Annotated in this window: 205 protein-coding genes, 3 tRNA genes, 1 other RNA gene, 2 pseudogenes and 1 riboswitch (1 of these 212 running past the window's edge); of the genes and pseudogenes, 93 read left to right on the top strand and 118 right to left on the bottom strand. The window is 69.6% G+C overall.

Annotation, left to right across the window (positions count from 1 at the left end; genetic code table 11):
- From AB0M51_RS03280 to AB0M51_RS03260, 5 genes are all read right to left on the bottom strand, one after another.
- Positions 1-467, bottom strand: the start of a protein-coding gene (locus tag AB0M51_RS03280) for a LysR family transcriptional regulator (protein WP_344198157.1). Its footprint begins 496 nt before the window's first position; only the first 467 of its 963 coding nucleotides appear in the window; it begins with the start codon at positions 465-467; its stop codon lies off the left edge, out of view.
- Between the two features lie 109 nt (positions 468-576).
- Positions 577-1,743, bottom strand: a complete 1,167-nt coding sequence (locus AB0M51_RS03275) for an ABC transporter permease (protein ID WP_344198155.1) — start codon at positions 1,741-1,743, stop codon at positions 577-579.
- Entirely contained in the window at positions 1,740-2,621 is an 882-nt protein-coding gene (locus AB0M51_RS03270; protein ID WP_344198153.1) for an ATP-binding cassette domain-containing protein, read from the bottom strand. Before AB0M51_RS03270 ends, AB0M51_RS03275 begins: the two co-directional genes overlap by 4 nt.
- A gap of 136 nt (positions 2,622-2,757) precedes the next feature.
- A complete protein-coding gene (locus tag AB0M51_RS03265) occupies positions 2,758-3,417 on the bottom strand; it encodes a response regulator transcription factor (RefSeq protein WP_344198151.1) in 660 nt (219 codons plus the stop codon).
- A 4-nt stretch (positions 3,418-3,421) separates the two neighbouring features.
- Positions 3,422-4,762: a sensor histidine kinase gene (locus AB0M51_RS03260; protein WP_344198149.1), complete on the bottom strand. Its 1,341-nt coding sequence runs from the start codon at positions 4,760-4,762 to the stop codon at positions 3,422-3,424.
- A 56-nt stretch (positions 4,763-4,818) separates the two neighbouring features.
- Between AB0M51_RS03260 and lipA the strand changes: the two genes are divergently transcribed.
- The 3 genes from lipA (at position 4,819) to AB0M51_RS03245 (ending at position 7,858) form a co-directional block, all read left to right on the top strand.
- The gene (gene lipA / locus AB0M51_RS03255; protein WP_344198147.1) at positions 4,819-5,757 is read left to right on the top strand and encodes a lipoyl synthase; all 939 of its coding nucleotides are present in this window, start codon (positions 4,819-4,821) and stop codon (positions 5,755-5,757) included.
- A gap of 17 nt (positions 5,758-5,774) precedes the next feature.
- Complete coding sequence (locus AB0M51_RS03250) at positions 5,775-6,470, top strand: DUF4191 domain-containing protein (protein WP_344198145.1); 696 nt, start codon at positions 5,775-5,777, stop codon at positions 6,468-6,470.
- 113 nt (positions 6,471-6,583) lie between these two features.
- Entirely contained in the window at positions 6,584-7,858 is a 1,275-nt protein-coding gene (locus AB0M51_RS03245) for a cyclopropane-fatty-acyl-phospholipid synthase family protein (protein ID WP_344198144.1), read from the top strand.
- Here the strand turns inward: AB0M51_RS03245 and AB0M51_RS03240 are convergent.
- The gene (locus AB0M51_RS03240) at positions 7,855-8,316 is read right to left on the bottom strand and encodes an RDD family protein (RefSeq protein ID WP_363747900.1); all 462 of its coding nucleotides are present in this window, start codon (positions 8,314-8,316) and stop codon (positions 7,855-7,857) included. The genes AB0M51_RS03245 and AB0M51_RS03240 overlap by 4 nt on opposite strands.
- A 189-nt stretch (positions 8,317-8,505) precedes the next feature.
- Here AB0M51_RS03240 and glnA (AB0M51_RS03235) point away from each other — a divergent pair, with 189 nt between their 5' ends.
- Together glnA (AB0M51_RS03235) and AB0M51_RS03230 are read left to right on the top strand one after the other, a co-directional pair.
- Positions 8,506-9,930, top strand: a complete 1,425-nt coding sequence (gene glnA, locus AB0M51_RS03235) for a type I glutamate--ammonia ligase (RefSeq protein ID WP_363747898.1) — start codon at positions 8,506-8,508, stop codon at positions 9,928-9,930.
- Between the two features lie 95 nt (positions 9,931-10,025).
- Positions 10,026-10,553 carry a DUF2231 domain-containing protein gene (locus tag AB0M51_RS03230; RefSeq protein WP_363747896.1) on the top strand — a complete coding sequence of 176 codons (528 nt, stop codon included), beginning with the start codon at positions 10,026-10,028 and terminating at the stop codon, positions 10,551-10,553.
- A gap of 62 nt (positions 10,554-10,615) precedes the next feature.
- On the opposite strand, the gene AB0M51_RS03225 is transcribed toward AB0M51_RS03230, so the two are convergent.
- Together AB0M51_RS03225 and AB0M51_RS03220 are read right to left on the bottom strand one after the other, a co-directional pair.
- Positions 10,616-11,572, bottom strand: coding sequence for a DUF4268 domain-containing protein (locus AB0M51_RS03225; protein ID WP_363747894.1), 957 nt, complete (start codon positions 11,570-11,572; stop codon positions 10,616-10,618).
- Positions 11,573-11,746: 174 nt separating this feature from the next.
- A complete protein-coding gene (locus AB0M51_RS03220) occupies positions 11,747-12,634 on the bottom strand; it encodes an aldo/keto reductase (protein ID WP_363747892.1) in 888 nt (295 codons plus the stop codon).
- A gap of 85 nt (positions 12,635-12,719) precedes the next feature.
- On the opposite strand from AB0M51_RS03220, the gene AB0M51_RS03215 reads away from it, so the two are divergent.
- Positions 12,720-13,286, top strand: a complete 567-nt coding sequence (locus AB0M51_RS03215) for a helix-turn-helix domain-containing protein (protein ID WP_344198133.1) — start codon at positions 12,720-12,722, stop codon at positions 13,284-13,286.
- Between the two features lie 7 nt (positions 13,287-13,293).
- On the opposite strand, the gene AB0M51_RS03210 is transcribed toward AB0M51_RS03215, so the two are convergent.
- Positions 13,294-14,136, bottom strand: a complete 843-nt coding sequence (locus AB0M51_RS03210) for a helix-turn-helix transcriptional regulator (RefSeq protein ID WP_363748493.1) — start codon at positions 14,134-14,136, stop codon at positions 13,294-13,296.
- A 112-nt stretch (positions 14,137-14,248) separates the two neighbouring features.
- Here AB0M51_RS03210 and AB0M51_RS03205 point away from each other — a divergent pair, with 112 nt between their 5' ends.
- A complete protein-coding gene (locus tag AB0M51_RS03205; protein ID WP_344198129.1) occupies positions 14,249-15,262 on the top strand; it encodes an aldo/keto reductase in 1,014 nt (337 codons plus the stop codon).
- 89 nt (positions 15,263-15,351) lie between these two features.
- Here AB0M51_RS03205 and AB0M51_RS03200 read toward each other — a convergent pair whose 3' ends face one another.
- From AB0M51_RS03200 to AB0M51_RS03190, 3 genes are all read right to left on the bottom strand, one after another.
- Positions 15,352-17,223 carry a glycoside hydrolase family 76 protein gene (locus tag AB0M51_RS03200; RefSeq protein WP_363747890.1) on the bottom strand — a complete coding sequence of 624 codons (1,872 nt, stop codon included), beginning with the start codon at positions 17,221-17,223 and terminating at the stop codon, positions 15,352-15,354.
- Positions 17,224-17,310: 87 nt separating this feature from the next.
- Positions 17,311-18,294 (bottom strand): aldo/keto reductase, encoded by a 984-nt coding sequence (locus AB0M51_RS03195; protein WP_363747888.1) that lies wholly within the window; start codon positions 18,292-18,294, stop codon positions 17,311-17,313.
- Between the two features lie 82 nt (positions 18,295-18,376).
- Positions 18,377-19,771, bottom strand: coding sequence for a DUF2252 domain-containing protein (locus AB0M51_RS03190; RefSeq protein ID WP_363747886.1), 1,395 nt, complete (start codon positions 19,769-19,771; stop codon positions 18,377-18,379).
- 77 nt (positions 19,772-19,848) lie between these two features.
- Between AB0M51_RS03190 and AB0M51_RS03185 the strand changes: the two genes are divergently transcribed.
- From AB0M51_RS03185 to AB0M51_RS03170, 4 genes are all read left to right on the top strand, one after another.
- On the top strand, positions 19,849-20,898 hold the full coding sequence (locus AB0M51_RS03185; RefSeq protein ID WP_363747884.1) for an LLM class flavin-dependent oxidoreductase: 1,050 nt from the start codon (positions 19,849-19,851) through the stop codon (positions 20,896-20,898).
- Between the two features lie 30 nt (positions 20,899-20,928).
- A complete protein-coding gene (locus AB0M51_RS03180; RefSeq protein WP_363747882.1) occupies positions 20,929-21,297 on the top strand; it encodes a hypothetical protein in 369 nt (122 codons plus the stop codon).
- Between the two features lie 17 nt (positions 21,298-21,314).
- Positions 21,315-21,716, top strand: a complete 402-nt coding sequence (locus AB0M51_RS03175) for a MarR family winged helix-turn-helix transcriptional regulator (RefSeq protein WP_363747880.1) — start codon at positions 21,315-21,317, stop codon at positions 21,714-21,716.
- A gap of 83 nt (positions 21,717-21,799) precedes the next feature.
- Positions 21,800-22,666 carry a peptidoglycan recognition family protein gene (locus AB0M51_RS03170; protein WP_363747878.1) on the top strand — a complete coding sequence of 289 codons (867 nt, stop codon included), beginning with the start codon at positions 21,800-21,802 and terminating at the stop codon, positions 22,664-22,666.
- Between the two features lie 43 nt (positions 22,667-22,709).
- Here the strand turns inward: AB0M51_RS03170 and AB0M51_RS03165 are convergent, their stop codons facing one another.
- The gene (locus tag AB0M51_RS03165; protein ID WP_363747876.1) at positions 22,710-23,615 is read right to left on the bottom strand and encodes a hypothetical protein; all 906 of its coding nucleotides are present in this window, start codon (positions 23,613-23,615) and stop codon (positions 22,710-22,712) included.
- A 38-nt stretch (positions 23,616-23,653) separates the two neighbouring features.
- On the opposite strand from AB0M51_RS03165, the gene AB0M51_RS03160 reads away from it, so the two are divergent.
- Positions 23,654-23,959, top strand: a complete 306-nt coding sequence (locus AB0M51_RS03160; protein WP_344198105.1) for a pyrophosphatase — start codon at positions 23,654-23,656, stop codon at positions 23,957-23,959.
- Here AB0M51_RS03160 and AB0M51_RS03155 read toward each other — a convergent pair.
- From AB0M51_RS03155 to AB0M51_RS03130, 6 genes are all read right to left on the bottom strand, one after another.
- A complete protein-coding gene (locus AB0M51_RS03155; RefSeq protein WP_344198103.1) occupies positions 23,947-24,513 on the bottom strand; it encodes a hypothetical protein in 567 nt (188 codons plus the stop codon). The two genes, AB0M51_RS03160 and AB0M51_RS03155, sit on opposite strands and share 13 nt — an antisense overlap.
- A complete protein-coding gene (locus AB0M51_RS03150; protein WP_363747873.1) occupies positions 24,510-24,830 on the bottom strand; it encodes a hypothetical protein in 321 nt (106 codons plus the stop codon). Before AB0M51_RS03150 ends, AB0M51_RS03155 begins: the two co-directional genes overlap by 4 nt.
- A complete protein-coding gene (locus AB0M51_RS03145; protein WP_344198099.1) occupies positions 24,827-25,168 on the bottom strand; it encodes a PadR family transcriptional regulator in 342 nt (113 codons plus the stop codon). Before AB0M51_RS03145 ends, AB0M51_RS03150 begins: the two co-directional genes overlap by 4 nt.
- 51 nt (positions 25,169-25,219) lie before the next feature.
- Entirely contained in the window at positions 25,220-26,746 is a 1,527-nt protein-coding gene (locus tag AB0M51_RS03140; RefSeq protein WP_363747871.1) for a DUF6297 family protein, read from the bottom strand.
- 97 nt (positions 26,747-26,843) lie between these two features.
- On the bottom strand, positions 26,844-27,488 hold the full coding sequence (ccmA, locus tag AB0M51_RS03135; RefSeq protein ID WP_363747869.1) for a heme ABC exporter ATP-binding protein CcmA: 645 nt from the start codon (positions 27,486-27,488) through the stop codon (positions 26,844-26,846).
- Positions 27,485-28,120, bottom strand: a complete 636-nt coding sequence (locus AB0M51_RS03130; protein WP_363747867.1) for a class I SAM-dependent methyltransferase — start codon at positions 28,118-28,120, stop codon at positions 27,485-27,487. The genes ccmA and AB0M51_RS03130 overlap by 4 nt, the downstream gene beginning before the upstream one ends.
- Positions 28,121-28,227: 107 nt before the next feature.
- Between AB0M51_RS03130 and AB0M51_RS03125 the strand changes: the two genes are divergently transcribed.
- Entirely contained in the window at positions 28,228-29,208 is a 981-nt protein-coding gene (locus tag AB0M51_RS03125) for a carbohydrate kinase family protein (RefSeq protein ID WP_344198091.1), read from the top strand.
- A 33-nt stretch (positions 29,209-29,241) separates the two neighbouring features.
- Here AB0M51_RS03125 and AB0M51_RS03120 read toward each other — a convergent pair whose 3' ends face one another.
- Entirely contained in the window at positions 29,242-29,682 is a 441-nt protein-coding gene (locus AB0M51_RS03120) for an ester cyclase (protein WP_363747866.1), read from the bottom strand.
- A 71-nt stretch (positions 29,683-29,753) separates the two neighbouring features.
- On the opposite strand from AB0M51_RS03120, the gene AB0M51_RS03115 reads away from it, so the two are divergent.
- Positions 29,754-30,347, top strand: a complete 594-nt coding sequence (locus AB0M51_RS03115; protein ID WP_363747864.1) for a helix-turn-helix domain-containing protein — start codon at positions 29,754-29,756, stop codon at positions 30,345-30,347.
- On the opposite strand, the gene AB0M51_RS03110 is transcribed toward AB0M51_RS03115, so the two are convergent.
- From AB0M51_RS03110 to AB0M51_RS03075, 8 genes are read right to left on the bottom strand one after another with little or no spacing between them, the layout of a single operon-like run.
- Positions 30,335-31,021 carry a GntR family transcriptional regulator gene (locus AB0M51_RS03110; RefSeq protein WP_344198088.1) on the bottom strand — a complete coding sequence of 229 codons (687 nt, stop codon included), beginning with the start codon at positions 31,019-31,021 and terminating at the stop codon, positions 30,335-30,337. The two genes, AB0M51_RS03115 and AB0M51_RS03110, sit on opposite strands and share 13 nt — an antisense overlap.
- Before the next feature lie 39 nt (positions 31,022-31,060).
- A complete protein-coding gene (locus AB0M51_RS03105; RefSeq protein WP_344198087.1) occupies positions 31,061-32,338 on the bottom strand; it encodes an alpha/beta fold hydrolase in 1,278 nt (425 codons plus the stop codon).
- A complete protein-coding gene (locus AB0M51_RS03100; RefSeq protein ID WP_344198085.1) occupies positions 32,335-33,159 on the bottom strand; it encodes an ATP-binding cassette domain-containing protein in 825 nt (274 codons plus the stop codon). Before AB0M51_RS03100 ends, AB0M51_RS03105 begins: the two co-directional genes overlap by 4 nt.
- The gene (locus AB0M51_RS03095; RefSeq protein ID WP_344198083.1) at positions 33,156-33,971 is read right to left on the bottom strand and encodes an ABC transporter ATP-binding protein; all 816 of its coding nucleotides are present in this window, start codon (positions 33,969-33,971) and stop codon (positions 33,156-33,158) included. The genes AB0M51_RS03100 and AB0M51_RS03095 overlap by 4 nt, the downstream gene beginning before the upstream one ends.
- Positions 33,968-34,951 (bottom strand): ABC transporter permease, encoded by a 984-nt coding sequence (locus AB0M51_RS03090; protein ID WP_344198081.1) that lies wholly within the window; start codon positions 34,949-34,951, stop codon positions 33,968-33,970. Before AB0M51_RS03090 ends, AB0M51_RS03095 begins: the two co-directional genes overlap by 4 nt.
- Positions 34,948-35,895: an ABC transporter permease gene (locus AB0M51_RS03085; RefSeq protein WP_363747861.1), complete on the bottom strand. Its 948-nt coding sequence runs from the start codon at positions 35,893-35,895 to the stop codon at positions 34,948-34,950. The genes AB0M51_RS03090 and AB0M51_RS03085 overlap by 4 nt, the downstream gene beginning before the upstream one ends.
- Positions 35,892-37,586, bottom strand: coding sequence for an ABC transporter substrate-binding protein (locus tag AB0M51_RS03080; RefSeq protein WP_363747859.1), 1,695 nt, complete (start codon positions 37,584-37,586; stop codon positions 35,892-35,894). The genes AB0M51_RS03085 and AB0M51_RS03080 overlap by 4 nt, the downstream gene beginning before the upstream one ends.
- The gene (locus AB0M51_RS03075; RefSeq protein ID WP_363747857.1) at positions 37,586-39,442 is read right to left on the bottom strand and encodes a beta-L-arabinofuranosidase domain-containing protein; all 1,857 of its coding nucleotides are present in this window, start codon (positions 39,440-39,442) and stop codon (positions 37,586-37,588) included. The genes AB0M51_RS03080 and AB0M51_RS03075 overlap by 1 nt, the downstream gene beginning before the upstream one ends.
- A gap of 106 nt (positions 39,443-39,548) precedes the next feature.
- Between AB0M51_RS03075 and AB0M51_RS03070 the strand changes: the two genes are divergently transcribed.
- Complete coding sequence (locus AB0M51_RS03070) at positions 39,549-40,214, top strand: hypothetical protein (RefSeq protein WP_363747855.1); 666 nt, start codon at positions 39,549-39,551, stop codon at positions 40,212-40,214.
- Here the strand turns inward: AB0M51_RS03070 and AB0M51_RS03065 are convergent.
- Positions 40,188-42,680: a polynucleotide kinase-phosphatase gene (locus AB0M51_RS03065; RefSeq protein WP_363747853.1), complete on the bottom strand. Its 2,493-nt coding sequence runs from the start codon at positions 42,678-42,680 to the stop codon at positions 40,188-40,190. The two genes, AB0M51_RS03070 and AB0M51_RS03065, sit on opposite strands and share 27 nt — an antisense overlap.
- Positions 42,681-42,703: 23 nt before the next feature.
- Entirely contained in the window at positions 42,704-44,104 is a 1,401-nt protein-coding gene (locus AB0M51_RS03060; RefSeq protein ID WP_363747852.1) for a 3' terminal RNA ribose 2'-O-methyltransferase Hen1, read from the bottom strand.
- A gap of 221 nt (positions 44,105-44,325) precedes the next feature.
- Between AB0M51_RS03060 and AB0M51_RS03055 the strand changes: the two genes are divergently transcribed.
- A complete protein-coding gene (locus tag AB0M51_RS03055) occupies positions 44,326-44,649 on the top strand; it encodes a hypothetical protein (RefSeq protein WP_344198067.1) in 324 nt (107 codons plus the stop codon).
- A gap of 20 nt (positions 44,650-44,669) precedes the next feature.
- On the opposite strand, the gene folE is transcribed toward AB0M51_RS03055, so the two are convergent.
- Entirely contained in the window at positions 44,670-45,281 is a 612-nt protein-coding gene (gene folE, locus AB0M51_RS03050; RefSeq protein ID WP_344198065.1) for a GTP cyclohydrolase I FolE, read from the bottom strand.
- 74 nt (positions 45,282-45,355) lie between these two features.
- On the opposite strand from folE, the gene AB0M51_RS03045 reads away from it, so the two are divergent.
- Entirely contained in the window at positions 45,356-46,096 is a 741-nt protein-coding gene (locus AB0M51_RS03045) for a helix-turn-helix domain-containing protein (RefSeq protein ID WP_363747849.1), read from the top strand.
- A gap of 57 nt (positions 46,097-46,153) precedes the next feature.
- The gene (gene ybaK / locus AB0M51_RS03040) at positions 46,154-46,642 is read left to right on the top strand and encodes a Cys-tRNA(Pro) deacylase (RefSeq protein WP_363747847.1); all 489 of its coding nucleotides are present in this window, start codon (positions 46,154-46,156) and stop codon (positions 46,640-46,642) included.
- Between the two features lie 6 nt (positions 46,643-46,648).
- On the opposite strand, the gene AB0M51_RS03035 is transcribed toward ybaK, so the two are convergent.
- From AB0M51_RS03035 to AB0M51_RS03025, 3 genes are read right to left on the bottom strand one after another with little or no spacing between them, the layout of a single operon-like run.
- Positions 46,649-47,461 (bottom strand): ATP-binding cassette domain-containing protein, encoded by an 813-nt coding sequence (locus AB0M51_RS03035; protein ID WP_363747845.1) that lies wholly within the window; start codon positions 47,459-47,461, stop codon positions 46,649-46,651.
- Positions 47,458-48,456 (bottom strand): ABC transporter permease, encoded by a 999-nt coding sequence (locus tag AB0M51_RS03030; RefSeq protein ID WP_344198057.1) that lies wholly within the window; start codon positions 48,454-48,456, stop codon positions 47,458-47,460. Before AB0M51_RS03030 ends, AB0M51_RS03035 begins: the two co-directional genes overlap by 4 nt.
- A 6-nt stretch (positions 48,457-48,462) precedes the next feature.
- Positions 48,463-49,494 (bottom strand): substrate-binding domain-containing protein, encoded by a 1,032-nt coding sequence (locus tag AB0M51_RS03025; RefSeq protein ID WP_344198055.1) that lies wholly within the window; start codon positions 49,492-49,494, stop codon positions 48,463-48,465.
- A gap of 143 nt (positions 49,495-49,637) precedes the next feature.
- Between AB0M51_RS03025 and AB0M51_RS03020 the strand changes: the two genes are divergently transcribed.
- Positions 49,638-50,666, top strand: a complete 1,029-nt coding sequence (locus AB0M51_RS03020) for a LacI family DNA-binding transcriptional regulator (protein WP_344198053.1) — start codon at positions 49,638-49,640, stop codon at positions 50,664-50,666.
- A complete protein-coding gene (locus AB0M51_RS03015) occupies positions 50,663-51,298 on the top strand; it encodes a nucleoside/nucleotide kinase family protein (RefSeq protein WP_363747842.1) in 636 nt (211 codons plus the stop codon). The genes AB0M51_RS03020 and AB0M51_RS03015 overlap by 4 nt, the downstream gene beginning before the upstream one ends.
- A gap of 13 nt (positions 51,299-51,311) precedes the next feature.
- Here AB0M51_RS03015 and AB0M51_RS03010 read toward each other — a convergent pair whose 3' ends face one another.
- Both AB0M51_RS03010 and AB0M51_RS03005 read right to left on the bottom strand, forming a co-directional pair.
- Positions 51,312-53,417 (bottom strand): phosphocholine-specific phospholipase C, encoded by a 2,106-nt coding sequence (locus AB0M51_RS03010; protein ID WP_363747840.1) that lies wholly within the window; start codon positions 53,415-53,417, stop codon positions 51,312-51,314.
- Positions 53,418-53,652: 235 nt separating this feature from the next.
- A complete protein-coding gene (locus AB0M51_RS03005; protein ID WP_363747838.1) occupies positions 53,653-54,732 on the bottom strand; it encodes a 3-deoxy-7-phosphoheptulonate synthase in 1,080 nt (359 codons plus the stop codon).
- Between the two features lie 207 nt (positions 54,733-54,939).
- Between AB0M51_RS03005 and AB0M51_RS03000 the strand changes: the two genes are divergently transcribed.
- From AB0M51_RS03000 to AB0M51_RS02985, 4 genes are all read left to right on the top strand, one after another.
- A complete protein-coding gene (locus tag AB0M51_RS03000) occupies positions 54,940-55,449 on the top strand; it encodes a GNAT family N-acetyltransferase (RefSeq protein ID WP_344198041.1) in 510 nt (169 codons plus the stop codon).
- Between the two features lie 54 nt (positions 55,450-55,503).
- Positions 55,504-55,854 (top strand): hypothetical protein, encoded by a 351-nt coding sequence (locus tag AB0M51_RS02995; protein WP_344198039.1) that lies wholly within the window; start codon positions 55,504-55,506, stop codon positions 55,852-55,854.
- Between the two features lie 38 nt (positions 55,855-55,892).
- Entirely contained in the window at positions 55,893-56,435 is a 543-nt protein-coding gene (locus AB0M51_RS02990; protein WP_344198037.1) for a histidine phosphatase family protein, read from the top strand.
- Between the two features lie 251 nt (positions 56,436-56,686).
- A complete protein-coding gene (locus AB0M51_RS02985; protein ID WP_134097793.1) occupies positions 56,687-56,980 on the top strand; it encodes a WhiB family transcriptional regulator in 294 nt (97 codons plus the stop codon).
- Positions 56,981-57,014: 34 nt separating this feature from the next.
- Here AB0M51_RS02985 and AB0M51_RS02980 read toward each other — a convergent pair whose 3' ends face one another.
- The 5 genes from AB0M51_RS02980 to AB0M51_RS02960 are packed head-to-tail and all read right to left on the bottom strand — an operon-like array spanning position 57,015 to position 61,049.
- Positions 57,015-57,389: a PLD nuclease N-terminal domain-containing protein gene (locus AB0M51_RS02980; protein WP_344198032.1), complete on the bottom strand. Its 375-nt coding sequence runs from the start codon at positions 57,387-57,389 to the stop codon at positions 57,015-57,017.
- 26 nt (positions 57,390-57,415) lie between these two features.
- Positions 57,416-58,294 carry an ABC transporter permease gene (locus AB0M51_RS02975; protein WP_344198030.1) on the bottom strand — a complete coding sequence of 293 codons (879 nt, stop codon included), beginning with the start codon at positions 58,292-58,294 and terminating at the stop codon, positions 57,416-57,418.
- Positions 58,281-59,054, bottom strand: coding sequence for an ABC transporter ATP-binding protein (locus AB0M51_RS02970; RefSeq protein WP_344198028.1), 774 nt, complete (start codon positions 59,052-59,054; stop codon positions 58,281-58,283). Before AB0M51_RS02970 ends, AB0M51_RS02975 begins: the two co-directional genes overlap by 14 nt.
- A gap of 10 nt (positions 59,055-59,064) precedes the next feature.
- Entirely contained in the window at positions 59,065-60,129 is a 1,065-nt protein-coding gene (locus tag AB0M51_RS02965) for an ABC transporter substrate-binding protein (RefSeq protein WP_344198026.1), read from the bottom strand.
- A gap of 26 nt (positions 60,130-60,155) precedes the next feature.
- A complete protein-coding gene (locus tag AB0M51_RS02960) occupies positions 60,156-61,049 on the bottom strand; it encodes a sulfite exporter TauE/SafE family protein (protein WP_344198024.1) in 894 nt (297 codons plus the stop codon).
- A 265-nt stretch (positions 61,050-61,314) separates the two neighbouring features.
- Between AB0M51_RS02960 and AB0M51_RS02955 the strand changes: the two genes are divergently transcribed.
- The gene (locus AB0M51_RS02955) at positions 61,315-63,891 is read left to right on the top strand and encodes a family 78 glycoside hydrolase catalytic domain (protein WP_363747834.1); all 2,577 of its coding nucleotides are present in this window, start codon (positions 61,315-61,317) and stop codon (positions 63,889-63,891) included.
- Here AB0M51_RS02955 and trmB read toward each other — a convergent pair.
- Genes trmB through AB0M51_RS02935 form a run of 4 tightly spaced genes read right to left on the bottom strand, consistent with a single transcriptional unit; the run spans position 63,869 to position 68,293 of the window.
- Positions 63,869-64,573, bottom strand: a complete 705-nt coding sequence (gene trmB, locus AB0M51_RS02950) for a tRNA (guanosine(46)-N7)-methyltransferase TrmB (protein ID WP_344198020.1) — start codon at positions 64,571-64,573, stop codon at positions 63,869-63,871. The two genes, AB0M51_RS02955 and trmB, sit on opposite strands and share 23 nt — an antisense overlap.
- Positions 64,574-64,586: 13 nt before the next feature.
- Positions 64,587-65,015 carry an SRPBCC domain-containing protein gene (locus tag AB0M51_RS02945; RefSeq protein WP_344198018.1) on the bottom strand — a complete coding sequence of 143 codons (429 nt, stop codon included), beginning with the start codon at positions 65,013-65,015 and terminating at the stop codon, positions 64,587-64,589.
- On the bottom strand, positions 65,012-65,326 hold the full coding sequence (locus AB0M51_RS02940; protein WP_344198016.1) for a helix-turn-helix domain-containing protein: 315 nt from the start codon (positions 65,324-65,326) through the stop codon (positions 65,012-65,014). The genes AB0M51_RS02945 and AB0M51_RS02940 overlap by 4 nt, the downstream gene beginning before the upstream one ends.
- 45 nt (positions 65,327-65,371) lie before the next feature.
- Positions 65,372-68,293 (bottom strand): bifunctional [glutamine synthetase] adenylyltransferase/[glutamine synthetase]-adenylyl-L-tyrosine phosphorylase, encoded by a 2,922-nt coding sequence (locus AB0M51_RS02935; protein ID WP_344198169.1) that lies wholly within the window; start codon positions 68,291-68,293, stop codon positions 65,372-65,374.
- A 201-nt stretch (positions 68,294-68,494) separates the two neighbouring features.
- Here AB0M51_RS02935 and AB0M51_RS02930 point away from each other — a divergent pair, with 201 nt between their 5' ends.
- Positions 68,495-68,977 (top strand): hypothetical protein, encoded by a 483-nt coding sequence (locus AB0M51_RS02930; protein ID WP_344198015.1) that lies wholly within the window; start codon positions 68,495-68,497, stop codon positions 68,975-68,977.
- 43 nt (positions 68,978-69,020) lie between these two features.
- Complete coding sequence (locus tag AB0M51_RS02925) at positions 69,021-69,308, top strand: YiaA/YiaB family inner membrane protein (RefSeq protein ID WP_344198014.1); 288 nt, start codon at positions 69,021-69,023, stop codon at positions 69,306-69,308.
- Here AB0M51_RS02925 and glnA (AB0M51_RS02920) read toward each other — a convergent pair whose 3' ends face one another.
- Entirely contained in the window at positions 69,309-70,649 is a 1,341-nt protein-coding gene (gene glnA, locus AB0M51_RS02920) for a type I glutamate--ammonia ligase (RefSeq protein ID WP_344198012.1), read from the bottom strand.
- 114 nt (positions 70,650-70,763) lie between these two features.
- Between glnA (AB0M51_RS02920) and AB0M51_RS02915 the strand changes: the two genes are divergently transcribed.
- The gene (locus tag AB0M51_RS02915) at positions 70,764-71,171 is read left to right on the top strand and encodes a hypothetical protein (RefSeq protein ID WP_344198010.1); all 408 of its coding nucleotides are present in this window, start codon (positions 70,764-70,766) and stop codon (positions 71,169-71,171) included.
- Here the strand turns inward: AB0M51_RS02915 and AB0M51_RS02910 are convergent.
- On the bottom strand, positions 71,097-71,981 hold the full coding sequence (locus AB0M51_RS02910; RefSeq protein ID WP_363747829.1) for an HTTM domain-containing protein: 885 nt from the start codon (positions 71,979-71,981) through the stop codon (positions 71,097-71,099). The two genes, AB0M51_RS02915 and AB0M51_RS02910, sit on opposite strands and share 75 nt — an antisense overlap.
- Positions 71,978-72,448, bottom strand: coding sequence for a hypothetical protein (locus tag AB0M51_RS02905; protein WP_363747827.1), 471 nt, complete (start codon positions 72,446-72,448; stop codon positions 71,978-71,980). Before AB0M51_RS02905 ends, AB0M51_RS02910 begins: the two co-directional genes overlap by 4 nt.
- A gap of 48 nt (positions 72,449-72,496) precedes the next feature.
- On the opposite strand from AB0M51_RS02905, the gene AB0M51_RS02900 reads away from it, so the two are divergent.
- Complete coding sequence (locus tag AB0M51_RS02900) at positions 72,497-73,174, top strand: peptidoglycan recognition family protein (protein WP_344198004.1); 678 nt, start codon at positions 72,497-72,499, stop codon at positions 73,172-73,174.
- A gap of 77 nt (positions 73,175-73,251) precedes the next feature.
- Complete coding sequence (locus AB0M51_RS02895; RefSeq protein ID WP_344198002.1) at positions 73,252-73,893, top strand: dihydrofolate reductase family protein; 642 nt, start codon at positions 73,252-73,254, stop codon at positions 73,891-73,893.
- Here AB0M51_RS02895 and AB0M51_RS02890 read toward each other — a convergent pair.
- Positions 73,880-75,028 (bottom strand): DUF418 domain-containing protein, encoded by a 1,149-nt coding sequence (locus AB0M51_RS02890; protein WP_363747825.1) that lies wholly within the window; start codon positions 75,026-75,028, stop codon positions 73,880-73,882. The genes AB0M51_RS02895 and AB0M51_RS02890 overlap by 14 nt on opposite strands.
- An 85-nt stretch (positions 75,029-75,113) precedes the next feature.
- Between AB0M51_RS02890 and AB0M51_RS02885 the strand changes: the two genes are divergently transcribed.
- From AB0M51_RS02885 to panB, 4 genes are all read left to right on the top strand, one after another.
- Complete coding sequence (locus tag AB0M51_RS02885; protein WP_344197998.1) at positions 75,114-75,749, top strand: GNAT family N-acetyltransferase; 636 nt, start codon at positions 75,114-75,116, stop codon at positions 75,747-75,749.
- Positions 75,746-76,267, top strand: coding sequence for an ATP-binding protein (locus tag AB0M51_RS02880; protein WP_363747822.1), 522 nt, complete (start codon positions 75,746-75,748; stop codon positions 76,265-76,267). Before AB0M51_RS02885 ends, AB0M51_RS02880 begins: the two co-directional genes overlap by 4 nt.
- A gap of 52 nt (positions 76,268-76,319) precedes the next feature.
- Positions 76,320-78,092 (top strand): NAD+ synthase, encoded by a 1,773-nt coding sequence (locus tag AB0M51_RS02875; protein WP_344197994.1) that lies wholly within the window; start codon positions 76,320-76,322, stop codon positions 78,090-78,092.
- Between the two features lie 2,624 nt (positions 78,093-80,716).
- Positions 80,717-81,496 carry a 3-methyl-2-oxobutanoate hydroxymethyltransferase gene (gene panB / locus AB0M51_RS02870; RefSeq protein ID WP_344197992.1) on the top strand — a complete coding sequence of 260 codons (780 nt, stop codon included), beginning with the start codon at positions 80,717-80,719 and terminating at the stop codon, positions 81,494-81,496.
- 1 nt (position 81,497) lies between these two features.
- On the opposite strand, the gene AB0M51_RS02865 is transcribed toward panB, so the two are convergent.
- Complete coding sequence (locus tag AB0M51_RS02865; RefSeq protein ID WP_344197990.1) at positions 81,498-82,397, bottom strand: aldo/keto reductase; 900 nt, start codon at positions 82,395-82,397, stop codon at positions 81,498-81,500.
- Between the two features lie 116 nt (positions 82,398-82,513).
- Between AB0M51_RS02865 and AB0M51_RS02860 the strand changes: the two genes are divergently transcribed.
- Positions 82,514-82,993, top strand: coding sequence for an NUDIX domain-containing protein (locus AB0M51_RS02860; protein ID WP_344197988.1), 480 nt, complete (start codon positions 82,514-82,516; stop codon positions 82,991-82,993).
- A gap of 13 nt (positions 82,994-83,006) precedes the next feature.
- On the opposite strand, the gene AB0M51_RS02855 is transcribed toward AB0M51_RS02860, so the two are convergent.
- Together AB0M51_RS02855 and AB0M51_RS02850 are read right to left on the bottom strand one after the other, a co-directional pair.
- Positions 83,007-83,183: a hypothetical protein gene (locus AB0M51_RS02855; RefSeq protein ID WP_344198173.1), complete on the bottom strand. Its 177-nt coding sequence runs from the start codon at positions 83,181-83,183 to the stop codon at positions 83,007-83,009.
- A 63-nt stretch (positions 83,184-83,246) separates the two neighbouring features.
- Positions 83,247-84,227 carry a helical backbone metal receptor gene (locus tag AB0M51_RS02850; protein WP_363747819.1) on the bottom strand — a complete coding sequence of 327 codons (981 nt, stop codon included), beginning with the start codon at positions 84,225-84,227 and terminating at the stop codon, positions 83,247-83,249.
- Positions 84,228-84,277: 50 nt separating this feature from the next.
- Between AB0M51_RS02850 and AB0M51_RS02845 the strand changes: the two genes are divergently transcribed.
- The gene (locus AB0M51_RS02845) at positions 84,278-84,925 is read left to right on the top strand and encodes a histone H1-like repetitive region-containing protein (protein ID WP_344197984.1); all 648 of its coding nucleotides are present in this window, start codon (positions 84,278-84,280) and stop codon (positions 84,923-84,925) included.
- Positions 84,926-84,994: 69 nt separating this feature from the next.
- Here the strand turns inward: AB0M51_RS02845 and AB0M51_RS02840 are convergent, their stop codons facing one another.
- Positions 84,995-85,183 (bottom strand): hypothetical protein, encoded by a 189-nt coding sequence (locus tag AB0M51_RS02840; protein ID WP_344197982.1) that lies wholly within the window; start codon positions 85,181-85,183, stop codon positions 84,995-84,997.
- Between the two features lie 55 nt (positions 85,184-85,238).
- On the opposite strand from AB0M51_RS02840, the gene map reads away from it, so the two are divergent.
- Both map and AB0M51_RS02830 read left to right on the top strand, forming a co-directional pair.
- Positions 85,239-86,087: a type I methionyl aminopeptidase gene (gene map, locus AB0M51_RS02835; RefSeq protein ID WP_344197980.1), complete on the top strand. Its 849-nt coding sequence runs from the start codon at positions 85,239-85,241 to the stop codon at positions 86,085-86,087.
- Positions 86,084-86,467 (top strand): GNAT family N-acetyltransferase, encoded by a 384-nt coding sequence (locus tag AB0M51_RS02830; RefSeq protein ID WP_344197978.1) that lies wholly within the window; start codon positions 86,084-86,086, stop codon positions 86,465-86,467. The genes map and AB0M51_RS02830 overlap by 4 nt, the downstream gene beginning before the upstream one ends.
- Here AB0M51_RS02830 and AB0M51_RS02825 read toward each other — a convergent pair.
- From AB0M51_RS02825 to AB0M51_RS02815, 3 genes are read right to left on the bottom strand one after another with little or no spacing between them, the layout of a single operon-like run.
- On the bottom strand, positions 86,439-87,509 hold the full coding sequence (locus tag AB0M51_RS02825; protein ID WP_344197976.1) for an epoxide hydrolase family protein: 1,071 nt from the start codon (positions 87,507-87,509) through the stop codon (positions 86,439-86,441). The genes AB0M51_RS02830 and AB0M51_RS02825 overlap by 29 nt on opposite strands.
- Entirely contained in the window at positions 87,506-87,964 is a 459-nt protein-coding gene (locus tag AB0M51_RS02820) for a GNAT family N-acetyltransferase (protein ID WP_363747816.1), read from the bottom strand. The genes AB0M51_RS02825 and AB0M51_RS02820 overlap by 4 nt, the downstream gene beginning before the upstream one ends.
- Positions 87,961-89,430 (bottom strand): peptidase S10, encoded by a 1,470-nt coding sequence (locus AB0M51_RS02815; protein WP_344197972.1) that lies wholly within the window; start codon positions 89,428-89,430, stop codon positions 87,961-87,963. Before AB0M51_RS02815 ends, AB0M51_RS02820 begins: the two co-directional genes overlap by 4 nt.
- A 32-nt stretch (positions 89,431-89,462) precedes the next feature.
- Here AB0M51_RS02815 and AB0M51_RS02810 point away from each other — a divergent pair, with 32 nt between their 5' ends.
- The 4 genes from AB0M51_RS02810 to AB0M51_RS02795 all read left to right on the top strand — a co-directional run bounded on the left by AB0M51_RS02810 (position 89,463) and on the right by AB0M51_RS02795 (position 92,664).
- Positions 89,463-89,831 (top strand): DUF952 domain-containing protein, encoded by a 369-nt coding sequence (locus tag AB0M51_RS02810; RefSeq protein WP_344197970.1) that lies wholly within the window; start codon positions 89,463-89,465, stop codon positions 89,829-89,831.
- A 10-nt stretch (positions 89,832-89,841) separates the two neighbouring features.
- Positions 89,842-90,248, top strand: an RNA gene (rnpB, locus tag AB0M51_RS02805) — RNase P RNA component class A.
- Between the two features lie 18 nt (positions 90,249-90,266).
- On the top strand, positions 90,267-90,833 hold the full coding sequence (locus AB0M51_RS02800; RefSeq protein WP_344197968.1) for a hypothetical protein: 567 nt from the start codon (positions 90,267-90,269) through the stop codon (positions 90,831-90,833).
- Between the two features lie 226 nt (positions 90,834-91,059).
- Positions 91,060-92,664, top strand: a complete 1,605-nt coding sequence (locus tag AB0M51_RS02795) for a TROVE domain-containing protein (protein ID WP_344197966.1) — start codon at positions 91,060-91,062, stop codon at positions 92,662-92,664.
- Positions 92,665-92,683: 19 nt separating this feature from the next.
- Here the strand turns inward: AB0M51_RS02795 and AB0M51_RS02790 are convergent, their stop codons facing one another.
- Positions 92,684-93,418: a DUF899 domain-containing protein gene (locus tag AB0M51_RS02790; RefSeq protein ID WP_344197964.1), complete on the bottom strand. Its 735-nt coding sequence runs from the start codon at positions 93,416-93,418 to the stop codon at positions 92,684-92,686.
- An 81-nt stretch (positions 93,419-93,499) separates the two neighbouring features.
- On the opposite strand from AB0M51_RS02790, the gene AB0M51_RS02785 reads away from it, so the two are divergent.
- Both AB0M51_RS02785 and AB0M51_RS02780 read left to right on the top strand, forming a co-directional pair.
- Complete coding sequence (locus AB0M51_RS02785) at positions 93,500-93,868, top strand: hypothetical protein (RefSeq protein ID WP_344197962.1); 369 nt, start codon at positions 93,500-93,502, stop codon at positions 93,866-93,868.
- A gap of 104 nt (positions 93,869-93,972) precedes the next feature.
- Positions 93,973-95,118, top strand: a complete 1,146-nt coding sequence (locus AB0M51_RS02780; RefSeq protein ID WP_344197960.1) for a hypothetical protein — start codon at positions 93,973-93,975, stop codon at positions 95,116-95,118.
- Here the strand turns inward: AB0M51_RS02780 and AB0M51_RS02775 are convergent.
- On the bottom strand, positions 95,115-95,600 hold the full coding sequence (locus AB0M51_RS02775; RefSeq protein ID WP_344197957.1) for a GNAT family N-acetyltransferase: 486 nt from the start codon (positions 95,598-95,600) through the stop codon (positions 95,115-95,117). The two genes, AB0M51_RS02780 and AB0M51_RS02775, sit on opposite strands and share 4 nt — an antisense overlap.
- A gap of 69 nt (positions 95,601-95,669) precedes the next feature.
- Between AB0M51_RS02775 and AB0M51_RS02770 the strand changes: the two genes are divergently transcribed.
- Positions 95,670-96,224 (top strand): TetR/AcrR family transcriptional regulator, encoded by a 555-nt coding sequence (locus tag AB0M51_RS02770; protein ID WP_344197954.1) that lies wholly within the window; start codon positions 95,670-95,672, stop codon positions 96,222-96,224.
- Here the strand turns inward: AB0M51_RS02770 and AB0M51_RS02765 are convergent.
- The 5 genes from AB0M51_RS02765 to AB0M51_RS02745 all read right to left on the bottom strand — a co-directional run bounded on the left by AB0M51_RS02765 (position 96,213) and on the right by AB0M51_RS02745 (position 102,504).
- Complete coding sequence (locus AB0M51_RS02765; RefSeq protein ID WP_344197952.1) at positions 96,213-97,646, bottom strand: RNB domain-containing ribonuclease; 1,434 nt, start codon at positions 97,644-97,646, stop codon at positions 96,213-96,215. The genes AB0M51_RS02770 and AB0M51_RS02765 overlap by 12 nt on opposite strands.
- A 4-nt stretch (positions 97,647-97,650) precedes the next feature.
- Positions 97,651-98,775, bottom strand: coding sequence for a bifunctional RNase H/acid phosphatase (locus tag AB0M51_RS02760; protein ID WP_363747811.1), 1,125 nt, complete (start codon positions 98,773-98,775; stop codon positions 97,651-97,653).
- Positions 98,772-99,425, bottom strand: coding sequence for a C4-type zinc ribbon domain-containing protein (locus AB0M51_RS02755; RefSeq protein WP_344197948.1), 654 nt, complete (start codon positions 99,423-99,425; stop codon positions 98,772-98,774). Before AB0M51_RS02755 ends, AB0M51_RS02760 begins: the two co-directional genes overlap by 4 nt.
- A 120-nt stretch (positions 99,426-99,545) precedes the next feature.
- Positions 99,546-100,673, bottom strand: a complete 1,128-nt coding sequence (locus tag AB0M51_RS02750) for a Nif3-like dinuclear metal center hexameric protein (protein WP_344197946.1) — start codon at positions 100,671-100,673, stop codon at positions 99,546-99,548.
- A 202-nt stretch (positions 100,674-100,875) separates the two neighbouring features.
- Entirely contained in the window at positions 100,876-102,504 is a 1,629-nt protein-coding gene (locus tag AB0M51_RS02745) for an alpha-amylase family glycosyl hydrolase (RefSeq protein ID WP_344197944.1), read from the bottom strand.
- Between the two features lie 109 nt (positions 102,505-102,613).
- On the opposite strand from AB0M51_RS02745, the gene AB0M51_RS02740 reads away from it, so the two are divergent.
- On the top strand, positions 102,614-103,822 hold the full coding sequence (locus tag AB0M51_RS02740; RefSeq protein WP_344197942.1) for an ROK family transcriptional regulator: 1,209 nt from the start codon (positions 102,614-102,616) through the stop codon (positions 103,820-103,822).
- A 22-nt stretch (positions 103,823-103,844) separates the two neighbouring features.
- Here the strand turns inward: AB0M51_RS02740 and nagZ are convergent, their stop codons facing one another.
- Positions 103,845-105,323, bottom strand: coding sequence for a beta-N-acetylhexosaminidase (gene nagZ / locus AB0M51_RS02735; RefSeq protein ID WP_344197940.1), 1,479 nt, complete (start codon positions 105,321-105,323; stop codon positions 103,845-103,847).
- 203 nt (positions 105,324-105,526) lie between these two features.
- Here nagZ and AB0M51_RS02730 point away from each other — a divergent pair, with 203 nt between their 5' ends.
- Complete coding sequence (locus AB0M51_RS02730) at positions 105,527-106,468, top strand: ROK family protein (RefSeq protein WP_344197938.1); 942 nt, start codon at positions 105,527-105,529, stop codon at positions 106,466-106,468.
- 427 nt (positions 106,469-106,895) lie between these two features.
- On the opposite strand, the gene AB0M51_RS02725 is transcribed toward AB0M51_RS02730, so the two are convergent.
- Positions 106,896-118,382, bottom strand: coding sequence for an amino acid adenylation domain-containing protein (locus tag AB0M51_RS02725; RefSeq protein ID WP_363747808.1), 11,487 nt, complete (start codon positions 118,380-118,382; stop codon positions 106,896-106,898).
- Between the two features lie 453 nt (positions 118,383-118,835).
- Between AB0M51_RS02725 and AB0M51_RS02720 the strand changes: the two genes are divergently transcribed.
- On the top strand, positions 118,836-119,903 hold the full coding sequence (locus tag AB0M51_RS02720) for a serine hydrolase domain-containing protein (protein WP_344189620.1): 1,068 nt from the start codon (positions 118,836-118,838) through the stop codon (positions 119,901-119,903).
- Positions 119,904-119,947: 44 nt separating this feature from the next.
- Here the strand turns inward: AB0M51_RS02720 and AB0M51_RS02715 are convergent.
- The 4 genes from AB0M51_RS02715 to AB0M51_RS02700 form a co-directional block, all read right to left on the bottom strand.
- Positions 119,948-120,020 (bottom strand) — tRNA-Val (locus AB0M51_RS02715).
- Positions 120,011-120,166, bottom strand: a complete 156-nt coding sequence (locus AB0M51_RS02710) for a hypothetical protein (protein ID WP_344189622.1) — start codon at positions 120,164-120,166, stop codon at positions 120,011-120,013. The genes AB0M51_RS02715 and AB0M51_RS02710 overlap by 10 nt, the downstream gene beginning before the upstream one ends.
- 90 nt (positions 120,167-120,256) lie before the next feature.
- Positions 120,257-120,736, bottom strand: coding sequence for a peroxiredoxin (locus tag AB0M51_RS02705; protein ID WP_344189624.1), 480 nt, complete (start codon positions 120,734-120,736; stop codon positions 120,257-120,259).
- Positions 120,733-121,176: a DUF3052 domain-containing protein gene (locus AB0M51_RS02700; protein WP_141862960.1), complete on the bottom strand. Its 444-nt coding sequence runs from the start codon at positions 121,174-121,176 to the stop codon at positions 120,733-120,735. The genes AB0M51_RS02705 and AB0M51_RS02700 overlap by 4 nt, the downstream gene beginning before the upstream one ends.
- Positions 121,177-121,495: 319 nt before the next feature.
- On the opposite strand from AB0M51_RS02700, the gene aceE reads away from it, so the two are divergent.
- Positions 121,496-124,222 (top strand): pyruvate dehydrogenase (acetyl-transferring), homodimeric type, encoded by a 2,727-nt coding sequence (aceE, locus tag AB0M51_RS02695; protein ID WP_344191196.1) that lies wholly within the window; start codon positions 121,496-121,498, stop codon positions 124,220-124,222.
- An 87-nt stretch (positions 124,223-124,309) separates the two neighbouring features.
- Positions 124,310-124,831, top strand: a complete 522-nt coding sequence (locus tag AB0M51_RS02690) for a GNAT family N-acetyltransferase (RefSeq protein WP_363747805.1) — start codon at positions 124,310-124,312, stop codon at positions 124,829-124,831.
- Here AB0M51_RS02690 and AB0M51_RS02685 read toward each other — a convergent pair.
- Entirely contained in the window at positions 124,826-125,236 is a 411-nt protein-coding gene (locus AB0M51_RS02685; protein ID WP_344189628.1) for a Rid family hydrolase, read from the bottom strand. The genes AB0M51_RS02690 and AB0M51_RS02685 overlap by 6 nt on opposite strands.
- 137 nt (positions 125,237-125,373) lie before the next feature.
- Here AB0M51_RS02685 and AB0M51_RS02680 point away from each other — a divergent pair, with 137 nt between their 5' ends.
- The 7 genes from AB0M51_RS02680 to AB0M51_RS02650 are packed head-to-tail and all read left to right on the top strand — an operon-like array spanning position 125,374 to position 131,553.
- Positions 125,374-126,327: a Gfo/Idh/MocA family oxidoreductase gene (locus AB0M51_RS02680; protein ID WP_344189631.1), complete on the top strand. Its 954-nt coding sequence runs from the start codon at positions 125,374-125,376 to the stop codon at positions 126,325-126,327.
- Entirely contained in the window at positions 126,324-127,055 is a 732-nt protein-coding gene (locus tag AB0M51_RS02675) for a creatininase family protein (protein ID WP_344189633.1), read from the top strand. Before AB0M51_RS02680 ends, AB0M51_RS02675 begins: the two co-directional genes overlap by 4 nt.
- Complete coding sequence (locus AB0M51_RS02670; protein ID WP_344189635.1) at positions 127,052-127,810, top strand: amidohydrolase family protein; 759 nt, start codon at positions 127,052-127,054, stop codon at positions 127,808-127,810. The genes AB0M51_RS02675 and AB0M51_RS02670 overlap by 4 nt, the downstream gene beginning before the upstream one ends.
- Positions 127,807-128,955, top strand: a complete 1,149-nt coding sequence (locus tag AB0M51_RS02665) for an enolase C-terminal domain-like protein (protein ID WP_344189637.1) — start codon at positions 127,807-127,809, stop codon at positions 128,953-128,955. Before AB0M51_RS02670 ends, AB0M51_RS02665 begins: the two co-directional genes overlap by 4 nt.
- A complete protein-coding gene (locus AB0M51_RS02660; RefSeq protein WP_344189639.1) occupies positions 128,952-129,827 on the top strand; it encodes an amidohydrolase family protein in 876 nt (291 codons plus the stop codon). The genes AB0M51_RS02665 and AB0M51_RS02660 overlap by 4 nt, the downstream gene beginning before the upstream one ends.
- Positions 129,824-130,564, top strand: coding sequence for an amidohydrolase family protein (locus AB0M51_RS02655; RefSeq protein WP_344189641.1), 741 nt, complete (start codon positions 129,824-129,826; stop codon positions 130,562-130,564). Before AB0M51_RS02660 ends, AB0M51_RS02655 begins: the two co-directional genes overlap by 4 nt.
- 29 nt (positions 130,565-130,593) lie before the next feature.
- Positions 130,594-131,553 carry a dihydrodipicolinate synthase family protein gene (locus AB0M51_RS02650; RefSeq protein ID WP_344189643.1) on the top strand — a complete coding sequence of 320 codons (960 nt, stop codon included), beginning with the start codon at positions 130,594-130,596 and terminating at the stop codon, positions 131,551-131,553.
- Positions 131,554-131,604: 51 nt separating this feature from the next.
- Here the strand turns inward: AB0M51_RS02650 and hisD are convergent, their stop codons facing one another.
- From hisD to AB0M51_RS02635, 3 genes are all read right to left on the bottom strand, one after another.
- A complete protein-coding gene (gene hisD, locus AB0M51_RS02645; RefSeq protein ID WP_344189645.1) occupies positions 131,605-132,861 on the bottom strand; it encodes a histidinol dehydrogenase in 1,257 nt (418 codons plus the stop codon).
- 2 nt (positions 132,862-132,863) lie between these two features.
- Complete coding sequence (locus AB0M51_RS02640; protein WP_344189647.1) at positions 132,864-134,261, bottom strand: hypothetical protein; 1,398 nt, start codon at positions 134,259-134,261, stop codon at positions 132,864-132,866.
- Between the two features lie 88 nt (positions 134,262-134,349).
- Complete coding sequence (locus AB0M51_RS02635; RefSeq protein WP_363747800.1) at positions 134,350-135,141, bottom strand: IclR family transcriptional regulator; 792 nt, start codon at positions 135,139-135,141, stop codon at positions 134,350-134,352.
- A 159-nt stretch (positions 135,142-135,300) separates the two neighbouring features.
- Between AB0M51_RS02635 and AB0M51_RS02630 the strand changes: the two genes are divergently transcribed.
- From AB0M51_RS02630 to AB0M51_RS02605, 6 genes are read left to right on the top strand one after another with little or no spacing between them, the layout of a single operon-like run.
- Entirely contained in the window at positions 135,301-137,277 is a 1,977-nt protein-coding gene (locus AB0M51_RS02630; protein ID WP_344189651.1) for an ABC transporter substrate-binding protein, read from the top strand.
- A 15-nt stretch (positions 137,278-137,292) separates the two neighbouring features.
- Positions 137,293-138,297: an ABC transporter permease gene (locus AB0M51_RS02625; protein ID WP_344189653.1), complete on the top strand. Its 1,005-nt coding sequence runs from the start codon at positions 137,293-137,295 to the stop codon at positions 138,295-138,297.
- A complete protein-coding gene (locus AB0M51_RS02620) occupies positions 138,294-139,403 on the top strand; it encodes an ABC transporter permease (protein ID WP_344189655.1) in 1,110 nt (369 codons plus the stop codon). The genes AB0M51_RS02625 and AB0M51_RS02620 overlap by 4 nt, the downstream gene beginning before the upstream one ends.
- 20 nt (positions 139,404-139,423) lie before the next feature.
- Positions 139,424-140,473 carry an ABC transporter ATP-binding protein gene (locus tag AB0M51_RS02615; protein ID WP_344189657.1) on the top strand — a complete coding sequence of 350 codons (1,050 nt, stop codon included), beginning with the start codon at positions 139,424-139,426 and terminating at the stop codon, positions 140,471-140,473.
- Positions 140,463-141,536, top strand: coding sequence for an ABC transporter ATP-binding protein (locus tag AB0M51_RS02610; protein WP_344189659.1), 1,074 nt, complete (start codon positions 140,463-140,465; stop codon positions 141,534-141,536). The genes AB0M51_RS02615 and AB0M51_RS02610 overlap by 11 nt, the downstream gene beginning before the upstream one ends.
- Positions 141,537-141,591: 55 nt before the next feature.
- Positions 141,592-143,058, top strand: coding sequence for a peptide MFS transporter (locus AB0M51_RS02605; RefSeq protein WP_344189662.1), 1,467 nt, complete (start codon positions 141,592-141,594; stop codon positions 143,056-143,058).
- Here the strand turns inward: AB0M51_RS02605 and AB0M51_RS02600 are convergent.
- Positions 143,055-144,602, bottom strand: a complete 1,548-nt coding sequence (locus AB0M51_RS02600) for an FAD-dependent monooxygenase (RefSeq protein WP_363747796.1) — start codon at positions 144,600-144,602, stop codon at positions 143,055-143,057. The two genes, AB0M51_RS02605 and AB0M51_RS02600, sit on opposite strands and share 4 nt — an antisense overlap.
- A gap of 50 nt (positions 144,603-144,652) precedes the next feature.
- Here AB0M51_RS02600 and AB0M51_RS02595 point away from each other — a divergent pair, with 50 nt between their 5' ends.
- A complete protein-coding gene (locus AB0M51_RS02595; RefSeq protein WP_344189666.1) occupies positions 144,653-145,294 on the top strand; it encodes a TetR family transcriptional regulator in 642 nt (213 codons plus the stop codon).
- 34 nt (positions 145,295-145,328) lie between these two features.
- Positions 145,329-145,853 carry a hypothetical protein gene (locus AB0M51_RS02590; protein WP_344189668.1) on the top strand — a complete coding sequence of 175 codons (525 nt, stop codon included), beginning with the start codon at positions 145,329-145,331 and terminating at the stop codon, positions 145,851-145,853.
- Here the strand turns inward: AB0M51_RS02590 and AB0M51_RS02585 are convergent.
- Genes AB0M51_RS02585 through AB0M51_RS02575 form a run of 3 tightly spaced genes read right to left on the bottom strand, consistent with a single transcriptional unit; the run spans position 145,828 to position 148,514 of the window.
- Positions 145,828-146,832, bottom strand: coding sequence for a pirin family protein (locus AB0M51_RS02585; RefSeq protein ID WP_344189670.1), 1,005 nt, complete (start codon positions 146,830-146,832; stop codon positions 145,828-145,830). The genes AB0M51_RS02590 and AB0M51_RS02585 overlap by 26 nt on opposite strands.
- Before the next feature lie 42 nt (positions 146,833-146,874).
- Complete coding sequence (locus AB0M51_RS02580; protein WP_344189672.1) at positions 146,875-147,462, bottom strand: class I SAM-dependent methyltransferase; 588 nt, start codon at positions 147,460-147,462, stop codon at positions 146,875-146,877.
- A gap of 8 nt (positions 147,463-147,470) precedes the next feature.
- Positions 147,471-148,514 carry a PHP domain-containing protein gene (locus tag AB0M51_RS02575; protein WP_344189674.1) on the bottom strand — a complete coding sequence of 348 codons (1,044 nt, stop codon included), beginning with the start codon at positions 148,512-148,514 and terminating at the stop codon, positions 147,471-147,473.
- A gap of 36 nt (positions 148,515-148,550) precedes the next feature.
- On the opposite strand from AB0M51_RS02575, the gene AB0M51_RS02570 reads away from it, so the two are divergent.
- The 6 genes from AB0M51_RS02570 to AB0M51_RS02545 all read left to right on the top strand — a co-directional run bounded on the left by AB0M51_RS02570 (position 148,551) and on the right by AB0M51_RS02545 (position 155,208).
- Positions 148,551-149,765: a helix-turn-helix domain-containing protein gene (locus AB0M51_RS02570; RefSeq protein ID WP_344189676.1), complete on the top strand. Its 1,215-nt coding sequence runs from the start codon at positions 148,551-148,553 to the stop codon at positions 149,763-149,765.
- Positions 149,766-149,844: 79 nt separating this feature from the next.
- On the top strand, positions 149,845-151,035 hold the full coding sequence (locus AB0M51_RS02565; RefSeq protein WP_344189678.1) for an acyltransferase domain-containing protein: 1,191 nt from the start codon (positions 149,845-149,847) through the stop codon (positions 151,033-151,035).
- Complete coding sequence (locus AB0M51_RS02560; RefSeq protein ID WP_344189680.1) at positions 151,032-152,021, top strand: beta-ketoacyl-ACP synthase III; 990 nt, start codon at positions 151,032-151,034, stop codon at positions 152,019-152,021. The genes AB0M51_RS02565 and AB0M51_RS02560 overlap by 4 nt, the downstream gene beginning before the upstream one ends.
- Before the next feature lie 75 nt (positions 152,022-152,096).
- A complete protein-coding gene (locus AB0M51_RS02555) occupies positions 152,097-152,345 on the top strand; it encodes an acyl carrier protein (RefSeq protein WP_130380551.1) in 249 nt (82 codons plus the stop codon).
- Between the two features lie 129 nt (positions 152,346-152,474).
- Positions 152,475-153,710 carry a beta-ketoacyl-ACP synthase II gene (gene fabF / locus AB0M51_RS02550; protein WP_344189682.1) on the top strand — a complete coding sequence of 412 codons (1,236 nt, stop codon included), beginning with the start codon at positions 152,475-152,477 and terminating at the stop codon, positions 153,708-153,710.
- A 70-nt stretch (positions 153,711-153,780) separates the two neighbouring features.
- On the top strand, positions 153,781-155,208 hold the full coding sequence (locus AB0M51_RS02545) for a carboxyl transferase domain-containing protein (protein ID WP_344189684.1): 1,428 nt from the start codon (positions 153,781-153,783) through the stop codon (positions 155,206-155,208).
- Positions 155,209-155,418: 210 nt separating this feature from the next.
- Here AB0M51_RS02545 and AB0M51_RS02540 read toward each other — a convergent pair whose 3' ends face one another.
- The 4 genes from AB0M51_RS02540 to AB0M51_RS02525 form a co-directional block, all read right to left on the bottom strand.
- Positions 155,419-155,916: a DUF3145 domain-containing protein gene (locus AB0M51_RS02540; protein WP_344189686.1), complete on the bottom strand. Its 498-nt coding sequence runs from the start codon at positions 155,914-155,916 to the stop codon at positions 155,419-155,421.
- Between the two features lie 214 nt (positions 155,917-156,130).
- Positions 156,131-157,084, bottom strand: coding sequence for a VWA domain-containing protein (locus tag AB0M51_RS02535; protein WP_344189688.1), 954 nt, complete (start codon positions 157,082-157,084; stop codon positions 156,131-156,133).
- On the bottom strand, positions 157,084-158,046 hold the full coding sequence (locus tag AB0M51_RS02530) for a DUF58 domain-containing protein (RefSeq protein ID WP_344189690.1): 963 nt from the start codon (positions 158,044-158,046) through the stop codon (positions 157,084-157,086). The genes AB0M51_RS02535 and AB0M51_RS02530 overlap by 1 nt, the downstream gene beginning before the upstream one ends.
- A 29-nt stretch (positions 158,047-158,075) precedes the next feature.
- Positions 158,076-159,110, bottom strand: a complete 1,035-nt coding sequence (locus AB0M51_RS02525; protein ID WP_344189692.1) for a MoxR family ATPase — start codon at positions 159,108-159,110, stop codon at positions 158,076-158,078.
- Positions 159,111-159,353: 243 nt separating this feature from the next.
- On the opposite strand from AB0M51_RS02525, the gene AB0M51_RS02520 reads away from it, so the two are divergent.
- Complete coding sequence (locus AB0M51_RS02520; protein WP_344189694.1) at positions 159,354-160,196, top strand: hypothetical protein; 843 nt, start codon at positions 159,354-159,356, stop codon at positions 160,194-160,196.
- A gap of 85 nt (positions 160,197-160,281) precedes the next feature.
- On the opposite strand, the gene AB0M51_RS02515 is transcribed toward AB0M51_RS02520, so the two are convergent.
- From AB0M51_RS02515 to AB0M51_RS02480, 8 genes are all read right to left on the bottom strand, one after another.
- Entirely contained in the window at positions 160,282-160,536 is a 255-nt protein-coding gene (locus AB0M51_RS02515) for a hypothetical protein (RefSeq protein ID WP_344189696.1), read from the bottom strand.
- A 25-nt stretch (positions 160,537-160,561) separates the two neighbouring features.
- Positions 160,562-160,625, bottom strand: a riboswitch (guanidine-III (ykkC-III) riboswitch).
- A 1-nt stretch (position 160,626) separates the two neighbouring features.
- A complete protein-coding gene (locus AB0M51_RS02510) occupies positions 160,627-161,475 on the bottom strand; it encodes an aldo/keto reductase (protein WP_344189700.1) in 849 nt (282 codons plus the stop codon).
- Positions 161,476-161,549: 74 nt separating this feature from the next.
- Positions 161,550-164,006, bottom strand: coding sequence for a LamG-like jellyroll fold domain-containing protein (locus AB0M51_RS02505; protein WP_363747787.1), 2,457 nt, complete (start codon positions 164,004-164,006; stop codon positions 161,550-161,552).
- A 79-nt stretch (positions 164,007-164,085) separates the two neighbouring features.
- On the bottom strand, positions 164,086-165,105 hold the full coding sequence (locus tag AB0M51_RS02500) for a lactonase family protein (RefSeq protein WP_344189704.1): 1,020 nt from the start codon (positions 165,103-165,105) through the stop codon (positions 164,086-164,088).
- Positions 165,102-166,676, bottom strand: coding sequence for an alpha/beta fold hydrolase (locus AB0M51_RS02495; protein WP_344189706.1), 1,575 nt, complete (start codon positions 166,674-166,676; stop codon positions 165,102-165,104). Before AB0M51_RS02495 ends, AB0M51_RS02500 begins: the two co-directional genes overlap by 4 nt.
- Positions 166,677-166,734: 58 nt before the next feature.
- A complete protein-coding gene (locus tag AB0M51_RS02490; RefSeq protein WP_344189708.1) occupies positions 166,735-167,664 on the bottom strand; it encodes an oxidoreductase in 930 nt (309 codons plus the stop codon).
- A 40-nt stretch (positions 167,665-167,704) separates the two neighbouring features.
- Positions 167,705-169,171, bottom strand: a complete 1,467-nt coding sequence (locus AB0M51_RS02485; protein ID WP_344189710.1) for a M4 family metallopeptidase — start codon at positions 169,169-169,171, stop codon at positions 167,705-167,707.
- Positions 169,172-169,346: 175 nt separating this feature from the next.
- A complete protein-coding gene (locus AB0M51_RS02480) occupies positions 169,347-169,661 on the bottom strand; it encodes a winged helix-turn-helix transcriptional regulator (RefSeq protein WP_363747784.1) in 315 nt (104 codons plus the stop codon).
- Positions 169,662-169,734: 73 nt separating this feature from the next.
- Between AB0M51_RS02480 and AB0M51_RS02475 the strand changes: the two are divergent.
- Positions 169,735-170,182 (top strand): annotated as a pseudogene (locus AB0M51_RS02475) (alpha/beta hydrolase).
- 594 nt (positions 170,183-170,776) lie between these two features.
- On the opposite strand, the gene AB0M51_RS02470 reads toward AB0M51_RS02475, so the two are convergent.
- The 8 genes from AB0M51_RS02470 to AB0M51_RS02435 all read right to left on the bottom strand — a co-directional run bounded on the left by AB0M51_RS02470 (position 170,777) and on the right by AB0M51_RS02435 (position 181,076).
- The gene (locus AB0M51_RS02470) at positions 170,777-171,640 is read right to left on the bottom strand and encodes a M48 family metalloprotease (RefSeq protein ID WP_363747782.1); all 864 of its coding nucleotides are present in this window, start codon (positions 171,638-171,640) and stop codon (positions 170,777-170,779) included.
- Between the two features lie 235 nt (positions 171,641-171,875).
- Positions 171,876-172,931 (bottom strand): hypothetical protein, encoded by a 1,056-nt coding sequence (locus AB0M51_RS02465; protein WP_363747780.1) that lies wholly within the window; start codon positions 172,929-172,931, stop codon positions 171,876-171,878.
- Between the two features lie 108 nt (positions 172,932-173,039).
- Positions 173,040-173,963, bottom strand: a complete 924-nt coding sequence (locus AB0M51_RS02460) for a hypothetical protein (RefSeq protein WP_344189714.1) — start codon at positions 173,961-173,963, stop codon at positions 173,040-173,042.
- A gap of 6 nt (positions 173,964-173,969) precedes the next feature.
- A complete protein-coding gene (locus tag AB0M51_RS02455) occupies positions 173,970-175,976 on the bottom strand; it encodes a hypothetical protein (protein ID WP_363747777.1) in 2,007 nt (668 codons plus the stop codon).
- The gene (locus tag AB0M51_RS02450; protein ID WP_363747775.1) at positions 175,973-179,140 is read right to left on the bottom strand and encodes an ATP-binding protein; all 3,168 of its coding nucleotides are present in this window, start codon (positions 179,138-179,140) and stop codon (positions 175,973-175,975) included. Before AB0M51_RS02450 ends, AB0M51_RS02455 begins: the two co-directional genes overlap by 4 nt.
- The gene (locus AB0M51_RS02445; protein ID WP_344189720.1) at positions 179,127-179,699 is read right to left on the bottom strand and encodes a hypothetical protein; all 573 of its coding nucleotides are present in this window, start codon (positions 179,697-179,699) and stop codon (positions 179,127-179,129) included. Before AB0M51_RS02445 ends, AB0M51_RS02450 begins: the two co-directional genes overlap by 14 nt.
- Positions 179,699-179,989, bottom strand: a complete 291-nt coding sequence (locus AB0M51_RS02440; RefSeq protein WP_344189722.1) for a hypothetical protein — start codon at positions 179,987-179,989, stop codon at positions 179,699-179,701. The genes AB0M51_RS02445 and AB0M51_RS02440 overlap by 1 nt, the downstream gene beginning before the upstream one ends.
- Before the next feature lie 49 nt (positions 179,990-180,038).
- Positions 180,039-181,076: a conjugal transfer protein gene (locus tag AB0M51_RS02435; protein ID WP_344189724.1), complete on the bottom strand. Its 1,038-nt coding sequence runs from the start codon at positions 181,074-181,076 to the stop codon at positions 180,039-180,041.
- Between the two features lie 679 nt (positions 181,077-181,755).
- Here AB0M51_RS02435 and AB0M51_RS02430 point away from each other — a divergent pair.
- Positions 181,756-182,631 (top strand): aldo/keto reductase, encoded by an 876-nt coding sequence (locus AB0M51_RS02430; protein ID WP_344189726.1) that lies wholly within the window; start codon positions 181,756-181,758, stop codon positions 182,629-182,631.
- Between the two features lie 150 nt (positions 182,632-182,781).
- Positions 182,782-183,171 carry a thioredoxin gene (gene trxA / locus AB0M51_RS02425; protein WP_344189728.1) on the top strand — a complete coding sequence of 130 codons (390 nt, stop codon included), beginning with the start codon at positions 182,782-182,784 and terminating at the stop codon, positions 183,169-183,171.
- Between the two features lie 31 nt (positions 183,172-183,202).
- Here trxA and AB0M51_RS02420 read toward each other — a convergent pair whose 3' ends face one another.
- From AB0M51_RS02420 to AB0M51_RS02405, 4 genes are all read right to left on the bottom strand, one after another.
- Positions 183,203-183,949: a hypothetical protein gene (locus AB0M51_RS02420; protein WP_344189730.1), complete on the bottom strand. Its 747-nt coding sequence runs from the start codon at positions 183,947-183,949 to the stop codon at positions 183,203-183,205.
- 72 nt (positions 183,950-184,021) lie between these two features.
- On the bottom strand, positions 184,022-184,369 hold the full coding sequence (locus AB0M51_RS02415; RefSeq protein ID WP_363747771.1) for a GNAT family N-acetyltransferase: 348 nt from the start codon (positions 184,367-184,369) through the stop codon (positions 184,022-184,024).
- Positions 184,370-184,437: 68 nt separating this feature from the next.
- Positions 184,438-184,839, bottom strand: coding sequence for a VOC family protein (locus AB0M51_RS02410; protein ID WP_344189732.1), 402 nt, complete (start codon positions 184,837-184,839; stop codon positions 184,438-184,440).
- Positions 184,840-185,056: 217 nt separating this feature from the next.
- Positions 185,057-186,322 carry an FAD-dependent oxidoreductase gene (locus AB0M51_RS02405; RefSeq protein WP_344189734.1) on the bottom strand — a complete coding sequence of 422 codons (1,266 nt, stop codon included), beginning with the start codon at positions 186,320-186,322 and terminating at the stop codon, positions 185,057-185,059.
- A 90-nt stretch (positions 186,323-186,412) separates the two neighbouring features.
- Between AB0M51_RS02405 and AB0M51_RS02400 the strand changes: the two genes are divergently transcribed.
- Complete coding sequence (locus tag AB0M51_RS02400) at positions 186,413-187,948, top strand: helix-turn-helix domain-containing protein (RefSeq protein WP_344189736.1); 1,536 nt, start codon at positions 186,413-186,415, stop codon at positions 187,946-187,948.
- A 218-nt stretch (positions 187,949-188,166) separates the two neighbouring features.
- On the opposite strand, the gene AB0M51_RS02395 is transcribed toward AB0M51_RS02400, so the two are convergent.
- Genes AB0M51_RS02395 through AB0M51_RS02385 form a run of 3 tightly spaced genes read right to left on the bottom strand, consistent with a single transcriptional unit; the run spans position 188,167 to position 190,882 of the window.
- Positions 188,167-189,327, bottom strand: coding sequence for a monooxygenase (locus AB0M51_RS02395; protein ID WP_344189738.1), 1,161 nt, complete (start codon positions 189,325-189,327; stop codon positions 188,167-188,169).
- On the bottom strand, positions 189,324-189,836 hold the full coding sequence (locus AB0M51_RS02390) for an isoprenylcysteine carboxyl methyltransferase family protein (RefSeq protein WP_344189740.1): 513 nt from the start codon (positions 189,834-189,836) through the stop codon (positions 189,324-189,326). The genes AB0M51_RS02395 and AB0M51_RS02390 overlap by 4 nt, the downstream gene beginning before the upstream one ends.
- Positions 189,836-190,882, bottom strand: a complete 1,047-nt coding sequence (locus AB0M51_RS02385) for a type III polyketide synthase (RefSeq protein WP_344189742.1) — start codon at positions 190,880-190,882, stop codon at positions 189,836-189,838. Before AB0M51_RS02385 ends, AB0M51_RS02390 begins: the two co-directional genes overlap by 1 nt.
- Before the next feature lie 18 nt (positions 190,883-190,900).
- Between AB0M51_RS02385 and AB0M51_RS02380 the strand changes: the two genes are divergently transcribed.
- Complete coding sequence (locus AB0M51_RS02380) at positions 190,901-191,707, top strand: UbiA family prenyltransferase (protein WP_344189744.1); 807 nt, start codon at positions 190,901-190,903, stop codon at positions 191,705-191,707.
- Between the two features lie 53 nt (positions 191,708-191,760).
- Positions 191,761-193,227 (top strand): sulfatase, encoded by a 1,467-nt coding sequence (locus tag AB0M51_RS02375; RefSeq protein WP_344189746.1) that lies wholly within the window; start codon positions 191,761-191,763, stop codon positions 193,225-193,227.
- Here AB0M51_RS02375 and AB0M51_RS02370 read toward each other — a convergent pair.
- Positions 193,224-194,093: a LysR substrate-binding domain-containing protein gene (locus tag AB0M51_RS02370; RefSeq protein WP_344189748.1), complete on the bottom strand. Its 870-nt coding sequence runs from the start codon at positions 194,091-194,093 to the stop codon at positions 193,224-193,226. The genes AB0M51_RS02375 and AB0M51_RS02370 overlap by 4 nt on opposite strands.
- 124 nt (positions 194,094-194,217) lie before the next feature.
- On the opposite strand from AB0M51_RS02370, the gene AB0M51_RS02365 reads away from it, so the two are divergent.
- Positions 194,218-195,744, top strand: coding sequence for an MFS transporter (locus tag AB0M51_RS02365; protein ID WP_344189750.1), 1,527 nt, complete (start codon positions 194,218-194,220; stop codon positions 195,742-195,744).
- 146 nt (positions 195,745-195,890) lie between these two features.
- Here AB0M51_RS02365 and AB0M51_RS02360 read toward each other — a convergent pair whose 3' ends face one another.
- From AB0M51_RS02360 to AB0M51_RS02345, 4 genes are all read right to left on the bottom strand, one after another.
- Entirely contained in the window at positions 195,891-197,951 is a 2,061-nt protein-coding gene (locus AB0M51_RS02360; protein ID WP_344189752.1) for a hypothetical protein, read from the bottom strand.
- A gap of 118 nt (positions 197,952-198,069) precedes the next feature.
- Positions 198,070-199,479 carry a N,N-dimethylformamidase beta subunit family domain-containing protein gene (locus AB0M51_RS02355; protein WP_344189754.1) on the bottom strand — a complete coding sequence of 470 codons (1,410 nt, stop codon included), beginning with the start codon at positions 199,477-199,479 and terminating at the stop codon, positions 198,070-198,072.
- A gap of 150 nt (positions 199,480-199,629) precedes the next feature.
- Positions 199,630-201,111, bottom strand: a complete 1,482-nt coding sequence (locus tag AB0M51_RS02350; RefSeq protein WP_363747763.1) for a N,N-dimethylformamidase beta subunit family domain-containing protein — start codon at positions 201,109-201,111, stop codon at positions 199,630-199,632.
- 202 nt (positions 201,112-201,313) lie between these two features.
- Complete coding sequence (locus AB0M51_RS02345) at positions 201,314-202,813, bottom strand: lysyl oxidase family protein (RefSeq protein ID WP_363747761.1); 1,500 nt, start codon at positions 202,811-202,813, stop codon at positions 201,314-201,316.
- A gap of 206 nt (positions 202,814-203,019) precedes the next feature.
- Between AB0M51_RS02345 and AB0M51_RS02340 the strand changes: the two genes are divergently transcribed.
- Complete coding sequence (locus AB0M51_RS02340; protein ID WP_363747759.1) at positions 203,020-205,038, top strand: fibronectin type III domain-containing protein; 2,019 nt, start codon at positions 203,020-203,022, stop codon at positions 205,036-205,038.
- A 49-nt stretch (positions 205,039-205,087) separates the two neighbouring features.
- On the opposite strand, the gene AB0M51_RS02335 is transcribed toward AB0M51_RS02340, so the two are convergent.
- Together AB0M51_RS02335 and AB0M51_RS02330 are read right to left on the bottom strand one after the other, a co-directional pair.
- Complete coding sequence (locus AB0M51_RS02335) at positions 205,088-205,471, bottom strand: nuclear transport factor 2 family protein (protein ID WP_344189762.1); 384 nt, start codon at positions 205,469-205,471, stop codon at positions 205,088-205,090.
- Between the two features lie 63 nt (positions 205,472-205,534).
- Positions 205,535-206,308: an SDR family oxidoreductase gene (locus AB0M51_RS02330; protein ID WP_344189764.1), complete on the bottom strand. Its 774-nt coding sequence runs from the start codon at positions 206,306-206,308 to the stop codon at positions 205,535-205,537.
- 168 nt (positions 206,309-206,476) lie between these two features.
- Between AB0M51_RS02330 and AB0M51_RS02325 the strand changes: the two genes are divergently transcribed.
- Positions 206,477-208,603: a bifunctional SulP family inorganic anion transporter/carbonic anhydrase gene (locus tag AB0M51_RS02325; protein WP_344189766.1), complete on the top strand. Its 2,127-nt coding sequence runs from the start codon at positions 206,477-206,479 to the stop codon at positions 208,601-208,603.
- Positions 208,604-208,623: 20 nt separating this feature from the next.
- Here the strand turns inward: AB0M51_RS02325 and AB0M51_RS02320 are convergent.
- Positions 208,624-209,253: pseudogene (locus AB0M51_RS02320) on the bottom strand (phosphatase PAP2 family protein); the annotation flags it as partial.
- A gap of 144 nt (positions 209,254-209,397) precedes the next feature.
- Here AB0M51_RS02320 and AB0M51_RS02315 point away from each other — a divergent pair.
- Together AB0M51_RS02315 and AB0M51_RS02310 are read left to right on the top strand one after the other, a co-directional pair.
- Positions 209,398-210,582 carry an MFS transporter gene (locus tag AB0M51_RS02315; protein WP_363747755.1) on the top strand — a complete coding sequence of 395 codons (1,185 nt, stop codon included), beginning with the start codon at positions 209,398-209,400 and terminating at the stop codon, positions 210,580-210,582.
- Between the two features lie 10 nt (positions 210,583-210,592).
- Entirely contained in the window at positions 210,593-211,297 is a 705-nt protein-coding gene (locus tag AB0M51_RS02310) for a M50 family metallopeptidase (RefSeq protein ID WP_344189770.1), read from the top strand.
- On the opposite strand, the gene AB0M51_RS02305 is transcribed toward AB0M51_RS02310, so the two are convergent.
- A complete protein-coding gene (locus AB0M51_RS02305) occupies positions 211,294-212,019 on the bottom strand; it encodes a DUF5995 family protein (protein WP_344189772.1) in 726 nt (241 codons plus the stop codon). The two genes, AB0M51_RS02310 and AB0M51_RS02305, sit on opposite strands and share 4 nt — an antisense overlap.
- 23 nt (positions 212,020-212,042) lie before the next feature.
- Between AB0M51_RS02305 and AB0M51_RS02300 the strand changes: the two genes are divergently transcribed.
- Both AB0M51_RS02300 and AB0M51_RS02295 read left to right on the top strand, forming a co-directional pair.
- Positions 212,043-212,624, top strand: a complete 582-nt coding sequence (locus AB0M51_RS02300) for a hypothetical protein (RefSeq protein WP_344189775.1) — start codon at positions 212,043-212,045, stop codon at positions 212,622-212,624.
- A 28-nt stretch (positions 212,625-212,652) separates the two neighbouring features.
- Positions 212,653-213,153, top strand: a complete 501-nt coding sequence (locus tag AB0M51_RS02295; protein WP_363747752.1) for a DinB family protein — start codon at positions 212,653-212,655, stop codon at positions 213,151-213,153.
- Here AB0M51_RS02295 and AB0M51_RS02290 read toward each other — a convergent pair.
- Positions 213,146-214,276, bottom strand: coding sequence for a hypothetical protein (locus AB0M51_RS02290; RefSeq protein ID WP_363747750.1), 1,131 nt, complete (start codon positions 214,274-214,276; stop codon positions 213,146-213,148). The genes AB0M51_RS02295 and AB0M51_RS02290 overlap by 8 nt on opposite strands.
- Position 214,277: 1 nt before the next feature.
- A complete protein-coding gene (locus AB0M51_RS02285) occupies positions 214,278-215,147 on the bottom strand; it encodes an exodeoxyribonuclease III (protein ID WP_363747748.1) in 870 nt (289 codons plus the stop codon).
- Positions 215,148-215,190: 43 nt separating this feature from the next.
- On the opposite strand from AB0M51_RS02285, the gene AB0M51_RS02280 reads away from it, so the two are divergent.
- Entirely contained in the window at positions 215,191-216,699 is a 1,509-nt protein-coding gene (locus AB0M51_RS02280; protein ID WP_363747746.1) for an amidohydrolase family protein, read from the top strand.
- A gap of 79 nt (positions 216,700-216,778) precedes the next feature.
- Positions 216,779-217,729 carry a helix-turn-helix domain-containing protein gene (locus tag AB0M51_RS02275; protein ID WP_344189785.1) on the top strand — a complete coding sequence of 317 codons (951 nt, stop codon included), beginning with the start codon at positions 216,779-216,781 and terminating at the stop codon, positions 217,727-217,729.
- An 82-nt stretch (positions 217,730-217,811) separates the two neighbouring features.
- Here the strand turns inward: AB0M51_RS02275 and AB0M51_RS02270 are convergent, their stop codons facing one another.
- Positions 217,812-221,519: a S8 family serine peptidase gene (locus tag AB0M51_RS02270; protein ID WP_344189787.1), complete on the bottom strand. Its 3,708-nt coding sequence runs from the start codon at positions 221,517-221,519 to the stop codon at positions 217,812-217,814.
- Between the two features lie 220 nt (positions 221,520-221,739).
- Here AB0M51_RS02270 and AB0M51_RS02265 point away from each other — a divergent pair, with 220 nt between their 5' ends.
- The 5 genes from AB0M51_RS02265 (at position 221,740) to AB0M51_RS02245 (ending at position 224,796) form a co-directional block, all read left to right on the top strand.
- Complete coding sequence (locus AB0M51_RS02265) at positions 221,740-222,624, top strand: sigma-70 family RNA polymerase sigma factor (protein WP_344189789.1); 885 nt, start codon at positions 221,740-221,742, stop codon at positions 222,622-222,624.
- 45 nt (positions 222,625-222,669) lie between these two features.
- Positions 222,670-223,209, top strand: coding sequence for a hypothetical protein (locus AB0M51_RS02260; RefSeq protein ID WP_344189791.1), 540 nt, complete (start codon positions 222,670-222,672; stop codon positions 223,207-223,209).
- Positions 223,210-223,301: 92 nt separating this feature from the next.
- A tRNA-Asn gene (locus AB0M51_RS02255) sits at positions 223,302-223,374 on the top strand.
- An 85-nt stretch (positions 223,375-223,459) separates the two neighbouring features.
- Entirely contained in the window at positions 223,460-224,029 is a 570-nt protein-coding gene (locus AB0M51_RS02250; RefSeq protein ID WP_344189793.1) for a DUF4232 domain-containing protein, read from the top strand.
- An 89-nt stretch (positions 224,030-224,118) separates the two neighbouring features.
- Positions 224,119-224,796, top strand: coding sequence for a hypothetical protein (locus AB0M51_RS02245; protein WP_344189795.1), 678 nt, complete (start codon positions 224,119-224,121; stop codon positions 224,794-224,796).
- A gap of 74 nt (positions 224,797-224,870) precedes the next feature.
- On the opposite strand, the gene AB0M51_RS02240 is transcribed toward AB0M51_RS02245, so the two are convergent.
- Positions 224,871-225,008, bottom strand: coding sequence for a hypothetical protein (locus tag AB0M51_RS02240; protein ID WP_344189796.1), 138 nt, complete (start codon positions 225,006-225,008; stop codon positions 224,871-224,873).
- Positions 225,009-225,214: 206 nt separating this feature from the next.
- On the opposite strand from AB0M51_RS02240, the gene AB0M51_RS02235 reads away from it, so the two are divergent.
- A tRNA-Ile gene (locus tag AB0M51_RS02235) sits at positions 225,215-225,288 on the top strand.
- A gap of 67 nt (positions 225,289-225,355) precedes the next feature.
- Here AB0M51_RS02235 and AB0M51_RS02230 read toward each other — a convergent pair.
- Positions 225,356-227,005, bottom strand: coding sequence for a M28 family peptidase (locus AB0M51_RS02230; RefSeq protein ID WP_344189798.1), 1,650 nt, complete (start codon positions 227,003-227,005; stop codon positions 225,356-225,358).
- Between the last annotated feature and the right edge of the window lie 40 nt (positions 227,006-227,045).

Genomic DNA, 227,045 nt, shown 5'->3' with positions numbered 1-227,045 from the left:
AGCCGCAGCTCGAACCCGGGGAACTCCCGGAGCAGCGCGAAGTCCAGCCGCCCGCTCTCCAGCTGCTGCAGCAGCACGCTCGACGACCACTCGACCTCGATGCTGACCTGCTCGATCTCGCCGTGGTCGCGGAGCCGGGACGCGATCCCGGACATCGGCGCGGTCGGGAACCCGCCGAGCCGGACCGCCGACGACTCGACCGCGGTCATCGCGGACACGGTCGCGGACAGGTGGTCGACATCGACCAGGATCGCCCGCGCACGGTCGACGGCGTACCGCCCGAGCGGGGTCGGGGTCACGCCGGTGCGCGAGCGTTCGAAGAGCTCTCCCCCGAACGCGGCCTCGATCCGCTTGAGCTGCGCGGTCAGGCTCGGCTGGCTGACCTTGAGCCAGCGGGCGGCCCGTCCGACGGACCCCGCTTCTGCCACCAGGACCACCACCCGTAGATGGCGCAGCTCGACGTTCATGCGTTGAGACCGTAGTCGAGGTCTACGCACAGCTCACAGGCGACCTACATTGCGGTTTCGTCACAGCCGGGCCCTCCGCTGTAACGCCGGACCCGGCTGCGACGATGAGCTACGACGCCTCGAGGGCCAACGCCTCCCGGTAACCGAGCCGGCGGCCGGTCTGCAGCAAGGTCCGTTCGTACAGCCGGGCACCGATCCGCACGATCAGCACGGTGGTCGCCAGCAACACGGCGATCGCGACCAGCGGCTGCCAGATCGGCACGTCCTCGGTGAGCATCCGTCCCGGCATCGACATCGACGACGCGATCGGGACGAACGACGCGACCGTCTTGGCCGACGTACCGGCGAACACCGAGAAGAAGAACGGGATCATCAGGATCATCTGCCCGGGCAGTGTGGTCGACCCCAGGTCCTCCTGCCGCGTGGCCAGCGAGCCGGCGACCGCCCACAGCCCGGCCAGCGCGACGAACCCGAGCACGAAGAACACCACGAACCACCCGGCGACCGGAGCCACCACCTCGAGTACGGCGGCCTGGTCGGTGGCGAGCAGCCCGATGAGCGAGGCCCCGGCGATCACCACGATCTGCGCGAGCGCCAGCACCGTGTTGCCGAGCACCTTGCCCCACAGCAGCGCGCGGATCGGCACCGCGGCGGCCAGGATCTCGACGACCCGGCTCTCCTTCTCCTGGACGACGCTCTGCGCGATCATCATGCCGAACCCGAGCGCGGTCATGTAGAACACCAGTGCCAGCCCGATGTTGACGAAGTGCGACACCAGATCCGGCAGCGGACCGGGTTTCAGCAGGCTGACCTCGACCTTCGTCCCGGCGTGCAGCTCGGCCGGTGTCAGCCCGGCCTTGGCCGCGTTCGCCGCCGTACCGATCGTCGACGCGGCCTCCCGCAGCGCGCTCTCGACACTGCTGTCGACCTGGTCCTTGCCGAGTACGACGTACCCGTCGGTGCCGGGCAGCAGTGCCGCCTTCACGTCGCCGTCGGTGACGGCCTTCTCGGCGGCGGGGCGGTCGGCCAGCCGGACCACGTCGTACCCCTTGCCGCCGACCGTGGCCGACGCCTGCTGCACCACCTTCGCGGCGGCGTCGTCGACGACGCCGATCTTCGCCGCGCTCCCCTTGCCGACCAGGACCGCCGGCAGGCTCGTCGCGGCCATCACGATCAGCAGCATCACCAGGGTCGAGCCGACGAACGTCTTGTCCCGCAGCTTCGTGCTGATCTCGCGCTCGGCGATCAGCACCCACGGCCTGTCGAGCATGTTCATCGGGTCGCCTCCCGGAAGACGTCGCTGAGCGCCACCCGCTCCGGCCCGAACTGCAGCACCGGCCCGCGGCTGATCGCCTCCTGCAGGATCTTCTGCTCCACGGTCGCGTCCAGTACGTCGAACAGCGCCGTACCGCCGGCCACGTCCCGCACCTGGATCCCGCGCACGTCCCGCAGCCAGCCCGCGTCGCCCTCCACCACCAGGCGGTACGTCGCCGCGGACCCGGCGGACAGCTCCGCGACCGGCCCGGCCGCGACCACCTTGCCGCGGGACAGTACGACGAGGTCGTCACACAGCCGCTCCACCAGGTCGAGCTGGTGGCTCGAGAACAGCACCGGCACCTCCGGCGTGACCTCGTCCCGGAGCAGGTCGACCATCGCGTCGACGGCGAGCGGGTCCAGCCCGCTGAACGGCTCGTCAAGCACCAGCGCGATCGGCTCGTGCACCAGCGCGGCCGCGATCTGCACGCGCTGCTGGTTGCCCAGCGACAGCGTCTCGAGTACGTCGGTGGCGCGCTCGGCCAGCCCGAGCCGCTCGAGCAGCCGGTCCGTCCGCTCCAATGCCCGCTCCGGGCCGAGCCCGTGCAGCCGGCCGAAGAACACCAGCTGGTCGCGGATCTTCATCTTGGGGTACAAGCCGCGCTCCTCGGGCATGTACCCGAAGTCGCGGCGGACGTCCTGTGTCAGCCGGCCGTCCTGCCAGCGCACCTCGCCGGCCGTCGCCGCCAGGACGCCGAGGATGATCCGCATCGTCGTCGTCTTCCCGGCCCCGTTGGCCCCGACGAACCCGGTCATCCGTCCCGGTACGACGTCGAAGGTCACGTCGTCCAGCGCCAGATGATCACCGAACCGCCGGGTGAGTCCACTCACCCTCAGCATGTGTGTCACCGTTCCCATCAAGGTCAGCCCCCCGGCCGGGCTGGTCCACCCGACGATGACAAAGCTATGGAGAACGGCCCTGCGCGCACGTCGCCCGCGCGACGGACCACCGAGGTCATCCGCGCGACGGACGGGGTCAGGCGGAGGCGTCGTCGCCGGGGGTGACGAGGCCGCACTCGTACGCGAAGACGACCGCCTGGACGCGGTCGCGGAGGCCGAGTTTGAGCAGCACCCGGGACACGTGCGTCTTCACGGTCGCCTCACCGACGTACAACTGGGCGGCGATCTCGGTGTTCGTGAGGCCGCGGGCGATCAGGCCGAGCACCTCGCGTTCGCGCTCGGTCAGGTCCGCGAGCAGGTCCGGCCGGTACACGCGCTCGCCGCCGCCGGTGAACCGCTTGATCACCCGCCGGGTCACCTCCGGCGCCAGCAGCGCGTGCCCGGAGTGCACGATCTGGATCGCCTCGACCAGGTCCTCGGGCGCGGTGTTCTTCAGCAGGAAGCCGCTCGCCCCGGCCCCGAGCGACTCGAACAGGTAGTCGTCGCGGTCGAACGTGGTCAGGATGACGACCTTCCCGGCGTCCTCGGCGACGATCCGCTGGGTCGCGGTGATCCCGTCCATGCCGGGCATCTGGACGTCCATCAGGACGACGTCCGGGCGCAGCGCGAGCGCCAGCTCGATCGCCTTCTCGCCGTCGGACGCCTCGCCGACCACCTCGATCTCCGGCTCGACCGACAGGATCATCCGGAACCCGGCCCGGACCAGATCCTGGTCGTCCACCAGCAGAACCCGCATCACGTCACCCACCTGCCACCACAACTCCAATCGGGATCCGCACCCGGACCCGGAATCCTCCCACGGGCCGCGGGCCGATCTCGCTCTCGCCGCCGAGCAGCGCGACCCGCTCGCGGATCCCGACGTGGCCGAGCCGGCTGCCGACCGGCGCGTGCTTGGGCCGGCCGTCGTCCAGCACCTCCAGCTCCACCGCGTCACCGAGGTAACGCAGCGTGAGGTGGGCGCTGCGCGCGGTCGAGTGCTTGCGGACGTTCGACAGCGCCTCCTGCGCGATCCGGTACACCGACACCGAGACCGTCTTCGGCAGCTCGACCGGGGCCCCGATCTGGTGGAACCCGACCTCCAGGCCGAGCCCGTTCGCCTCCGCGATCAGCGCCGGCAGCCGGTCCGCCCCCGCCTGCGGTGCCTTCGGGTCCGGCGCACCGACGTCGAGGTCCGGGTCGGCCGCGCGGAGCATGCCGAGCAGCTGGCGCATCTCGTTCACCGCGCTCCGGCTGGACTCCTCGATCACGTTCAGCGCGTTCTTCGCGGCGTCCGGGTCGGTGTCCATCACCCGGCGCGCGCCGCCGGCCTGGATGCCGATGCTGCTGATGTGGTGCGCGACCACGTCGTGCAGCTCGCGGGAGATCCGCAGCCGCTCGTCGATCACCGCGCGCCGGGAATTCGCCTCCTGCTGGGCGGCGAGCTCGGTCGCCTGCTCCTCGAGTTCGTACCGCTGCCGCGCGGTGGACCACGCCGTACGGCCCCAGAAGTACGCGCCGAAGAAGTACAGGACGTTCAGCGAGACGGTGATGATCACGTTCGACACGTACGGCGAGAACAGCCCGTGGTTCGGGCCCTCGATCGCGTTCGCCTGCAGCGCCTTGACGAAGTTGATCGTCAGCCAGCCGAACATCCCGATGAACACCAGCGCGACCGCGGCCTTCATCAGCCGCCGGTCCTTCGCCCAGGCGACGGCGGCGTAGATCGCCATGAACATCGTCGACTGGGTGACCAGATTGCCCTGGAAGGAGAACCCGGCCCGCTCGCCGTTCACCACGAACAGGACCGCTACCGCCAGCACCACCGGGATCGGCCAGCGGCGCCGGAAGCACAGCGGCAGCGCGACGGCGGCGCTCAGCACGTACGGCTCGACGCCCCCGATGCCGAGGCTGACGTGCACCCGCGACCCACCCCGGGCGAGCTCGGTCCCGAACACCCCGGCGACCGCCATCCCGAGGCCGAGCAGTACGTCGTACCGCCGCTCGCGGGCCGTCGGCGCCGGACGGGTCCAGCCACGCACGCCGCTGCCGGACGCGGGTGGCGTCAGCGGTTCGGCATCCGAACGCAGGTCAACGGTGGACATGGCTCATCAGCCTACGGGTGGAACGCTCCTGAACGGCGGCGCGTACCCTTGGACGCGTGACGATCGCCCCAGAAGGACGGAAACTGCTCAGGCTCGAGGTGCGCAACGCGGAGACCCCGATCGAGCGCAAACCCGAGTGGATCAAGACCCGCGCCAAGATGGGCCCGGAGTACCAGGCGCTGCAGAAGCTCGTGAAGTCCGAGCAGCTGCACACGGTGTGCCAGGAAGCCGGCTGCCCGAACATCTTCGAGTGCTGGGAGGACCGCGAGGCGACCTTCCTGATCGGCGGTGATCAGTGCACCCGGCGCTGTGACTTCTGCCAGATCGACACCGGCAAGCCGGAGGAGCTGGACCGCGACGAGCCGCGCCGGGTGGCCGAGTCGGTGCGGACCATGGGCCTGCGGTACGCGACCGTGACCGGCGTCGCCCGCGACGACCTGGACGACGGCGGCGCCTGGCTGTACGCCGAGACCATCCGGCAGATCCACGAGCTCAACCCGGGCACCGGCGTCGAGATGCTCGCGCCCGACTTCAACGCCGTACCCGAGCAGCTGGCCGAGGTGTTCTCCTCCCGGCCGGAGGTGTTCGCGCACAACGTCGAGACCGTGCCGCGGATCTTCCGCCGGATCCGGCCCGGCTTCCGCTACGAGCGTTCGCTGGACGTCATCACCCAGGCCCGCGACTACGGCCTGGTCACCAAGTCGAACCTGATCCTCGGGATGGGCGAGACCCGCGACGAGGTCAGCCAGGCGCTCAAGGACCTGCACGCGGCGGGGTGCGAGATCATCACGATCACGCAGTACCTGCGGCCCTCGGTGCGACACCACCCGGTCGAGCGCTGGGTGCGGCCGGAGGAGTTCGTCGAGCTCGACGCCGAGGCGCAGGAGATCGGATTCGCCGGTGTCATGTCCGGTCCGCTGGTACGGTCCTCGTACCGCGCCGGTCGGCTGTACCGTCAGGCGGTCGAGTCACGGATGAACGCCGCTCAGGCATAAAACAGGACAGGGTAGAGATGGCCAAGAACGACGCTCCCGCGGAGAAGACCAGCAGGCTCAAGCAGATCCTGCAGGCCTATCAGATGACCAGGAAGTCCGACCCGAAGGTCGGACTGGTGCTCGCCGGGATCTTCCTCGGCATCCTCGCGGTGTTCGTCGTGCTCGCGCTGGTGGTCGGGCCGCTGCTGGTCTGGCTGCCGCTGGGCGTGGCGCTCGCGTTCCTGGCCACCACGATCATCTTCGGCCGCAAGGTCGAGAAGGCGGCGTACAGCCAGATCGAGGGCCAGGCCGGAGCCGCCGCGTCGGCGCTGCAGACGCTCCGCCGGGGCTGGAACGTGACGCCGGCGGTCGCCGTCACGAAGAACTCCGACATCGTCCACCGGGTGGTCGGCCGGCCCGGCATCGTGCTGGTCGGCGAGGGCCAGGCCAGCCGGGTGAAGAACCTGCTGGCCGCCGAGGCGAAGAAGCACAACCGGGTCGCGGGCGGGGCCCCGGTGACGCAGATCATCGCCGGTCAGGGCGAGGGCGAGATCGACATCCGCAAGCTCACCAAGCACGTGATGAAGCTCCCGGCGGTCATGCAGCCGTCCGAGATCACCGACCTGCTGCAGCGGCTGAAGGCGCTGGACGCGGTCCGTCCGCAGGTGCCGATGCCCAAGGGTCCGGTGCCGACGAGCCTGAAGGGCGCCCGCCAGGCCATGCGCGGCCGGTGATCAAACTGTAACCAAGAGGCATGTTGGGCAGTTGAACTGTTCAGACATGCGCCGTGGGGAGGCTGGTTGCCCATAGAGTGCGACCAGGACGGGATTACAGGGGAACAGACGACATGACGGACCTCATGCCGGCGGTCCATCAGCCGGAGACCGAGACGTGGCCGACACTGGCCCGGCCGCGTTCCAATCCGGTACGCCGGTACGGTGCGGCGACCGCGATCCGGCTGATCGCCAAGGACCTGCCCGCCACCATCCACCTGGACAGCAACCGGTCCTACGGGTTGGGTGGGCCGGCCATGCGGGTGCACCGGACGTCGGCGTTCCTGGACCGGCTCGGGCAGGACGCCGGGTCGGGGTTCGGCGAGGCGTACCTGGCCGGCGACTGGGATCCTGAGCCGGGCACCGACCTGGCCGACCTGCTGGTGCCGTTCGCCGAGCGGTTCAGCAACGAGGAGACCCGGCACCTGCTGCCGAAGTGGGCGCAGTCGCTGCGCTGGCTGGTCACCAGGTCGCAGCCTGGCGAGCAGGAGAACGACCGGGCCGGTGCCCGGGAGAACGTCAGCCGGCACTACGACCTGAGCAACGCGATGTTCTCCGAGTTCCTCGACCCGACGCTGACCTATTCGGCGGCGTACTTCGGAGACACGGCTGATCTCGCGACCGCGTCGTACGACGAACTCAACGCCGCGCAGCTGCGCAAGCTGGACTCGATCCTCGACGCCGCCGGTGTGCGGTCCGGGTCGCGGGTGCTCGACATCGGGTGCGGCTGGGCCAGCCTGGCGATCCGGGCCGCGCAGCGCGGCGCCTGGGTGACCGCGATCACGATCGCCTCCCAGCAGGCACTGCTCGCGCAGCGGCGGATCGCCGAGGCCGGCGTCGGCGACCGGGTGCAGGTCGCGCTGCGCGACTACCGCGACCAGATCGGCGAGTTCGACGCGGTGCTGAGCGTGGAGATGATCGAGGCGGTCGGCGAGAAGTACTGGCCGGTGTACTTCGACGCGATCGAGCGCCGGCTGGCGCCCGGCGGGGTCGGCGTCGTGCAGGCGATCGTGATGCCGCACGAGCGGATGCTCGCCACCCGGAACACGTTCACCTGGGTGCAGAAGTACATCTTCCCCGGCGGCCTGATCCCGTCGATCAAGGTGATCGAGGAGGTCACCGCGCAGCACACCGGGCTGCGCGCCGAGGTGATCCGGCACCTGGGCGCGGACTACGCGCGGACACTGCGGATCTGGCGGAACCGGTTCATCGAGCGCTGGCCGGCGATCGCGGACCTCGGCTTCGACGACACCTTCCGGCGGATGTGGGAGTTCTACCTCGCCTACTCCGAGGCGGGCTTCCGCACCGGCTACCTCGACGACGTACAGCTGCTGCTGACCAGGCGCTAACGCCGTACGACGATGGTCTTGGCGGCCAGGTCGTGGAGGCCGCGGCGCTCGCGGTCGAACACCACCGCCGGGATGACGAGACAGATCAGCAGGCTGCGGATGATGCCCGCGAGCAGTCCGGGCGAACCGTCGTACGTCTTCCTGTCACGCACCGGCGCGACCCGCAGGCCGCACAGCCGGTGCCCGATCGTGCTGCCGACCAGCCCGACGAGGATCGCGGACATCGCGAAGAACGCGGTGGTGTGCATCAGGCTGTAGTCGTTCCCGCCGGCCCACATCGGCCGGCCGGTCAGCACGGACGCGATCAGGCCGGCCAGCAGCCAGTCGATCAGCAGCGCGAGCACCCGGCGTCCCCAGCTTCCGACCGAGCCGGAACCCTCCTCGGGCAGACCCAGCCGGTTGCCCGGGTATCGGAATTCTCCGGAGGGCCCGGTTGCGGGCGAAGCGGATGATGCCATGATGGCTAGCCTACGGACACGTTCCGGGAGCGCGCGGCGCGGGCTGCGAGATCTCAGGGCGTAACCGCCGTACACCAGTGGGTCAGCGCGGACACGCTGGGCGTAACATCCGCGAAACATCAGGGTCACGACGGAGAAACCGGCAGGCCCTACGTTCAGATGAATCTCTGAGCCACCCTAGGAGTACGTATGTTTTCCAGCGCGGAGGAGCTGCTCGCCTACGTCAAGGACGAGGGAGTCGAGATCGTCGACATCCGGTTCTGCGACCTTCCGGGCATCATGCAGCACTTCACCGTTCCGGTGTCGTCGTTCGGTCCCGAGGTCTTCGAGGAGGGCCTGGCGTTCGACGGTTCGTCGGTGCGCGGCTTCCAGCAGATCCACGAGTCGGACATGAAGCTGCTGCCGGACCCGACCAGCGCGTTCATCGACGAGTTCCGCAGCGCCAAGACGCTGGTCGTGAACTTCTTCGTGCACGACCCGCTGACCGGTGAGGCGTACAGCCGGGACCCGCGCAACATCGCCCGGAAGGCCCAGGAGTACCTGAAGTCGACCGGTATCGCGGACACCGCGTTCTTCGCGCCGGAGGCCGAGTTCTACGTCTTCGACGACGTCCGGTTCGAGACCAAGTCGAACGGCGCGCACTACTCGATCGACTCGATCGCCGGCGCCTGGAACACCGGCCGGGTCGAGGACGGCGGCAACCGCGGCTACAAGGTCCGCTACAAGGGTGGCTACTTCCCCGTCGCGCCGACCGACCACTTCGGTGAGCTGCGCGACGACATCACACTGGCGCTGGAGCGGTCCGGGCTGATCGTCGAGCGCGCCCACCACGAGGTCGGCACGGCGGGTCAGGCCGAGATCAACTTCCGCTTCGACGAGCTGCTCAAGGCCGCCGACGACGTGATGAAGTTCAAGTACATCGTCAAGAACACCGCCTGGAAGGCCGGCAAGACCGCGACCTTCATGCCGAAGCCGATCTTCGGTGACAACGGCTCCGGCATGCACTGCCACCAGTCGCTGTGGAGCAACGGCGACCCGCTGTTCTACGACGAGTCCGGGTACGGCGGCCTGTCCGACGTGGCCCGCTGGTACATCGGCGGCCTGCTGAAGCACGCCCCGTCGCTGCTGGCCTTCACGAACCCGACGGTGAACTCGTACCACCGCCTGGTGCCGGGCTTCGAGGCGCCGGTCAACCTGGTCTACTCGTCCCGGAACCGCTCGGCCTGCATCCGGATCCCGATCACCGGCTCGAACCCGAAGGCCAAGCGCATCGAGTTCCGCTGCCCGGACCCGTCGGCGAACCCGTACCTGGCGTTCTCGGCCCAGCTGCTGGCCGGCCTGGACGGCATCCGCAACAAGATCGAGCCGGCCGACCCGGTCGACAAGGACCTCTACGAGCTGCCGCCGGAGGAGCACGCGGGTATCGCCCAGGTGCCGACCTCGCTGCCGGCCGTGATCGACTCTCTCGAGGCCGACCACGAGTTCCTGCTCGAGGGCGACGTCTTCACCTCCGACCTGATCGAGACCTGGATCGACCTCAAGCGCGACAACGAGATCGCCCCGATCCAGCTCCGCCCCCACCCGCACGAGTTCGAGCTGTACTACGACGTGTGAGTCGCACCTGACCCGCTGAACCGGCGGCCGACCTCTCGAGGTCGGCCGCCGTTCCAGTTCTTTCGCGGGTGTCGGCCGGGGCGTACGGTGAGGGTGTGGCGTCGAGATCTCTGCCGCAACGTGTGGTCCGCGCGGTAGGCGAAAGCCCCCTGGCCGAGCGGCTCGCCCACGCCCAGGAGGTCTTGTACCGGCCGCTGATCGGCTGGGCGCGGCAGAGCTTCCTGCACACCGACGTGCTCGGTCATTCCGTGCATCCGTCGCTGACCGACGTGACGACCGGATGCTGGCTCGGCGCATCGCTCCTCGACCTTGCCGGTGGATCCGGGTCCCGGCGGGGCGCGACACTGCTCGCGGGCTGCGGCGTACTGGCCGCGATGCCGACAGCGCTCGCCGGCGCCGCCGACTGGTCGGAGCTGTCCGGCGAGGAACGCCGGATCGGTGCCGTCCACTCGCTCGGCGCGGACACGGCAACATTCCTCTTCGTCGGCTCGCTCGTCGCACGGCTACGCGGCCAACACGAGCGCGGCACCGCACTCGCTCTGGCCGGGAACCTGGTGATGGCAGGTGCCGGCTTCCTCGGCGGCCATCTTGCGCTGCAACGCGGGACCGCCCGCCGGGACTAGGGGTTCGCAACGGCGGCAACGCCGAGGTGGACCGCCTCGGCGCGGGGAAGCGGGCTCGCTGCCTACACGGCAGGGATGCCGCCGACTGCGTCAATGGCGGCGCGCAGCCGGCCTTGGCTTTCGATCAGCCACTCGGTCATCGCCGGCCAGGCAACGGTGTCGGCCACGTCGACGAACTCGGAGTACACGACGATCCTCGCGGCCTTCCGGCCCGGCATAGGGTCCCAGGTGGCGCTCTCGCCGAGAGCCGCGTCGAACTCGTCCCTCCGTGCGAGAAGTGCGTCGTAGCGGGCCTGGTTCGCGGCCGCGTCGGGCGCCTCGAAGTACAACTGCACGCACAGCCCTGCCCGGGTGAACGACATCGACACGACGGCGCCACTGGTCCCGACCGCCATGTTGAACCACGACGCCTTGGTCGACGAACGCGCCCTGCTCCATCCCGGATGCCGCGCCTGAATCGCAGTCCGCGTCTGCTCCCAGAAATCCCAGTACAACCGGTCGCGGTCGGTCATCGTCCCGGTGGCGGCTGCCGTCGCGGACTTGACCTGCTTCTCCCAGTCGTTCGGCTGCGCAACCAGCTTGAACGCGGGGGCAGGTGCCGAGTCGCCGATCCGCACCACGTCGATCTCGACGCCGAAGAAGCGAGTGTCCTCGTCCGTGTGCTCATTGAGCCAGTCGAGCGCCGCCCGGTGCTCGGGGCGGAAGCCCGAGGTCACCCAGACGATCGTTCCGGGGTTGGTCCCGGCAGCGTAGGTGAGGATCTGGCCCAGATGGGCGTGGTCGGACCCTTCCAACTGGTTCTCCACGATGACCGTCCGTCCGGTGGCTTCGTCGCGTCCCAGGAGGTCCAGCGAGAAGTCGCCCACCGGATGCTCGGCGAGGTCGAGGACGAGATCCATCCCGAGCAGATCGGACAGTACGTCGACGTTCGCGAGCAGCCAGGGTGTGAAGTCGTGTGCCTCGTGAGGCCACACCTCGCGGGCGGGCACGGCCGTCAGGCGTCCGAGGGGTTGCGTCATCTCGAGAGACTAGGGCATGTCTGACAATTCCGCGCCGTAGCGAGGAGGTGCCCGGTGCGGTAGCTCGGCGCGCGGGGGCGAAGGCCTCGATGCGGAGCATCGTGGTCTTTGCACCCGTGCGGCGAGGTGCCGTGCCGGGTGCCCCGCAGTAGGCGCGGAATTGTCAGACACGCCCTAAGCCCTGGAGGGGTTGGTCAGGTTGTCGAGTTCGGCGAGCGCTTCGGTGTCGAGGTGGATGTCGGCGGTGCGCAGGTTCTGCTCGAGGTGGGCGACGGTGCGGGTGCCTGGGATCAGGGCGGTGTGGTCGTTGTGGGCGAGGATCCAGGCGAGGCAGACGGCGGCCGGGGTGGTGTCGAGTCGGGTCGCGAGTTGCTGTACGACGGGGTGGTCGGTCGGGGACGGAATCTGGTCGAAGGCTGAGCCCAGCGGGAAGTACGGGATCCAGGCGATGCCGTTCTCCGCGCAGAGCTCCAGCTGCCGCTCGGACGAGCGGTCGAGCACGCTGTAGGCGTTCTGGACGCAGACGATGCCGGCCGGCAGTGCCTGCCGGAGTTGGGCGGTGCTCATGTTGCTGAGGCCGATCGCGCCGATCAGGCCCTCGTTGCGGAGGGCAATCAGTTCGGCGAGCTGGTCGTCGAGGGGGACGATCTGGTCACCTTCGGCGATCAGGCCCGGGCCTTGGTCGGCGCGGCGGAGGTTGACCACCGGGATCCGGTCCAGGCCGAGCGAGGTGAGATCGAGGTGGACCTGCGCGCGGAGGTCCTCGGGGCGTTGGGCCAGGGCGAGCCGCATGGGCGTGTCCACGCGGCGGGCGCCGACCTTGCTCACGATCACCAGGTCGGCCGGGTACGGGTGCAGGGCGTCGCGGATGTGCTTGTTGACCGTCGTGAAGCCGTAGAACGAGGCGGTGTCGAGGTGGTTGACGCCCAGCTCGACGGCACGGCGCAGTACGGCGGTCGCCGCGGCCGTGTCCACGTGCTCGAGCTGCATCGCGCCGTACCCGATCCTGGCGATCTCGTGCTGCCCGAGCTTGACGGTTCCGCCCGGTCGTGGGGATGTCATCAGTGGTGTCCTCAGCTAGAGTCGACGAAAACGGAGATTTCTCCGCTTCAATCGACGATAGCACTAACTGGAGGTTTCTCCACTTATGCGAGCGGACGCGGCACGCAAGCGCGAGCAGGTGGTAGCGGCAGCGGGTGACGAGCTCGCCGATCTCGCGCTGGCCGCGCGCAACGGCGAGGCGGTCCGGCTGTCGCTCGACCGGGTCGCGGCCCGGGCCCGGGTCGGTGTGGCCACGCTCTACCGGCACTTCCCGACCCGCGAGGCCCTCCTCGAGGCGGTCTACCACCAGGAACTCACGCGCCTGTGCGATGCCGCGCCGGACATGGCCGCCGCGGCGCCCGCCGACGAAGCCCTCCTGGCCTGGATGCACCGTTATCTGGACTTCGTCGACTCCAAACGAGCAATGGGTGGCGATCTGCGCGCGATGGTCGCCTCCGGCGCCGTGACGCAGTCCCACACCCGCGCCCGGCTCACCGCCGCCGTGGAGCCTTTTCTTGCTGCGGGAGCGGCCGCGGGCATCCTCAGGACCGACGTACCGCCCGGCGACGTCGTCGCGGCGATGGCCGGCGCGGTGATCGCGGCCGCCCCGGAGCAGCAGCGCGAGCAGACCGAACGTCTGCTCGCGCTCCTGATCGACGGGTTGCGCCCCTAGGACGGGCTCAGGCGAAGGTCTGCATGCCGATGACGCGGAGCAGATCGAGCTTCTCGCGGGCATCGGTGCCTTCGATCGGGAGGAACGCACGGACGCGCAGGTCGGCCGCCGGGGTGAGCAGCGTCTGGCAGGCGAGGTCGAGGGCGCCGACCTCGGCGTGCAGGAAGCGCTTGCGGGGCAGGCGATGGACCGCAACCTCGTGCAACTCCCACAGGTCGCGGAACTCCTCGCTCTGCTCCAACAGATCGGCGACCAGTTCGGTCACGTCTCGATCGCCCATCCGGCGTGATTGAGTGGCGCGGAGATCGGCGACGTGGGCAGCGGCGTGGGCATCCCAGTCCTCCTCCGGGAAGATCTCGCGGAGCCCGGGATCGGTGAACCAGCGCCAGGTCAGATTCCGGTTTCGACGTCCACCGGTCTGGGGGCCGAGGACGACGTCGGCGAGCGCGTTCTGCCACAGCACCTCGTCCAGATCGTTGGCGATCAGGACCGGGATGTCGGTGAGCCGTTCGACCAGGCTCAGCAGGCCCGGATCGAGATGATTGCCGGCCAGTCGCAGCGGCGACGAGAAGCCGGCCAGATGGTAGAGGTGGTCGCGCTCGTCGAGATCGCAGCGTAGGGCGCGGGCCAGGTTGGCGATGATCGGCTCCGACGGGTTCGCGCCCCGGGACTGTTCCAGCCGCGAGTAGTAGTCGGTGGAGATGGCGGCGAGCTGTGCGACCTCCTCGCGACGCAGACCCGGCGTCCGCCGGCGAACGCCGTCCGGGAGGCCGACGTCGGCCGGGCGCAGCAACTCGCGGCGCCTGCGAAGGAAGTCTGCGAGCCCGTCACGATCGATCACACCCTCCATCATGCGTGCCGGGTCCGCTGCTATCCAGGGACAACCTGTCCGTGGATGAGGTGGACCTTCCCCGCGGTCGCCGCCGGCCGCAGGCTGGAAGCAACCCAAGGAGGAAGCCTTCATGCACTACCGCACACTCGGCCGGACCGGTATCAAGGTCAGCCCGTACGCCCTCGGCGCGATGATGTTCGGTGCCGTCGGCAACACCGACCACGACGAGTCGATCCGGATCATCCACAAGGCGCTGGATGCCGGGATCAACTTCGTCGACACCGCGGACGCGTACTCGCACGGTGAGTCCGAGGAGATCGTCGGCAAGGCGCTCAAGGGTCGCCGCGACAATGTCGTCCTGGCCTCCAAGGCCCATCTGCCGATGGGTGACGACCCCAATCAGCGCGGCAACTCCCGGCGCTGGCTGATCACCGCCGCCGAGAACTCGCTGCGCCGGCTGGGCACCGATCACCTGGACCTCTTCCAGGTCCACCGGCCCGACCCGGACACCGACATCGAGGAGACCCTCTCGGCGCTGACCGACCTGATCCGCAGCGGCAAGGTGCGAGCGATCGGTACGTCGACGATGCCGGCCAGCGAGCTCGTCGAGGCGCACTGGGTGGCCGAGCGCCGCGGCCTCGAACGGTTCCGTACCGAGCAGCCGCCGTACTCGATCCTGAACCGCGGAATCGAGCGCGAGGTGCTGCCGGTCGTCCAGCGGTACGGAATGGGCGCGCTGGTCTGGAGCCCGCTCGCACAAGGCCTGCTCACCGGCCGCTCCCCCGCCGACCTGCGGCGGACGGCGGTCTTCGGCCACATGACCGATCAGCGGCGACTCGACGCCGTCGAGCAGTTGGTCCCGGTCGCCGAGGCGGCCGGACTCAAGCTGACCCATCTCGCGATGGCGTTCGCGATCGCGCACCCGGCCGTCACGTCGGCGATCATCGGGCCGCGCACGATGGAACATCTCGACGACGCGCTGGCCGGCGTGGACGTGGTGCTCGGCGACGACGTCCTCGACCAGATCGACAAGATCGTTCCGCCGGGCACCGACGTCGGCCGGCTCGACATGGACTACGACACGCCGCCCATTCTCGACGCCGGCCTCCGTCGCCGCCCGATCGAAGGCCGAGCCGCGGCCTAGCGCTCCCCGAACCGGTTTTGGGAGCGGGACACCAGGCCATAGCTTGCCTACGGCCTGGTGTCCCGGCACCGGACGGATGTACGAGCGGTCTACTTGTACGTCGCCGTCACGTGGTAGACGCGGCCGCCCCAGCCGTCGTTGGGGAACGAGTCGGAGATGCGGACGTAGCCGGCCTTTCCGGCGCCCAGGTACGGCGTGAGGTCGAACGTGCGGTCGGCCTTGTTCTGGCCGTCGTGGTACTGGTTCGTCTCGGTGGCGACCGTGGTCCAGTTCTGCCCGTCGCCACTGAGCTGGACGGCGAACTCGTTGTCGATTGTCAACACTACGGATGCAGACTTCGCGTCGGCCGGGAACGGGAAGCGGTAGACGAAGTACGAGTGCCCGTCCGCGAACCGGTTCTGTACGCCGTTGCTCTGCGACCCGTCGGCGTCGTACAGCCACGGCGTCTCGGCCGACGTACCGGTGTCGAAGTCGGCCTTGTGGGCGATGAGGATGTCGGACCGCGTGCTGTACGAGAGCAGCGGACCGGACGTCACGGTCGCGGTCACCGAATGCGTGCCGTCCGCCGCACCGGCCGGGATCGTCACGTCGAGCTGCACAGCGGCGTGCACGGGTACGGCGTTACCGCGGGTCGTCAGGGTCACCGACGAACGCGTCGGCGTCACCGTCCAGCCTGACGGGGCGGCCGCCTGGACGTTGGCCGTGATCTGCTGGTCGGCCGGGCCGGTGGCCTGGACATCGACCGTCACCTTCACATGAGTGCTTGCCGAGGGCATCACGACCGGGAGCGCCGGGTCAGTTGTCGCGGACAACGACCGGATCGGCGGCGTGGCCGGTACGGCGGCCAGCAGCGCGCTCAGGGCGCTGGCCTGGGTACGCCAGTCGAAGACGTTCGGGGTCTGCCCGGACCACCGCTCCCCCAGCCGGTCGGACGCGTCGCGGTCGTTGTCCCAGATCGTGGCGGCCTGCTGCGCGACGAAGTCGGCGTAGCGGCTGTCGTGCGTGGTGTCGGCGAGGTCCGTCCAGTACCGCATGAAGATGCCCTTGAACTGCTTGCCGTTGTCGTCACACGTCCGGCCCGGCGCGTCGCAGTACTCCGTGAGTACGCCATCAGTGACGAGTCCGCCGGGGGCGATCGCGGCGTCGGCCAGCCGCCGTACGGTGGTCAGCAACGCGGGGTTGCGAGTCGCCCTCCACAGTTCGAGGCCGGCGCCGATCGCGAGGCCCTGGTTGTAGGACCAGACCGTGTCGCCGTTGCTCTGGCAGTTGTCCTTGAGTCCGTCGTTCACCAGGCCGGCGGAGTTGATCATGCCGCTCTTCGTGAACCAGTTCCAGCCCTCCTGCGCGCGGCCGAGCCAGCGGGTGTCATCCGGCATCCGGTTGTGCAGCTCGGCGGTCAAGCGGATCCACAGGCCGTTGGTGACGGCGTTCTTGTACGTGCGTTCGCCGTTCCACCAGACACCGCCGCCACACGTGCTCGGGTCCCAGTAGCCCTCGACGTACTCCGCGATCTTGACCGCCATGTCGAGGTACTTCGGGTTCTTGGTCAGGTCGTACGCCTGCACCCAGGTCAGGCCCCACCACTCGGAGTCGTCGATCGCGCGGCTGGTGAAGTTGCCGAGCAACTCGTCGCCGGACAGGTACCCGGCGGGGAACGCGCCCTTGTCCTTCTCGAACGTGTTGTCCAGCTGCGGCAGGTAGCGACGGTCGCCGGTGCGCTGCATGTAGTCGCCGATTGTCTGCAATGCGACAGCCGAGTTCCACCAGCTCGACGGGAACCAGGCCTTGCCCGGTTCGTAGGAGCTCATCAGCTGGTCGGCGGCGACACGCGCCCGGGCGACCGCGGTCGGGCCGGACGCGGCCTCGCCGGGACTGGCGCCGGCCGGTGGCGACACCAGCCCGAGGGCGAGCGTCACCGCCCCGGCCAGCAGTAGACGGAAGGTACGACGATGGACGGGCATGGACGGATCTCCTCGAGCTTGGAAACGTTTCACCGAGCCTCGAGGAAGAATCGTCGTCGCGCGAGACAACGATGTCAATGGGTCGTCCTACTGCAGAATGTCAACAATCTGCGCGAGCTGCGCCGACGTCAGCGGCCCGTGCCGCAGAGCGCCCGCGTTCTCCTCCACCTGCGCGACCGTCTTGAACCCGGGAATCGGCACGAACGCCTCGCTCCGGCCCCACAACCAGCCGAGCGCACCCTGCGCGAGCGTCCGCCCGTCCGAGGTCAGTACGTCGCGGATCGCCTCCAGTCGGCGCAACGACTCGGCCTGGTCACCGGTCCGGAAGTCCCACCCGTGCCGTACGTCGTCCGCGGGCAGCGTGCTGTCCGCGGTGAACTTCCCGGTCAGCAGGCCCATCCCGAGCGGACCCCGGACGATACTCGCCAGCCCGCGCTCCTCACACAGCGCGAGCACGTCCGCGTTGCCGCCGAACACGTTGAAGTGCTGCTGGATCGCCTTGCAGTGCGGGCTTTTCGCGAACACCGCCGCCCGCTCCGGGTCGTCCGTACTCCACCCGATCGCCCGGGCCTTGCCCGCGGCAACCAGTTCCTCGAAGACCGCGAGCACCTCGTCCGCCTTCGCCAGGTCGTACCCACCGAGATGGAACTGGTACAGGTCGATCCGGTCGGTGTTCAGCCGCCGCAACGACTCGTCGCAGGCCCAGCGGATGTACTCCGGATCCCCGTTCTCCCCCGGCGCCTCCCGCGTCTCCTCGACGTAGGTGTACCCGGCCTTCGACGCGATCACGATCTCGTCCCGGACGTCCCCGAGCGCCTCCGCGATCAGCTTCTCGCTGTGCCCGCACCCGTAGACGTCAGCCGTGTCGAAGAACGTCACGCCGAGCTCGTACGCCCGCCGCAACGCCCGCACCGACTCCCCGTCGTCGATGACGCCCCACCCGACCGGACTCCCCTGCCGGGCATGCGGCCCACCGATGGCCCAGCACCCCATCCCGAGCCCACTGATCTCCACCTCACCGATCGACCGCCGTACCATCCGAACCTCCGCCAACGGGAACGTTTCCAGCATCGTGCGCACAAACCCGGCCGGGAGTCCAACAACCATTCCTGCTGACGCCGACAATCCTGGCTACTGAGTGGGCAGCGCGGGGTCAGACGCCGGTCCGGGCCTCGACCCGGCCGGAGCGGACGGCTTCGGTGAAGGTTTGATGGTCGGTCTGGTTGAGATCGGCGTACGTCGCGGCGAAGGTGGCGACGGCTTCGTCGAAACGCGTGGACTTGCCGAGGTAGGCGGCGAGGGCGAAGCGGTCGCCGGAGCGGGCGTGGGCACGGGCCAGGGTCCAGCCGCAGAGGCGGGCGTACAGGGTCATGGCCTCGGGGTTGAGGGTTTCGATGTCGGCGGAGAGCTTCCAGTCCCGGAGCTGGCGGACGTAGTAATCCTGTTCACCGTCGGCCGCCTCGGCGCGGAGCCAGCCGAGGAAGATGTCGCTGGCGGCCTGCATCAGGCGCTGGCCGGCGACGACCCGCTCGCCTTCGTTGGCGTGCACGGACGGGGAGAGGTACGTCGACAACGCGGACGGACGGGCCTGCTTGGCCTGCAACAACAGCGCCTCGTCGGCGACGGTCGACTCCAGCAGCATGATCCACGCGCGGGTGCCGACGCTGCCCACGCCGACGACCTTGTGTGCGACACCGGTGAGCCGGTAGTTGTCGAGCAGATGCCGCCGGTCCTGCTGCAGCGTGCTGCGGTACCCCTCGACGAGGTGCCGCAACTGCCCGAGCACCATAGACCCGTCGATCTCGGTCAGCTGCTCCAGCGGGACGACCAACGGAGGGTCCGCGACGATCCGTCGTCTTCCGTCGACCACCGAGGTGAGCTTGCCGATCGCCTGCATGCTGGTCCGCGTGTATGCCTTTGCCAGCTTTCCCTCGACCGCCTTCAGCTGCTTGCGCTGCGCCGACTTCACTGTCGCCCTGTAGCGTTGGACGAGTTCCTCGATGTCCAGCCGTGCGTACCAGACAGCCAGGATCGGCTGCGCGGCGAACTCCCGCATCGCCTCCCGGTAGTGCCGCGCCACGGTCCGCACGACCGTACGGCACTGCTTCGAGCTGAACCCGTTGTCACGACCCGCGACTACGAAGCTCGCCGCCAGTCGCTTCACGTCCCACTCGAACGACCCCGGCAACGTCTCGTCGAAGTCGTTGATGTCGAACACCAGCCGCCGATCCGGCGACGCGTACGCGCCGAAGTTCGACAGGTGCGCGTCCCCGCACAGCTGCACGTCGAGCCCGGTCGGCGTGGTCCCGGCAAGATCCGCGGCCATCACCAGCGCCGCTCCGCGGTAGAACGTGAACGGCGACACCAGCATCCGTCCGTGCCGGATCGGCACCAGCGCGGGCACCCGCCCCTCGGCCTGCCTGAGCACCAGCCCGACGGGGTCGCGCGTCGCGCTCAACCGCACCTCGGCATGCGCCTCCAGCGGGACCTTCCGACGTACCGCCTTGCCCCGCGCCGCCCGCTCCGCCGCCGTCAGCTCCTCGTTCATGAACTCAGCGTCCCACGCGGAGACCACGACCTGAGACACCCAAAGTCAACCAATTGAATCGACTTACTCTGCTGCCCATGACTTTCCTCTGGTACATCCCGAATCAGGTTGAGCCCGGGCACCGTGGGGACGACACCGGCCGGGGACACAACAGCATCGAGCGGCTGACCGAGCTCGCCCGGCTCGCCGAGGACCACGGTTGGTCCGGCGCGCTGCTCGGCACCGGGTGGGGCCGGCCGGACACGTTCACGGTCGCGACCGCGCTCGCCGCCCGGACGACGACGTTCCAGCCGCTGGCCGCGATCCGCCCCGGGTACTGGCATCCCGCGCACTTCGCCTCCGCCGCGAGCACGCTCGACCAGCTCACCGGCGGGCGGCTGCTGATCAACATCGTCTCCGGGCAGGACAACCTCGCCGCGTACGGCGACAGCGAGGGCGACCAGCCGCAGCGCTACGCCCGCACCAAGGAGTTCCTGCAACTGGTACGGCGGTTGTGGACCGCGGAGGACGTGACGTACGACGGCGAGTACTTCTCGGTCCGCGGATCCACCGTCGCCACGCGACCCGTCGTACGCGAAGGCCGGCCGCATCCCAGGCTGTACTTCGGCGGCGCGTCCGACGCGGCGCAGCGGGTCGCCGCGACGGATGCCGACGTGCAGCTCTTCTGGGGCGAACCACTCGACGGCATCGCCGCCCGGATCGCCGCGCTGCGGGTACTGGAAGCCGAACTCGGCCGCGAACACCCGCCCCTCGAGTTCGGCCTGCGCATCACCACGCTCGTCCGTGACACCACGGACCAAGCCTGGGCCGATGCCGAGTCCAAGGTTGCCCGGATGGCCGAAAAACAAGGCGCCCGGGACCACCGCTGGTTCAAGGCCGTCGGCCAGCAACGCCTTCTGGAGCTCACCGAACGCGGTGAGGTCCTGGACGAGAACCTCTACACCGCTCCCGGAAAGTACGGCGGCGGAGGCGCCGGCACGACCTGGCTGGTCGGCTCCCCCGACGACGTGGCGAAGTCCCTCCGCCGCTACCGCGACCTCGGCGTCACCCACTTCATCCTCTCCGACACCCCGTACCGCGAGGAAACCATCCGCATCGGCGACCAACTGCTGCCCTTGCTCCACTGAAATCTATGCGAATCGCATACAATTACCACCATGGACCTCGAAGGAGCGATCAACCGCTGGCATCAACAGGTGAACGACAGAGAAGCCGTTGCCGAGGTGGTGAGTGACCCGGTGGTGGTACTCGGACCGAAGGGCGCCGGGCCGATCACCCCGGACGGGTTCGCGGACTGGGTGGAACGGTCCGGGATCAAGCTGATGCCGCGGTCCTGGCACCCGATCAGCGACCGGATGATGGTGGTCGAGGAGGATGCGACCTGGCCGGACACTCCCCGGCCGACGCGGGTGGCGACGGTCTTCCGGGTGACCGGCGACAAGGTGTCGGCCGCGCTCCGGTTGCCGGATCTGAAGCAGGCCTTGGAGTTGGCATACATCTGGCGCGAGCTGGCCGCGACAGAGTGAGCGCGGGACCGGGGCAGGTGTTGTTCGAGTTCGTACGCCACTGGGCGCGACGTACGGCGCCTGACGTCGCCGAGCAGGGGCGGCTCGTGATGGTGGTGGAGTCCGTGTACGCCGTCAGCGGGCGCGGGACCGCGACGATCAACGCGGTCGCCCACGAGATCGGAATCGACCAGAGTGGCGCGTCCCGGATGGTGAAGGAGGCCGCGTCAGCGGGGTATCTGGAAGTGCGGGCCGCAGGGGGCGATGCGCGCCGGCGTGAGGTCGGCGTGACGGACACCGGGCTCGAACTGCTCGCGCAGGCACACGGATGGCAGGAGCAGGTGTTCTCGGAACTCAGCGCGGGTTGGACCGAGCGACGTCGTACCCAGTTCCGCCGGGACCTGTTGAGCCTGCTGGAGCGGTCGCGCCTTGAAGGCTGATTGAACGTGATCACCGCTTGACGGTCGTCTGCTGTGTGTGATCGGTTGACTACCTGGCGCTGTGAGGCATGTGAGGAGCACAGATGGTCGAATATCTGCCCCGGTCCGCGTGGAACGCGCGGCCGCCGAACGCCGGGCCGGGCAACCTGACCGCGTCCCACGTCGAAGGCGCGGTCATCCACTGGCCGGGCACCGGCTCGACGAAGGTCATCCACACCAGGACAGCGGTCGCGTCCGCGTTGCGCGGCTGGCAGGACTACCACATGGACACCCGCGGCTGGTCGGACATCGCCTACCAGATCGCGGTCGACCAGGAAGGCCGGGCCTGGACCCTGCGCGGCATGCGCACCAAGTCCGGCGCGAACGGCGACGCCGACGTCAACGACCGGTACGGCGCGATCCTGCTGGTGCTGGTCACCGGCGAGCAGCCGTCCGCCGCGATGAAGGCGACCACCCGCGCGGTGATCGCCGACTTCCGCAAGCTCTATCCCCGCGGTACGGCGATCAGGCCGCACTCCGCGGTCCGCCCGGAGCCGACCGACTGCCCCGGCGATCCCGCCCGCGCCGCGATCGCCCGCGGCGACTTCAACCCCGGCCACTCGGAGGACGACGACATGACCCCGGCGCAGATGCAGGAACTGAAGAACTTCATCGAGGCCCGCACGCAGGCCTACGCACTTTGGGTCCACAAGCAGCTGCGTCGCGACCTGACCGCGGTCGCGAAGGCGTACGCACTGGACATCAAGAACTACGAGCGCCAGACCGACGCCGCGGACGCGGCCCGCGCGGCCGCCGCGGTCTGGGCCACCGCCCCGAAGAACCTGGCCGCCGACGCGCCGGCCCAGCAGGAGCCGCAGGTCCCGGACCCGAACACCGACCCGAAGCTCGAGGACCACGCCCTCGACCCGTTCCCACCGGTCGAAGACGCCAAGGCCGAAGAAGCCAAGTAGGTCACCCACCCAGGCGTCGCGGGAGCAGCGCAGCTGATCACGTTCAGCGCCCTGCGGCCTTCAGGACTCGCAGGGCGTTCAGCGTGATCAGCTCGTTCGGCCCGGTGCGCCCCCAGTCGACGACCTCGGGCGACCGGCTGCCGCCGACGGGACCCCACCACGGCGTCCCCGCAGTCCACCGGCCGTCGGGGCGACGCTGCCGCTCCAACTCGTCCAACGCGTCGCCGGCGCGCTCATCTCCGGCAAGCCCGAGCCGCGACAGGACCAGCAATGCCTGCAGGATGTCGTAGTGCCAGTACGGCGGATAGTGCGGCCGCAACCACTTCGGGTTGATCACCTCACCGGTCGACAGGCTCCGGAACAACCGGTGCTCGAGGAACAGCTCCCCCGCTCGCAACGCTCCGGCCCGCGCCGCGATCTCTCCCGTGGCGCGGTAGTACTCGTGCAGTCCCCAGGCCGCGGCATGCGTCTCGTGGAACGACGACCGTCGGCCGCTCGCGCGGCGGTCGCAGTTCCACCCGCCGTCAGGCCATTGCCACTCCAACAGTCCCTCGGCCAGGCGTTGCACGCGCGGATCGCCCGCCATCCCGAGCCGGCTGCATGCAGCCAGTGTGTTGCCTTCGATCGACCCGCATCGCCGTACGAGTCCGTCGACGACACGCACGCCGTACTTGAGCGATCGCATCACCTCGGCCAGGTCGTACTCCGCGGCCTCGACCGCTCGCGGCTCGCCCGGCGGTACCTCGAGCTCGACCAGCGAGACGATCCGCCAGTGCGCGCCGGTCCACTTCTTGTACGCCCGCTTGTCCGCACACGCGTCCGTCAGCAGCGTCCGCACCATCCGCCCGGCGAGGACTTCCTCGGCTGACTCCTCGCCCAGCAGGTCCCGCCGGGCCAGCTTCCGAACCGCCGGCTCATCCGACTCCAGCAACCACCCGGTCGCGTCCATCTCCACATTCTGTCGGCGCAGCCTGCTTGGATACCACCGTGGACCTCAAGCAGCTGCAGGACCGGCTCGAGAAGATCTCCGTCGGGTACGGCGTCCGCCTCGGCTTCGAGCGCGACCCCGACTGGTTCCTGCTCAAACTCCAGGAGGAGGTCGGCGAGCTCACCCAGGCCTACCTCCAGCACACCGGCCGCGCCCGGACGAAGGGCGCGACCGCAGAGCAGATCCGCGACACGTTCCACCAGGAGTTCGCCGACGTCCTGTGCCAGGTGCTCCTGTTCGCCAAGCAGCACGACGTCGACCTCCCCGCCGAGATCGAGCGCAAGTGGCTGGTCTACGAAGCCTGACGGGAGCGACCAGGACCGGCGTTCTTGATCAGCAGACCGAGCACGGTCAGCTGGGCGAGCACTGCCAGCACCAGTAGCGGGATGCCCAGCCAGACCGGCAGCGTGAAGCCGGTCTGCAGCGTCGCGAGGAAGTACGGGAAGACGATGCCGAACGGCCAGACGAACGTGCCGGTCCACTTCTCCGCGCGGGTCCAGCGGTCCGACGTCCACAGCAGGAGGACGCCGACTCCCCAGCCGATCAGCGCGACGAACGCGCCGAGCACCAGCAGCACGAGCGCCATCACCTCGCGCCCGCGGAACTTCGGCCGGTACCGGTCGACCAGGACGAGCCCGTCCGTCGACGCCGCCACCAGTTCGTCCGGATCGCCCAGCCGCTGCAGCATCCGGCGTACGTCGTCCTCCGAGGTGGCGCCGGCCGCGCGGGCCTCGGCGATGTGTGACGTCACGTCTGCGACCAGCTCGGTACGCCGGGACTCGGGCAGCGGCTCGGCGGCCTTCGTGAGGTACTTCAGGTAGGCGTCGACGAGCCGGTCGCCGCTCTGCTGCGCGTTCATACGCGGGCCTCCTTGATCAGCGCGACGTACACGGCGATCGCGATCACCGCGCCGACCAGCAGACTCACCCAGACCGGCGGCTGGAAGAACTCGCAGCACGCCGCAGCGGTCCAGCCGACCGGCCAGGCGACGGTGCCTGCGATCTTCCAGACCGTGGTCCAGCGGTTCGACGTCCACAGCAACCAGACGCCGACCAGCCAGCCGATCCCCAGCACGAACGGCCCGAACACCAGCAACCCCAGCGTGATCCAGTCGCGGGTCCGTAGCCGCGGCTCCGACGCCTGCAGTGCGGCACCATTCGTCATTTCCATGTTCATCCCCGTCTCCCACTCTGCAAGATCTTGTCGACCGACGCGCAGAACCGTTGCCAGTCCGCGGTGAACTCGGCCAGTGCCCGGCTGCCCTCGGGTGTCGAGGTGTAGTAGCGCCGCGGTGGCCCGGACCCGGACTCCTGCCAGCTCGTCTCCACCAGACCCTCGCGCCGCAACCGCGCGAGGAGTGGGTAGATCGTGCCTTCGGTGGTGACCAGTCCGTCGACCTCACCGAGCGCCTTGACCAACTCGAAACCGTAACGGGGCTCTCCCTGCAACAGCGCGAGGACGCAGTACTCCAGCGTCCCGCGGCGCAGCTGGGTGAAGACCTTCTCCGCTACCATGCGACACAAGGTACCTGTCCGCACCAAGATCCGGCAAGGACGCCTGACCCGTCAGGCGGTCTTGGGCCGGACGCTGAACATCAGCATCAGTACGACGGCCGGGATCACCGTCACCCAGAGGCCGGGGAGGTTGAGCAGCACCGGCGCCAGGCAGACCACCAGCAGGTCGAACCCGCGGGCCGGCTGCGAGAACAGCCCGGGCGGGATCGCGCCCATCGGTGACGTGACGAGCGGTCCGGCGTACGACGGCGGGCGCGCGGAGGCCTGCCGTACGGTGCCGGAAATGATGCCCGCGGCAACGGCGAAGGTCGACGCCGCGCTGCCGATCGCCGGGAACGCGCAGGCCGCCCAGACGACCGCGACCGCGGCGGGCACGACCGCCATCACGATCCGCAGGTCCCGGAGGTCCCAGCCGAGCGCCCGCACCAGCCCGGTCGAGCGGCACGCGGTACGCAGACCGTCGAGCAACGGCCGTACGGCGATGAACCCGGCGATGGCGGCGGCGATCGGTACGAGTACGTGGAATCCGGCGCCGTGTACGGCGTACGGCACGACCAGCAACGCGAACGCGACGGCGAGGCGGCGCGGCCAGCGGAGGATCCGGTGGAACTCCCGTTGCACGATCGCTGCCCCGTTCGCGCCCCGGCCGCGGTGCGAGCGGACCCGCCCCTTCAACCGCCAGTGCCGCCCGGCGATCACGTCGCCCAGCATGCTGATGTCCAGACTGCTCGCCGCACCGGCCAGCCCCGCCAGCAGTTCACCACCGGCGATCACACTGATCCGACCCAGCCGGTCGAGTGTCCGCGACATCACGAAGGCCAACGCGAGGCACACCAGCACAGCCGCTGCGGCGAGCAGGAGGCCCGTGTTGCTGCCACTCGTAGAGACGTACATCGAGAGCGTTTCGACCGTCGCGCCCTTGGTCGGATCGGGACGCAGCGCAAGCACGACCGCCGGTACGACGGCCGCCAGCAGCAGCACGTCCGCGATCCGCAGCGCCCACCAGGTACGCCGGACCGTCTGCTGTGCCCACGCGGTGGCGACCGCCGCGCACACCAGCGCCGCGCCGATCAGCACGGCCGCCTCGAAGACGCCGGACACGGGCGCGCCGAGGAGGGCCCAGATGATGCCGCCGACGATCACGCCGACGACTCCGACGGTGGCGATCACGAGGCGGTAGGCAGGACGGAGGAGGGCGGCGCGATTGACCGGGGTGGCGAGCAGCCAGAAGCCGGTGGCGCGGGACGCCGACACCGGGCCGACGGCCAGCAGCACCCGGAGCGTCGTTGCCAGCAGCAACGGTATGACGATCCACGGTAACCACGAGGTCAGCCGATGGCAGCCCAGAGACGCGCAGCCGGCCGCGTTCGAGTTCAGGTGCCGTACGACGTTGCCGCCGGTCGCGCCGGCCATCGCCAGCGTGAACAGGACCAGGTAGACGTCCTCGAAGATCTCCCAGAACGACCGGTCCGCGTGCTTGCGCCGGGTGGTCCGCATCCACTGCCGCAGCGCCCGCGACGACGGGATCGCCCCGAAGTCCGCCGGGTCGAACTCCACCAGCCCGTCCGCCGCGGTCATGGGGCCTCCCGGTCTGGACTGAGGAGCGCAGCGACGAGGGAAGACCGGGAGTAACAGCCCCATGACCCGCCGCGCCGGAGGCGTGGCATTTGTACCGTCATGGCAGCGGGGTGAGGGTGACGACGGAGTCTGCGACCGTCTCGACCAGGCCCGGGTCGTGGCTGGCGAACAGGATCGCCGTACCGGACTTCTTCTCCTGGACCAGCCGCTCCGACAGCCACTGGACGCCGTCGACGTCGAGCCGGGCCTCGGGCTCGTCCAGCACCATCAGCTTGCGCGGGCGGACCAGCGCGGTCGCCAGCGCGAGGCGGCGGCGCTGACCCGAGGACAGCGACCCGGGCAACTGGTCGGCGGCGGGCAGTAGTCCGATGTCGTCCAGGATCGTGTCGACCAGATCCTCCGGTTCGGCGTTGCCGTGCGCGCGGGCGAGCAGGTCGAGGTGCTCGGCCGCGGTCAGGTCCGGGAAGAAGTCCAGGTCGTCGAGCAGCGTCGCGACGTCCCGCCGTACCGACTCGGCGCGTTCGTCGATCGGCTGCCCGTCGAGCAGGATCTTCCCGGCCGCGGGGGCCGCCGCGCCGACGATGCACTTGAGCACGGTCGTCTTGCCGGCGCCGTTCGGCCCGACCAGCGCGATCGCTTGCCCGGCGGCGAGGGTGAAGTTCAGCCCCTCGATCACCGGGCGGTCGCCGTACTTGTGCTGCAGCCCCTGGACGGACAAGCGGGGCGCCGCCTTCTTGCTCACTTCTTGCGGACCAGGGTGAGCCCGTCGCCGATACCGAGCATGACGACGTCGACCCGGTCGTCCGCGGCCACGTGCGCGTTGAACTCCTTGCGGTCCGCCGGGCCGTCGGCGTCGATCACCCGCCCGCCGGCCAGCGTGTTGTCGAACAGCAGCAACCCGTTCGGCCGGATCAGCGGCAGCACGGTCTCGAAGTACTTGACGTACCAGTCCTTGTCGGCGTCGACGAACGCCAGGTCGAACGAGCCGTCGAGCTTCGCCACCGACTCGTGCGCGTCGCCGATCCGCAGGTCGATCTTGCCGGCGACCCCGGCGCGCTCCCAGTACTTCCGCCCGATCGAGGTCCACTCGTCGGAGACGTCCAGGCAGATCAGCTCGCCGTCGTCCGGCAGCCCGCGGGAGATCGCCAGCGCCGAGAACCCGGTGAAGGTACCGATCTCGACCGCGCGGCGGGCGCCGATCAGCCGGGTCAGGGTGGTCAGCAGGCCGGCCTGGTCCGCGGTGGTCAGCATGCCGGCCGGGTTGCCGAGCTTCTCGGTCTCGGCGCGCAACTCGGTCGCGATCTCGTCCAGCGGCATCCCGTGGGCGAGCATGTAGTCGTGCAGTTCCTCGGTCACCGGCACCTGATGGCCCATGGGAGTTCCACCCTCCGTGTATTAAGTCGTCGCCTTGTAGTCTCTATGGGTTGCCCGAAGCGTCTTCACCCACCCCAGCTCTACCCGCTGATTAGGGAGCACCACCCATGCGAATCGCCGTCGCCGGATCGATCGCGACCGACATCCTGATGACGTTCCCGGGCCGCTTCAAGGACCAGTTCCTGGAAGAGCAGATGCACAAGGTGTCGCTGTCCTTCCTGGTCGACGAGCTGGTCGTGCACCGCGGCGGGGTCGGCGCGAACATCTGCTACGGCATGGCCCAGCTCGGGTACCCGTCGCTGCTGGTCGGCTCGGTCGGCGCCGACTTCGCGGAGTACGGCGCGGCGCTGACCGCGGCCGGCGTGGACGTGTCACACGTCCGCGTGTGCGAGAACGTACACACCGCGCGGTTCACCTGTACGACGGACCTGGACGCGAACCAGATCGCCTCGTTCTACACCGGCGCGATGGCCGAGGCCCGCGAGCTCGACCTCGGCGCGATCCACCAGGCGGCCGGCGGCGTCGACCTGGTGCTGATCGGCGCCGACGACCCGGACGCGATGCTCAAGCACACCCAGCTCGCCAAGCAGCACGGGATCCCGGTCGCGGCCGACCCGTCACAGCAGCTCGCCCGGATGGAGGGCGAAGCGATCCGGACGCTGATCGACGGCGCGGCGTACCTGTTCAGCAACGAGTACGAGGCCGGCCTGATGGCGCAGAAGACCGGCTGGAGCCATGACGAGATCCTCGAGCGGGTCGGTGTCCGGATCACCACGCACGGCGGCGACGGCGTGGTCATCGAGGACACCACCGGCATCCTCGCGAAGGTCCCCGCCGTACCGGCGCCGAAGCTGGTGGACCCGACCGGCGGTGGCGACGCGTTCCGGGCCGGCTACCTCACGGGACGCGCCGCGGGCCTCGACCACGAGGCCGCCGCCCACCTCGGCTGCACGCTGGCCACCACGGTCCTGGAGACCGTCGGCACCCAGGAGTACACGCTCGATCACCCGACCTTCCTCGACCGCCTCACCAGCGCGTACGGCGCGGACGCCGCCGCCACCGCGAAGCAGGCACTCCGCTCCGCCTGACCCGCGCCCGGGAGGCGGCCGGGACCGAAGGCGTCACCCAACGGCAGGCTGGTGGCCAGCCAGCCGGCCGAGCGCACCGGTCTGGGCGAGGAGTGCGAACCGGTCCGGGTTGCCCCAGTGCTCCACGATCCTGCCGTCCACGACGCGGGCCTGTTCGAAGAGCGTGATGTCGATCGGCGCGTTGCTCGGCGGGCCGAAGAACGGTCCGGTCGCCGTGCCGCGGGCCCGGCCGCGCGCCCAGACCAGGTCACCGACGACGACCGAGTCCTCCAGCGTGTAGACGATGTCCGGCATCAGCTCGTGCACCTGCCGGATCGCGGCCTTCACCTGTGCCCGCGCCTGCTCGCCGCGTCCGGCGAGGCCGAACTGGTGCTCGATCAGGTCCGGCGCACACACCTCGTCGACGATCGCCTCGTTCCCGGTTGCGAACCCCTCCTGCAGGATCCGTTCCAGTACCTCCAGTGGTCCTTCCATGACGCCCCCAATTCACTAGTAATGCACTCGATGCAGTGTCACTGCACTGAACACAGTGATAGTGTGCCGACGTGGCCGAAGCTGTCAAGACCTACCGCCAGGTCCAGGCGGAGGAGACCCGGATCCGGATCGCGCAGGCGGCCCGCCGGCTCTTCGCCGAGCGGGGGTACGGCGCCACGAGCATCGACGCGATCGCGAAACAGGCCGGCGTGGCGACCCGGACGGTGTACTCCGCGTTCGGGACCAAGCGGGAGCTGCTCTCGCTGATCTGCGACCAGTGGCTCGCGGAGGCGGGCGCCCGGGAACGCGCTCAGCAGGTGTTCGCGATCGCCGACCCGGTCGAGCGGCTCCGCGGGGCGGCGGGCTGGCTGGCGAACCTGTACGCCGCCGGCTTCGACGTCGTGCTGATCTTCGAGGCCGCGACCGACGAGAGCCCCGAGACCAGGGCCCTGCTCCGGTCGAAGCTTGCCGGGCGCAACGAGGTGATGGACGCGATGATCGCCTCGCTGAACGACGTACTGCGGGTTCCGCTCAAGCAGGCGCAGGCCATCTACCGCGCGCTCGCCGCACCGGGTGTGTATCAGGAACTGGTCGGCGAATCCGGCTGGAGCCCGGAGGAGTTCGAGGTGTTCGTCGCCGACTCACTCCACCGTCAGCTGCTCTGAGAGCGGGCCCAGAGGCCGCGGACGTGGCCGATGTGGCGGCGCATCAACTGCTCGGCGCCTTCGCCGTCGCCGGACTCGACGAGGTCCAGGAGCTCGTGGTGTTCGGCGGCGGACGGGACCAGCCGGCCGCTCTCGACGAGCGGGGTGAGTCCGAGCAGGCGGGTCTGTGAGCGCAGGTCGGACACCACCTCGACGAGCTTCGGGTTCCCGGAGTACGTGAGCAGTGTGACGTGGAACACCCGGTCCGCCTCGATGTACGCGATCAGGTCGCCCGCCTCGGCCGCCACCACGATCTCCTCGGCCAGCGCCCGCAGCCGAGGGTAGTCCGCGGCCGGGATCGCCGCGACCACGTCCCGCACGGTCGGCGGCTCGATCAGCTGGCGGAGCGCCGCCAGGTTGTCCAGGTCCTCGTCGGACACCTCGGTGACCCGGAAGCCCTTGTTCCGCAACGAGATCACCAGGCCCTCGCGGACCAGGTCCAGCATCGCCTCCCGGACCGGCGTCGCGGAGACGCCGAACCGCGCGCCGAGCGTCGGCGCCGAGTACACCTCCCCCGGCTTCAGCTCGCCGGAGATCACCGCCGCCCGGAGCGCGTTGGCCACGCTGTCGCGCAGGTTCTCGCGCTGCGCCAGCCGCCGTACGCTCGGCAGCGGCCCGATCGAATCGGCAGTCATCGGTTCACCTCCCTGATCGCCCATTGTGAAACACGCCGGTCAGTTGTCCCGGATGCCACCCCCGATCGCGGCGACCAGTTCGGTCAGCCGCTCGAACACCCGGTCGGAGCCGAGCCCGTCGTGCTCGTACTCGTTCGTCACCCAGGCCTGCACGTTCCCGACCCGGCGCGCGGTGTCCAGCTGCAGGCCGGAGTCGACGTACATGTCGTCGAAGTAGACCGCGGCCGCCACCGGTACGTCGTTCGCCGCGAGCCTCTCGTGGTCGTACAGGTCCGGCCAGCTCGGGCGCTGTGCGAGCAGCTCGACGGCGCCCCGGAACGGCCGCAGCCCGCGGATCTCCTCGAACATCCAGGGGTACATCATCTCGCCGGTGAACAGCAGCGGCCGGGCGTCCTCGGCGAACTCCGGGCGGCGCGCCCGCTCCGCCTCGGCCGCCCAGCCGGTCGCGCCGTCGCCGGATCCGTAGATGCTCTCCTGGAGCGCCGCGAACAGCGGATTCCCCAGGTACGACGACTGCGCCTGGACCTGGCCGAGGAACGTGTCGGACAGCTCGTCGCCGTCGAAGGCCTCGTCGAGGAGCCAGTGGATCCGCTCGTACCCGGGCTGCATCCCGAAGTCGATCCCGAGCGACTGCAACCGCCGTACGGTCAGGCGATCGCCGTCCGGCAGCCGTACGTCGTCAGCCGCGAGCCGATCCGCCAGCCGGCCGACCCGCTCCACGTTGTGCGGGTAGCGACGGTAGAACTCGCGGTTCTTCGCCGCGACCCGCGGATAGGTCCGCCGGTAGACCTCGGCCGCCGACGGGTCGATCGACGCGAGTCCGCCGGTGACGTAGCAGGCCGACAGGCCGTCGTTCGCCTTCGAGAGGTAGGTGAGCGTCAGGAAGCCGCCGTAGCTCTGGCCGAGCGTCGACCAGCGCTTCCCGCCGAAGACGGCCTTCCGTAGGTGTTCGGCGTCCGCGACGATCGAGTCCGCGCGGAAGTGCGCGAGGTACGCGGCACCTTCGGCCGCGGTCATCGCGGCCATCCGGCGGCCGCTCACCGGCGTACTGCGACCGGTGCCGCGCTGATCCATCAGCACGACCCGGTGCGTCTTCAGCGCCTGTCCGATCCACCCCGAGGCGCTGACCGGCCGCGGACCCTTGCCACCCGGACCGCCCTGCAGATACAGCAGAACGGGCAGTTCCTCGTCCTTCCGGGTCGGATCCACCAGCTCCCGGGCGAACAGGCTGATCGACTCCCCCGGCGCTTCCCAGTCGAGCGGAACGTCGACAGTGTGCTCCCGGACGTGCATCCGGGGAATTGTGTAGCTGGTCATCCCGCCTCTTTCTGCCTGCGTCTGGCGTCCCACTCCGGGTTGATCCGCGGTACGGCCGCCAGCAAGGTTCTGGTGTAGGAGTCCTGCGGGTCGCCGAACACCTGCTCCCGCGACCCGAGCTCCACGATTCTGCCCCGGTTCATCACCGCGACGCGCTGCGAGATCTGCCGGACGACCGCCAGGTCGTGCGCGATGAAGATGTAGCTGAACCCGCTCTCCCGCTGCAGCCGCATCAGCAGCTCGAGGACCTGCGCCTGGATCGACACGTCGAGCGCCGACACCGCCTCGTCGCAGATCACCAGCTTCGGGTTCACGGCCAGCGCGCGGGCGATGCCGATCCGTTGCGCCTGCCCGCCGGAGAACTGCGCCGGGTAGCGCCGGCAGTGGTCCGGGTTCAGCCCGACCCGCTCCATCAGCTCCTGCGCGAACGCACGCTTGGAGCCGGTCGGCGTGATGCCCTGGTAGGTGAGCGGTGCGGTGATGATCCGCTCCACCGTGTACCGCGGGTTCAGCGACGAGAACGGGTCCTGGAACACCACCTGCACGTCGTTCCGGAAGGCGGCGAGATCCTTGCCCCGGGCACGGGTCACGTCCTGCCCGTCGAAGACGACCGTACCGCTGGTCGGCTCCAGCAGCCGGGCCGCGATCCGTGCGGTGGTGGACTTCCCGCTGCCGGACTCGCCGACGATCGCGAGCGTCTCGCCGAGCTCGACGTCGAAGCTCACGTCGTCCACCGCGGTGAACGTGGTCTTCCGCGCCCGGGCCCCTTCGCCGCGCGTGACGAACTCCTTCGTCACGCCCCGCACTTCCAGCAATGTCATGACGCTACCTCGTCGTCGATTCCGTCGTCGATTCTGGGTACGGCGTCCAGCAGCATCCGGGTGTACTCGTGCCGAGGGTCCGAGAACACCTGCTCCGCCGTCCCGTACTCGACCGGATCGCCTGACTGCATCACCAGCACCCGGTGGGCGATCGAACTGATCACCGCCAGGTCGTGGGTGATGAAGATCATCCCCGTACCGGTCGTCGACTGCAGCTCGGCGAGCAGCTCCAGGATCTGAGCCTGCACGGTCACGTCGAGCGCCGTCGTCGGCTCGTCCGCGATCAACAGCGACGGTGAGCAGCACAACGCCATCGCGATCATCACGCGCTGCCGCTGACCGCCGGAGAACTGGTGCGGATAATGATCCACCCGGCGCCCCGGATCGGGAATCCCGACCCGCTCCAGCGCCTCGATCGCCACCCGGCGCGCGTCCTTCCGGGTGCCGCCGCGATGGGCGCGGTACATCTCCTCGATCTGCAGACCCACCGTGTAGTAGGGATTCAGCGACGACAACGGGTCCTGGAACACCATCGACACCGCGTTGCCGCGCACCGACCGGAGCTCGCGGTCGGTCCGGCCGAGCAGTTCGGCGCCGTCGAGCTTCACGCTGCCCGACGTCCGGGCGCCGCGCGGCAGCAGCCCGAGGACGGCGAGCGCGGTCATCGACTTGCCCGACCCGGACTCGCCGACGATCCCGACGGTCTCGTCCTGACCGACGGTGAACGACACGTTCTTCACCACGTCGACCGGTCCACGCCCGGTCGGCAGGGTGACCGTCAGATTGTCGACAACAAACAGTTCACCGCTCATGACGACACCACCCGTACCCGCGGATCCAGGGCGGTGTAGAGCAGGTCGACCACGACGTTGCCGATGACAACGAAGAACGCGGCCAGCAGCGTCACCGCCATGATCACCGGCTGGTCGTTCTTGGCGATCGAGTCGGCCGCCATCTTGCCGATCCCGTTCAGGCCGAACACAGTCTCGGTGATCAGCGCACCGCCGAGCAGGCCGGCGAAGTCCATCCCGAAGATCGTGGTGATCGGCGTCAGCGCGGGCCGAAGCGCGTGCCGGCGCATGATCAGCGTTCCGCTCAGGCCCTTCGCCCGGGCGGTCCGGAAGTAGTTCTCCGACAACGTGTCGATCACGTTGCTCCGGGTCAGCCGTGCGTACAGACAGGCGTAGCCGACGGCCAGCACCACCCACGGCATCAGGTACGACTCGAACCAGACAATCGGATTGTCAACAAAAGACACCACCGACGGGAACGGCAGCACCTGCAACTTCACGACCAGGACGTACTGCAGGACGAGCGCGAGCACGTAGTTCGGCACGCTGACGCCGCCGAGCGCGAGCGCCATCGCCGAACGGTCCCACCAGGTGCCCTGCTTGACCGCGCTGATCAGACCGCCGATCACGCCGGCGAGCAGCCACAGCACGGCCGCGCCGACCGCGACCGTCACGCTGACGGGCAGCCGGGCGGTGATCATGCTCCACACCGACTCGTTGGTCTGGAAGGAGTACCCGAGACACGGCGCCGAACAGTGCACCGAGCCGTAGTCCCGGCCGGCGAAGATCCCGCTCAGGAACTCCCAGAACTGGGTCAGGATCGGCTGGTTCAGCCCGAGCACGTTCCGGATCGAGTCGATGCGTTCCGGCGTACATGTCTTGCCGCAGATCATCACCGCAGGATCCGGCGACAGCTCGAAGAAGATCAGGTACGTGAACAGGCAGACGGCCAGCAGGATCAGTACGACGCCACCGAGCCGTCCCAAGACATACCGGGTCATGCCGCCTCTCCCTGGTCGATGAGGGTGCGGATCTTGTCGCCGAGGACGGTCAGCGACAGCACCGTGAGGAACAGGAACGCACCAGGGATCGCGAAGAACATCGGGTCCACCGAGTACCAGCTGACCGAGCTCGCGATCATCTGGCCCCAGGACGCGGTCGGCGGCGAGACCCCGACACCGAGGAACGACAGGCCGGCCTCGGTGCCGATGTACCCCGGGATCGCGAGCGTCGTCATCACCACGATCGAGCCGCGCAGGTTCGGCAGGATCTCCCGGAACACCACCTGGGTGTCCTTCGCCCCGGACGCCCGGGCCGCCTCGACGAACTCGCGGTTCGCCAGCGTCATGGTCTGACCGCGGATCACCCGGGCCAGGTACGGCCAGCCGAACGCGCTGATCACCACGACCAGCAGCACCGGCCGGTTCCCGGACGGCAGCGAGGACAGGATCGCGATCATGAAGATCAGCGCCGGGAACGCCATCAGGAAGTCCATCAGCCGGGAGATCACCTGATCCACCCAGCCGCGGTAGAACCCGGCCAGCATGCCGAGCACCACGCCGAGGATCCCGGTCAGCAGGGTCGCGGACAACGAGATCGTGATCGACACCCGGGCGCCGTACACGATCCGGGCGAACAGGTCGCGGCCGTTCTGCGGCTCGACACCGAACCAGTGCGAGCCGCTGATCCCGCCGAGCGAGCCGCGCGGCAGCCCGCCGAGGTCGGAGTTGATCGCGGCGGAGTCGAACTGGTACGGACCCCAGCCGCTGAGCTTGGTGATCAACGGCGCGGCGATCGCCATCAGCACCACGATCGCGAGGAACGCCAGGCAGGCCAGCGCGCCCTTGTCCCGCGTGATCCTGGTGAGCAGCCGCTTGCCCGAGGTGGGCGGTGCCGCGCTCGGCACCGCCTCCTCGACCTCGACCAGAGTCGGGCTGGTTGTCACTTGCTCGCGTCCTTCAGGCCGACCGACACCAGGTCGATGCCGCCGGAGAACCCGTCGTGCAGGTAGGCGCCGCCGATGTTGCCACCGACAAGCATCAGCACCTTTTCGTAGAGCAGCGGCACGACCGGCGCGAGCGCCATGATCTGCTTGTCGAGTTCGCCGTACGCCTTGTTCGCGGCGTCCACGTCGGTCAGCTTGGAGATCTCGTCGATCTTCGCGTTCACGCCCGGGTCGTTCAGCTGCGACAGGTTGGTGTTGCCCTTCGGGGTGATGTTGCGGCCGTCGAACAGCGGCGGCAGGAAGGTCGCGCCGGACGGCCAGTCCGGGCACCACCCGGTGATCGCGGCGTCGTGCTGCTGGGACGTCGTACCGATCACCTCGTAGTACGTCGCGGTGTCGATCGTGTTGATCTTCACGGTGATCTTCAGCGGCTCCAGCGCCTGCTGGATCGCGACCGCCATCGCCTGCATCTTCGGTTGCGCGCGGGTGTCGAGCGTCATCGTGAGGCCTGCTCCGAACCCCGCCTCGGTGAGCAGCTTGCGGGCGGCGTCGGGGTCGCCCTTGTGGTCCGGGCTCGGGTACGGGTCGTAGTCCACCCGGCCGGTGATCGTCGGCGGCTGGATCGTCGTACCGATCTCGGCGAGCGCCGATCCGCCGTCGGCGTCCCGGACAGTCTGCTTGTTCACCGCGAGGTTGATCGCCTGCCGGACCTTCACGTTGTCCAGCGGCTTCTTCGTGGTGTTCAGCCCCATGTACGTCGTACAGCCGTTGATGCCGGTCATCGTCCGCTGCTTCAGCTGCGGCGTCTGCATCCGGGCGACGCTGGCGGCCTGGACGGTACCGGCGATCGCGTCCGCGTCGGTGCCCTGGCCGGCGATCATCCGCTCGTCGATCGTCGCCGGGTCGAGCCCGAACGTCCACTGGAACACGTCCGGGTTCGCGGTCCGGACGTCGTCGGTCTTCTTGTCCCACTTGTCGTTGCGGACCAGCTTCAGCGAGGCGCCCGGCTTGTAGTCCGCCAGCTTGTAGGGCCCGGACGCGATCGGCTTGCTGTCCAGCGCGTTGCCCGCGCCCTGGCCCTTCGGCACCGGCGTGAACGTGTTCTGCGCGACCACGCTGCCGAAGTCGGCGAACGGCTTCTTCAGGTGGAAGACGACGGTCTTCGCGTCCGGGGTCTGGATCGTTGCCAGGTCACCGGACTTGTACGGGCCCTGGTACGACGCGGGCGCCTCGATCAGCTGCTTCGCGTACGGCGAGCCGATGCCGATCTCCGGGTCCCACGCGCGCTCGACGCCCCACTTCACGTCCGCGCTGGTGATCGGCGCACCGGTCTCGAAGAACAGCCCGTCCTTCAGCGTGAACGTCCAGGTCTTGCCCCCGTCGGTCGGCTTGCCGGTGTCGGTGGCGAGGTCCGGGACGATCTTCGTACCGGCCGCGCCCGGCGCCGCGCCCTGGGTGGTGAGCGTGCGGTAGATCAGCCGGTAGAAGTTGTTCACGCCGCCGTCGAACCCGCGGGCCGGATCCAGGTGCGAGAACGCCGCGTTCGCGAGCACCTGCAACGTACCGCCCTTGGCAGCCTTGGCGCCGGGGCCTTCGGACGCGCCCTTCGTCCCGGACGCACCGCCGCCGCACGCGGTGAGGGTCAACGCGGCCGCTGCCACGAGCCCGACCAGCTTCGAGGTTCTCTTCATCAGTCTTCTCTTTCGGTTCGCAGCCACACACGCATGGCCAGGGGCTGACGGTTTCCCCAGAGGAAGTACGGCGACAACGTCGCCGGCACGTGCTTCGAGGCGGTCTCCTGGGGTGTTCCGGTGAGGACGGGGTACAACTCGGGCGCGGGCGGTGGGGCGACGCCCGCGGTGAGCTCGAGTACGACGTGGTCGTCGTTCGTGCGCGGGGTCGCTCGTCCCACACCCGCCGGGGTGAGCAGCAGGTCGTCGACCGGGGCGTCCACGTCTTGTTGCTCGACGCAATAGACAAGCGGTCCGCGAGCAACAGCAATCGCTCCACGGGTCGCATCCACGTATGGGTGCGCGCCGTGCGCTCTAGGTGCCATCGGCAACGTCAGCCGGAGGACATCCCCAGGCACGAACGCCCGACGGACCCGAACCCAACCCTCCCTCTCTTCAGCCGAACCGCCGGGCGCTGTGAGGGTTGGGTTGGTGGTCCACTTGGGGACCCGGAGGGCGATCGTGAGCTCCTCCGAGGGGGCGTTCTCTACGGTGAGGGTGACTTCCCCGTCCCACGGGTAGTCGGTGGTGACGGTGACGGTGAGCTCTCCGGTCGTGATGCGGGCGTTGGCGTAGATGCCTACGTACAGGGTGTTGTCGCGGTGCAGGGCGACGTGGTCCTGGAGCTCGGACATCCAGCGGATGATGTTCGGCGGGCAGCACGGGCAGCCGAACCAGGCGCGGCGGAGGAGCTCGCCGCCGTCCTCGGCACCCGAACGCTGCTCGTGATCCGGCCGGCGCTGCAGCGGGTTGTCGTAGAAGAACGCCGTACCGTCGGCCGAAAGCCCTACCGCATAAGCGTTGTAGAGCACCGTCTCGTACACGTCGAGGTACGACGCCTTGCCGGTCGCGCGGAACATCCGCCACGCCCACTGCATCGTCGCGATCGCCGCACACGTCTCGGCGTACGCCCGCTCGGACGGCAGCTCGTACCGGTCGCCGATCGCCTCGTCGGAGTGCCGGCTGCCGAGCCCGCCGGTGAGGTACAGCTTGGTCGCGACCATGTCGTCCCACAGCCGCTCGAGCGCCGCGAGCAACGTCGGATCACCGGTCTCCAGGTGGACGTCGGCCGCGCCGGCCGCGAGGTACGCCATGCGTACGGCGTGCCCGGTCACGGACGGCAACTCCCGGAACGGGACGTGGTCCTGGAAGTACTCCCCAGGGAAGATCGTGTGCTTGAGCTTCCCCTGCCCGCGCCGGTCGACGAACAGCTGCGCCTGCGTCAGGTACGCCGCCTCGCCGGTTTCACGATAAAGCTCGACCAGCGCCATCTCCACCTCGGGATGACCGTCGACGACCTCCTCCCCGTCCGTTCCGTACTTCCGGACGACGAGATCCGCGAACCGCCGGGCGATTGTCAACAATCTGCCGTCCGACAACCGCCGCTGCGCCGCGACGGCCGCCTGGATCAGGTGGCCGAGGTTGTACAGCTCGTGCCCCCAGCCGAGGTCCGACCAGGGCTGCTTCGGCTGGTCGGGATCCTGGAAGTACGAGTTCAGGTAGCCGTCGTCCGCCTGCGCCTCCTCGAGCAGTCCGACAACCTCGTCGTAGAACTCCCGAGCGCCCACCGGCGCGTCCTCGCGACCGACCTCGTAGGCGAGTCCTTCGAGGGTCTTGTACAGGTCCGTGTCCAGGAACGGGTACCGCCCGCGGTACCCGCCGACGGACGGGTCGCCGAGCCGGCGGAGGTTCTCCAGGTTGCCGGCCTTGCGGAGTTCGGCGATCGCGTGCGGGATGGTCGCCGCCCGGTTCCGCTGCTGCCAGGCGTGCAGCAACCCGCCGGTGAGCTGCACTTCGAGGTCTGTACCGTGTGACATTGCACTGACCTTAAGTGCAATGTCACACCTTGCCAACCCCTGACGGAAGAGGTTTACACGCCGGAAACCAACGACCGGTGGCCCCTCGATCCGAGATCGTGTTCGGGTGAGCGCGCCCCGTATCAGCCTGCGCCGAGCGGTGCCCAGGCCTGCCGGCTACCTGTACCGCGTGACCGCCGCGGTCACGTTCGTGACCTTGCTGCTCGTCTGGTTGCTCGACGAGTTGCTCGCGACGACCGCTCCGGACCCGTGCGAGAACGTCCCCCGCGGAACCGTCTGCGAGCCGCCCCCGGCGCTCGACCGCTCCGACGGGTACACCAGCGGCCTGGAGCTGTTCCTGTGGACGATCGCCGTCGAGCTGCTCGTGATCGCCTGCTACCTGGGCCTCGCCCTCGCGCGCCGGGCCATCGACCTGCGCGCGGCACTCCGCTGGTCGCCGGCGGCGGTCATGCTCGTCCTGCTCGCCGTCGGTGGCTTCGGCTGGGTGCTCGACGACAGCCGCACGCTGAGCGACTCGCTCGGCATCGGCTACCTGATCCTCTTCGGCTGCTGGCTGCTCACACCGCTCGTCCTGTACGACGTCTACCGCGGCGACCGCGCGGCCGTCGTCCCGGTCGCGATCGGCCTCGCGCCGACCGCGGTCCTGAACGCGGCGTTCCAGGACTGGACCACGTCACTGCCCGCCGTCATGCTCGTCGTCGCGATCGCCACGGTCGTCGTCGTCCACCTCCGCCGGCGGCAGCGGTCACAGCCGCGGGTCGACCGGCTCTGATTCGAGAGCGAGTACGGCGAACACGCATTCGTGGATGCGCCACAGCGGTTCGCCCTGCGCGGCGCGGGTGAGCGACTCCAGTCCGAGCGCGTACTCACGCAGCGCAAGCGACCGCTTGTGCCCGAGGTTCCGGTCACGCAGCCGGGTGAAGTTCGCGGGATCGGTGTAGTCGGGACCGTAGATCAGCCGCAGGTACTCCTGCCCGCGGACCTTCAGTCCCGGCTGCGCCAACCCCTTCGCCGTCCGCGTCAGGTTCGCGGCCGGCTTCACCACCATGCCCTCTCCCCCGGCGCCGGTCAGCTCCTCCCACCACGCGACGCCGGCGTCCCAGTTGCCGGCGTCGACGTACAGCCGCCGCGTCGGCGTGACCAGGTCGGGGCCGGCCGCAACCATCCGGTCCGCGAGGTCGAGGTGCCAGCGGTGCGGCCGGTCGTGGTACGTCGCCCCTTCGGACGCGAGCACCTGGAACGGCGCGAGCCGTACGCCGTCCAGCCCGTCCGTCGGCCAGCAGTACCGCCGGTACGCCGCGGTGAACCGCTCCGCGTTCGCCGTACGCCGCTCGACCGTGGCCAGCAGCTCTCCCACCTCCAGCCCGGCGTCACGCGCGGACCGTAGCGCGGCGGTTGCGGCAGGCAACGACGTACGGGCAGCCGCCCCGACCGCGGCGTACTGGTTCCGCAGCAGGTCCTCGGCCTTCGCGCTCCATGGCAGCAGTTCCGCGTCGATCAGCACCCAGGACGAGCCCAGCTCCTCGAAAACACCAGCAGCCGAAGCGACCGCTCGCAGCCGCAGCAGCAGCTCGTCGGTCAGCTCCGCGTCGAAGAACGACCGCCCGGTCCGCGTGTGGATCGCACCACGCCCGGCCAGCCCGAACCGCTGCTCGGCGACGTCGTCGTCCCGTGTCAGCAGCACGACGGCCCGCGAGCCCATGTGCTTCTCCTCGCACATCAGCTCCGTGACGCCTTGCCCGCGGTACGTCTCGAACGCCTGCCGCGGGTGCTCCAGCAACCCCGGCTCCGGCGAGGTCGCGACCGGGCTCATCGTCGGCGGCAGGTACAGCAGGAACCGCGGGTCGATCGCGAACCGGCTCATCACCTCGAGCGCCGCACCGGCCTGCTCCTCGCGGACACTCAGCCGCCCGTGCGTCGCTGTCTCGATCACGCGGCGGCCGGTCACGTCGGTCAGCTGGAGCACGTCGGGTTCCCGCTCGGGTGCCGTTGCCACGTGCAACGGTTTCGCGGGGGCGTAGTACTCCTCGGCGGCCGGCACCGACACCAGCTCCCGCTCCGGGTAGCGCAGCGCGGTGAGCGATCCGCCGAACACGCAGCCGGTGTCCAGGCAGATCGTGTTGTTGATCCACTCCGGCTCGGGCGTCGGCGTGTGACCGTAGACGACCATCGCGCGACCGCGGTAGTCGTTCGCCCACGGGTACCGCACGGGCAGCCCGAACTCGTCGGTCTCGCCGGTCGTCTCGCCGTACAGGCAGAACGAGCGGACGCGCCCCGACGTACGGCCGTGCATCCGCTCGACCAGGCCGGCGTGCGAGACGACCAGCTTGCCGCCGTCGAACACGTAGTGCGAGATCAGGCCGTCGATGAACGCCGCGACCTGGTCCCGGAACTCCTGCGGCTCGGCGGCCAGCTGTTCCAGCGTGGTTTCCAGGCCGTGGCTGATCTTCACGTTCTTGCCGCGCAGCGCGCGGAGCAGTTTGTCCTCGTGGTTGCCGGGCACGCAGTATGCGTTGCCGCCGGCAACCATTCCGATCACGAGCCGCAGTACGCCGGGAGTGTCCGGGCCGCGGTCGACCAGGTCGCCGACGAAGATCGCGCGACGATCCGGATGGGTGGCGTCCACCGGGCGGCCGCTGCCGTCGCGGATCAGGGTGTAGCCGAGGTCGGTGAGCAGGCGCTCGAGCTCGGGGCGGCAGCCGTGGACGTCGCCGATGATGTCGAACGGACCGGTCCGGTCGGTGAGGTCGTTGTACAGCCGGGTGCGTTCGATGCTCACGGCATCGATCTCTTCGACGCTGCCGAGCACGTGGACGGTGCGGAACCCCTCGCGTTTCAGGCTGCGCAGACCGCGCTTGAGCTGCGAGCGCTGGCGAACGATCACCTTGCTGCCGAACTGGCGGTCGGCGCGTCGCTCGTTGCGCTCGACACACACGCGCTCGGGCGGATCGAGGACGATCGCCACCGGGAGTACGTCGTGCTCACGGGCCAGGTTGACGAGCTCCTTGCGGGCGTCCGGCTGGACGTTGGTCGCGTCGATCACGGTCAGCCGACCGGCAGCCAGGCGCTTGCCCGCGATGAAGTGCAGCACCTCGAAGGCGTTCTTGGTGGCGGCCTGGTCGTTCTCGTCGTCGGACACCAGGCCCCGGCAGAAGTCGCTCGAGATCACCTCGGTGGGCCGGAAGTGTGCCCGCGCGAACGTCGACTTCCCGGATCCACTTGCCCCTACAAGCACCACCAGACACAGGTTGGGGATCTGCATCAGTTCGTCCCCTCTCGGCGGAACAGGGCGAGTTGGGTGGGTGGACCGACCTCTGGGTCGTCCGGACCTACCGGGCGGAATTCGACCGAGTAGCCGTAGCGGTCGGCGACTTGCGTCGACCAGGTGCGGAACTCCGCGCGGGTCCACTCGAAGCGGTGGTCGGGGTGGCGATAGTTGCCGGCCGGGAGCGACGGGAAGCGGACGTTGTACTCGCTGTTCGGGGTGGTGAAGACGGCCGCCGCCGGGCGGGCGGCGTGGAAGACCGAGTGTGCGAGTGCGGGCAGGCGTGGCGGGTCGACGTGTTCGACGACCTCCATCAGTACGACGGCGTCCAGGCCGGCGAGGCGTTCGTCGGCGTACGTCACCGACGACTGCAGGAACTTCAGCCGGTCCCGCTGCCGGTCCGGCAGGTCGTCGTAGTGCAGCCGGCGTTTCGCCGCGAGCAGCGACCGCACCGAGACGTCCGTCGCGATCAGCTCACCCACCATCGGGTCCTTGAGCAGGTCGCCGACCAGCGCGCCTTCCCCGCAGCCGATGTCCGCGATCCGCCGCGCCCCGAGCTCCCGCAGTACGCCGGCCACCGTCGTACGGCGTTCGACGGCGAGCGACACCGAACCCTCGTCGGTGCTCTCCTCCGCCAGCTCCAGCCCGTCGACCTCCGTGAGCCGTTCGAGCGCGGCGTCGGCCAGGTAGCGCCGGTGCGCGAGATAGCGACGCGAGATCAGCTCCTTCTCCGGATGCGCCGACAGCCAGCCCTCACCGGCCCGGACGAGCTTGTCGACCTCGTCCGACCCGACCCAGTAGTGCTTCGCGTCGTCGAGCACCGGGAGCATCACGTACAGGTGGTGCAGCGCGTCGGCCAGCCGAAGTACGCCGTTCAGCCGCAGGTCGACGTAGCGCGAATCGCCCCACCCGGGAATCTCCGGGTCGAGCGGCACGGGGCGGGCGTCGACGGTCCACCCGAGCGGCGCGAACAGCCGCTCCGCGAGGTCGGAGCGGCCGGTGCAGGGCAGCGCCGGCACGTGCACGTCCAGCGGGATCGCCCGTGCGGCGAGCTCCGGGCGGGCGTCGCAGCGGCCGTTCATCGCCGTACGGAAGAGTTTTCCGAGCGCGACCGCGAGCAGGCTGGAGGCGGCGTACGGACGGTCGTTCACGTACTGGCCGAGCGTGAAACCCCCGGCCGCCTTGCCGCGGCCGGCCCGCACCAGGCCGATCGGGTCGATCTCCAGCAGGACCGCCGCCGTACAGCGGTCGGCGGTGGCTTCCGGGTAGAACACATGGGCCGATCCGCCGGTGACGTCGATAGCCTGCGGTCGGGCCGGGTTCTTGTGCAACAGGAACCCGAAATCGCTCGCGGGGGCGTCCACTCCGGAAAGATCGGTGCCAAGTGTCAGGAACACCCGACGTATTCGATCACGTGTCGCGGATCGAGACACGCGGATTAGGGTCTGGCGTGTTCAGGGGTTTGGTTCTAGCTTGAGAACAGAAGATGTGTCGCTACAGACCGTTCTTCCCCGCTGACGCTCGGTACACGTCCCCGGTTTGTGGCGAGAGCCCAATCACGCCACGACTACGGGGAAAGGATCATGGCAGCTCTCACACGCCGCACGGGGTGTCGCCGGTGAAACCCCAGACGTTCGAACTCGTCCGTTACGCCGACATCAGCGGGGTCTCCGGAACCGGCGTCGTCGCCGAAGGCTGTGTCTTCACCGACGGCTCGGTCGCCCTGCGCTGGCACGGCGCGAACCCCTCGACGGCCGTCTGGCCGGACCTGGACTCCATCCTCGCCGTCCACGGCCACCACGGTGCCACCGTGGTGCGCTGGCTGGACGTCTCCGAGATGGAGCCCGTCCCGGGCACCGACCTGCTGCCCGGCGAGGTCGCCCACATCCTCGCCACCGGCCGCCGCACCCACCACAACACCCCGGCCGCCGCCTCGGCCTGACCGGATCTTCGACTGGCCGCCTACGGGGTGAGGCCGGTCAGGGCGAAGAACTCGGCGCGGGAGCTGGGGTTCTCGCGCAGGGTGCCGTGCAGGGCGGACGTGACGGTCCGCGAGCCCGTCGCCCGGACGCCGCGCAGCGACATGCACTGGTGCTCGGCCTCGATCACCACGCCGACGCCCTTCGGTGCCAGGTGGTCCTGCAGCCAGTCCGCGACCTGCTTGGTCAACCGCTCCTGCACCTGGAAGTCGCGGGCGAAGAGCTCCACCACCCGGGCCAGCTTCGACAGCCCGAGGATGCGGTCGCCGGGCAGGTAGCCGACGTGCGCGACACCCTGGAACGGCAGCAGGTGGTGCTCGCACAACGACTGCACAGGGATGTCCTTGGCGAGCACGAGTTCGTCGTACCCCTCGTCGTTGGGGAACGTGGTGAGCTCGAACTCCCGCGGGGTGAGCATTTCGGCGTACGCGTTCGCCACCCGGCGCGGGGTGTCCGCGAGGTGCGCGCTCTGCGGGTCGCGCCCGAGGGCGGTCAGCAGGTCCGCGACGGCACGTTGCGCGGCCGGCAGGTCGATCTGCTCCCGGCGCGCGACGATATGGAGGGGGACGGACTCGAGATCGGCCGAGATCGCCATCTGCACTCTCCTGAGGTATCAGCGAACTGTCATCATACTGTTTCATCAACCGAAGTTGTCGATAGAATCATTCCGTGGACACCTCGCGCGATGCCGCCGTCCAGGCGGTCGCCGTACTCGAGGAGCCGACCCGGCGCCGGCTCTACGAGTACGTCGTCGCGCACGCCGAGCCGGTCAGCCGGGACGACGCCGCGAGCGCGCTCGGGATCCCGCGGACGACGGCCGCGTTCCACCTGGATCGGTTGACCGACGAGGGCCTGCTCGAGACGTGCTACGAGCGGCGTACCGGTCGCACCGGACCGGGCGCGGGCCGCCCCGCGAAGCTGTACCACCGCTCCGACCGCGAGATCGAGATCAGCCTCCCGGAACGCCAGTACGCCGTTGCCGGCCGGCTGCTCGCGGCCGCGATCCAGGACGCCGAAACCACCGGCCTCAGCCCCCGCGAGGCCGCCAACCGAAGAGCCCACGACTACGGCGAAACCCTCGCCCGCACCGCCGCCGCCCCCACAGGTGACGCCGCCGACCCAGATGACGCGGCCGGCTCGGCTGGTGTGGGGGATCGTTGGGGGGTGTTGGTCCGGGTGCTTGAGGGGTCCGGGTTCGAGCCGCGGGTGGAGGCGGACGGGATCGCGCTGGCGAACTGTCCGTTCCGGCGGCTGGCGAAGGAGCATCCGGCGCTGGTCTGCGGCATGAACCTGCACCTGGTCGCGGGACTCCTGACCGGCCTCGACTCCCCGCTGCAGGCCGAACTGGCTCCCACCCCTGGCCACTGCTGCGTCCGGATCAGCCGCGGCGGACTGCGGTCCGACGACTGAGCGGTCCGCCGGCGGACCGTTGATGAGTGGCGGGTGTCCGCTCAATAGACTCGGCCCGTGGCTAAGGCGAAGCAAAGTCAGGGCACCCCGGCGACGGTCGCCCTGGTGAAGGCGAAGGTCGAGTTCACGACGCACGCGTACGAACACGACCCGGCGGCGAAGTCGTACGGACTGGAAGCCGCGGAGGCGCTCGGGCTGGACCCGGAGCAGGTGTTCAAGACCCTGCTCGTCGAGGTCGACGGCAAGCTGACGGTCGGCGTCGTACCGGTCGGCAAGCAGCTCGATCTGAAGGCGATCGCGGCCGCGGCCGGCGGGAAGAAGGCCGTCATGGCCGACCCGGCCGCCGCCGAACGCAGCACCGGGTACGTCGTCGGCGGGATCAGCCCGATCGGCCAGAAGCGCGCGCTGCCCACAGTCGTCGACAGCACCGCGGCCGACCACCCGACCGTGTACGTGTCGGGCGGCCGGCGCGGCCTCGACATCGGCCTGTCCCCCGCCGACCTGATCGCGGTGACGAGGGCACGGACGGCCGCCATCGCCCGCTGATCGCGATCACTCGTCGATCGCGTCGGCCGGGATGTCCTCGGCGCCGGTGATGAACGAGACCACATCGCTCATCGACACCTTCTGCGGATCGACGACTCCGGCACGTTTGCCCAGCCGGTGCACGTGGATCCGGTCGGAGACCTCGAAGACCGCGGGCATGTCGTGCGAGATCAGGACGACGGGTAGCCCGCGGTTGCTGATCCGTTTGATCAACTCGAGGACGTGCGCAGTCTCGCGGACGCCGAGCGCGGCGGTCGGCTCGTCCATGATCACGACCTTGCTTCCGAACATCGCCGCCCTGGCCACCGCGACCGCCTGCCGCTGACCGCCCGACAGACTCTCGACCGGTTGGGTGATGTCCTGGATGGTGGCGATGCCGAGCGCGTCGAGTTGGTTGCGGGCCTCGATGCGCATCGCCTTCCGGTCCAGGATCCGGAGCTTGCCGAGCAGCCCGTCGCGGCGGATCTCCCGGCCGAGGAACAGGTTGGTGGTGATGTCCAGCGCCGGCGCCACCGCCAGTGTCTGGTACACCGTCTCGATACCGTTGCGCCGGGCATCGAGCGGCGAGTGGAAGTGCACCGGACTCCCGTCCAGCTCGATCGTCCCGGCATCGGGTTGGAGGGCTCCGGTGAGCGCCTTGATCAGGCTCGACTTACCGGCCCCGTTGTCGCCGACGATCGCCAGTACCTCGCCCGGGTAGAGGTCGAAGTCGGCCCCGTTGATCGCGGTGACGTGGCCGTACCGCTTCACCAGACCGCGCGCGGTGAGCATCGGCGTACGGACAGCAGCGTTCTGTTCGCGTGCCTCGACAGAAGTCATCGGCTCCTCCTCCGCGTCGCCTGGTCGAAGGCCACCGCGGCGATCACCAGGACGCCGGTGGCCAGGTTCTGGTAGTTCGAGTCGATGCCCATCTGGGTGAGGCCGCTGCGCAGTACGGCGACGATGAGCGCGCCGACGACTGTGCCGACGACACCGCCGCGACCGCCGAACAGGCTGGTCCCGCCGATCACGACCGCGGTGATGCTGTCCAGGTTGCCGGTCTGGTACGCGTTCGGGTCGGCGGTCGGCGTACGGCCGAGGGCCATCCAGGCCGCGAACCCGTAGATGATGCCGGCCACGGCGTACACGCTGACCAGGGTCCGGTCGATGTGGATACCGGTCAGGCGCGCCGCCTCCGGCTCGTTGCCGACGGCGTACACGTGCCGTCCCCAACCGGTCTTGGCGAGTACGAACCACATCACCACGAAGAGCACGGCCGCGAGCACCATGCCCATCGTGAATTGGACGCGGCCGAACAGATAGAGCGACGTACCGAGCCAGGTCAGCAACCCGTTCGGCACCGGCCACGTCGTGCCCTTGCTGTACAGGTTGGTGACCGCGGTCATCACCGCGAGCATCCCGAGAGTGACGATGAACGGCGGCAGCTTGACCCGGCTCACCAGGAGACCGGACAGCGTCGCCACCACCGTGCAGGCCACGATCCCCAGCGCCAGCGCCAACGGGCTGGGCAGGTGACCGGTCGCGATCCGGGTCATCAGCAAGGTGCCGAAGACGGCGATCGAAGCGTTCGCCAGGTCGATGCCGCCGGTCAGGATCACCAGCGTCTGGCCGAGTGCCAGGGTACCGACGACGATCGACTGCTGGACGATGAACGAGAAGTTGTCGACGTTCGCGAACGTACTGGTCGCCAGCGAGAAGAAGACGACCGCGACGAGCAGTGCGGCGGTCGGGCCGAGCACCGGGTTGCGGGCGAAGAGCACCCGCAACGCGTCGGTACGGCGGCCGCTGTCAGCGGTGGTCGTTGCCGTGGACATCGATCGTCACCCCCAGCAGTTCTGTGCGCCCCAGGCGGTGTCCTTGGACGCCAGACCCGCGACGGGCTTGTCGGTGATCAAGGTGGCGCCGGTGTCGATGAAGCCTGACGGCTTCTTACCCGACTGCGCGTAGTCGAAGACCGCGTTCACGCCGTCCTCGGCCATCTTCTTCGGGAACTGCATCACGGTGGCGACGAACTGTCCGTCCTTGACGTTCTGGACACCTTGGCATCCACCGTCGATCGCACCGACGAGCACCTTGTCCGTCAGCCCCTTCTCCTTGAGCGCCTGGTAGGCGCCGCGGGCGGCCGGTTCGTTGATGTTGTAGACCGCGTTGACCTGGCCGCCGACCCGCTGCAGGAGGTTCTCCATTGCCTGCTGTGCCTTGGTCTGGTCGCCCTGGGTCAGGGCGCTGCCGATGATGTCCGGGGTGTTCAGAGGCAATCCCATCCCCTCGAGGAAGCCGTTGTGCCGCTGCACGCCCACGGTGGCGCTCGGGTCCAGGTCCATCATCACGAGTTTCGGCGGAGTGCTGCCGAGCCGCGCCTTGACGTACTGACCGATCAGCTTGCCGGCCGTCTCGTTGTTCGTGGCGTACGTCGCCGTGACCGCATCGGCCGGGGACGTCGCGGTGTCCAGCGCGATCACGATGATGCCCTTGTCCTGTGCCTGCTTGATCGCTCCGAGGACACCGGCCGAGTTGCTCGGGGTGATCAGGATGCCCTTGACGCCTTGCTGGACGAGGTTCTCGATCGCGGTGACCTGTCCCTCGTTGTCACCGTCGAACTTGCCGGCCAGCGCGATCAGCTTGCCGCCCTTCGCTTCCGCGGCGGCCTTGGCGGATTCACGCAACTTGACGAAGTACGGGTTGGTGTCGGTCTTGGTCACCAGGCCGACCTTGACCTGCCCCGAGCCGCCTCCCGAACTGGACCCCGGTCCCGAGGTCTTGGTCGTCGTACAGGCGCTCAGCGCCAGCACGCCCGCACAAACGAGTGCGGCCGCGGCGGCGGTCGATCGCCGGAATCCGGTGCGCATCATCGGGGGACCTCCTGCTGTTCCTGATCAACTCCCCACGACCGGACGGTTGCGGGGTGCAGCACAACCTAGGACCGCTCAGATGAGCACGGAACAATTTGCGCAAAAGATTGCGTTGCAGTTTCGCCGTCAGCGACGATGCCCGCATGGCCGGCCCACGTCGCGGTGCGCGGCTGGTCGACGTGGCCAAGCTGGCCGAGGTGTCGATCAGCACCGTCTCCCATGTCCTGAACGGCACCCGGTACGTCGCGCCGGACACCCGGGAGCGTGTCCGGCATGCCCTGGAGGCACTGGACTACGCGCCGCCGGCGCCGGTCGTGGCGAAGAGTTCGGGGCGCGCGCTCGGGCTGGCGATCACCGGTGCGTCCAATCCGTACTTCGGCGATCTGATCGCCGGCGTGGAGTCCGAGGCGAGCAGGGCCGGCTTCGCGCTGCTGCTGTGCGACACCCACGACGACACGCAACTGGAGGCGAAAGCGGTGGCCACGCTGCTCGCACACAACGTCGAAGCGGTGATCATCGCGCCGACACCGGGGTGGCAGGAGACAACGTTGCCGGTGTTGCGCAAGCACGCGACGCCGTTCGTGCTGGTCGACCGGATGAGTGACGTCCGGGCCGATCAGGTCGGTACCGAGAACGAGTCGGTGTCCGCGGCGCTGGTCGACCACCTGCTGGAGATCGGCCACCGGCGAATCGGCATGCTGGCCGGGCTGGCGGGGCTGTCGACCAGCGACGAGCGATGCGCCGGCTACCGGCGGGCTTATCAGGCCGCCGGAATCCCCGTCGACGAGGCGTTGATCGTCGACGCACACTCGACCGTGTCCGGCGGGCGCGCCGGAGTGCTGTCGCTACTGCGCCTTCCGGATCCGCCGACCGCGATCTTCGGCGGCAACAACGCGATGACCATCGGAGCATTGCTCGCCTTGAAGGAGACGCGGCGGCGGATCCCGGACGACATCGCGCTCGTGACCTTCGACGACTTCGAATGGGCCAGCGCGATCTCGCCCGCCCTCACCGCCGCGTCGCAGCCGTTCCACGCGATGGGCTCCAGAGCGGTCCAGTTGCTGCTGCGCCGCCTCGCGGACCCGTTCGCGCCACGCCGTATCGAACGGCTCCCGGCCGAGATCGAGCATCGGGAGAGCTGCGGCTGCCGAGCAACCGAGGTCTTCAGATGACACCGCGGTACGACGAGGTAACCGCCCGGCTCCGGGCGATCGAGTTGGTGAAGGGCAGCCGGCGGTCGATCCTCGGCCTTGCCGGATCACCCGGCGCCGGCAAATCGACGTACGCCGAGACCCTGGTCGGGGACCTGGCGGCCGAAGGCCATCCGGTGGCCCTGGTACCGATGGACGGGTTCCACCTGGCACACGCGCAACTCGCCGTGCTCGGCCTGACAACGGTGAAGGGCGCGCCGCAGACCTTCGACATCGACGGATACCTCACTCTGCTCCGCCGGCTCCGGGCACCGTCCGGACGAACCGTGTGGGCACCGCGGTTCGATCGAGATCTCGACGAGCCGATCGCCGCCGGCATCCCGGTCAGCGACGAAACCCGCCTCGTGGTGACCGAAGGCAACTACCTGCTGCTCGATCAGGGGCCCTGGGCAACCGTTCGGGATCTTCTGGACGAGTGCTGGTTCCTCGGCCTGGATCCGGAACTCCGTCGAGAACGGCTGACCGCACGGCATGTCCGGCACGGCCGCGGCCCCGGCGAGGCGCGGGCCCGGACCACCGGCAGCGACGAGGCGAACGCCCGTCTCGTCGAGGCCACCCGGACCCGCGCCGACGCGGTTCTGGAACTCTCGTAGTGACCAGGCCGCGTCAGCCGGTGATCGTCGGCTTTCCGGTTTCGAGGTGGCCTGAGAGGCGGCGGCGGTACGTCGGGTCGTCGGGGGTGGTCACCTCGACGTCGTACCAGCCGTGGTCGGTCGGCCAGAACAGCGGACGGGACTGCTTGCCGCGCAGCTCGAGTGTCGTGGTCTTGCTGCCGTAGTTGGCGGCGTTCAACTTCACCGTCAGCTGTTTGCGGGACGTGTTGACCAGGTGGAGCTGGAGGGCGCCGGCACGGTTCTCGATCCGTACGTCGAGGCCCGCGGCCGCGCCCGCGGACGAGCCGGCCACCTCCACCCAGAACCGGTTGGGGCCTTGGACGGCGAGTTCGAACGGGCCGTCGACCGGGACCTCCACCAACGTCGGGGTACCGCCCGGGGTCTTGCCCGTCGCGGTGTGGTGGACGTCGAGGTGGGTCGGCGCCGGGAGCTCGCCGCCGTACGGGTAGACGGTGAAGTGCGCGGACTCGGCGGCATGGTTGCTGAGGGCAAGCATCAGCTTGCCGTCGGCCACCGATCCCGACACCGACGGCCCGTAAGGCAGCGCGCGGGCCGGCCGGCGGCCGGACTCCTGTACCGGGAGCGCCTGGTCGGCCGGCGGCGCCGGGTGCCAGCGGTCGATCGGTGCCGGCACCGGGCCGGGCTTGTCGACGGACGGCTGCCGGTAGCTGCGGTCGAAGTCGAACGCCGACGTCAGGTCACCGCAGGCGGTCCGCCGCCAGGTGCTGATGTTCGGCTCGCGGACACCTGTCCACTCCTCGAGGAACCGCAGTACGGACGTGTGGTCGAAGACCTGCGAGTTCACGTGCCCGCCGACGGTCCACGGCGACACCACGGTCATCGGGACCCGCGGGCCGAGACCGATCGGCTTGCCGCCGTACCAGTCGTCGCTGTCGCCGGAACCGGGTTGCGGCGCGACCGGCGGCGGTACGTGGTCGAAGTACCCGTCGTTCTCGTCGAAGTTGACGAGCAGCACGGTCTTCGACCAGGTCTCGGGGTCGGCGGCGATCGCGTCCAGGACGTCGTAGATCAGGTTCGCGCTGGCGACCGGGGTGGACGAGCCGGGGTGCTCGGAGTCGACCGACGACGGGACCAGCCAGCTCACCTGCGGCAGCGTGCCGGCCTTGATGTCCGCGCGCAGCCGCGGCACCAGCGACTCCGGCTCGGAGCGATACATCGCCTTGCGGAACAGCTTCTGGTCCGCGGCCGGCAACTTGTCGACCGCCGCCGTCAATTGCCGCAGCGCGACGGTCCGCTCAGCCTCGCTCTTCGCGAACAGCTTGTCGTAGAACTCCTCGGTCGTCCGGTACCCGCCGGGGACGTTCGCCAGGATCCGGTGCCCGACGTCCTTGAACGTCTTGAAGTACTCGACCGCGTTGTCGGTGAAGTTGTCCCACTCCTGGTAGATCTGCCAGGAGACGCCGGCCTTCTCCAGCCGTTCCGGGTACGTCGTCCACTCGTAGCCGGCGTGGTCGTAGTCGTACGCCGCGTTCGTGACCGCGCGCTCCGTCGTACCGGGTTCGTAGCCGACGGTGCCGGACCAGAGGTAGTTCCGGTTCGGGTTGGTGGAGCCGTTGACCGAGCAGTGGTAGGCGTCGCAGATCGTGAACGTCTCGGCGAGCTCGTACTGCAGCGGGATGTCCTGGCGCTCGTAGTGGGTCATCGTGGCGGCGGTCTTCGCCTGGATCCAGTCGTCGTTCCAGCCGCCGGCCCAGGCCTGGGTCGCGTCGCCGAATCCGTGTGCCAGCGCGCCGAGGTACTGGATGTCGTCCGGGCCGCGGCCCGCGTCGGCGGCGGCCTTGCGCAGCGAGAACGGGAGGACCTCGCCGCCACCGGACTTCGGCTGGTGGAAGATGCTCCTGCCGTTGCGGAGGCGGAGCGGCCGGTGGTCGCCGTACCCGCGGACGCCGCGCAGCGTGCCGAAGTAGTGGTCGAACGAGCGGTTCTCCTGCATCAGCACGATCACGTGCTCGATCGCGCGCAGCCCACCACGCCGGACAGGTTGCGCCATCGCGCTGTGCAGCGACGGCGGAAGCAGCGAGACCGCCGCCCCACCCGCCACCGAACCGAGCACCAGGCGCCGGGAGATTTCAGTCATGGTCCGGACCTTAAAGGCACCCTGTAGCCACCGCTAGACGCGAAGATGAACACTCCCCCGCCCCTCGCTCCGCTCGGGGCGGGGGGGTGGATAAGCGCCCGCCCCGGACCTCCGCTCGGCGCGGAGGTGGATGAACACCCTCCGCGAACCTTCGCTCGGCGCAGGCGCTGGACCCCACCCGCGACCCCGCGGTCGTGGTGCTCGGTTGGAGAGGGGGTGCTGTGGGGGTGGGGAGTTAGCTGCGGCGGGTGAGGGCTGCGGTGTGGAGTGACTGGAGTACGGCTTCGGTGGTGGGCCAGCTCAGGCAGGCGTCGGTGATCGACTGGCCGTAGGTGAGTTCGCGGGTGGGGTCGAGGTCCTGGCGGCCCTCCTGCAGGAACGACTCCAGCATCACGCCGACGATCGCGCGGTTCCCGGCCGCGACCTGGGCGCCGATCTCCGCGGCGACGACCGGCTGCCGCTGGTGGTCCTTGCGGCTGTTGCCGTGGCTCGCGTCGATGACCACCCGCTCGGGCAGCCCGCCCTTGCGGAGCAGTTCGACGGCGCCGGCGACCGACTCCGCGTCGTAGTTCGGGCCGCTGTCCGAGCCGCGCAGTACGAGATGGCAGTCGGGGTTACCGCGGGTGTGCAGGATCGCGGGCGCGCCGTCGTGGTCGATGCCGGTGAAGACGTGCGGTACGGCGGCCGCCTTGATCGCGTCGACCGCGGTGGCGATCGAGCCGTCCGGGCGGTTCTTCATCCCGATCGGCATCGACAGGCCGGACGACAGCTGCCGGTGCACCTGGCTCTCGACGGTCCGGGCGCCGATCGCGCCCCAGCCGACGGTGTCCGCGATGTACTGCGGGGTGATCGGGTCGAGGAACTCGCAGCCGACCGGGAGCCCGAGCTCCGTGACCTGGACGAGCAGCTTGCGGGCGATCCGCAGCCCGCGGTTCACGTCGCCGGAGCCGTCCAGGCCCGGGTCGTTGATCAGGCCCTTCCAGCCGAGCGTCGAGCGGGGCTTCTCGAAGTACACCCGCATCACGACCAGCAGGCCGTCGGACAGCCGCTCGGCGACCGGGGCGAGGCGTTCGGCGTACTCGAGGGCCGCGTCGGCGTCGTGCACCGAGCACGGACCGACCACGACCAGCAGGCGGTCGTCGGTGCCGTTCAGTACGTCGGTCACCGCCTGGCGTCCGGCGGCGACGGTACGGGCGAGCGCGTCACCGAGCGGGAACTCGTCGTGCAGCGCCTGCGGGGTGACCAACGGGACGGTCTTCTCGATCCGTCGGTCGACGACGCGGGTCTGCTCGCTCGGTTTCGGCAGGGTGTTCATGGTGGGGACCTTTCCGCCGGTCCGCTCGCGGTGCAGCGCAGTCAGCCGGCTGGAGATACGAGAAAAGGCAAGGACGGATGTCCTTGCCTTCGTGCCGGCTCTGGTGTCTGCGGTGGGCGTCAGCGATCGGCTGAGTCGCCCGGCACCAAGGCCGGCCACTCAAAAAATCGCCAATAGCTTCGCTTCACGGGAACGACAATAGCACCCATGAACATCCGTACCGCCCATCGAGACGAACTCCCGGTGCTGCAGACCCTCGAACTGGCCGCCGGCGTCCTGTTCCGCGAGATCGGGATGACCGACGTCGCAGACCACCCGCCGCCGGCGCTGGAGGTCTTCGAGCACGCCCGCGCCGCCGGGCAGCTGTGGGTGGCGGCCGACGACGCGGACCGGCCGGCCGGGTTCGTCCTCGTGGAGCTCGTCGACGACGGCGTACACATCGAGCAGGTCAGCGTGCATCCGGAGTACCAGGGCCGCCGGATCGGGCGGCAGCTGATCGAGTACGTCGACGCCTGGGCGGCCGGGCGGGGATACCCGGTGCTGACGCTGAGCACCTTCCGGAGCGTGCCGTGGAACGGGCCGTACTACGCGCGACTCGGGTTCGAGGAACTGCCCGAGTTGACGCCCGGGCTGGCCCGGATCCGGGCAGCCGAGACGGCGTTCGGGCTGGACCCCGCGGAGCGGATCTTCATGCTGCGGAAAGTTGCCGGGCAGTAACCACCGGCGTTCGGTTTCGTTGACTGCTGCAAGACGGGTCGAGACATTCGGGGAGTGCAGCAGGTGGTGAGGCCGCGGACCTTCGAGCTGGTTCGGTACCGGGATCCCAGTGGTGTGTCGGGGACGGGTGTGGTGGCGGAAGGGTGTGAGTTCACCGACGGATCGGTGGCCCTGCGCTGGCGCGGTGACAACCCGGCGACCGCCGTCTGGCCGAACGTCGAGTCCATCCTGGCCGTGCACGGTCACCAGGGCGCGACGGAGATCCGCTGGATCGACGCTCCCAGGCCGCCGGGCAACCTGTTCGAGGAGCTCCACCAGGTCCGGTCCGCCGGCACAGTCCCCGATCCGCTCACGCCGCCGCCCGGCCACCCTCGTGGATGGGCGGGGGCCCGACATCTGAGGTAGAACGTGGCCGTGACCCAGATCCACCATAGGCAGCGCCCATGCCCGTGACGCAGATCTACCTGGTCCGGCACGGTGAGCCGGACTACGCGCCGATCGACTCCCGCGGCTGGCCCGGTATGGCGGCCGACTCCGCCCCGCTCACCGCCGTCGGGATGAAGCAGGCCGAGGAGCTCGCGGACCTGCTCTCCGGCATCCGCGCGACGTACCTGGTCAGCTCGCCGTTCACCCGGGCACTGCAGAGCGCCGCGATCATCGGTCACCGGCTCGCGCTCGGCGTGAAGGTCGACCACGAACTGCGCGACTGGCTCCCGGACCACACCGGGCTCTGGCGCAGCGTCGCCGACGTCCGCGCGGCACAGGCCGAGCTCGAGGCGTACGACGGTGAGTGGCCGGAAGGGATCCCACGTCCCTGGGAGCCGCTGTCCCGGGTCCGCGAACGCGCCCTGGACGCCCTCGCCCGGCACACCGCCAGCACGGACGGACCGGTACTCGTAGTGACGCACGCGACCGTGATCCGGGCCCTCACCGGCGCCAAGGACACGGCGCACGGAGCGCACGAGTATTACCGCTACGAAGCCTGAAATCAGGCGTTGAAACGGCGCCTGGGCATCTGCACGTGCAGACGACTTTGCACCGATAAAGTGACCTATGTCACATCAGGTGAGGACGTGAACACGCTTTCCGCCTGAAAACCGCCGATCACGGGCCGCGACGGCACGCGACGGTAACGATGCGCCCGAACTTCGAGACGACAAGGGTTGAACTACGTAAGAGATGAGCATAGTTTTCACCGAGCGCCCGTCCGCGCTTACGGTGAGTCAAGGAGGTTGCCATGTCGAGAGGGATGCCTCGCCTGCCCCGCCCGCTCATGGATCTGTGGGACTGGCAGTCGCAAGCTGCTTGCCGGGACGTCAACCCGGAGCTCTTCTTCTCACCCGAATCGGAGCGTGGCGTTCGCAAACGCGCTCGCGAGATGGTGGCCAAGTCGCTGTGCGGCACGTGCCCGGTCCAGCCCGAGTGCCGGCAGCACGCGCTGTCGGTCGGTGAGCCGTACGGCGTCTGGGGCGGAACCACGGAGTCCGAGCGCGACAACACCGTCCTGCCCGAGCACCGGAAGTCCGCGTAGCTGCTCCTTCGCCGGCACCGTAAGGCCTGTGAAATCAGGCCTTACCGTCGTCTGCGTCGGTGTCCGGGTCGGAGTCCTTGGACTGCTCCTCGGGCTCCGGCGGCCGCACGGTCGTCCGCGGGTCCCGGTAGCGGTCCAGCGACTTGAGGAAGTCCGGATCGTCGTCGGGCGCTGTCGGCCGCGCGGGCGACGGCGACGCGGGCCGTCGTACGGCGGCCTCCGGACGGCTGACCTGCGTGCGGGACATCAGCAGCCAGACGATCGGCCCGGCGAACGGGACGAACACGATCAGGATGATCCACACCAGCTTCGGCAGGTGCGGCACGTCCTCGTCGGGCGTCTGGATGCAGGAGAACAGCGCGTACACGGTCAGTACCAGGCTGATCAGGAACGGCAGGAATCGGACCACGGTCCAACAGTACGGCCCGTGGTGCCTCAGCGTGCGGAGGCGGTGAGTCCTCGTGCGCGCAACACGCTGTTCTCCAGGGGGCGGAAGACGAGTAGTTCGATGCCTACGCCGACTGTGAAGATCAGCACGATGCCGGCGAACACCGTCGAGATGTCGGACAGCGACATGCCGTTGTGCAGGAACTGGCCGAGGCCCTCGCCGAGTTCCGGCGAGGTCGCGATCAGTTCGGCCGCCATCAGCGACCGCCACGAGAACGCCCAGCCCTGCTTGAGGCCGCCGAGGAACCCGGGCAGCGCGGCCGGCAGCAGGATGTACCGGATGCCGCCGAGCCGGCCGGCACCGAGCGCCTTACCGACCCGCGGCAGGATCGGCGGCACCTGGTCGAGCCCGGACACCAGCCCGTTCGCGATCGACGGCACCGCGCCGAGCAGGACGACCCAGTAGATCGCCCGGTCGTTCAGCCCGAACCACAGGATCGCGGCCGGTACCCACGCCACCGACGGCAGGCTCTGCAATCCGGACACGAGCGGCCCGATCCCCCGCCGTACGACGTTGACGTTGGCGATCGCCAGACCCAGCGGAACCGCGATCAGCAGCGAGATCGCGAAGCCGATCACGGCCCGGTGCACCGAGACCCAGAACAGGTCGAGGATCTGTCCGCTCGTCACCAGTTGCCAGATCTGGGCCCACACGGCGGACGGCGCGGGCAGCTTGAACTCGGGCCAGAACGCCGCCGCCCACAACGCCTGCCAGATCGCCACCAGAACGACGATCGCGCCGATCGGCGGCAGCACCCGCGCCATGATCCGCCGCAGCCGTGATCCCTCGGCGGCGTGCACGGGAGTGTCGAGGGCATCGAGTCCGGCCTCGACCGTGTCCTCCTCGCGCAGCTCAAGCGGCGGCATGGCTGCTGATCACCTTTCGCAGCGCGGTGTTGATCTCGTCGACGGTCTCGGGCGTGTCCTCCACGTTCCATTCCCGGACCACGCGCCCGGGACGCGACGACAGCAGTACGACGCGTTGCCCGAGCCGCACGGCCTCGCGGACGTCGTGCGTGACGAACAGGATCGCCGTACCGGTGGCGCGCCAGATGCGGAGGAGTTCACCCTGCAGGACGTCCCGCGTGATCGCGTCCAGCGCGGAGAACGGCTCGTCCATCAACAGCAACGACGGCTTCCCGGCATCAGCACTGTCGGTCGTGGACGCCAGCGCACGGGCCAGTGCCACTCGTTGCCTCATGCCACCGGACAGCTCGTGCGGACGCTTCTCGCCGAGGCCTGCCAGCCGGACCAGTTCGAGCAGCTCGGCGGCCTTCGCGCGCCGTTGCGCCTTCGGTACGCCGGCCATCCGCAGCGGAAGCTCGACGTTGCCGGCCGCCGTCAGCCACGGCATCAGCGCCGCCTCCTGGAACACGACGGCCGGTCGCGACGAGTTCAGCTCGATCGTCCCGGCCGTCGGCCGATCGAGGCCGGCGACCAGGTTCAAGAGCGTGGACTTGCCGCACCCGGACGCGCCGAGCAGGCAGACGAACTCACCGCTGCGTACCTCGAGGTCGACGCCGTCCAGCGCGACCACCGTCGTACGGCCGGTGCCGAACGCCTTGCCCACTTGGTGAAACCGCACCGGGCTCAGCTGGTCCGGCGGCGCGTCCACGATCGCGGTCATGGGGTCTCCTCTACTTCGCGTCGAGACCGGCGGCGTCGACGGACGGCTTGCCTGCTTTGGCGAGTACTTCGTTCAGCGGGCCGAGGTCCGCGAAACCGGCCACGTTCGGCGCCTGCTTGGCGATGCCCGCGGTGACCTGGTCCTTGGCCAGCTGCGGGAAGGTGCTCGCGATCGGGTCCGCGGTGATCTGGATGTGCTCGAACGCGCGGTCGATGACGGCCGGCTTCAGCGCCTTGCCGGTCGCCTCCTTCAGCTGCTCGTTCACCACGGTCTTCGCGTCGGCGGGGTTCGTCGTACTGAGGTCGATCGCGGCGACCAGCCCGGTGAGCAGGGCCTTCACGGTGTCCGGGTGCTCCCGCAGGAACTGCGTACGGACGATCAGCACGGTCGTCGGGAACTTCCCGTCCGGCCACAGTGACGCCTCGTCGAGCAGCACCTTCGCGCCCGCGTCCAGGACGAGCCGCGACGACCACGGCTCGGGCAGCCAGGCCGCGTCCACGTCGCCCTTCTTGAAGGCGTCGAGGGTCTGCGCGTTCTCCAGGTTGGTGACCTTCACCTTGCCGGTCAGGTTCTGCTGGGCGAGCCACTTCTTCAGCGACACGTCCTGGGTGTTGCCCAGCTGCGGCGTCACGACGGTTTTGCCGACCAGGTCGGCGGGCTTGGTGATCGACGGCTTCACCACGAGCTGCGCGCCGCCGGACGTCGTACCGGCGATCAGGCGGACCGCCTCGCCGTTCGACTTCGCGTACGCGTTGATCGCGGGGCCGGAGCCGATGAACGACGCGTCCAGCGAACCGCCGAGCAGCGCGCCGACAGCCTCCGGGCCGGCGTTGAACTTGGTCGGCACCAGCTTCGTGCTGCCGAGCTCCTTGGTGAACAGGCCCTTGCCGAGGCCGACGAGCGCGGCCGCATGGGTGACGTTCGGGAAGTAGCCGAGCCGCAGCTCGGTCGCGGGGCCCTTGTCGCTCGACGCGGCCTGGGTGTCGTCGCTGCCACCTGCACGGGAGCAGCCGGCAGCGGCGAGCGTGAGAGCGAGGGTGGCAGCGAGCAGGCGGAACGGACGGATGATGCTCACAGGAAGACCTTTGTCTGGAAGGAAACTCAGGGAACGAGCTCGAGCTCGCGGCTCTCGTCGGGGACGGTGCGACGGGCCGAGGTGCGGACTCCGTACGTCACGATGGCGGCCCAGCCGACAACGAGAGCGATGTAGACGGCGAGCCGCGGGCCGGCGGTGACGTCGAGGCCGTGCAGGAGGGTGCGGGCGTTGGTGAGGATCAGCACCAGGCCGACGCCGACACCGAGCCAGCGGGTGGCGAGCCGCGACACCAGCCAGGCGGCCAGCGGTGCCGCGACGACACCTCCGACCAGCAGCGCGGCGACGATGCCGAACGGCAGGTGCTCCTTGCCGAGCCCGAACAGGAACCCGATGCTGGCGGCGATCGAGACCAGGAACTCGGCCGCGTTCACCGACCCGACCGCGCGCCGTGGCGCGAGCTTTCCGCTGGTCAGCAGCGCGGAGTTCGCGACCGGGCCCCAGCCGCCACCGCCGGTCGCGTCGATGAAGCCCGCCACCAGACCGAGCGGGCCGAGGAACTTCCCAGCTAGCCTGCCCTCGACCACGGCGCGGACTTTCCCGGTGCCGAACCGGACCAGGATGTAGACGCCGAGCAGGAGCAACAGACCGGCCACCCACACCGAGGCCGACTCGGTCGACAGGCTGGACAGGAACGTCGCACCGGCGAAGGCCCCGACGGCGCCGGGTGCACCGATCAGCGCGACCACGCGCCAGTCGACGTTCCCGAACCGCCAGTGCGACAGGCCGGAGGCGAGCGTCGTCCCGACCTCGGCCAGGTGCACCGAGGCGGACGCGACGGCCGGGGTGATCCCGGTGAGCAGCAGGGCGGTACTGGCGGTGACGCCGTACGCCATGCCGAGGGTGCCGTCGACGAGCTGGGCGACCGAGCCGAGCAACGCAATCAGGATCAGACGACGCATGGGTGTACTCCTGCGGGTCGGGAAGGAGACGGACGGACGGTGCTACACCGTCGGCCGACAACCCGAGGAGTTCACGCGCAGCAGATCCACGTGCCGGCGCCGCGTGAGCGCGTCGCCGGGTGCGTTCGTGATGATCTGCATAGGTCTATGAAAGCGGACAAAGTCGAGCAACCTGCTCTGGTTTCGCGATGTGAGACGAGAAATCGAATGCCGGATCTGGTCACAAGGGTTGTACCGCGAGGAGAGCGCTCATACGGTCGTCACCGTGCTGACTCCCCGCTCCCTCAAGACCGAGTACGCCGTTCAGCCGCTGGGCGTGGACGTACCGCGCCCGCGCTTCAGCTGGGTCGCCGACGCGCCCGGGCACGGCGCGACGCAGACGGCGTACCAGGTGCTGGTCGCGTCCGCGCCGGAACTGCTGACGCCGGAGCGGGCCGACCTGTGGGACTCGGGCAAGGTCGAGTCCGCGCGGACCTTCGGGATCGAGTACGACGGCCCGGCCGCCGCGCGGACGCGGTACCACTGGACCGTCCGGCTGGACGAGGGTGAGTGGGCCGAGCCGACCTGGTTCGAGACCGGGCTGCTCGACGAGGGGTTCGGGACCGCGCAGTGGATCGGCGGCGCGACCGACAGTGCGCCGCTGCTGCGGCGCGGGTTCGCGGTCGACGGGAAGGTCCGGCGGGCGCGGTTGTACGCGAGCGGCCTCGGGTACGCGGACCTACGACTGAACGGGCACGCGGTGAGCGACGCCGTGCTCGATCCGGGCTTCACGGCGTACGACCACACGGTTCTGTACGTGACCCACGACGTGACCGCGCTGCTGCAGGCGGGCGACAACGTCGTCGGGGCCGAGCTCGGCCGCGGATTCTTCGGCCTGACGTCGGTGAACGTCTGGCGCTGGCACGACACCCCGTGGACGGCCGACCCGCGGCTGATCGCGCGGCTCGTGGTCGAGTACGACGACGGGCGCGTGACCGAGGTGGTCACCGACGAGGCGTGGCGGATCACCGGCGGGCCGACGCTGTCGGACTCGCTGTACACCGGCGAGACGTACGACGCCCGCCGTGCGCTGCCCGGCTGGGACGCGCCCGGGTTCGACGACTCGTCCTGGTCCGCGGCAGCGATCGTCGAGGCACCGAAGGGCAAGCTGACCGCGCAGGCGCACGAGCCGATCCGAGTGATCGACACGGTCGACCCCGTCGAGGTCACCGAGGTCCGGCCCGGCGTGTGGATCGCCGACTTCGGCCGGACCGTCGCCGGCTGGACGAAGCTGGAGGTGGCCGCGGAGGCCGGTACGACGATCACGCTGACGCACGGTGAGACGGTTGCCGACGGCAACGTGGCGGCCTGGAACGTGCACGTCGACGGCGACCGGATCCAGCGCGACGAGTACGTCGCGGCCGGCACCGGCGTCGAGACCTGGGAGTCGCGGTTCTCCTACAAGGGCTTCCGGTACGTGCAGCTCGAGGGCGCGCCGGCGCGGTTGCAGATGCGGGTGGTGAACTCCGACGTCCCGTCCGCGACCAGCTTCACGTCGTCGCAGGCGCCGTACGAGCAGTTCGAGCACGCGATGCGGCGGACGATCCTCAGCAACCTGCACGGGATCCCGACGGACACGCCATACTTCGAGAAGAACGGCTGGACCGGCGACGCGCAGGTCGGTACGCCGACGATGCTCGCGACGCTCGACCTGGCCCGCTTCTTCACCAAGTGGCTCGGCGACATCCGCGACAGCCAGGCGGATTCCGGACAGCTGCCGGTGATCGTGCCGACCAGCGGGTGGGGCTTCACCGACCTCTCCCCCGCGACCGAGTGGCCGACGGTGTACCCGTTCCTGCTCCGCGAGATGTACCGCTGGTACGGCGACGAGCGGCTGCTGCGCGAGCACTGGGACTCGCTCACCCGGTACCTCGCGTGGGAGCTGGACCGGGTCGAGGACGGGCTGTCGGTGAGCGTGCTCGGAGACTGGCTGCCGCCCGGTTTCGGCAGCGGCCCGGCGCCGGAGGACCGGCGGCTGACGGGTACGGCGTATCTCCACCGGGCGTGCGTGGTGGCCGCCGAGATCGGTGAGGTGATTGGGCAGCCCAACGACTACCGGAAGGCCGCGGCGGAGCTCGCCGACGGGCTGAACCGGGCCTTCCTGGACCGGGACGCCGGACGGTACCGGTCTGCCGACGACCCGGACTACCGGCAGACGTCGAACGCGGTACCGCTGGCGTTCGGGATCGTTCCGGAGGATCTGGCCGATCGCGTGGCAGCCGGACTGGCGGCGGACGTCGAGGCGCGCGGGTTCCACCTCAACACCGGTTGCCTGGGCGTCGGCGTACTGCTGCCGGTGCTGACGAAGTACGGCTACGGCGACGTGGCGACCAAGGTCGCGCTGCAACGGAGCTACCCGAGCTGGGGGTACTGGTTCGACCTCGGCGCGGACACCATGTGGGAGAAGTGGGAGGACGACTCACGGTCGCGCAACCACTACTTCCAGGGCACGGTCGTGCAGTGGATCTTCGAGAACGTCGCCGGGCTGCGGGTGGTCGACGCGGGCTGCGAGCGGATCGTCGTACGGCCGGACGCACGCGACGAGGTGGATTCGGCGAGCATCCGTACCGAGACGATCCGCGGGCGGGTGGCAGTCTCGTGGCAGCGGACGGGGCACGTGCTCTCGCTCGACGTCCAGGTCCCGGTCGGTACGACGGCCGAGGTGCACGTCCCGTCGGCGCGGGCGGCGGACGTGGAGGCGGTTCCGCGGTCGTTCGCGGGACCGCCGACGGACGCCGACGGGTACACGGTCTACACGGTCGGTGCCGGGCAGTGGTCCTTCACGAGCCGGTCCGCTTCGTGAACAGAAGGTCGCGCACGTCGCGGCCTTCCGCCTGGGCGCGGGACTCGAACTTGGTCACCGGGCGCCATTCGGGCCGCGGCGCCCAGCCGTCGTAGGAGTTGCGCAGCGACGGCTCGGCTTCGCAGATCTCCAGCATCCGGGCGGCGTAGTCCGCCCAGTCCGTTGCCAGGTGCAACGTCCCGCCGGGCTGCAGGCGGGACGCGGCCAGCGCGACGAACGACGGCGTGACCAGCCGGCGCTTGTGGTGCCGCTTCTTCGGCCACGGGTCCGGGAAGTAGATCCGGACGCCGGCCAGCGCGCCGGGGGCGACGTGGTCGTGCAGGAAGTCGAGCGCGTCGCCCTGCAGCAGGCGGACGTTGTCGAGGTCGTACTTCTCCACCCAGAGCATCAACTGCCCGAGGCCGGCCGGATAGACCTCCGCGGCCAGGTGATTGACCTCCGGGGCGGCGACCGCGAGCTGCGCCGTCGCCTCACCCATCCCGGAACCGATCTCCAGCACCGTCGGCGCCTCCCGGCCGAACCAGTCGGCCAGGTCGAGTACGCCGGGCGGCAGATCCTCCTGGGTGCGGCCCAGCTCCGGCCAGTGCGATCCCCAGACGCGCTGCTGCCCGGCCGTCATCCGCACACTGCGGCGGACGGTGCTGAACACACCCGTCTGCCTGACCTGATCCGTTGCTCCCACCAGGTGGATTCTATTAGAACTGCAACGTGCGGCCGGTCTCCAGGTAGGTCTTCAGGTTGGCCAGGATCGGGCCCCAGCCGTTCCGCCAGCCCTCGACGGTGTCGTCGGCGATCTCGTCGTGCACGACCTGGAGCTTCACGACGGTCTCGTTGCGCGGCTCGATCGTGAACGTGACCCGACCCGGGACCTGCTCGCCGGTGACCTCGTTCTTGAACGTGTACGCGAGCGTCTTCGGCTCGTCGTACACCAGGACCTCGCCGGAGTCGGTGAGGCTGTCGTCGGCGCTGTCGTAGAACCGGACCGGTGAGCCGACGGTCCAGTCGGACTCGATCCGGCGGCCGAACCAGTAGAGCTGGGTGAACGCCCCCGAGGTGAGGGCCTCCCACAACTTCTCAGGGGTGGTCTCGATGTAGGTCACGTGGATCATCGCGGGTTTGCTCACGGCTTCTCCTCCAAGGCTGCTTTCAGTGCGCTGAGGGCGCGGAGCTTGTCGCGCTCGTAGTTGCTCAGCCACCGTTCGGCGATCTCGTTGATCGGTACCGGGTTCAGGTAATGGAGCTTGTGCCGGCCGCGCTTGACCGTGACCACGAGGTTCGCGTCCTCGAGGATCCGCAGGTGCTTGGTGACACCCTGCCGGGTCAGGTCCGGCAGCAGCGCGCACAGCTCCTGCAGGCTCTGCCCGTTCTGCTCCCGGAGCGCGTCCAGCAACCGCCGCCGCCCCTCGTCGGCCAACGCCTTGAACACCAGCTCCACAACCCGACGATAGGCAACCAAAAAGTTGCCTGTCAAGCTGCCCTCTCAGTCGTCCCAGAAGAGGTGGGCCACGGTGTTGTGGGCGCGGCGGGTGGTGCGGAGGTAGTCGTCGGCGAAGCGGCCGGACTCGCCGGGCGGATAGCCGCAGATCCGGGCCACGGCGGACAGGTCGCGGGGGTCCTGCGGGATGGAATCTCCGGGGCGGGCGCGGACCAGCATGATCGCGTTCCGGATCCGGCTCGCCAGCTCCCACGCGGCGCTCAGGGTGTCCGCCTCGGACGGGTCGACCAGGTGCGCTTCCACGGCGGCCCGGAGCGCGCCGAGCGTCCGGGTCGTGCGAAGGCTGGGCACGCGATGCGCCTCGCGGAGCTGCAGGAGCTGGACGGTCCACTCGATGTCGGCCAGTCCGCCGCGGCCGAGCTTGGTGTGGGTCGCCGGGTCGGCGCCGCGCGGGAGGCGTTCGGCGTCGACGCGCGCCTTGATCCGGCGGATCTCCATCACGTCGCGCTCGCCGATCCCGTTCTCCGGGTAGCGCAGCGGGTCGATCAGGTCACGGAACGACTGGCACAGATCGGCGTCACCGCACAACGGATCGGCCCGGAGCAACGCCTGTGCCTCCCACACGGCCGACCAGCGGGCGTAGTACGAGGCGTACGACGCGAGCGTCCGGACCAGCGGACCCTGCCGGCCCTCCGGGCGGAGGTCCGCGTCGATCGCGACCGCCGGATCGGCACCGGGCAGCGCGAGCATCCGGCGCAGCTCGGTCGCCGCCTGGGTGGCGAAATCGGTGGCCTGCTTCTCGTCCGCGCCCGGCAGCGGGTCGTGCACGAACATCACATCGGCGTCGCTGCCGTACCCGAGCTCGTGCCCGCCGAACCGCCCCATCGCGACGATCGCCATCCGCGTCGGCTCGGGCTCCCCCGAAGGAACCAGACGCTGCGCGACGGCCTTGCGCGCGACCTCGAGCGCGGTCGTCAGCGTGCCGACCGCGATGTTGGTCAGCGACTGCCCCACCGCCTCCACGTCGAGCTCGCCGGACAGGTCGGCGGCCGCGATCCGGAACAACTCACGCCGGCGTACGGCGCGAATCGCCGCGACCGCCGCCTCCGGTGCGTCCTGCCGGCGGGCGGCGGCGGACATCTCGGTCAGCAGCCCCTCCAGGGTGCGGGGGGTCAGCTCGCGGTCGTCGGCGAGCATCGCGGTCGCCTCCGGCGCGCGTTGCAGCAGGTCGACGGCGTACCGGCCGCTCGCCAGCAGGTGCGCGAGGCGCTCGGCGGACGCGCCTTCGTCACGGAGCTGGCGCAGGTACCACGGAGTGGAGCCGAGCGCGTCCGAGATCGTCCGGAACGCCAGCAGTCCGGCGTCCGGGTCGGGCGACTCGGCGAACCAGCCGAGCATCGCGGGCAGCAACGCCTTCTGGATCGACGAGCGCCGCGACACCCCCTCGGACAGGGCCTCGATGTGCCGCAGCGCCGACGCGGGATCGACGTACCCGAGGGCTGTCAGGCGCTGCTTCGCCGCCTCCGGCGTCAGCCGTACTTCGTCCCCCGGGATGCGCGCGACCGCGGCGAGCAGCGGGCGGTAGAACAGCTTCTCGTGCAGGCGGCGCACCTCGAGCGCGTGCTTCTTCCACGCCGCCGTGAGGTCGGTGACCGGGTTCTTCGTGAAGCCCAGCGAACGCCCGAGCCGGCGCAGATCGGCCTCGTCGTCGGGGACCTGGTGAGTACGGCGGAGCCGGTACAGCTGGATGCGGTGCTCCATCGACCGGAGGAAGCGGTACGCGTCCGCGAGGACCGCGCCGTCCGTGCGGCCGACGTACCCGCTCTTGGTCAGGGCCTCCAGCGCGACCAGCGTCGTACCGCTGCGGACCGACTCGTCGCTGCGGCCGTGCACGAGCTGCAGGAGCTGTACGGCGAACTCGACGTCGCGCAGCCCGCCCGGGCCGAGCTTCAGCTGACGGTCGACGTCCGCGGCCGGGATGTGGTCGATGACGCGCCGGCGCATCGCCTGAACGTCGTCGACGAAGCCTTCCCGGTCCGCGGCGGCCCAGGCGAGGCCGCCGACCTTCGCGAGGTACTCGCGGCCGAGCGCCGCGTCACCGGCGACCGGGCGGGCCTTGAGGAGTGCCTGGAACTCCCACGTCTTCGCCCAGCGCTGGTAGTACGCGAGATGGCTCTCGAGGGTGCGGACGAGCGGGCCGGACTTGCCTTCCGGGCGGAGCGCGGCGTCGACCGGCCAGAGCGTGCCCTCGCCGGTGTGCGCCGAGCAGATCCGCATCGCGGCCGCGGCCAACTGGGTGGCGGTCTTCAACGCGGGCGCCTCCGGGTCGCCCTCCAGCGGCTCGGCGACGAACAGTACGTCGACATCGCTGACGTAGTTGAGCTCCCGGCCGCCGCACTTGCCCATGGCAATGATCGCGAGGCGGCAGTCGGCGGCGCCGGGGTGCGCGGCGAAGTACTCGTTCCGGGCGATGTGCAGCGCGGTCTCCAGCGCGCCGCCGGCGAGGTCCGCGAGGACGGCGGCGACCTCGTCGACGAGCAGGCCCTCGGCGAGGTCGCGGGCGGCGAGCCGGAGCAGCAGCCGCCGGTACTCGACCCGGAGCGCGTCGATCGGGCTGTCCGCGCCGATCGCGGTGGCGAGCCGGGTCGCGACGTCGTCCATCGTCGGCCGGGCCCCGGCCAGTGCCGGGTCGGCGAGGTCGTACCAGTGCCGCGGGTGCAGGCTGAGGTGCCGGCCGAGCGCCTCGCTGGCGCCGAGCACGTAGACCAGCCGGCGGCGGAAGTCGGCGTCCATCTCGAGGGTGCGCGCGAACGCGGCGATGTCGTGCCCGTGCCGGTGCAGCGCCTCGGTCATCGTGCAGAGCCCGAACAACGCGAGGTCCGGGTCGGCGGACTCCGACAGCGTCGTGATCAGCTGCTCGGTCGCCAGCGGGCTGTGTGAGTCGAGGGCGTCCAGGTTCTCCAGCATGCCGGCCGCCCGCTGCGGATCCTCGAACCCGAGCCGGACCAGCCGTCCCTCCCACGACCCTCTCCGACCCTCAGCCACCCTCGCAGGCTACCCAACCGCACGGCCCGCCGAACCGGCGGCCGCGGAAAGTCTCAACTGGATTGCGGGGAATACACGGTGTCGTGTAGCGGATTCGCTGAGTAGTCGGCATGATGGCTGTCCATGGTCATGATGACGGGGTCGCTCGCCGTGCGCGGCACGGTGGTGTGGTTGACACCCCAGCAGGGCGGACGCGTGTCCGGGCCGCCGGAACCGGACTACGACTACGACTACACCGCGACAGCGTACCTGCCGCCGCGGACCGCGGAGGACGGCCAGGCCGGCATCGCGCTGCGGAGGTTCGCACCCGGTGCCTGGCGGACGCCGGCCGAAGGGATTCTCGTTCCCGGCAAGGGAAACCGCGCCCAGCAGGTGATTCCCGGCTGCATCGTGGTGATCACCGAAGGCGTGCGCCCGGTCGGGCTGCTCACCGTCGAGGAGGTCAGCGCGCTGGCAGACGACGGTACGCCGGTGGTCGCCACCGTCCCCGACTACCCGGAGGTCTCCGCAGACGTCCCGGCGCCCGCGGAGCCGCCGTACCGGCACTCCACCGCGGCCGCGCGCTGGACCTCGAAGCACGGTTCGGACCTGCAGCTGACTGAGTGATTCTGCTCATGCGCCGATCGGCCGCGGACCGGACGATCGGTGCATGACGAAACGCATCCAGCCCCAGCAGACCGCAGCGTTCTACGCCCAGGCAGTCGCCTCGTTCGGCATCTCGCTGACCGCGATGGCGATCGGCCTGGTCTACCTCCCGGCCGCGCCGTGGGTGCGCGCCTTCCTCACCCTCGGACTGCTGTACGTCGTCACCTCGACGGTCGTGCTCTGCAAGGTGGTCCGCGACCGCCAGGAGGTTTCCGAGGTCAGCAGCCGCGTCGACCAGGCACGCCTCGACAAGCTCCTCACCGAACACGACCCCTTCCGGGTCGACAGCTGACTACAGGACCGGAAGGAGCTTGTTCAGTTCGAACGGGGTGACCTGGCGGCGGTAGTCCAGCCACTCGGCGCGCTTGTTGCGGAGGAAGAAGTCGAAGACGTGCTCGCCGAGGGTCTCGGCGACGAGCTCGCTGTCCTCCATCGCGCTGATCGCCTCCGCCAGGCTGCCCGGCAGCGGCTTGATCCCGAGGGCCTTGCGCTCGCGGGCGGTGAGGGACCAGATGTCCTCCTCGATCTCCGCGGGCAGCTCGTACCCCTCCTCGATGCCCTTCAGGCCGGCGGCCAGCATCAGCGCGAACGCGAGGTACGGGTTCGCCGCCGAGTCCAGCGAGCGGAACTCGACCCGCGACGACTGCCCCTTGTGCGGCTTGTACATCGGCACCCGGACCAGCGCGGACCGGTTGTTGTGTCCCCAGGACACGAACGACGGCGCCTCGTCGCCGACCGCGAGCCGCTTGTACGAGTTCACCCACTGGTTGGTGACCGCGGTGATCTCGCCCGCGTGGTGCAGCAGCCCGGCGATGAACGCCCGCCCGGTCTTCGACAGCTGGTACTGCGCGCCGCCCTCGAAGAACGCGTTCCGGTCACCCTCGAACAGCGACATGTGGGTGTGCATCCCGGAGCCCGGCTGGTCGGACAGCGGCTTCGGCATGAACGACGCGTAGATGCCCTGCGACAGCGCGACCTCCTTCACCACGACGCGGAACGTCATGATGTTGTCGGCGGTCGACAGCGCGTCGGCGTACCGCAGGTCGATCTCCTGCTGGCCCGGGCCGCCCTCGTGGTGGCTGAACTCGACCGAGATGCCCATCGACTCCAGCATCGTGATCGCCTCGCGGCGGAAGTCGTTGCCGATCCCCTGCGGCGTGTGGTCGAAGTACCCGGACGAGTCCACCGGCTCCGGCGTCGTACCGGGCGCGCCGACCAGCGACTTGAACAGGTAGAACTCGATCTCCGGGTGCGTGTAGAACGTGAACCCGAGGTCGGCGGCCTTCGACAGCGTCCGCTTCAGCACGTGCCGCGGGTCGGCGAACGACGCGGACCCGTCCGGCATGTTGATGTCGCAGAACATCCGCGCGGTGCCCATGGTCTCGCCGCGCCAGGGCAGGATCTGGAACGTCGACGGGTCCGGCTTGGCCAGCATGTCCGCCTCGGTCACCCGGGCGAACCCCTCGATCGCCGAGCCGTCGAACCCGAGCCCCTCGGCGAACGCGCTCTCCAGCTCGGCCGGCGCCACCGCGACCGACTTCAGGAACCCGAGCACGTCGGTGAACCAGAGCCGCACGAAGCGTACGTCGCGCTCCTCCAGCGCGCGCAGCACGAACTCCTGCTGCTTGTCCATCAGTCCACCTCTCACCAGCCTGTCGCAAGGTCTCTCACAGTGTGCCCCGCGCTTGTTAAGCAGACGTTACGTGCCGTCAAGGACAGTGCGCCGATCAGGGCCTAGCGTGTCTGCGTGCAGACGATTTTCCGGGCCGCCCTGATCGTGGCGGGCATCCTCTGCCTCAGCGACCTCATCGTCAGCACAGCGCGGTTCGTGCAGTCGCTGCGCCGGAAGCGGCCCGCCGAGCGGGACGTCCTCGGCCGCCGCTGGCTGCCGGTCCCGGAGCTCGGGTTCGGCATGGTCGCGTTCTGCTGCCCGGGCCTGGTGACGCTCGGGCTCACCCATCACGACGCGACCGCCCTGCCGACCCGGCAGATCCTGCTCGCCGCCCTGGTCTTCGGGTACGCCGGTGCCGTGCTGTCCCGGGTCGTCCGCACCCCGGGCCCCGGCGGGCGCCGGTTCAAGCTACGCGCCGGCCTGCTGCTCGGCCTGCCGGCCCTGTTCGGGCTGGTCTTCGGCCTCTCGGGCGTCGCGGTCTGACCGGCGCGCCCGGTACCACGGGACGATCCGCTCCAACGGCGCGAACGCCAGCCAGCAGACCACCGTGGGCAGGAAGTGGATCAGCAGGATCGCGGTGTTCGCCGCGTGGAACCCGAGGAAGAACAGCGCCCCGAACAGCTGCCACCGCCCCTTCAGCCAGAGGATCACCGGCGAGCAGAACTCCGCGACGATGCCGACCCACTGCATCACGTGCAGCATCCACGGATAGTGCAGCAGCCACTCCCCGACCGGATGCGGCCGGCGCACGATCGCCCACGTCAGTACGGCACTCCCGGGCCAGGTCAGCGCCCACCCCGCACTGCGCAGTTTCGCGATCGCGGACAGGAAGTACGTCGCGATCACACAGAGCTGGATGCACCGCACGACCCAGCCGGCCGCCTCCGACCGCGTCTGATCGCCGTACGACGCCCTGCCGACCGTCGGCAGCACCCACAACGCGATCACCAGCGCGAGGTGGTCGTGGTCGACCTTGCCGTCGCTCATCCCGATCAGCACCCACCAGGTGAACGCGGGCGCGACGATCCAGCCGGCGATCCGCGGGAACCGGTTCGTGGCCGCGATCAGGCAGGCGACGATCAGGACGACGTACAGCGCGGTGGTGTTGGCGACCGAGGGTTTCGGGAGGTCGAGCAACCGGGCCAGCAGCAACGGCTGGTACAGCCCGGGGTGCTCGCCCTTGTCGCGGGTGTCCCGGACGAACGCGTGCATGTCGAGGATCACGAACAGGTACAGGACGGTCCGCAGCCAGGCGATCCGCGCGACCGCGATCGCAGGGGTGAAGAAGCTCATCGGCGCACCTCCCACGTGGCCAGCACCTGTGAGGCCGGCGGTCCGTCGACGCGGCCGTTCACCAGTTGGGTCGTGTCGCGGATCAGCTGGAGCTTGACGTACTTCGGCTTGTCCGGATGCTTGCGTGCCCACCCGTCGGCCACCTGCTGGAGCAGCGCCGGATTCTTCTCGATCTCCCCGGCGCGGGCCTCGATCTCGGCGCGGGCCACGCCGGCGCCCTCGATGTTCAGCGGTACGTCGACCGTCGTACCGGCGTCCGTGACCGCGCTGATCCGGGTGTAGTCGATCTTGGCGTCGTCCGGGACCGACATCGCGTACTGCGACATCGGGCCGAACGGCCAGGCGTCGTCGCTGGCCCGCACCGATCCGTTGATCAGCAGTGCGATCCCGGCCACCGCGACCAGCACCCGCAGTCCCTTGCCGACCCGCCCCAGTCGCACCTGTTCACCGTCTGTCACGCCCGCCATTACACCATTCCGGTTTGGACCCCTCATCCGTAGGGAATTTTCTAGAGCATGACCGCCCCAGAAAGAATCCAACGCCACCTGAGCAATCCAAGACTGTCCCGTCGTACCCTGCTCGGCGCTTCCGCCGGCGGCGTACTGCTCGGCGGACTCGCACTGCCCACAGCAGCCTTCGCGGCCCCGGCGCCGCGCTGCTACACGCGCACCGAGTGGTCGGCGCGCCCGCCCAAGTCTCCCACCCAGGTGATCGGCAAGCCCGACCACATCGTCATCCACCACACCGCGAGCGCGAACGTCACCGACTACTCGCTGGCCGCGGCGTACAAGGTCCAGCACTGGATCCAGGACCTGCACATGGACACGAACGGCTGGATCGACATCGGCAACCAGCTCACGATCAGCCGCGGCGGGTTCCTGATGGAGGGCCGCAGCCAGTCGTTGCCCGCGATCAACAACGGGCAGAACGTGCTCGGTGCGCAGACCGCGAACAACAACAGCCACACGATCGGGATCGAGCACGAGGGCATCTACGTGAGCGAGGACGTCCCGGTCGCGCTGTTCGACATGTCGGCGCTGACCTGCGCCTGGCTGTGCACGAAGTACGGCCTCGACCCGCACACGGCGATCGTCGGGCACCGCGACTACAACACGACGCAGTGCCCGGGCGACGTGTTCTACGCCCGGCTGCCGGAGCTGCGGGACCGGGTCGCCGCCATCATGCTCGGCTGATGGCAAAGTGCTGATGTCAAAGTGACGGTGGGTGCTCCGACCGTTGGGTGACAGCACCCAGACGGAGGAGCACTCACATGTCGCAGGTTCGGATTCACAACTTCTCGATCTCCTTGGACGGGTTCGGCACCGGCGAGGGCCAGTCCAGGGAGACGCCGTTCGGTCACGCCGGCGAACGCCTCCACGAGTGGTATGTCGGCACCCGCTACTTCCGCTCGATGGGCGGGAAAGAGGGCGGCACCCAGGGCGTCGACGACGCGTTCGCCGCGCAGCACGAGCCCGGGATCGGCGCCGAGATCATGGGCGCGAACAAGTTCGGTCCGCCCGGCTGGCAGGACGACGCCGACTGGACGGGGTGGTGGGGTCCGAACCCGCCGTTCCACAGTCCGGTCTTCGTCCTCACCCACCGCCCGCGCCCGTCGGTCGAGCTGGACGGCGGTACGACGTTCCACTTCGTCGACGCGACGCCCTCCGAAGTTCTGGGGCAGGCGCGCGCGGCGGCGGGCGATCTCGACGTACGGCTGGGTGGCGGAGCGACAGTGATCCGCGAGTTCCTGGCCGCGGGCCTGGTCGACTACATGCACCTGGCCGTGGTGCCGATCGTGCTCGGACGCGGGGTCCGGCTGTGGGACGGGCAGGAGTCGCTCGAGCAGAGCTTCGACATCGAGGCGGTGTCGTCGCCGAGCGGCGTCACCCACCTGAGTTTCACGCGGAAGTGACCTTCGCCGGGCGCCCGTAGGTGATGCGGCGGATCAGCACCTCGAACGGGCCGCGGTAGCTCGCGCGCCGCATCCGGTCGGCCAGCAGCACGGTCCCGAGCCAGGTCGCGACCGCGAGGATCGCCGTCGTGGTCGTGGTCAGCGTGTTCGAGAGATCGAGCAGGTACGGCGTGAACACGACGGCCCAGACGACCGACTGGGACAGGTAGCACGTCAGCGACCGTTGCCCGACGGCGGCGATCGCCCGGGTGACCGGTCGCTCGCCGACTCGGTGGGCCACCAGCACCAGCAACGCGGCGTACCCGAAGCCGCCGAACACACCGGTTGCGTCGTGCAACGGCCCGAGGATCGTCAGCGCGTGGTCGCCCGGCCGGGCCAGGACGCCGCCGACGACGAGCGACAGCGGCAGCGCGCCGACGACCGCGATCGAGATGCCGAGCAGGGCGGTGCCGCGGAGCAGGGACACGTGCTCGGCGGGGCGTTCGAGGATGCGGCGGCGCCCGGCCCACACTCCGATCAGGAACGGCGTGACGAAGCCGATCCAGCCGAGGCCCGCCACCATCGGCTGGACGGTGATCCGCTCGCTGAACTGATCGAGGAAGCTCGCCGGCAGCATTGACGGGTCTGGTCCGTCGGCCAGGCTCTGACTACTTGGGAGGGCCGTGAGGATCAGGACGAACGCGGCAACTCCGAACAGCCAGCGGTCCTTCCACTGCAGGACCACCACGCCGAGGAACAGCAGGACGCCGTACGCCGCGAGGATGTCGCCGATGTAGAGCAGCATCGCGTGCGCGAACCCGAGCACGACCAGGACGAGGCTGCGGCGCCGGAGCAGCCGGCGGATACGCCGCTCGTCGTTGCCGATCTCGCGTTGGCGGTGGACGATCCGGGCCACGCCGTACCCGAAGAGCACGCCGAACATCGGGAAGGCGCGGCCGTCGACGAAGGTCGCGATCAGGGTGCCGACGATCCGGTCGAGGGGCGATCCGCCGGTCGGGAAGCCGCCGAAGTACGCCGTGCCCGCGACGAAGTAGTGCGAGTTCGCCAAGGCGATGAACAGCAGCATGAAGCCGCGCGCGAGGTCGGGGCCGAGGGCACGTTCACGGAGTCCGGTCGGGCCGCCCTGGGTGTCCATGCCGGCCAGTCAATCCGATCGGGGCCGGCGCCGGATCCGACGAAAGTCCCTGCCGGGTGAACCTTCGTCGTTGTTCGATGGACGGGTGCACGACGAAGCCCTGACTCGTTGGCAGCGCGGATGGTCGGCCGCCCGCGGATGGAACGACGCGCAACGCGTCGACGACGTGACGGTGGTGCGGGTCGGCGACCCGCACCACCGGGTCGAGTACGTCGCGACCGAACAGAACGCGCGCGCCGCCGCGCATCTCGCGCTGACCGACTGCAACCCGCCCGGAACGTCGTGGTTGAAGATCGCCACCGCCGACCCCGAACAACTGGCGGCCGGACTACGTCCGCTCGACTACGTCCGGACCGAGTGGCTGATGACGATCTCCCTTCCGGAGCAGGCACTCCACCCGGTGCCCGCGCCGTACGCGGTCGAGGTCACCGACGACCCGTCGCTGATCGACGTCCAGCTCTACGGGTACGGCGAACTCGCCGCCGCCGGCCGGATGTCGATCCTGCACACCGGCGCCGTCGCCGACATGATCCACACCGACACGGCGCACCGTCGCCGCGGTCTCGCCCGCGCCGTCATGAGCACCCTGGCCACCCGCGCCGTCGCCCGCCACACCACCACCGCCCATCTCTCGGCCTCCGCCGAAGGCCGCCCGCTCTACACTTCGCTGGGCTGGACCACCCTCACTCCCCTGCTCGTCGCCCGAACGGCCTCTCTGTGAAACAACTCATCGCCTTCACCGGGCTACCCGGCACCGGAAAGTCGACGCTCGCCGAAGCGCTCGCGACCGAAACCGGAGTGCCGGCGTTCGCCGGCGACTGGTTGCTCGGCGCCCTGGCACCGCACGGCGTCCTCACCGGTCTCGACCGGCCGGCGTTCCTCGCGATGTATTACGACCTGCTCGGGACATTGCTGAGGCGTCAGTTGATGCTCGGCCAATCCGCGATCGTGGACTGTCTGGTGAACGAGGAAATCGCGGCCCGGTGGGAACAACTGGCCGCCGAATACGGCGCGCGGCTGCGCATCGTCGAATGCGTCTGCGGCGCCGAGGACGTCCATCGGCAGCGGCTCGAAGGACGCCGGCGCGGGATACCCGGATGGCACGAAGTGGGGTGGGACCACGTGCTGCGGATGCGGAGTGAGTACCCCCAGTTGGAGCGCGGGCAACTGGTGGCGGACGCGATGGATCCGGTGGACGTGAACCTCGCGCGGGTCCGGACCTACATTCGGCGTACGTAAGAGGTTGGTGACAGGCATGGGGCCGGGCCTGTCGACCCAGTAATGTGCTCCCGTGCCTCAGCTTCGGGTTGCTCTTGCTCAGATCGATGTGACCGTCGGTGACATCGACGGGAACACCGACAAGATCGTCGCGTGGACCCGCAACGCGGTCGAGCAAGGTGCGCACGTCGTCGCGTTCCCCGAGCTCGGCCTGACCGGCTATCCGGTCGAGGACCTGGCGCTCCGGGCGTCGTTCGTGGACGCGTCGCAGGCCAGGATCCAGAGCCTCGCGCGCCGGCTGTCCGACGAGGGTCTCGGCGACATCGTGGTGGTCTGCGGCTACCTCGACCGGGCCGGCGGTACGGCGATGGGCATCGACCGGCTCGGGCGCCCGAAGGGTTCGCCGACCAACTCCGCCGCGGTCGTCCACCAGGGCAAGGTGGTCACCAGCGCGGTCAAGCACCACCTCCCGAACTACGGCGTCTTCGACGAGTTCCGGCACTTCGTCCCCGGCAACACGCTGCAGGTCGTCCGCGTGCACGGCATCGACGTCGCACTGGTGATCTGCGAGGACCTCTGGCAGGACGGCGGCCCGGTCGCCGTCACCCGGGAGGCCGGCGCCGGCCTGCTGCTCGTCGTCAACAGTTCGCCGTACGAGGCCAACAAGGACGACGTCCGCGGCGACCTGGTCCGCCGTCGCGCCCGCGAGGCCGGCTGCGCGCTCGCGTACGTGAACCTCGTCGGCGGGCAGGACGAACTGGTCTTCGACGGCGACTCGCTGGTCGCGGACGCCGACGGCACGATCATCGCCCGCGCCCCGCAGTTCGAGCAGGGCAGCATGATCGTCGACCTCGAACTCCCGGCCGCCTCCGGTACACCGTCCGGGACCCACGAGGGCATCGAGATCGTGCACACCGTGCTGCAGCCGGCCGAGCTCGCGCCGTACGAACCGATGCCGCCGAGCATCGCGCCGCGGCTGTCGGACGAGGCCGAGATGTACGGCGCGATCGTCACCGGGCTGCGCGACTACGTGCAGAAGAACGGGTTCAAGTCCGTACTGCTCGGGCTGTCCGGCGGCATCGACTCCTCGCTGGTCGCCGCGATCGCCTGCGACGCGGTCGGCTCCGAGCACGTGTTCGGGATCTCGAACCCGAGCGTGTACTCCAGCCACCACTCCAAGGACGACGCCGCCGAGCTCGCCGCCCGGACCGGCCTCAACTACCGGGTGGTCCCGATCCAGCCGATGGTGCAACCGTTCCTCGACACGCTCGGGCTGACCGGGCTCGCCGAGGAGAACCTGCAGGCCCGGGTGCGCGCGGTGATCTGGATGGGCCTGTCGAACTCCGACGGGCACCTGGTACTTGCCTGTGGCAACAAGTCGGAGCTGTCCGTCGGGTACTCGACGATCTACGGCGACGCGGTCGGCGGGTACGCGCCGCTCAAGGACCTGCCGAAGACGCTGGTCTGGCGGCTGGCGAAATGGCGCAACGAGGACGCGAAGGCGCGCGGCCAGCAGCCGCCGATCCCGGAGAACTCGATCGTGAAGCCGCCGTCCGCCGAGCTCCGCCCGGGACAGCAGGACACCGACTCGCTGCCACCGTACGACCTGCTCGACGACATGCTGGACGACTACGTCGAACAGGACCGCGGCAGCGCCGAACTGGTCGCGGCAGGCTTCGACGCCGAACTGGTCACGAAGGTGATCCAGCTCGTCGACAAAGCGGAGTACAAGCGCCGGCAGTACCCACCGGGCCCGAAGCTCACCCACAAGGCCTTCGGCCGGGACCGCCGGTTGCCGATCACCAATGCATGGCGTGAGGACGCACGGAAGGCAGCCGAGCACTGAGCGACTCCTGGCGATACCGCCCATCCCAAGAATCCGCGTGGGGCTCCACCGAGGAACCCGGCGAAGGCTCCGGCCTGCCCGGCCGGGATGTGAGCTCGTCCACAGGCGGTGGCGCTTACCCTCCGCAACAGTGGGACGATGAAAGCATGGTTGACAACTACCTGTCGGCCGGTACCCCTGGCGACGACGAAGGCTCGCCGTACGGGACCGGACCGAAGAACCAGGCAGCCGACGACAACCGCCGCTCGGACTACGACAACGACAGTTGGAGGGACCGCGGTCCCGTCCTCAACCCGTCGCCGTCGTTGCCGAACGCACCACGGACGTACGAACGCGGGCCGGTGCCGCAGCAGCCGTACGTGCCGAAACCGCCGTACCTCCCGACCGCTCCACCGCCGCCAGGGCAGCCGCCGTACTACGAGGCCGCGCGGGAGGAGCAGAACCCGTTCCGCCCGCAGCAGCCGCCGGCGCAGGGGCGACCTAGTCCGTTCGGTCCCGGGGCGAGTAACACGACGCCGCCGCGACCAGTCGCGGGTAGCCCGTTCGCACCACAGAACAACGGGTCGGGCAACGGCATCAGCGGCCACGAGTCGAGCAACGGTCCGAGCAGCAACGGACTACCTCCGCAGCAGCCGCCGCGTCCTCCGCAACGCCTACAGCCACCGGCGCCCCGCCGCCACGAGCCCGGCCCGGGCCCGGAGCCCATCTGGGGACACTCCCCCGTCCCGCCACAACCTCAGCCGTGGGAGAACCGCAACGCTCCACGCGACCCGTACGAGGGCCGCACACAGGAGCCACCCCGCGCGGAGGACTCGGCGGACGCGTTCAGCACCCGCTGGTCCCTCGACCATCCCGAGACTCCCGAGGCGGCCCGCGCCTACGGCACAGGCCGCTCCCAGGAAGCAGCAAGAGCAGCCCAGTCCCCCCGCCCCACAGACAACGGCACAACACCCCCGACCACCCCCCAACCACACGCCGACCACCCTGCGGACGACACCCCCCGACAGCCGGGCCCCGTACCGCCGGCTGACGCCGGCCACGCGCAGAACGGGTTGCCCCCACGCGACTCCCGGCCCACGGAGGACGCTCGCCGTACGCACCGCGACGTACCGCAGGTTGATGGCGGAGGCGCGCGGGACGGGCTGCAGTCACCCGGGCCCCGTCCCCCGGAGGACACACACCGACCCTGGGACGACGTACCGCGGGCGGACTCTGCCCACGCGCAGAACGGACTGCAGTCGCACGACGCTCGCCCCACGGACGACACACGCCGGCCGTACGGCGACGTACCGGCGGCAGACGCCGGCCACGCGCAGAACGGGCTCCCGCGGTCCGCGGAGGACGGCCGCCGTGCGCCCGACGACGTACCGCAGGTTGACGGCGGGCGTGCGCAGAGCGGGTCGTCGGTGGCGGACGCTGGTCGCTCGCAGAACGGGCTGCCGTCAGGCGACGGTCGTCCTGCGGAGAACGGTCCTCAGGGGTACGCCGACGTACGGCCTCGCGGCTACGGGCAGAACGGGTTGCCGGGACGCGATAGTGGTCGTGCGCCGGAGGTTGGTGGGCAGGAAGCCAGCCGCGGGCACGAACCTGCAGTTGGGCAGGACGCTCGGCGCGGGCAGGAAGCTGGTGTTGGGCAGGGCGGTTTGCGGGGGTCGGGTGAGGAGTCGGCGGAGGATACGCGGCCGCAGGAGATCCGGCTTCGGCGGGAGGTTGCCGCTCGGGAGTCGGGGCGCGGGGCTGGTGATGACGGGTACTTGACGGATCCGAGTGCGGAGTACGAGATCAACGCACCGGTGAACGAAGCAGTCTCTTCGTCCGGCACGCGGTCACAGACGGATGCAGCCGGCCCGCAGCCGAACAGCGGGTCGCAGGCTGGTGGGTCGCAGGCTGGTGGGTCGCAGGCTGGTGGGTCGCAGGCTGGTGGGATGGAAGGTTCTGGGGGGCAGGTGCGTGGGCCGGTTGGGGCGCGGCGGCGGGCGGGGGTGCAGCAGGATGCGCCTAGTCAGGTGTCTGCTGAGCAGGTCACCTCGCATCGGGCTGCTCGTCGTGCGTACCAAGCGCCTGTGGACGGACCGTCTGCCGGCAGCCAGCTAAGCAACGCGCCAGCCAACAACACTCCAGCAGGCAACACCAGTGGGGCCGGCAACACCGCAGCAGACAACGGCCGCGCGGCAGGCGGTGCTCCAGCAGGCAACACCCCAGCAGACAACGGGCGTGCGGCAGGCGGTGCTCCGGCAGGCAACACCTCAGCAGCTAACGGCGCTGCAGTTGGCGACGCTCGAGCACACAGCACGACAGCAGGCGGCGCGTCAGCCGACGACGCGCGTACGAACAACAGCGCGGCCAGCAACGCGGTCGGCAACACCTCGGCTGGCAACGCTCCAGCCGCCGGCAACACCTCGGCTAATAACACTCCAGCCGGTGGCGGCTCGGGTGGTGATGCTGGGGGTGCGGGCAGCACGTGGGTCGGCAGTGCTCCGTCCCTCGGTAGCGCGGTGGGTAACAGTTTGCCCCCGAGTGGGCCGGCGGCCGCGGCAGGAGGGGCGCCGGTTGAGGGTGAGGTTTCGCCGTACGGCGGACCCGGCAAGTCGGCACCTGACGGCAAGCGGCCCCGGCGGTATCGGGTGCATCATCTGCGGGACTTCAAGAGCCGTGGTGAGAAGTGGGCGATGCTGACCGCCTACGACCAGTACACCGCCGAGATCTTCGACCAGGCAGGTATTCCCGTCCTGCTCGTCGGTGATTCCGCGGCGAACAACGTCTACGGCTACTCCTCCACCCTCCCGGTCACCGTCGACGAACTGATCCCCCTCGCCCGCGCGGTGGCCAACGCCGCCGAGCACGCGCTCGTCGTCGCGGACCTTCCGTTCGGGTCCTACCAGGCGTCACCCGAGCAGGCGCTCCACACCGCCGTACGGTTCATGAAGGAAGCGGGCGTCCACGCGGTCAAGCTCGAGGGCGGCCGCACCGTGGTGCCGATGGTGGAGAAGCTCACCCAGTCCGGGATCCCGGTGATGGCGCACATCGGGTTCACGCCGCAGAGCGAGCACAGCATCGGCGGGTATCGCGTGCAGGGCCGCGGCGATCAGGCGGCCGGCCTGATCGACGACGCGGGTGCGCTGGCCGCGGCGGGAGCGTTCTCGATCGTGCTCGAGATGGTGCCGGGCGACGTGGCCGCCGAGATCACCAAGCGGGTGCCCATCCCGACGATCGGCATCGGCGCCGGCCGCGACACCGACGCACAAGTCCTGGTATGGCAGGACATGGCCGGCCTCAGAGCAGGCACCATGCCCCGGTTCGTCAAGCAGTACGCCGACCTCCGCGGCATCCTCACCAACGCGGCAGCGACGTACGCCGCCGAGGTCGCCAACGGCGCGTTCCCGGGCGACGAGCACACGTTCTGAGTCAGATCCAGGGCAGGGCGGAGCGTTCGGTCCAGTACTCCTCGGGTTGCTGTACGAACTCGAGGAGCGGACCGTCGACCTGGTACGCGAGGTTGCTCGCAAGCTGTTCGGCCGTGGTGGCTCCGCTGAGGACGACGTCAGCCCACGGTTGAGCCACCGCGGCGCCGATCGCCAGCGCGTCCGGCGCGACGCCGTGCTGCTGCGCGAACTCGTTGAACGGCGTCTCGCCGGCGCGCGCCGTCAGCCGCCCGTTGGCGACCGCTTCCTTGATGACGACGAACCAGCCGGCGTCGTGCGCTTCGGCGAGCGCCGCCGCGGCCGAGGTCTCCAGGACGTTCCACGTCGCCTGTACTGCGGAGAACGGCGTACCGGAGGCCAACGCCTTGCGCAACGTCTCGGCCTGGCGCGGGCCGCTCGTGGACAGACCGACGCGTACGCCGGTGTCCGCGAGCTCACGCAGCCTGTCCAGCAAGCGCTTGTCCTCGAGCGCGGGGCTGTCGGACGTCAGGCTGTGCACGAGGTAGAAGTCGGGCGGCCCGCCGAGGGCCTGCAAGGTCTCCGGCCATTGCCGTTCGAACGTCGCGAGGCTGTGGTCCTTCACCTCGTGCGTGTCCGCGTCGTGCCGCCAGTCGGCGACGTACGTGTAACCCCACTTCGACCCGATGGTCAGTTGGCTCCGGCGTTCCGGTGTCAGCCAGGTGCCGAGGAACTCTTCGGCAAGACCGTACGAACGCGCGGCGTCGAAGTACCGAACACCTGCCTGCCACGCCTGGTCGAGGAGCTCGTGGGTCCGCGCGCGCAGATCCTCGACCGCACGCCGCGGCGGCAGGTCCTCGTCGTGTCCGAGGTTGATGTAGCCGGGACGACCCAGCGCGGCGAGCCCTAGCCCAATCGTTGCCATGTCTCCGATCCTCCCACTCCGCGCCGGCCTTGTTCCGCCAGGGCTTTTGGCAACAGCTGTGAGACGCGCCGCGCGACTCGACGTCCGGTTGGCGTTGTCCTTTAGCGTTTTGTGGTGTGACTGACTTGACGGTGAGGCGGCGGACGACGGCCCGCGTACTGCCGGTGCGCCCGGACGGCAGGGTCCTGCTGCTGCACGGCTGGGACCCGCTGAAGCCGGACACGACGTACTGGTTCACGATCGGCGGCGGTGTCGAGAACGGCGAGACGGTCGCCGACGCGGCCTGCCGGGAACTGCGCGAGGAGGTCGGCATCGAGTTGCCGCCGGTCGAGCTCGGTACGCCGCTCGCGACCAACACCATCGAGTTCGAGTACGGCGGCAGCCGGATCATCCAGGCGCAGACGTTCTACGCGGTCGCGGTGGACCGCGTCGACGTGACGTTCGCGAACCAGGAGGAGATCGAGCAGCAGACGATCAGCGAACACGGCTGGTGGTACGGCGACGATCTCGAGGCGACCGGTCTGGCCGCGCACGTCACGATCCCGGCACTGCTCCGGCAGGCGACCGACGCGATCACACTGCGCCGGGCGTCCTGACTGTGGGGCCGGCTCAGCGCGCCCGTGCTTTCTTCAGGACCTTCTTCGGGAGCTTCTTGTCGACCTTGTAGTGCACGCGATCGAGCCGCTCGGCGCAGCCTGCCTTGGACAGGCGCATCAGGACGACCGGGCACTTCTTGCACCTCGGCTTGTCCTTGCAGCACTTCTTCTTCGCGGTCATCGACGGCACCCAGCGAGCGTAGGTGAGGCATACCTAACCCGTCCAGTCGTCGCCCGTCGATCGTGGCGGACGTCACGCGAGTTGTCCGCTCAGCAGCGCGCGTGCTTCCACGAGTGACGGTCCGTACCAGGTGAGATGCCGGCCGGACACGCACTTCGCGGGTTTGCCGAACGCCTCCGGCCCGTCGTCCGGCGAAAACGCGTACGGCTCGTCCGGCAGCACGACGATGTCGTACTCCGGTAATACGTCCGGATCGAATCGTGGGTAGCGTTCACCGGATTCTCTCAGGACGTTGTCGACACCAATACGCGCGAGCAGATCGCCTGCGAACGTGTCCCGGCCGAGCGCCATCCATGGTCTACGCCAGATCGGGATCACCGCCCGCCGGCGCATTCCGTCGTACGGCGAACTCCACACCGCGCGCGCTTCCCGCAACCAGTCCGGTTCGCCGCCGGCGATCGCGGACAGCAGGCGACCGAGCGAGTCGAGTGATTCGGGAACCGTCGTCGGCGCCGTCACCCAGACCGCGATTCCGGCCGCCCGCAACGCGTCGAGATCGACCGCGCGATTCTCTTCCGCGTTGGCGACCACGACGTCCGGCGCGAGTGCGCGGATGACGTCGAGATCAGGATTCTTGGTACCGCGGACCCGGGTGACGTCGAGGTCCGCGGGATGCGTACACCAGTCGGTCGCACCAACGATTTTGCCTGCGTCGACAGCCGCGATCGACTCGGTCAGCGACGGCACGATGCTGACCACGCGACGCACCTCGCGCGGTAGTTCGACGACGTTGCGCAGGTCGTCGTACATGCTCTTCAGCTCCTCGGGATCGATGCTGTTGCCGAGGACAACACTCGCCGATCCGGCACTTTCGGGGCGAAAAGTGCCGCGTGTCGCGAAGAAAATATTCCACTGATCCGGCATGCTCGGGGCGCGGCGGAATCCCTTCATTACAAGGATCTTCGGCATTTGTGCCAGTGTACGCCGCAAGTTCTCCTTAGCCTGCGGACGTTTCCGGTGCTTTACGTAGCGCACAAGTGTTGTCATCATCATGACGACGAGGAATCCACCGTGGTTTTCCTCAGCCGCACCAAGGAGGCAGAGTGCCAGCCAAGAAGGCAGCCGCAGGGAAGGCGACAGCCAAAAAGGCTTCTCCCGCCAAGAAGACTGTCGCGAAGAAGACCGGCGCCGCGAAGACGACCACCGCGCGCAAGGTCAGCGCAGCAAAGAAGACAGCGACGAAGAAGGTGAGTGCGGCCAAGAAGACCGCGGCCACGAAGACGGTGGCGAAGAAGGCTCCGGCCAAGAAGGTCGCGGCCAAGAAGACCACCGCGAAGAAGGCTGTCGCGAAGAAGGCTCCGGCCAAGAAGGTCGCCGCGAAGAAGACCACCGCGGCGAAGAAGACGGTCGCCAAGAAGGCGCCGGCGAAGCGCACCACCGCTGCCAAGAAGACAACGGCTGCTGCGAAGAAGACGACGGCCCGCAAGACGGTGGCGAAGAAGGCCCCGGCGAAGAAGACCGCCGCGAAGAAGGCCCCGGCCAAGAAGACCGCGGCCAAGAAGGCGCCCGCGAAGCGCGTCGCCGCGAAGAAGGCGCCGGCCCGCACGGCCGCGAAGAAGGCCCCGGCCAAGCGCACCGCCGCCAAGAAGGCTCCGGCCCGCAAGACCGCGGCAAAGAAGACCGTGGCCAAGAAGGCGCCGGCCCGCAAGGCCGCCACCCGCAAGACCGCGGCCAAGCGCGTCGCCCGCTGACGCGATCAGCAACAGCCGAGGGGCACCACCGGTCCGGTGGTGCCCCTCGGCTTTGCGGCTACCGCGAACTCAGTCGTCGTCCCACTTCGGGTCGTTGTCCCAGTCCTCGTTGCGTTCCTGGACCTTCTCCAGCGCGCGGGCGGCTTCCTCCGGCGAGCTGTACGGGCCGAGCCGGTCCCCCGACTTGGCGCCCTGGTACGGCTCCACCTTGCCGGTCTTGGTGTTGAAGTACCACTCGTTGCTGTGATCGTCGCTCATCTGGATGACCACCTCCTGGGAGTCGTTGCGCAGCGCTCTCTAGAATGATCTCACCATGTCGATTCTTACTGCTGGCGTCATTTCGCCGCGCCGCGACGTACCCGCTTCCATCGTCCGCCCGGAATACGTCGGCAAGCCGGCGCCGACGCCGTTCGACGGTTCGTACGTGACACCGCCGGAGCTGCTCGAGAAGATGCGGGTGGCGAGCAAGCTGGCCGCGCAGGCGTTGCAGGCGGTCGGTGCGGCGGCGAAGCCGGGCGTGACGACCGACGAACTGGACGCGGTCGGGCACGAGTACCTGATCGAGCGCGGGGCCTACCCGTCGACACTCGGCTATCGCGGGTACCCGAAGTCGTTGTGTACGTCGGTGAACGAGGTGATCTGCCACGGCATCCCCGACGACCGGCCGCTCGAGGACGGCGACATCGTCAACGTCGACATCACGGCGTACCTGGACGGCGTGCACGGCGACACCAACGCGACGTTCCTCGTCGGCGACGTCGACGAGGAGAGCCGGCTGCTGGTGGAGCGCACCCAGGAGGCGCTGAACCGCGGCATCAAGGCGGTCAGGCCCGGGCGCCGGGTGAGCATCATCGGGCGGGTGATCGAGTCGTACGCGAAGCGCTTCGGGTACGGCGTGGTCCGCGACTTCACCGGTCACGGGATCTCGACGTCGTTCCACTCCGGGCTGATCATCCCGCACTACGACGACGAGCGGTTCGACGACCTGATCGAGCCCGGGATGACGTTCACGATCGAGCCGATGCTGACGCTGGGCACGTACGAGTACGACCTGTGGGACGACGGCTGGACCGCGACCACCAAGGACAAGTCGCGGACGGCGCAGTTCGAGCACACACTGGTGGTGACCGACACCGGCGCCGAAGTACTCACGCTGCCGTGAACATCACGCAGTACTCGGAGGAGCACCTCGCGGGCATCCTCGCGCTGTGCGAGTCCGAGGGGTGGCCGAGCCTTCCGGCCGACCCCGCTCGCGCCCACACCGTCCTGACAGCTCCTGGCGTCACGACGGTGGTCGCGCTCGACGGCGAGCAGGTGATCGGGTTCGCGTACCTGCAGAGCGACGGCCACATCCAGGCCCACCTGTCGATGATGGCTGTCCATCCGTCGTACCGCCGCAAGGGCGTCGGGCGGGCGCTCCTCGAGTACGCCCACCCGCTGACCGGCGCCCAACGCATCGACCTGGTCACCGACACCGCCGAAGACTTCTACTCGTCCTTCGACCACCGGAAGTTCAGCGGGTTCCGGATCTATCCGGGGTGAAGAAGGCGATGAGGTCGGCGGCGAGCAGGTCGGGCTCCTCGTGGGCCGCGAAGTGGCCGCCCCGGGGCATGGTCGTGTACCTGGTGACGTTGTAGGTGCGCTCGGCCCAGGCGCGCGGCGGTTGTGCGAGATCGCCGGGGAATACGGCGAGTGCCGTTGGTACGTCGACGCGCTCGACGCGGCGGGTGAGGCCGGCCGCGTATTCGTAGTACGGCCGGAACGATGTCGAGATCGTGCCGGTGAACCAGTAGAGCGACGCCTGGGTGAGCAGGAAGTCGTCGCTGAAGCTCGCCGGATCGTCACTCCACGCCCGGTACTTCTCGAGGATCCACGCGAGCAGCCCGACGGGCGAGTCCGTCAGCCCGTAGCCCAGGGTCAGGGGCCGCGTGCTCTGCTGGTGCTGGTACGCGCCTTCCGTCGTGGACCAGGCTGCGACGGCCTCGACGTACTGCTGCTCCTCCGGGCGGAGATCTGTCGCGTCGGGTGGCGCCGCGACCGACGTCACGTGGATGCCGATCACGGACTCCGGGTGCGCCTCGGCCAGTCGCGCGGTGGTGCCGGCGCCGAGGTCGCTGCCGTGCGCGGCGTACCGCTCGAAGCCGAGTTCGTCGTGCATGAGCCGATGCCACAGTTCGTGCGTCTGCAACCCGGTCAGCGAAGGTCGTTGGGGCGCGAGCGGGAATCCTGGAAGCAACGGGATGACGACCGTGAAGTTGTCCAGCCGGCGCGCGAGTTCGAGCAGTTCGAGGAACGTGCTGGGCCAGCCGTTCGTCAGCACGATCGGCAACCCGCCGCCCGCGCCGTCGAACCGCAGGTAGACGACCGGCGTACCGTCGATCGTCGCCGTGTGGAACGGCAACGCGTTGATCGCCCGCTCCTGCGCACGCCAGTCGTAGCCCGACGCCCAGTAGTCGACGAGCGGCCGCAGTACGTCGGGATCGGTCCCTGCGTCCCACCCGGCCAACGGCCACCGCTCCGGCCAGCGAGCCCGCCGCAACCGCGACCGCAACTCGGCCAACTCGCCCTCATCGACAACGATCATCCTGGAAGGCTAAACCCGACTGCCCGATACAACGCCAACGCCGCCGCATTGTCATCCGTGACCCGCAAGGCGACCGTCACGCCCGAGCACTCACTCAGCAGCAGCTTCGCGATCCCCTGACGGCGGTGCGAGCGGGCGGTGAACAGCTCGATGATGAATGGGCAGTCGGGGGTGCCCTGCCATGGAGCACGATCCACCACGAGGAGTGCGCCGACGAGTTGATCGTCGTACCAGGCCAAGCGGCTGAGGCTCGGGGTGAGTACGCCGTACCCGCCCTCGAAGGTCAGCGCGATGTCCTCCAGGGCTTCCTCGAGGGTTGCGGAGGCGACGCCGGGGTCGTACGACTCGTAGTACAGGCGGCCGAGGGGCTCGGTGTCGCTCGGCGACGGTGGGCGCAGTACCACGCCGGGGACGTGTGGACGCGGTACTGCGTTCGCCGGGCGGAGCAGGATCATCGGTTGGCGGAGGCGGTGATGAACGCGCCGAGGTCGGCGGACTGCTGGATGCGGGACTCCTCGTGGACGTACATCATGTGGCCGGCCGGGTAGTACTTCGTCTCGATGTTGCCGGCGAGCTCCGCGGGGATCTGCAGGCGGGCCAACGTGGACTCGGTGGCGAAGTACGGCGTGGCCCCGTCGTAGTGACCGGACGCGACGTACACCTTCAGGTGCGGGTTCACCCGCATCGCCTCGGCGAGCTTCTCCGCGACCGTGATCTGCTGGCCCTCGAACTCCTTGAACGACCAGTTCTTCGCGGCGTCCATGTTGATGATCTCGTACGGTACGTCGTTCTCGTACCCGAGCTCGACCCGCACGTAGTGGTTCAGCGCCGCCGAGTACGGACCGGTGATCGCGTTCATCGACGGGTCCCGGTCCTGCCGCTCACCGCCGGCGTCCGGGTCCCAGCCGGTGAAGCGCCCGTCGAGCCGGCCGACGATCAGCCGGCGCGCGCGCAGCAGCTCGGCGAAGAACCGGCCGTGCTCGATCCGCAGGTTCACCCGGTCGACGTAGTCCTCGCTCAGCCCGGTCAGCTGCGCCAGCCGGGTGACCACCTCGGCCCGGTAGTCCGCGGGAATCCTGTTGCCCTGGGCAAGCGCATTCGGATACCGCCCGGCGGCGAACCGCTCCGCGTCCGCGAGCAGCTCGTCCAGCTCCCGGTCCGGGACCATCCCGTGGTAGTGGGCGATCGCGGCGTACGTCGGCAGGAACAGCGTGTACGGCAGGTCGTTGCCCGGCGTGAAGTCGAGCGTCCCGAACTCCAGCACCGCCGAGATCAGCATCACGCCGTTCAGGTACATCCCGTACCGCTGCTGCAGATGCGCCGCCAGCCCGGCCGCCCGCGTCGTACCGTAGGACTCCCCGGCCAGGAACTTCGGCGACATCCAGCGCCCGTTCCGCGAGGTCCACAGCCGGATCACCTCACCGACCGACTCCAGGTCCCGGGTGAACCCGTGATAGTCCGCCGGCTTCTCCCCCTCCGCGGCCCGCGAGAACCCGGTCGACACCGGGTCGATGAACACCACGTCGCTGTACTTCAGCAGCGTCTCCGCGTTGTCGACGAGCTCGTACGGCGGCGGCGCGAGCTCACCCACGTCACCCGACACCACCCGGCGCGGCCCGAGCAGCCCGAGGTGCAACCACAGGCTCGACGACCCCGGCCCGCCGTTGAACGCGAACGTCACCGGCCGGTCCTTCGCGTCGGCATCGTCGAGCGTGTACGCCGTCAGGAACACCTCGGCCTTCGGCTTCAGCCCCTCGAACTTGCCGTCGGTGTACACCTCCTCACGGAGCACGATCCGCCCGGTGGTCGCGGTGTACCGCAACTCCTGCCCGTCGACCGTGAGCGCATGCTGCGTCGTGACCAGGTCGTCGGTCGGCTGCGCAGGCTTGGTGTCGGTCTCCGTCTGCTCCTCGTTGGCCATGTCGAGCACCTTAATCCACTAGCGTGGGCGTCATGGCGACGATTTTTCACATCGCGTTCCCGGACCAGTGGGAGGCGGCGGTCGAGGCCGGGTGCTACCGGTGGTCGACGCGCGACAAGAGCCTCGACGACGGCGCGACCTTCATCCACGCCTCCCGCCCCGAGCAGGTCGCGACGGTGGCGAACTTCGCGTACGACGACGTCGACGTACCGCTGTGCCTGCTGATGATCGACACCGCCAAGCTGGAGTCGGCGCTCTGCGACGAGGACCTGGACGGGACCGGGATGAGCTTCCCGCACATCTACGGACCGCTGAACCTGGACGCGGTGGTCGACGTACGGCCGTATCACCGGGGTCCGGACGGCCTGTGGCCGGAGGTGTCGCCCGAGGCCGTATCCTGAGAGCAGGGAACGGGTCGGTCGGGCGATCGCGTCGTTCTGGTCCTCGTGACCAGGGCGCCGAGGAAAGTCCGGACTCCACAGGGCAGCGTGGTGGGTAACGCCCACCCGGGGTAACCCGCGGGACAGTGCCACAGAGAACAGACCGCCAGCGGCTCCGGTGAACCCCGTGGTTCACAGGAGTGCGGGTGAGGGTGAAACGGTGGTGTAAGAGACCACCAGCTCCGCAGGTGACTGTGGAGGCTAGGTAAACCCCACGTGGAGCAAGGCCAAGAAGGGCGGCGGGAAACCACCGTCCGCGCGAGCGTTCGAGGGCGGCCCGCCCGAGCTCGCGGGTAGGCCGCTGGAGGTGCCCGGCAACGGTCACCGTAGATGGATGATCGCACTCGACAGAATCCGGCTTAAAGACCGGCCCGTTCCCCCTCCGAAAGGCCCCGCATGCCCGGCAGCCTGATCGCCCTCGTCGGCACCTCGAGCGTCGGCAAGTCCAGCACCGCACGCAAACTCCAACTCCTCCTCCCGGACCCGTACCTCGTGGTCGGCCTCGACCACTTCTACGACATGTTCCCGTCCGACTGGGGCGGCCATCGCCGCGGCCCCGGCCCCGGCTTCTGGCAAGAGACAGTGGATGACGACGGCAAGCCGCGGATCGTTACGCACTACGGTGAGGCCGGCGTGCGGTTGTTCGCGGGGATGCGTGCCGCGGTGGTCGCGCTCCTCGACGCCGGCAACGACGTCATCCTCGACGAGATGCCCGTCGACGACACGATCATGCCCGCCTGGCGCGAAGCCCTCGCCGGGTACGACGTGCACTGGATAGCGCTGCGGGCGCCGCTCGAAGTGATCGAGGAGCGCGAGCTGAACCGCCACCACGGCCGCCACCTGGGCAACGCCCGCGGCCACTACGGCCACGGCATGGAAGGCCCCTTCGACCTCGTCCTCGACACCGCCACCCTCACCCCCGACGACCGCGCCGCAGCCATCGCGAAGGCTGTAACGCCTTAATTGCATGGCGGTTGGTGGTTCGGCGGTCCTACAGTTGACGGTAGAAGACGGGGCTGGGTGGGCCGGAGCTGGTCGGTTACCACTCTTAATGGGAATGTCGCAGGTTCGAGTCCTGCCATCGGTTCGCCGGTGTAGCTCAGGTGGTTAGAGCATCTTCCGGTCGGCGCACCACGTCCGCCCAGGCCCGTCTTCGTCATGCCCGAAAACCGACGGGGAGAGAAAGGACATGTCCACAGATCCGCTGGCCCAGGTCAGCACTCGGCAGACCCGGCAGGACGAGCAGGCCGACCCGCGGCAGCAGCGCAACAGCGCCGGTGGGTACACGTTCGTCCTGGACGACCTCGGTCGCCTGCGCCGGTTTCTCACGCTCGGCACCACCGGCGGGACGTACTACGCCTCGCAGCGTGAGCTGACCCGGGAGAACGCCGGCCTCGTCCTGGAGCTGGTGCGGACACAGTCCGCCGCCGTCGTGGCCGCCGTACTGGACATCTCCCTCTCCGGTCGCGCGCCGAAGCAGAACCCGGCACTGTTCGCGCTCGCCGCCGCGGCCAAGCTCGGCGACGAGGACGGCCGTCGCGCCGCGCTCGCCGCCGTACCGCTGGTGGCGCGCACCGGCACGCACCTGTTCACGTTCGCCGGCTACCTGGAGCAGTTCGGCGGCTGGGGACGCGGTACGCGCCGCGCGATCGGCAGCTGGTACGTCGAACCCGCCGTCGACGCCCTCGCCTACCAGGTCGTCAAGTACCGCCGGCGCAACGGCTGGTCGCACGCGGACCTGCTCCGCCTGTCGCACCCGAAGACAGCCGAGCCGGTACGCCGGGAACTCTTCGACTGGATCCACGGCCGTACGACGGACCTGTCGGCGCTGCCGCTGCTCGCCGCGTACGAACGCGTCCAGGCAACGACCGACGCCACCGAGGCCGCCGACGTGATCGCGCTCAACCGGGCCCTGTCGTGGGAGATGATCCCCGACCGGTTCCTGAACGAGCCGCGGATCTGGGAGGCCCTGCTCGCGAACGGTCTCCCGCAGACCGCACTGCTCCGGCAGCTCCCCCGCCTCACCCGGCTGGGTCTGCTCGAGCCGCACGGTGCGTGGGCGCGGGTGGTCGCGGACCGGCTCACCGATCCCGCGCGGCTGCGGAAGGCCCGGGTACATCCGGTCAACGTACTCGTTGCCCAGCGCACCTACTCGAACGGCCACGGTGTCCGCGGACAGCAGGAGTGGACGCCGTCCCGCCCAATCGTGGATGCGCTCGACGACGCGTTCTACCGCGCGTACGAGGCGGTCGAGCCGACCGGACAGCGGATGCTGCTCGCGCTGGACGTGTCCGGGTCGATGACGTCGCAGGTGTCCGGCCTGCCGCTCAGCTGCCGTGAGGCGTCGGCCGCGCTCGCACTGGTCACGGCCGCGACGGAGACGTCCTATGAGATCGTTGGCTTCACCAGCAAGTCGGACTACTACCGCACCGCGCTGACGCAGCTGGCGATCAGTCCGCGGCAGCGGCTGGACGACGCGATCCGGGCGGTGTCGAAGATGCCGTTCGGTGCGACGGACTGCTCGCTGCCGATGCAGTACGCGCTGGGCCGCAAGCTCGCGATCGACACGTTCGTCGTTTTCACCGACAACGAGACGTGGTACGGCGACGTCCATCCGCACCAGGCCCTGCGGCGGTACCGGCAGGCGATGGGGATCGACGCCCGTCTGGTCGTGGTCGCGATGTCCGCGAGCCGATCGACGATCGCGGACCCGTCGGATCCGGGGATGCTGGACATCTCCGGGTTCGACAGCGCCGTACCGGGGCTGATCAGCGACTTCGGCGGGCGCGCCTGAGCGCGCCCGCCGGGGTCTGTCAGTGGCAGTGGTCGTCGGTCGTGGGTGGTACGGCGCGGCCGGCGGGCTTTTCCCAGGGTTCCTGGCGGCCGAGGGCGGTCAGGTCGAGGGCGTTGACGGAGAAGGTCATCGCGTCGGGGCCGCGGCCGTACGTCGAGTAGGTGTGGTAGACGTCGTCGCCGACGCGGAGGAAGCAGCTGAGGCCGTGCAGGTCGAACGGCTGCTCCTGCTGGATGAAGTCGGCGTTCGGGCGCTCGTCCCACTCGGCCTTCGAGCGGTAGTTGTACTCGAACGGCACCACCGAGTCGTCCAGGGTGACGTGGTAGTCGTAGTTGAAGGTCGTCCCGGCCGACGAGTACCAGGGGTGGACCCAACCGCGGTCGGCCTTGTAGGCGGCGAGCTTCTCGTACGGGCCGCGGGAGATCAGTGCGAACGTCGTGTCGGTCTCGTTCAGCGCGCGCTGCGAGCCGATGTCGTCCACGAACCCGGTGCAGCTCGGGCAGGCGTTGTCCCACTCCGGCGGGTACATGATGTGGTACACGACCAGCTGGTGCCGCCCTTCGAACAGCTCCACCAGCTTGACCGGCCCGTCGGCTCCGGTGAACACGTACGGCGTGTCCACCAACACCATCGGCAACTCCCGCCGCCGGGCGTTCAGCGCGTCCCGCTCCTTCGTGAACGCCTTCTCCGCAGCCAGCAACTCCCGCCGCGCCGCGACCCACTCGTCCCGGCCGACAACCTCCGGCAAACTCATCACAAACCTCCTAGAACCGAACAGAACACCCGAGACGTCGGACCCACCTCTCCCACTTCGACATCGCCGTACCATCGAACCGTGGAACTGCCCCACCTGACGCTCCAGCAACGCCCGGCCAAGAACCTGGCGGCACGCCTCGAGGGAACGCTCGTCGTCGACGATGCCTCGAACTACCTGGGTGTCCTGTCGGGCGATCACCTTGTGGAGGTCGCCTGGCCACCAGGTTGCGCGGTGGCTGAGCGCGGTTCGTCGCTCGTCGTGCTGGATGGTGACGGACGGTCCGTCGGTGAGGTCGGCGCCGTCATCGTGCTCGGCGGTGGCTACGCCGGGCCGGAGCGGGCGCACGCCGTCTCACCGACCGGTAGGGGGCGGATCTTCGCTGTGGCCGGCGCCTGCGGGCTGCCGGCCGGGCCTGGTCTCCCGCCGAGTCGTGGCGTTCGGTCCTGAGCCGGTTCGGCGAGTCGTGCGATTGGGTCAAGTTTCGGCGCCGAATCTCACGACTCGGCGGACGGGCGACCGGATGTCGGCCGGTGCGATGAGATGGTGGGGGTATGCGGAGGCGGGTTCGTACTGGGGTCGTGATTCTGCTGCTGGTCGTGCTGTTGGGCGGGGCCGGGTATGTGGGATGGGTGTTGGTGCAGCGGTCGGAGCCGGTGTCGCTGCCGGAGCCGAGTGGGGGGTTCCAGGTCGGGCGGCGGACGTACGAGTGGACCGACAGCCCGCGGCGTGATCCGTTCGCGGACGGGCCGCGGCGGTTGGCGGTGTGGCTGTGGTACCCGGTGGCGAAGGGCACGACCGGGCAGCACACGCAGTACGCGCCCGACGAGTGGAGCGGGATGCACCTCAAGGCGCCGGTCGCGGTCTTCGAGGGGCCGTTCGACACCTTGCAGGACCGGGCCCTGGACCGGGTCGCGATCGCGCCGGGCAAGTTCCCGGTCGTCGTACTGATGCCGGGCATGGGCCTGTCGGCGCCGATGTACGCCGCGCTCGCCGAGGATCTCGCCAGCCACGGGTACCTGGTCGCGGGCGTCACGCCGACGTACAGCGCGAACCTGACCGTCCTCGGCGGCGAACCCGTGACCAGCAAGCCGGCCGCGAACCCGCCGAACCTCGGCGACAACAACGAGGGCGCACAGCAGGCCGGCGACCATCTCGTCAGCGTCTGGGCCGCGGACGCCCGATTCGCCGCCGGCATGGTCGTGAAGACGCTGCCGAACTCGGTCGAGTCCGCGGTCGGACCGGCGTACGTCGGGCACTCGTTCGGCGGCGCCGCGTCCCTGGAGGCCTGCCGGCTCGACCAGCGCTGCACCGCCGCCGTCGACCTGGACGGGTACCAGTTCGGGGACGTCGTCCGGAAGGGTGTGAAGGCGCCGATGCTGCTGCTCGGCGCCGACGACTCCTGCATCACCGGCGTCTGCGGCCCGGACGCCAAGAACGACAACGACCGGAACCGCGCCCTCTCGTTGCTGAAGGCAAGCACCGGTACGTCGTGGTGCGCGACCGTCCCCGACACCCGGCACTTCAATTTCACCGACTACGGCGTGTACTACCTGGCCTACCCGCTCCGCCGGTTCCTCCCGCTCGGGCCCGCCGCCCCGCGGCACGCCCTGACCGTCACGAGCGGCTACCTGAGCACGTTCCTCTCCCACGTCATCTACAAGACTGCCGCCCCCGGCGCACCGGCCTGCAAGAACTAGAGGTCGAGTTCGTACGTCTGCCCGGTCAGCCGGTCGCCCCACATTTCGTGTACTTCGGAGCTCACCAGGCGGAAGCCCCGCGACAGGTAGATGTGCCGGGCCGCGACCAGCGGGTCGTTCGTCCACAGCACCATCCGCTTGTACCCAGCCGATCGTGCGAACTCCAGGCACGTGTCGACCAACTCCGCGCCGAGCTTCAGTCCACGCGCCGCCGGCGTCACGAGCAGCAGGCGTAGCTGCGCCGTCGCGTCGTCCGGCCCGCGCACGCAGAAGATGCTGCCGGCCCGCTCGCCGTCCACCTCGGCGATCCACGCGGCCTCGCGCTCGTCGTCGTGGTCGGTGGCGTACTGCGCCACGATCTGCGCGATCAGCGTCTCGTACGCCGCCGCCCAGCCGTACTCCGCCGCATAGATCTCCGCGTGCGCCTGCACCACCCAGCCGAGGTCGCCCGGCTGCCCCAGTTTCCGGATCACTTTCGTCATCAACCTACCCGATCTACTGACACGAGTGTTTCAGTGAGCAATACTAGCTCTGTGCCGACCACAACGACAGTGCCTTCTCAAAAAGATGGTCCATCAGCGCGACAGCAAGAACTGCTCGAGCGCGCGTACTCCTACTCGCTCACCCACGGGCTGGCCGACCTGTCGCTGCGCCCGCTGGCGAGCGCGATCGGCTCCAGCCCGCGGGTGCTGCTCTTCCTGTTCGGCAGCAAGGACGGCCTGATCCGGGCCCTGCTCGCCCGCGGCCGCGCCGACCAGCTCGACCTCCTCCGCCGCACCGAGCAGCGGTACGACGACCCGCCCGGCCTGAAAGTCGTCGCCCGCGAGCTCTGGGCCTGGCTGGCCGCACCGGAACGCCGGCCGCTGATGACCTTCTGGGTCGAGGCCTACGGCCGTTCGCTGGTCACACCTGACGGCCCGTGGGCCGACTTCGCCCGTTCGACAGTCGACGACTGGCTGGAGCTCCTCCAGGCCAGCGAACCGGGTCAGCCCGCGGCCCGGCGTACCGCCGTACTCGCGATCCTCCGCGGCGCGCTGATCGACCTGCTGGCGACCGGTGACCTGGAACGCACGACCGCCGCGGTCGAGGACTACCTAGCCGACTAGTTCGAAGGCGACCGTGCGCTTGGCGATGTCGGCCTCGACGAGCTTGACGCGGACCTGCTTGCCGAGCGGCAGCGCCGTACCGGTGACCCGGCCCTCGATCGCGGGCTCGGTCAGCACGACGATGCCGCGGCTCGGGTCCTTGTCGTCGACGTCGGTGATCACGCCGTCGAAGGTCGCGCCGAGGCGGTCCGCGACCAGGCCCGCCTCGACCATGCTGACGATCGACCGCTCGTACGCGTGCGCGCGGCGATCCGCGTCGTCCATGATCTTCGGGATCTCGTCCATCGACTCCCGGACCCAGGCCGGTACGGCGGTTCCGGCCGAGAGCGCGACGCAGATCTCGCCGGTCCAGCGGTCCACCAGCCGGCGCAACGGCGCGGTGACGTGCGCGTACTCCGCCTTCATCGCGGCGTGCTGCGGCTTGTCCGGCACGTTGCCGTCGAAGGCCGTGTAGCCGGCGCCGCGGAACAGCACGGTGCAGGCGGCCAGCATCGCGGCGTGGGCGGGCGTCGCCGGGTCCAGGCCGTGGATGAACGCGGCGTACGACACGTCCGCCGGCCAGTCGATGCCGAGCGCCTTCGCGGTGTTGCCGAGCTTGCGGCGCAGGTCGTCGTGCGACTCGGGCAGCGTGCGCAGGATGCCGATCCTGCCCTTCATCATCAGCTGCGCGGCGGCCATGCCGGTGAGCAGCGAGATCTGCGCGTTCCAGCTCTCGACCGGGAGCGGCGCGCGGAACTCGAGTCCCCAGCCGCCGTCGGACGTGACGACTTCCTGGTCCGGGATCGGCAGGTTCACGCCGCCGCGGTCGAGTTCGCGCTGCTCGCGGAGCTTGCCGACCTCGCGGAGCAGCTGCAGCGACTCGGACGCCGTACCCGCGTCCAGTTCCTGCTGTACGCCGGCGTAGTTGAGCTTCGCGCGCGACTTGACCCGGGCGCGTTCGCAGGTGACACCGGTGATCTCGCCGGACGCGTCCAGGGTGACCGTCCAGAGCAGCGCCGGACGGACCTGCTCCGGCAGCAGCGACGCCGCACCCTCGGAGAGCTCCGGCGGGTGCAGCGGGGTGCGCTTGTCCGGCGCGTACAGGGTCTCGCCGCGGCGCCGCGCCTCGGTATCGATCGGGTCGCCGGCCCGCACGTACGCCGCCACGTCCGCGATCGCGTAGTACACCGTGAAGCCGTCGCCGGTCCGCTCGAGGTGCAGCGCTTGGTCGAGGTCCATCGAGTCCGGCGGGTCGATCGTCACGAACCCGAGGTCGGTCCGGTCCAGCTCCGGGAGTACGGCGTTCCCGGCAGCCCGCACCGCGGCCGCCGCCACCTCCGGCGGAAACTCCGCCGGCACCTCCTGCTCCCGGCGGATGTCCTGCAACGAAGCCCGGAAGACCTCCGGCACATCCTCGGCGAAACGAACCCTCTGCAGCGGCATGGGGTCAGACTAGCGATGGATCCTGGTTGAAGGAGCGGAGGGACGCGAGGCCGTCGGCGTACCAGTGGGCCTCGGTGATCGTCGCGGGGCGGAGCTCCATCCGGAAGATCGAGGACATCGGGGCCTGCAGCACCGAGCGGACCATCAGCTTGATCGGGGTCACGTGGGTGACCACGAGCACCGTCTTGCCGGGGTGCCGCGCGAGCAGTCCGTCGCGGGCCACTCGGGCCCGCCGGGCGCACGCGTCGAACGACTCGCCGCCGGGCGGCGCCACCGTCGTCGACTCCAGCCACGCGTTCAGCGCGTCCGGCCACTTCTCCTGGATCTCGGCGAACGTATGCCCGTCCCAGTCGCCGAACGAGCACTCGACCCACCCCTCGTCCACGACGACGTCCAGCCCGAGCTCCGCACCGACCGCGGCCGCCGTCTCCCGCGCCCGCCGCATCGGCGACGTCACGATCGCGTCGATCCCGCCGATCCGGGCCAGGTACGTCGCCGCCGCGGCCGCCTGGGCCCGCCCGTTCTCGCTCAGCGACGGGTCGTCCCCGCCGGAGCCCGAGAACCGCTTCTCCGCGGTGTGCGGCGTCTCGCCGTGCCGCAGGAAGATCAACCGGGTCGGCGGCTCGGCCTGGGTACCCCAGCCGCGCAGCGCCTTCCCGAGCTCCGACGGCTGTGCGGCCGGCGCGGCAGGCACCGTCGCGTCCGCGGGCTGCAACGGGATCGGCACGCCGTCGAGCGCGTTGTTCGCCAGCGCGTCAGCGGCCGCGTTCTTCGCCCGCGGCACCCACGTCCACTCGGTCCCGAACGGCGCCAGCCCCTGCGCCTTGATCGCCAGCGGCTGCAGGTCCGGGTGCTTGATCTTCCACCGGCCGGCCATCTGCTCGACGACCAGCTTCGAGTCCATCCGTACTTCGATGGACGCGTTCGGCGCGTACTCCGCGGCGAGCTCGAGGCCCGCGATCAGCCCCGAGTACTCCGCGACGTTGTTGGTGGCGATCCCGATCGTCTTGCCCTGCTGGGCGATGACCTTCCCGGTCACCGGGTCCCGAACAAGCGCGCCGTACGACGCCGGCCCCGGGTTCCCCCGCGATCCACCGTCCGCCTCGACGATGACGTGGCTGTAGGTCATACCGCGCTGTCCGCCGTCCTGACCAGGATGCGTCCGCACTCCTCGCACCGCAGTACGGCGTCGGGAGCGGCGGCCCTGATCGCGTTCAGGTCGGACGGGGCGAGCTCCATCCGGCAACCCATGCAGCGCTTGCCGACCAGCGGCGCGGCGCCGATGCCGCCGTTGTGCTCGCGGAGCCGCTGGTACTGCGCGAGCAGGGCTTCCGGCAGCTCGGCCACCACCACGGCACGCTTGTCGGCGACGCCCGCGCGCTGCTCGTCCAGCTCCTTGATCGCGGCGTCGCGCGACGTCTCCAGCTCGGACTGCCGTCCGGCGAACGCCTCCGCCCGGGTCCGCAGCTCGGCCTGCACGACCTCGGCGGCCTCGAGCTTCTCCATCACCTCGAGCTCGGCGTCCTCCAGGTCCGAGATCCGGCGGTCCAGCGAGCCGATCTCGTGCTGCAGGTTCTCCAGGTCGCGCGGCGAGGTGACCTGGCCGGAGTCCAGTCGCTGCTGGTTCCGCGCGCGGCGCTGGCGGACCTGCTCGACATCGCTGTCGGCCTTCTTCTGCTCGCGCTGCAGGTCGCTGACCTCGGTGTCCGCGGTGACCAGCTCGCGGTCCACCACGGACTTCTCCGCGGCCAGGTCCTTGAGCGCCTGGTGCTCGGGCAACGACGCGCGCTTGTGCGCGACCTGGTCGAGCTGCAGGTCCAGATCCTGCAGGTCCAGCAGCCGGCGTTGGACGGCGGGCTCGGCGTTCAGAGTCGGCTCCTTAGATCGTTGGCGGCGTACTCAGATCCGCAGCGTCCATGCGTCCGTGCAGAGTGTTGAGATGTGAGTGTCCACGGTACTGCCTCGGGCCGCGAGACCTTCGAGCAGGAGGCGTTCGGCGTCCGCGAGCCACGGCCACTCGCTGGCCCAGTGCGCGACGTCGACCAGCGCGGGCTCGCCGTACGCCCGGGCCTCCGTCGCCGGATGGTGCCGCAGGTCGGCGGTCAGGTACGCGTCCACGCCGGCCGCGCGGACCCGGCCGAACTCCGAGTCGCCCGCTCCCCCGACGACCGCGACGGTCTCGATCGTCCGGTCCAGGTCGCCGGAGACCCGGACCCCGTGCTCGGTCCGCGGCAGACTCTCGGCGACCAGCCGCGCGAAGTCCGCGAGCGGCAACGGTTCCGCCAGTACGCCGACCCGCCCGCCGCCGCGCTCGCTCGGCAGCTCGGCCAGTTCGTACACGTCGTACGCCGGCTCCTCGTAGGAGTGCGCGGCGACCAGCGCCTCGACGACCTGGCGGCGTCTGCGGCGCGGGGCGATCATCTCCAGCCGGTTCTCCGGGACGACCTCGATGTCGCCGACGGTGCCGATGGCCGGGTTCGCGCCCTCCAGCGGCCGGAACGTTCCTTCGCCGGTACCGCTCCACGCGGCCCGCTCGTAGTCGCCGATCCGGCCGGCCCCGGCCGCCGCGAGCGCGTCGAGCATCGCCGGTGTCTCCGCGACCGGGACGAACACCACGATCTTGTCCATCGGCTCGGCCGGCATCGCCTTCAACGGGCGGGTGTCGCGCAACCCGATCGCGGCGGCCAGCGCGTCGCTCACCCCCGGGTTCGCGTTGTCGGCGTTCGTGTGGCAGACGTGTAGAGCGACACCGGCGCGAATCAGGTCGGTGACCACCCGGCCCTTGGGCGTGGTCGCGGCGACGCTGTGCACTCCGCGCAGCAACAGCGGATGGTGCGTGACCAGCAGGTCGAAGCCGCCCTCGATCGCCTCGTCGACCACTTCCCGCATCGGGTCGACCGCGAACAGGACCCGCCGTACCTCCTGGCCCGGATCGCCGGTCACCAGGCCGACGGCGTCCCACTCCTCCGCCCAGGCAGGGTTGTAGAGCCGATCGAGTACCGCGAGTACATCCCCAAGCGTCGTCACGACGCTTATCCTGACAGTTCATGGATCGTGACGGGGGCAACCGCCCGGTGTCCCCGCCACGACCATGTCCGCCGGTGCGAGCGACGGCGTGGGGTGCGGCCGCCCCGCCGCATCCGCCACGACACCCGCACCGACGGGAACGCCCCGGTCATACAGGGGGAGGACCGTCTCGGGACGGCCGACCGGGGCGCGTTCTGGGGGTCTAGATGAGCCAGGCGGTCGTGTCGCCCGGCAGTTTGTCGCCCTCGAGCGGGCCGCTGGACAGCACGACCGCGGCGTCCGGCAGTTCGACCGGCGCGGCGCCGAAGTTCGTCACGCACTGCCAGCCGCCGGAGCGGACGAAGTGCAGTACGTCGTCGTTGCCGTCGACCCAGGTCAGCGAACTACCCGTCCGCAGCCCCCGGCGGACCGCGAGCGCCTTGCGGTACAGGCTCAGCGTCGACTCCGCGTCGTCCTGCTGCGCCTCGACGGAGTACGCCCCGAACCACTTCGGCTGCACCAGGTGCGAGCCGCCGGTACCGAAGCCGAACGAGAGGCCGTCGACCGTCCACGGGATCGGCACCCGGCAGCCGTCGCGGCCCTTCTCGGCACCCTTCGACCGGAAGTACGCCGGGTCCTGCAGGTTCGCGGCCGGCAGCTCGCCGACCTCCTGCAGACCGAGCTCCTCACCCTGGTAGAGGTACGCCGAACCGGGCAGCGCGAGCATCAGCAGCGTCGCGGCCCGGGCCCGGCGCAGCCCGAGCGCGACGTCCACGGTCGGCTCGGTGCCGTTGCTGAGCAGCCAGTCCTTGCCGTCCTGCCAGCCGCCCTTCGGGTTCTTCGGCAGGCCGTACCGGGTGGCGTGCCGGACGACGTCGTGGTTCGAGAACACCCACGTCGACGACGACCCGTTCTGCTCGGCGAACTCGAGGTTCTCCTCGATCACCTTGCGGAACGTGTCGTACTCGAAGTCGGCCTGCAGCAGGTCGAAGTTGAACGCCTGCCCGAGCCCGTCGGCGCTGGCGTACCGCGCCCGGCGGGCGGCCGGCACGAACGCCTCGGCGACCGCGGACCGCGGCGGGTCGTAGGTGTTCAGCAGCTTGCGCCAGTCCCGGTAGATCTCGTGGACGCCGTCCTGGTCCCAGAGCGGATGCTTGCCGTTCGACTCCGACTGCCGGGGCAGCGTGGCCTTCGCCGGGAACGGCTCGGTGAGGTCCTTCACCAGCGCGTGCGCGACGTCGACCCGGAAGCCGTCGACACCCCGGTCCGACCAGAACTTCAGGGTCTCCAGGAAGTCGGCCCGTACCTCGGGGTGCTGCCAGTTCAGGTCGGGCTGCTCGGCCGCGAACATGTGCAGGTACCACTGGCCGTCGTCGGTCTGCGCCCAGGCCGAGCCGCCGAACACCGAGTCCCAGTCCGACGGCGGCCGGTCACCCTCACCGTCGCGGAAGATGTACCGGTCGCGGGCGGGGTGCCCCTTGGCCGCTTTCAGCGCCTCGACGAACCACTCGTGCCGGTCGGACGTGTGGTTCGGGACGATGTCCACGATCAGCTTGATGCCCTCGGCGTGCAGCGCCTCGACCAGCTGGTCGAAGTCCGCCAGCGTGCCGAGCCGCGGGTCGACGTTGCGGTAGTCGTCCACGTCGTACCCGCCGTCGGCCAGCGCCGACGGGTAGAACGGGCTCAGCCAGACCGCGTCGATGCCCAGCGCCACCAGGTACGGGACTCGACTGATGATGCCGGGCAGGTCCCCGACGCCGTCGCCGTTGGAGTCGGCGAAGCTGCGCGGATAGATCTGGTACACGACGGCTTGCCGCCACCAGTCGGGATCGGTGGCATGTGGACTCGTCACGATCGCCTCACTCGGAATCTGTTGGTAACCCGGGGTTTATATATAGGCTCTAAATTTAGAATCTGCATGTATTCTGCGGTCGGTACGACGACGAGGTCAAGGGGCTTTCATGGCGAAACCACCGGCTACCCCGCCCACGGCCACGCCGACGATGCTGCGGCGGGTGAACGCGGGCAAGGTACTCGGCGTGCTGAACCGCGCACGGGTGATGACAGGAACCGGCCTGATAGAGGCCACCGGTCTCACCCGGGCCACCGTGCACGCCGTCTGCAACGACCTGATCTCGATGGGCTGGGTGGTCGAGCTCGATCCGGGGCGGACGTCGGTGGGTCGGCCGTCGCGGCGGTTCGAGTTCAACGGCCGGGCCGGGTACGTGCTCGGGATCGACATCGGCGCGGCCAAGACCACGGTGCTGGTGTCCGACCTGCGCGGCGAGACGGTCGCCAAGGCCGGGCGGTCGGCGGCCGGCGTGAAGGCGCCCGGCGAGCGGACCGGGATCGTGCACGAGACCGTCGTCGAGGCGCTGGAGTCCGCCGGGGTGTCGGACGCTCAGGTGCTGGCGGCGGGTGCCGGGGTCGCCGCACCGGTGGACCGGGACGGGAACATCCTGGTCGCGGACGAGTTCTGGCGGCGGTTCGACACCGGGTTGTCGCAGCGGCTGACCGAGTTGCACGGCTGGCCGGTGCTGCTCGAGAACGACGCGAACCTCGCGGCGCTCGGCGAGCACTGGCGCGGCGAGGCCCGGAACGTCGACGATCTCGTCGTACTGCTGGCGGGCGAGCGGTTCGGTTCCGGGCTGATGGACTCCGGGCGGTTGCTGCACGGGAGTCGCGGCGGAGCCGGCGAGATGGTGTTCCTGAAGCTGGTCGAAGGCGTTGGCGATACCCACGGCATCGCCCGGATCGCCCGCGAACACGGGACCGCGGCGGTGGCGGATGCCGCCGTACGGACCTCGTTGCGTTCCATGGCTGTCGACGGCGAGGTGACCGCCGAGCAGGTGTTCCGGGCCGCGGCCGAGGGCGACAAGGTTGCCCAGGGCATCCTTCAGGACATCGCCGGACGGACCGCCCGGGTGGTCGCGATACTCGGCACGCTGTTCAACCCGGAGCTGGTGGTCCTCGGCGGCGCCGTCGCCCAGGCAGCCGCCGCCCTACTCCCCGACGTCGAACGCCGGCTGACCGACCACACCAGCACTCCCCCACGCGTCGCCGTCTCCTCCCTCGGCGACGCGATCGTCTCGGTCGGCGCGGTCCGCCACGCCCTCAACTACGTCGAACAGCACGCCCTCGACCTCGAACTCACCTGCCGCCCGACCTGATCCTCCTGTCGAGGTGCGGAGCTCAGCGGGTCAGCTGGCGGGCGATTGCCTCCAGCACCACCATGTTGCGGCCGGAGGTGGTGGCTGAGGGGACGCCTGGTGGGACCAGGGACTGGTCCTCGGGTATGCCGGTGCAGAGGACGAAGAGGTTGTCGGGGTGGCTCTCGACGAGGTGGGTGAGGGCGGCGCGCATCCACGGCGTGCGGCCGGCGTCCTGGACGGCGATCACCAGCGGGCGACCCTGCGCGGCCTTCGCGGCGCGGGCGATCGCGTCGTCCTGAGGCTCGCCGTTGTCGGTCAGATGGTGCTCGCCGCGCAGCACCACACCGTCGGCGCCCGGCGCCACCCGCGTGAAGATCTCCGGAAGCCCGGAGAAATAGGGGTTCCACGCCGGGTGCAACCCCTGGGTCAGATCCACCACGTACGGCGACCCGCCGAGCGCCGGGAACGTCTGCCCGGCCACCACCCGCGCCGCCACCTCCCGGATCGGGGCACCGCCGAGACCCGACTGCCGGCTCCGCTGCCCGAGCGACGCCGCGAGCGTACGAACCCGCGCGGCGGCGTCAGCCACCCGCTCCGCCGGAAGCTCACCGGTACGCACGGCCTCGACCACGCGGGCAGTCAGCGCCTGCGTGTCCGCCGTGCCGACCGCGATCATCGCCAGGTCCGCACCCGCGCCGATCGACGCGACCGCCGCATCCTCGATCGAGCGGTTCTTGGTGATCGCCTGCATCTCGAGAGCGTCGGTCGTGATCACCCCGGTGAACCCGAGCTCCTCCCGCAGCAACCCGGTGAGCACCCGGTGCGACAGCGTGGCGGGCCGGTCGTCGTACGCCGAGAAGATGATGTGCGCGCTCATCACGACATCGGCCCCCGCCGCGATCGTCGCCCGGAACGGTGCCAGCTCGACCTCCTGCACCTCCGCCGCCGAACGGTCCACCCGCGGCAGGTCGGTGTGCGAGTCGACCGCGACGTCACCGTGCCCCGGGAAGTGCTTCGGGCAGGCGGCGATCCCGGCGTCGTGGACACCCTGGACGAACGCGACACCGTGCCGCGACACGACGTCCGCCGTACGGCCGAACGACCGCGTGGAGATGATCGGGTTCGCCGGGTTGCTGTTCACGTCGACCGACGGCGCGAGCATCAGGTCGATGCCGAGCGACGCGAGGGTCGCGGCCGCGTCCCGGGCCGCGGCGCGGGTCAGCTCGGTGTCGTCCAGGTCGCCGAGCAGCCGCGGGGACGCCAGCGGCCACGGGTTCGCCGGCGCGAGGTGGCTGAACTCGCCGCCCTCGTGGTCGATCGCGACGATCAGGTCGGGCCGCTCGGACCGCAGTACGGCGGTCAGCGCCGCCACCTGCTCGGCGTCCGCGACGTTCCGGGTGAACAGGATGACCGCACCGAGGCCGCCGGCCACCGCGCGCCGCAGTTCGTCGGGGGCCGTCGTCCCGGTGAAGCCGACGACCAGCGCGCCGGCCGCGTCCCGATCCAGTTGAGCACTCATTCCCCAACCCTCTCGCAGTCGCGGTATCCGGCGCCAGTAGGGGCCTGTCGGCGCCCCGAGGGGCATCGTTGTCAGGCGTTGTCATGGCAGTTAACTGCCGTCACCCTGCGGGTTTTCCATGATTACCAGTTTTCACCCCTGTCTGTTCGGGCCGACTACAGATAACGTTGTCTCTCGACCTGACCGCCCTGACCGGGGGGACGATGAGCGACGACACTGGGGACGACACGTTGGTGGCGCGGGATTCCGTGCTGGGCATCGACATCGGCGGCACGAAGATGGCCGCCGCTTTGGTGTCCGCCGACGGCACGATTCTCACCGGCGACCGGATCCCGACCCCGTCCGGCGGTGCCGACCAGGTCTTCGCCGCGCTCGGTGAGCTGATCGACCGGGTCCGCGGCGACGCGGTACCGCTCGCGGTCGGTGTCGGTTCGGCCGGTCCCCTCGACCAGCAGCACGGTCACGTCTCCCCGGTGAACATCCCCGGCTGGCGCAACTTCCCGCTCGTCGACCGGGTCCGCGCGGTGACCGGCGACGTACCGGTGACCCTCGGCATGGACGGGCACTGCTTCGCGCTCGGCGAGTACTGGAACGGCGCCGGGCGGGACGCGAAGACCTTGCTCGGCATCGTGGTGTCGACCGGTGTCGGCGGCGGGCTGGTGGTCGACGGCAAGCCGCTGATCGGCCAGTCCGGGAACGCGGCCCACGTCGGCCACGTGGTGGTCGACCAGGACGGCGAGTCCTGCGCGTGCGGGTCGTTCGGCTGTGTCGAGGCGTACGCGAGCGGTCCGCGGATGGTCGCCCGCGCGCAGCGTCGCGGCTGGCGGACCGGCGAGGACGTGGACGCCGAAGTACTGGCCGCCGACGCCGCGGCCGGGGACGAGCTCGCGCTGGGCGCGTTCGACGACGGCGCGCAGGCGCTGGCCGCGGGGATCGTGGCGACGGCCGTCACCGTGGACCTGACCACGGTCGTGATCGGCGGCGGGGTCGCGAAGGCCGGGCCGGTGCTGTTCGACCCGGTGCAGGCGTGGGTGAAGCGGCTGGCGCAACTACCGTTCGTCACCGACCTCACCGTGGTGCCGGCCCAGCTGGACAACGCCGGCCTGCTCGGCGCCGCGCATCAGGCGTGGGCCGCGCTCTCCTGATCCGTACAGGAATGGTGATGCGGTAAAGGTTCTCCCGCACACCTTTGCGCAATTCTTACGAATCTTCCCGATCCGTGTAACGACCGCCCTACGCCCAGCGATGCAACGGATGGATGGGGTGGGGGCACCATCATCCGTGGCCGGTCGAGGGGGCTCGGACCGGCCGGCTCGGGAGATCAAAGGGGGGCCTGGATCACCCGGAACACGTAGGCGGCGGGCGAGGCGACTCACCCGCCGCAAACGTGTGGACCCACCGGTCGGGAACCGACGTGCCGTCGGCGACGTCCGACCGGGACGCTACGCGATCGATCCCGTGGAGGGACGGTATCGAGCGCGGGTTCTGCACCGTGAACGGCGGACGGTGGCGGCAGGAGGGGGTTGCCACCGGCCTGACCCCCCGTCCACGGTGCAGAACTATGGTGCAGAACTACGGCCTGAGCCACTCCGGTTCGGGGAGGCGGCCGCGGTCGAGGCGGCCGTTGTCGTCGAGCGGAAGCTCCTCGATCGGGATCAGGTCCGCCGGGACCAGGTAGATCGGCAGCTCCTTGCCGAGGTCGAGCATCAGCCGCGCCAGTACGGCGGGGTCGCTGTCCTCGAGGACGACGTACCCGATCAGGCAGGTGTCGCCGCCCGGCTCGGTCTGCGCGACCACGACCGCGTCCACCACGCCGGGCTGGTCCGCGAGTACGTGCTCGGTCTCGCCGGGCTCCACCCGATGACCGCGGATCTTCACCTGGTCGTCCGCGCGGCCGAGGTACTCGAGCGTGCCGTCGACCCGCCAGCGGCCGAGGTCGCGGCTGCGGTACAGCCGCGCGCCCGGGTGACCCGGGTCGCCGACGAACGCGCGCTCGGTCTCCTCCGGCCGCCCGAGGTAGCCCTGGGCGACGGCCGCGCCGCCGAGGTGGATCTCCCCGACCGCGCCGACCGGCACCGGCCGCAGCGCCGCGTCGAGAAGCCGTACCGCGACCCCCTCGATCGGGCGACCGATCGACGGCCGGTCCTCGGCCGGGTCGACCTCGTGGATCGTGGTCACGATCGACGCCTCGGCCGGCCCGTACTCGTTGAACAACCGGCACTCCGGATGTGCGTCCAGGAAGTCCCGCACCTTGTGCGTCAGCACCATCGCCTCGCCGCCCGCGACGATCTCCCGCAACGCGGGCAGCTCCGGCAGCCGGCGCATCGTCGCCAGCAGCGCGGTCAGCGGGCTGAACGCCATGAACAGCCGCTGTACGTCGTGATCGCGCAGCGCCGCGACCACCGCGTCCGGGTCGTACCGGTCGTCCTCGCCGATCAGTACCAGCGCCGCACCGGAGGCCAGCGTCGTGAACATCTCCTGCACATGCACGTCGAACCCGAACGAGGTCCACTGCAGCGTCCGGAGCGACCGCCGCGTCCGCAGGTAGTGCCGGACCAGGTTCACCGGGCCGCGGTGCGGGACCACGACACCCTTCGGGTTGCCGGTCGAGCCGGAGGTGTAGATGCAGTACGCGACGTCGTCGGCCGCGGCCCGGACCGGCGGCGCCTGCCTGGCGCGCGCGTCGGCGTCGACGCGCGCTGCCGGCACGGCGACCGGGACCAGGCGCAGGCCGAGGCGGTCCGCCAGCGCCGCGTCGTCCCCGACCAGCGCGACGGCGGCCGAGTCCTGCACCATGAACGCCCAGCGGGACTCGGGTACGCCGGGATCCAGCGGGAGGTAGGCAGCGCCGGACTTCAGCACGGCCAGCACCGCGACGACCATTTCGGTGCCGCGGGCAACTCGTACCGCGACCAGTTCGCCCGGCTTCACGCCGAGGTCGGTGAGTTGCCAGGCGACGGCGTTCGCGCGCCGGTCGAGTTCGGCGTACGTGAGCTCGCGATCGCCTTGGACGACAGCGATCGCGTCCGGGGTGCGGGCGACCTGCTGCTCGAAGAGGGTGTGCAGGCCGCTGAGCTCACCGGCCACCACGGCGTCCCGGCGGACGCGACCGATCGGGCCGACCGGGTCGGCGTCGGACTCGAGTTCACGGAGCGCCCGCAGGTCGGACTCCAGCGGGAGCACGAGTTCGGGCAGCCGGAGCTCCGGGCGACTCGTTGCCCTGCGCAATACTTCCTCGAGGTACTCGAGGAGTCGCTCGACGCTGCGCCGCTCGAACAGGCCGGACCGGTAGTCCGCCGTACAGGTGATGACGTCGCCGTCGTGGGTCAGCCGGAACCTCACGTCGATCTGCGCCGGCAGCTCGTCCTCGCCGTCCTCGAAGTCGACCAGGATCTGGAACAGCGGGTCCCGCGCGAGGATCGCGAGATCGGTGCCGGCGTGCTCGAACGCGGCGGCCGTGATGTCGCGGATCCGCTCGGTGAGCTCACCGAGGTCGGGCTCACCGGACAGGTCGATCCGCAACGGCAGGGGCCGCGCGGCCGGCGCGTCGTCCGGGCGAACCATCGCGGACCCGAGCGTCACGTCGTCCTGCGCGGCGAACCGCCCGAGCACCGTCGCGACCGCGGCCAGCATGGTCATCGCGGGGCTGAGCTTCCGCTCCCGGCTGTAGGCGAACACGGCCGCCCCCAGCTCGACAGCAAGCTCCCGCCGGACCGACGCCACCGCGTCGTCCCCCGGCGCCCGCACCCGATCCACAGGCAACACCAACGGCTGTGCACCGGCCAGAGCCCGATCCCAATAGCTCAGATCCCGCCGCTGCTCCCCCACCTCCCGAACCACAACCGCCGTACCGGCCGCGGCGGCCGACAGGTGCTGATCGTTGGCGCTCGTCCCGGACGTACTCACCTGTGCTTCGTCGGCAGCACCTTCGGCAGACTTCTCGTCCGCACCGGACCCCGGCCCATCAACCCGTGTACCTTCCTCGGGTACCTCGCCGAGGTGGGCCGCACCTTCGGCGGTTGCGTCAGCCGTGTGCGGTTCCGTCGGGTCGTCGGTCTCCGGCTGCTGCTCGTCTGCGGGCTGGTCGGTGAGCAGTGCGAGCTGTTCGTGCATCAGCTTGGTGACGCCCTCCACCAGCTGGCCTGCCACGCGGAGCTGCTGCGACATCAACGCGGCCATCCCGCTTCCGGGCAGTTCCGCCGCTCCCGTCGCCGCGGCGGCCTCATCCACCTTCGCCGCGAGCTCCGCAAGCCCGGACCCAAGCACCGCCAACGCCGCCCGCGGATCCCGCGTCTCCGCGCCACCGCGAACGTCCCCACCGTCCACGCCATCGCCGCGGGCCTCAGCACCCGCACCACCGGCACCGTCAGCTCGAGCCCCGCCGTCAACTACAGCAGCCTCGGCCTCGGGCGACGTGTCGGCCGGCTCGTCGAGCGCCGGCTCGGCAGTCTGTACCGCGACCGCGGTCGCCAGCTTGTGAGGTGTCGTGTACGTCAGGAACAGGTCGTCCGGTGCCAGCTCCACCTCGAACCGGCTCCGCAGCTCGTCGATCACCGGCGCCATCGACGCCGGCGTCGCCCCCAGCTCCGCGAACGTGTGGTCCACCGTCAGGTCGTACGGATCCAGCCCGTGCACCTCACAGGTCAGATCGAGTACGACGTCCAGCGACTCGCGGTACCGCTCCGCCGACATCTCGTCGCCCGGCAGTGATCCCGCCTGCGCCAGATAGTCCGCATCGATCGCATGCGTCTCCGCCGGCAGCGCGAACGGCGACGCGTCCTCCGCCTCGACCGCCTCGACCGGCTCCGGCTCCATCGGCGGGTCCAGCGGGATCCGCTTCACCGCGGCGCTCGACGGCGTCTCGAACACCACCGACTGCGCCCGCGCGGCCCGCTCGAAAGCATTCAGCCGCGGCGCACCGTTGCCCCCGGCAACCGCCGTCCCGGGGCCGGCGAGCACCGTCACCGACGGGTCCACCGGGTGGTGCACGCGCCGGAACGGGTACGTCGGCAGCGGCACCCGCCCGCCGTCGGCGTACACCTTGGCCCAGGCGATCTCGGTGCCCTGCTCGTACAGCTCGGCCAGCCCGTTCATCGTCGCGAGTACCGGGTCCTGCCCGAGGCGCTGCGCCGGGATCCACGTGCTGTTCGGCGCGATCCGGCGACCGGCGGGGCTCAGTACGGCGTCCGGCCCGAGCTCCAGGAACCGCCGGCATCCGGCCGCGGTCACCGCCTCGACGGCGTCCCCGAACAGCACCGGCTGCCGCAACTGCCCGACCAGGTAGTCGCTGTCCAGCACCGTCCCGGACTCGAGCAGGTCGCCCGACCAGCTGGACACCATCGGTGTCCGCAACGGCTTCAGCGTGATCTCGCGGACGATCTCCGCGAAGTCCGACAGGATTGGGTCCACCAACGAGCTGTGGAACGCCCGGTCCACGTCCAGCCGCTGCCACGCGACCTGCAACTGGTCGAGCTGCGCCGCGAGCTGCCCGACGATCACCTCGGACCCGGTCAGCACGAACGACTGCGGCCCGTTGCCCGCAGCAACTTCTACGCCGGCGGTCCTGGCGATCTCCCGCACCCGATCGGCATCCGCCCGTACCGCGACCATTGCCCCCGGCACCGTTCCGCGCTGCATCAGCTCACCGCGCTTGGCGGTCAACCGTACGCCGTCCGCGACGGACAGCGCGCCCGCGACGCACAACGCGGCGTACTCCCCGACGCTGTGCCCCACGACCAACGCAGGCTGTACGCCGAACGACTGCCACAGCCGAGCCAGCGCGACCTCGAACGCGAACAACGCGGGCTGTGCCGTCTCCGTCGGCCAAACGCCTTCCGTACCGGCCGCCGGAGTCAGGAGCAGCTCGTTCAGACTGCCGCCGGTCTCCTCGTGGTACACCCGGTCGCACTCGTCGAGCACCGACCGGAACACCGGGAACCGTGCCGCCAGGCCCGCGGCCATCCCGCGCCGCGCGGCGCCCTGTCCAGTGAACGCGTACCCGAGCGGACCCGGTCCGCCCCGCGGTACCTCGGTCGTCTGGGCGGAGCCCAGCGCGCTGAGCAGCTCCCGCTCCGTACCGCCCGCGACCGCGATCCGGTACCGGTGCGCGGGCCGCCCGAGCGCCGCCGTACCGGCGAGGTCGATGAGCCGGCGGCCGGTGCCGTGGTCGAGGTCGGTTCGGTACAGCTCGACGAGATCGGCGAGCGCGTCCGGGTCCGGCGCGGACAGCGGCAGTACGACGGGGCCGTCGTCGCCGCGCCGGATCTGCCGCGGCGCCTCCTCGAGGATCACGTGCGCGTTGGTGCCGCTCGGGTCCAGCGCGCTGACGCCGGCGCGCAACGTCGTACCGCCGGACTGCAACGGCACGGTCCATTCGCGGACGTCGGTGCCGATCACGAACGGGCTGCCGTCGAGCGCGAGCGCCGGGTTCGGCTCGGTCACGTTGATGGTCGGCACGAGCGTCCGGTGCTGCAGCATCAGGATCGTCTTGATCAGGCCGGCCATGCCCGCGGCGCTGTCCAGGTGGCCGATGTTCGGCTTGACCGATCCGAGCGTGCAGAACCCGACCTTGTCGGTGTGCCGGCGCAGCGCCGCCGTCAGCGCCTTCACCTCGGCGGCGTCCGCGGCCGGACTGCCGATCCCGTTCGCCTCGATGTAGCTGACCGAGTCCGCGTCGAACCCGGCGCGCTGCAGCGCCCGCTCCACCAGCTCGACCTGGTTGCCGTCGGTGTTGCTCACCGCGGTGCCGCGGATCACGGCGTACACGGTGTCCCCGTCGGCGAGCGCCTGGTCGAGACGCTTCAGCAGTACGGCGGCCACACCGTTGCCGCCGACCGTACCGTCGGCGTCCGCGGCGAACGCCCGCACCTGACCGCTCGGCGACAGGATCGAGTCCGGCGTCGGGCGGTAAGTCGTTGCCTGCGGCACCTGTACGGCGGCCGCACCGGCGAGCGCGAGATCCGCGTCACCGGACCGGAGCGCCTGACAGGCAAGGTGAACCGCCACGAGCGAGGACGAGGACGCGGACTGTACGCCGATCGCCGGACCGGTCAGGCCGAGCCGGTACGCGACCCGGGTGGCGATCGAGTCGCGCGACTGGTGCTGGCGGTTGTACAGGTTCATGCCCGAGCCCGCGAAGACGCCGACGCGGTCCGACGTACCGGCGTACCCACCGTGCTCCAACGCCTGATGACACACCTCGAGGAACAACCGCTGCGCCGGCTCCATGAGCTCGGCCTCGCGATCGCTCAACCCGAAGAACTTCGCGTCGAACGCCTCGACATGCTCCAACACACCCGAGACAGCAACAATCCCGTCCCCCGTGTCCGGCATCCCGCGCCGCACACTCTCCACCCCGCCGACCAGGTTCTCCCAGAACCCCTCGAGCGTCTCCGCCCCCGGGAACCGCCCAGCCACCCCCACCACAGCCACCGGCTCCACCACACCGGCCCGCTCAACACCCCCTACTACCCGGGCAGCCCCCTCAGCCCTACCCGCCACCTCAAGCCCGCTGGCACTCTCCAACTCGCCGTCGCCGCGCCCAACCCCCACAGCAGCAGCCACCAACGCCCCAACCCCGGCACCCGCAGTCCCCCCAACGCCCGCAGCACCATCGAGGTCTCCAGCACCCGCACCACCGTCTGAGTCCGCAACATCCCCGACGCCGTCCACGTCTGCAGCACCCACGGCGCCGTCAGCACCGTCGGCGCCGTCAGCACCGTCGGCGCCCTCAGCATCGGCTGCACCACTCGCGTCGGCAACATCCCCGACGCCCACCTCCGCGCCCCCAGCATGCTCGCCACCGCCCGCCAGTTCAGCCACGTCGGCAACACCCGACGTACCCTCCTCAGCCCCAACCTCCGCTTCGTCAGCACCCTCATCCCCGACGACAACCGGCGCGGCCTCACCAACACCCTCATCCCCAGCGACACCCGACGCGACCTCGCCAACGCCCTCATCCCCGACCACAGCCGAGGCAGCCCCGTCGACGTCGTCGTCCCCGGCAACAACCGCCTCACCGTCGACAACCGCGTCGTTCAACGCAGCGTCCACGTCCCCCGCGTCGCCAACCGTGCCACTCTCCGCAGCGGCAGCCACATCCTCGTCCGCAACCGTGGCACCCGGCTCAGCTACGTCGCCCTCACCGACCGCCGGCTCACCCGCCCCGTCGCCCTCCTGCGTACGTTCCTCATCCCGGGCGAGTACGTCGTCCGCATCGACAGGCACCGGCCGACCAACCAGCTCAGGCCCTCCGGCCACCTCGTCCTGTCCAGCAACCTCGTCCTCACCGCCGCCCTCGTCCTCGGCGGTAAGCGACTCGCTCTCGGTGCCACCTGCGCCACCATCGGCAGCAGTCGCGTCGTCCCCATGGACAACAACCGTCTGCCCAGCGGCCCCGTCGGCACGCTCCTCATCCCGAGCAAGCACCGCGGCCGCATCAGCAGCCCCCACCTGCGGATCCGCCCCAGCCTGGTCAGTTTCAACGAGTGATCCGTCGTCAACTACAGACCGATCAACCACACCACCAGTTGCCTGACCCTGCGCACCCTCGTGGGCAGCGGTCTCGTCGTCGAGTACGACGTCTCCCGCCTCGACAACTCCCCGCAGTACAGCGCTCTCAGACGCGCCGGCACGACCAACCTCACCGTCAGCCCCAACAGCCGCATCGCCCTCAACCGGCTCGACACCAGCCGCACCCTCGTTGGCAGCAGTCTCGTCGTCGGATACGACGTCCCCCGCCTCGACAACTCCCCGCAGTACACCGGTCTCAGACTCGCCGGCACGACCAGCCGCATCGCCAGCCCCAACAGCCGCATCGCCACCAACCGGCTCGACGTCAGCCGCATCGCGCTCAACCAGCTCGCCGTCAGCCGCGCCCTCGTGGGTCGCCGCCCCGTCAACGGCCGGTACGCCGCCCCTCGCCTCGACCACTGCCCGCAGTACAGCGGTCTCAGGCTCGTCGGCATGACCAGCCTCATCCCCAGGTCTGACTGCCGCATCGTCCTCAACCGGCTCGACATCGGTGGTCGAGTCAGGGCCCTCAACAGCCGGGGTCGCATCGTCGGCCAGGTCAGCGCCCGTGACAGCCGGAGTGGCCTCGTCGGGGGTCGGGGTGGCGTTCGCTGAGGTTGCTTCGTGTGTTGGGACGTCGCCTTCTGTTGCAGTCGGCCCGACGCTGGACTCGCCCGCCTCGTTCTGGGCGGTGGACGCGGCTGCTTCGTCTACGGATGCGGCGCCGAGTACGTCGACGCTTGCCTCACTCAACGCGACGGCGTCGCGGGGCTCGTCGGCAACTGGTTCGTCCTGCGCAACGGACGCGGCCCGGTGGTCGCGAGCAGCATCCTCCGAGCGACCGTCGTCCCACGCGCTTGCCCCGTCCCGCGAGCTTCCCTCGTCCCGCACGCCCGCGTCGTCCCGTACGTCTGCGTCATCCCGTACGTCCGCGTCATCCCGTACGTCCGCGTCATCCCGTACGTCCGCGTCATCCCGTAGGTCCGCGTCATCCCGTACGTCCGCGTCATCCCGTAGGTCCGCGTCATCCCGTACGTCTGCCTCGTTCCGTAGGTCCGCGTCATCCCGTACGTCTGCCTCGTCCCGTACGTCTGCCTCGTCCTGGGCGCCTTCCTCCTCGCGGGGGTGCGACTCAGCGAGTGGGGTGTCGTCGGACGGGTCCTCGTTCGAGTCTGCTGTCAGATCGTGGGGCTCGGGTATGTCCGATTTGCCGTTGGCGGTGGTGTGGTCGTCGGCAGCGGTTGAATTTGTGGAGTTCGCATCCGCGGCGGGTACGCCGGCATCGTCCGCAGCGGGTGTGGCCGCATCGTTGGCGTTCGCGTGATCGCGTACGGCGTCGTCGTGCGTGGGAGCCGCGTCTGCATCCGCCTCGTCGACTTCCGCGTCCGCCTCAGCACCTGCGGCAGTGCCCGCGGTGTCTGCGATCGCGCCGTCCGTACCAGCTGTGTCGTCGGGTGCGTCCGCGTCGGCGGGGAGGGTCATGCCGCCGACGGGTTCCGCGTTGGCGGGTGGGGTGGAGAGCTCGGGGTTGTCGGTTGCGTTTGCGCCGTTGGTCGCCGTCGGGCTCTCGGTTACGCGCGTCTCGTCGGACGTGTCTGCTTCGTCGGTTGCAGCCGGGCGTCCGAGTGCGTCTGAGTCGGTGGGTACGTCCGCGTTCGCGGGGTCCGTGGCGTCCGACGCGTCCGTGGTGTCGGTCGGGGCCGTGGGGTTGGCGGCGGGTGTGGTGGTGAGGGGGGTGGGCTCGGTCGAGTGTGTGGCAGCGCGGCGCGGGGTGGCCGGGCCATAGGCGGTGGGGGGCGGGGTGGTGTCTGTGATGCGGGTTAGTTCGGTGGTGGCGGCCTCGTCGGTAGCGGCGGCCTCGTCGGTGGTGGCCGGCTCGTCGGTGGTGAAGTCCGCCGATGGTGCGTCGGTGGGGGTCGCCGTATCGGCGGCTGTTGCGTTCGAGGCCGTCGCATTGGGCGGTGCGGGCTCGGATGTCGTGGGTTGGGTGGGCGCTGACTCTGCGGAGACTGGCTCGGGAGTCGGGGTGTCGGCCGGGTTCGGGCGAGGCTGCGGGGCCGTGGCGGGTGACGGGCCGAAGGGGGATGTCGGTAGGGCGGGATGGGTGGGTTCCGCGGTCGACGGTGCTGTCTCAGCGGACTGCGCCGGAGCGGAGGATGAGTCGGCCGATGGGGTCGCGTCGGGAGACTCGGTTGGGGCGGCGGATGTGCCGGAGAGGTCGCGGGTCGGCGCGGAGGCGTGCGTCGGCGCGGGTGGGTTCGCGGGCGTCGCGGGGTCCGACGGGCTTGCGGGTGGGGCTGCGGTCGCGGACTGGTCGGAGGTCGCTGATGACCCGGAGTGCGTCCCCGGCGCGGGGGCGTGCGTCGGCGCAGGTGGGTTTGCGGGCGTCGCGGGGTCCGACGGGCTTGCGGGTGGGGCTGCGGTCGCGGACTGGTGGGTAGTCGGCGATGGCGCTGAGCGAGTCTCCGGCGCGAGTGTGGAGGGGGCGGGTGTGGAGGGGGCGGGTGTGGAGGGCGCGGGTGTGGAGGGGGCTGACAGGGACGCTGGGGTCGTTGAGGGGGCGGGCGGTGTTGGGGGGGCGGGTGGGGTGCCGAGGGTGGGGCGTTGGGGTGGGGTGGGGATGGATTGCTGGAGTTCGCGTTTCCAGGCGAGGCGGACGACGGGGAGTTCGGTGGTGCGCTCGGACGGGTCCTCGTCGGCGTACGGGGTGGTTTCGGGGGTGGTCGACGGGCCTTGGCCGGTGGGGCCGCTGGCCGGGGTGGCGCCGGCCGGTTCTACGTGCGGGTGGGTCGCGGGTACGAGGGTGCCGTCGAGCCAGCGTTGTTTGAGCAGCGGGCGAAGGATCTTGCCGCCGGGCGTGGTCGGGAAGTCGCGGCGCGGTACGCCGACCACCCGGGCGACGAGGCCGAGGCGGGTCTGGATGAGGCTGCGGATGGCCTGGTCCATGCCGGGGACCGAGTCCGGAGTCAGCGCGTAGAAGACGACGAGGCGGTCGGTGCCGGATTCTTCGTCGGCGATTCCGCAGGCGGCGACCAGGCCTGACGAGGCGCCGACGACCGTCGCGGCGACGGCTTCGATGTCGTGGGCGTAGTGCAGTTTGCCGGACATGATGATGCGTTCGCTGTCGCGGCCGGTGATGACGACCTGGCCGCCGGTGATGAACCCCTGGTCGCCGGTCGCCAGCCACTTGCGGGCCGGCCAGTTCCCGACCGGGAACGCGGCGCGGTCCGCCTCGAGGTTCCCGAGGTACCCGGGTGTCACCCGCGCGGACGCGACCTGCAGCTGGCCGATCCGCCCTTCGGGCAGTACGGCGCCGTTCGGTGCCACGATGCGTACCGTCGTACCGGGAGCAGGCGCCCCCACCGACACCAGCGACAGAACGCCGGGCGCATCGATGCGCGGCGCGCCGGGACGGGCGACCGCGACCTTGCCGGAGGACGGGCGCTGGTCGACCCATTCGACGACGCCGGTCGGCGGGATCCGGACGCGGTGCACGTTCGGGGTCAGACCGGGCCGCGCGAACGTGATCCCGGTGACCGTCTCGGTCATCCCCCACGCCGCGACGAACGTCTCCGGTACGACGCCGAACCGGTTCGTCACGCGCAGGAACTCCGACATCACCGGCACCGTGATCTGCTCGCCGCCGCTGACCAGGCTGCGCAGCGCGGACAGGTCCCAGTGCCGGTCGGGCTCCCCCGCCACCGCGGCGGTCGCGAGCCGGTACCCGAAGTTCGGCGACCAGGAGTGGTTCACCCGGTGCTGCTCCATCAGGTCGAACCAGCGCAGCGGGTTCGCGAGCACCCAGTCGGTGTTCACGTGGATGTTCGTGCACCCGGTGAACACCGGCAGCAGGTGGTACAGCAGGAACGCGCCGCTGCGGTCCAGCGGCAGCCAGTTCAGCGTGGTCTGGCCGGGACGGACCGGGAGCATGGCCGGCGTACCGGCGGCGAACTCGACCAGCCCGCGGTGGGTGAGCTGCACCATCTTCGGCGTACCGGTCGAGCCGGAGGACAGCATCAGTACGGCGACGTCGTCCGCGGCCGGGCGGTGGAAGTCGGACGTCGGCTCGTGGCCTGCCAGCGCGTCCGGGTCGAGGACCGGGAGGCCGAGGTCGTTCGGCAGGTCGGAGGGGCGGCCGATCAGGACCGTCCAGCCGAGCAGGTCGGTGATCCTGCGGAGCCGCTCGCGGCCCTCCTCGGTACGGTCCCCGGCGGGGTGCGGCGCGACCAGCAGCGGGCGGATGCCGCCGAGCGTGCAGGCCCAGAACGCGGCGAAGAAGCCGACCGGCTCGGTACAGTGCACGACCGCGGGGTCGCCGGCGCGTACGCCGTTCGCCCGCAGGCCGGCCAGGATCCGCGCGGCCAGCTCGAGCAGCGTCGGGAAGTCGAGCTTGGTCTCCCGTCCGTCCGCGCCGATCTCGACGACGCCGGCGCCGCCGAAGTCACGCGCCGCCCGGAGCAGCGCGCTCGGCAGGTCGCGGGGGTATCCGGCGGGAATCATCAGCGCCGGTCCGGTGGAGATCGCCGGCCGGTCCGCACCACTTCTCACGCCGATGCCACCACCAGCACGGAGACGGGTACGCCGGGACGCGGGCACGGGCCACCGCTGAGCGAGGCCGGTTGGCGACCCACGGACACGTGCCTCCCCAACTGGACGGAGCGGGTTCCGGGCGGACCCGCCTCACACTTTCACACCGAGCTTCTTGCCCCGTTTCCATCAGCCGGAACAGATGCCGTGACCGGGTACACCCGGTGCGTCATCGCGCCGACCGACAGCCGTGAACCCTACCAGCCGCGACCCGCCCTGGAGGAGCCCGTTCTCAGCAGCCGATGGTTAAGAATCCCGCCACCGCCGACATGGTTCCAACGAGTGACGGCAGGTTCCGATACGGCGTGTACGAAAGCCGTGCACCGCCCCGCGTCAGCGCCGTGGCGGTGCCGTGTCAGAGCTTCTGGCGAGGGTGATCCGCAACGAGAACATCACCCTCACGAGGAGCAGAGAATGTCCGTACAGGAACTGCAGCAGGCCGCGCAGGAGTTCGTCGACGCCGGATTCGGGAGCCTCGAGTTGCGGGTGCACGACGACAGCGGCGAACACGTCGTACGGGCCGGCGTACGGGAACTCGGAAGTGACGAGCTGCCGCCCGAGGACGGGCAGTTCCGGGTCGGCAGCGTGACCAAGACGTTCGTGTCGACCGTCGTACTGCAACTGGTGGCCGAGGGCAAGCTCGAGCTCGACGGTACGGTGGCCGGCCGGCTGCCGCGGTTCGCGCTGGACGAGCGGATCACGGTGCGGATGCTGCTCGACCACACCAGCGGGCTGTTCAACTACACCGGCGAGTACTTCCCCGACGGAACGGTCGTCGCGGGTCTGCCCGCGACCGGCAAGGAGTGGGCCGACAACCGGCTGCGCGGGTACACGCCCGACGAACTGGTGGAGTTCGCGCTGGCCAAGCCCGCGCGGTTCGAGCCCGGCGCCGAGTGGAGCTACTCGAACACCAACTACTCGGTCGCGGCGCTGCTGATCGAGGCCGTCACCGGGCGGACGTTCGCCGAGGAACTGCAGAGCCGGATCGTCAAGCCGCTCGACCTGACCGGCACGATCGAGCCCGGCGACCGGACCGACATCCCCGGTCCGCATTCGCACGGGTACTTCCGGTACCAGGACGGCGAGGAGTGGAAGGTCGTCGACGTCACCGACCAGAACCCGTCGCTGCTGTTCGCGGCCGGCAGCATGCTGTCGACCACAGCGGATCTCCAGGTGTTCATGTCCGCCTTGCAGAGCGGCAAGCTGATCCCGGCTGAGCTGCTGACAGCGATGCGTACGCCGGAACTGAAGAGCGGCCCGCTCAACTACGGCCTCGGCCTGTTCAAGCAGGACGTCGGCTCGCAGACTCTCTACCACCACAACGGCAGCGCCCCGGGCGGCTACGGAGCCCTCATGTACAGCACCGCCGACGGCTCGAAGACCCTCACCGCCGCCATCACCATGGGCGACTCCGACGCCAACATCCTCGAGATCTTCCCACCGGCCCTGGAACGCCTGATCAAGCAGGTCTACGGCGAGTAGGCGCGGGTCCGGGGGTTGCACCCCCGGAGGACACGACGAGCGAGTGGGCGAAGAGGGACTCGAACCCCCGACATCTTCCTTGTAAGGGAAGCGCTCTACCAACTGAGCTATCCGCCCGGATGAAACGACCGGAGGAGTCTACCTGAGATCTCCGACGGCCAGGACCACCCAGGATTCCAGCGCGCCAGGTCGGCGATGTCCTGGAGTTCGTCCTGGCCGAGACCGCCGGCTGCCTGGACGGCGATGCCGAAGGTCACCGTCATCAGATAGCGGGCGAGCCGTCGGGGGTCGGCGTACTGGCAGAAGAGAGGAACCTGCCCCTGACGACTTCTATTCCGATCGGAACAGAAGTCTCAGGGACGGTCCGTGAGACTCGCCAGGGCGGCGGCGTAGTCGTCGAGGTTGCGGGCCTCGGGGAGCGGATTGACCACGGACCAGCGCACGATCCCGGAGCGGTCGATCACGAAGGTGCCGCGGAGGGCGCAGCCGCGGTCCGGGTCGAAGACGCCGTACGCCGACGCGATCGCGCCGTGTGGCCAGAAGTCCGTCAGGAGGCTGAACGGGAGGTTCTGGGCGTCGGCGTACGCACGGAGAGTGAAGAGCGGGTCACACGAGATCGCCAGGAACTCCGCTTCGGCCAGTAACGAGGGGCGGTCGCGGAGGGCGGCCAGTTCACTTGTGCAGACCTGGCTGAACGCGTACGGATAAAACACCAGTACGACGTCCCGCCGGCCGGCGTAGTCGCTCAGCCGGACGGGTTCGCCGTACTGGTTCTGGGTCTGGAAGTCGGGGGCCCGGCTGCCGGCAGCCGGGCCGGCAGCTGGGAGGGTCACCCGCGGCGACCGGACTTCGGGACCACCAACTTGGTCGCGGACCAGTCGTCGGTGACGCTCAGCGTGCTCGTCGTGGCCAGGCCGGCCACCGGTGCGGCCTCGGCGATGTCGCTGGTCTCGACGTACCCGTCGCGACCGACCTTCGGCGTCATCAGCCAGACCACGCCACCGGCCTTGAGGTCGGTCAGGATGTCGAAGAACGCGTCGACCAGGTCGCCGTCGTCCTCGCGGAACCAGAGCAGGACCGCGTCCACGACCTCGTCGGTGTCGTCGCCGACGAAATCCTCGCCGGTGACCTCCCGGATGGCATCACGCAGGTCGTCGTCGCAGTCGTCGTCGTAGCCGATCTCCTGGACTACCCAGCCGGCCTCCAGGCCGAGCCGGGAGGCCATGTTCGGGCCGCCGCTCTTGCCGTCCGCGTGATCCGCGGTCGCGCTCACGTGTCCTCCTCCGTGGTCCCCGCTTGCCCGGGGGTAGGTGTCATAGCTCTACTACTAGCGATACAGCTAGCGGTAGTCCATCGTGACGTACCGCGTCGCGCAAGTATGCACCAGGGTTCCGTGACGTGTCCGGTATCCGCGTGCCGGGTACGGGGCGTGTCCGCTGGGATCAGGCCCGGCCAGCCGGAATCGGGCCGGAAGGGAAGGCAAAGTAGAACGCATTCCGAACAGGTGACAGGATTGCGGTGAAGACAACCAGAGAGAACGGCAGGACACCGTGGCTTCCGGACACGAACCACCAGCCATCATCACCGAGGGGATGCCCACCCAGCTCCCCGACATCGACCCCGACGAGACGCGTGAATGGGTCGAATCGCTCGACGCCGTCCTGGACGAACGGGGCAAGGCGCGAGCGCGCTACCTGATGCTCAAGCTGATCGAGCGGGCCCGGGAGCGACAGGTCGGGGTGCCCGCTCTGCGGAGCACCGACTACATCAACTCGATCCCGCCCGAGCGCGAGCCGTGGTTCCCCGGCGACGAGCACATCGAGCGGCGGATCCGCGCCTTCATCCGGTGGAACGCCGCGGTGATGGTGAGCAAGGCCAACCGCAAGGGCCTGGAGGTCGGCGGTCACATCGCCACCTACCAGTCGGCCGCGAGCCTGTACGAAGTCGGTTTCAACCACTTCTTCCGCGGTAAGGACCACCCGGGCGGCGGCGACCAGATCTTCATCCAGGGGCACGCCTCCCCCGGTATGTACGCGCGCGCCTTCCTCGAGGGCCGGCTGAGCGCGGACCAGCTGGACGGCTTCCGCCAGGAGGTCTCCCGCGGCCCGCACAAGGGCCTGTCGTCGTACCCGCACCCGCGGCTGATGCCGGACTTCTGGGAGTTCCCGACGGTCTCGATGGGACTGGCCGCGCTGAACTCGATCTACCAGGCGCGCTTCAACCGCTACCTGCACAACCGCGGCATCAAGGACACCAGCCAGCAGCACGTCTGGGCGTTCCTCGGTGACGGCGAGATGGGTGAGCCGGAGTCGCTCGGCGCGATCGGCCTGGCCGCGCGCGAGGAGCTCGACAACCTCACCTTCGTGATCAACTGCAACCTGCAGCAGCTGGACGGACCGGTCCGCGGCAACGGCAAGGTCATCCAGGAGCTGGAGGCGTTCTTCCGCGGTGCCGGCTGGAACGTCATCAAGGTGATCTGGGGCCGCGAGTGGGACAACCTGCTGGCCCAGGACCACGACGGCGCGCTGGTGAACAAGATGAACACCACGCCGGACGGTCAGTTCCAGACGTACTCCGTCGAGTCCGGTGAGTACATCCGGAACAACTTCTTCGGCGGCGACCAGCGGCTGCAGCAGATGGTCAGCGGGCTGTCCGACGAGGACCTGCGCAAGCTGCCCCGCGGCGGTCACGACTACCGCAAGGTGTACGCGGCGTTCAAGAGCGCCACCGAGCACGTCGGGCAGCCGACCGTGATCCTCGCCCAGACCATCAAGGGCTGGACGATCGAGGCGCTGGAGGGCCGCAACGCGACCCACCAGATGAAGAAGCTCACCTCGGACGACCTGAAGGCGTTCCGCGACCGGCTGTACCTGCCGATCGAGGACAAGGACCTCGAGGACGCGTACAACCCGCCGTACTTCCACCCCGGCACCGACTCGCCGGAGTACCAGTACATGATGGAGCGCCGCAAGCAGCTCGGCGGTTCGCTGCCGGAGCGCCGGGTGCAGCCGAAGACGCTGACGCTGCCGGGCGACGACGTGTACAAGCCGCTCGCGAAGGGCTCGCACGCGCCGGTCGCGACCACGATGGCGCTGGTCCGGCTGTTCCGGGACCTGATGAAGGACCCGGAGATCGGCCACCGGATCGTCCCGATCGCGCCCGACGAGTACCGCACGTTCGGTATGGACTCGATGTTCCCGACCGCGAAGATCTACTCTCCGCACGGTCAGAACTACGACGCCGTCGACCGCAACCTGCTGCTGTCGTGGAAGGAGTCCACGGCGGGCCAGCTGCTGCACGAGGGCATCAGCGAGGCCGGCGCGATGGGCTCGGTGCTCGCGGCGAGTACGGCGTACGCCACGCACGGTGAGCCGATGATCCCGTTCTACATCTTCTACTCGATGTTCGGGTTCCAGCGCACCGGCGACTGGATGTGGGCGCTCGGCGACCAGCTCGGCCGGGGCTTCCTGGTCGGCGCCACCGCGGGCCGTACGACGCTGACCGGTGAGGGACTGCAGCACGCGGACGGGCACTCGCCGCTGCTGGCCTCGACGAACCCGGCCGCCGTGCACTACGACCCGGCGTTCGCGTACGAGATCCCGTACATCGTCAAGGACGGCCTGCGCCGGATGTACGGCTACGGGCTCGACGAGAGCAAGCCGCACGGCGAGGACGTGTTCTACTACCTCACCGTCTACAACGAGCCGGTCCCGCAGCCGGCCGAGCCGGAGAACCTCGACGTCGCGGGCCTGCTCAAGGGCATGTACCGCTTCAACGAGGGCCAGGTCGCGGACGGTGAGGACGCGCCGCGGGTCCAGCTGCTCGGGTCGGGCGTAGCCCTGCCGTGGGTGCAGAAGGCCCAGCAGATCCTCGCCGACGAGTACTCGGTGGCAGCGGACGTCTGGTCGGTGACCTCGTGGAACGAGCTGCGCCGCGACGCGGTCGCCGCGGAGCAGCACAACCTGCTGCACCCGGACGAGCCGGAGCAGGTGCCGTTCGTGACCGAGCAGCTGAAGGACACCAAGGGCCCGGTCGTCGCCGTCAGCGACTTCATGCGCGCGGTGCAGGACCAGATCTCCCGCTGGGTGCCGAACGACTACACGTCGCTCGGGACCGACGGCTGGGGTCTGGCCGACACCCGGGCCGCGGCCCGGCGCCACTTCCAGGTGGACGCCGAGTCGATCGTGGTCGCCACGCTGGAGATCCTCGCCAAGCGCGGTGACGTGAAGCCGGAGGTGGCCGCCGAGGCTGCCCGCAAGTACCGGATCGACGACCCGACCGCGGTCGCCGGCGTGAAGCAAGAGGGCGCCGGCGCCTGAGCCGCGCTACCCCGAACGGGCCGCTCACCGACCAGGTGGGCGGCCCGTTCCGCATATTCGGTGGCGGGGTCTCCTACGCTCGAACGTATGCCTGAGTTGATCGAACCGACCGTCGCCCTCCGCGATTCCTGGCTGGAGTCCGCCGCCGAGTGGGGCAGCGAGCATCAGGACGGGGCCGGGATGTGGGAGGCCGGCGACCTGAGCACGGCCGAGGGCTTCGCCGCCTGGGTGCAGCGCCTGCGAGAGCAGGACGACGACAGCCGCCCGACGACGCCGGACTGGGTGCCGGCGAGCTACTGGTGGATCGTCGAGGACGACACGTACCTGGACGCGATCACGTTGCGGCACAGGTTGAACGACAAGCTGCTGGAGGGCGGCGGGCACATCGGGTACGGCGTACGGCCGTCGGCGCGCGGACGCGGGGTGGCGAGCTGGGCGCTGGCGGAGGTGCTGGACCGGGCGCGGGCGCGCGGGATGGACCGGGTACTGGTGACGTGCGACAAGGACAACGAGCCGTCGGCGCGGACGATCGAGCGCAACGGCGGGGTCCTGGAGGACATCCGCGACACCTGGCTGGGGCCGGCGCGGCGGTACTGGATCACGCTATGAGCGGGTCGGGGCCGGCCGGTGGGCGATGACCTCGATCTCGACGAGGATCTCGCCCAGGTCGGCCCCGGCGGTCAGCCGGGCCGGGTACGGCGGCGTGAAGAACTCGGGGAAGACCGAGTCGTAGCCGTCCCAGTCGCGATCGGCGTTCTGCAGGAACGCGGTCACCTTCACCACATCCGCGAGACCGCAACCGGCCTCGGCGAGGATCGCGGACAGGTTGCGGAACACCTGGCGGGTCTGCTCGGCGGCGTCGCCGGGCCCGACGATCTCCCGGGTCTCCGGATCGAGCGGGCCGAGCCCGGCGGTGAAGACCAGGTCGCCGGCGATCCGGGCCTGGGAGTAGTGACCGCGCGGTGCCGGCGCGGCGCTGGTGGTGACGGACACTGCGGCGGAATCTGGATCCATGCGCACAATGCTAGAGATATCTTCGGTATTTCGGCTATAGCGACGACCAGTCCGCGGCGAACTGTTGCGAGCGGTCTGAGCACCTCTTAAGCTTCGGGAAACAGAAACTAATTCCGATATTCTGAAGGAGCGACAGCATGCGGGTGGCGCTCGTGGGGCTCGGGGCAATCGGCCTCGGTGCGCATCTGCCCGCGCTCCTCCGGCATCCGTTCGTCGACGTCGTGCAGCTGGTCGACCCGGACGCCGGACGCCGGGAAACCGCCGCCGCCACGGGCGTTCCGGCGGCGGCCGAGCTGGACCCGGCCGGGGTGGACGGGGTCGTTCTGGCGACGCCGCCGTGGGTGACGCCCGAGCTGGCCGTCCGGTACGCCGAGGCCGGCCTGTTCGTCCTTGCGGAGAAGCCGGTCGCCACCTCGGTCGACGCGGCGCGGATCTACGACCGGCTCGACGGTGAGCAGCGTCGGCGGGTGCAGGTCGGGCTGACCTACCGGCACGATCCGGCGATCCGGCAGCTCAAGACGTGGATCGACGACGGCACCCTCGGTACGCCGGTACTGGTCCGCGCACACATCTACGACGAGGCGTACGATCCGGCGAACCCCGAGCACACCGCGCTGATCACCAGGACGCTCGAGCACGGCAGTCCGGTGGTGCACGAAGGCGCACACATCTTCGACTGGCTGGCCTACCTGCTCGGCGCCCCGACCCTGCACGACGCGTGGTCCGGTGCCACGCGTCCGGGGCTCCCCGCGCCCAACCTGGTCGGCGCCCGCCTCGGGTATCCCGGCGGCCACCGGGCGCTGGTCGAGTTCGGGTGGTTCACGGCCGCACTCCCCCGGTGCGAGCTCACGTTCCTCGGCGACCGCGGGCTCGCGACGCTCGACGGGTTCACGTTCGACCTGCGGCTCAGCACCGCGGACGGGGACCGCGAGGTGCGGTTTCCCGGTGACCGGACGACGCGGTGCTTCGACCTGCAGGTGCAGCGGTTCGTCGAGCTGTACGACGGGACGCGCAAGACCGGCGTACCCTCGCTGGACGACGGGATCGCCGCGTTGCGAACCGCCCAACTTGTCGCCGGGAGGGCCGGATGACGTACGTCCGCTGGCAGCACACGAACCGCGGTACGCTCGGCGAACTGTTGCCTGAGGCAATAGTCGTGGTGCCGGTCGGGGCCACCGAGCAGCACGGTCCGCACCTCGCCACCGGCACCGACTGGATCCTCGCCGAGGCGGTCTCCGCCGCGGCCGCCGACCTGGTCCACGAACGTTCGCCCAGGCCGATCGTCCTCGCACCGCCGCTCCCCTTCGGCGCGTCGGACCACCACCTCCCGTTCGGCGGCACGCTCTCCCTCTCCCCCGAGACGCTGCTGGCCGTACTGCTCGACCTCGCCCGTTCTCTGGAGGTGGACGGCGCCCGTCGCCTCGTCCTGGTGAACGGCCACGGCGGCAACACCGGCGTCTGCCACGCCGCAGCAGCCGCCGCGTCCACCCGGTACGCCGTCAACGTCGCCCACGTCGACTACTGGAGCCTCTTCTCACGAGAGGGCGATACGTCTGTCCCCGGGCACGCCGGTCAGTTCGAGACCGCGTTGATGCTTGCGCAGGACGAGGGTTTTGTTGCTGAGCGCAAGGAACGGGCCGACCCGCCGGCCGGGGACGTGGTGGACGACGTGGCCTTGCACACGGCCGAGAGCTGGCGGCGGATCGACGGGTTCACGGACCGTCCGGAGTTGGCCGACACGGCGACCGGGCGGCGATGGTTCGACCAACTGGCGGCCGCGCTCGGCGACCGCCTGCTTCAACTCGCGGAGGTTCTGTGATCGACTTCCATACCCACACACCGGCGTGGGAGACCGCGACCTGGCTGGGTGGGACGGCCTTCGGCGCCGACGAGTTCGTGGGGTTCATGGACACGGCCGGGATCGAGCACGCGGTGGTGCTCAGCCACGACGGGCTGTTCGACCCGACACCGGAGTCGAACGACCGGCTGGCCGAGTTCGTCCGTGCCTATCCGGACCGGATGACCGGCTTCGGCACTGTCGCCGTCCGCCGCAAGACCGCGGTCGACGAGGCCGAACGGATGGTCGGCGAGCTCGGCCTGCGCGGTCTCAAACTGCACCCCTGGCTGCAGGGCTTCAGCATGCATGAGCTCTCCCTCGACCCGATCTGCGAAGTGATCACCTCGGTCGGCGGCGTGCTGCTCAGCCACGACGGCACGCCGCCGTACTCGACCGCCGGCCAGATCGCCGCCCTCGCCCGCCGGCACCCGAAGCTGCGGGTGGTCCTCGGCCACGGCGGCCTGCACGACCTGTGGCGGGAAGCGCTCGCGATGACGCAGGAGACCGAGAACCTCTACCTGTGTATCTGCGGTACGCCGCCGTACGCCGCGCGCCGCATCCTCGCCGAAGCCCCGCCGCACAAGGTGATCTTCGGGACCGACGCCGGCCTGTCCGACAAGGCCAGCCAGGACTACGCGGTCGCGCGGATCAAGGAGATCGACGGCTGGGGCATCACCGACGCGCAACGCCAGGCGATGCTCGTCGACAACCCGCGCCGCCTGCTGGAGCCCGCGTGACAACCAACCCACCGCCCACCGCCCCGCCCCCCATCGCCCCCACGGGCGCGGCCACCGTGGCCGCGGTGCAGACCGCGCGGATCAGTCTGCGGGCCGCGCCGGAGCTGCTGGTCCGCGGCGCGCGTGGCCCGCACGACCGTTCCGACTTCCTGCTCGTCCGCGTCCTCACCAGCGACGGCGTCGAGGGGTACGGCGAGGTCAGCGCGACCCCGATCTGGTCCGGCGAGGACGGTACGTCGGCGGACCACTTCATCCGCACGGTCCTCGCCCCGGCCCTGGTGAACCGACCGCTGAGGCCGGTCGGTGCGCTGGAAGACCTGATGGACAAGGCGCTCCAGGGCAACCCGTTCACGAAGGCGGGGGTCTCGATCGCGTTGTGGGACGCGTTCGCGCGGACCCTCGACGTACCGCTGGCTGTCGCGCTGGGCGGCCCGTACCGGACCGAGGTCCCGATCAAACTCTCGCTGTCCGGGAACGACGAGGAGCTGGAGCGCGCGTACCACGCCGCGACCGCCGCCGGGTTCGGCGCCTTCAAGGTGAAGGTCGGATTGGACCTCAGCACCGATCTCCACCGCGTACGCCGGGCCCGCGAGCTGGCCGGCAACGCCTTCCTGGGCACAGACGCCAACGGCGGATGGACGCGAGCTGACGCGTACCGGGCGGTCCCGGAGCTGAAGGCACTCGACGTGCAGTTCGTGGAGCAGCCGCTCGAACCGCGGGATCTGCGTGGCCTACGAGAGCTGAGGAGCCTCGGGCTGCCGGTCGTCGCCGACGAGTCGGTGTTCGACGTGCCCGATCTGCTCGACGTCGTCGAGGCGCGGGCGGCGGACACCGTCAGTTTGTATGTGGGGAAGAGCGCGGGGCCGGGGCGAGCCGTCCGGATGGGGCAGCTCGCGGCGGCGCACGGGATCGACGTGCTGATCGGGTCGAACGGTGAGCTGGGGATCGGCGCTGCGGCGCAGCTGCAGGTCGCGGCGGCGTTGCCCCGGTTGTCGGCGTACCCGAGCGACATCATCGGCGCGCACTACTACACCGAGGATGTGCTGGCGAAGCCGCTGGACAGCGACGGACGGCATGTCCGGCTGACCGGCGGAGCCGGCCTGGGAGTGACTTTGCGAGACGACCTGCTGCGGGAGTTCCGATGATCGTCGACGTCCATGCGCACACACCGACCCACCGCGAGGCGGTCCCCGAGGACGAGCGGCAGGTGTACCACAACTGGCGCAACGACCGCCCGGTGGAGACCGCGAACTCGTGGGCCGACTACGACCAGGCCATGACCGCGGCCGACGTGTCGATTGTCTTCAATATTGCTGTCGACAATCCGCTCGAGCTCACCGGCCTGCCCTATCCGCCGGAGCGCTGCAACGACGCCACCGCGGAGTTCGTCAAGGACAACCCGGCGAAGCGGATCGGCTTCATGTCGGTGAACCCGACCGCGTCCGACGCCCTGGAGGAGGCCGACCGCTGCCGCGAGCTCGGCCTGGTCGGCGTGAAGCTCGGCCCGAACTACCAGAACTTCGACCCGCTCGGCGAGCCCGCGCTGGCGTTCTACGACTACTGCCAGCGGCACGGCCTGCCGATCCTGTTCCACTCCGGCGCTTCGCCGATGCGGCACGCACCACTGCGCTACACGTATCCCCTGGTCACCGACGAGATCGCGCTGCGGTACCCGGAACTGCGGATCGTGATGGCGCACATGGGCCACCCGTGGAGCCGGGAGACGGTCGTGACGATCCGCAAGCACCCGCACGTGTACGCCGACGTGTCGTCGATCTACCTGCGCCCGTGGGTGCTCTACCAGTCCCTGATCAACGCGGTCGAGTGGGGCGCGACCGGGAAGCTGCTGCTCGGATCGGACTACCCGATCGCCAACACCGGCGAGGCGATCGCCGGATTGTCGACTGTCAACAACATCGTCGAAGGCACCAAGTTTCCGCGCGTCCCGGACGAGGTTGTCGACGGGATCGTGCACGCGGACGCGCTCGGTGCCCTCGGGCTGGAGGTGCCCGCATGATCATCGACGCCCATGTCCGGATCGGCGACAGCCGGGAGGCGAGCCTGAAGCCGGCCGACCTGCTCGTCACGATGGATGCCCTCGGCATCGACCGGGCGCTCGTCGCGCCGTCGGAGCGCTGCATCGCCTACGACAACCGCGAGGGCAACGAGGACACAGCCCAGGCCGCCGCGGAGTCGGACGGCCGGCTGCTCGCGTACGCCGTCGCGAATCCCTGGCGCGGCCCTGCCGCCCTCGACGAACTCGACCGCGCCCGCGACGCGGGTGCCGTCGCGCTCGCAGTGGACTCCGTACTGCAGGGATTCGACCTGCTCGACGGCCTGCTCGACCCGCTGCTCGACTTCGCCGCCGACGCCGGCTGGTTCGTGTACGTCCGCACCGGTACGCCGGCCACCGCGCTGCCGCTACCGCTCGCCAGCCTCGCCCGCCGCCGGCCCGAGCTGCCGGTGCTGATGGGCAAGAGCGGCGCCACCGACTTCTGGATCGACGCGATCCCGGCCCTGCTGCACGCGCCGAACCTGTACGGCGACACGTCGTACGCGCCCTGGGACACGGTGCTCAGCGGGTTCCTCGCCGAGCCCGGGATCGGCGCCGAGCGGCTCGTGTTCTCGACCGATTCGCCGTACACCGTGCCGCTCGCGGAGGTGGACCGGATCCGGGACTGGCCGGTCGAACCGGACCAGAAAGCTGCCGTCTTCGGCGGAAACATCGCACAGTTGCTGGGCCGCCACAAGTGAGCACCGTGACCACACAACGGGAGGCAGACATGGTCACCACGGAGGAGATCGAGACCGAGCGGGCGGGTGACGCGTCGGTCCTGGTGCGCGGCGTGTCGCCGGTGCTCGAAGTACCGTTCACCGGCGACGGTGAAGTCGACTACGACGGCTTCGACCGGGTCGTGCGGTACGTGCTGGGCACCGGCGTGACGAGTGTGATGTTCCCCGGCTTCGCGTCCGAGTTTCACAAGCTCTCCGAGGACGAGCGCCGCCGGCTGACCGAGATCCTGCTCTCGCAGACCCGGGACCGGGACGACGTCGCGGCGGTGATCGCCGTCCAGGACCACGCCACGCAGCTCGCGGCGCGGCGGGCGCGGGAGTCGGTGGAGGCCGGCGCGGACCTGATCAACCTGTTGCCGCCGCATTTCCTGTCGCCGTCGCGGGGCTCGCTGGAGCAGCACGTCCGGACGGTGCTGACCACGATCGACCCGGTGCCGATGGTGCTGCAGTACGCGCCCGCGGAGACCGGCACCAGCCTGGACGCGGACCTGCTGCGCGCGATCGCCACCGACCACCCGAACCTGCGGCTGGTGAAGGTCGAGTCGAGCCCGCCCGGGCCGCTGATCGCCGAGCTGGCCGAGGGTACGCCGCCGCTCGCCGCGGTCGAGGGGTACGCCGGTGTCCAACTGCCCGACGCGGTCCGCCGCGGCGCCGTCGGGACCCAGCCGGGCTGCTCGCTGACCGAGCTGTACGTCGAGATCTGGCGCCGCCTGACCACCGGTGACGGCGAGGCCGGCGTCGACCTGCACCGGCGGCTGCTGCCGTACATCTCGTACTGGATGCTCGACACCGAGCGGATCATCGCGGCCGAGAAGCTCATCTCGGTACGCCGGGGCCTGTTCGCGAGCGCCTACTGCCGCGAGCCTGCCCACCGCCTCGACGCCGAGGAGATCCGGATGGTCGACCGCCTCCTGTCGGAGTTCGCCGACCTCCTCCCGCACCTGGCCTGAACAAGCGAAACCCCACCGGCCCGCCCCGGGCCGGTGGGGTTTCGCTTGTCCCTACTCGGCGCGCAGCCGCGCCGTCAACGCGTGGCCGTACATCAGCTCGGCGTCCGCGATCGCCGCCGTCGACGGGGCGATCGAACGGGCGCCGTCCGCGGTCAGCCGCTGGTACGTCACCGTCTTCAGGAACTTCCCGACCCACAGTCCGCCCGTGTACCGCCCGGCGCGGCCCGTCGGGAGCACGTGGTTGGTGCCGATCGACTTGTCCGAGAACGCCACGGTGGCCTCCGGCCCGATGAACAACGACCCGTAGTTGCGCAGGTTCGCGGCGTACCACTCGTCGTCGGACGTCTGTACCTCGAGGTGTTCCGGCGCGTACGCGTCCGAGATCTGCACGGCCTCCTCGCGGGACTCGCACACCACGACCGTGCCGTGCGCCCGCCACGCCGCGCCCGCCACCTCGACGGTCGGCCAGTCTTCCGCCAGCCACCGCTCGACCTCCGCGATCACCGCCGTACCGAACGACCGTGAGGTGGTGACGAGCAGCGCCGGGCTGTTCGGGCCGTGCTCGGCCTGCCCGAGCAGGTCCGCGGCGACCAGGCGGGCGTCGGCGGACTCGTCCGCGATCACCGCGACCTCGGTCGGGCCGGCCAGCAGGTCGATGCCGACCGTACCGAACAGCTGCCGCTTGGCCTCGGCGACGTAGGCATTGCCCGCGCCGACCACCAGGTCGACCGGCGGGACGTCTTCGATGCCGAAGGCAAGCGCCGCGAAGGCCTGGACGCCGCCCAGACACAGGATCACGTCCGCGCCGGCGAGGTTCATCGTGTAGAGCTGGGGTCCGTAGATGCCGGCGGCGTCGCGGGGTGGGGCGACGGCGACGACGGTGTCGACACCGGCGACCTTCGGGACGGTCACCGTCATGATCGAGGACGCGATGAGCGGGTAGCGACCGCCCGGTGAGTACGAACCCACCTTCGCGACCGGGATGTGGCGATGGCCCAGGACCACACCGGGAAGGGTCTCGGTCTCCAGGTCCGTCATCGTTGCCCGCTGGGCCCGGGCGAACTGCTCCACCTGGGAGCGGGCGAACTCCAGCTGTGCGGCCAGGTCGTCGTCGACCGTGGCCGCCTTGATCTCGGCGGCCGAGACCACGAACGAGTCCGGTTCCCACTTGTCCAGCCGGGCGGACCAGCGGCGGATCGCCGGGCCGCCCTCGTGTTCGACCTCGGACAGGATCCGGCTGACCGTGTCGATCACCTCCTGCTGCCGTTCGACCCGTTGCGGCCACCCGGTCTTCAGATGTTCGGCCATCGTCACTCTCCTTGGTACACGCGCGAGATGGCCGCGAAGATACGCGCCGGACGGTCCCGCAGGTAATGGTCGTAGACCGACAGGAGTGGACCACTCCCCTGCAGGATCCAGTCGGCGTCCTCCTCGAACCCGCCGTTCCGGATCCCCAGCCCGATCGACTCGACATGGTCGACGCCGACGTCGATGTACTGCCCCGCCGTCTCTTTCAGCACATGCAGCCGGAACGTCACGTCCACGAAGTCGCGTCCGGCAACGTGCTGCGTGACGTCGACCGGGCCTTCCATGCCGTCACCATTGGTCCACACGGGCCAGCGCTGTTCGTACATGTCCATGGTCCACACGACCGTGTCGTCGATCAGCATCTCCAACTGGTACCGCCCGGGCTCGATCCCCGGCGAGAGGAACCAACGGTGGTACCAGAACGACACCTCGTAGCGCGCCGACCGCGGGTCGACCGGCACCCGCTGCGTCGCCGTGGCCGTCGTACCGGCCGCGGCCCGTCCGCGGGAGTTGATCAGCGCCAGCCGGCCGTCGCCGTACAGCGCCTTGTTGTCGGCGGTCGGCGCCGGCCCGTCGTCGAGCTGCGTGCCGTACGAGATCACGCCCGGGATCCGGCCCGCCGCGACGTACTCGGCCGTCGTGGTCAGGGTGTCGGTGCAGTACTGCGGGGTCGCGTGCAGCGGCGCGTCCAGGAACCGGCCGGTGTAGATCAGCGGGATGAGCTCCAGCCCGCGCGGGTCGGTCAGCGCGAGGATCTCGTCCAGGCAGGCGCCGAGCGAGGCGGCGACCGTGGTGTTCTCGTGGTGCCCGTCGAGGAACGGGTAGATGATCCCGTCCACGAACTCGCCGTACTTGTCCAGGAACTCCGGGTTGGTCGCCATCCCGAAGTACGCACAGGTGTAGAACCGCAGGTCCGGCGCGATCGCGGTGGCCGCGGCCAGGAACTCCCGCATGTACTCCGGCGTGAACAGCGTGGCGTTGTTCCCGACCTCGAAGTCGTCGATCGCCCAGGCCTTGAAGTTCGGGTACTTCAGCGCCAGCTCGGCGAACGCCTTCGCCCAGCCGACGTAGTCCAGCCGGTACGGGCGGGACGCGCGGCCGTGCTCCGACGTCTCGGTCGGCGGCACGATGTACGGGATCACGTCGATCCCGGCCGCCGCCGCGGCGGGCAGGAACTCGTTCCGCAGGTCGTCGAAGTCGGTGGCGGAGTCCCAGATGCAGTACAGGTACGTGTTCGCGTTCAGGTCGAGCAGCCGGCGGATCAGCGCCGGCGTGTCCAGGTGCCGGTAACCGTCCGCGCGCGGCTGACGCTCACGGAGCGAGGCGCCGACCGTGTTGCCACCGGTCAGGGTGGCCTTGATACCGCCGGCGGGCTGGGGATACGGGCCGTGCGTGGTCATCGGAACCACTCCTCAGAATTTTCGAGATTTCGAAAACAATTCCGCTATCTCAGAAAAGCCTAAGTCGCCCATCGGGCGTCGGCAAGCCTCAGAGCTCGGTCGCGCCGAGTCGCTCGGAGATCGTGGCGGCCAGCTGGACCAGTCCGGTCTGCGCCTGCTTGCGCTTGTCCCGGTTCAGGTCGCGGGCGAACGAGGTGACGCCGACCGCGCCGGTGACGTGGCCGCCGGCCGCGAAGAACGGCGCGGCGACACAGGCGATGTCCGCCTGCTCCTCCTGGTCCTCGACCGCGTACCCCTGCTTGGCGACCCGGGCCAGCTCCTCGCGGAAGCTCTGCTCGTCGACCGGCTTCGCCTTCGGCCCGTAGCCGGGCTCGAGCCGGCTGAGCAGCGGCTTCAGGTCCTCTTCCGGCAGGTACGCCGCGATCGCCCGGCCGAGGGCGGTCAGGTTGAAGTGCGAGACCTTGCCCGGATAGGTGTCGAACTGGATGAACCCCGGCATCGCGGCCTTCGCGACGTACACCACCGAGGAGCCGGCGAGGACGCCGATGTGCACCGGCATCCCGAGCCGGTCGGCGAGGTCGCGCATCTCCCGGGACGCCACCGAGGACAGGTCGACCTTGCGGATCAGCTGCGTGGCCAGCCCGTAGAGCCGCAGCGTCGGCCGCCAGAAGTGGCTGCGGCCGACCACCCGGCGGGTGGCGTAGTCGCGCTGCTCCAGCGTGTAGACGATCGACGCGCAGGTCGCCAGCGGGATCTTCGCCTTCTTGGCCAGCGCCGTGAGCGTGAGCTCCTCGTCGGACTCGACCAGCGTCTCCAGCACGGTCAGCGCCCGTGCGACCGCCGGCGACGGCGATCGGTCCCCCGCTGTCTCACTCACCATGCTCGGAGTGTAGCGCCCACACCGGAAGCTGTCTTCGAGTCACGGTATATACGGAATCATGAAAATGCACCTCAGATCTTGAAGTATGCGGCGTTTCGTGTCACTGTCCCTCGAAAGAGTGCTGATGGGCGGACTTCGTCCGCGCAGGAGGTAGCCGCCATGTCTGATCCCCTGAGCCGCCGGACGTTCCTCCGGGTCTCCGGCCTCTCGCTCTCCGCGACAGCTGTCGCGGGATGCTCGTTCTTCTCCACCGATGCCAAGAAATCAACCGGTTCGGCCGTCGCGGACGCCGGCGCCAAGGAGTCCCCGGTCCTGACCAAGCTGGTCAAGGACGGCAAGCTCCCGCCGCTCGAACAGCGGCTGCCCAAGAACCCGATGGTGGTCAAACCGCTCCAGAGCGCCGGCAAGTACGGCGGCGTCCTGCAGCGCGGGCAGATCGACCGGAACGCCACCCAGAACCAGTACGTCGAGTTCGCCGGCCTGCTGGAGTGGACGCCGACGACGCCCGCGAAGCCCGGCCCCGGCCTGGCCGAGAAGTGGGAGATCGAGGAGGACGGCAAGGTCTACGTCTTCCACCTGCGCGAGGGCCTGAAGTGGTCCGACGGGCAGCCGTTCACCACCGACGACCTGATGTTCGCCTACGAGAAGGAGTTCCTGAACAAGGAGCTCAACCCGATCTTCCCGGGCTGGCTGGCGCCGGGCGGGAAGCCGGGCAAGTTCGTCAAGGTGGACGACCACACGCTGCGGATGGAGTTCGAGGTACCGCACGGTCTGCTGCTGAAGTACCTGTGCTTCATCGGGCTGACCGGCTTCGGCTCGTCGTCCGCGCTGCTGCTGCCGGCGCACTACCTGAAGCAGTTCCACAAGGACTTCGTCTCGCCGGCGCAGCTGAAGGCGCTGATGAAGAAGGACCCGGCACCGTCCTGGGCCGAGTTCTTCGGCAACAAGCGGAACATCTGGAAGAACGCCGACATACCGATCCTCGGTCCGTGGAAGCTGGTCGCCCCGCTGCAGGGTTCGGGCGTGACGGCCCGGCTGGACCGGAACCCGTACTACTGGAAGGTCGACGAGCAAGGACGGCAACTGCCCTACATCGACAGCCAGCAGTACACGGTGATGCCGGCTGAGACGCTCGGGCTGCGCGCCGCCAACGGCCAGCTCGACCTGCAGGTCACCGACATCCAGGCCGAACAGCTCCCGCTGCTGATCAAGAACCAGCAGGCCAAGGGCTACAAGGTGAACCGCTGGGTCGCCGAGCCGAACACCTCGCTGCAGCTCAACCAGAGCCACCCCGACCCGGTACTGCGAGCCCTCTTCCAGAAGCTCGACTTCCGTGCCGGCCTGTCGCACGCGATCAACCGCAAGGAGATGAACGACGCGCTGTTCGCCGGCCAGGGCTTCGTCCGGCACCCCTGCGCCCAGCCCGAGGACGAGTACTGGGAGAAGGGCATGGGCCAGCGCTTCATCGAGTACGACGTTGCCGAGGCCAACAAACGCCTCGACGCCGCCGGCCTCACCAAGCGCGGACCCGACGGCATGCGGCTGCGTCCGGACGGCAAGAAGCTGCAGCTCGTCGGCCGCTGCTTCGAGGTCGGCGTCGGCATCGACGCGATCAGCGTGCTGGAGTACGCGCAGCGGTACTGGAAGGCCGTCGGCATCGACATGGTCGCCAAGCAGATGACGCTGGAGCTCTGGTACGACGAGATCCCGCACGGCAACTACGATCTGGTCGCGTATCCGCCGGCGACGATCCTGTGGGACATCGACTCGCTCTGGTACATCCCGACCAACGGCCTGACGTACTGGGCGCCGAAGTTCGGCAACTGGTACGGCAATCACAAGGACCCGTTCGGGATGGAGCCGACCGGCGACTTCCTCAAGCTGCAGCAGTTGTACGACGAACTGGTGACCACCGCCGACGACGCGAAGCGGCTCGACCTCGGCCACCAGATCCTGCACCTGCACGACCAGAACGTGTGGATCATCGGCACCGTCGGTACGCCGTTCCAGCCGCTGGTCGCGGCCGGTGACCTGAAGAACGTCCGCCCGGACGCGATCGCGAGCTTCCGCACCCACTACGAGAACGCCTCATCGCCGGAGCAGATGTACTTCGACTCCCCGGAGAAGCACTCCTGACCCGAAGGGACTCAATTGGCCGGCTATCTGCTCCGTCGCCTGCTGGCGATGCTGCCCACCGTGCTGCTGATCTCGCTCGTGTCGTTCCTGATCATCCAGCTGCCGCCCGGCGACTTCCTCACCTCGGTCGTCGCCAGGCTGCAGCAGCAGGGGCAGACCGTCGGGGCGGATCAGCTGGCGGCGCTGAAAGCGCAGTACGCACTCGACAAGTCACCGTTCGAGCAGTACCTGCGGTGGATGTCGAACATCGTGCTGCACGGTGACTTCGGTCAGTCGTTCGAGTACAACAGGCCGGTCGCGGCGCTGATCGGCGAACGGCTGCCGCTGACCATGGGCCTCGGCCTGGCGACCTGGCTGATCGGCTGGACGGTGGCGCTGGTGGCGGGGATCTACTCCGCCGCCCGGCGCTACTCGAGGCTCGACTACGTGATCACCGCGATGACGTTCCTCGGCCTGGCGATCCCCGGGTTCCTGGTCGCGCTGACCGTCGTCTACCTGGAGTTCAAGCTGTTCGGGCAGACGTTGTCGGGGACCATGTCGCCGGAGTTCGACGGCGCCGTGTGGAACCTCGGCAAGCTGCTCGACGTACTCAACCATCTGTGGCTACCGGTGCTCGTGCTCGCCTCCGGTGGCGTCGCGGGAACGATCCGGGTGCTGCGGGCGAACCTGCTCGACGAACTGCACAAGCCTTACGTGACCGCCGCCCGCGCCCGCGGGCTGGACGAACGCAAACTGCTGATGCGCTACCCGACACGGGTCGCGCTGAACCCGTTCATCGCCACGATCGGCTGGACGATCCCGGCACTGTTCGACGGTGAGGTCCTGGTCGCGAGCGTGCTCGGCCTGGAAACCACCGGGCCGCTGCTGCTGAACGCGCTGAAGGCCCAGGACATGTACCTGGCCGGCGGCATCATCCTGATCGCCTGCGTGCTGACCGTGATCGGCACGCTGATCTCCGATCTGCTGCTCGCCGCCGTCGACGCCCGCGTCCGGATCGGGTACGTCAGGAGCGGCAAATGACGACGACTGCTGTAGCGGAAGCCGAACCGACCCTCGCGCTGGCGTCCCAGCGGACGCTGATCTGGCGCCGCTTCAAGCGCAACAAGCTCGCGGTCGTGTCGCTGTGGGTCCTCGGGCTGATCTACTTCACCGCCGCGTTCTGCGAGTTCCTCGCGCCGCAGGCCCAGGACACGTACGCCTCCGACCGGGCGTTCGCTCCGCCGCAGGTGCTGAAGGTCTCGCTGACCTCGAGCCCGCACCTGTACGTCAACGGCTACAAGGGCACACCTAACCCGGAGACGCTGCTCCGCGACTACACCACGGACAAGTCCCAGCGGTACGGCGTCCGCCTGTTCGCCAAGGGAGATCACTACAAGCTGTGGGGGCTGATCCCGTCCGACCGGCATCTGCTCGGCCCGAGCCGGCATGGGGCGCCGTTCCACCTTCTCGGCACCGACGACCAGGGCCGGGACAACCTGTCGCGGATCATCTACGGCACCCGGATCTCGATGTCGGTCGGGCTGATCGGCGTCCTGATGGCGCTCGTCCTCGGGCTGCTGCTCGGCGGTGTGTCCGGGTACTTCGGAGGGCTCACGGACGGGATCGTGCAACGCGTGATCGAGTTCTTCATGTCGATCCCGACGCTGCCGCTCTGGCTCGGGCTCGCGGCCGCCGTACCGCCGGGGTGGAGCGCGTTGAAGACGTACTTCGCGATCACGCTGATCCTGTCGCTGATCGGCTGGACCGGTCTGGCGCGGGTGATCCGCAGCCGGTTCCTGCAGATCCGCGGCGAGGACTTCGTCCTGGCGGCCGAGCTCGACGGCGCCCGCTGGCATCGGGTGGTCGGCCGGCACATGCTGCCCGCGTTCACCAGTCACATCATCGCGTCGCTGACGCTCGCGGTCCCTGGCATGATCCTCGGCGAGACCGCCCTGTCGTTCCTCGGGCTCGGGCTGCAGGCGCCGGTGGTGAGCTGGGGCGTGCTGCTGAGCACGGCGCAGAGCATCCGGGTGCTGACCACGGCGCCGTGGCTGCTGGCGGCGGGCGCCGCCGTGGTGATCGCGGTGATGGCCCTCAACTTCGTCGGTGACGGCCTCCGGGACGCCGCCGACCCGTACGAGTCATGAGGCGAGTCATGAGGAGGCCTGTGAGCGAGCCGCTGCTGGAGATCGAGAAGCTCAGTACGCACTTCGAGACCGCCGACGGGCTGGTCAAGGCGGTCGACGACGTGACGCTGCGGGTCGAACCCGGAAAGACGCTGTGCATCGTCGGCGAGTCCGGCTGCGGCAAGAGCGTCACCGCGCGGTCGATCCTGCGGCTGGTCGACCCGCCCGGGCAGATCGTTGCCGGCAGCATCCGGTTCCGGTCCGCCGGCGGGACGATCGACCTGGCCGGGCTCGACGCCCGCGGTCCGGAGCTGCGGCGGATCCGCGGCAAGGAGATCGGGATGGTCTTCCAGGAGCCGATGGTCGCGCTCAGCCCGGTGCACACGATCGGGCAGCAGCTGGTCGAGGTTCTGCGGCTGCACGAACAGCTCGGCAAGAAGGAGGCGCGGGAGCGGGCGATCGCCGAACTGCGCGGCGTCGGGATCCCGCAGCCGGAGCGCCGGATCGACGCGTACTCGTTCCAGCTGTCCGGCGGGATGCGGCAGCGGGCGATGATCGCGATGGCACTCGCCTGCCGTCCGCAACTGCTGATCGCGGACGAGCCAACGACCGCGCTGGACGTGACGACGCAGGCGCAGATCCTGCGGTTGCTGCGGACGCTGCAGGAGGAGCGCGGGATGGCGATCCTGTTCATCACCCACGACCTCGGTGTGGTCGCGGAACTCGCGGACCGCGTCGCGGTGATGTACCTCGGGAACGTCGTCGAGGAGTGCGACGTGGACTCACTGTTCCACGACCCGCGGCATCCGTACACGCGGGCGCTGCTGCGCTCGGTCCCGCGGATCGAGCGCCGGGCCCGTCGCAGATTGCCGACAATCCGCGGACAGGTCCCGCATCCGCAGCAACGGCCGAGCGGCTGTCCGTACCGGACGCGCTGCGACCACGTCGTACCCGGCGAGTGCGACGTCGAGAACCCGGACCTGGTGAGCGACGGCGACCGCGAGGTCCGCTGCGTCCACTACCCGGACGCCGGCAGCATCCGCGCCGGCCACGACCTGCTCCCCCTGGAGGCGACCGCCGATGCCGGCTGACGAAACGCGGGGCACGTCGCCCGCGCGACACCTCTCACCCGGGCGGGACCTGTCGCCGGCGGCGGCTGAGGACATCCTGCGGGTCGAGGGTTTGACGATGCGGTTCACCGGCGGAGCCGGGCTGTTCGGGCGGCGGAATCGGGCGACGGTGACGGCGGTCGACGACGTCGACCTCGTCGTACGGCGGGGTGAGACGCTCGGGCTGGTCGGGGAGTCGGGGTGCGGGAAGACCACGCTCGGGCGGTGCATCCTGCGCGCGCACAAGCCGACCGCGGGGCGGCTTGTGTACCGGCGTGCCGACGGCACCGAGGTCGACCTGGCGGCTTTGTCGCGGGCGGAGCTCCGGCCGTTGCGGACCGAGATCCGGACCGTCTTCCAGGACCCGAACTCGTCGCTGAACCCGCGGATGACCGTGCAGCAGATCGTCGCCGAACCGCTGATTGTCAACAATCTGGCGAGCGGCAGCGAGGTGAAGGACCGGGTCGGCGAGGCGCTGCGTCGCTGCGGGCTGCGGCCGGAGTTGATGCGGCGTTACCCGCACGCGTTCTCCGGCGGCGAGCGGCAGCGGATCGGGATCGCCCGGGCGCTCGTCACCGAGCCGCGGCTGGTGGTCGCGGACGAGGCGGTCAGTGCGCTGGACGTGTCGGTCCGCAGCCAGATCCTGAACCTGCTGGAGGACCTGCAGGACGAGCTCGGGCTCACGTACGTCTTCATCTCGCACGACCTGTCGGTGATCCAGCACCTCTGCGACCGGGTGGCGGTGATGTACCTCGGCCGGATCGTCGAGGAGGCCGAGACCGAGGACCTGTTCGAGCGGCCCCGGCACCCGTACAGCGAGGCGCTGCTGCGCTCGGTCCCGCGGCCGGACCCCCGACTGCGGCGGCGCGACGACGTACTGCCGGCCGGCGAGATCGCGACCCCCGATCAGGCCTTCACCGGATGCCGGTTCCAGCCGCGTTGCCGGTACGCCGTGGACCTGTGCGCGCAGGTGGAGCCGGCGACCGTACCGCGGTGTCACCTGGCCGGCGAACTGGAGTTGGACGGGGTGTACACGACGATCTGACGTTCCTGTTGCTACGGTCGGACCTGCAGTCCGATCTCACGGGGAGTAGTCGATCGTGTCCGAAACGCAACAGGTAGCTGGCGAGGAGACCTTCTTCGGGCATCCGCGCGGGTTGATGACGCTGTTCACCACCGAACTGTGGGAACGCTTCAGCTACTACGGGATGCGCGCGATCCTGTTGCTCTACCTCACCGACAAGGCGCACGGTCTCGGGCTCGGGCAGTCGCTCGGGCAGGCCGTGGTGTCGATCTACGGCGCCTCGGTCTACCTGCTCTCGGTGCTCGGCGGATGGTTCGCGGACCGCGTCTTCGGCGCCAGGCGGACCGTCCTGTACGGCGGCACCGTGATCGTCGCCGGGCACCTGTGCCTGGCGCTGCCGTCGACGGGTCCGGCGTACGCCGGGATCGCGCTGGTTGCCCTCGGCACCGGTCTGCTGAAGCCGAACGTGTCGACGATGGTCGGCACGCTGTACGAGCAGGGCGATCCGCGGCGGGACTCGGCGTTCTCGATCTTCTACATGGGGATCAACATCGGGTCGTTCTCGGCGCCGTTCGTGGTCGGCTTCCTGCGCCGCGAGTTCGGGTTCCACGCCGCGTTCGCCGCGGCCGCGGTCGGGATGACGCTGGCGCTGGTCGCGTACCTGCTGGGCCGCCGGACACTGCACGGTCGCGGCGACACCCCGCCGAACCCGCTGACCGCCGCGGACCGGCCCGGGATGATCAAGGTGTCCGCGGCCGTGCTCGCGCTGTTCGCCGTGGTGTTCGCGCTGTCGGCCTGGCGCTCCGGCGGCCTCGGCCCGAAACCGGTCGTCGACGCGATCTCGTACCTGTGCTTCCTCGCGCCGATCGCGTACTTCGTGATGCTGCTGCGGAGCCCGCTGGTGACGCCCGTCGAGCGGCAGCGGGTCCGCGCGTACATCCCGCTGTTCGTGGCGGCGATGCTGTTCTTCATGCTGTTCGAGCAGGCGGCGACCACACTGACGTCGTTCGCCGCCGACCGGACCCAGCTGAACCTCTTCGGCGCGGAGATCTCGCCGGAGTTCTTCCAGTCGGTGAACCCGTTCTCGATCATCGTGCTGGCGCCGGTGTTCGCGGTGATCTGGATCAAGCTCGGCGATCGCGGGCCGTCGATCGGGCAGAAGTTCGCCACCGGGCTGTTGCTGGCCGGTGTGTCCTTCGCGGTGATGTCGCTCGCGTCGTCGGTTGCCAGCAGCAACCTTGCGTCGCCGCTCTGGCTGGTCGGCGTGTACGTGATCCAGACGCTCGGCGAGCTGTTCCTGTCCCCGGTCGGCCTGGCGGCCACCACCCGGCTCGCCCCACAGGCGTTCCTGAGCCAGATGATGGCCCTCTGGTTCCTCGCCCCCGCGGCCGGCCAGGCCATCACCGCCCAACTCGTGCAGGCGACCCAGGGCGCGTCGGATACGGCGTACTTCGGCGGCTTGGCGGTCGTGACGATCGCCGTCGCGTTCGCGGTGTACGCGCTCGCCCCCTGGATCCGCCGGCACACCGACGCCCGCAGTTAGCCGATCCAGGTCCTGAGGGACTCGTCGAGGCCGGTCGTCATGTTGTCGGCGGCGGCCCAGGCGACGTAGCCGTCCGGGCGGATCAGTACGGCGGTGAGGTCACCGGCGTACTGGCCGGTGAGCTTCGTGGTCAGTACGCGGACGCGGTCGCCGGCCACCTCGCGCAGCGCCGAGGAGCCGGCGAGGTCGAGCAGCAACGCCTTCCCGTCGAGCAGATGCTCGCCGAGGCGGGTGCCGTCCGCGAACTCGAAGTCCGGTGCGCCGTAGCCGACAAGTTCGTGGTCGCCCTCGATCGGGTAGCGGTGCAGGACCCCGGAGAGCTTCTTCGCCAGGTACGTCGAGCCGCTCGGGGTCCGCAGCAGATCCGTGACGACGCTGCGCAGCGCCGCGCTGCGGACATCCGTACGCATCAAGGCGATCTGCGCCCGCGTCCAGTCCAGCACCCACGCGCCGACCGGATGCCGCTCGGTCGTGTAGGTGTCGAGCAGGCCCTCGGGCGCGGTGCCCCGGATCGTCGCCGCGAGCTTCCAGCCGAGGTTGACGGCGTCGCCGATCCCGAGGTTCAGCCCCTGACCGCCGAACGGCGAATGCACATGCGCGGCATCACCCGCGAGCAGCACGCAACCGTTGCGGTACGACGTCACCTGGCGAGCGTTGTCGGTGAACCGGGTCGCGCTGTGCACCTTGGTGACCGTGACATCGACGCCCGTGACGCGGCGCAGACTGCCCTGGAGCTCCTCCGCCGTGATCGGTGCGTCCCGGTCCTCCGGCGGCCCGTCGAACTCGACCGTCAGCACCCGCCCGGGCACCGGACCGTGCGCGTAGACACCCGTCGGGGTGTGGTTCCAACTGCGCTTGAGCCCCTCGGCGCCCTCCAGGTCCACGATCGCCTGCCGCCCAGTGATCTCGGGCTCCGTCCCCGGAAAGTCGAACCCACCCAGCTTCCGCACCAGGCTCCGCCCACCGTCACACCCCACCAGCCAGGCCGCCCGCACGCTGCCGCCGCCGCTCCCGCCGTTGTCGACAATCCGCTCGTCGACAACCGGACGGGCGTCGCCCAACTGGACCGTGACGCCGTCGCCGTCGTCCTCGAAGCCGACCACCTGCACCCTGCGGCGGACCTCCACGCCCAGCTCGGCCGCACGCTCCCCGAGCGCCGCCTCGACCGCCTGCTGGCCGACCGCGAAGATCGACATCGCCGGCCCCGCGTCCCGGAACGCCGGGTCCTCGAAGTCCACCTCGGCGGAGCTCACCATGATCCCGGCGAAATGCCCGGCCGGCGGCGGTCCGCTCGGGCCCTTCCCGCCGCGGAACGCCTTCATCTGCTCGAAGGCCTGCCGCTGCACCTCCTGCAGCCCCGGCAGCAATCCGCGCCGGTAGAACGCCTCCGCGGTCGGCACGTTGATCGACCCCGCCTTGATCGTCGGATCGATCTCCGGCAGCCGCTCCACCACCAGCACGTCCAGCCCGGCCAGCCGGAGTTCGCAGGCGAGCATCAGGCCGACCGGCCCGCCCCCGGAGATCACTACGTCCTTGGTGTCCATGTGAGGAATAGTAGACCGAGTACAAAATTTGGTCCAGTATAATTCTCACCATGCCCCAGCCAGGACTGCGCGAACGCAAGAAGCAGGCCACCCGGCGGATGATCGCGGACATCGCCACCGGGCTGTTCGTGCGGCGCGGATTCGACGCCGTCACGGTCGCGGAGATCGCCGACGCCGCCGGGGTCTCGAAGATGACCGTCTTCAACTACTTCCCGCGGAAAGAGGACCTGTACCTCGACCGGCACCTCGACCGGCTCCGTGAACTCGAGGCCGTGGTCCGCGACCGTCCGGCCGGCGAGCCGGTGTCGGTGGCGATGCGCCGCTACCAGCACGGCCTGCTGGCCGCGCAGCACCCGTTGTCCGGCGCGGTCGAGGGGGTCCGCGGCTTCTGGTCCGTACTCCGCGACAGCCCGGCCTTGCGGAGCCGGATGGTCGAGCAGGAGCACGAGATCGCCGAACTGCTGGCCGGCCTGCTGACCGAGGAGACTGGCGACGAGTTCGGATGCCGCCTGCTCGGCAACCTGCTGGCGGCGACGATCACCACGATCTGGCACACCGCGGTCGACCGCATCGTCGCGGGCGACGACGTCGACCGGGTGCGTCGCGACCAGCTCGCCGTCATCGACCGCGCGTTCGACGTACTCGAGCAAGGAATCGGTCCGCGGAGGGAGCCGCTTCACTCCGACGGGTGAGGCGGCGGCGCGGCGTACGCCGGATGCTCGGAACGTGAGCACAACAGAGCGTCCCGTCCCCCGCTGGGCCTACGTCCTCGCCCACGCGATCCCGTTCCTCACCCTTCCGTCCGGCCTGTGGCGGCTCGGCCTGGTGTTCGGCTCGTCGATGGGCATGCTGGACGGCAACGGCCGGCCCGCGTATGCCGGCACCGTCGGCACCAAGATCTACATCGTCTGCCTGACGATCTTCTCCGAACTGGTCGCTCTGACCGCGCTCGGCCTGGTCAGCCGGTGGGGCGAGGTGGCACCCCGCTGGATCCCGTTCGTCGGCGGCCGCCGCGTCCATCCGTACGCCGCCGTCGTGCCGGCCACGCTCGGCGCGTTCAGCCTGATCGCGATCTGGACGTACGGCTTCCGCGACGCCTACACCGACCATTTCATCCCGTTCAGCAGCACGCCGTGGAAGGTACTGATGCTCAGCTGCTACAGCCCGCTGAACCTCTGGGGCCCGGCACTCCTGGTCGTCACCTGGGCGTACTACCGCCGCCGGGTCAGCGCGCCCGCGGTCGCGGTCTGAGCGTGGTCGCCGGCAGCGGCGGCGCGGGCAACGGATCGCCGTCGTACCCCGGCACCATCGGGAAGCGCGGATCGCCGGTCGCGATGGCCGCCTGCCAGGCGTTCCGGGCGGCGACGATCTCCTCGTGGGTGCGGCCAATGAAGTTCCACCACATCACCAGCTCTTCCTCGAACGGTTCGCCACCGAGCAGCAGGAGGCGCGCACCGTTGTCGGCAGCAACCAGTTCGATCGCGTCCCGGCCGGAACCGAGGTAGGCCATCTCGCCGAAGCCGGGGTTCAGGTCCCCGACGGTGAGCGAGCCGTCGACGACCAGTACGGCGTACTCGTCGGACGGGGTGAGGGGGAGCGAGATCGTGCGGCCGGGCTCGATCGTGACGTCGGCGCCGACCAGCGGGGTGTACGCCGGCGCGGGCGAGGTGACACCGGCGACGGTGCCGACCATCACGGTCACGTGCGCGCCGTCGAGCTCCAGCTCCGGCAGGTCGGCGTACGCGTCGAACGCGGGCGGTGTCGTCGTACGGACGCTGTCCGGCAACGCGACCCACAACTGCGCGCCGTGCAACCGCGGCGGGGCGTCCGGGGTGGAGACCTCCGAGTGGGCGATCCCGTTGCCGGCGGTCATGATGTTCAGCTCGCCGGGTCGGACGAGCGCGTGCGAGCCGACGCTGTCGCGGTGCTCGATCTCGCCCTCGAACAGCCAGCTCACCGTCTGCAGACTGGTGTGCGGATGCGGCGGCACGTGCATCCCGCGGTCCCCCGGTACGTCGTACGGGTCGACCCGCCGGGTCAGGTCGTCCGGCCCGTAGTGGTCGACGAAGCACCAGGCGCCGACCATCCGGCGGTTCTTGTTCGGCAGCAGCCGCCGAACCTTCGTGGTCCGCCCCAGCACCACCTCACGCGCCTCGAGCATCTCCAGCGCGGGACCGTCACACGCGCCCGTACCAACCACTTCCGCCGGGTCCTTCTCGAGATCACTCATGACCGCCCCTTCCGCCAACGACAACGCATTGAGCGTACGTCGCTAGATACGGCGTGCGAGCATCAGCTGGAGCAAAGGCCAGCTCTCGTCCCGTGCGACGAGCTCGAAGCCTGCCGCGGTGACCTGGTCGTCGTCGACCGGGTTCGACTCCAGGCCGTGCCGGAACACCTTCTTGACCACGAGGTTCCTGGGCGGGCGGAGGTCGGCCAGCATCAGCCGGCCGTCGGGCGCCAGTACCCGATAGGCCTCGGCCAGAGCCAGCGGCCGGTCGTCCGGCGTGACGTGGTGGAACGCCAGGCACGAGACCACGAGGTCGAACGACCCGTCGTCGAACGGCAACTCCTGCGCCCGAGCGACCCGGAACTCCGCGTCAGCGGCCACCCGCCGCTGCGCGAACCGCACCATCGTCGCGCTCGGGTCGATCCCGGTCACCCGGCCACCGGGCCGGACCGCGGCGGCCATCCGCCGCGCGAGGTACGCCGTACCGGTGCCGAGGTCGAGCACCCGCTCCCCCGGCCGGGCCCGGCTGTGCCGGACGATCCGGTCGTAGACCCGGGACCGCTGCCCGAGGAAGACAGCTCCCGCCGCGATGTCGTAGAGCCGTGCCTGGTGGATCACCACGTCGCTCATGAGGCGCCTCAGCTGTTCGTCCAGTCGAGAAGGGTGCCGGCGTCCCAGGTGTTGATGACGCGTTCCGGCGTGACGTCGCAGTCCTCGGCGCGTTCGCAGCCGTAGACCTGCCAGTCGAGCTGCCCGGGCGCGTGCGCGTCGGTGTCGATCGAGAACAGGCAACCCGTCTCGACCGCCAGTGACAGCAACCGTTTCGGCGGGTCCAGGCGCTCCGGGCGGGAGTTGATCTCCACCGCGGTCCCGAACTGGCGGCAGGCCTCGAACACCACCTCGGCGTCGAACTCCGACTCTGGCCGGGTGCCCCGGCCGCCGGTGATCAGCCGGCCGGTGCAGTGCCCGAGCACGTCGACATGCGGGTTCGCGATCGCCCGGACCATCCGCTCGGTCATCGGCTCGGACGGCATCCGGAGCTTCGAGTGCACACTCGCGACCACGACGTCCAGCCGGGCCAGGATCTCCGAGTCGCAGTCGAGCGTGCCGTCCTCCTTGATGTCGACCTCGATTCCGTTCAAGATCGTGAACCCGTCCAGCTCGTCCTGCAGCTTCTTGTTGAGCTCGGCAACGACCTCGAGCTGCTGCAGGCGGCGTTCGCGGGACAGGCCGTTGGCGACGGTGAGCCGCGCCGAGTGGTCGGTGAGCGCGACGTACGTGTGCCCGAGCCGGTGCGCCGTACGCGCCATCTCCTCGATCGGGCTACCGCCGTCGGACCACTCCGAGTGCAGGTGCAGGTCGGCCTTCAGCTCGGACCGCAGCTGTTGGCCGGCGGTGGTCAGCGCGCCGGCCGCCTCCTCCAGTTTCACCAGGTACGACGGGGTCGCGCCGTCCATCGCCTCGACGATCACGGCCTCGGTCTTCGGGCCGATCCCGGGCAGCTCGGTCAATGTCCCGGCCCGGCGCCGCGCCCGTACCTCGGTCGGCGGCAGCGCGGCGATCGTGTCCGCGGCCCGCCGGTACGCCTTCACCCGGTGCGTCGGCTGCCGGTCCCGCTCGAGGTAGTACCCGATCGCCCGCAGTGCGGCGATGGCATGGTCGACGCCCGCCTTGTCCGTCATACAGCCCATCATTGCAGCGCGGGCTATGGTCTGGGGGTGGCGACGAAGGCGCATCTGGCGCGCGCGGACCGGCTGCAGCTGGCCACCGGGGCGCTGGCGACCGCGGCGATGGCGGCGATGGACGCGAAGCTGCCGTGGTTCGGGAAGCTGTCGGCGCAGGACCGGTCCTGGATCGGGCTGGTCGCGCAGTCCGGGATCTCCGCGTTCGTCGACTGGTTCCGCGACCCCGAGGCGCACTCGTCGATGCCGACCCGGATCTTCGGGTCCGCGCCGCGCGAGTTCACCCGGGTGATCTCGCTGCACCAGACCGTCGACCTGGTCCGCACCACGATCGAGACCATCGAGAACACCATCGGCACGCTGCTCCCGCCGGCCGACGTGCCGATCGTGCACGAGGCGATCCAGCGGTACGCCCGCGAGGTCGCGTTCGCCGCCGCCACGGTGTACGCGCAGGCCGCCGAGATGCGCGGCGCCTGGGACGCCCGGCTGGAGGCGCTGCTGGTCGACTCGGTGATCCGGGGCGAGACCGACGAATCGGTCCGCTCCCGCGCCTCCGCCCTCGGCTGGACCGGCGGCATCGGTACGACGGGTTCGGCCGAGGTCGCCGTCGTCGTCGGACGGGCACCCGCCGCGGAGACACCGCCGCCCGCGAACGGCGGCTCGAACGTCGTGGACATGGTCCGGCACGCGGCCCGCGAAGCGGGTGCCGACGCACTGTGCGCGGTCCAGGGCGACCGGCTGGTGGTGGTCCTCGGCGGTGCCGGCAAACCTGTGGAGATCGTACAAAAGCTCGCCCGCTGGTTCGGGCCCGGGCCGATCGTCGTCGGGCCGGTCGTGAAGGACCTGATGGCGGCCGTGACCTCGGCCCGGGCGGCGGTCGCCGGGCTCCGCGCGGTCGCTGCCTGGCCGGATGCGCCGCGGCCGGTGCAGGCCGACGAACTGCTCCCGGAACGGTCACTCTCCGGAGACGGCCACGCCCGCCGGCAGCTCGCGAACGAGGTCTACGCCCCGCTCACCGCGGGCGACGGAGCGCTCCTCGACACGGTCTCGGCGTACCTGGACTCGGGCGGCTCGATCGAGGCGACGGGCCGGGCGCTGTTCGTGCACGCCAACACCGTCCGGTACCGGCTGAAGCGTGTGGCGGACCTCACGGGCTACAACCCGCTGAATCCCCGCGACAGTTTCACGTTGCGTGTCGCACTGACGTTGGGCCGCCTGCTCAATCCCGAGGCGAACAACCCCGCTTTGTAGGATCTCCACAAAAGCAGCCCGGTAGAATTCGTGCTCGCCGTGCGGCTCGGCGAGGGCCCGGCTGAGGGAGAGTGGTCACGTGCTCGTCATCGTCGCGCCCGGTCAGGGCGCCCAGACCCCCGGATTCCTCGAGCCGTGGCTGGCGGATCCCGTGTTCGAGAGCCGGCTGAACTGGCTCTCCGCGGTCGCCGGCCTCGACCTCGCCCACTACGGCACCGAAGCCGACGCGGACACGATCCGGGACACCGCGATCGCGCAGCCGCTGCTGGTCGCGTCCGGCATGCTGGCCGCGCTGGCGGTGTTCCCGCACCCGGGGGACGCGTTCGCCAAGGTCGGCGCGGTCGCCGGGCACAGTGTCGGCGAGCTCGCCGCCGCGGCCGGGACCGGCGTACTGACCGCCGAGCAGGCGATGGTGCTGGTCCGCGAGCGCGGCAAGGCGATGGCCGCCGCGGCGGCGCTCACCCCGACCTCGATGACCGCGGTCCTCGGCGGCGACCGGGACGAGGTGCTGGCCAAGCTCGCCGAGCACGGGCTGACCCCCGCGAACGACAACGGCCCGGGGCAGATCGTTGCCGCGGGCACCGTCGACGAGCTCGCCGCGCTGGCCGCGGACCCGCCGGCGAAGGCGCGGCTGATCCCGCTGTCGGTGGCCGGCGCGTTCCACACCAGGCACATGGAGCCCGCGGTCCAGACGCTAGCGAAGTACGCGACCGCGATCAGCACCCACGACCCGCGGACCCGGCTCATCTCGAACCGCGACGGTCACGTCGTGCACGACGGCCAGGACGTCCTGCAGCGGCTCGTCACCCAGGTCAACGCGCCGGTCCGCTGGGACCTCTGCATGCAGACCATGTCCGACCTCGAGGTCACCGGCATCCTGGAGCTGCCGCCGGCGGGCACGCTGACCGGTATCGCCCGGCGAGCGCTCAAGGGTGTCGAGACGTTCGCACTGAAAACGCCGGACCAGCTCGACGACGCCCGCGCGTTCGTCGAGAAGCACGGCAGCCCGTCCGAGATCGACGCCTCCCCCACCTGGCGGCTGCTGGTCGCCCCGATCAAGGGCACCTTCACCCGCGCCGCGCAGACCCGCCGGGAGACCGGCGACACGGTCGAGGCCGGCGAGGCGGTGGCGAAGGTGGCGAGCCTGCGCGACGAGGTCGAGGTAACCGCGCCGCACGGCGGCATCGTGGTCGAGTGGCTCGCCGAGGAAGGCGACCCCGTCGCCCCCGGCCAGCCCTTGGTCCGCCTGCACCCGGCGAGCACCTCATGATCACTCCGTCGACCGGGGCGACCTACGCCGGGATCCTCGGGATCGGGTCGTATCGGCCGCGGCGGGTCGTGCCGAACGCCGAGATCCTCGAGCAGATCGACTCCAGCGACGAGTGGATCCAGACCCGGTCCGGGATCAAGGAACGCCGCTGGGCGAGCGACGACGAGACCGTGCTGACGATGGCGGTGAACGCGGCCAAGGACGCGCTCGCGGAGTCCGGCGTCGACCCGGCCGAGATCGGCTGCGTGATCGTCGCGACCGTCACGCACCTGTACCAGACGCCGGCGATCGCGACCCAGGTCGCCGTCGGCGTGGGCGCTCCGACCGCGGCAGCGTTCGACATCTCCGCCGCCTGCGCGGGCTTCTGCTACGGCGTCGCGATGGCGAACGACCTGGTCCGCGGCGGCAGCGCGAAGTACGTGCTCGCGATCGGCGTCGAGCGGTTGAGCGACATCACCGACCGGACGGACCGCAGTACGGCGTTCATCTTCGCCGACGGCGCCGGGGCCGCGGTCGTCGGACCGGCCGACGAGCCGGGGATCGGGCCGGTCGTCTGGGGCTCGGACGGGACCCAGCACCAGGTGATCAGCCAGAAAGAGTCGTGGCAGGAGGTGTTCGGCAGCTACAACTGGCCGCACCTGACGATGGACGGCAACCCGGTGTTCCGCTGGGCGTCGTTCGAGATGGCCAAGACCGCCCAGCAGGCGCTGGACGTGGCCGGCGTGAAGGCCGAGCAGCTCGACCTGTTCGTGCCGCACCAGGCGAACATGCGGATCACCGACGCGATGCGCCGGGCGCTCAAACTGCCCGAGCACGTCAAGGTCGCCCGCGACATCGAACGCCAGGGCAACACGTCCGCGGCGTCGATCCCGCTGGCGATCACCGCGATGCGCGAGAGCGGCGAGGCACACAGCGGGGACCTCGCGCTGATCATCGGGTTCGGGGCCGGCCTCGTCTACGCCGCCCAGGTGATCCGGCTCCCGTAGTCCATAGTTGTCCGGGGCGGCTCAGGTGGCTGCTCCGGCAGTAAGTCAGCAGAAATCCGAAAGGGAAACCAAGAGATGGCCAGCACCGAAGAGATCCGTTCCAGCCTCGCCGAGATCGTGAACGAGATCGCCGGCATCCCGGTCGAGGACGTCCAGCTGGACAAGTCCTTCACCGACGACCTCGACGTCGACTCGCTCTCCATGGTGGAGGTCGTGGTGGCCGCCGAGGAGAAGTTCGACGTGAAGATCCCCGACGACGAGGTCAAGAACCTGAAGACCGTCGGCGACGCCGTCGCGTTCATCGAGCGCGCCCAGAACGGCTGACGTACGCCGTGCTGGCCGGTGCTCATCGGACCACACCTCCGGTGAGCACCACGCAGTACCCGCAGGTCCCCCGCAGTACCCACCCCTCGCTCCCAACCGCAGAACGTCCATGTGAAGGATGAGGTAACCATGTCGAAGACCCGAGTCGTCATCACTGGGCTCGGAGCCACGACCCCGCTCGGGGGCGACGTGGCCAGCTCCTGGGAAGGGCTGCTGGCCGGCCGCTCCGGCGCCCGGCGACTGACCGACGAGTGGGTGCAGAACCTGGCGGTGCAGATCGCGGCACCGGCCGCGGTCGAGCCGACCGAGGTCCTGGAGCGGGTCAAGGCCCGCCGCCTCGACCGTACGGCGCAGCTCGCCGTCGTGGCCGCCCGCCAGGCCTGGGCCGACTCCGGGCTGGAGGACTCCGGGCTCGACAAGGAGCGTCTCGGCGTCGCGGTCGCGTCCGGCATCGGCGGCCTGCACACCACGCTCGCGAACTACGATGCCCTGCAGTCCAACCCGCGCCGGGTGTCGCCGCTCGCGATCCCGATGCTGATGCCGAACTCGTCGGCGGCGTACGTGTCGCTGGAGCTCGGCGCGAAGGCCGGCGTACACACCCCGGTCTCGGCCTGCGCGTCCGGCAACGAGGCGATCTGGCTCGGCCTCGACCAGATCCGGCTCGGCCGCGCGGACGTGGTGGTCGCCGGTGGCGCCGAGGGCGCGATCATGGCGCTGCCGCTGGCCGCGTTCGGGATGATGCAGGCGCTCAGCAAGCGCAACGACGAGCCGGAGCGGGCGTCCCGTCCGTGGGACGTGGATCGCGACGGCTTCCTGCTCGGTGAGGGTGCCGGGATCCTGGTCCTGGAGTCGTACGAGCACGCGAAGGCGCGCGGCGCGAAGATCTACGCCGAGCTCGCCGGTGCCGGGATCTCGGCCGACGGGCACGACATCGCGCAGCCCGACCCGACCGGTTCCGGGGCCCGCCGGGCGATGCAGCGGGCGCTGGCCGAGGGCGACCTGACCCCGGCCGACATCGTGCACATCAACGCGCACGCCACCTCGACGCCGCAGGGTGACATCGCGGAGTCGCTGGCGATCCGGCAGGCCCTGGGCTCGCACGCCGACCACGCGGTCGCCACCGCTCCGAAGTCGATGATCGGCCACCTGCTCGGCGGCGCCGGCGCGGTCGAGTCGGTCGCCACCGTGCTCGCCCTGCACCACCGGGTGTCGCCGCCGACCATCAACGTCGACAAGCTCGACGACCAGATCGAGCTGGACGTGGCGACCGAGCAGCGCAAGCTGCCGGACGGCGACATCGCGGCCTTGAACAACTCCTTCGGCTTCGGCGGCCACAACGCCGCCATCGCCTTCAAGTCGGTCTAGCACGCCGTCCGCTGCCCGGCGAGAACCTCGCCGGGCAGCCCCGTAGTTCCTTCACACCCCGGAGGACCGCATGACCGCGACCGCACCGGCCAAGCCGGCGAAGCTGCCCCGCGAGCTCGATCCGCGGAACCCCGTCACCCGGCTGACCAACCTGCTCGACCCCGGCAGCCTCGAGCTGATCACGCCGGACGACCTGTCCGGGATGGTCGCCGCACGCGGCACGGTCGAGGGCGCGGCGGTCGTCGCGTTCTGCTCCGACGCCACCGTGATGGGTGGCGCGATGGGCGACGAAGGCTGTGACGTCGTGGTCACGGCGTACGAGGTCGCACGTGCGGAGCGGGTGCCGATCATCGGTCTCTGGCACTCCGGTGGCGCCCGCCTCGCCGAGGGCGTGCTGAGCCTGCACGCGGTCGGCAAGATCTTCTTCGCGATGACGCAGGCGTCCGGGAAGATCCCGCAGATCTCCGTCGTGCTCGGCCCGGCCGCCGGCGGCGCGGCGTACGGACCGGCGCTCACCGACATCGTCGTCCTCGGGCCTGAAGGCCGGATCTTCGTCACCGGGCCGGACGTGGTCCGCTCGGTGACCGGCGAGGACGTCGACATGCTCCGGCTCGGTGGACCCGAGCCGCACGGCCGGCGCTCCGGCGTCGTGCACATCACCACCGACACCGAGGCCGCCGCGCTCGACCAGGCCCGGCGGCTCACCGACCTGCTCGCGAACCAGGGCACGATCTCCCCGGACGTCCCGGACACCGACCTGGCCGGGTTCCTGCCCGAGTCGGCGAAACGCGCGTACGACGTGCATCCGCTGGTCGGCGGCGTCCTCGACGAGGGCTCACCCGTCGAGCTCCACCAGCGCTGGGCGCCGAACATCGTCACCACGCTCGGCCGGCTCGGCGGCCGGACGGTCGGCGTGATCGCGAACAACCCGCTCCGGCTCGGCGGCTGCCTGGATGCGCTGTCGGCCGAGAAGGCGTCCCGGTTCGTCCGGATGTGCGACGCGTTCGGCGTACCGCTGGTGGTCCTCGTCGACGTCCCCGGATATCTGCCGGGCGTCGGCCAGGAGTGGGACGGCGTCGTACGGCGCGGCGCGAAACTGCTGCACGCGTTCGCGGAGGCCGTCGTACCGCGGGTGACGCTGGTGACCCGGAAGACGTACGGCGGGGCGTACATCGCGATGAACGCGCGGTCGCTCGGCGCCACCCGGGTGTTCGCGTGGCCGCGTGCCGAGGTCGCCGTGATGGGCGCGGTGGCCGCGGTCCGGGTGCTGCACCGGCGCAAGCTCGCCGACGTGGACCCGGAACTCCGCCCGCAGGTCGAGGCCGAACTCGCCGCCGAACACGAGAAGATTGCCGGCGGCATCGATCGCGCCCGCGAGATCGGTGTCGTCGACGAGGTCGTGGAACCGGCTCGCACCCGGACGGCGCTGGCCGCCGCTCTCGCGAAGGCCGAGGCGAACGGTCCGGTGCGGGGTGCCCACGGCAACATCCCGCTCTAGCTCAAAGCCGAAGGGCGCGAACCCTGAGGTTCGCGCCCTTCACGTGGTGCGGCCGCTGTTGTTCACAACCACCGGGGGTGTCCCGACACCCGGTGGCCCAGCGGCCACGGCCCCTCCCACCCTTGTGCAACGTCTGATGCTCAGTCTCATCGAAAAGTTCGGGAAAAGCTCCGCACTTCACGGCTTTCTTCAGAAGTTCTCAGGATCTGCTCAGACGACCTGGTGCAGCCAGCGGACGGGGGCGCCGTCGCCGGCGTACCGGAAGGGCTCGAGTTCGTCGTCCCACGGGCGGCCGAGCAGGCGCTCGACCTCCTCAGTCAGATCCGCCTCGCCGGCCGCGGCCTTCAGCATCGCCGCCTTCAGTCGCTCCTCGGGGACCATGATGTCGCCGTGGACGCCGGTGGTCGCGTGGAAGATGCCGAGTTCGGGCGTGAACGAGTACCGCTCGCCCTCGACGCCGTTGCTCGGCTCCTCGGTGACCTCGAACCGCAGCTTCTGCCAGCCGCGCAGGGCGGATGCCAGCTTGGCCGCGGTACCGGCCTCGGCCTGCCAGGACAGCTCGGCCCGGTACGTGCCCTGGGCCGCTGGTTGCGGCGTCCAGTCCAGTTTCACGGGCACGCCAAGGATGCCGCCCGCGGCCCACTCGACATGCGGGCACAACGCTGACGGCACCGTGTGGACGTACAGAACGCCACGAGTCGTCGCCACCGGGACCTCCTGTGCTCGAGGGGCGCCTTCCCCAGCGTTCTCGAAGCAGCTCGTCGATCGTCGGTGCTTGGTTGATCTTCAGTCTCTCAGGGCATCACAAGACGACCCGCGAAACTCTCGTACATCTTGCACCACCACCCCCCTGAACACCAGTAACCTCGCCGTGTCAACCACATCACGGTCGTGTCGCGCAACCCGTCGCGGGCGGGGCCGGTCACGGGAAGCGGGAGGCGAGGGCGATGCAGGCGCCGGCCGCGGCGAGCGTGAAGAGCATCGCGATTCCGGCATACCGGGCGGTGACCTCCTTGTCGACCTCGTCGTACCCGACCGAGGAGCCGATGTCCTTGTAGACGTCCTTCAGCTCGCCCGCGGACTCCGCGGTGTACGCCTCGCCGCCGCTGATCTCGGCGATGCTGCGCAGCTCCGCGCGGTCCGGTGGGACCCGCTGCCGGATGCCGTCCATCTCGATGAACCCGGAGTCGGTGCCGAAGCAGATCGTGTACACCGGGGTGTTCTTCGCCTTCGCCGCCTGCGCGCCCTCCTGGGCGGTCCGGCCGACGGTGCGCTTGCCGTCCGACAGCATCACGATCCGGGCCGGCGCCGGGTCGTTCGGGTGCGCCGGGTCCGGCGGCACCTGGGTGAGCGCCTGCAGCGAGGTGAAGATGCCCTCACCGGTCGCGGTCGACTCGGCCAGCTCGAGCCCGTCGATCGAGCGGTCCACAGTGGCCCGGTCGGTGGTCGGCGGCACGATGATCGACGCCGTACCGGCGAAGTTCACCAGCGCCACGTTGAACTTCGGCGGCAGGTTGTTGACGAACTCCTTCGCCGACTCCTTCGCCGCTTCGAGCCGGTTCGGCTCGATGTCGGTGGCCATCATCGACAGCGAGACGTCGATCGCGACCACGATCGTGGCCCGCTCGCGCGGCACCTTCACCTTGGTCTTCGGCTGCGCGAACGCCAGGATGCAGGTCATCGCGGCCAGCAGCGCCAGCCCGACGGCCAGGTGCCGGCGCCACTGCGGACGCCGCGGCGCGACCCGGTCGAGCAGCGCGATGTTGGTGAACCGCAGCGCGTACTGCGAGCGGCGGTGCTGGAGGAAGAGGTACCCCGCGAGGATCAGCGGGATCAGGATCAGGAACCACAGTCTGGCCGGAGACAGGAACTCCATCAGCGAGCCACTCCCTTCGGCGGTTGGTGCAGGCGGGGCGCCACCCGCCGGTAGGCGAGCACGAACCGCACGGTGTCCGCGACCCAGTCACGGTCGGTGCGCAGCACGAGATGTCCGGCACCTACCCTACGCAGGGCGGCCCGGGTTCGTTCCCGCTGTGCGAGGGCAGCAACCTCGAACGCCTCCCGGATCTTGCGCCGCCGGGTGTCGATCTCGCGAACCTCGCCGGTCTCCGGGTCACCGATCGTGACGACGCCGATGTTCGGCAGCTCGAGCTCGCGCGGGTCGACGATCTCGACCGCGAGCACCTGGTGCTGGGCGGTCAGCTTGCGCATCGCCCGCTCCCAGGACGGCTCGACCTGGCTGGCCACCTCGCCGTCCTGCGGGGTCAGGAAGTCGGACACGATCACCCGCAGCCCACGTTTGCGCTGCGTGCGCGCCATCGACTCCAGCGCCGCGGCCAGATCGCTGCGGCGCGCCTCCTCGTCGCCGGTGACCTGCTCGGCGAGCAGCGCCCGCAGCAGCCCGTACAGCGCCAGCCTCCCGGAACGGGCCGGCCAGCGGCGGAGCGCCGAGTCGCGCAGCATCAGGCCGCCGAACCGGTCGCCCAGCCGATGGGTCAGGAACCCGACGGTGGCGACCGCGGCCACGGCGAGCTCGCGCTTCTCGAGTCGCGACGTACCGAAGTCCATCGAGGCGGACAGGTCGACCAGCGCCCAGGTCTCCAGCTCGCGGTCGGCGATCAGGTCCCGGACGTGCGGGATCGTCGTACGCGCGGTGACCGCCCAGTCCATCCGGCGGACGTCGTCGCCGACCTGGTACTCGCGGGCCTCGGCCAGCTCGGTGCCGGGACCGGGTAGCAGCCCGAGGTGCTCGCCGTGCAGGTAGCCCTCGAGCCGCCGGACGACGGTCAGCTCGAGCCGCCGCAGCGCACGCTCAGGAGCGAGCTGCGAGATCGTCATCGCAGCTCGTGGATCGGGGCGGTTGGGCACTAGACGAACTCCGGGCGGCCCTGGCCGTCGTTGCCGTCGCGCCAGACCGGCTGCGGCGGTGGGACGGTGGCGAGGATCCGCTCGATCACGGCCCGCGGGTCGATGTTGTCCGCGACCGCGTCGAAGGTGAGGCCGAGCCGGTGGCCCATCACGTCCAGCGCGACGGTCTGGACGTCGCTCGGCAGCAGGTAGTCGCGGCCGTGGATCAGCGCCAGTGCCCGGCCGGCCGCGATCAGGCCGAGGGTCGCCCGCGGGCTGACGCCGAGCTCGATGATCGGCTCCAGGTCCGGCAGGTGGAAGTCGGTCGGCGTGCGGGTCGCCATCACCAGCCGGACGGCGTACTCCGCGACCAGGTTGTGCACGAACACCTGCTCGGCGGACCGCTGCAGCTCGAGGATCGTCTCCGGCTTCAGCACCTGCCGCGGCGCCGGCGGGTCGACGCTCATCCGGCGGAGGATCTCGAACTCCTCGTGGCCACGCGGATGCGGTACGTCGATCTTCACCAGGAACCGGTCGCGCTGCGCCTCGGGCAGCGGGTAGACGCCCTCGGACTCGATCGGGTTCTGGGTGGCGATCACGATGAACGGCTTCGGCATCGGGAAGGTCTGGCCGCCGATCGACACCTGCTGCTCGGCCATCAGCTCGAGCATCGCGGACTGCACCTTGGCCGGCGCCCGGTTGATCTCGTCGGCGAGCACGAAGTTCACGAACGTCGGGCCGAGCTCGATGTCGAAGGCCTCCCGGGTCTGCCGGTAGATCCGGGTGCCGACGATGTCGGACGGGACCAGGTCCGGGGTGAACTGGATCCGGGCGAAGCTACCGCCGACCACGCTGGCGAACGTCCGGACGGCGAGCGTCTTGGCGACACCCGGCACACCCTCGAGCAGGCAGTGGCCCTTGGCCAGCAACGACACCATCAGGGTCTCGACCATGTGCTCCTGGCCGACGATCACCCGCTTGACCTCGCCGACGGCCTCGCCGATCAGCCGGGACTGCTGGGCCACCGTTCCCGCCGGCACCGTGGTTTCGGTCATGCCTGTCCTTCCGGGGCTCGTACCCGAGCCTTGTCATTCCCCACTCGCAACTCGGCCATTCCATCAGATCACCGGGGCCAGCGCCTCCGGCGCCCCGTCCCATCCTGCCCCTGGACCCAAATCCCCGCACCTTGTGCACGACGTCCGTACGCCCGGCGCCACGGCGTACGGACGTCGTGCCCAAAGTGCGCTGGACAGGAGCGGCGGCGACAGTGCTACCAGGGATGTGGTGGGATTGGGGTGATGACCGCGACCGAATCCCAGCCTGAGGTGCAGCCTGACGACCGGCCTGCGCTGGAGATTCCGGACGCCCTGCCGCTGCAGCCCGAGGACCCGCCGCGGGTCGGCGAGTTCTGGCTCCGCGGGCGGCTCGGGGCGAACGCTGCCGGATTCCTGTACACCGCCGCCACCGAGGACGGCCGGGACGCGATCGTCGCGATGATGACCGAGGGTTCGGCCGACGACGCGGCCGCCCGGGAGCGGTTCGTGCACGCGGTCGACGAGCTGCCGGCGGACGCCGTGCTGGCGCACAACGACTCCGACGACGACGATCTCGCGCTCTGGGCGGCGTTCGGGCCGATCCGGGCCGACGACGGGTCGAGCGCGGCGTCCGACGAGCGGCTGCTCGCCGAACGCCGCGGTGAGGACGTGCTGTCCGCGGTCCTGATGGACCGGATCCCGCAGCCCGGGAAGCTCCGCGGACCGGACTTCCGGCACTACTGGGAGAACCGGCGGCGCCCCGGCCTGTTCCGGATCTGGCCGCTGCCCTGGCCGAACGCCCTGCGCCCGGCGTCGCGCTGGGCGCTGGCCTTCGCGTTGCTGACGATGGCGCTGATCATGGCGCTCGCGGTCTTCCTGGCGTGGCTGCTGTTCCGGCACGCCGCGCCGCTGGAGCCGGAACCCGTGATCCCGACCCCGACCGGGACCACCACGGTCACCGTCACGCCGACGACGCCGCCGCCCGGCACCGGCTCGGTCTCGCCGACCACCGGTCCGTCGCCCTCGGTGACGCCGACCACGGGCATCCCGACGCCGGCGCCGACCGGGTCACCCGGCTCGGCGAGCACTCCCGGGTCGAAGCTCTAGGGCATGTCTCCTGATCCCACGTCGTAGCGAGGAGGTGCTCGGTGCGGCGAGGTGCCGTGCCGAGTGCCCCGCAGTAGGCGTGGGATCAGGAGACATGCCCTAGGGATCTGCTGCGGAGGTTGATCAGGCCGAGCAGGCTGATCACCGCCCAGCTGCCTTCGAGCAGCAGGAAGCCCCAGGAGAGCTGGACGGCCGCGATCGTTGCCAGCACCCCCGATCCGAGCAGGTTCAGCAGCTGGTAGGTGACTGTCCGCTGCTGCAGGCGTCCGGCCTGGGCAGCGGCGAAGGCGATCAGAATGGTGACCGCACCAACGATTTCGAGGACATCGAGCGCGTGCATGAGGACGGCCCCCTCCGTTGAGGGCTGGGCGTCGTCTTGTCCGACCGGGTACGGCGCCGCTCGTCCGGGGAGCTGCTGGACCGCGAACTCCTACTCCGAGGATAGCAAGCGGCCCAGCTCCTGGTCCTTCCAGAGCCGCTCGGGAACCGGCTGCCGGACCAGCGCGGCGTCGGCGCGGATCTCGGCCGGGGACGCCGCGGTGATGAGTACCGAGGTGACCGCGGGATGCCTGCCCGGGAACGCGAGCGCGGCTTGCGGCAGCGAGACGCCGTACCGCTCGCAGACTGCCGAGATCCGGCGGGCTCGCACGGTCTCGGGCTGCAGAACGAGCGCGCCGGCAACGAGTACGGAGACGCCGCGGGCGAGGCAGGTGTCGAGGAGCGGCTTGGCCTGCTGGTCGATCAACGAGTAGCGATCGGTGAGCAGCACGCAGTCCAGCTCCACGTTCCGCACGGTTTGCTCAAGCCCTGCCCAGTCCCCGCCCACCACCCCAACTGCCCGCACAAGCCCGTCGCGCCGCAACTGCCCCAGCACGTCGAACACCTTGCCCGGAATCCCGCCCGACGCTCGTTCCTCGGGTGTGCTGTGGGGTGCGTGCTCCGGCTGCGGGGCCTGTTGAGCGAAGGCGACGTCGATCGCAAGACCCAGGCGCTCGGCGCTCTTCCGGATCGACTCCTCCGGGTCCTCCCCCAGCACCCTCGTCGACACCAGGAGCTCACCCCGCGGCCGCCGCTGCAGCGCCGTACCGAGCCGTCGCTCGGACTCGCCGTACGCGGGTGACGTGTCGAAGAACCGGATCCCCGCCTGGTACGCCGCGTCGACCGTCGCGAGCGCCGTCTGCTCGTCCGGCTCGCCGAGGTGCGAACCGCCGAGCCCGAAACGTGGCGGCCGGAACCGGACCGTGGAACGCGGGGCAAGCAACTGGCTGGGTACGGCCATCGCACTCACCTCCGCCGGTCGGGTACCTCCAGGATCAGGGCTCGGCGAACTCTTCGCATCTCGAATCCGGGATCTCAGCGCCCGGAGCGGTACAGCGCGTCCACCTCCGCATCCGTCAGGGCCCGGTCGTACAGGTGGACCTGGTCGACCGTCCCGTCCAGGAAGTCGACCTGGCTCCCGCCGAACTTGGCGCGCCCGACGACCGTGTTCCCGGTCGACCCGGAATCCAGCGAGCAGGCGGACTTGGTCGCCACGAGCTGACCGTCGACGTACAGCTTCAGCTCCCCCTTCACCACGTCCCGTACGCCGGTCACGTGGTACCACTGCCCCGGATTCGGCTTGGTCGGGGCGAGCGCGCGGATTCCGGGGAAGCTCATCGCGAACCGCTGGTCCTGCCCGGAGTACTGCAGGAAGAACGCACTGTCGCGATCGCCGTCCTGGCTGACGAACGTCTGGAACGCACCGTCCACCTTGTTCAGCTTCACCCAGGCGCTGGCCGTGTAGTTCTTCGTGGTGTCGAGCAGCGCCGCTCCGGTGTCGACGTACTGACCGGCGCCGTTCAGCACCACGCCTTGGCCGTTCTTGCCTTCGCCGTAGACCGCGCCCTGCTCGAGCGTCGCATCGTTGTTGCCTACGGCATCCTCCCCGGAGCCGTCGAGCGGATAGAAGTGGATGCCGTCGGCACCGGGCGTCCCTGGCCCGGGATCCGGCACGCCGGCGCCGCTGCCGTCAGCATTGTCGACAATCTGCTTGTTGATTGTCCGCACCTGGGCGAAGTCCATCTTCGGCACCCGGCGGTCGTAGGTGAAGAAGCCGTTCAGCTCCCCCTCGACGTCGGTGATCTGCGTGTAGACCGATCCGCTGATCCCGCACTGCTGCGCGGATCTGAGCACGTTCGCCTGGTTCTCGACGTACTTGCGGGTGAGCGTCGCCGAATCCGGCTCCATCTCGTACGCCGACCCGTCGCCGAACCACATGTGATCCGGGACCTTGAGCCCGAACCCGCCGTGCTCGCCGTCCACCGCGGCCCGGTCCGCCGTCGGCGTCGTCGTCGCCGGGCCGAGGTACGCGTGGTAGTCGATGATGTTGCCGCGGCCCGAGTCGCCGTGCGAGTTGCAGCAGTTCACGCCGCTGTGCGCGTCGACGAGCCGGGACGGGTCCTGCGCCGCGACCGAGTCCGCGACCTGGCCGGTCTCGGTCCGGTCCCATTCGCCCCAGCCCTCGTTGAAAGGCACCCAGACCGTGATCGAGGTGAAGCTCTTGTGCTCCTCGACCATCTCGTGCAGCTCGGACTTCCACTGGGTACGCCAGGGCTCGGGCATCGCGTCGGTCTTCGAGGCCGGCATGTCCTGCCAGACCATCAGCCCGAGCTTGTCGGCCCAGTAGTACCAGCGGTCCGGCTCGACCTTGATGTGCTTGCGGACGGTGTTGAACCCGAGCCGCTTGTGCTGCTCGAGGTCGAAGCGCAGTGCGGCGTCGGTCGGAGCGGTGTTCAGCCCATCCGGCCAGAACCCCTGGTCGAGGGTGGCCAGGTTGAACAGGATCTTGCCGTTCAGCGCCATCCGGAGCTTGCCGTCGGCCCCCTTCTGCAGGCCGACCTGGCGCATCCCGGCGTACGACCCGACCTGGTCGACGACCTTGCCGCGGTCGATCAGCCGGACCTTCAGGTCGTACAGGAACGGATGGTCCGGCGACCAGGTCTTCGGGTTCGGGATCCGGAGCTGGAGCTCGGTGCTCGCCGGACCTGTCGTCTTGCCGACAATCCGATTGTTGTCGTACGCCGTCACCTCGACGTCGAGGCCGCCGGGGCCGGTCGTCTCTGCCTTCACCTTGAGTGTCTGGTCCGGCAGGTCCGGGGTGGTCTGCAAGCGGCTGATCGAGGCGGTGCTGACCGGCTCCATCCAGACCGTCCGCCAGATGCCGGAGCTGCCCTGGTAGAAGATGCCGTGGTCGCTGACCTCGCGCTGCTTGCCGATCGGCTGGTACGTCTCGTCGGTCAGGTCCTCGGCCCAGACGATCAACTCCTGCGGACCCTTCGCGTGCAGGGCGCTGGTGACGTCGATGTCGAAGCCGTCGTACCCGCCGCGGTGCGTGGCGACCTGAACGCCGTTCACCCACACCTTCGCGTCGTAGTCGACCGCGCCGAAGTGCAGCAGAAGCTGCTTGCCCTTCCAGCCGGCCGGGACGTCGAACGTACGGCGGTACCACATCCGGTCCTCGTGCTTCTGGAGGCCGGACAGCGCGGACTCGATCGGGTACGGGACGAGGACCTTCTCCTGGAGCGTGCGACCGATGGGTGGGGCCTCGTTCGGCGCCGCGGCGGACCACTCCCAGAGGCCGTTGAGGTTGCGCCAGTCGGGGCGGGTCAGCTGGGGCCGCGGGTACTCAGGGAGCGCGTTCGTGGGCGAGACGTCCGCGGTCCAGGGCGTGGTGAGCGGCGGGGTGCCGACATGCCAGTCCGGTGTCGCCTGGGCCGACGGGACGAGGAGCGCCGACGCGACGAGGGCTGCTGCGGTGAGGATCTTGAGCATGGGCAGGGTCCTTTCGGGGCGGGAAAGGGCACCTTTATGACAGCGCTCTCACCACAAAAGCGCAAGGGCTCGCGCATGATCAAACATTGACGCAGACCGGGGTGGAGGTGCTGAAGTCACTCGTCTGCGTCAACGTGCCGTCGGCCTGGTCGACCGCGAACGTGGTGACGTTGTTCGACTTCTGGTTCGCGACGAACAGCAAGGTGCCGGTCGGATCGAGCGCCGCGTGCCGTGGCCAGTCGCCGCCGCAGCTCGGCGTACCGACCAGTTCGAGGTCGGCGCCCGCGACGCGGAAGATCGCGACGCTGTTGTGGCCCCGGTTCGTCACGTAGACGAAGCGGCCGTCGGCGGACGTCAGGATCTCGCCCGGGTAGTTCTGCGGCCCGGTGGGCGCGGCCGGCCGCGTCGCGAGCGGGGCGAGTACGCCGTCGTCGTACCCGCAGATCGTCACGGTGCTGTCGAGCTCGTCGGCGACGTAGGCGTACCTGCCTCGGACGACGAGATGCCGCGGACCGGCACCGGCCTTGAGTTTCGCCTGGCGCTTCAAGCTGAGCTTGCCGGCGGCGAGCGTGTACGTGTAGATCGAGTCGGTGCCGAGGTCGACGGCGAGCACGTATTCGCCGGCCTGGACAACCTGGTGGGCGTGCGGTTCGGCTCCCTCGTGCTCGACCAGGTCGGTTTGTTGCCCGAGGCTCCCGTCCGGGTTGATCGAGTGGACGGCGATGTCGCCGGATCCGTAGTTCGCGCTGAGCAGATGGCCGTCGATCTTGGCGAGGTGGCAGGGCCCGGATCCCTTGTTGGGTTGACGATTGAGCACCTTCGGCGTCGCGGAGACGTCGATCGCGGTGACCCCGCCGGCATCCTGCTCGTCGACGGCGTACAGGAGGTTCCCGTCCCGGATGACGAACGACGGATCCGGTACGCCGGCGACCGTCCCGGCCCTGGTGATCCTGCCGCGGCTGTCGTACGTCGCGATGCCGACGCCGTCGCCGTACGTCCCGAGATACATCGTGCCGCCGGCGGTTCGCGGCCGGAGAGCGTGATACGTGGGGACGACGGCCGCGGTGAAGGCGAGGAAGGCCCGGCGGCTGACGGTCATGCCGCCACCGGGACGCTGATCGACGAGGGATCGCCGGCCGGCGAACTGAAGGTCACCGTCGACCCGATCACGCTCCGCCCGAGGTACCGCGGATCCACGGTGTCCACCACGAGCACGAGGTGGTGCCCGGCCGGGACCTCCCAACTCGTCGCCTCGAGTTGTACGTCGACCGCGACCGCCTTCCCCGGCGTTGCCCCGCGCAACGTATACGGCTTGTGCGACATCAACGACCCGACACCGAGCGCGTCGACGTCGTACAGATACGCGAACAACGAGGTAGAGGCCGCCGACGGGCGGACAGTGACATGCAGCTTCGCCGCACCGTTCACCACAGCCGCCTTGGCGAACGCCGGGCCGGACCACATGCCCGCGAACGACCGGTCCACCAGCGGCGTCGCAACCCCTGTGGGGATTGTCAACAATCCTTGCAACGCACCGGAAACCAACGCGACCCCGCTGTCCGCCACCGTCGGCACCCCGGCCCCGATCGCCCGGCTCCACCCGGTCGACTCCTGGCCCTGCAGCGCCCCCGCCTTGGTCAGGTACGACGTACGCTCCTGCCCGACGGCCTCCCAGCTCGGGTACCCGCGCCACACGCCGCGCTGCGACTTGAGCTGCACCGGCGCTTCCCGGTCAGCCCCGTTGTCCGCGCCGGTCAAGTAGTGCCGCAGCCAGCCGGCGAGCTCGTCCCAGGTCTCGTTCGGCAGCCCGACAGCGCCGGTCGCCTCCGGCGTGGCGTGATCGCCGTGCGCCAGCAGCAACCGCTTCGGCCCGGTCAGCCGGGTGAAGAAGTCCGTGTACTGCGAGGGCGGGAAGATCGAGTCCTCGAACGCGTTCGCCAGGAAGATCGCCGGCTTGTTGGCATTCAGATTGTCGACCATCGTCGCCGCCGACCGCACCGGCGACAACTGCTTCGCCTCCGCGATCGCGCCGTCGAAGTCGCCGCTGACGAACTTCGACTGCAGCGATGCCATCTCCGGCCCGGGCCGCCCGGTCACGTTGCCCAGGGCAAGCAGACCGGCCACTGCCTGCAGCGCGACCGTGTCGTTCGGGTCCAGCGACCGGATCAGGTCCGCCCAGCCGCTGAGCGCCCCGACTGCCTTGATCCGCGGGTCCTTCGCGGCCGCGAGCAGCGCCGTACCGGCGCCGTACGAGATCCCCACCGCCGCGACCCGACTCGTGTCGGCGGGCGTGTGCTGCCCGGCCCAGTCGATCACCTTGCTGACATCCGCGACGGTCGGCGGCCCGGCGATGTCGATCCCGCCGCCGGTGTCCCAGAACCCGCGGCTCGAGTACGAGATCACCTGGAACCCGGCCGTCGCGAGCTTCGCGCCCTGACCGACGTACTCCGCGTTCGGCAGGCCCCAGCTCGACGGCATCACCACGAGCGGGAACGGGCCGTCCCCCTGCCCGGTCGGCGTCAGCACGGCGGCACCGATCTCGATCCCGTCGGCCCCGGGGATCCGCTGGTACGACGTACTGAAGCCGGCCGTGACCTGACTCGCCTCCGCCCGTGGGCCGATCGTGATCAGCGTCAGGGCGACTGCGAGGGCGGCAGCAAGTCTGCGCACGAGATACCTCCGGCATCGGGAACTACCGGAGGGTAACCAAAAAGCTACCGCTCTGTCACTACCTCGGCACGGTGAGTGCGGGATCCACCCCGGTCGCCTCGACCGACCAGGCCCACAACCGTTGCGCCAGCTCCGGGTCCTGCGCCGTACGCGACGGCAGCACGACCTTCGGCGTGCCGCGGTACTCGAAGAAGGCGGGCCCGACGAACGACCCCGGACGCAGGTCCGCGTACGTCGCGGCGTACAGACTCGGCCACGCACCGGCCGCAGCGGACTGCGCGACCAGCCGCGTGGCGGCGCGCCACAGCTGCGCCTGCAAGGCACGGCCCGCAAGCTCCGGCCCAGCGGCCTGCAAGTGCGTCGAGGCGTAACCGGGATGCGCGCCGACGCTCAGCAGCTGAGCACCGGCCGCCCGTGCGCGACGGTCGAGCTCGAGCATGAACAGCAGGTTCGCGAGCTTCGACCGGCTGTACGCTTCCCACTTCCGGTAGCTGTCCGCGGGCCGGCGCAGGTCGTCCTCGCTGACGCCACGGACGCCCTTGTGCATGAACGAGCTGACCGTGACGACCCGGCTGCCTTTGAGCAGCACCGGCAGCAGCCTGCCGGTCAGCGCGAAGTGACCGAGATGATTCGTCCCCAGCTGCAGCTCGAACCCGTCGACAGTCTGCCGGTACGGCGGCGCCATCACGCCGGCGTTGTTGATCAGCAGCTCCAGCCGGTCGTACGTCGCGAGGACCTCGTCCGCGGCGCGCTGCACACTCGCCAGATCGGCCAGGTCCAACTCGAGCACCGTCGGCGCCCGGCCACCCTCCTGGGTCAGCCGCTCCGCCGCCCGCGCCGCCTTCTCCGGGTTGCGCGCGGCAACGATCACGTCGGCGCCGTGCCTGAGCAGTTCCAGCGCGGTCTCGTACCCGATCCCGCTGGTCGCGCCGGTCACCAGCGCCCGCCGTCCGGTGAGGTCGGGAATGTCCGCCGTACTCCAGGTCATGCGCCCACAGTAGTGGTGCGGGCGCACGACCTGGCCGGCATCAGAGGATCTTGCGTGCCTTGAACGCGTCGGTCACCGTCTGCGCGGCGGCCTTGCCGTACAGCAGCCGGGCAGCCTGCACGGTGTCCTGCGCCGCACTCGCGAACGAGGTGTCCGGGTCATAGAAGAACGTCGCCTCGAGGATCAGCTTGTCCGCCTTCGCCCGGCCGAGCGACTGCTGGATGTCCCACAGCGCCCGCGACCAGATCTCGCCGTCGTCGTGGACCTCACCGTCGATGTCGTCGGTCGTCTTGGTCCCGTCCGTACGGCGCAGGCAGTGCGGCTCGTCGGTCGTGTACGACGTCGCGTCCCAGTCCATCACGCACGGCAGGTTGAAGCCCTTGCTCACCGGGACCGAGTTCGTCACGGCCCAGTAGTCGCCGAACCCCTCACCGATCGCGCCGGCCTGCTCCGACTCCCCGAAGCCCGGTACGACGTCGTCCTGGATCGCGTGCCCGTACTCGTGCCAGATCACCTCGGCGTCCTCGGCGTCGTCGACACCGCCCTCACCCGTGGTGATCATGTCCGTCGACGGGTCGTAGAACGAGTTGTCCCCGGCGTACGTGTCGACGCTGAAGTCCTGCGACTCGTTGTTGACGTCCTTGAACCCGAGCTTCTGGATGTACTCCTGCGTCTGGTTGATGTGGTAGTACACCATCACCTGCTCGAACTTGTCGTTCGCCCGCTGGTACACGAAGGTGTTGGTCTTGCTCTGGGCGATCCCGCCCTTGGCCTCCTTGATGTTGACGTAGGAGCCGTCGAGCTTCCCGGACCCGTCCAGATTCCGCAGAATCACGTTCTTCTGCGCGAGGAACAGCGCGTCCTGATTCTTGTCGTTCATGTCGGTGAGCTTCTCGTTCTGCTCACTCACCACCGGATTCGGATCGAACACCGACCCACGCCCGTCGATGTTGTCACTGATCACCTTCGACTCGACGACGTTGCCCGTCTTCGCGTCAACCAGCGACCGCGTAACCCCCTCGGTCGACCGACTGGTCACATTCCAGACAACCCGCGCACCCGGCCCACCAACGACCGCCAACTGAGCGGCCCCACTGGTCGCGGTCGGCTGCACCAAGGCACCCTTCCCCGGCCGCGCGATCCGGGCCCGATCGGCCCGCGCGGTCACAGCCGCATTCGCAGTCTTCGTAGCGGCCGCCGGCGCAACCGCGGCACTCACATCAAGCCCCGCCGGCACGGCCTCCCGCCCGTCCGCAACCTCAACGGCCCCGTCCTTGCCGACATGCTTCGCGTAGTACCCGTTGACAACCGGCAGCCCCTTGAACGTCTGCTGATACCAGTAATGCTTCCCCAGCAAGGACGTCTTGGTCTTGATCAGCTTCAGTCCGTTCGGGTTCGTCGCCACAGCATTCGGCGCCGCCCCCGCAGCACTCGTGAACGACAACCCCAGCGAAACAGAGGCCAGTCCGGCGGTGACGGCCAGCAGCGCCTTACGGCGTTTCGTCATGTTCCCTCCCACTTTCGTGTTGCGTAACGCAACCACTACGGTCCGTCGAACCCTAGTTCCGCGCAGTACTCACTGGGAAGCAGATCGTGACGAGAATCGCCAGCGGCAAGGGAAATCCTTGCTCAGTCGAGCGGGAGCGCCTTCGCCGGGCACTCCCGCAGTACCAAAGAAGTACTCACCGGCCCGAGCCGTCCGGCGTCGGCCGTGTGGATGTCGAGGAGAAGCAGTCCTCGCCGGTCAGCCGGTACGTTCTCGCAACCTCGGGCAGCGACGCGAACAGTTCGAGCGCCTCGCGGATTCGGGCGTGCGTCGTACGGACCCGTACTACGGCGTGAATGTTCAGCCCGACCCGCGCCGGGTCGACGACCGGCCGATACCCGGCGATCACCCCGGACCGCTCCAACCGCTGGATACGCGCCGACACCGCCGGCTGCGACAACCCCACCTTCCGCCCGATGTCAGCCCCGCTCAGCCGCCCGTCGACCTTCATTTCATCCGCTGAGGACGCCGTACGGCGATGACTCCGCCATCGTGGCAGCCATCCCATCCGCTCGGAGACTCGAATGATCCCCGGCCTGGACGGCTCCGACGAACACCACTGGCAGTCCTACCAGGAGACCTCACTCCCCGCCGTACGCATCCAGCCCACATCCTGGACCTCCCCCGACCTGCCCGACTGGACCAACGCCATCACCCGAGCCGTCGAGGCCAAGCCTCGGCTGCCACGCCCTCTCCCACTGGCTGACCACACAAGACTCAACATCCGTCCGAGGCGCCTTCCTGGTCGCCCCACCGGACCCCAACGCCCCCACGTTCCCCGCCGACCGCCTACCAACCTTCACATCACTGCCAGGCAGACCCCTAGGCGTCCCAGCCGTCCTGATAGCCAGCACCAACGACCCGTACTGCACCATCGAAGCCGCCACCCGCCTCTCCCAAGCCTGGCAAGCACCACTGATCCCCCTGACCGACCTAGGCCACATCAACTCCCCCACCAACCTCACCACCTGACCCCAAGGCCACCACCTCCTAACCACCTTCGAATCCGCCCTACCCACCCCCTAAACACAACAGCCCGACCCCAGAGGGATCGAGCCGTTGTGCGAACCCGCAAAAGCAAGCCACCCGCAGCCACGACCGGCAAAGCCCCGAACACCGCAGCACGCACCTCGCTCAGGATCCTGAATCAGATTCGGGGTAGGACCCGGAAGACCCCCGCAACACCCGTCCCGTTGTCGACGACCACACAGGACACCGGAGCGCCGAACCCCGCACCAAGTCGGCGCTCGCGCTACGCTTTCGAAGGTCGGCGGAGGTGCTCTAACACCGTTGAGGCCGACCAGACCGCGGCGCATCCAGGACCCAACTCCGTGCGCCGCGGTCTGCTCCAAGATTTCTCCGCACCACGATCTGCATTGTCGCGATCAACCTGCCATCTTGAGCCAGTACGCCCCGCTTCCGATGATCTCGTATCGCCAACAGAGGGCCTCTAATACCGTGAAGTCGATCGGATCGCGGCGCACTCTGTCGTGTGTGGACGTTCAGTGGGCGCGGATCGCTGAATCACCCCTCAGCACAGATTTGGCCCCGTCACGACTGGCCGTCCTAAAACCCGGCGTTTCCCCAGGCTGCGGGCGGGATGCCACCAGCCTGCTCGATTGTGCGTACGCGTTCGACCAGGGATGGCGTGCTCGACATGACCTGCGCTCGTCGGCTTATGTCCCGGCCGAGGTCTTGCTGATGCTGCATCTGCCAGCCGTACAGCACCTGCACCAGGGTGGTGCCGTATCCGAGCATTGCGGCCTTCTTGTCAGCCTCTTTGACGCGCCATCGATTGAGCCAGGCGAGCAGCGGCGGAGCGATGAACGGGGTCAAGAAGAGGAACGGCCAGACGTAACCATGACCAAAGGTGATCGCCGCCAGCACAATGCCGGCGTAGGACAGGACGACGAATCCGCCGATGATGCATCCGAGTGCAGGTACTCGCCTCATCAGCCGCGCGATTGCCCGCACGACGATCAACCCGCCACGCGCCGGGATCGAGTACCAGAAGTCGACCAGGCTCAACCAGGCTCGACCGCCCAGGTGATGGCTCAACTCGTGAGCCAACGCTGCCTCCAGGTGCTGCGGAGGCAGGGTGTACAACGCCCAGCGAGTCACGGCGACAGTGTGGCCAGGAGTAGGCGTTGCATTTACCTCCTCGGACTCCTGAATCCAAAGCGAGAAGCGGCTCTGTGACGCATCAGCCCGCAGAAGCAATTGGTGCCACACCGGTCCGAGCCGCTGCTCCTCGACAAGCGTGGGCCTACGCAGTCGGAACAGGTGCTTCGCCAGCAGTTCCTCTGTGGCCGGCACGAAGATCAGACCTACTGAGAGAATCCAGACCGCAAGTACGATCCAGCCCCAATTGAAGCCGATTGCTCCCGCAACCCAAACAACCAGAACCAGGCTCCAAAAGAACCATGGCACAGCCGAAAGCAGCGCCGTCCACGCAGATGCCTCAGGGAGAGCACGGCTGCGTCGGTCCGACTGCGCACCGGCGGGCCCGGGCAGCGGCTGTGGCACATTGGGCGGCGGATAGCCCTGGCTGTGAGGATCTGCGTGCGGTGGCTGGCCTTGCTCGGGTCCCTGGACGCCACTCTGGTCGTAGGGATCGCCAGGGCCGGTCATCGGTGGTGCCTCCTGTGGGTTGGGCGGGGGTTGGCTACCACAGTGACACGTGGACGTGGTCGAAGTGGCCGCCGGTGGCGTCGGTGGGGTTGTAGACGCCGCCGCCGTTGTACGGGATCCAGGTGCCGCGGCGGGCGGACCAGATCTTGCCGTACCAGATGACGTAGTGGACACCGGTCTGGCCGGCGGTCTTGATGGCCCAGTTGGCTATCTGGTCGCCGCGGGCGCGGGCGGGCGCTGACTTTCTGGCATCCGCGCCGACCATGACGTCGCAGGCCTTACCGCGGGGGTGGTCGCTCGTGGGGTTCCAGACATGGGCATCCCAGCAGCTCATGCTCAAGGTGCCCAGGTTCTTGCGGGCCTCGGCGACCCAGGCCGCGGTACGCGGGGTGACCAGACCACCGGTTCCGGTCGGGTCTGTGACCGTCGCCTTCTGTTCAGGCCAGACGCCGTTGACCGGCTTGCCGCTGTTCAGGTCGCCGCCGGACTGGTCGCAACTGTTGTCTTGTACGCCGTCGACAACCGATCCGCCGGGCGGTGCGCCCGCCCGGCCCGCGTACGGGTTCCCGGACCGGGTCAGGTCGATTCCGGCTGCCGCGGCGATATCCCGCGCTTCCTGCTCACGCGTGGCATATCTGTCGGGGAACGCAGATTGCTGTACCTGCTGAGCCACGTCTCCCATCGGCATCGAGGGCCACCCGTTGATGTCCACCAGACCCGGTGGATGCCCCGGGCCCTGTCCACCGAAGAAGGCCTCGACCGCCTTTTTCGGGTCATCGACAAGCTCCTTGGCGTCGCCCCAGCCAGCGGAGGGCCGTTGCTGGAAGAGCCCGACCGAGTCTCGGTCACCATAGGTGAGGTTCTGCAGGTCTGACTCAACCAGCGCCGTCATCAAGGCGATCAGGGTCGCCTTGCCCGGCAGTCCGCGCTCAACGGCGACGCTGTCGATCAGCTTCGCCCAAGTGATTTGAAGAACGCGGAGGGGGCCCTTGGCGTTCGGGTCGGTGCCTTGGCCGGGTGCGCCGGGGCGGCAGGCCGCTTGTGTCGTCGTACCGCCGCCGAACGGCGCGAGCATCAGCAGGCTGGCCACGCCGAGCACCGCGAGCGCGGCCGCGCCTTTCGCGAACCACCCTCGACGCGCGACCGAGATGAACCCGCGACCGAGATCACCCTCGTCGAACATCGCAGACCCCCGCCGTCATGGCCCGGTACCGCCGGACACGTCGCTAATCACCCATTGGTTGTTCTGGTTGGTCAGCGTCACGAGCAGGGGGACGTCGAACCGCTGTGCGTGCTTTCCGGTGACGTCGATGGTGACCTTGACGAAGCGCATGATCCGGTTGGGAGTGTCGACCGGGGCCTCGGCGTTCGCCGGCGGAGCCGTGACGGGAGCCGCCAGTACGGTCGACTTCCCGCCGTCGGCCTTGAGGGCGTCGTACGTCGGATCGCCCGCCGCGGTGAAGCTCGACGCGACCTCATCCGTCATGTATTTCGAGCACTTCTCGACGAGCGCCGCGTACGTCTCCGCGCTCGGGTCGCGCGTGTAGAAGGCTCTCGCCCAGGTGCCGGTCACGTCGGTCGCCAGCGCGATGTCCTCGGACGAGGGGCGTTGGCTCACCGGCGGTGGGGTGGTGAGCGCGGAACTGGTCGGCTCACCCGTCTGGTTCGACTGGGTCGCCGGTGCGGTCGGGAGGACGACCGACTGGCCAGGAGTCAGCAGGCTGATCGGCGCGCCGTCGTCCTTGCTCTTGCCACCGAACAGCCGCGGCAGTCCACCGCCGACACCGAGGATGACGATCGCGACGATGACGACCAGCACCACGATCGCAATTGGGCTGGTCGGCTCGGCCTGGCGCTGGCTGCGCAGCCATGCCATGCGCTGCACGTGGTCGTCACGGCGCCAGTTCTTCTTGGCACGACGCCGCTCGCGGCCGCTCAACTCGTCTATCTCGTCGGGGTAGTCGTAGTCGTTGCTCATCAACGACCGCCAGCCTTCCGGTGCATCCGGGCGGCTGCGACCTTCGCGACGGTTGCTGTCCGAGTCCTGCGGCTCAGGTGCGCGATGACGCGACTGACCGCTGCCTTCGCGGCGGTCGTACGGCGAACGAGATTTCCTGGCCATCCGACATCACCTGCGCGTCGGGACGTGTACCGTCACGCCGTCCTTGGTGACGGTCGAGTAGTCACGGTAGCGCCGGGCCTGCGAAGGCACCGGCTTCCGCCGCGTCCGCTGCCCCTTCGGCGGACCTTCCCGCAAGCTCGCCGAATGCGTGTGCGCACGGGGCTCATAACGAACGTCGTTGGACGGCACCGGGATCGGGCGACGAGAATGCCGGGCCTTCGGCGCCTCAGCAGACCCCCGCGAACCGGAGGCCGCAGGCGCCGCAACTCCCGCACTCGTGACGGAGATCCTACGACGCTTGTCAGAGTCGTTCGACTGCGACCGCGCACGGGCCAGATTCACTGCCGAGGTACCGCGGAGTGGAGCAGCTGCAGCGGCGAGTCTCCCACCTGCGCCGCCGCCAGCCACCGACGCGCCAGGTTGGCCGCCGGCGCCCGGAGCCGGGGCGGCTCCTCCATCCGGGCGACGTCTCTCAGGTCCCGGTGACAGCTCGTACGGCGAGCCCGCGGCCGTGCCTCGTGAAAGCGAGCCGACGATCGGAGCCTGGCGATATACCCGGACCGAGGAGACCCGCTGCGACGTCGATTCCGACGCACGAGTGCGATCTCGAGCCCGCTCGGAGGGAGCAGGCGTCGGAGTTCGGGCGCCGAGAGCATTCATAACTCGCTTGACCGCACCCGTTGCACCACGCCTCGCCAGGCCGCCCAGCATGATGCTCCCCGTCCCAGGCCGCATCATTGTCGTCAGACTGTCGAGGAGTCGGCGAAGCCGGAATCCGACGATCAGGACGACGATTGCCAGTCCGGTCACCGGGAGCCAGCCCAACGGGCCGCTCAAGGTGAAGACGGCAGTCACCAAGGTCAGTGCCGTCCCGAAGACAAGCATGGCCAGGAACGATTGCAGGACAAGCCCGACCAATGCCTCGAACCAGTTCAATCCCCATTGGCGAGGCCGGCCAGGGATGATCCAGAGGCAAGCGAAAAAGACACCGACGACCAGTAGCAGCAAAGCTCCGATAAACGCCATGAGGGCAGTGAAGGCGAGACCGATGTTCAGGAACCCGAAGAGGGTCGCCGCGATTGCCGCAAGCATGACGACAGCCGTGCGACCGAACGGGTTGTCACCCTTGATCCACTTCACGGTCGGGGCATCGTTACCGCCTTCGGCGGGAACGATCACCTTGTTGACGTAATCCTTGCGCGCGTCCGCACTGACACCGACATCGAGCATCCCCTTGCCGTATCGCTCGCACGCGGAAATCGATCCGAACTCCGCGATGCACCATGGCGTGACAGCAAACCCTCGCCAACTGGCATCGGCCGATTTTCGGAGCAACGTGTCTCGCGGCGTACCTGTGAAGCCCGGCTCCGGCCAGGGAATCGGACTCTGGATCGTCGGCCCGAGAGCGTCGGAAGATGCAGTCATCACCGCGCTTGCACCCATCTGGCGCGCACCATCGACACCACGCAACCAAGTCGCCGGCGCCACCGCGAAGCTGATGCTGAGAACACCGGCGACCAGGACCCAAACCAACTGTCCCAGCGCGCTTCCCGTTGCTCGGCGCTGCATGTATGCCGCAACAGCCCCGAAGGCCAGAGCGGAAGGCAACAGCCATCCGACCAACTGCGTCCCCGTCGCTCCGATGGTGGTCGAAGTCGCATCCGTGAGCGGTTTGACGTCGGTGAACGAGAAGAGCCACCAGCCAACGGAGATCGCCGCACGGGTGATCGCCAAGATGTACATCATCACGATGTAGGCGTACCCGTTGAAGATCATGTTGAAGGTGTCAGTGAGACCCGTGTCGAAGTCCAGTCCGTAATCCATCGGGCTGTACTGCTCGAAGAGGGTTCGGGTGTCGCCATGGGTTAGGTCGGGGGTGGGGAGGAGGTCGGCGAAACCGGTGGGGTTGGTGGGGCCGGGTTTCGGGTCGGCGGCGAGGGCTAGTTGGGAGGTGATGATCAGGGAGAAGGCGAGGACGGTGGCCGCGGTGCGGAGGCGGCGTTGCCACCTCATGCGACGTGCTCCTTGTTGCCGCCTGGGCGTGGGGAGTCGTTGTCTGGGGTTTCGGAGGTCGTGGTGCCGTCGGCTGGGTACATCGCCTCGTTGTAGGCCGCTTCGTCTGCTTCTTGGTCGTAGACCTCGTCGGGGCCTATCGGGGACTCGTAGCGGAGGGGGTGGCGCTGGTCCTGGCTGCTGGTGGGGTTTGGGGTGGGGGGGTGGCCGTTTTGTTGGGCCACTGGAGGTTCGGTGGTGGCCGCCGCGGGCTGGGCGGGGGGTGCGGCCGGAGATGATGGGGCAGCGGGGAAGGAGGATTCGGCGAGGGGGGCCGAGTTTGCTGTAGGTGTCGCTGGTGGGGCTCCGGTCGCGTTCGCGGCGCCGGGAGTGCTCGTGTGACCAGCTGCACTGGAAGGCTCTGCGGTGCCGGATGCGTTGGGTGTGGCAGCGGCCGGGCCAACGTGGACCTGGCCGTTGGCGACGCCGCCGTTGGACGCCGCGGGGACTGCTCCGTTGGGCGCCGCGGGGACTGTTGCGGTGGACGCTGACGGGGCTGCGTCGTGACGCGGGGTGTCGGTGTGGGTGAGGGGGTAGCGGGCCGCGGGCTGGAAGGTGTTGATCGCCGCTTGGGCGGTGGCGGCTGGTTCCAGCGTTTCTTCGCTGTCTTCGGCGAAGGGGTCTTCCTCGGCCAGAGGCTGGTCGACGGGCTGAACGGGCCCGGCGGCGTGTTCGGATTCGGGGGTGGTGCGGAGGAGGGTGGCGACCTGCTGGCTGGGGATGTCGATCTGGACGGTGGCTACTTCGTCCCAGCGGTCGCGCATGATGCAGTGGCCGTGGCGGATGGATTTGCCGTTGGCGGCGGTGTTGATGCCTCGGACGAGGGTTTGGTACGGCGCCGTCTGGGGGCGGCCGAGGAGTTCGAGCAGGGAGTCGACCTGTTCGCGGGAGCGGAGGCTGAAGGCGAACAGGGTGGTGATCTGCTCCACCAGGCCGGGGAGTTTGAGGATCGACGCCGGGTCCTGGGTGTCCAGGACGAGGGAGGCGCCGAGGGCGCGGCCGACGCGGGCGATGTAGTCGAGGAACGAGGCGCCGTCGGGGGTCTTGGTGAGCAGGTGGACCTCGGGGACGATGACGACCTTCGAGCGGCCGCGGAACTCGCGGCGGCCGGTGGTGCGGATCATCCAGGCGAGGCAGCCGCGGAGGCAGGCCATGCCGACGCGTTCGATCGGGGACCAGGACTCCGGGGCCGACTCCGGTGACGGGAGGGTGAGTCCGGGCATCTGGACGACCCAGAGGCCTGGGTTCGTGGTCAGGGAGGAGAGGCCGGACGGCGGGCCGGCGACGACCGAGCCGAGCCCGGTCTCGACCAGGTCGCGGAGGGCGAAACCGACCGTACGGACGGTCTCCTCTCCGGAGTTGCACAGTCGCTGGATGACGCCCCAGGAGGACGGGTCCGGCGACTGGATCTCGGCCCGGGTGGCGGCGACCACCGGGGCCTCGGCCGCACCCCGAAGATGCGGCGGGAGCAGCAGCATCAGCTGGGACGGCGCCTGCAGCAAGGCGTCGTCGACCGGCAGGACGCGGAGCAGGTCCGCGGCGCCGGAGAACTGGGCGGTGATCTCGATGACAGCGGTCGGTACGCCGTACTCGGCGGCGACTGCTGATACCCCGGCGGCGTCGCCCTTCAGGTCCAGCAGCGGGACCCAGGCGCCGGCGAACGCGGAATCCAGGCCGCCCAGCATCGCGGCGGTGGTCTTTCCTCGACCGGACCGGCCGAGGAACAGCGTCGTGGTCGCGTCGCCGAGCGCCGAACCGGCGGCCGCGTCGAAGCGGACCAGGCCCGGCGTCGAGCCGGTCAGGTACCCGATCGCGGGGCCGGTAGCGTCACCGATCGACGCACCGCCCCAGAACCACGAGCCGAAGAACGCGGTCGACTCGCGGACGTGCCCGAGGTCCGGCACCCGCAACTGGTCGCCGGGCAGCGACTCGAGCCACAGGTCGCGCTGCTCGTCGGCGCCGACGGCGACCGTGATGCCGCGGTCGGCGTAGTGCGCGATGACGGCGTCGACGTACGCCTCGAGGTCCTCGCGGGTGTCCGCGCTGACCAGCAGCCGCGGGTGGTCCTCGACCAGGGTGAGGCCGCTGCGGTTGATGTCGCGCTTGACCTCGCGCATCACGCGTTCGGTCTCGACGATCTCGTCGGCGGTCTCCTCCGCGGTGCCCTTGGCGGCCGAGCGGCGCTGTTCCTTGGCGCTCTTCCGGGTCTCGTCGACGAGGTTCCGCGCGGTCTTCTTGCTGAGCACCCGGAACCGGACCGAGGCCTCGACGGTGACGTCGATCTCGTCGCCGTCGTCGTCGATCGCCTTGATCTCGGACAGCGTCCGCAGCCACTCCCCCGCGCCCGGCGTCTCGAGCTCCTCCGGGAAGTCGGTCATCGCCAGGACGGTCGTGTACGCCGCGATCTGGCCGCGGGTGTCGTAGATCCGCAGGTGGTCGGTGTACGGCACCACCCGGCCGGACGTCAGCCGGGCCAGCGAGGCGCCGGTGATCAGGCCGCGCCGGGGCGCCGCGACCGCACCGCGGTGCATCTCCCGGCTGATCAGCCAGGAGATCACCTCGGCGGGTGCGGTGTGCGCGCGCCAGACGGTCGAGCCGAGCTGACGAGCGAGCTTGCGCACCCGCTCGTCCAGGTGCGCGAGCTCACGCGCGCTCACCCGCCACGACGTCGTCCCGAGGGCGTCGCTGATCGAACCCCGGACCTGGGCGGTCGCCCGGGGGTCGCGGTCGGACAGGTGGACGCCGAGGGCGACGTACCGCTCCGGCATCCGCATCTCGTCGATCCGGTCGGCCCGGGTCTGCGCCCACGCCTCGTGGTCGCCGAGCCGGTAGTGGCCGGCCACCGAGTCGATGTAGTCCTGACCGGTGGAGCGGCCCCAGACCACCTTCAGGTGGCTGAGCCGGTCGCCGAGGATGGTCGCGGCCGCGCTGATCGCGGCGTCCAGGGCGGCGTCCTGCTCGGCCTCGGTGGCCAGGTCGGTGTTCGCGACCGAGATCAGGAACCACGCCTCGGCGCTGCGTTCGGTGACCAGCAGGCCGTCGGCGATGGCGACCAGGCGCGGCGGCGGGAGCCCCCGCTCGCGACCGACCCCCACCAGGTTCAGGAGCTTGTCAGCGATCTTCATCCAGGCCTCTTCCTGACGACGTCCTGCGACTCACCCGTTGTACGTGTTCCGCTCCCAGCAGGCGGGCCCGCTGGTTGACCGTGATGTCCGCACCCGCGCGGACCATCGGATCGACCTCCACCACCACTTCGCGATCCCACTCGGGCGTGATCCGGGCCTTCGCCAGGTCCGCGACCTTCCTGGTCGACATCCGCTCCCGCCAGGGCAGGTATTCCGACTTGTCGGCGGCCCGGGCCCCGAGGCCGATGATCGGCCGGTGCGCACGCAAGGCGTACCGGACGGCCAGCGCCCACTCGGTGACCCGGCGGCGGCGTTCGTGGAACTTCCCCGGCCGCCAGCCGAACGCGGTGATCACGAACGGCGGGACGACGTACAGGCTCACGGTGGGCTTCTGCGGTACGCCGATGAACGGGAACAGCAGCGCCACCCAGAGCACGATGACCACGGCGCCGAAGATGATCATCCGGCGGCGCGCGCCTTCGCCGAGGTCGATCCCCAGCAGGTCGTACTGCCGGGTCTCGATCTCGAAGTGGTGGGTGAGGGTACGGCCGACGCGCATCAATTGCCCCCGGAAAGCAATCCCCAGAAGCCCTTGAGCACGTTGATGGTCTGGTTGTTGGCGTAGATCAGCCCGCCGACCAGGATCCCGGCCGCGATATGGCCGAACAGCTCGCCCCACTCACGCTTGAAGTAGTGGCCGATCGCACGCAGCACCAGGATCGCGATGAAGATGTTCCCCGCGATGACCAGGACCCAGTCCTTGAAGTCCGCACCGGTCGGGACATTGGGGTTGCCGGCCATGGGCACGGCGAGCTGCACCACGCTCGCAGCCAGTTCGTGGGTCGTCATTGCGGTGTCTCCCTTGTTGCTTCGGTCATCCGATGGCCAGTCGCTGGATTCATCCGACGGCAGCCACTTGCCATCGCTGTGCTCCGTCCGTGGCGACAGTACGCCTCAGCGTGAGCGTGTACGTCTGGTCCAGCGTGGTATCGCCCACGCCGTCCCAGGTGACGGCCGCGGTCGCCTGCCGCTCGTCGTCGTTGCCGGCGTACACCTGCCAGTCCTTGAGTTCACCGAACTTCACCGCACCGTTCAGGCTGCGGATGGTCGAGCCGGGCGCGGTCACCGCGGACACCTTGTTGTCCGACTCGGCGTACGCCGCGAAGAACGCCTCGGCGTCCTTCTCGGTCGCCGAGGTCAGGTCGTCGTCGGGCTTGCCGGACTCGGGCATGTTGGCCGGTAGCGGCGCGCGCTCGTCGGGTACGAACGTCGGCGGCCCGCTGACCACCACCCGGGCGGACGTCAGCGCGACCGGCACCGACAGCCGGTCCCAGACGACCGGGCCGGCGGTGAACGCGTTGCCGCCCTGCCGGTTGAACGTGTGCACCCGGACGCGGACGTCGACGACGGCGGTGATGCCGTTCTGGTCGGCGGTGACCTGGCCCGGGTACGCGACGTCGGCGGTCTGCTTGCCACGGCCGTTCCAGCCGGCCCGGCCGTCCAGCCCGGCCGCGAGGTCGAGGCCGACCTGCGCCGGACGGGCGTCGGGGTTGTTCTCGTCCCACGTCAGGTACGCCACGGCGTACCGGGTCGCGACCGCGCGGGCCTCGTCGGAGGGGAAGCTGCTCTGGCCGCTGACCACCGTCTGGGGCGTCCGGTTCGGGGCGATCCAGGAGCGGATCCCGCTGATCGCGGCCAGCAGCAGTACGACGACCACGAGGCCGCGGAAGAACCGTCGCGCCCAGGTGGAGAACGACGACTCGGGCTCGGTCGACCACGGCGTCTGTCCCGGTGCCAGCACCTCGCGGGGCGGGGCTCCGGGTGCGGCGTGCGCGCCGTGCGGGGAACGCTGTTTCAAACGCTCGGGCGGACGCGGTCCCGGTTGCTGCGGGGCGCTGTCCGGCGTCCGGCCGCCCGGGCGGCGGGGAGGTGCCATGACGCCACCGTTCGGCGGCGGGGTCTGGTTCTGCGGAGCGGAGTACTGCGCGGCCACCCCCTGCGCCTGGCGAGGGGTAGGGGACACCGGCCCGCCGGGGTGGGCCCACCACTCCGGCGCGGTACTCTGCGGGCGGCCCTTGCCGGGTTTCTTGGTCCGGCGCTGATCCGACCAGTGCTCACCTTTTGGCGGCAGATTCAGTACTGTTCGCCACCAACTCATCCCTACCCGCCCCTCAGACAGCAGTTACGCGGACAGTAGCCGGGAGGATACGGCACGCAACCGACCTCCGGGAGACCTGAAACCAGGATCCGGATGGTCCATCGCTCCCCGCAGCCATACTGTTACCCCGCATGCGGGCAGTGTCACCCTCGCTCCGGCACATACCGGCCAAGCGTGACACCTTCGGTACCGTCGTCATAGCTCCTCTCTCATGCCCGATCGGGTCGTCCGGGCAGCGCACACCATGCCACACGCCGCGGACAGGTTCGAAAATCCGTGCGAACAACATGGTAAAAGAACGCACCATATGATCACAGATAGTAACTGATCCGGCCACTCCGCTGTGGAAAACTCTCCCGTGGTGACGGGGTCAAAGTCGGCTGTGGACAACCGCTTGCCGACGGGCCCTCCGGGCATAAGGTCGGCAGTGTTCCCTGCTACCCCCTGGAGGACCAGGATGGAAACTCGCCGGCTGGGCAGACTCGGCCACCAGAGCTCGGTACTCATCTACGGCGCGGCCTCCCTCGGCGGCGTCGACCAGGACCGCGCCGACGCCTCGATCCAGGAAGCACTCGACGCCGGTATCAACCATTTCGACGTGGCCGCCGACTACGGCGAGGCCGAGCTCCGCCTCGGCCCGCGGATGCCTGAGATCCGGGACCGGATCTTCCTCGCCACCAAGACCGGCCGCCGGACCTTCGAGGAGGCCTGGAGCGAGATCAACCGGTCGCTCGAGCGGCTGCAGACCGACCACGTCGACCTGATCCAGATGCACGCGGTCTGCGATCTGGAGAACCTCGATCTCGTGACTGGCAAGGGCGGCTCGCTGGAGGCGGCGATCCGGGCCAAGGACGAGGGCATGGTGGGCGCCATCGGGATCACCGGCCACACCGCGCAGGCGCCGTCGGTGCACACCGAGGGGCTGCGCCGCTTCGACTTCGACAGCGTGCTGACGCCGCTGAACTACAAGCTGTCGACGGATCCGCAGTACGCCGCCGACTACGCGGCGCTGGTCGAGGCCGTGCAGGCGTCCGACGCGGCGCTGATGACGATCAAGATGATCGCCCGGCGGAACTGGGCCGACGGCGAGCAGAAGTCGTACGACACCTGGTACCGGCCGTTCGACGAGCAGCGGTACATCACCGCCGCGACCGCGTGGCTGCTGAACGGGCACCCGGAGATCACCGGGCTGGCGACGGCGGGCGAGACCCGGCTGCTGCGGCAGATGATCGTCGCGGAGCGCGACCGTTCCGGGCTGACCCCGGAGGACGCCGCCTCGATCCTCGACGAGGTGCAGGACTACGCGTCACCCTTCGTGGACATGCCGATCTGACAACGTGGCCCAGCTCACATTCGAGACTCCGCATTCCGGTCAGGTCGTACGGCGTACGAGATCGGCGTCCGTGCGCGGCCGGGGTGCGGGAACAAGTCGTGGGGCCGCCGGTGTTGACTACGGCGTACTCAACTACTTTCGGAGGTCGTAGTGGCAACGGTCGAGCTGACCCAGGACAACTTCAACGAGGTGGTCGGTGGCGACGGTCTCGTGCTGGTGGATTTCTGGGCCGAGTGGTGTGGCCCGTGCAAGATGTTCGGACCGGTTTTCGAGAAGTCGTCCGAGCAGCACGCGGACATCACGTTCGGCAAGGTCGACACCGAGGCTCAGGGTGAGCTGGCGCAGGCCTTCCAGATCAGTTCCATCCCGACCTTGATGGCGGTTCGCGACGGTGTCGTGCTGTACTCCCAGGCCGGGGCGCTCCCCGCGGCCAGCCTGGAGGACCTGATCGGCCAGCTGCGCGCGGTCGACATGGAAGAGGTCAAGGCACAGATCGCCGCCCACGAGGCGGAGCACGGCACCGAGCCGCACACGCACTGACCCAACTGAAAAAACAGTCTGAAAAGACAGTTCAGCCGATCCGGGAGTTCGCTCCGAGCTCCCGGATCTGTTGTGCCATGGCGACCCGGTCCGGGCCTTCCTGAAGCTTCGGATTGTGGTCGAGGGCCGCGAGCACCTGGTGGCGCTCGTCGGGAGTCAGCCGCCCCCACCCGCCCTGGACGAGCTTGAGCGCGTGAAACTGCTCGTTGCCGGTCAGCGGGCCGTTGATCGCGTCCAGCAGGATCGAGCTGTCGATCAGCGAGCGGTCGCCCTCCATCAGGCCGAGCGCGATCACCCGGACGACCGGTGAACCGGCCCGGAACAGCTCGGCGACCTCGTCCTTGTCGAACTTCTCCACGGCGGCCGCGTTCGCGACCCGCCGCAGGATCCGGTCGAGGATCTGGCCGCGGAGCGCGGTCAGGTCGGACTCGCGCAGCTCGGTGTAGATCGTCGCGTACGCCGAGAGCTCCTGGCGCATACCGAGCCGCTCGAGGGCGTCGGCGGTCTTCTTCGCGGACTCCGCCATCTGGCGGAGTAGATCCACCTCGAACTGCCCGAGCTTGAGCGACCGGATCCGGTCGACGATCGACGGCATGACGATCAGCAGCAGACCGGCGGCGAGGACCGTCACCAGCGGACCCTCGTCGACGCCGGTGAAGATCCCGACGAGCCCGGCGACCAGCAGCGCCGCGCCGAGCACCAGGCACAGGATCCGGCCGGCAACGTCCACGACCGGTCGAGCCTTCGCGGCCCACGCCGGCGGTTCAGTTCCGTTCATCAGCCAAAGCCTCCGTACGTCGCCGGCAGTGCAGCCGATCGTGCCCGCCCGCTCCCCCACTCGGCAACCCTGTCAGCCGGTCAGTCGTGCATCCGCCGTACGCCGCATCAGCCGCGAGGAGCCGACCTGGTCCGTGAATCCCCAGCGCCGGTAGAACGGCACCAGGTCGGGCTGACACACGAGCTCCAGGCTGCGGACGTCCGCCAGCGCGGGATGGTCGACGACGGCGTCGAGCAGTACGGCGCCGACGCCGGTGCCCCGGTGCGACTCGTCGACGATCACGTCCAGCATCAGGGCGACGTACGTGTAGTCCGTGAGGACGCGGGCGAAGCCGACCAGCTTGTCGTCGTCCAGCACGGCGAAGGCCAGGTCGGAGTTCGCGAGCAGGCGCTCGACATCGGCCGGCGTGCGGTCGCTCATCCACCACGCCGTACGCATGAGTCCTGTCAGCTCGGGAACGCGGGCAGTTGAGGTGACTGTGAGCATGGTCAGGCGTCGCGGGAGCTGAGGACGCAGAACTCGTTGCCTTCGGGGTCGGTGAGGACGGTGAAGGAGGCGTCGGCGGGCTGGCCGACGTCGGCGCGGCGGGCGCCCAGGGACTCGAGGCGGGCGATCTCGGCGTCCCGGTCCTGGCTGGTGTGTGGGGCGAGGTCGAGGTGCAGGCGGTTCTTCACCGTCTTGCCCTCGGGGACCGGCACGAAGACCATGCCGGGGCCGATCCGCTCCCACGGAACGTCCTTGAGCGAGTCTTCGTCGACCCAGCCGGGGACGTTCACACACTCGTCGTCGGTCGCGTAGATCGTCTTCCAGCCGAGCGCCTCGGCCCACCAGTCCGCCTGCTTGCGTACGTCGTGGCAGTCGACCACGACTGAGTACCACCTGAGCACCATGCCCGAACGATGGCACAGGCCGCCGACAGAAAATGAAAGAGCGGGCCCTGGGCAGGAGAAAGTCGCCAGGGCCCGCTCTTGGGGCTGACCGGAGCAGGGTGGGTGGCCGGAGGAGGCGCGGGCAGATGAGGCGCTGCCCTGAGGAGGCTCACCGAGGCTGCTCGAGGTGACGGTCAGCGGGACGGAGGGACCACGTCGTCGGGGCCCCTCCCCGTGGTCAACGCAGTGGGTCGAAGGGGCGCAGCTCCTCCGGGGTGCGGCCGGTGGTGATGGTCTCGGCCAGCAGCCGGCCGGTGATCGGGCCGAGCGTGATACCCCACATGCCGTGCCCGCCGGCGGCGAACACCCGCGGCGAGGCGGTGGCGCCGATCAGCGGCAGGCCGTCCGGCGTACAGGGCCGCGGGCCGACCCACTCGAAGGTCCGCGCGTCCAGGTCGGCGTCCCGGAGCAGCGGCCGGGCGGCGTCGACGATCGCGTCGATCCGGCGCGGGTCGAGCTTCGCCTCGGGCTTGCGGAACTCCATCATCCCGGCCACCCGCAGCCGGTCGCCGAGCGGCGTGCAGGCGATCCGCTGTGCCGGGAAATACACCGGGCCGGCCGGTACGTGCGCCATCGGCACGCTGAAGCTGTACCCGCGGCCCGCCTGGACGACGGTCCGGACGCCGAACTGCTTGGCCAGGTCGGTCAGCCAGGCGCCGGTCGCCATCACGACCGCGTCGAACGGATCGGTCTCGCCGTCCGCGGTGACCAGCCGGACGCCGCGGATCTCGTCGACGATGTCCTTGACCACGATGCCGCTGATGATCTGGCCGCCGCGGGCGATCACCGAGTCGGCGAGCAGGTTCACGTACTCGCCCGGGTTGATGAAACGCTGACCGTGCAGCCGGATCGCGGCGCCGATCGCGTCGGACAGCGAAGGCTCGATCTCGCGGGCGTCGTCGCCGCTGATCGCCTCGAACTCGATGCCCTGGCCGGCGGCGTGGATCTGCTCGATCTCCTCGAGCAGCACCTTGCGCTCCTCGACCGTCCGGTAGGCGGCCAGGAACGACTTGGCCTCGTGGGTCTGCGCCTGGACACCGGCGTCGGCCAGGAAGTCGAAAGCGGCCAGCGACTGCCGGTTGATCGGGACCAGCGCGTCCATCGCGGTCTTCCAGCGTCCGGCGGTGCTGTTGCGAGCGAAGCGGGTGAGGAACTTGAGGAGCCGCGGGCTCGCGGTCGGCGGGACATACACCGGTGAGGCAGGGCTCAGCACCGCACGGACGCCGTACTTGAGGACCGCCGGTTCCGGCAGCGGCGTGGCCAGGCCGGGGGTCAGCCAGCCGGCGTTGCCCCAGGACGCGCCGGCGGCGACGCCCTCCCGGTCGAGCACGGTCACCTCGACACCGGCCTCCTGGAGGAACCAGGCGGTCGCCAGGCCGACCATGCCCGCGCCGACGACGGCGACGCGATCCGGGACGAGGTGAGTGGAACCAACTGTGGTCATGTATCGATGGTGCGGGCGGTACCAGCGTCTGTCATGGTGCGATCACACCATTGCCGAGACAAATGACTGTGCTCAGAGCACAATAACCTCATGATCTCCTCGTCCGATCTGATCGTCGCCGTCGGCCCAGCACTGTTCGAGGTCGTGGTGCCCGGCAAGGGCGACAGCGAGATCCGGGACGTGTTCCTGGCCGACCCGCAGGAGCCGGCGACCGGTCAGCCGGGCGACCTGGTGCTCGGACTCGGTCTGCGCGACGCAGAGGACGCTGTGGAACTCGTAGAGCGCTGTGCGGCTGGAAACGCGTCAGGTGTGGTTCTACGTACGGCGTTGGCACACGAGCCGGCTGTTGTCGCGGCCGCGGAGCGGGAGGCCATGACACTCGTAGCACTGCAGCCGAGCGTCACCTGGGCGCACGTGGTCTGGCTGTTGCGTGGTGTGCTCGACAGGGCCGCCGCACCGGACTCCCCTGCCGCTGGCGACGCCGGCGTACACCAGGAGCTGTTTGCTCTGGCTGACGCGGCTGCTGCGATCGTCGACGCGCCTGTGACGATTGAAGACAACCAGTCGCGCGTACTGGCGTACTCGTCGGGGCAGGACTTCACTGACCCCGCCCGGGTGTCGACCATTGTCGGTCGGCGGGTGCCGCCGGAGGTCATCGCCCATTTCCGGGCCCGCGGCATCTTTCGGCGGCTGGCCAGGTCCAGTGAACCGTTCCTGGTACCCGACGGGCCCAACGGGATCCGTCCGCGGCTCGTCGTACCTGTACGAGCTGGTGGTGAGTGGCTGGGGTCCATCTGGGCCGTTGTGGACGGTCCCGTGAGCGAGGCAGTCACTACCGAGCTCAGCAACGCTGCGTCGGTGCTGGCGTTGCACCTCTTGCGGCTGCGGGCACAGGCCGACGTAGCACGCAGGAGCGCGATTGACAGGCTGCGGACGGTACTGCGGCAGTTCTCGCCGGACAACCCGGTCGACGTACGGCTGCCACGACAGCCGTGGCGGGTGGTGGCCCTCGGGTCGCCGGACGGGTACGACGTACCGCAGCAGCTGGACCTGTGGGAGTCGACGGGACGTCGGCACGGGTGGAGTGAACCGCAGCTGGCCGATCTGGATGGGACCGTGCTGGCGGTCGTCACGGACGCAGACGGACCCGGGTCGTGGAACTGGCTGCAGAAGCTGGTGGTCGAGTCACCCGGCACGTATGCGGCCGCGGGCGGCCCGGCGCGGGGGCCGGCTGATCTGCCGAGTTCACGTGCCGAGGCGGTTGAGCTGCTGGGACTGGTACGGCGCGGGGTGGCACCCGGGCCGGCGTTGCGCGTGGAGCAGGCGTGGCACGTGCTGACGGTGCATCGGGCGGTGACGTCGCTTGATACCACCAAGATGGATGGTCCGCTGGCGACGTTGCTGCGGCACGACATCGAGCACGACACCGGGTACGTCGAGACGTTGCAGGCGTGGCTGGATTTCCCGGGGCAGCCGCAGCGGGCGGCGCGGGAGCTGCACTTGCACACGAACACCTTGCGGCACCGGATGAAGCGGATCGGGGAGATCGCGGAGCTGGATCTCTCGGATCCGCGGGAGCGGTTGGCGTTGCAGTTGCAGATCGCCGCCGTACGGACCGAGCACTGAGATCGGCACTGAGATCTAGGCCACAGGCCTGTGTAACAAGGCTTCACATTCCGGCAACTGTTGGGCAACATCCGACTGACAGAGTCTTCCTTGTCAGCCGGTCCGGCCTTTCACCAGGAGGCCGGAAGGGCTGCGGGTCCGAGCTTTTCACCAGGAAGCTCGGCCCCACCACAGGCCCGGCGACCGTCTGAGCGATCGCCGGGCCTGTGGCACGTTGCCTAGGACAACCGGTTGACGATTGTGCGGTAGAGGGTCGGTAGCCGGGCGGCGGTTGGGACGATGTGCGGAGCGAGCAGGCGGCGGTTGCGGGACCAGAGCAACGATGCGGTGAGCAGGCGGCACTCCCAGGAGACGCGGCGGTAGGCGGCGTCGTAGTCCTGCGGGCGGTCGGCGCGGAGGCAGTCGACCAGTTCGGCGGAGGTACGGAGGGCGACCGCGATGCCTTCGCCGGTGAGCGCGTCGACGTACCCGGCGGCGTCGCCGACCAGGAGTACGCGGCCGGCGGTGCGGGTGCGGACGCGCTGGCGGAGCGGGCCGGCGCCGAGGACGGCGGTTGCCGGTCGGGCGGTGCGCAGCCGGCGCCTCAGGGCGGGGAACGCGTCGAGATGCGAGTCGAAGGTGCCGCGGGCCGAGGTGAGCACGGCCACGCCGACCAGGTCGTCCGCTACGGGAGTTACGTAGGCCTCCCCCAGGCGTGACCAGTACACCTCCACAAGATCCGTCCACGGGGCGACGGTGAAGTGCCGCCGCAGTCCGCGCCGCACGGCGCCGGGAGCGCCGTGCGGCGCGTGTTGGAAGAGGCGGCCGAGCGAGTTGAAGGGGTTTGGAGAGGCGGGCCCGGCCGAGGAGGCGTTGGGCGGCGGGTGGTTGGTGGGCGGGTGGTTGAGGCCGAGTTGGCGGCGGATGGGTGAGTGGAGGCCGTCGGCGGCGGCTAGGTAGCGAGCGGTGAGGCCGGCGGCTGTTACCGAGGTTGTGGTCTGGGTGATGGGGCCTACGCGGGACCGGATGACGGGGATGTCCAGTGCGGCCAGGCGAGCGGCGAGGGCTGATTGGAGGGCGGTACGCCGTACTCCGCGGCCCGGGCCGCTCGTGAAGCGCGCGTCTACCGAGTGGGTGTCGTCGAGGTAGCGGATGCCGTGGAAGGGGCGGCCGGGGACATCCACGCCCAAGCGGATGAGGTAATCGACCGCGCTGTGCGCGATGCCTTCGCCGCAGGCCTTGTCGATCGGGGCAGTACGTGGCTCGACGACCACGACCGACAGGCCGGCGAGGGCGGCCCGGATCGCGGTCGCCGCGCCCGCCGGGCCGGCACCGGCCACCAGCAGGTCGACGTCCGGCCGCGGCGAGCCCGCACGGGCCGCCGGCGTTGGTCGGCTCACGCGACCAGGGTCGAGTTGAGGGCGGCTTCCTCGGTGCGGATGCGGACGGCCAGGAGCGGGATGTTGAGGACGGTGAAGATCAGCGCGGTGAGCCACGCGGTGTGGACCAGCGGTAGCGCGATCCCCTCGGCGACGACGGCCACGTAGTTCGGGTGCCGCAGCCAGCGGTACGGGCCGCGGGCAACGAGCTTCAGGCCGGGTACGACGATCACGCGGGTGTTCCACTGATGACCGAGCACCGTGATGCACCACCACCGCAACCCCTGCGCCAGCAGCACCACCGCGAACATCGTCCACCCGAGCCACGGCACGAACGACCGATGCGCCGCCTCCGCCATACACGCCCCAAGCAACAACGTGTGCAACGCCACCATGAACGGGTAGTGCCCCCGCCCCACCTCCACCCCGCCCCGGGAGAAGCTCCAGCGTGCGTTCCGCAGCGACACCACGAGTTCCGCCACGCGCTCGGCGGCGACCAGCAGCACCAGTCCGACGTACCAGCCGTACATCACCACTCCATCAAGACGAGCTCGGAACAGAAACCAGGACCCATCGCCAGCAACACCCCGGGCCCGGACGGACCCAACCGCATCGTGTCACCGAGCACGTGCAGCACCGACGACGACGACAAGTTGCCCACCGCATCGAGCGACTTCCACGTCAGCTCCAACGCCCCCGGCTGCAACTCCAGCGTCTCCGCGACCGCCTCGAGCACCTTCGGCCCGCCCGGATGACTCACCCAGGTGCCGATGTCCGCGACGCTCAACCCGTGGTCACCGAGGAACCCGCGCACATCCGAACCCAGGTAGGTCCGGACCACATCCGGTACGTCGGCCCCGAGCACGATCCGGAATCCGCCCGCGCCGACGTCCCACCCCATCACCCGCTCCGAATCCGGGTACAGCCGCGATCTGGTGGCGACCACCGACGGCCCCGACGCCGAAGGATGCTCCGAACCCGTCATCACCACCGCCGCCGCGCCGTCCCCGAACAACGCCCCGCCGACCAGGTTCGGCAAGGAGGCGTCGTCGCGCTGCAACGTCAACGAGCACAACTCCACCGACAGCAGTACGGCGACGTGCGACGGCCAGGCGGTCAGGTAGTCGTGCAGCCGCGCGATCCCGGCCGCTCCCCCGACGCATCCCAGCCCGAACAACGGCAGCCGCTTCACGTCGTCCCGCAGCCCGAGCCGCAACGCCACCCGCGCGTCGATCGACGGCGCCGCCACTCCGGTCACCGTGGTGAACATCAGTACGTCGACGTCGTCCAGCGTCAGGCCCGCGTCCTTCACCGCGCCCGCGACGGCCTCCGCGCCGAGGTCCACCGCGGTCGCGATCCACGCGTCGTTCGCGGTGCCGAAGTCGTCGAGTACGGCGTACTCCTCCAGCGGCAGCGCGAGATGCCGGTACGACACGCCCGCGTTGGCGTGCAGCCGGCGCAGCAACGCGGTACCGCGCCCGTCCGGGAGGCACATCGCGGCGACCGCCTCGGTCAGCGAGGTCTGCGGATACCGGTACGGCGGCAGCGCGGGGCGGACCGCTGCGATCCGCGTCATCGTGGCATCGTTACGTCGGTGAGGACCGTACTCAGAGGTCTCGCTCTCGCGTGCCACCCGGGGCCGACCGTCGCCGTCACCGCGCTGGTCACGGCCGTCGCGTGGTCGGCCGGGCGAAGTCCGGCCGGGTGTCTCCTGGTAGCAGCAACGATCCTCACCGGCCACCTCTCGATCGGCTGGAGCAATGACGCGATAGATGCCGCCCGCGACACCATTGTGAACCGCCGGGACAAGCCCGTGGTGCGCGGACTGGTGAGTCGCCGGACGCTGGCGATCGGTGCCGGCGTCATGCTGGTGATCACCGTTCCCGTCTCTCTCGCGAACGGATTCGCGGCCGGACTGGTTCATCTCGGGTTCGTCGCCTGCGCCTGGGCGTACAACCTCGGCCTGAAATCGACCGTGGTCTCCTGGCTGCCGTACGCCGTCGCGTTCGGCGGGCTGCCCTCGTTCGTGACGCTCGGCACCGCACGGGTGTGGGCGCCGTGGTGGGCGACCGCGGCCGGTGCCCTTCTCGGGATCGGTGCCCACCTGGCAAACGTCGTACCGGACCTCGCCGACGACCTGGCCACCGGAGTGCGCGGCTGGCCGCAGCGGCTCGGCCGGTACGCCCGGCTGGTCGCGCCGCTCCCGCTGGCGGCGGCGACCGGGCTGCTGGTGATCGCCCCGGCCGGCCCGATCGGGGCCGTCGCATGGGTCGCGCTGGCGGTGGTCGCCGCGCTGCTGGCCGTCATCCTGGTGTGGCGGAACGCGCCGTTCCTGGTCACGATCGCGATCGCTGCCGTGAGCATCGTTTCGCTGGTACTGCGCGGGCACGCGCTGGTCTGACCTTCAGCGACTCTTCAGGTGCAGATCGCCGCATCGTGTTTACGGTGAAATACATGCTCTTCCGACGAATGATCGCCGTCGTACTCGCGCTGCTGCTCACCGGTTGCTCCAAACCGGCCGAGCCGGCCCAGCCGGCCGTCAAGCCGACGCATCCGAACATCGTGTTCGTGCTGACAGACGATCTCTCGATGAATCTGCTGCAGTACATGCCACAGGTCCAGGAGCTGGCCAAGGACGGCGCGTCGTTCAGCAACTACACGGTCACCGACTCGCTCTGCTGCCCGTCACGGTCGTCGATCTTCACCGGCAAGTTCCCGCACGACACCGGCGTCTTCACCAACGGCGGGAAGGACGGCGGGTTCAAGGTCTTCCACCAGCGGCAGAACGAGGACTCGACGTTCGCGACCGCGCTGCAGAAGGCGGGCTACCACACCGCGATGATGGGCAAGTACCTGAACGGCTACCAGCCGGACGGTACCGTCGACGGCCGGCAGAACTATGTACCTCCGGGCTGGAACGACTGGTACGTCGCCGGCAACGGGTACAACGAGTACAACTACACGCTGAACGCGAACCATCAACTCGAGAAGCACGGGAAGGCGCCCAGCGACTACCTGACCGACGTACTCGCCGGGAGGGCCCGCGACGTGATCAGCAACGCCAAACAGCCGTTCTTCCTGGAGATCGCGACGTTCGCGCCGCACGGCCCGTACACGCCGGCGCCGCAGGACAAGAGCAAGTTCCCGGGACTGAAGGCTCCGCGCGACGCGTCGTACGACAAGCTGCCCGCGAACGCGCCACCGTGGCTGGCCAAGCATCCCGCGCTGACGCCGAAGCAGCAGAAGGCGCTCGACAAGGCGTTCCGGAAGCGCGCGCAGGCGGTGCAGTCGGTCGGCCGGATGATCGGCTCGCTGCGTGACACGCTGGAGAAGACCGGTGCCGCGGACAACACCGTGGTGGTGTTCAGCTCCGACAACGGCTACCACCTCGGTGAGCACCGGCTGACGGCGGGCAAGCAGACCGCGTTCGAGACCGACGTCCACGTTCCGCTGGTGATGGCCGGGCCGGGGATCAAGGCGGGTACGACGCTGCCGCAGCCGGCGCAGAACATCGACCTCGCGCCGACGTTCGAGACCCTCGCCGGGCTCACCCCCGCACCGGGCGTCGACGGCCGCTCGCTGACGTCGCTGTTCAGCGGTACGCCGCCGTCGGACTGGCGTACGGCGAGTCTCGTCGAGCACCACGGGCCGGACATCGATCCGAAGGACCCTGATTACCCCAAGAAGGGCAGCGGCAACCCGACGACGTACGAGGCGCTGCGGACGGCCACGGCGACGTACGTCGAGTACTCGGACGGGACGGTGGAGTACTACGACCGCTCGAAGGACCCGCTGCAGCTGAACAACACGGCAGCCTCGCTGCCGGCTGCACGGAAGGCGCAGCTCCACAAAGCTTTACAAGCACTGAAGGCGTGTCACGGCGAAGCCGCCTGCACGCAAGCCGGCCGCATGACCGGCTAACCCGCCTCCGGTTTGAGGGGAGCGTTGCTGCCGAGGATCGCCGCTGTCAGGGCTTCGGCCGGTTCCTTGGCGGCGCGGGGGTTCGTGATCAGGACGAGGTCGATCGTGGGGAGCTCGGGGAGGCCGGCGCTGGGTGGGGGTTCGACCAGGTCGGCGGGCATCAGCGAGCGGGCGAAGATCGCGATCCCCAGCCCGGCCCGGACCGCCGCCAGTACGCCGTTCACGCCGCGGACGATGCAGGTGATCCGGCAGGTCCGGCCCGCCTGCTCGATCGCCTGGACGCCGAGTGACCGGCTCAGCGACGGCGCCTGGTACGTGACCAGCGGCACCGGCCCGTCCGGCGCGATCCGGGTCCCCGAGATCCCGCCCCAGACCAGCGAGTCCCGGCGTACCAGCCGCCCGTTCGGCTCGTAACCGCCGCCGCCGTGCTTCACGTACGCGAGGTCGAGGTGCCCGGACTCGACCCGGCGGAGCAGGTTCGGGCTCTGCGCCACGGTCAGCTCCAGGTCGATCCGCGGATACAGCTGGCGGAAGTCGCGGAGGATCTTCGGCAGCGGCGTCAGCGCCAGGTCGTCGGTGACGCCGAACCGCAGCCGGCCGCGGAGCTCGGAGCCGGTGAAGTACCCGGCGGCCTCCTCGTGGGCGGCCAGGATGGTCCGCGCGAACCCGGCCATCGCCTCACCGTCCGCGGTCAGCGTGACAGTGCGGGTGTCACGGACGAACAGCGGACGCCCGACCGCCGTCTCGAGTTTCCGCACGTGCTGGCTGACCGTCGGCTGCCGGATCCCCAGCCGCTCCGCCGCCTGGGTGAAGCTGAGCGACTGCGCGACCGCCAGGAACGTCCGGAGCTGGTCCGGGTCGTACATCGATGCACCTCCCATTACGTCACGCAATAAGACTAATAGGAGTAATTCGTTGGGGGAATCCAGCGTCCACCCCTGAGGATGGAGGGGTCCTCCCCTGACCAGTCCAATCGCGTAGGGATCGCTCTTGACCACCCGGGCCACCGGTACTGTCCCGTCCACCGACTTCCACCTCCACCGCCCCACCGACTCGACCAAACTCCGGGAGACGCAGGCGCGCCGCCCCGGATTCAAGGACACCTTCAGCGCGCTGCGGGTCCGCAACTTCCGCCTCCTGGTCAGCGGGCTGCTGGTCAGCTCCACCGGCGGCTGGATCCAGCGCATCGCCCAGGACTGGCTGGTGCTCACGCTCACCGGCAGTGCCACCGCGGTCGGCATCACGACCGCGCTGCAGTTCCTCCCCACGCTGGTCCTCGGGCTGTACGGCGGCGTGATCGCGGACCGCTTCCCGAAGCGGAAGATCCTGCTGGTCACGCAGGTCACGATGGGGACCTGCGCCGGCATCCTCGCGCTGACCGCCTTCACCGGCAGCGTCCAGGTCTGGCACGTCTACACGATGGCCTTCGTGCTCGGTCTCGCGACCGCTGTCGACAATCCGACGCGGCAGTCGTTCGTCACCGAACTCGTCCCGCGGGACACGGTGCGGAACGCGATCAGCATGGTGTCGTCGACGTTCCAGCTCGGCAGCCTGATCGGCCCGGCGCTCGGCGGCGTACTGCTCGGCACGATCGGGGCCGGGTGGGCGTTCGCGCTCAACGGGCTGACGTTCTTCGCCTCGATCAGCGCGCTGCTGCGGATGCGGGAGAGCGAGATGCCCGGATTCCACGCCGCGCGGAAGGCCAGCGCCGGGCTGCGGATCCGGGACGGGCTGCGGGACGGGGTCCGGTACGCGTTGGACGAGCCGGCTGTGCGGTGGGCGATCGCGCTCGTGGGGATCTACGGGATGTTCACGATCAGCCTGCCGGTGACGCTGACGGCGTTCGCCGACCGGGTGTTCCACACCGGCGCTTCGGGGTACGGCGTACTGAACTCGGTGGTCGCGTTCGGGGCGCTGGCAGGGGCGCTGCTGTCAGCGCGACGGGTGCGGCCGACGCGGCTGCGGAACCTGATCGGGATCGCGTGCCTGCTGACGGTCACCGAGGTGCTGGCGGCGATCCAGCCGTCGCTGTGGACCTTCATCCCGGTGCTCGCGTCGATGGGGATGGCGACGCTGATGTTCCTCACCGCGGCGCAGTCGATGGTCCAGTTGACCACGCCGGACGGCCTGCGCGGGCGGGTGTCCGGGATCTACAACCTGGTCTTCATCGGCGGCGGCGCGATCGGCGGGCCGATGGTCGGGTTCCTCGCCCAGCACTTCGGGGCCCGGTCCGCGCTGCTGCTCGCCGGGCTGGTCCCGGCGATCGCCACGGTCGCGATCGGTCTGCGGCTGCGCCGGGACGGGCAGTTCCGCCTGATCCTCGTCCGCACCCGCTCCCCGTGGCACCAGGTCCCGATCCGCCTCAACCTGCAGCAGACCGAGATCCAGCTCTCGACCCCGAAGAGCAGCACGCTCCCGCGGACCTCCCGTCCGTTCCCCCTCGGCCGGAGGCAGCACGCGCGGATGGACTCCCACCTCCGGCCAGCCCGCACGCGGCGCCGCCCACAACACCACTAGAACAGAACGCCGCGCCGCCGCCCTGCGGGCGACGGCCCGGCGTGTGGAGCGGGTGGGGTGGGGGAGAAGGAAGCGCCGGTGCGGCGGGGTTCAACTAGGTTCCTGGGGCGGAGCGGAGTGGCTGCCTTCCACGGCTCGGCTCCGCCTCAGGCTGGTTGTAGGGAGATGTTGTCGAGGCGGAGCCAGGTGGGGGCGTCGACGCCCCAGTAACCGGCGAAGACCGTCATCAGCGTGTTCGAGCCGGAGTTGAACGTGACCGTCAGCTGTTTGTACCCGGGCGGAGCCGAGTAGTTGGTTTCGGCGTACGGCGTGCTCCCGGAGCGGATGCCGAAGTACCCGCCGGTGAAGTTGCCGGACCCCTCCACCCAGCCGGTCAACCGGTAGTTGGTGTTCGGCTTGACGGGAACCGTTTGTTTGAAGGCGTTCCAGGTCGCGTCAGAAGCGTTGATCCACGCATTGTTCCGCCCCTGCTCAGCCCATGCCCCCTTGTCGTGGTCGATCCCCTTCGTCCCGGTCCCCTCGGTCTGCCACGGCGCACCGACTGTCGTACCCGGCTGCGCCTCGAAGCTCGGGTCCGTGACGGCCGAGCCGTAGTACGCCTCCAGTTCACCGATTGACGTGAACGTCTGCGTCCCGCCCGGCGTACCGATGATTCGCACCCCGTCCCCCGAGGTCAGGTCGAAGCTGAAGACGTACGTCGCGTTGCTGCCGGCCGCCGAGCTGGTCGGGTACGCCGGGGTCGCGGTCTGCCCGGTGACATCCGTCCACACCCCGTTCCGCCGTACCTGCACTCTCGGCACCGACGCGAACCAGCCGCCGTCGCCGAACATCGTTCCGGTGGTGTAGACGACCTTGTTCAGGTTGTACGTCCGCGGCCACGTGTAGCCCCACCAGCTGAGCGGTTTGCGCTCGTCGTTCCAGTCGTCCTCGTTCTGCGCGCGGACGCCGTCGTTGTAGCTCGACTGCCCGAAGTGCGTGGCCCGCTCGATCGGTACGGTGCCGGACTCGCGCGCCAGGTTCCGGGTGCCGTCGAGCGCGTTGTCCGGCGTCGTCGGCACCGACGGGGTGAGCGACAGCTTGCGGAGCGAGAACGTGTACGCCCACCGGTCGTTGAGGCCGCCGCCGCAGGTGCAGACGTTCGACTGCAGCCACATGTTCTTCCCGTCGGCGCTGATGTACTTCGACGGGATCGTCGTCGCGTAGCCGCCGTGCTTCGCGTGCGTCCACGGATAACCGCCGAAGTCCTTGGGGGTGAAGTGCGTCCACGGCCCCCACGGCGTCGGCGATTCGTAGAACTCGAAGGTGTACTCCGTCCAGGACGTGTAGATGTACCTGTTGAGCGGCTTGTCGTACACGACACCGCCCTGGCTGATCGTGGTCAGGTCCCGCGCGCGTCCCGCCGTACCGACGTTCACGTACACGTGCCGGTCGTCGTGCAGTGCTGCGACCCGGGCGTTGATGTCCGCGGTCCACTGCGGTACGCCGTTGGAGCTGCCGGCGTAGAACTGCCACGTCGACCGGTCCTGCACGCTCGTCGCGGGGACCCTGGCCAGCCACAGGTCGACCGGGTCGGGGACGCGGTTCGAGAACGAGTCGCGCCAGTTGTTGTCGAGGCCGTACGCGTAGACGTAGCCGTCGGGCGAGTTCACGTAGTTCTTGCCGTAGTCGAGGAAGAAGATCGTGGTGAACTTCGAGCCGCCGAACATCGGGGCGCTCGTGTCGAAGGTCCAGGTGCGGCCCTTGTCGGTGGACTTCGCGATCGTCGCGGCGGGGGCGTCGTCGAAGTCGAACGCGAGGTCCTGGACGGCGAGGTAGAGGGCACCGCCGACGCAGGCCATGCCGGTGGGTTTGCGGGTGTGGTCGGCGGTCCAGACCTTGCCGAGCTGGTCACCTTGGGCGAGTTGCGTGCCGCTCAACGAGCCGGGCAGGCCGGAGATCCTGGTGACGCCGATGTCGCTCGCGCTGGACCCGAAGCCGACACCGTCGCCGTACGCGGCGTACACGTTGTCGTCGTCGGACCAGCAGTTCGGCCAGAGGTCGCCGTGGTCCTTGTCATCGCCGATCGCGGGGGCGCCCACGGTGGCGCCGGCGTCGACTCCGACGGTCGAGAAGAACGTGCTCTCCGGCAGTGAGCCGGTGGTCGCGGCGCTCGCCGGAAGGACGGCGACCAGGCTGAGAGGAAGAAGAGCAAGGGCGATCTTTCGCATGCCGGCCTCCTGGAACCCGGTGCGGGTCAGGGCGGGAGAAATCGATTTCCCACACCGGGTGCTTAGAAGGTAATCAGCACCTCACCCCTGGTCAAGACCTCACACCGTGGTCGAAACGTCAGCCGACGGTGCCGCCGGAACCTGTGGAGGTGGACGGCGAGGCGCCGAGGGTCGCGAGGTCGCCGGTGGCGGGGTGGGCGCGGCCGAGCGGACCGGCGGCCATCCCGCGGATCAGGTTCAGGGTGACCTTGCGGGCGAACGTGACCTCTCGCATCGTCAGCGCGTGCTTCGAGTTCGGGCCGTGCAGGGAAGGGACCCAGTTCATCGAGCCGGTGTCGAACACCCCGGCGCCGGACGGCACCGTGTAGTACGTCGCGTCCGAGAACGTCCGGATCGACGGCCCGCAGGACACCGGCGAATGGGCCACCACCTGCAGGTTCTTCGGCGTACCGGCGATCGGGTAGGCCCGGTCCACCTCGGTCGCGACCAGCCCGGGGTACGTCGACCCCTTCGCCGCGCCGGTGCCCGCGAACAAGAAGGAGGCGGGATCCCGGACGGTGAACGACCCCACCGCCGGGAAGCACTCGTAGAGCATCCCGGTCAGCGAGTTCTCCGGCCGCGGATCCGGTTTGCTCCTCCACTTCGCCGTGGTGTCCGGGCGGTTCTTCAACGGGTCGAGGTTCGCGTCCTTGTACCCGACGACCACCCGGTTCGCGCTCTCGTACCGCACCCGCCAGTACACCGCGTTCGCTCCGAGGAACGCCACGTTCGTCCCGGCGTCCCGCGCCTTCGTGACGGCGTCCCGCATCGCGCCGGTCCAGTACTCGTCGTGCCCGAGCGACACCACTCCGCGGGCCCCGGCGAGTGCGTTCGGATCGGTCGCCAGGTCGACACTCGTGAGGTAGGCGAGCCGTACGCCGCTCTGCTCCGCCAACTGGATCAGCGGCAACTCCGACTGCACCAGGGTCTTCGCGCCGTTCCCCTCGTACGGCCGGTCGAACGTGACCCGATGCGCGCGCGACGCGAACGAGTTGTCCGGCCCGTTGTACAGCGAGTATCCGCCCCACGCGTTGTACGCCTCGTACGTGTTCACGGCGTTCACGATCACCACCGCGTCCCGCGTCGACTCCGAGCGGACCGTGATCGGGACGTACTTCTCCTTGCCGTCGGCCGCCCTGAGCAGCAACAGGTACGCGCCGGCCGGCCACCCGGTCGTGGGAACGGTCAACGAAGGCGTCCACTCCGTGCTGACCATGTGGTCGGACGGCCGCACGGTCGGCGCGGGTTGCGCGCGGCCCGGGACGGACGGCGACGTCCACACCAACCGCCCGCCGGTCCCGCCGTACCACCCGATCCGGAAGGCGCGCACGGTGAACGCGCCGGCGGTCGAGGTGACGAACAGCCGGAAGGACTGCCCGCTGCGGACCCGCACCTGATCGGCGTACCCGGCCAACTCCATCGGCCCGGCGATCCGCGCGGTGTCGATCTTCCACGCCGTCGTCCCAGGCTTCGAGTTCTCCGCCACCACGCTCGCACTCGGCGCCTCTGAGGGAGTTGGTGCCGCCGAGGACCGGGATGTGCTCGAAGGTGCGGCAGTCGGCGCGGCCGCCGATTTACATCCGGCAGCCAGCAGCAGGATCGCCGTACCCAGTACCAACGCCCGTCGCACCGCTTCTCCTTACGCCTTGCTTCGCAGTTGCTTCGACGACATTGGCTTGCCGACCGGCCCGCCGGTCCCGCTGGTCGTCAGCGGCGACGCATGCAGCCGGGCGAAGTCTGCACGCGCCGGGTGCTTGTGCCCCAGCGGTCCCTGAGCCAACGAGCGAAACACGTTCAGGGTAACGGCGCGCGCGAACGCCACCGCCGCCGGTCCGACGCCCGCCTTCGCGTCCGGGCCCGCCAACGCGCGTACCCATTCGATCGATCCGGTGTCGAACACCCCGGCTCCGGAAGGCACGGTGTAGTACGTCGCGTCGGAGTACGTGTGCTTCGACCCGCAGCTGGTCGGCGAATGGGCGACCACCTGCAGGTTTGCCGGCGTACCGGCGATCGGATACGCCCGGTCCGCCTCGTCGCCGATCAACCCCGGGTACGCCGTACCCGGGCGGGCGCCGGTGCCCGCGAACAGGAAGAACCCCGGGTCGCGGACGGTGAACGCGCCGACCGCCGGGAAGCACTCGTAGAGCATGCCGGTCAGGCTGTTCTCCGGGTCCGGGTACGGATCGCTCCGCCAGCGCACCGTAGTGTCCGGCTGGTTCTTCACCGGGTCGAGGCGCGCATCCTTGTACCCGATCATCACCCGCCGCTGCCCGAGTCGGCTCGGCGCATACCGCACCCGCCAGAACACCGAGTTCGCGCCCAGAAACGCCAGGTTGGTGCCGTGGTCGCGCGCCTTCGTCACCGCCTCGCGCATCCCGAGCGACCAGTACTCGTCATGCCCGCCGAACACGATCCCCCGGGCGCCGTCCAGCAGTCCCGGATCGGCCTCCAGGTCCGCACTGGTCGCATACGCCAGCCGTACGCCGCTCTGCTCCGCCTCCTGGATCACCGGCGCCGCGAAGTCGAGCAGGCCGCGCGCACCGTTCAGGTCGTACGGCCGGTCGAACGTGACCTCGAGCGAACGGGTGGCATGCTGCTCGCGCGGCCCGTGGTAGAGCGAGTAGCCGCCCCACGCGTTGTACGCCTCCTCGGTGTTGACGGCGTCCACGACCAGCACCGCGTCGCGGGCCGAGTCCGAGCGCACGACCATCGGCACGTACTTCTCCTTGCCGTCGGCGGCGCGCAGCAACAGGACGTACGCGCCCGGCAGCCAGCCGGTCGTGGGGACCGTGAGAGACGGCCGCCAGTTCGTCGTCACCATCCGGAGCCTGGTGAGCGTCGGCGCGGCCTGCTTCACGCCCGGTACGACGGCCGACGTCCAGACCAGGCGCGCCCCGGCTCCGCCGTACCAGCCGAGCCGGAAGGCGTCGACGGTGAAGCTGCCGTCGGAGGACGAGACGTACAGCTTGAACGGCTCGCCGCTGCGGACGCTGACATGATCGGTGTACCCGGCGAGGTCGGCCGGACCGGCGAGCTGATGGTCCTTGATGACCCAGTTGACCGAAGAAGCTCGTAGCCGCGGATGGTGCTGCACCTGGATCGACGTACCGGCCGAATGCATGGGTGCTCCCTGACACCCCGCCAGCGCGATCAACGACAAAGCCCCGGCGACAGCGACGAAACCTCGGCGCATCAACCCCTCCTCTGATCGTTTCGAAGATAGGGAGGACTTGCTTGGAACAAGCTGAGAGCGACTCGCGCCCCCGGCTGGATCAGGGCCGGGGGCGCGAGCCGTGCCGGTGAGCGGACCGGCAGCGGCGGCATCAGGGGATGTTGATGACGCCGACCGGGGGCACCTTGACGGTGCGGTGGTGCAACGTGCCGCCGAGGACGACCTTGCGCAGGGCAACGTTATTCGTGGTGCTGGACTCGTACAGCCGGTGCTCCGGGTTGGCGGTCACCTGGACGTAGTACGTGCCGTTGGGAAGAGTGGTGATGTCGAAGGACTGGCCCGGCAGCGTCTGGACGTACGTGTCCCCGTTCCCGACGTCCAGGACCTCACGGACCGAGAGCGAACTGTGGTCGCCGCACGCGGTGTGCAGGTCGGTGTTGCCCGGGTGCCAGTTCGCGTTCTTCACCGTGTAGTCGATGGCGTCGGTCGCGGCCAGGCAGAACGCCTCCTTCTGGCTGCGCACCACCTCGGTCTGCTTCGCGTTCAGCAGGCTGTAGCGCGCGAAGTCGGTGAAGTGCCAGTGGTTGTGGCCGGGACGACCGTCCCACTCCAGCGTGCCGGTGGTCTGGTACCCGACCTGTTTGCCGTGCGCGTCGTAGAAGTACTGGTACGCGTCCATCAGGTCCTTGCCCTGGCGACGGAAACCGTCCAGGACCAGCGGCGACGGGCCCGCGTTCCACACGGTGGCCGAGAACTGCAGGAAGTCCTTGTTCGCGTCCGGCGTCCCCTCGTCGCCCGGCGCGACCTGGATCCCCCACGCGGGTACCGGCCGGAGGTCCGGCTTCGGCCCCTTCGGCACACTGGCCTTGCCGGTCGGCCGGGCCGGATTCGCCTTCAGCGCAAGAGACTTCGCCTTCTTGGCGCCGAAGCATCCACGGACGCAGTCCTGTGCCTTCTGGATCGTCAGGTTCAGCTTCACCGAGGCGGCGTTCGCCGGAATCCTGAAGAAGTCCCGGTAGGCCTTGTTGACGGTGACAACCGCCTTGTACTTGCCCACGGCAAGTTGCACCGGAGCGGCGTCTCCGTTGAACGTGTGGACCGACCACCCGGTCTGCAGCCCCCACACGGCCCCCTGGGTGAACGGGTTCGCCGCACAGTCCCCCGGGTACGGCGACGTCGCCGGCGCGTCCGGACGGGTCCGTGAGCCATCGCCGTTCAGACACACGGTCTGGTCCTTGTCGAGGACCTTCTTGCCGCGCGCGTCGGTGACCGTGACGTGCAGGAACTTCCCCAGCCCGGAGAAGTCCGTGACGAGCCCCTTCGGCAACTGCCGGGCCGCCTTGCCGTTCACGTACTGCGTCGCGACCACCGGCGAGGCGTACGTCGCCCGCGTGGCCCGCACCTCGACCGGCGCGTTGCCGGACACCATGTGCGTCCCGAGGTCGAGGTCGACCCCGTAGTCAGGCGAGTTGTCCAGCGTCACGTCGATGCTTCCGGCAACCAGTTTCAGCGCCGGTCGGCCGGTGGCCGACGGTGCATCCGACGATGCGGCCGCCGATGCGCCGGCGGTTGCCGACAGCGCGGCGAGTGCGACCAGTCCGGCCGCACCGGCCGTGGCGACGACGCCCCGGCCGAGTCTTCTTCCGTTCACGATGATGGAACCCCCTCGTACATCCGGCCGGCATCCTCACGAGCCGGCCTGCTGCTGGTACGACGAGCCGACGGGGTGCCGAAGTTGATCAAGGTTCGATGGCAGTCGTGTCACAGCAAGTCACGACACCCGAATACTTGACCACGTAAATTAAACCGTCCTAGGCTCGGCAGGGTCCGCTCACTCCTCCCCCGGAGGACGCTCCCATGCATTTGAGACGTCGTACTTCGCTTCTGCTGGCCGCCGGCGCCCTGGTGACGGCCGCGGCCGCCCCGGCAAACGCAGCAAACCCGGCAAACCCGGCAAACGCAGCCCAGGAACAACCACAACTCGCGGCCAGGCCGTACATGGGCTGGAGCAGCTGGAGTCTGCAGTCCACCAACTACCCGGGCGTGAACCCCGACGGCCCGGGCAGCTTCATCAGCGAGAAGAACATCCTCACCCAGGCACAGGCCCTGGCCACGAAACTCAAGCCGTACGGGTACGAGTACGTCAACGTCGACGCCGGCTGGCAGGACGGCGGCGACGAGTACGGCCGTCCGGTCGCGATGGCGAAGCGCTTCCCGCGCGGGATGAAGGCCCTCGGCGACGACATCCACAGGCTCGGCCTGAAGTTCGGGATCTACACGACGGTCGGCCTCGGCACGGACGTGTACCGGGACGGCAACACGCCGATCTACGACGCGCCCGGCTGCTTCACCCGGGACATCGTCTACCCGGACCTGCGGAAGACGAACGGCTGGGACGCGGCGTACAAGATCGACTACGCGAGCCCGTGCGCGCAGAAGTACGCGGACTCGATCGCCAGGCTGTTCGCGTCGTGGGGCGTCGACTTCATCAAGATGGACGGTGTCGGGCCGGGCTCCTGGAAGGGCGCGCCGGACGACCCGAACCACAACAACACCGCGGACGTCGAGGCCTGGTGGCGGGCAGTCCAGAACGCGGGCCGGCCGATGCTGTACACGCTGTCCTGGTCGCTCAGCCACCGGTACGCCGACGTCTGGAAGGCGAACTCCAACGGCTGGCGGATCGACACCGACGTCGAGTGCTACTGCGACACGATCGTGAAGTGGGACAGCTCGGTGAAACAACGCTGGTGGGACGTCACGCAGTGGATCGACGACGCCGGCCCCGGCCACTGGAACAACCTCGACGCGCTGGACGTCGGCGTCGGCGCGATGGACGGGCTGACCGACGCGGAACGCCAGTCCTACATGACGTTCTGGGCGATCAACTCGGCGCCGCTGTTCGCCGGCGACGACCTGACCAAGCTGGACGCGTACGGCCTGAAACTGCTGACGAACCGCGAAGTGATCGCGATCGACCAGTCCGGTACGCCGGCCCGCCCGCTGGACCAGGACCAGCTGCAGCAGGTCTGGTACGCACAGAACACCGACGGCAGTACGACGGTCGCGCTGTTCAACCTGGCCGACTCCCCCGCCACCGTGACCGGCGACTTCGCCCGGCTCGGCATCGCCGGGAAGGCGACTGTCCGCGACATCTGGGCGGACCGGAACACCGCCAACGTGTCCGGCTCGGTCAGTGCCGACCTTCCGGCACACGGCTCGAAGCTGTACAAGATCTGGCCGAGCGGCCGGCGCGTCCCGGCCGACCTGACCGCGACCGACGTCAGCAGTACGACGGTGTCCCTGAGCTGGCGGCCGAGCACCGGCGCGACGTCGTACCAGGTGTTTGCCAACGGCAAGCAAGTCGCGACCAGCCGGAGTACAGAGGCCGTGGTGAGCGGACTGTCCCCGCAGACCCAGTACTCGTTCTCCGTTCGCGGTGACAACGACTCGCACGCCAGTGCGCCGGTCACGATGCTGACGTCGGCATCCGGTGGACCCGTGCGGTACGAGGCGGAGGCGCCGACCAGTACCCGGACCGGTGACGCGAGCATCTCGGGCTGCACGCTCTGCTCGGGCGGCGCGAAGATCGGAAACATCGGATACGGATCGACCGTGACGCTGAACGGCATCACGGTGCCGAAGACCGGGACGTACCTGGTGAAGATCGCCTACACCGACGGCGACACCAGCCGGCAGAGCATGCTGACGGTCAACGGCACCGACAGCTACTGGGTGAACTACAGCGGCCTCGGCGACAACGACTGGGGCACACCGCAGGTCACCTACCTGCCGATGAAGCTGACCGCCGGCTCCAACTCGATCAAGGTCAGCAACCCGAACGGCTACATCGCCGACATCGACTGGATCACGGTCTAGTCCCCAAGCCGCGGGGTCGGCACCACCAGGGCCGGCCCCGCGTTCCGCGTCAGCGGGCTTCGAGGGTGTAGTGGATCGTCTGCGCGACGATCCGGCCGTCCTCGATCAGGTACGAGTCGGCGCCGTCGCGGACCCGGACGGTCGAGTCCTGGTACGTCCACTCCAGGAATCCCATCCGGCCGTCGGTCACGACGTACGTGTACTCGAACGCCTCGTGCTCCGGCAGTTCGCCGGCCAGCATCAGCGCGAGCTCCCGGACCCCGTCGTGTCCCCGGAAGGTTCCCCGGTTGATCAGGACCACGATGTCCTCGGACACGTTGCGCCGCAGGTCCTCGGCCAGCACGTCCTCGAACGAACCACCGGTCCAGGTGTTCGCGATGTTCAGGTGATCGTCCAGCACCTCACGTGCCGACCGTCGGCTCAGCTCGCCCACGACCCCTCCTCCGGCGCACAGGAATTTCTCTCATGGTCCGCCAGGACGGGCCGGAGGGCCAGCTCAGATGCCCGCGGTGGTCCCGCCGTCCATCGTGATGATCGAGGCGGTCACGTAACTGGCGCGTGCTGAGGCCAGGAACACCGCGACGTCGGCGACCTCCTCGGGCTCGCCGACGCGGCCCATCGGGATGTCGCGGACCAGATCCTGGAGCAGCTCGTCCTTCGGCCTGCCGGTGGCGCGGACGGCGGCCTCGAGGCCCTCGTCGACGCGGCCGGTGCGCGTCGTACCGGGGTTGATCACGTTCACCCGGACGCCCTTGCCGGCATAGGCCTTCGCGTAGCCGGCCGAGGCGAGCATCAGGGCCGCGTTCGCCGCGCCGCCGCCGATGTGCAGCGGGTTCGCCGCGCGGCCGCCCTGGCCGACCACGTTCACGACCGCGCCGCCGCCACGCTCGGCCATCCCGCCGATCACCGCCTCGGTGGCGTGCATGTAGGTGAAGTACTTCGCGTCCATCGCGGCGTGCAGCGCCGCACTGTCCAGCTCGTCCACCGGCGTCCGCCGGGCCGCGCCCGCGCAGTTGATCAGGATGTCCGGTACGCCGATCCGCTCGAACGCCGCCCGGGTCGCGTCGGCGTCGGTCAGGTCGACCGCCTCGGCCCGGAAGCTCAGCCCCTTCGCGGCCAGCGTCTCCTGTGCCTTCGTCAGGTTGCCGGTGTCGCGGGAGATGCCGATCACGTCGGCGCCTTCACGCGCCAGCGCCTCGACGCACGCCAGTCCGATGCCTTTGCTCGCTCCGGTGACCACCGCGGTCTTCCCGGTCAGTTCCAGCTCCATGGCGGCGAGTCTACGCGCGACTGAAGGATCGTCATCTTCGGCGCCCAGGGCAACAATTTCGGCGAATCGCTGTTCGGCCCTTGAGCGGGTCAGTACGATGAGTGACCAGATCGACACTCGCAGTTTCGACGCCTGATGCCAACCGCACCGACGCCGGAGGATTCCCTCGTGCCGACCACTTCTCATTCCCCTCCCAGTGCGCGCGAACGCCTGCCCTGGAAGGACTTCCTGCACCATGATCTCCCTGCTTCACTCGTCGTCTTCCTGATCGCCGTCCCGCTCTCCCTCGGGATCGCCGCCGCGTCCGGCGCCCCGCTGATCGCCGGCCTGGTGGCCGCGGTGGTCGGCGGCGTCGTCGCCGGAGCGCTCGGCGGCTCGCCGCTCCAGGTCAGCGGACCGGCCGCCGGTCTCACCGTCGTCGTCGCCGAGCTGGTCAACCAGTTCGGCTGGGCCGCCACCGCCGCCATCACCTGCGCCGCCGGCGTCCTGCAGATCCTGCTCGGCATCACCCGGATCGGCCGGCTCGCCCTGTCGCTGTCGCCCGCCGTCGTACACGGCATGCTCGCGGGGATCGGTGTCACGATCGCCGTCCAGCAACTGCACGTCGTGCTCGGCGGCAAGGCACAGAGCTCGCTGATCGCCAACGTGGCGGAGCTTCCGGCGCAACTGATCACGCATCACGGCCCCTCGGTCGCGGTCGGCGTCCTGACCGTCGCGATCGTGCTGGCCTGGCCGAGAATCCCCAGAATCAAGGCAATCCCGGCCCCGTTGGTCGCCGTCGTCCTGGTCACCGCGCTGGCCGCCGTCGCGATGCCGGACGTCGTCCGGGTCGACCTGCCGGACAACCCGCTACAGAGCCTGATCCTGCCGAAGATGCCGCACGGTACGGCGCTCGAGATCGGCACCGCCGTACTGACCGTCGCTCTCGTCGCGAGCGTCGAGTCGTTGCTGTCGGCGGTTGCCGTCGACAAGCTTCATCGCGGCGCCCGGAGCAATCTCGATCGCGAGCTGATCGGCCAGGGCGCCGCGAACGCGGTCTCCGGTGCGCTCGGCGGGATGCCGGTCACCGGGGTGATCGTGCGTTCCTCCACCAACGTCGCGGCCGGTGCGCGGACCCGCGCGTCCGCGATCCTGCACGGCCTGTGGATCGCCGCGTTCGTGCTCGCCGCGGGTGCGATGCTCGAGCTGATCCCGATGGCCGCGCTGGCCGGCGTACTGCTGGTGACCGGTCTCCGCCTGGTGCAGCTCGCCCACATCCGCACGCTCCGCCGCCACGACGAACTCCTCGTGTACGTCGTGACCGCGGTCGGCGTCGGCGTACTGGGACTGGCCGAAGGCGTCCTGCTCGGCCTGGTGCTCGCCCTCGTCCGGGTGCTCTACCGGCTGGCGCGGGCGACCGTGACCGCGACCGAGACCGACGGCCTGTGGACGGTACGGGTCCGCGGCGCGCTGGTGTTCCTGGGCGTCGCGTCCCTGGTCCGGACGTTGCGCGCGATCCCGGCCGGCGCCACGGTCCGGGTCGAGCTCAGCGTGAACCACCTCGACCACGCGGCGTACGAGGCGATCGAGGACTGGCGGCGCGGGCACGTCGCGCGCGGCGGATCGGTCGAGGTGCTTCGCGACGGCGTCGCCGAGCAGCTCGACGACATCCCGCTCAAGGCCCTGCTCGCGAAGCTCGCCGCCGAAGGTCAGCGGCCGGCGCACCTGTTCATCACCTGCGCGGACTCGCGGATCGTGCCGACGATGATCACCACCAGCGGTCCGGGTGACCAGTTCTGCGTGCGGAACATCGGCAACCTGGTCCCGCCGAAAGGGTCGAACAGCAGCTCGGTGGACGCCGCGATCGAGTACGCCGTCGACGTTCTCGGCGTCCGGTCGATCGTCGTCTGCGGTCACTCCTGCTGCGGCGCCGCGGCCGCCGCGCTCGCGGCCGACGTACCGGAAGGGTCAGGGCTGGAGAGCTGGTTGCGGCACCTGGAGCCGTCGATCCGGCGGGCGGTCGGGTTGCCCGACGTCCTCGATCCCGCGACCGGCGCGACGTTGCCGGCCGCCGACAAGCTGTCGGTCGCGAACGTCGCCCTGCAACTGGAGAACCTCCGCACCTTCCCGTCGGTCCGCCGGGCCGAGGAGCAGGGGCGGCTCGAGCTGATCGGGTTGTGGTTCGACATCGGTAGCGCGACCGCGTTGTCGGTCGTGGACCGGCCGCCGTTTCTGGTCCGCGCGGACGAGGAGCTGTCGAAGATCAGGAGCAACGGCACGGCGAGCGCGATCGCGACCAGGCCGTCCAGCCAGTAGTGGTTCGCGGTGACCACGACGACCGTGAAGGTGAGCAACGGGTGCGCGATCCACAGCCAGCGCCACCGTGAGCGGGTCGCGCGGATCATGAACACCGCGACCATCAACGCCCAGCCGACGTGCAGGCTCGGCATCGCGGCGAACTGGTTCGCGATCCCGGAGTGCGTGCTCGGCCCGTAGACCGACTGGCCGAGCAGTACGCCGGTGTCCACCCAGCCCGGCATCATCCGCGGCGGGGCCAGCGGGAACGACATGTGCCCGATCAACGCCAGCCCGGTCAGTGCGGCGAGCGCCCAGCGCGCCTTCCCGTACTGCGCCGGGCGGCGGATCATCAGCCAGAGCAGGACGACCGCCGTCAGCGGGAAGTGCACACCCGCGTAGAAGAGATTGGCGACCCGGGCGAGGCCGTCGACCTGCAGCGCGTACTGCTGGATCGACGCCTCGCCCGGCAGTCCCAGCCAGGCCTCCCAGCGGATCAGCTCGTCCGCATGCTTGAACGCGGCGCCGGAATGCTCGGCCGAGAGAAAGCGGCCGAGGTTGTAGACCCCGAACAGCACCGCCAGCAGCGCGATCTCCCGGAGTATCCGCCGGACTCCGCCGTAGTTCTCCAGCTCCGGTTGCCCCACCCGTTCCAGCGTCGCCTGCGCCATGCCGCCCCCAAGCTCAAACCGAACGTTCGTTCTTTCCAAACTATCGCGATCTGCTGATAGTTGCGAAGAATATGAAGCAAGTCACGTTGAAGCGGCCGGCTAAATCGGTCGACGCGCAACCCGGCGCTCGGAAGAGTTCTCGCCATGGTGGCGACGTTCGTGCGGTGGACCTGGATGCGGGCCGTGCTGCACAACGGATGGTGGCTCGTCACCAGCGTCTACCTCGTCGTCGACGCCGGCCTCTCCCCTGCCGAACTCGTGCTGATCGGTTCGGTGCAGAGCGCGTTCGCGCTGGTCTTCGAGATACCGGCGGGCGTCGTCGCGGACACCATCAGCCGGAAGTGGTCACTGGTCATCTCGCAGCTCCTGATGGGTACCGCGATGCTCGCGACCGGCCTGGTCACGTCGTTCGCCGCGATCCTTGCCACGCAGGTGTTGTGGGGTATCTCGTGGACCTTCGCGAGCGGCTCGGACGTCGCGCTGATCACCGACGAACTGGACGACCCGGCAAGCATCAACCTCGTCCTCGCCCGCGCCGCCCGGGCGCAGCTCACCGGCGCGGCGACCGGCCTCGTCGTGCTCGGCCTGCTCGCGTGGAGCACCCGGCGGGACGTCACGATCGTGATCGCCGGCATCGCGATGGCGGCGCTCGCCGGCTACCTCGCGCTCCGCTTCACCGAGGACAACTTCGTGCCGACCCGCAGCCGCCGCTGGGCCGCGTCCTGGAGTACCTTCGTCCGCGGCGTCACGCTGGTCCGCCGGAGTCGCGCGATCCTGCTGATCTTCGCCGCGACCTTCCTGGTGAACGGCGCCTCGGACGCCGCCGGCCGGCTGACCCAGAAGCAGCTGTTCGACCTTGGCCTGCCGACCGCGCCGGACCCGATCGTCTGGTTCACCGCGCTCGGCGTGATCGGCCTCGTCCTCGGCGCGGTCGTTCTCCGGCTCGCGACCCGGCGGATCAACGGTGACCACGCCCGGACCGACTACGCGCTCGCGGCAGTGGTCGGCGTACTCGGGATGCTGCTGCTCGGCTTCGCCCGCAATGCGGTGGTCGGCGCGATCGCGGTCGTGCTGCTGAACGGGATCGTCACGCCGCTCACCAGAGTGATCAGCACGATCTGGGTCAACGCCCGGACCTCCGCCGACGTCCGCGCGACCACGCACTCGTTCCTGGCGCAGCTCGAGTACCTCGGCGAGATCACCTGCGGCCTCGCGATCTCCACGCTCGCCGCGGTCGGCACTGTTCCGCTCGCCTTCAGTGCCTGTGCGCTGCTCTTCGCCGTCACCGCCGTACTCATGCGCCGCCGGCGGTTGACCACCTGCCTGTAAGGATGTGCGGGTGAAGGAGTTCTGGGACAACATCACGTCGGTGCAGCCCGAGCCGTCGCTCCGCCTCGTGATCGGTACCGGCGTGGTCGCGCTGCTGCTGATCGCGTGGCGGCCGATCTGGAAGTACACGCGGCAGGTGGTGACGATCGCGCACGAAGGAGCGCACGGGCTGATCGCGGCGCTGGTCGGCCGCAAACTGTCCGGGATCCGGCTGCACTCCGACACGTCCGGCGTCACGGTGTCGCGCGGAAAGCCCACCGGCGGCGGGATGATCGCCGTACTGCTGGCGGGCTACCCAGGTCCCGCCTTGTTCGGTCTGGCCGCTGCGTTCGTCCTCAGCCAGGGGTACGCCGTCGCCCTGCTCTGGGGGCTGCTGCTCGCGTTGGTGATCCTGCTGCTCCAGATCCGCAATCTTTTCGGGCTGTGGTCCGTGCTGGTGTTCGGCGCGGTCGTCTTCGGTGTGACGTGGTGGGGCTCGACCTCCGTGCAGACGGCGTTCGCGCATCTCCTCACGTGGTTCCTGCTGCTGGCGGCGCCTCGTGCCGTGCTGGAGTTACAGCACTCCCGGCGGCGCGGGCAGGGGCGCAGCTCGGACGCCGACCAGCTCCGGCGGCTGACCGGCGTACCGGCGTTGATGTGGGTCGGCGTGTTCGGCTTGGTGACACTCGGCTGCCTGGCCCTCGGGGTTGTGTGGTCGGGCGTGCTTCCGGGTTAAGGCGGCGGCAGGGTGACACCGAAACCCGTGACGGCGAGTCGCAACAGCACCTGCCCCGGTCGGATCAGGTCGGCCACCTTCGCCGCGCTCAGCACTTCGAGCTCCGCCAGTCGCTTGTCGTAGGTCCCGTCGAGACGGGCCTGCTGCAGCTCCTCGGTGTTGTGCCAGACCTTCTGCCGGGACTCGCGGAGGAACCGCTGCGAGGCCAGCCGGTTGAGCGGGGTCAGCGCGCGGTCCACCAGGCTCCGCGCACCGCTCGCGGCCAGTTCGTCGTCCTCGGCCGCGACCCGTTCCGCCAGTACGCCGTCGATCCGCTCGTGGTCCCGGCGTCGCCGGTCCAGTAGGTGCCGGTCCTCGAAGTCGGCGTCGCTGATCACCGCGAGCAAGGCCTGCGGCAGGTCGTAGTTCACGTGCGCGTTGATCCCGAGCAGCACATGCGCGAGCGGCGGCAGCGTCTCCGGCGCGTCGAACGCCAGCCGCCAGGGACGCGCCACGAGTTCGCCGTCGTGCGCCTGCAGGTAGAGCTCGGCGAACTTCACGTCCCAGCGCTCGACCCACTCCGGATCCTCGAACCGCGCCCGCTCGATCGCCTGCCCCACCGCCTGGGTCGTCCGCAGGTACGTCCCGAGGAAGAACCGCCGCTGGGCGCGCTCGGCCGGCAACTCGTCGACCCGCTCCTGCATCCGTTTCACGACGTCCGTGATCGGACTACCATCGGTCATCGAACCTCCCCCGAGGAGGACACATGCGAACAGGTCCACTCTCCTTCGATCCGGTGCTCGTCGGCAACCGCGAGACCGACGCCTGGGCCGCGTATTACCGGCACGAGTGGCCGGCGTTCCTGACCGCCGCGGTCGGGATGGTCGCCGCGGCGTTCGGCATGCCGGCGCACCGGACACTGGCCGGAGCCTGGTGCGTACTGCGCGCCAACCAGGCCTGGGCGCCGTACCCGGGCAACCGGCCGGACGCGGCCCGCGCCTACATGCGCCGCTTCTACGAACACGTCGCGCTGTCCGGCGCGCTCTCGCTGGAGCCGGTCGAGGCCGCGCGGCTGGAGGTCGAGTGGTGGCGGGTGCATCGGGAACACCAGCACTCTCAGGACGTGACGGAGGAAGAACTGGTTGCCGCGCTGGTCGACCTGTACTCGTACGTGTACTGCGTCGAACGGGACGCCGTACGCCGGGCCGCGCAGCGGCGGGTCGACGCGATGGACCTGTCGGACCGGTGGGTCCGGGCCGGGTGCGACCGGGACAACCCGTTGCTCGCGGCGGAGCGTCGTACGCTCGTCGCCTCGTACGCGGCCCTGCGTACCGCGGTGGAGCGTTAATGTCGGAGGGGCGGACTACGGTGGGCGTATGAAGACGAGTGAACTGCTGCTTGATGCACACAGCCGGGTGCAGGAGGTCCTGCACGACGTGGTGACCGGGCTCGACGACAAAACGCTCGCGGCCCGTCCAGGGCCGACTGCGAACTCGATCGCTTGGCTGGTGTGGCACCTGACGCGCGTGCAGGACGATCACCTGGCGGACGCGGGCGGGTATGAGCAGGTCTACACGGCGGACGGCTGGCACGCGCGCCTCGGGCTCCCGTTGGAGGCGGCCGACACCGGCTACGCGCACACGTCCGAGCAGGTCGCGCTGGTGCAACTGTCCGCCGAGCAGCTGCTCGGGTACTACGACGCCGTCCACGAACGCACTGCCGAGTTCCTGAAGACGGTCACCGACGAGGACCTCGACCGGATCGTCGACCGCCGGTGGAACCCGCCGGTCACGCTCGGCGTGCGGCTGGTCAGCGTGATCGACGACTGTGCACAGCACTCCGGTCAGGCGGCGTACGTGAAGGGTCTGCTCAGCTGAGGGTGGTCTGCCACAGCGAGGTGCCGGCGATCAGGTAGAGCTTGTGGTCCGGCAGTAGCGCGGCGGCCGTCGGCGCACCCGACGGCCCGGTCGAGTCCTGCACGGTCCACTGCCCGTCCTGACCGCTGAGCACCTTCACCTTGTTGTCCTGGGCAACGACCTGGACGATCTTCCCGCCGTCGACCACCGGCGCCGGGAGCTTGTCCTCGTCCCCCACCGGGATCGCGGGTACGCCGTGCAGGCGCTTCGCGGTCCCGGACGCGTCGAGCTGCCAGATCGCGAGCTGACCGTCGGCGTACCCGGAGATCACGCAGTCCGTCGTACAGGTCGCGGTGTCGGCCTGGCTGCGGCTGCCCGGCTCGGGCAGCACGATCCGCTTCCAGCCCGTGTCGAGCTTGGCCGAACGCCAGACCGCGGCCTCCTGCGCGACCACGCCCGGCGCGAGCCGTACCTGTGAGCCGACGAGCACGATGCTCTCGCCGAGTGTCGTGCCGAATCCGGGTCCGACCAGCAGCGACGGAGTGCTCTGCAACGCCGTCTTCGAGGGGTCCTGCCGGGTCCACATGCCGTTGCTCTGCGGGAGCCAGACCATCGCGTCGTTCCCGGTCTGTACGCCGCCCCATGAGCCGAGCAGTGCGCTGCCGCTCGGCGTGAGGACCGCGCTGTACAGGTCTCCCGCGGTCTGCCCGCCGAACGTGAAGAAGTTCTGCGGACGCTCGACCAGGCCGGTCTGCGGCGTCCCGGTCCAGACGGTCCAGCGGGTGTTCGAGTGCGCGCCGCCGGCGGCTCCGCCGAGCGCGAGGAGCTGCTTGCCGTCGTACGCGATCGAGTACCAGATCGCCTCGAACGCGTAGGGGCTGGCGGGGTTGGGTTTCACCGCGATCGGCGTCCGCTTGCCGTTGTCCAGGAACTCGAGTTCGGGGACGACCTTGGCGCCGCGATGCCGAAGGCCGACGAGCAGCTGGCTGTCATGGGTGGTCAGCGTGACCGGCTCGGCCGGGCCGACGTCGACCTTGGTCCAGGCGATCGCCTTCGGTTCGTCACCAGACTTGTCACCGGACTTGTCACTGCAGGCGGTCAGCGTCGCGAGCAGCAGCATCGCGACCGCGGCGAACCGGCGCATGTCAGCGGCCCTGTGGCAACGTGGTCGTGCGCTTCCGGCCGGCCCGCGGCGCGGACGGCGGCGGCACGACCGGGCCGATGTCACCGTCCGGCGCGGTGTCCAGGTCGACCATCACCGGGGCATGGTCACTCGGCCCGGTGCCCTTGCGCGCCTTGCGATCGATCCAGGCGGCCTGGACCCGGCCTGCGACGCTCTCGGTCGCGAGCATCAGGTCGATCCGCATCCCGAGGTCCTGGTGGAACATGCCGGCGCGGTAGTCCCAGTAGCTGAAGATCCGGTTCTCCGGCCAGCGGTCGCGGACGACGTCGTGCAGGTCCTTCGCGGCCATCAGCTCCGCGAGCGCCTGCCGCTCGGGCGGCGTGACGTGTGTCTGACCGACGTACGCCGCGGGGTCGAAGACGTCGGCGTCGGTCGGGGCGATGTTCATGTCGCCGCAGACGATCTGGTCGGCCGGGCCGTTCGCGACCACCTCGGTCAGCGCCGCCAGCCAGGCGAGTTTGTAGTGGTAGTGGTCGGAGTCCGGCACCCGGCCGTTCGGCACGTAGAGCGAGTGGATCCGGATCCCGCCGCAGGTCGCGGCCACCGCGCGCGCCTCCGGGTCAGGGAACCCGGGCGCTCCGGCGACCCCGGTCACCACGTCCTCCAGCCCGACCTTCGACAGCAGCGCGACACCGTTCCACTGCGGCTCGCCGGACAGCCCGATCTCGTACCCACGGCCGGTCAGCTCGGCGCCCAGCAGCTTCGTGAACGCGTCGTCCGCGAGCTTCGTCTCCTGCAGGCAGACGACGTCCGGCTGCCGCTCGTCGAGCCAGTCCAGCAACCGCGGCATCCGCTGCTTCACCGAGTTCACATTCCACGTCGCCACTCGCATCCGACAACGGTAGCTTGGGAACGGGGTTGTGGGAGGGGGGAACATGTTCGTGCTGCGCGGAACCGTGGTGACCATGCGCCCGGGCGGGGAGGTGGCCGCCGGCGGCGAGGTGTACGTCGGCGACGACGGGCTGATCGCGGCCGTGACGCCGCTCGACCCGGTGCCGGCCGGGTTCGGGAGCGCGCCGCGGATCGCGGCCGGCGGCCTGGTCCTGCCCGGGCTGATCGATCTGCACAGTCACCTGATGTACAACAGCCTGCCGCTGTGGACGGAGCCGTCGCGGAAGGTGCCGTGGACGTCGCACAACCAGTGGGGCGGCGCACCGACGTACAGCTCGCGCATCAGTCAGCCGGCCCGACTGCTCGGCGCCGCGGCCGGGCGGGCCCTGCTCCGGTACGTCGAGACGCGCGCGATCGTCGGCGGTACGACATCCATCCAGGGCAACCCGCGCGGCGCCGTACCGCCGGACGACGACCTCGTGCGCAACGTCGACTCCGAGAAGCTCGGCACCCACGACGACTTCATCCGGGTCAGCACACTTGTTGCCGACAGCAAGGAAGCGCTGACGCCGTACGCGACCGCGGTGGCGGCGGGCCGGGGATTCATCGCGCATTCGGCGGAGGGATCGGACCCGAAGCTGCGGTCGGAGTTCCGGCTGCTGGAGGACGTCGGCGTGGTGAAGCCGCAACTGGTGGCGATCCACGGTACGGCGCTGAACGCGGACGACTTCGCCGCGCTGAAGGCCGGGAACTCCAGCATGGTCTGGTCGCCGTTCTCCAATCTCTGGCTGTACGGCGCGACCGCGGACGTGCGGACCGCCCACGAGGCCGGCGTACGGCTCTGTCTCGGCTCTGACTGGGGCCCGTCGGGGACGCGGAGCGTGCTGTGGGAGGTGAAGGTCGCCGACCTGTGGAACCGGACCGAGGCGGTCTTCACCGACGAGGAACTGGTCCGGATGCTGACGTCGAACCCGGGCGACGCGCTGACCGAGGTGTGGCCGCGCCCGGTCGGCCGGCTGGAACCCGGAGCGCTCGCGGACCTGATCGTCGTACGCCGCCGCGCCGCCGACCCGTACCGCAGCCTGATCGCGGCCACCGAGGCCGACATCCGGCTGGTCGTGATCGGCGGGCGGGCCCGATACGGCCTGCCCGCGATGATGAAGCCGCTCGCGCCGACGGCGACACCGATCCGTCTTGGCCGCCTGTCGCGGCTGATCGACTACGGAGATCCGACGATCACCTGGAAGACCGTCGTCGCAGACCTCGAGAAGGTCCGCGGCGACCCCGGCGCCGCCGCCACCCGGGCGGCCGGCAGGTTCGCCGCCCTCGCCGCCGGCGTCGCGGTCCCCGCGGACTCGTTCGTCCTCCTGCCGGACATGCCCGCGCCGGAGCTCGACGAGCAGCTCGGGCGCCGCGGGCCGGCCGGCGCGGCACCGGTTCCGGTGGCCGTCCCGCCGCTCGAACCCCTCGTCACTGGTCCTACCTGGTTCGACGCGGTCGACGCGAATCCGTTCCACCACGGCCTGCTCAGCGGGCTGCGCGCCTATACATGAGACAAGACATCGGATCTCTGGCCGATTCGGGGTAGCGTCCCGCCATTGTCCTTCGTGTGCGCAGAGGGTGGGGTCGAGGATGCTGCAGGGGCTGGGCGTGGGTGAGCAGGACGAATGTGTCTACGTGGAGCTCTTGCGCCGCCGCAGGGCGACGGCGGACGACCTGAGCACCGTCGTCCAGTTACCGGTCGAGGCGGTCACGGAGGCGCTGACCCGACTCGCCGGGCTCGGGCTCGCCACCGGCGACGACGCCGGCCTGTACAACGCCGTACCGCCGGACGTCGGGCTCGGGACTCTCGTCGTACAGCACCAGAGCACGCTGCAGCAGGCGCAGCGGCGGCTGGCCGAACTGACCGACGTGTACCGCACGGGCGCGGCGTCGGCGATGAGCGAGGTGGAGGCGCTGACCACGCCCGAAGAACTCGCCACCTGGGTCGACAACATCGAGCGCGGCGCGAAACAGGAACTGCTCGCGTTCTTCCGGCCGCCGTACGTCCTGGACGGCGACCTCGAGGTGACGACCGACGTGCCGTCGTACCGGTTCGTGTACGAACGCTCGGCGATGGAGGACCCGCGGACACCGGCCGAGATCGCGCGGTTCCTCGCCGGCGGGTACCAGATCCGGCTCGTCAACGAACTGCCGAGCAAGATGATCGTGATGGACCGGCAGATCGTGCTACTGCCGATGCTGCCCGACCAGACCGGCATCGACCCAGGCTTCCTGCTGGTCCGCGGCCAGTCGCTGGTGCGTCTGCTCGTCGACCTGTTCGAGCGGGTCTGGCAGGTCGCGACGCCGTTGCAGCTGAGCGCGACGAGCCTCGTCGAGGGCGGCCCGGCCTGGGACGACTTCGACATCAAACTGCTCACCTACCTACTGTCGGGGATGCCGGACAAGTCGGCCGCGGCGCGGCTGGGGACGAGCGAACGGACCGTCCAGCGCCGGATCAAACGGCTGATGGAACTGTCCGGCACCGACAGCCGGATGCAGCTGGCCTGGTACGCCGCCCGCTCCGGGCTGATCGCGTCGTGAGCGTGGCCCCACCCCGTGCTCGAGGTGGGGCCACGCTGCTTATCTCTGCGTGTCTCTGCTTGTCTCAGTTCGTCTCAGCTTGTCAGCGGACCCGGTACGCGCGGGTCACGGTCTGCTCGACGGCGGTCCCGTCGACGTCCGTGGCCTGCACCTTCAGCGTGACGAACCCGGCGGTCCGCGGGTTCTCCAGGACAGCGGTGGCACCGGCGTCACCGGTCCGGCGTACCTGGACCTGCTTCCAGGTCGCACCGTCGTCGAACGACGCCGACACCGTGACGTCCTTCAGGTGCGGCGCGGCGACGCCGGCCGGATTCCGGAAGCCCAGGCCGAGGGTCGTGATCTGCCCGGCCCGCATACTGTTGTCGAGGGCAACGTTCAGGTCGTAGTCGATCGACATCACCGGCAACGCGCCCCGCTCGGTGTGCTCGGACCGGAACGTCCACGCGCTGTCGACCTTGGTCGAGGTCGTCCACCACGGCAGGTCCCGCGACACCTCGGTCACCAGCTTGTACGTCGCCGGCTCCGGGACCATCGGGAAGTTGACCGACATCCACGGCGCCGACCCGACCAGCTGACCGTCCCGGTAGACCGTGAGCTTCTTGGTCTCCAGCAGGCTGAGCGGCGTACCCCACTGACCGGTCTCCGTCGCGAGCAGCGGAGCGATGTCGACACTGCCGAGATCGCCCAGCCGGAGCGTCCCGTACGGGTGGTACTCCGTGATCGCGGACCGGACCACGGCCTTGTTCCAGGCGCGGTCGGTGACCTGCCCCGGCTTCAGCACGACCGGGTAGGTCTGGATGACGCCGGGCAGGGTCTCCCAGACCGGGGCGGCTGCCACGGTCTCGAACGTCCGCACCCCGGAGCTCACGTACTCCGTCAGCGTCCGCGGCATCGTCGTACGCACCAGATGCGAGACCAGGAACGTCTGCGTGTCCGAGATGACCGCCCGGGAGAAGCCGCCCTCGGTCGACGGCGTGGAGGCGTAGAAGCGGTCGTTGACCGTTGCGAGCTCCCGCGGGTCGGCCCGGTACAGCTGGTTCGCCGAGATGCCGGCCTGCGTCTTCAGCACCTCATAGCTGTACGACGGCATCGCCTTGCCGTGGAACAGCAGCTTGAGGTTGCCCTGCGCGGCAAGGGCCGCCAGCTTCGCACCCTGCTCCCCCGACAGCGTGAGCGCTGGGATCGCGGTCTCCTTCTGCGTGTAGACCGCGGTCCCCCACTCGCCCGGTACGTCGCTGTAGATGACGACCGCGCCGGCGCCGGCGGCGACCGCGTTCGCGACGACCTGGCCGGTGCTGACCTCGTCGCTGCGCTTGACGAGCGCGAGGTTGCCGCGGACCGCGGTGGTGAAGTCCTCCGGGCGGCCGGTGCCCGCGTTCACGGGGCGGAACAACCGGGTGCCGACGATCTTGCTCGAGCCCGTCCAGCCGCCGACGTACTCGGGTGCGATCGGGAACGCGCCCTTGCCGACCAGCTGGGCCGAGAGGATCGGCTCGGTCGCGGAGAAGTGCAGGCGGTGCTCGAGCAGTTCTTTCTTACCGGTCGACGGGATCGCGAACAGCTTGGTGAAACCGGCCACGTCCGACTGCAGCTCGTACCGCAACGGGTTGTTGTCGCTGGAGAACGACATACTCATCCTGGCCTGGTCGACCTGGCTCGGTTTCGGCGTCTGCAGGCCGACCTGGTGCGCCTGGCTGCCGTCGAAGGTGAGCGACTTGTCGGCGTCCAGCACGACCCCGGACTCGGCGCCGTACACGACCTGCCGGGTCTGGCCCCAGTCCTTCGTGAACCGGTAGGTGCCGGACTCGAAGCCGTACTCGCCCTTCGGGAGGTTCAGCGTCAGCGTGCCCGCGGTGCCTTCGAAGTAGTACATGTCGGCGGGACGCGCGGTCTGCAGGTCGAAGACGAAGATCATGCCGTACGCGTGGTCGTCGACCGGCTGACCATGGTCCTTGACGTTGATCGTCACGTTGAACCGCTGGACGTCCTGCTCGAAACCGACGGCCGTGGTGACGACAGCGCCGTCCGCGGACGTGCCGACCACGTGTTCGCCGTACGTGCCGGTCGCCATCGTGCCGCCGGTCAGCGTCACCGGTACGTCGGCCGTGCCGTGCGCGGGAACCGTGACGGAGCTCGCACCGAGCTGGAACGTGCCGGCCGGAACCGCCGTACCAGCCGCCTTGTGGGTGAGTTCGAGCGTCACCGGCTGGTCACCGCGGTTGGTGTAGGTAAGCTGCTTGACGACCGGGTCGGTCGAGCCGAACGGACGCATCCCGAAGTCGACGACGCCCGACGCGGCCACGGTCTGACGGAACGCGCGGCTGACGTCGACCCGGCCCGCGCCCTGGGCATACACGGACGTGTCGGCGGTGGTCTTCGCCGTACTGATCAGCTGGTCCTTCAGCTGGGCAGGCGTCCAGTCCGGGTGCTCCTCGGCCAGGATCGCGGCCGCTCCGGCGACGTGCGGGGTTGCCATCGACGTACCGCTCGCGGACGTGTAGTTGGCGTCCACCGGGTGGCCCATGCTGGTCCCGGCCGCGCGGGCCGCGACGATCTCCGAACCGGGTGCGGTGATCTCGGGCTTCAGCGAACCGCCGACCGCCGGGCCGCGGCTGGAGAAGTCGGTGATCGCGTCGGTGCCGTCCACCGCGCCGACGGTCAGCGCCGAGTCGGCGTCACCGGGCGAACCGACCGTCGCGGCCCCGGGGCCCGAGTTGCCGGCCGCGATCGTGAACAGTACGCCGGTCTGCGCGGTCAGCGAGTCGACCGCCTCGACCAGCGGGTCCTCGTCTTTCGGCCCCGCCGTACCGCCGAGGCTCATCGAGACGACCTTGGCACCGGAGTGCGCGGCCCAGTCCATCCCGGCGACGATGTCGGACGCGGCGCCTTCGCCCTCGTTCGACAGCACCTTGCCGATCACCAGCTCGGCGCCCGGGGCGACACCCTTGTACTTGCCGCCGGACGCCGCGCCGCTGCCGGCGATCGTCGACGCGACGTGTGTGCCGTGGCCGTGGCCGTCCTGGACGGTCTGCCCGGCGACGAAGCTCTGGCTCTCGACGACCTTGCCGGCCAGGTCCGGGTGGTTCAGGTCGACGCCGGTGTCGAGGATCGCGACCTTGACGCCGGTGCCGTCGTACCCGGCCTGCCAGGCGTCCGGCGCGCCGATCTGCGGCACGCTCTTGTCCAGCAACGCGTGCATCTTGCGGTCCAGCCACACGTGGTCGACCCCACCGGACAGCTGCGGTTTCGCCGCCTTGCCGACGTTGTCGTCGATCGAGTTCCAGAACGTGGCGGTGCTCGTCTTGTCGGCGGTGACCGCCGCGCCGTGGACGCTCGGCAGGCCACGCTTCAGCTTGGTGCTCGCGGGCGGAGCTGCCTTCGCGAGCGTCCGCCCGGCGTACCTGACGATCATCGGGATGACGCTGGTGTGCGCGTCGTCGTACCCCTGGGCGATCAGTCCGGAGACGTTGAACAGCTGCTGGTCGAGCTTGCCGGAGGCGATCAGCGGTCCCGCCTCCTGCGGGATCACGTACACGTCCTTGCCGACCGAGTAGCTGGTGAAATTGCCCGTCGACCCGGCGTGCGGGGTCACCGTCACCGCTGGGGTTCCGGCCGCGGACGTCATCGTCACGACGTCGCCGGTCACCAGGGTGACCTTGGTCGACGACTGCTGGGACGGTGCCTTGGTCACTCCGACCGTGGGCGTCGGCGACCCGGCGTTCGCGGTTCCCGGCACCACGAGGGTGGCGGTGAGCGCGAGACCGAACAGCATCGATCTTCTGGTTGCCATGGGGCTGGCCCTCCTTCGAGCCGGATTCAGTTCCGGTGCCGGAAAGCCTCACCGAGACGGACCGGTGCCGCTACGGATCGTCCTGGCGATCACCTGACATGTCGGGTCGCCGCCGTTCGGCGATCGCTGTTCGTAGTTATCCACATACTTGAAGTCACCGGTTCTGGAGGCCCGGAATCAGGCACTCTCTTGGCAAGGAGATTTTCGGGGAGAGGGACTGATGGCTGATCTGGACTGTGATCCGGCGGACGTGACCGCACTGGTGGCGTATCTGCGGGACATCGGCCGGCACGAGCTACTGACCTTGGAGGAGGTGAACGAGCACTCGTACTGGATCGAGGCCGGGCTGCTGGCGGGTGAGCGGCTGCGCGGCGATCCGGGGCACGCCGACGCGGCCGAGTTGCAGCAGGTGGTCACCCGCGGGCAGCTGTCCTGGCAGCGGATGGTCGAGGGCAACCTGCGGCTGGTCGTCTCGCTCGCCCGGCGGTACGGCGGAAAGGGCATCTCGCTGCTGGACCTGATCCAGGAGGGCAACATCGGGCTGATGCGAGCGGTCGAGCGGTTCGACCACCGGCTCGGGAACCGCTTCTCGACGTACGCGATCTGGTGGATCCGGCAGGCGATCGGGCGGGCGATCTCCGACCGGTCCCGGCTGGTGCGGATGCCGGCCCAGGCCTACGCCGACGCGTCCCGGGTCAGCTCGGCGCGGCAGGACCTCACGCAGCAGCTCGGGCACGACCCGAGTACGCCGGAGCTCGCGCGGGCGACCGGACTGAGCATCGCGCGGATCGAGCGGGCCCAGGAGTGGCGGACGCAGCCGGAGACACTCGACCTGGACGAGTCCGACCCGGTGCTCGAGGACGACCCGATCGTGCTCCAGGCCGCGCTGCGCCGGGACCTGGCATATCACCTGGAGTTCCTGGACGACCTCCATCGCGCGGTCCTGCAGCACCGGTACGGCCTGCGCGGCCACATCCCGTCGACACCGGAGGAGACCGCCGTACAACTCGATCTGAACCCTGCGAAGGTGCGCGCGCTGGAGCGCGAGGCGCTGCGGCAGTTGCGGCGGCGGGCGCTGCCGCAACTCCGGGAGTACGTCGCCTGAGCGGGTGCCTGAGGCCTAGCTTGGAGGTGCTGGGATGATGTCGATGTGAGACTTTTGCGTACCGCCTGGCCGCGTGAGTTGGGGGCGGCTGTGTCGGCGGCCGCTCGGGAGTCGACCGGGAGCAAGGAAGACGTGCTCGCGGCCGTGCAGCTCGCGAACGGTCGCTGGGTGGCCGGCACGCGGGCGGCGGTGTACCTGCCGTCGGACTCCGCGGACGCGGCTCGCCGGGTCGGCTGGGAGCAGATCGAGCGCGCGAACTGGGACGCTGAGGCGTCGGTACTGCACGTGTACGAGACCACCGACTTCGGGACGCCGCTGCGCGCCACCGAACTCAAGGTCGAGGACCCCGGGCGCTTCGGCCAACTGCTCCGCGAGCGGGTCGACGCCAGCATCGTCATCCAGCGTCACGTGCCGCTGTCCGGCAAACGCGGAGTGCGCATCGTCGCGCGGCGCAACCCGTCCGGCGCCGACGCGGGAGTGACCTGGAACATCGTTCTGGACAAGGGATTGGAGCCGTCCCAGCCGGGCGTCGTGGAGGCGGCCGAGGAGGCGCTCCAGGAGGTCCGGGACGAGTTCGGCATCTGACCCGGCAGGCACCCGAATCCCGTTTTTGTAGTTCGCCGGTGGCCTGCTAACCTACTCAGGTCCTCGGGGTTCGGGGAGAAGCACCACCACGATCCCGCCTAGCTCAATTGGCAGAGCAGCCGGCTGTTAACCGGCAGGTTACTGGTTCGAGTCCAGTGGCGGGAGCAAGTTCATCAGCCGGGTCCTGGTTTCACAGGAGCCCGGCTTTCTTCTTCTCTGGGCCTTCTTCCGCCTCGGGTAGGTTCGGGGCGTGAAACGGCTGGGGTGGGTGGGACTGAGCGCAGCGCTGCTGCTGTCGGGGTGCGGCACCGAGAGCGCGACCGGCGCGACACCGGCGACCCAGGCTCCCGAGGTGCGACGTACCGCGACCCCGACACCGACACCTACTCCGCCACCGCCGGTCTGCCCGGCGTCGGGCGCGATGATCACCGTCGGGCCGGTGGAGGCCGCGTTGGGGCACCGGGCCGTCGTCGTGAAGCTGACGAACTGCCGGAAGGCGCCGATCACCCTCAACGGCTACCCGGACGTTGGCGTCCTCAACGGTCGGCGCCGGCCGATGAAGGTGACCGTTGCCCGCGGCACCTCGTACATGGCGATCGACCCCGGACCGGCCCGGATCCACCTGGCCAAAGGCGAAACGGCCGTCGCCGTCGTCGCCTGGTCGAACACCGTGGAAGTTGCCGAGGACAAGGCTTCCGGCGCCTACCTGGCGGTCGCGCCACACCCCGGCGAACGCCAGGCAGTCTGGCCCGTCGACACCGACCTCGGCACCACCGCGCGGATCACCTTGACTGCGTGGTGCAGAAAATTACCGAACTAATTACGCCCAAACTATTGGCCTAGACCACAGATCGGGCGTAACTTCCTCTCCAGATCCCGAGGGGGGCCTCGGGGACAGAGGGGAAACTGATGAATTTCAAGAAGATCCTGAACACCAAGACCGGCCGTCTCGCGGTAGCAGGCGTCATCGCGGCATCCGCGGTGCTCGGCGTGTCGATCGCAGCCAACGCGGCCGGAGGTACGGGGTGCAAGACGCTCACGTACCCGCTGTGTGCGCGGTCTGTCGCGTCGACGCAGGTTGTGGACAACTCCCTGACCGGCGCGGACATCAAGACGAACTCGCTGGGCTGGACGGACCTGGACGGCAACACCCAGGCGCAGATCCGCAAGGGTGACGGCAAGGGCGGCGCCACGAAGCTGTACGCCAACGCGACTCCGACGGTGATCAAGAACATCGGCGGCACGTTCTCGACCCGTCACACCGAGGTCGGCACGTTCACGCTCCCGAAGGGAACCTGGCTGGTGAACCTGTCGGCCAAGTTCAACCGCACCGCTGCCGCGGCCGCGGGTGCCCCGGAGGTTCAGCCGATGCTCCAGCTCGTCGGCGGTACCAACTACGTGACGATCGGCGGCAACAACATCTCGCCGGCACTCGACGCGGACCTGTTCGGTTCCGCCGTCGGTCTCGTCACGGTCACCGAGGACACGAAGTTCACCGTGAACGCGTTCGGGTACGCGTCGGACCGGTCCGACGCCGGGTCCGGTGACATCACCGTGCTCGCGAACGTGGTAGTTGCTGCTGCCTGATCACACGCAGGTGACAAGAGGCCCTGGCCGCCGACGGGCGGGCAGGGCCTCTTCGTGCTTGGCGGGAGGAAGTGTTACTTCCCCTTCTTCCGGTCGATTGCCCGCTGGATGCGGTGCTGAGGCTGGCCGAGGACCTTCGCCAGCAGCGGCACGCGGTACTTGTACGCCGCGATCGCGCCTACCACGATCACCAGGAAAATGAACCAGCCCATCGATGTTCCCTTCGTCCGGACCTGCCTCCATCATGCCCGGTCGACGCCAACCAGCCCTCCGTCAAACCCCTGACCGTCCCCTGGTTCTCGAGCTCCGGCCGACAACCGGACCCGCGCACACGGCCGCAGAAGTCACCCCACCCACCGCCGGCCCTCCACCTGGGCACACAGCAACCACCCCCGACCCGATACCATCTCCCGCACACGGGGCGGTAGCTCAGCTGGTTAGAGCAGGGGACTCATAATCCCTGGGTCACGGGTTCGAGTCCCGTCCGCCCTACTTGTGGTCGGGCAGTGGGTTGTGCGGAGCCTCGGTTCCGCGTGGGGCCGAGGCTCCGCGAGGCGGCTCAGCTGGTGGGCGCGTTCTTGGGGGCTGCGCTCACCTTCTTCGCGTGACCGGTGCCTGGTTTGGTGGAGTTGAACACCTGGGTGTCGTAGGCCATGTGGCCGACCATGTTGGCGAAGGTCTTCGACATCCAGGTCAGGACCTGCGGGTCGTTGTTGCCGAGGTTGTCGCACCAGCGGAACGGGTTGTCCACGCAGCCGCCGTCGTCGCCCGGCACGGTGCCCTCGAAGTTGCCCTCGTATCCGCCGAACAGCGCGACGTCCGACGCGAGCTTGCAGCAGTCCTGACCGGTGAGCACGCCGCTCGCCGGGATCCCGGCCTGCTGGAACATGAACGCGTCCGTGCCGTCGGCCGAGAACAGGATGTGGTTCTGCCCGATCGAGTTCAGGTAGTCGATCCCGTAGTCGCGTCCGATCGCGGACGGTGCCCAGATGCTCGGCGGCATCGGCGTACCGGGGGTGCGGCCGAACAGGTTCACGCCGTCCTTCGGGTCGAGCACGCCGGCCACGTAGTTCGGGGTCGCGGTCACGTCGGCGTCGAGGTCGAACTTGATCTTGGCGAGTTCGGCCGGTGGCAGCGTGTTGACGTAGTACTGCGAGCCGAGCAGCCCGAGTTCCTCGCCGCCGAACCAGATGAAGCGCAGCTTGTTGCGGGTGCTGGTGTTCTTCAACTGCTGGGCGATGTCGAGGATGGTGGCCGAACCCGACGCGTTGTCGAGCATCCCGGCTCCGTAGATCGCGTCCAGGTGGGCGTCGACGACGAGGATGTTGTTCGGGTCGCCGCCCTTGGAGTCAGCGATCACGTTCCAGTCCGAGCGGTTCGGGTCGTCGATGATCTGGACGTTGACGGTCAGCATCGGGGCTGAGCCCGGGACGTACTGCGACAGCAGTTGCGTGCCGACGGCGTACGACGTGAACAGCACGGGGATGTGCTCCGTACCGGCGAGGCTCCCGGAGAAGGCGCTCGTCCGTCCGGGGTTGCCCTCGTTGAAGATGACGGCGGCGGACGCACCGGCGGCCTGGGCGTTCGCGACCTTCTGGGCGAACGTGCAGGTGCCGCGCTGGATCAGCGCGATGTTGCCCGCCACGAACCCGGTGAAGTCGGACGGTGCGCACCCGCTGGCCGAGCTCGGCGTGGGCGTCGCGGGTACGACGATGCCGCCCGCGGGCTGCACGTTCGCGCTCGCCGAACCGGCGACCGCCGCCGGGTTGAAGTCCGTGACCAGGGCGAACGACTGCGGTGTCGGCGAATCCTCACGCATCACCGGCGTGCCGACGAAGCTCCGGTAGTGAAACTTGTACTCCTGCAGCGTCACGTCGTATCCCGCTGCCCGCATCACGCCTGCCACATAGTCGGCCGAGGCCTTGTAGCCGGGCTCCCCCGAGTTCCGTGACGGGTGGCCGTCCGCACCTGGATTGGCGTCGGCGATCTGCTGGAACTTGACCATGTGCGCCCAGAGATCACTCTGGGTGACACAGTTGACGAGCTTCTGCGGGGTGTTGTTGACCTGATTGGCGCATGCTGTCGGGTTCGCGTCGGCCGCACCGGAGGCGTTCGAGGCGACGGGCGTCAGCGCTCCCGTGACGGCCACCGCGGCCGCACTGGCCAGCGCGAGTCCCCAGCCTCGACGTCGTGCTCTTCCTGAGCTCATCCGTGTTCTCCCTCCCCGGAGCTTTTACAGCAGGTGATAC

Source organism: Kribbella sp. NPDC051137 (assembly GCF_040682535.1).
Taxonomy (GTDB): domain Bacteria; phylum Actinomycetota; class Actinomycetes; order Propionibacteriales; family Kribbellaceae; genus Kribbella; species Kribbella karoonensis.
Note: the sequence above shows the minus strand (reverse complement) of the source record. Positions and strands in the feature narration are given on the sequence as shown.

What these genes read in the sequence shown, in the direction of transcription:
- AB0M51_RS03250 (WP_344198145.1), top strand. Translation starts at nt 5,775, where the DNA reads ATGGCCAAGAACGACGCTCCCGCGGAGAAGACCAGCAGGCTCAAGCAG.
- AB0M51_RS03205 (WP_344198129.1), top strand. Translation starts at nt 14,249, where the DNA reads ATGCACTACCGCACACTCGGCCGGACCGGTATCAAGGTCAGCCCGTAC.
- AB0M51_RS03130 (WP_363747867.1), bottom strand. Translation starts at nt 28,120, where the DNA reads ATGGGCCATCAGGTGCCGGTGACCGAGGAACTGCACGACTACATGCTC.
- AB0M51_RS02510 (WP_344189700.1), bottom strand. Translation starts at nt 161,475, where the DNA reads ATGGCCGTACCCAGCCAGTTGCTTGCCCCGCGTTCCACGGTCCGGTTC.
- AB0M51_RS02975 (WP_344198030.1), bottom strand. Translation starts at nt 58,294, where the DNA reads ATGCCGCCGCTTGAGCTGCGCGAGGAGGACACGGTCGAGGCCGGACTC.
- AB0M51_RS02800 (WP_344197968.1), top strand. Translation starts at nt 90,267, where the DNA reads ATGCCCGGCAGCCTGATCGCCCTCGTCGGCACCTCGAGCGTCGGCAAG.
- AB0M51_RS02440 (WP_344189722.1), bottom strand. Translation starts at nt 179,989, where the DNA reads ATGACGACCCACGAACTGGCTGCGAGCGTGGTGCAGCTCGCCGTGCCC.
- AB0M51_RS02740 (WP_344197942.1), top strand. Translation starts at nt 102,614, where the DNA reads ATGGCGAAACCACCGGCTACCCCGCCCACGGCCACGCCGACGATGCTG.
- AB0M51_RS03220 (WP_363747892.1), bottom strand. Translation starts at nt 12,634, where the DNA reads ATGACATCCCCACGACCGGGCGGAACCGTCAAGCTCGGGCAGCACGAG.
- AB0M51_RS02520 (WP_344189694.1), top strand. Translation starts at nt 159,354, where the DNA reads ATGACCGCGACCGAATCCCAGCCTGAGGTGCAGCCTGACGACCGGCCT.
- AB0M51_RS02820 (WP_363747816.1), bottom strand. Translation starts at nt 87,964, where the DNA reads ATGATCCTGCTCCGCCCGGCGAACGCAGTACCGCGTCCACACGTCCCC.
- AB0M51_RS02905 (WP_363747827.1), bottom strand. Translation starts at nt 72,448, where the DNA reads ATGGCGGGCGTGACAGACGGTGAACAGGTGCGACTGGGGCGGGTCGGC.
- AB0M51_RS02230 (WP_344189798.1), bottom strand. Translation starts at nt 227,005, where the DNA reads ATGAGCTCAGGAAGAGCACGACGTCGAGGCTGGGGACTCGCGCTGGCC.
- AB0M51_RS02280 (WP_363747746.1), top strand. Translation starts at nt 215,191, where the DNA reads ATGTTCGTGCTGCGCGGAACCGTGGTGACCATGCGCCCGGGCGGGGAG.
- AB0M51_RS02450 (WP_363747775.1), bottom strand. Translation starts at nt 179,140, where the DNA reads ATGAAGATCGCTGACAAGCTCCTGAACCTGGTGGGGGTCGGTCGCGAG.
- AB0M51_RS02375 (WP_344189746.1), top strand. Translation starts at nt 191,761, where the DNA reads ATGCTCTTCCGACGAATGATCGCCGTCGTACTCGCGCTGCTGCTCACC.
- AB0M51_RS02620 (WP_344189655.1), top strand. Translation starts at nt 138,294, where the DNA reads ATGACGACGACTGCTGTAGCGGAAGCCGAACCGACCCTCGCGCTGGCG.
- AB0M51_RS03245 (WP_344198144.1), top strand. Translation starts at nt 6,584, where the DNA reads ATGACGGACCTCATGCCGGCGGTCCATCAGCCGGAGACCGAGACGTGG.
- AB0M51_RS02960 (WP_344198024.1), bottom strand. Translation starts at nt 61,049, where the DNA reads ATGCGTCGTCTGATCCTGATTGCGTTGCTCGGCTCGGTCGCCCAGCTC.
- AB0M51_RS02635 (WP_363747800.1), bottom strand. Translation starts at nt 135,141, where the DNA reads ATGGTGAGTGAGACAGCGGGGGACCGATCGCCGTCGCCGGCGGTCGCA.
- AB0M51_RS02445 (WP_344189720.1), bottom strand. Translation starts at nt 179,699, where the DNA reads ATGCGCGTCGGCCGTACCCTCACCCACCACTTCGAGATCGAGACCCGG.
- map (WP_344197980.1), top strand. Translation starts at nt 85,239, where the DNA reads ATGTCGATTCTTACTGCTGGCGTCATTTCGCCGCGCCGCGACGTACCC.
- AB0M51_RS02525 (WP_344189692.1), bottom strand. Translation starts at nt 159,110, where the DNA reads ATGACCGAAACCACGGTGCCGGCGGGAACGGTGGCCCAGCAGTCCCGG.
- AB0M51_RS02650 (WP_344189643.1), top strand. Translation starts at nt 130,594, where the DNA reads ATGGTCACCACGGAGGAGATCGAGACCGAGCGGGCGGGTGACGCGTCG.
- AB0M51_RS02490 (WP_344189708.1), bottom strand. Translation starts at nt 167,664, where the DNA reads ATGACCTGGAGTACGGCGGACATTCCCGACCTCACCGGACGGCGGGCG.
- AB0M51_RS03210 (WP_363748493.1), bottom strand. Translation starts at nt 14,136, where the DNA reads ATGGAGGGTGTGATCGATCGTGACGGGCTCGCAGACTTCCTTCGCAGG.
- AB0M51_RS02580 (WP_344189672.1), bottom strand. Translation starts at nt 147,462, where the DNA reads ATGAGCGACGTGGTGATCCACCAGGCACGGCTCTACGACATCGCGGCG.
- AB0M51_RS03120 (WP_363747866.1), bottom strand. Translation starts at nt 29,682, where the DNA reads ATGGAAGGACCACTGGAGGTACTGGAACGGATCCTGCAGGAGGGGTTC.
- AB0M51_RS02630 (WP_344189651.1), top strand. Translation starts at nt 135,301, where the DNA reads ATGTCTGATCCCCTGAGCCGCCGGACGTTCCTCCGGGTCTCCGGCCTC.
- AB0M51_RS02815 (WP_344197972.1), bottom strand. Translation starts at nt 89,430, where the DNA reads ATGGCCAACGAGGAGCAGACGGAGACCGACACCAAGCCTGCGCAGCCG.
- AB0M51_RS02530 (WP_344189690.1), bottom strand. Translation starts at nt 158,046, where the DNA reads ATGACGATCTCGCAGCTCGCTCCTGAGCGTGCGCTGCGGCGGCTCGAG.
- AB0M51_RS03095 (WP_344198083.1), bottom strand. Translation starts at nt 33,971, where the DNA reads ATGAGCGGTGAACTGTTTGTTGTCGACAATCTGACGGTCACCCTGCCG.
- AB0M51_RS02545 (WP_344189684.1), top strand. Translation starts at nt 153,781, where the DNA reads ATGACCGCGACCGCACCGGCCAAGCCGGCGAAGCTGCCCCGCGAGCTC.
- AB0M51_RS03145 (WP_344198099.1), bottom strand. Translation starts at nt 25,168, where the DNA reads ATGGTAGCGGAGAAGGTCTTCACCCAGCTGCGCCGCGGGACGCTGGAG.
- AB0M51_RS02295 (WP_363747752.1), top strand. Translation starts at nt 212,653, where the DNA reads ATGAAGACGAGTGAACTGCTGCTTGATGCACACAGCCGGGTGCAGGAG.
- AB0M51_RS02825 (WP_344197976.1), bottom strand. Translation starts at nt 87,509, where the DNA reads ATGATCGTTGTCGATGAGGGCGAGTTGGCCGAGTTGCGGTCGCGGTTG.
- AB0M51_RS02935 (WP_344198169.1), bottom strand. Translation starts at nt 68,293, where the DNA reads ATGCTGGAGAACCTGGACGCCCTCGACTCACACAGCCCGCTGGCGACC.
- AB0M51_RS02265 (WP_344189789.1), top strand. Translation starts at nt 221,740, where the DNA reads ATGGCTGATCTGGACTGTGATCCGGCGGACGTGACCGCACTGGTGGCG.
- AB0M51_RS02420 (WP_344189730.1), bottom strand. Translation starts at nt 183,949, where the DNA reads ATGAACGGAACTGAACCGCCGGCGTGGGCCGCGAAGGCTCGACCGGTC.
- AB0M51_RS02910 (WP_363747829.1), bottom strand. Translation starts at nt 71,981, where the DNA reads ATGAGCTTCTTCACCCCTGCGATCGCGGTCGCGCGGATCGCCTGGCTG.
- AB0M51_RS03005 (WP_363747838.1), bottom strand. Translation starts at nt 54,732, where the DNA reads ATGAACACCCTGCCGAAACCGAGCGAGCAGACCCGCGTCGTCGACCGA.
- AB0M51_RS03270 (WP_344198153.1), bottom strand. Translation starts at nt 2,621, where the DNA reads ATGCTGAGGGTGAGTGGACTCACCCGGCGGTTCGGTGATCATCTGGCG.
- fabF (WP_344189682.1), top strand. Translation starts at nt 152,475, where the DNA reads ATGTCGAAGACCCGAGTCGTCATCACTGGGCTCGGAGCCACGACCCCG.
- AB0M51_RS02300 (WP_344189775.1), top strand. Translation starts at nt 212,043, where the DNA reads ATGCGAACAGGTCCACTCTCCTTCGATCCGGTGCTCGTCGGCAACCGC.
- AB0M51_RS02430 (WP_344189726.1), top strand. Translation starts at nt 181,756, where the DNA reads ATGGAAACTCGCCGGCTGGGCAGACTCGGCCACCAGAGCTCGGTACTC.
- AB0M51_RS02330 (WP_344189764.1), bottom strand. Translation starts at nt 206,308, where the DNA reads ATGGAGCTGGAACTGACCGGGAAGACCGCGGTGGTCACCGGAGCGAGC.
- AB0M51_RS02560 (WP_344189680.1), top strand. Translation starts at nt 151,032, where the DNA reads ATGATCACTCCGTCGACCGGGGCGACCTACGCCGGGATCCTCGGGATC.
- AB0M51_RS02460 (WP_344189714.1), bottom strand. Translation starts at nt 173,963, where the DNA reads ATGGCCAGGAAATCTCGTTCGCCGTACGACCGCCGCGAAGGCAGCGGT.
- AB0M51_RS02535 (WP_344189688.1), bottom strand. Translation starts at nt 157,084, where the DNA reads ATGGAGTTCCTGTCTCCGGCCAGACTGTGGTTCCTGATCCTGATCCCG.
- AB0M51_RS02985 (WP_134097793.1), top strand. Translation starts at nt 56,687, where the DNA reads ATGTCGAGAGGGATGCCTCGCCTGCCCCGCCCGCTCATGGATCTGTGG.
- AB0M51_RS03105 (WP_344198087.1), bottom strand. Translation starts at nt 32,338, where the DNA reads ATGACCAGCTACACAATTCCCCGGATGCACGTCCGGGAGCACACTGTC.
- AB0M51_RS02305 (WP_344189772.1), bottom strand. Translation starts at nt 212,019, where the DNA reads ATGACCGATGGTAGTCCGATCACGGACGTCGTGAAACGGATGCAGGAG.
- AB0M51_RS02360 (WP_344189752.1), bottom strand. Translation starts at nt 197,951, where the DNA reads ATGCGAAAGATCGCCCTTGCTCTTCTTCCTCTCAGCCTGGTCGCCGTC.
- AB0M51_RS02400 (WP_344189736.1), top strand. Translation starts at nt 186,413, where the DNA reads ATGATCTCCTCGTCCGATCTGATCGTCGCCGTCGGCCCAGCACTGTTC.
- AB0M51_RS03215 (WP_344198133.1), top strand. Translation starts at nt 12,720, where the DNA reads ATGCGAGCGGACGCGGCACGCAAGCGCGAGCAGGTGGTAGCGGCAGCG.
- AB0M51_RS02640 (WP_344189647.1), bottom strand. Translation starts at nt 134,261, where the DNA reads ATGACCACGCACGGCCCGTATCCCCAGCCCGCCGGCGGTATCAAGGCC.
- AB0M51_RS03075 (WP_363747857.1), bottom strand. Translation starts at nt 39,442, where the DNA reads ATGTCACACGGTACAGACCTCGAAGTGCAGCTCACCGGCGGGTTGCTG.
- AB0M51_RS03080 (WP_363747859.1), bottom strand. Translation starts at nt 37,586, where the DNA reads ATGAAGAGAACCTCGAAGCTGGTCGGGCTCGTGGCAGCGGCCGCGTTG.
- AB0M51_RS02720 (WP_344189620.1), top strand. Translation starts at nt 118,836, where the DNA reads ATGTCCGTACAGGAACTGCAGCAGGCCGCGCAGGAGTTCGTCGACGCC.
- AB0M51_RS02765 (WP_344197952.1), bottom strand. Translation starts at nt 97,646, where the DNA reads ATGCCGCTGCAGAGGGTTCGTTTCGCCGAGGATGTGCCGGAGGTCTTC.
- AB0M51_RS02710 (WP_344189622.1), bottom strand. Translation starts at nt 120,166, where the DNA reads ATGACGGTGACCTTCGGCATCGCCGTCCAGGCAGCCGGCGGTCTCGGC.
- AB0M51_RS02730 (WP_344197938.1), top strand. Translation starts at nt 105,527, where the DNA reads ATGAGCGACGACACTGGGGACGACACGTTGGTGGCGCGGGATTCCGTG.
- AB0M51_RS03100 (WP_344198085.1), bottom strand. Translation starts at nt 33,159, where the DNA reads ATGACATTGCTGGAAGTGCGGGGCGTGACGAAGGAGTTCGTCACGCGC.
- AB0M51_RS03035 (WP_363747845.1), bottom strand. Translation starts at nt 47,461, where the DNA reads ATGACTTCTGTCGAGGCACGCGAACAGAACGCTGCTGTCCGTACGCCG.
- AB0M51_RS02415 (WP_363747771.1), bottom strand. Translation starts at nt 184,369, where the DNA reads ATGAGCGACCGCACGCCGGCCGATGTCGAGCGCCTGCTCGCGAACTCC.
- AB0M51_RS02795 (WP_344197966.1), top strand. Translation starts at nt 91,060, where the DNA reads ATGTCCACAGATCCGCTGGCCCAGGTCAGCACTCGGCAGACCCGGCAG.
- AB0M51_RS02895 (WP_344198002.1), top strand. Translation starts at nt 73,252, where the DNA reads ATGTCGCAGGTTCGGATTCACAACTTCTCGATCTCCTTGGACGGGTTC.
- AB0M51_RS03180 (WP_363747882.1), top strand. Translation starts at nt 20,929, where the DNA reads ATGGACCTCGAAGGAGCGATCAACCGCTGGCATCAACAGGTGAACGAC.
- AB0M51_RS03015 (WP_363747842.1), top strand. Translation starts at nt 50,663, where the DNA reads ATGACACCGCGGTACGACGAGGTAACCGCCCGGCTCCGGGCGATCGAG.
- AB0M51_RS02900 (WP_344198004.1), top strand. Translation starts at nt 72,497, where the DNA reads ATGACCGCCCCAGAAAGAATCCAACGCCACCTGAGCAATCCAAGACTG.
- AB0M51_RS02660 (WP_344189639.1), top strand. Translation starts at nt 128,952, where the DNA reads ATGATCGTCGACGTCCATGCGCACACACCGACCCACCGCGAGGCGGTC.
- AB0M51_RS03140 (WP_363747871.1), bottom strand. Translation starts at nt 26,746, where the DNA reads ATGACCGCGGCGGACGGGCTGGTGGAGTTCGACCCGGCGGACTTCGGG.
- AB0M51_RS02690 (WP_363747805.1), top strand. Translation starts at nt 124,310, where the DNA reads ATGCCTGAGTTGATCGAACCGACCGTCGCCCTCCGCGATTCCTGGCTG.
- AB0M51_RS02810 (WP_344197970.1), top strand. Translation starts at nt 89,463, where the DNA reads ATGGCGACGATTTTTCACATCGCGTTCCCGGACCAGTGGGAGGCGGCG.
- nagZ (WP_344197940.1), bottom strand. Translation starts at nt 105,323, where the DNA reads ATGAGTGCTCAACTGGATCGGGACGCGGCCGGCGCGCTGGTCGTCGGC.
- glnA (WP_363747898.1), top strand. Translation starts at nt 8,506, where the DNA reads ATGTTTTCCAGCGCGGAGGAGCTGCTCGCCTACGTCAAGGACGAGGGA.
- AB0M51_RS02680 (WP_344189631.1), top strand. Translation starts at nt 125,374, where the DNA reads ATGCGGGTGGCGCTCGTGGGGCTCGGGGCAATCGGCCTCGGTGCGCAT.
- AB0M51_RS03195 (WP_363747888.1), bottom strand. Translation starts at nt 18,294, where the DNA reads ATGCTGGAAACGTTCCCGTTGGCGGAGGTTCGGATGGTACGGCGGTCG.
- AB0M51_RS02575 (WP_344189674.1), bottom strand. Translation starts at nt 148,514, where the DNA reads ATGACGGACAAGGCGGGCGTCGACCATGCCATCGCCGCACTGCGGGCG.
- AB0M51_RS02600 (WP_363747796.1), bottom strand. Translation starts at nt 144,602, where the DNA reads ATGGACACCAAGGACGTAGTGATCTCCGGGGGCGGGCCGGTCGGCCTG.
- folE (WP_344198065.1), bottom strand. Translation starts at nt 45,281, where the DNA reads ATGGCGATCTCGGCCGATCTCGAGTCCGTCCCCCTCCATATCGTCGCG.
- AB0M51_RS02685 (WP_344189628.1), bottom strand. Translation starts at nt 125,236, where the DNA reads ATGGATCCAGATTCCGCCGCAGTGTCCGTCACCACCAGCGCCGCGCCG.
- AB0M51_RS02370 (WP_344189748.1), bottom strand. Translation starts at nt 194,093, where the DNA reads ATGTACGACCCGGACCAGCTCCGGACGTTCCTGGCGGTCGCGCAGTCG.
- glnA (WP_344198012.1), bottom strand. Translation starts at nt 70,649, where the DNA reads ATGGACAAGCAGCAGGAGTTCGTGCTGCGCGCGCTGGAGGAGCGCGAC.
- AB0M51_RS02585 (WP_344189670.1), bottom strand. Translation starts at nt 146,832, where the DNA reads ATGAGTGATCTCGAGAAGGACCCGGCGGAAGTGGTTGGTACGGGCGCG.
- AB0M51_RS02270 (WP_344189787.1), bottom strand. Translation starts at nt 221,519, where the DNA reads ATGGCAACCAGAAGATCGATGCTGTTCGGTCTCGCGCTCACCGCCACC.
- AB0M51_RS02610 (WP_344189659.1), top strand. Translation starts at nt 140,463, where the DNA reads ATGCCGGCTGACGAAACGCGGGGCACGTCGCCCGCGCGACACCTCTCA.
- AB0M51_RS02990 (WP_344198037.1), top strand. Translation starts at nt 55,893, where the DNA reads ATGCCCGTGACGCAGATCTACCTGGTCCGGCACGGTGAGCCGGACTAC.
- AB0M51_RS02970 (WP_344198028.1), bottom strand. Translation starts at nt 59,054, where the DNA reads ATGACCGCGATCGTGGACGCGCCGCCGGACCAGCTGAGCCCGGTGCGG.
- AB0M51_RS03165 (WP_363747876.1), bottom strand. Translation starts at nt 23,615, where the DNA reads ATGGACGCGACCGGGTGGTTGCTGGAGTCGGATGAGCCGGCGGTTCGG.
- AB0M51_RS02790 (WP_344197964.1), bottom strand. Translation starts at nt 93,418, where the DNA reads ATGAGTTTGCCGGAGGTTGTCGGCCGGGACGAGTGGGTCGCGGCGCGG.
- AB0M51_RS02840 (WP_344197982.1), bottom strand. Translation starts at nt 85,183, where the DNA reads ATGAGCGACGATCACAGCAACGAGTGGTACTTCAACACCAAGACCGGC.
- AB0M51_RS02410 (WP_344189732.1), bottom strand. Translation starts at nt 184,839, where the DNA reads ATGGTGCTCAGGTGGTACTCAGTCGTGGTCGACTGCCACGACGTACGC.
- hisD (WP_344189645.1), bottom strand. Translation starts at nt 132,861, where the DNA reads ATGGCCGAACATCTGAAGACCGGGTGGCCGCAACGGGTCGAACGGCAG.
- AB0M51_RS02245 (WP_344189795.1), top strand. Translation starts at nt 224,119, where the DNA reads ATGAATTTCAAGAAGATCCTGAACACCAAGACCGGCCGTCTCGCGGTA.
- AB0M51_RS02405 (WP_344189734.1), bottom strand. Translation starts at nt 186,322, where the DNA reads ATGACCACAGTTGGTTCCACTCACCTCGTCCCGGATCGCGTCGCCGTC.
- AB0M51_RS03150 (WP_363747873.1), bottom strand. Translation starts at nt 24,830, where the DNA reads ATGAACATGGAAATGACGAATGGTGCCGCACTGCAGGCGTCGGAGCCG.
- AB0M51_RS03110 (WP_344198088.1), bottom strand. Translation starts at nt 31,021, where the DNA reads ATGACTGCCGATTCGATCGGGCCGCTGCCGAGCGTACGGCGGCTGGCG.
- AB0M51_RS03025 (WP_344198055.1), bottom strand. Translation starts at nt 49,494, where the DNA reads ATGATGCGCACCGGATTCCGGCGATCGACCGCCGCCGCGGCCGCACTC.
- AB0M51_RS02290 (WP_363747750.1), bottom strand. Translation starts at nt 214,276, where the DNA reads ATGCGCCGGTTCGCCGCGGTCGCGATGCTGCTGCTCGCGACGCTGACC.
- AB0M51_RS02340 (WP_363747759.1), top strand. Translation starts at nt 203,020, where the DNA reads ATGCATTTGAGACGTCGTACTTCGCTTCTGCTGGCCGCCGGCGCCCTG.
- AB0M51_RS02505 (WP_363747787.1), bottom strand. Translation starts at nt 164,006, where the DNA reads ATGCTCAAGATCCTCACCGCAGCAGCCCTCGTCGCGTCGGCGCTCCTC.
- AB0M51_RS02385 (WP_344189742.1), bottom strand. Translation starts at nt 190,882, where the DNA reads ATGACGCGGATCGCAGCGGTCCGCCCCGCGCTGCCGCCGTACCGGTAT.
- AB0M51_RS02655 (WP_344189641.1), top strand. Translation starts at nt 129,824, where the DNA reads ATGATCATCGACGCCCATGTCCGGATCGGCGACAGCCGGGAGGCGAGC.
- AB0M51_RS03275 (WP_344198155.1), bottom strand. Translation starts at nt 1,743, where the DNA reads ATGAACATGCTCGACAGGCCGTGGGTGCTGATCGCCGAGCGCGAGATC.
- AB0M51_RS02240 (WP_344189796.1), bottom strand. Translation starts at nt 225,008, where the DNA reads ATGGGCTGGTTCATTTTCCTGGTGATCGTGGTAGGCGCGATCGCGGCG.
- AB0M51_RS02350 (WP_363747763.1), bottom strand. Translation starts at nt 201,111, where the DNA reads ATGCATTCGGCCGGTACGTCGATCCAGGTGCAGCACCATCCGCGGCTA.
- AB0M51_RS02315 (WP_363747755.1), top strand. Translation starts at nt 209,398, where the DNA reads ATGGTGGCGACGTTCGTGCGGTGGACCTGGATGCGGGCCGTGCTGCAC.
- AB0M51_RS02435 (WP_344189724.1), bottom strand. Translation starts at nt 181,076, where the DNA reads ATGGCACCTCCCCGCCGCCCGGGCGGCCGGACGCCGGACAGCGCCCCG.
- AB0M51_RS02275 (WP_344189785.1), top strand. Translation starts at nt 216,779, where the DNA reads ATGCTGCAGGGGCTGGGCGTGGGTGAGCAGGACGAATGTGTCTACGTG.
- AB0M51_RS02775 (WP_344197957.1), bottom strand. Translation starts at nt 95,600, where the DNA reads ATGACGAAAGTGATCCGGAAACTGGGGCAGCCGGGCGACCTCGGCTGG.
- AB0M51_RS02925 (WP_344198014.1), top strand. Translation starts at nt 69,021, where the DNA reads ATGACGAAACGCATCCAGCCCCAGCAGACCGCAGCGTTCTACGCCCAG.
- aceE (WP_344191196.1), top strand. Translation starts at nt 121,496, where the DNA reads ATGCCCACCCAGCTCCCCGACATCGACCCCGACGAGACGCGTGAATGG.
- AB0M51_RS02500 (WP_344189704.1), bottom strand. Translation starts at nt 165,105, where the DNA reads ATGACCGTCAGCCGCCGGGCCTTCCTCGCCTTCACCGCGGCCGTCGTC.
- AB0M51_RS02890 (WP_363747825.1), bottom strand. Translation starts at nt 75,028, where the DNA reads ATGGACACCCAGGGCGGCCCGACCGGACTCCGTGAACGTGCCCTCGGC.
- AB0M51_RS02595 (WP_344189666.1), top strand. Translation starts at nt 144,653, where the DNA reads ATGCCCCAGCCAGGACTGCGCGAACGCAAGAAGCAGGCCACCCGGCGG.
- AB0M51_RS02515 (WP_344189696.1), bottom strand. Translation starts at nt 160,536, where the DNA reads ATGCACGCGCTCGATGTCCTCGAAATCGTTGGTGCGGTCACCATTCTG.
- AB0M51_RS03190 (WP_363747886.1), bottom strand. Translation starts at nt 19,771, where the DNA reads ATGAACGAGGAGCTGACGGCGGCGGAGCGGGCGGCGCGGGGCAAGGCG.
- AB0M51_RS02455 (WP_363747777.1), bottom strand. Translation starts at nt 175,976, where the DNA reads ATGAGGTGGCAACGCCGCCTCCGCACCGCGGCCACCGTCCTCGCCTTC.
- AB0M51_RS03265 (WP_344198151.1), bottom strand. Translation starts at nt 3,417, where the DNA reads ATGCGGGTTCTGCTGGTGGACGACCAGGATCTGGTCCGGGCCGGGTTC.
- AB0M51_RS02780 (WP_344197960.1), top strand. Translation starts at nt 93,973, where the DNA reads ATGCGGAGGCGGGTTCGTACTGGGGTCGTGATTCTGCTGCTGGTCGTG.
- AB0M51_RS02390 (WP_344189740.1), bottom strand. Translation starts at nt 189,836, where the DNA reads ATGTACGGCTGGTACGTCGGACTGGTGCTGCTGGTCGCCGCCGAGCGC.
- AB0M51_RS03010 (WP_363747840.1), bottom strand. Translation starts at nt 53,417, where the DNA reads ATGACTGAAATCTCCCGGCGCCTGGTGCTCGGTTCGGTGGCGGGTGGG.
- AB0M51_RS02485 (WP_344189710.1), bottom strand. Translation starts at nt 169,171, where the DNA reads ATGACGAAACGCCGTAAGGCGCTGCTGGCCGTCACCGCCGGACTGGCC.
- AB0M51_RS03170 (WP_363747878.1), top strand. Translation starts at nt 21,800, where the DNA reads ATGGTCGAATATCTGCCCCGGTCCGCGTGGAACGCGCGGCCGCCGAAC.
- AB0M51_RS02930 (WP_344198015.1), top strand. Translation starts at nt 68,495, where the DNA reads ATGGTCATGATGACGGGGTCGCTCGCCGTGCGCGGCACGGTGGTGTGG.
- AB0M51_RS02865 (WP_344197990.1), bottom strand. Translation starts at nt 82,397, where the DNA reads ATGGCAACGATTGGGCTAGGGCTCGCCGCGCTGGGTCGTCCCGGCTAC.
- AB0M51_RS03020 (WP_344198053.1), top strand. Translation starts at nt 49,638, where the DNA reads ATGGCCGGCCCACGTCGCGGTGCGCGGCTGGTCGACGTGGCCAAGCTG.
- AB0M51_RS03155 (WP_344198103.1), bottom strand. Translation starts at nt 24,513, where the DNA reads ATGAACGCGCAGCAGAGCGGCGACCGGCTCGTCGACGCCTACCTGAAG.
- AB0M51_RS02675 (WP_344189633.1), top strand. Translation starts at nt 126,324, where the DNA reads ATGACGTACGTCCGCTGGCAGCACACGAACCGCGGTACGCTCGGCGAA.
- AB0M51_RS02285 (WP_363747748.1), bottom strand. Translation starts at nt 215,147, where the DNA reads ATGCGAGTGGCGACGTGGAATGTGAACTCGGTGAAGCAGCGGATGCCG.
- AB0M51_RS02480 (WP_363747784.1), bottom strand. Translation starts at nt 169,661, where the DNA reads ATGAAGGTCGACGGGCGGCTGAGCGGGGCTGACATCGGGCGGAAGGTG.
- AB0M51_RS02850 (WP_363747819.1), bottom strand. Translation starts at nt 84,227, where the DNA reads ATGATGATGACAACACTTGTGCGCTACGTAAAGCACCGGAAACGTCCG.
- AB0M51_RS03030 (WP_344198057.1), bottom strand. Translation starts at nt 48,456, where the DNA reads ATGTCCACGGCAACGACCACCGCTGACAGCGGCCGCCGTACCGACGCG.
- AB0M51_RS02555 (WP_130380551.1), top strand. Translation starts at nt 152,097, where the DNA reads ATGGCCAGCACCGAAGAGATCCGTTCCAGCCTCGCCGAGATCGTGAAC.
- AB0M51_RS03090 (WP_344198081.1), bottom strand. Translation starts at nt 34,951, where the DNA reads ATGACCCGGTATGTCTTGGGACGGCTCGGTGGCGTCGTACTGATCCTG.
- AB0M51_RS02760 (WP_363747811.1), bottom strand. Translation starts at nt 98,775, where the DNA reads ATGACCTACAGCCACGTCATCGTCGAGGCGGACGGTGGATCGCGGGGG.
- AB0M51_RS03260 (WP_344198149.1), bottom strand. Translation starts at nt 4,762, where the DNA reads ATGTCCACCGTTGACCTGCGTTCGGATGCCGAACCGCTGACGCCACCC.
- AB0M51_RS03225 (WP_363747894.1), bottom strand. Translation starts at nt 11,572, where the DNA reads ATGACGCAACCCCTCGGACGCCTGACGGCCGTGCCCGCCCGCGAGGTG.
- AB0M51_RS03240 (WP_363747900.1), bottom strand. Translation starts at nt 8,316, where the DNA reads ATGGCATCATCCGCTTCGCCCGCAACCGGGCCCTCCGGAGAATTCCGA.
- AB0M51_RS03000 (WP_344198041.1), top strand. Translation starts at nt 54,940, where the DNA reads ATGAACATCCGTACCGCCCATCGAGACGAACTCCCGGTGCTGCAGACC.
- AB0M51_RS03200 (WP_363747890.1), bottom strand. Translation starts at nt 17,223, where the DNA reads ATGCCCGTCCATCGTCGTACCTTCCGTCTACTGCTGGCCGGGGCGGTG.
- AB0M51_RS03125 (WP_344198091.1), top strand. Translation starts at nt 28,228, where the DNA reads ATGCGAATCGCCGTCGCCGGATCGATCGCGACCGACATCCTGATGACG.
- AB0M51_RS03185 (WP_363747884.1), top strand. Translation starts at nt 19,849, where the DNA reads ATGACTTTCCTCTGGTACATCCCGAATCAGGTTGAGCCCGGGCACCGT.